This is a genomic window from Burkholderia sp. IT-111MI5 (assembly GCF_949752865.1).
Lineage (GTDB): Bacteria > Pseudomonadota > Gammaproteobacteria > Burkholderiales > Burkholderiaceae > Burkholderia > Burkholderia pyrrocinia_C.
The window spans coordinates 57188-280888 of the sequence record NZ_CATKIF010000071.1; the positions used below are offsets into that span (position 1 = coordinate 57188).

At 66.9% G+C, this 223701-nt stretch carries 218 protein-coding genes and 8 pseudogenes (1 of these 226 running past the window's edge); 134 read left to right on the top strand and 92 right to left on the bottom strand.

Features of this window, described 5'->3' with window-relative positions; translation table 11 throughout:
- Nucleotides 1–359 precede the first annotated feature (359 nt).
- The 13 genes from ACM6JT_RS31615 (at nt 360) to ACM6JT_RS31675 (ending at nt 13855) form a co-directional block, all read left to right on the top strand.
- The gene (locus ACM6JT_RS31615) at nt 360–1436 is read left to right on the top strand and encodes a sugar transferase (RefSeq protein WP_414857895.1); all 1077 of its coding nucleotides are present in this window, start codon (nt 360–362) and stop codon (nt 1434–1436) included.
- Nucleotides 1437–1604: 168 nt separating this feature from the next.
- On the top strand, nt 1605–2780 hold the full coding sequence (locus ACM6JT_RS31620) for a polysaccharide biosynthesis/export family protein (RefSeq protein ID WP_414857896.1): 1176 nt from the start codon (nt 1605–1607) through the stop codon (nt 2778–2780).
- Nucleotides 2777–3211 carry a low molecular weight protein-tyrosine-phosphatase gene (locus ACM6JT_RS31625; RefSeq protein WP_034184607.1) on the top strand — a complete coding sequence of 145 codons (435 nt, stop codon included), beginning with the start codon at nt 2777–2779 and terminating at the stop codon, nt 3209–3211. The genes ACM6JT_RS31620 and ACM6JT_RS31625 overlap by 4 nt, the downstream gene beginning before the upstream one ends.
- 49 nt (nt 3212–3260) lie before the next feature.
- On the top strand, nt 3261–5498 hold the full coding sequence (locus ACM6JT_RS31630) for a polysaccharide biosynthesis tyrosine autokinase (RefSeq protein WP_414857897.1): 2238 nt from the start codon (nt 3261–3263) through the stop codon (nt 5496–5498).
- Nucleotides 5499–5561: 63 nt separating this feature from the next.
- Nucleotides 5562–6794, top strand: a complete 1233-nt coding sequence (locus ACM6JT_RS31635) for a lipopolysaccharide biosynthesis protein (RefSeq protein WP_414857898.1) — start codon at nt 5562–5564, stop codon at nt 6792–6794.
- A gap of 28 nt (nt 6795–6822) precedes the next feature.
- On the top strand, nt 6823–8022 hold the full coding sequence (locus ACM6JT_RS31640; protein ID WP_414857899.1) for a capsular biosynthesis protein: 1200 nt from the start codon (nt 6823–6825) through the stop codon (nt 8020–8022).
- A gap of 1 nt (nt 8023) precedes the next feature.
- Entirely contained in the window at nt 8024–8554 is a 531-nt protein-coding gene (locus ACM6JT_RS31645; RefSeq protein WP_034184603.1) for a serine O-acetyltransferase, read from the top strand.
- Nucleotides 8551–9537: a glycosyltransferase gene (locus ACM6JT_RS31650; protein WP_414857900.1), complete on the top strand. Its 987-nt coding sequence runs from the start codon at nt 8551–8553 to the stop codon at nt 9535–9537. The genes ACM6JT_RS31645 and ACM6JT_RS31650 overlap by 4 nt, the downstream gene beginning before the upstream one ends.
- Before the next feature lie 54 nt (nt 9538–9591).
- Complete coding sequence (locus tag ACM6JT_RS31655) at nt 9592–10674, top strand: glycosyltransferase (protein WP_414858017.1); 1083 nt, start codon at nt 9592–9594, stop codon at nt 10672–10674.
- A 93-nt stretch (nt 10675–10767) separates the two neighbouring features.
- Nucleotides 10768–11613: a 3-deoxy-8-phosphooctulonate synthase gene (gene kdsA / locus ACM6JT_RS31660; protein ID WP_414857901.1), complete on the top strand. Its 846-nt coding sequence runs from the start codon at nt 10768–10770 to the stop codon at nt 11611–11613.
- Nucleotides 11610–12161, top strand: coding sequence for a KdsC family phosphatase (locus ACM6JT_RS31665; protein ID WP_034184600.1), 552 nt, complete (start codon nt 11610–11612; stop codon nt 12159–12161). Before kdsA ends, ACM6JT_RS31665 begins: the two co-directional genes overlap by 4 nt.
- Nucleotides 12145–12942 carry a 3-deoxy-manno-octulosonate cytidylyltransferase gene (gene kdsB / locus ACM6JT_RS31670; RefSeq protein WP_414857902.1) on the top strand — a complete coding sequence of 266 codons (798 nt, stop codon included), beginning with the start codon at nt 12145–12147 and terminating at the stop codon, nt 12940–12942. The genes ACM6JT_RS31665 and kdsB overlap by 17 nt, the downstream gene beginning before the upstream one ends.
- A complete protein-coding gene (locus tag ACM6JT_RS31675; protein ID WP_414857903.1) occupies nt 12920–13855 on the top strand; it encodes a KpsF/GutQ family sugar-phosphate isomerase in 936 nt (311 codons plus the stop codon). Before kdsB ends, ACM6JT_RS31675 begins: the two co-directional genes overlap by 23 nt.
- A gap of 55 nt (nt 13856–13910) precedes the next feature.
- Here the strand turns inward: ACM6JT_RS31675 and ACM6JT_RS31680 are convergent, their stop codons facing one another.
- The 4 genes from ACM6JT_RS31680 to galU all read right to left on the bottom strand — a co-directional run bounded on the left by ACM6JT_RS31680 (nt 13911) and on the right by galU (nt 18136).
- On the bottom strand, nt 13911–15110 hold the full coding sequence (locus ACM6JT_RS31680) for a sialidase family protein (protein ID WP_414857904.1): 1200 nt from the start codon (nt 15108–15110) through the stop codon (nt 13911–13913).
- Nucleotides 15107–16300, bottom strand: coding sequence for a hypothetical protein (locus ACM6JT_RS31685; protein ID WP_051983850.1), 1194 nt, complete (start codon nt 16298–16300; stop codon nt 15107–15109). Before ACM6JT_RS31685 ends, ACM6JT_RS31680 begins: the two co-directional genes overlap by 4 nt.
- A gap of 339 nt (nt 16301–16639) precedes the next feature.
- On the bottom strand, nt 16640–17227 hold the full coding sequence (locus tag ACM6JT_RS31690; RefSeq protein ID WP_034184596.1) for a phosphatase PAP2 family protein: 588 nt from the start codon (nt 17225–17227) through the stop codon (nt 16640–16642).
- Nucleotides 17228–17251: 24 nt separating this feature from the next.
- The gene (gene galU / locus ACM6JT_RS31695) at nt 17252–18136 is read right to left on the bottom strand and encodes a UTP--glucose-1-phosphate uridylyltransferase GalU (protein WP_034184685.1); all 885 of its coding nucleotides are present in this window, start codon (nt 18134–18136) and stop codon (nt 17252–17254) included.
- A 343-nt stretch (nt 18137–18479) separates the two neighbouring features.
- Between galU and ACM6JT_RS31700 the strand changes: the two genes are divergently transcribed.
- The 3 genes and pseudogenes from ACM6JT_RS31700 to ACM6JT_RS31710 all read left to right on the top strand — a co-directional run.
- A complete protein-coding gene (locus tag ACM6JT_RS31700; protein WP_414857905.1) occupies nt 18480–18713 on the top strand; it encodes a flagellar transcriptional regulator FlhD in 234 nt (77 codons plus the stop codon).
- A gap of 129 nt (nt 18714–18842) precedes the next feature.
- Nucleotides 18843–19151 (top strand): H-NS histone family protein, encoded by a 309-nt coding sequence (locus ACM6JT_RS31705; protein WP_414857906.1) that lies wholly within the window; start codon nt 18843–18845, stop codon nt 19149–19151.
- 224 nt (nt 19152–19375) lie between these two features.
- Nucleotides 19376–19573 (top strand): annotated as a pseudogene (locus ACM6JT_RS31710) (OsmC family peroxiredoxin); the annotation flags it as partial.
- Nucleotides 19574–19609: 36 nt separating this feature from the next.
- Here ACM6JT_RS31710 and ACM6JT_RS31715 read toward each other — a convergent pair.
- Genes ACM6JT_RS31715 through ACM6JT_RS31725 form a run of 3 tightly spaced genes read right to left on the bottom strand, consistent with a single transcriptional unit; the run spans nt 19610 to nt 22315 of the window.
- Nucleotides 19610–20461, bottom strand: coding sequence for an ABC transporter ATP-binding protein (locus tag ACM6JT_RS31715; protein ID WP_414857907.1), 852 nt, complete (start codon nt 20459–20461; stop codon nt 19610–19612).
- Entirely contained in the window at nt 20458–21312 is an 855-nt protein-coding gene (locus ACM6JT_RS31720; RefSeq protein WP_414857908.1) for an ABC transporter permease, read from the bottom strand. The genes ACM6JT_RS31715 and ACM6JT_RS31720 overlap by 4 nt, the downstream gene beginning before the upstream one ends.
- 10 nt (nt 21313–21322) lie before the next feature.
- Nucleotides 21323–22315, bottom strand: coding sequence for an aliphatic sulfonate ABC transporter substrate-binding protein (locus ACM6JT_RS31725; RefSeq protein ID WP_243567036.1), 993 nt, complete (start codon nt 22313–22315; stop codon nt 21323–21325).
- A gap of 344 nt (nt 22316–22659) precedes the next feature.
- Here ACM6JT_RS31725 and ACM6JT_RS31730 point away from each other — a divergent pair, with 344 nt between their 5' ends.
- Nucleotides 22660–24087 carry an MFS transporter gene (locus ACM6JT_RS31730; protein ID WP_414857909.1) on the top strand — a complete coding sequence of 476 codons (1428 nt, stop codon included), beginning with the start codon at nt 22660–22662 and terminating at the stop codon, nt 24085–24087.
- Nucleotides 24088–24208: 121 nt separating this feature from the next.
- On the opposite strand, the gene ACM6JT_RS31735 is transcribed toward ACM6JT_RS31730, so the two are convergent.
- Together ACM6JT_RS31735 and ACM6JT_RS31740 are read right to left on the bottom strand one after the other, a co-directional pair.
- The gene (locus ACM6JT_RS31735) at nt 24209–25609 is read right to left on the bottom strand and encodes an LLM class flavin-dependent oxidoreductase (RefSeq protein WP_414857910.1); all 1401 of its coding nucleotides are present in this window, start codon (nt 25607–25609) and stop codon (nt 24209–24211) included.
- On the bottom strand, nt 25606–26865 hold the full coding sequence (locus ACM6JT_RS31740; RefSeq protein WP_414857911.1) for an acyl-CoA dehydrogenase family protein: 1260 nt from the start codon (nt 26863–26865) through the stop codon (nt 25606–25608). Before ACM6JT_RS31740 ends, ACM6JT_RS31735 begins: the two co-directional genes overlap by 4 nt.
- Nucleotides 26866–27157: 292 nt before the next feature.
- Between ACM6JT_RS31740 and ACM6JT_RS31745 the strand changes: the two genes are divergently transcribed.
- On the top strand, nt 27158–28396 hold the full coding sequence (locus tag ACM6JT_RS31745; RefSeq protein ID WP_034184588.1) for an SfnB family sulfur acquisition oxidoreductase: 1239 nt from the start codon (nt 27158–27160) through the stop codon (nt 28394–28396).
- Between the two features lie 244 nt (nt 28397–28640).
- Here ACM6JT_RS31745 and deoC read toward each other — a convergent pair whose 3' ends face one another.
- The gene (gene deoC, locus ACM6JT_RS31750; RefSeq protein ID WP_034184586.1) at nt 28641–29321 is read right to left on the bottom strand and encodes a deoxyribose-phosphate aldolase; all 681 of its coding nucleotides are present in this window, start codon (nt 29319–29321) and stop codon (nt 28641–28643) included.
- A gap of 146 nt (nt 29322–29467) precedes the next feature.
- Here deoC and deoR point away from each other — a divergent pair, with 146 nt between their 5' ends.
- Nucleotides 29468–30238 (top strand): DNA-binding transcriptional repressor DeoR, encoded by a 771-nt coding sequence (gene deoR, locus ACM6JT_RS31755; protein WP_034184585.1) that lies wholly within the window; start codon nt 29468–29470, stop codon nt 30236–30238.
- Nucleotides 30239–30260: 22 nt separating this feature from the next.
- Here the strand turns inward: deoR and ACM6JT_RS31760 are convergent, their stop codons facing one another.
- Genes ACM6JT_RS31760 through rbsK form a run of 3 tightly spaced genes read right to left on the bottom strand, consistent with a single transcriptional unit; the run spans nt 30261 to nt 33657 of the window.
- Entirely contained in the window at nt 30261–31313 is a 1053-nt protein-coding gene (locus ACM6JT_RS31760) for an aldose 1-epimerase family protein (RefSeq protein ID WP_414857912.1), read from the bottom strand.
- A gap of 2 nt (nt 31314–31315) precedes the next feature.
- A complete protein-coding gene (gene fucP / locus ACM6JT_RS31765; RefSeq protein WP_034184583.1) occupies nt 31316–32689 on the bottom strand; it encodes an L-fucose:H+ symporter permease in 1374 nt (457 codons plus the stop codon).
- A 41-nt stretch (nt 32690–32730) separates the two neighbouring features.
- On the bottom strand, nt 32731–33657 hold the full coding sequence (rbsK, locus tag ACM6JT_RS31770; RefSeq protein ID WP_414857913.1) for a ribokinase: 927 nt from the start codon (nt 33655–33657) through the stop codon (nt 32731–32733).
- A 423-nt stretch (nt 33658–34080) separates the two neighbouring features.
- Between rbsK and ACM6JT_RS31775 the strand changes: the two genes are divergently transcribed.
- The 4 genes from ACM6JT_RS31775 (at nt 34081) to ACM6JT_RS31790 (ending at nt 37022) form a co-directional block, all read left to right on the top strand.
- Entirely contained in the window at nt 34081–34887 is an 807-nt protein-coding gene (locus ACM6JT_RS31775) for a transporter substrate-binding domain-containing protein (RefSeq protein ID WP_034184581.1), read from the top strand.
- 65 nt (nt 34888–34952) lie between these two features.
- The gene (locus ACM6JT_RS31780) at nt 34953–35639 is read left to right on the top strand and encodes an amino acid ABC transporter permease (RefSeq protein ID WP_034184580.1); all 687 of its coding nucleotides are present in this window, start codon (nt 34953–34955) and stop codon (nt 35637–35639) included.
- Complete coding sequence (locus ACM6JT_RS31785) at nt 35636–36286, top strand: amino acid ABC transporter permease (protein WP_034184579.1); 651 nt, start codon at nt 35636–35638, stop codon at nt 36284–36286. Before ACM6JT_RS31780 ends, ACM6JT_RS31785 begins: the two co-directional genes overlap by 4 nt.
- A complete protein-coding gene (locus tag ACM6JT_RS31790; RefSeq protein WP_034184578.1) occupies nt 36273–37022 on the top strand; it encodes an amino acid ABC transporter ATP-binding protein in 750 nt (249 codons plus the stop codon). The genes ACM6JT_RS31785 and ACM6JT_RS31790 overlap by 14 nt, the downstream gene beginning before the upstream one ends.
- A 301-nt stretch (nt 37023–37323) precedes the next feature.
- Here the strand turns inward: ACM6JT_RS31790 and ACM6JT_RS31795 are convergent, their stop codons facing one another.
- Complete coding sequence (locus tag ACM6JT_RS31795) at nt 37324–38301, bottom strand: AraC family transcriptional regulator (protein ID WP_131945908.1); 978 nt, start codon at nt 38299–38301, stop codon at nt 37324–37326.
- A gap of 94 nt (nt 38302–38395) precedes the next feature.
- On the opposite strand from ACM6JT_RS31795, the gene ACM6JT_RS31800 reads away from it, so the two are divergent.
- Nucleotides 38396–39229 carry an oxidoreductase gene (locus ACM6JT_RS31800; RefSeq protein WP_414857914.1) on the top strand — a complete coding sequence of 278 codons (834 nt, stop codon included), beginning with the start codon at nt 38396–38398 and terminating at the stop codon, nt 39227–39229.
- Between the two features lie 160 nt (nt 39230–39389).
- Entirely contained in the window at nt 39390–40226 is an 837-nt protein-coding gene (locus tag ACM6JT_RS31805; protein WP_034184566.1) for an alpha/beta fold hydrolase, read from the top strand.
- Nucleotides 40227–40526: 300 nt separating this feature from the next.
- On the opposite strand, the gene ACM6JT_RS31810 is transcribed toward ACM6JT_RS31805, so the two are convergent.
- The 3 genes and pseudogenes from ACM6JT_RS31810 to ACM6JT_RS31820 form a co-directional block, all read right to left on the bottom strand.
- The gene (locus ACM6JT_RS31810; protein WP_034184565.1) at nt 40527–40799 is read right to left on the bottom strand and encodes a hypothetical protein; all 273 of its coding nucleotides are present in this window, start codon (nt 40797–40799) and stop codon (nt 40527–40529) included.
- A gap of 587 nt (nt 40800–41386) precedes the next feature.
- The gene (locus ACM6JT_RS31815) at nt 41387–42040 is read right to left on the bottom strand and encodes a YitT family protein (RefSeq protein ID WP_081938621.1); all 654 of its coding nucleotides are present in this window, start codon (nt 42038–42040) and stop codon (nt 41387–41389) included.
- 135 nt (nt 42041–42175) lie between these two features.
- Nucleotides 42176–42364: pseudogene (locus ACM6JT_RS31820) on the bottom strand (aminotransferase class IV); the annotation flags it as partial.
- Between the two features lie 194 nt (nt 42365–42558).
- On the opposite strand from ACM6JT_RS31820, the gene ACM6JT_RS31825 reads away from it, so the two are divergent.
- Entirely contained in the window at nt 42559–43707 is a 1149-nt protein-coding gene (locus ACM6JT_RS31825) for a porin (RefSeq protein ID WP_131945906.1), read from the top strand.
- A gap of 91 nt (nt 43708–43798) precedes the next feature.
- Here the strand turns inward: ACM6JT_RS31825 and rfbB are convergent, their stop codons facing one another.
- The 10 genes from rfbB to ACM6JT_RS31875 are packed head-to-tail and all read right to left on the bottom strand — an operon-like array spanning nt 43799 to nt 52944.
- Nucleotides 43799–44803, bottom strand: coding sequence for a dTDP-glucose 4,6-dehydratase (gene rfbB / locus ACM6JT_RS31830; protein ID WP_034184563.1), 1005 nt, complete (start codon nt 44801–44803; stop codon nt 43799–43801).
- Entirely contained in the window at nt 44800–45684 is an 885-nt protein-coding gene (gene rfbD, locus ACM6JT_RS31835) for a dTDP-4-dehydrorhamnose reductase (RefSeq protein WP_414857915.1), read from the bottom strand. The genes rfbB and rfbD overlap by 4 nt, the downstream gene beginning before the upstream one ends.
- A complete protein-coding gene (gene rfbC, locus ACM6JT_RS31840) occupies nt 45681–46253 on the bottom strand; it encodes a dTDP-4-dehydrorhamnose 3,5-epimerase (RefSeq protein WP_414857916.1) in 573 nt (190 codons plus the stop codon). The genes rfbD and rfbC overlap by 4 nt, the downstream gene beginning before the upstream one ends.
- Nucleotides 46250–47146 (bottom strand): glucose-1-phosphate thymidylyltransferase RfbA, encoded by an 897-nt coding sequence (rfbA, locus tag ACM6JT_RS31845; RefSeq protein WP_034184560.1) that lies wholly within the window; start codon nt 47144–47146, stop codon nt 46250–46252. The genes rfbC and rfbA overlap by 4 nt, the downstream gene beginning before the upstream one ends.
- A 41-nt stretch (nt 47147–47187) precedes the next feature.
- Nucleotides 47188–48567 carry an MFS transporter gene (locus ACM6JT_RS31850; protein WP_244099547.1) on the bottom strand — a complete coding sequence of 460 codons (1380 nt, stop codon included), beginning with the start codon at nt 48565–48567 and terminating at the stop codon, nt 47188–47190.
- Entirely contained in the window at nt 48564–49283 is a 720-nt protein-coding gene (locus ACM6JT_RS31855; protein ID WP_131947214.1) for an ABC transporter ATP-binding protein, read from the bottom strand. Before ACM6JT_RS31855 ends, ACM6JT_RS31850 begins: the two co-directional genes overlap by 4 nt.
- Entirely contained in the window at nt 49280–50062 is a 783-nt protein-coding gene (locus ACM6JT_RS31860; RefSeq protein WP_175748025.1) for an ABC transporter ATP-binding protein, read from the bottom strand. The genes ACM6JT_RS31855 and ACM6JT_RS31860 overlap by 4 nt, the downstream gene beginning before the upstream one ends.
- Nucleotides 50059–50946 (bottom strand): branched-chain amino acid ABC transporter permease, encoded by an 888-nt coding sequence (locus ACM6JT_RS31865; RefSeq protein WP_414857917.1) that lies wholly within the window; start codon nt 50944–50946, stop codon nt 50059–50061. Before ACM6JT_RS31865 ends, ACM6JT_RS31860 begins: the two co-directional genes overlap by 4 nt.
- A complete protein-coding gene (locus ACM6JT_RS31870) occupies nt 50939–51832 on the bottom strand; it encodes a branched-chain amino acid ABC transporter permease (protein WP_034184555.1) in 894 nt (297 codons plus the stop codon). Before ACM6JT_RS31870 ends, ACM6JT_RS31865 begins: the two co-directional genes overlap by 8 nt.
- A gap of 17 nt (nt 51833–51849) precedes the next feature.
- A complete protein-coding gene (locus tag ACM6JT_RS31875) occupies nt 51850–52944 on the bottom strand; it encodes an ABC transporter substrate-binding protein (protein WP_034184554.1) in 1095 nt (364 codons plus the stop codon).
- Nucleotides 52945–53250: 306 nt separating this feature from the next.
- Between ACM6JT_RS31875 and ACM6JT_RS31880 the strand changes: the two genes are divergently transcribed.
- The 10 genes from ACM6JT_RS31880 (at nt 53251) to ACM6JT_RS31925 (ending at nt 61688) form a co-directional block, all read left to right on the top strand.
- The gene (locus tag ACM6JT_RS31880; protein WP_034184553.1) at nt 53251–53598 is read left to right on the top strand and encodes a RidA family protein; all 348 of its coding nucleotides are present in this window, start codon (nt 53251–53253) and stop codon (nt 53596–53598) included.
- 12 nt (nt 53599–53610) lie between these two features.
- A complete protein-coding gene (locus ACM6JT_RS31885) occupies nt 53611–54855 on the top strand; it encodes a D-amino acid dehydrogenase (protein ID WP_034184552.1) in 1245 nt (414 codons plus the stop codon).
- Nucleotides 54852–55643, top strand: a complete 792-nt coding sequence (locus ACM6JT_RS31890; RefSeq protein ID WP_081938620.1) for an aspartate/glutamate racemase family protein — start codon at nt 54852–54854, stop codon at nt 55641–55643. The genes ACM6JT_RS31885 and ACM6JT_RS31890 overlap by 4 nt, the downstream gene beginning before the upstream one ends.
- Before the next feature lie 77 nt (nt 55644–55720).
- Nucleotides 55721–56425 carry a GntR family transcriptional regulator gene (locus tag ACM6JT_RS31895; RefSeq protein WP_414857918.1) on the top strand — a complete coding sequence of 235 codons (705 nt, stop codon included), beginning with the start codon at nt 55721–55723 and terminating at the stop codon, nt 56423–56425.
- Between the two features lie 122 nt (nt 56426–56547).
- Nucleotides 56548–57432: a glycosyltransferase family 2 protein gene (locus ACM6JT_RS31900; RefSeq protein WP_105392800.1), complete on the top strand. Its 885-nt coding sequence runs from the start codon at nt 56548–56550 to the stop codon at nt 57430–57432.
- Nucleotides 57433–57502: 70 nt separating this feature from the next.
- Nucleotides 57503–58438, top strand: coding sequence for a dihydrodipicolinate synthase family protein (locus ACM6JT_RS31905; RefSeq protein ID WP_034184548.1), 936 nt, complete (start codon nt 57503–57505; stop codon nt 58436–58438).
- 41 nt (nt 58439–58479) lie between these two features.
- On the top strand, nt 58480–59658 hold the full coding sequence (rhmD, locus tag ACM6JT_RS31910; RefSeq protein ID WP_006756437.1) for an L-rhamnonate dehydratase: 1179 nt from the start codon (nt 58480–58482) through the stop codon (nt 59656–59658).
- A 9-nt stretch (nt 59659–59667) separates the two neighbouring features.
- On the top strand, nt 59668–60453 hold the full coding sequence (locus ACM6JT_RS31915; protein ID WP_414857919.1) for an SDR family NAD(P)-dependent oxidoreductase: 786 nt from the start codon (nt 59668–59670) through the stop codon (nt 60451–60453).
- Nucleotides 60454–60464: 11 nt separating this feature from the next.
- Nucleotides 60465–60779 carry an L-rhamnose mutarotase gene (gene rhaM, locus ACM6JT_RS31920; protein WP_414858018.1) on the top strand — a complete coding sequence of 105 codons (315 nt, stop codon included), beginning with the start codon at nt 60465–60467 and terminating at the stop codon, nt 60777–60779.
- 15 nt (nt 60780–60794) lie between these two features.
- A complete protein-coding gene (locus ACM6JT_RS31925; protein WP_414857920.1) occupies nt 60795–61688 on the top strand; it encodes an amidohydrolase family protein in 894 nt (297 codons plus the stop codon).
- 35 nt (nt 61689–61723) lie between these two features.
- Here the strand turns inward: ACM6JT_RS31925 and ACM6JT_RS31930 are convergent, their stop codons facing one another.
- The 4 genes from ACM6JT_RS31930 to ACM6JT_RS31945 form a co-directional block, all read right to left on the bottom strand.
- Nucleotides 61724–62431, bottom strand: coding sequence for a DUF3142 domain-containing protein (locus ACM6JT_RS31930; protein ID WP_175748020.1), 708 nt, complete (start codon nt 62429–62431; stop codon nt 61724–61726).
- A 7-nt stretch (nt 62432–62438) separates the two neighbouring features.
- Nucleotides 62439–64610: a hypothetical protein gene (locus tag ACM6JT_RS31935; RefSeq protein ID WP_414857921.1), complete on the bottom strand. Its 2172-nt coding sequence runs from the start codon at nt 64608–64610 to the stop codon at nt 62439–62441.
- Nucleotides 64611–64975: 365 nt separating this feature from the next.
- Nucleotides 64976–66388, bottom strand: coding sequence for a 3-deoxy-D-arabino-heptulosonate 7-phosphate synthase (locus ACM6JT_RS31940; protein WP_414857922.1), 1413 nt, complete (start codon nt 66386–66388; stop codon nt 64976–64978).
- 99 nt (nt 66389–66487) lie between these two features.
- Nucleotides 66488–67249, bottom strand: a complete 762-nt coding sequence (locus ACM6JT_RS31945) for a 2-keto-4-pentenoate hydratase (RefSeq protein WP_034184542.1) — start codon at nt 67247–67249, stop codon at nt 66488–66490.
- 426 nt (nt 67250–67675) lie between these two features.
- Between ACM6JT_RS31945 and ACM6JT_RS31950 the strand changes: the two genes are divergently transcribed.
- Together ACM6JT_RS31950 and ACM6JT_RS31955 are read left to right on the top strand one after the other, a co-directional pair.
- Complete coding sequence (locus ACM6JT_RS31950; RefSeq protein ID WP_034184678.1) at nt 67676–68152, top strand: universal stress protein; 477 nt, start codon at nt 67676–67678, stop codon at nt 68150–68152.
- A 15-nt stretch (nt 68153–68167) separates the two neighbouring features.
- A complete protein-coding gene (locus ACM6JT_RS31955) occupies nt 68168–68359 on the top strand; it encodes a DUF2964 family protein (RefSeq protein WP_034184541.1) in 192 nt (63 codons plus the stop codon).
- A 132-nt stretch (nt 68360–68491) separates the two neighbouring features.
- Here ACM6JT_RS31955 and ACM6JT_RS31960 read toward each other — a convergent pair whose 3' ends face one another.
- A complete protein-coding gene (locus ACM6JT_RS31960; protein ID WP_414857923.1) occupies nt 68492–69793 on the bottom strand; it encodes a tetratricopeptide repeat protein in 1302 nt (433 codons plus the stop codon).
- Between the two features lie 175 nt (nt 69794–69968).
- On the opposite strand from ACM6JT_RS31960, the gene ACM6JT_RS31965 reads away from it, so the two are divergent.
- From ACM6JT_RS31965 to ACM6JT_RS31975, 3 genes are all read left to right on the top strand, one after another.
- The gene (locus ACM6JT_RS31965) at nt 69969–71690 is read left to right on the top strand and encodes a phage integrase family protein (RefSeq protein ID WP_414857924.1); all 1722 of its coding nucleotides are present in this window, start codon (nt 69969–69971) and stop codon (nt 71688–71690) included.
- Between the two features lie 164 nt (nt 71691–71854).
- Entirely contained in the window at nt 71855–72178 is a 324-nt protein-coding gene (locus ACM6JT_RS31970; RefSeq protein ID WP_414857925.1) for a TfoX/Sxy family protein, read from the top strand.
- Nucleotides 72179–72269: 91 nt separating this feature from the next.
- Complete coding sequence (locus ACM6JT_RS31975; RefSeq protein ID WP_414857926.1) at nt 72270–73190, top strand: hypothetical protein; 921 nt, start codon at nt 72270–72272, stop codon at nt 73188–73190.
- Nucleotides 73191–73215: 25 nt separating this feature from the next.
- Here the strand turns inward: ACM6JT_RS31975 and ACM6JT_RS31980 are convergent, their stop codons facing one another.
- Nucleotides 73216–74367 carry a branched-chain amino acid ABC transporter substrate-binding protein gene (locus tag ACM6JT_RS31980; RefSeq protein WP_034184530.1) on the bottom strand — a complete coding sequence of 384 codons (1152 nt, stop codon included), beginning with the start codon at nt 74365–74367 and terminating at the stop codon, nt 73216–73218.
- A 40-nt stretch (nt 74368–74407) separates the two neighbouring features.
- Nucleotides 74408–75637, bottom strand: coding sequence for an NAD(P)/FAD-dependent oxidoreductase (locus tag ACM6JT_RS31985; protein WP_414857927.1), 1230 nt, complete (start codon nt 75635–75637; stop codon nt 74408–74410).
- A gap of 231 nt (nt 75638–75868) precedes the next feature.
- On the opposite strand from ACM6JT_RS31985, the gene ACM6JT_RS31990 reads away from it, so the two are divergent.
- Nucleotides 75869–77281: a PLP-dependent aminotransferase family protein gene (locus ACM6JT_RS31990; protein WP_175748008.1), complete on the top strand. Its 1413-nt coding sequence runs from the start codon at nt 75869–75871 to the stop codon at nt 77279–77281.
- 10 nt (nt 77282–77291) lie between these two features.
- Here ACM6JT_RS31990 and ACM6JT_RS31995 read toward each other — a convergent pair whose 3' ends face one another.
- Nucleotides 77292–77735, bottom strand: coding sequence for a hypothetical protein (locus ACM6JT_RS31995; RefSeq protein ID WP_414857928.1), 444 nt, complete (start codon nt 77733–77735; stop codon nt 77292–77294).
- 538 nt (nt 77736–78273) lie between these two features.
- Here ACM6JT_RS31995 and ACM6JT_RS32000 point away from each other — a divergent pair.
- Nucleotides 78274–79698, top strand: a complete 1425-nt coding sequence (locus ACM6JT_RS32000) for a PLP-dependent aminotransferase family protein (protein ID WP_414857929.1) — start codon at nt 78274–78276, stop codon at nt 79696–79698.
- A 235-nt stretch (nt 79699–79933) separates the two neighbouring features.
- Here the strand turns inward: ACM6JT_RS32000 and ACM6JT_RS32005 are convergent, their stop codons facing one another.
- A complete protein-coding gene (locus ACM6JT_RS32005) occupies nt 79934–80302 on the bottom strand; it encodes a winged helix-turn-helix transcriptional regulator (RefSeq protein WP_279608089.1) in 369 nt (122 codons plus the stop codon).
- Between the two features lie 89 nt (nt 80303–80391).
- Between ACM6JT_RS32005 and ACM6JT_RS32010 the strand changes: the two genes are divergently transcribed.
- On the top strand, nt 80392–80718 hold the full coding sequence (locus ACM6JT_RS32010) for a nuclear transport factor 2 family protein (RefSeq protein WP_414857930.1): 327 nt from the start codon (nt 80392–80394) through the stop codon (nt 80716–80718).
- Nucleotides 80718–81497: an SDR family oxidoreductase gene (locus ACM6JT_RS32015; protein ID WP_414857931.1), complete on the top strand. Its 780-nt coding sequence runs from the start codon at nt 80718–80720 to the stop codon at nt 81495–81497. Before ACM6JT_RS32010 ends, ACM6JT_RS32015 begins: the two co-directional genes overlap by 1 nt.
- Before the next feature lie 315 nt (nt 81498–81812).
- Here the strand turns inward: ACM6JT_RS32015 and ACM6JT_RS32020 are convergent, their stop codons facing one another.
- The 3 genes and pseudogenes from ACM6JT_RS32020 to ACM6JT_RS32030 form a co-directional block, all read right to left on the bottom strand.
- Complete coding sequence (locus tag ACM6JT_RS32020) at nt 81813–83384, bottom strand: hypothetical protein (protein ID WP_414857932.1); 1572 nt, start codon at nt 83382–83384, stop codon at nt 81813–81815.
- Between the two features lie 72 nt (nt 83385–83456).
- A pseudogene (locus tag ACM6JT_RS32025) lies at nt 83457–84273 on the bottom strand (IS5 family transposase).
- Nucleotides 84274–84583: 310 nt separating this feature from the next.
- The gene (locus ACM6JT_RS32030) at nt 84584–85597 is read right to left on the bottom strand and encodes a LysR family transcriptional regulator (RefSeq protein WP_204492888.1); all 1014 of its coding nucleotides are present in this window, start codon (nt 85595–85597) and stop codon (nt 84584–84586) included.
- A 107-nt stretch (nt 85598–85704) separates the two neighbouring features.
- Between ACM6JT_RS32030 and ACM6JT_RS32035 the strand changes: the two genes are divergently transcribed.
- The 3 genes from ACM6JT_RS32035 to ACM6JT_RS32045 are packed head-to-tail and all read left to right on the top strand — an operon-like array spanning nt 85705 to nt 87843.
- Complete coding sequence (locus ACM6JT_RS32035) at nt 85705–86439, top strand: SDR family NAD(P)-dependent oxidoreductase (RefSeq protein WP_414857933.1); 735 nt, start codon at nt 85705–85707, stop codon at nt 86437–86439.
- A 12-nt stretch (nt 86440–86451) separates the two neighbouring features.
- Nucleotides 86452–87219, top strand: coding sequence for an SDR family NAD(P)-dependent oxidoreductase (locus tag ACM6JT_RS32040; protein WP_034184523.1), 768 nt, complete (start codon nt 86452–86454; stop codon nt 87217–87219).
- A gap of 27 nt (nt 87220–87246) precedes the next feature.
- On the top strand, nt 87247–87843 hold the full coding sequence (locus tag ACM6JT_RS32045; protein WP_414857934.1) for an NADPH-dependent F420 reductase: 597 nt from the start codon (nt 87247–87249) through the stop codon (nt 87841–87843).
- 221 nt (nt 87844–88064) lie between these two features.
- Here the strand turns inward: ACM6JT_RS32045 and ACM6JT_RS32050 are convergent, their stop codons facing one another.
- The 6 genes from ACM6JT_RS32050 to fdhD all read right to left on the bottom strand — a co-directional run bounded on the left by ACM6JT_RS32050 (nt 88065) and on the right by fdhD (nt 92634).
- A complete protein-coding gene (locus ACM6JT_RS32050) occupies nt 88065–88250 on the bottom strand; it encodes a hypothetical protein (RefSeq protein ID WP_414858022.1) in 186 nt (61 codons plus the stop codon).
- A gap of 41 nt (nt 88251–88291) precedes the next feature.
- Entirely contained in the window at nt 88292–88549 is a 258-nt protein-coding gene (moaD, locus tag ACM6JT_RS32055; RefSeq protein ID WP_204492892.1) for a molybdopterin converting factor subunit 1, read from the bottom strand.
- 58 nt (nt 88550–88607) lie between these two features.
- Entirely contained in the window at nt 88608–89180 is a 573-nt protein-coding gene (locus ACM6JT_RS32060) for a molybdenum cofactor biosynthesis protein MoaE (RefSeq protein ID WP_414857935.1), read from the bottom strand.
- Between the two features lie 46 nt (nt 89181–89226).
- Nucleotides 89227–90351: a GTP 3',8-cyclase MoaA gene (gene moaA / locus ACM6JT_RS32065; RefSeq protein ID WP_414857936.1), complete on the bottom strand. Its 1125-nt coding sequence runs from the start codon at nt 90349–90351 to the stop codon at nt 89227–89229.
- Nucleotides 90352–90550: 199 nt separating this feature from the next.
- Nucleotides 90551–91765 (bottom strand): gephyrin-like molybdotransferase Glp, encoded by a 1215-nt coding sequence (glp, locus tag ACM6JT_RS32070; RefSeq protein ID WP_414857937.1) that lies wholly within the window; start codon nt 91763–91765, stop codon nt 90551–90553.
- A complete protein-coding gene (gene fdhD, locus ACM6JT_RS32075; protein WP_414857938.1) occupies nt 91762–92634 on the bottom strand; it encodes a formate dehydrogenase accessory sulfurtransferase FdhD in 873 nt (290 codons plus the stop codon). Before fdhD ends, glp begins: the two co-directional genes overlap by 4 nt.
- Before the next feature lie 422 nt (nt 92635–93056).
- On the opposite strand from fdhD, the gene ACM6JT_RS32080 reads away from it, so the two are divergent.
- The 5 genes from ACM6JT_RS32080 (at nt 93057) to ACM6JT_RS32100 (ending at nt 97714) form a co-directional block, all read left to right on the top strand.
- Nucleotides 93057–94457: a cytochrome ubiquinol oxidase subunit I gene (locus ACM6JT_RS32080; RefSeq protein WP_414857939.1), complete on the top strand. Its 1401-nt coding sequence runs from the start codon at nt 93057–93059 to the stop codon at nt 94455–94457.
- A 3-nt stretch (nt 94458–94460) separates the two neighbouring features.
- Nucleotides 94461–95468, top strand: a complete 1008-nt coding sequence (gene cydB / locus ACM6JT_RS32085; RefSeq protein WP_034184514.1) for a cytochrome d ubiquinol oxidase subunit II — start codon at nt 94461–94463, stop codon at nt 95466–95468.
- A gap of 163 nt (nt 95469–95631) precedes the next feature.
- Nucleotides 95632–96552 carry a bestrophin family protein gene (locus tag ACM6JT_RS32090; RefSeq protein ID WP_131947248.1) on the top strand — a complete coding sequence of 307 codons (921 nt, stop codon included), beginning with the start codon at nt 95632–95634 and terminating at the stop codon, nt 96550–96552.
- A gap of 98 nt (nt 96553–96650) precedes the next feature.
- Nucleotides 96651–97244 (top strand): SMI1/KNR4 family protein, encoded by a 594-nt coding sequence (locus ACM6JT_RS32095; protein ID WP_414857940.1) that lies wholly within the window; start codon nt 96651–96653, stop codon nt 97242–97244.
- 83 nt (nt 97245–97327) lie between these two features.
- Nucleotides 97328–97714 (top strand): VOC family protein, encoded by a 387-nt coding sequence (locus ACM6JT_RS32100; protein WP_034184511.1) that lies wholly within the window; start codon nt 97328–97330, stop codon nt 97712–97714.
- A gap of 75 nt (nt 97715–97789) precedes the next feature.
- On the opposite strand, the gene ACM6JT_RS32105 is transcribed toward ACM6JT_RS32100, so the two are convergent.
- Nucleotides 97790–98140 (bottom strand): DUF1493 family protein, encoded by a 351-nt coding sequence (locus ACM6JT_RS32105; RefSeq protein WP_175747986.1) that lies wholly within the window; start codon nt 98138–98140, stop codon nt 97790–97792.
- 364 nt (nt 98141–98504) lie between these two features.
- On the opposite strand from ACM6JT_RS32105, the gene ACM6JT_RS32110 reads away from it, so the two are divergent.
- The 4 genes from ACM6JT_RS32110 to ACM6JT_RS32125 are packed head-to-tail and all read left to right on the top strand — an operon-like array spanning nt 98505 to nt 108651.
- On the top strand, nt 98505–100328 hold the full coding sequence (locus ACM6JT_RS32110; RefSeq protein WP_414857941.1) for an AAA family ATPase: 1824 nt from the start codon (nt 98505–98507) through the stop codon (nt 100326–100328).
- Between the two features lie 3 nt (nt 100329–100331).
- The gene (locus tag ACM6JT_RS32115; protein WP_175747982.1) at nt 100332–100976 is read left to right on the top strand and encodes a 4Fe-4S single cluster domain-containing protein; all 645 of its coding nucleotides are present in this window, start codon (nt 100332–100334) and stop codon (nt 100974–100976) included.
- A 17-nt stretch (nt 100977–100993) separates the two neighbouring features.
- A complete protein-coding gene (locus ACM6JT_RS32120) occupies nt 100994–107308 on the top strand; it encodes an AAA domain-containing protein (protein ID WP_414858019.1) in 6315 nt (2104 codons plus the stop codon).
- Nucleotides 107305–108651, top strand: coding sequence for a hypothetical protein (locus ACM6JT_RS32125; protein WP_414857942.1), 1347 nt, complete (start codon nt 107305–107307; stop codon nt 108649–108651). Before ACM6JT_RS32120 ends, ACM6JT_RS32125 begins: the two co-directional genes overlap by 4 nt.
- A 70-nt stretch (nt 108652–108721) precedes the next feature.
- Here ACM6JT_RS32125 and ACM6JT_RS32130 read toward each other — a convergent pair whose 3' ends face one another.
- The 5 genes from ACM6JT_RS32130 to ACM6JT_RS32150 all read right to left on the bottom strand — a co-directional run bounded on the left by ACM6JT_RS32130 (nt 108722) and on the right by ACM6JT_RS32150 (nt 111275).
- Nucleotides 108722–109474 (bottom strand): lysozyme inhibitor LprI family protein, encoded by a 753-nt coding sequence (locus tag ACM6JT_RS32130; protein ID WP_175747978.1) that lies wholly within the window; start codon nt 109472–109474, stop codon nt 108722–108724.
- A 22-nt stretch (nt 109475–109496) separates the two neighbouring features.
- Nucleotides 109497–109754: a hypothetical protein gene (locus ACM6JT_RS32135; protein WP_175747976.1), complete on the bottom strand. Its 258-nt coding sequence runs from the start codon at nt 109752–109754 to the stop codon at nt 109497–109499.
- Nucleotides 109751–109897, bottom strand: coding sequence for a hypothetical protein (locus tag ACM6JT_RS32140; protein ID WP_175747973.1), 147 nt, complete (start codon nt 109895–109897; stop codon nt 109751–109753). The genes ACM6JT_RS32135 and ACM6JT_RS32140 overlap by 4 nt, the downstream gene beginning before the upstream one ends.
- A 5-nt stretch (nt 109898–109902) precedes the next feature.
- Nucleotides 109903–110916 (bottom strand): tryptophan--tRNA ligase, encoded by a 1014-nt coding sequence (gene trpS / locus ACM6JT_RS32145; RefSeq protein WP_414857943.1) that lies wholly within the window; start codon nt 110914–110916, stop codon nt 109903–109905.
- A 203-nt stretch (nt 110917–111119) separates the two neighbouring features.
- Complete coding sequence (locus ACM6JT_RS32150; RefSeq protein WP_414857944.1) at nt 111120–111275, bottom strand: hypothetical protein; 156 nt, start codon at nt 111273–111275, stop codon at nt 111120–111122.
- Between the two features lie 240 nt (nt 111276–111515).
- On the opposite strand from ACM6JT_RS32150, the gene ACM6JT_RS32155 reads away from it, so the two are divergent.
- From ACM6JT_RS32155 to ACM6JT_RS32165, 3 genes are all read left to right on the top strand, one after another.
- Nucleotides 111516–111995: a hypothetical protein gene (locus ACM6JT_RS32155; RefSeq protein ID WP_414857945.1), complete on the top strand. Its 480-nt coding sequence runs from the start codon at nt 111516–111518 to the stop codon at nt 111993–111995.
- 107 nt (nt 111996–112102) lie between these two features.
- Complete coding sequence (locus tag ACM6JT_RS32160) at nt 112103–113203, top strand: DUF6396 domain-containing protein (RefSeq protein WP_414857946.1); 1101 nt, start codon at nt 112103–112105, stop codon at nt 113201–113203.
- A gap of 43 nt (nt 113204–113246) precedes the next feature.
- The gene (locus tag ACM6JT_RS32165; protein ID WP_414858023.1) at nt 113247–113624 is read left to right on the top strand and encodes a hypothetical protein; all 378 of its coding nucleotides are present in this window, start codon (nt 113247–113249) and stop codon (nt 113622–113624) included.
- Nucleotides 113625–113663: 39 nt separating this feature from the next.
- On the opposite strand, the pseudogene ACM6JT_RS32170 reads toward ACM6JT_RS32165, so the two are convergent.
- Nucleotides 113664–113895 (bottom strand): annotated as a pseudogene (locus tag ACM6JT_RS32170) (HipA N-terminal domain-containing protein); the annotation flags it as partial.
- A gap of 233 nt (nt 113896–114128) precedes the next feature.
- Here ACM6JT_RS32170 and ACM6JT_RS32175 point away from each other — a divergent pair.
- The 4 genes from ACM6JT_RS32175 (at nt 114129) to ACM6JT_RS32190 (ending at nt 116295) form a co-directional block, all read left to right on the top strand.
- Complete coding sequence (locus tag ACM6JT_RS32175; protein ID WP_414857947.1) at nt 114129–114779, top strand: hypothetical protein; 651 nt, start codon at nt 114129–114131, stop codon at nt 114777–114779.
- A 94-nt stretch (nt 114780–114873) separates the two neighbouring features.
- On the top strand, nt 114874–115209 hold the full coding sequence (locus tag ACM6JT_RS32180; RefSeq protein WP_034184505.1) for a RebB family R body protein: 336 nt from the start codon (nt 114874–114876) through the stop codon (nt 115207–115209).
- Between the two features lie 190 nt (nt 115210–115399).
- A complete protein-coding gene (locus tag ACM6JT_RS32185) occupies nt 115400–115795 on the top strand; it encodes a RebB family R body protein (protein WP_131949638.1) in 396 nt (131 codons plus the stop codon).
- A 176-nt stretch (nt 115796–115971) separates the two neighbouring features.
- Nucleotides 115972–116295 carry a RebB family R body protein gene (locus ACM6JT_RS32190; protein WP_034184504.1) on the top strand — a complete coding sequence of 108 codons (324 nt, stop codon included), beginning with the start codon at nt 115972–115974 and terminating at the stop codon, nt 116293–116295.
- Between the two features lie 81 nt (nt 116296–116376).
- On the opposite strand, the gene ACM6JT_RS32195 is transcribed toward ACM6JT_RS32190, so the two are convergent.
- Nucleotides 116377–117186 (bottom strand): Crp/Fnr family transcriptional regulator, encoded by an 810-nt coding sequence (locus ACM6JT_RS32195; protein WP_414857948.1) that lies wholly within the window; start codon nt 117184–117186, stop codon nt 116377–116379.
- Nucleotides 117187–117459: 273 nt separating this feature from the next.
- On the opposite strand from ACM6JT_RS32195, the gene ACM6JT_RS32200 reads away from it, so the two are divergent.
- The 8 genes from ACM6JT_RS32200 (at nt 117460) to argE (ending at nt 123622) form a co-directional block, all read left to right on the top strand.
- The gene (locus ACM6JT_RS32200) at nt 117460–118017 is read left to right on the top strand and encodes an RNA polymerase sigma factor (RefSeq protein ID WP_217589152.1); all 558 of its coding nucleotides are present in this window, start codon (nt 117460–117462) and stop codon (nt 118015–118017) included.
- Between the two features lie 113 nt (nt 118018–118130).
- Nucleotides 118131–118424: a RebB family R body protein gene (locus ACM6JT_RS32205; RefSeq protein ID WP_105391584.1), complete on the top strand. Its 294-nt coding sequence runs from the start codon at nt 118131–118133 to the stop codon at nt 118422–118424.
- A gap of 29 nt (nt 118425–118453) precedes the next feature.
- On the top strand, nt 118454–119110 hold the full coding sequence (locus ACM6JT_RS32210) for a hypothetical protein (RefSeq protein ID WP_414857949.1): 657 nt from the start codon (nt 118454–118456) through the stop codon (nt 119108–119110).
- Between the two features lie 159 nt (nt 119111–119269).
- Nucleotides 119270–119716, top strand: a complete 447-nt coding sequence (locus ACM6JT_RS32215; protein ID WP_407972716.1) for a hypothetical protein — start codon at nt 119270–119272, stop codon at nt 119714–119716.
- Between the two features lie 227 nt (nt 119717–119943).
- Nucleotides 119944–121266, top strand: a complete 1323-nt coding sequence (locus ACM6JT_RS32220) for a flavin-containing monooxygenase (protein ID WP_217589154.1) — start codon at nt 119944–119946, stop codon at nt 121264–121266.
- 76 nt (nt 121267–121342) lie between these two features.
- Nucleotides 121343–121792, top strand: a complete 450-nt coding sequence (locus ACM6JT_RS32225; protein WP_034184497.1) for a RidA family protein — start codon at nt 121343–121345, stop codon at nt 121790–121792.
- Complete coding sequence (locus tag ACM6JT_RS32230) at nt 121789–122466, top strand: DUF1028 domain-containing protein (protein ID WP_414857950.1); 678 nt, start codon at nt 121789–121791, stop codon at nt 122464–122466. Before ACM6JT_RS32225 ends, ACM6JT_RS32230 begins: the two co-directional genes overlap by 4 nt.
- Nucleotides 122459–123622, top strand: a complete 1164-nt coding sequence (gene argE, locus ACM6JT_RS32235) for an acetylornithine deacetylase (protein ID WP_414857951.1) — start codon at nt 122459–122461, stop codon at nt 123620–123622. The genes ACM6JT_RS32230 and argE overlap by 8 nt, the downstream gene beginning before the upstream one ends.
- A 61-nt stretch (nt 123623–123683) precedes the next feature.
- On the opposite strand, the gene ACM6JT_RS32240 is transcribed toward argE, so the two are convergent.
- On the bottom strand, nt 123684–124607 hold the full coding sequence (locus ACM6JT_RS32240; protein WP_034184673.1) for a LysR substrate-binding domain-containing protein: 924 nt from the start codon (nt 124605–124607) through the stop codon (nt 123684–123686).
- A gap of 388 nt (nt 124608–124995) precedes the next feature.
- Here ACM6JT_RS32240 and ACM6JT_RS32245 point away from each other — a divergent pair, with 388 nt between their 5' ends.
- Nucleotides 124996–126417: a purine-cytosine permease family protein gene (locus ACM6JT_RS32245; protein WP_414857952.1), complete on the top strand. Its 1422-nt coding sequence runs from the start codon at nt 124996–124998 to the stop codon at nt 126415–126417.
- A 132-nt stretch (nt 126418–126549) separates the two neighbouring features.
- Here the strand turns inward: ACM6JT_RS32245 and ACM6JT_RS32250 are convergent, their stop codons facing one another.
- The 5 genes from ACM6JT_RS32250 to ACM6JT_RS32270 form a co-directional block, all read right to left on the bottom strand.
- Nucleotides 126550–128829, bottom strand: a complete 2280-nt coding sequence (locus tag ACM6JT_RS32250; protein WP_414857953.1) for an FdhF/YdeP family oxidoreductase — start codon at nt 128827–128829, stop codon at nt 126550–126552.
- 125 nt (nt 128830–128954) lie between these two features.
- Entirely contained in the window at nt 128955–131801 is a 2847-nt protein-coding gene (locus ACM6JT_RS32255; protein WP_414857954.1) for an ATP-dependent Clp protease ATP-binding subunit, read from the bottom strand.
- Nucleotides 131802–132425: 624 nt separating this feature from the next.
- A complete protein-coding gene (locus ACM6JT_RS32260; RefSeq protein WP_034184672.1) occupies nt 132426–132695 on the bottom strand; it encodes a hypothetical protein in 270 nt (89 codons plus the stop codon).
- Between the two features lie 106 nt (nt 132696–132801).
- On the bottom strand, nt 132802–133617 hold the full coding sequence (locus ACM6JT_RS32265) for a family 1 encapsulin nanocompartment shell protein (RefSeq protein WP_407972722.1): 816 nt from the start codon (nt 133615–133617) through the stop codon (nt 132802–132804).
- A complete protein-coding gene (locus ACM6JT_RS32270; RefSeq protein ID WP_414857955.1) occupies nt 133610–134677 on the bottom strand; it encodes a Dyp-type peroxidase in 1068 nt (355 codons plus the stop codon). The genes ACM6JT_RS32265 and ACM6JT_RS32270 overlap by 8 nt, the downstream gene beginning before the upstream one ends.
- 378 nt (nt 134678–135055) lie before the next feature.
- Here ACM6JT_RS32270 and ACM6JT_RS32275 point away from each other — a divergent pair, with 378 nt between their 5' ends.
- From ACM6JT_RS32275 to ACM6JT_RS32300, 6 genes are all read left to right on the top strand, one after another.
- Nucleotides 135056–135424 carry a LysR family transcriptional regulator gene (locus ACM6JT_RS32275; RefSeq protein WP_034184489.1) on the top strand — a complete coding sequence of 123 codons (369 nt, stop codon included), beginning with the start codon at nt 135056–135058 and terminating at the stop codon, nt 135422–135424.
- Nucleotides 135421–135870 (top strand): phosphate-starvation-inducible protein PsiE, encoded by a 450-nt coding sequence (locus ACM6JT_RS32280; protein ID WP_414857956.1) that lies wholly within the window; start codon nt 135421–135423, stop codon nt 135868–135870. The genes ACM6JT_RS32275 and ACM6JT_RS32280 overlap by 4 nt, the downstream gene beginning before the upstream one ends.
- Nucleotides 135871–135912: 42 nt before the next feature.
- Complete coding sequence (locus ACM6JT_RS32285) at nt 135913–136110, top strand: hypothetical protein (RefSeq protein WP_034184487.1); 198 nt, start codon at nt 135913–135915, stop codon at nt 136108–136110.
- A 104-nt stretch (nt 136111–136214) separates the two neighbouring features.
- Nucleotides 136215–136670 carry a DUF1269 domain-containing protein gene (locus ACM6JT_RS32290; RefSeq protein WP_034184486.1) on the top strand — a complete coding sequence of 152 codons (456 nt, stop codon included), beginning with the start codon at nt 136215–136217 and terminating at the stop codon, nt 136668–136670.
- 32 nt (nt 136671–136702) lie between these two features.
- A complete protein-coding gene (locus ACM6JT_RS32295; protein WP_105391572.1) occupies nt 136703–136951 on the top strand; it encodes a hypothetical protein in 249 nt (82 codons plus the stop codon).
- Nucleotides 136952–137310: 359 nt separating this feature from the next.
- Nucleotides 137311–138735, top strand: a complete 1425-nt coding sequence (locus ACM6JT_RS32300) for a PLP-dependent aminotransferase family protein (protein ID WP_175747948.1) — start codon at nt 137311–137313, stop codon at nt 138733–138735.
- 46 nt (nt 138736–138781) lie between these two features.
- Here the strand turns inward: ACM6JT_RS32300 and ACM6JT_RS32305 are convergent, their stop codons facing one another.
- Nucleotides 138782–139942: an NAD-dependent formate dehydrogenase gene (locus ACM6JT_RS32305; protein WP_217589166.1), complete on the bottom strand. Its 1161-nt coding sequence runs from the start codon at nt 139940–139942 to the stop codon at nt 138782–138784.
- 252 nt (nt 139943–140194) lie between these two features.
- On the opposite strand from ACM6JT_RS32305, the gene ACM6JT_RS32310 reads away from it, so the two are divergent.
- From ACM6JT_RS32310 to ACM6JT_RS32320, 3 genes are all read left to right on the top strand, one after another.
- On the top strand, nt 140195–141727 hold the full coding sequence (locus ACM6JT_RS32310; protein ID WP_414857957.1) for an FAD-dependent oxidoreductase: 1533 nt from the start codon (nt 140195–140197) through the stop codon (nt 141725–141727).
- A 289-nt stretch (nt 141728–142016) separates the two neighbouring features.
- Complete coding sequence (locus ACM6JT_RS32315) at nt 142017–142145, top strand: hypothetical protein (RefSeq protein ID WP_414858024.1); 129 nt, start codon at nt 142017–142019, stop codon at nt 142143–142145.
- A 30-nt stretch (nt 142146–142175) separates the two neighbouring features.
- Nucleotides 142176–142499 carry a four-helix bundle copper-binding protein gene (locus tag ACM6JT_RS32320; protein ID WP_414857958.1) on the top strand — a complete coding sequence of 108 codons (324 nt, stop codon included), beginning with the start codon at nt 142176–142178 and terminating at the stop codon, nt 142497–142499.
- 52 nt (nt 142500–142551) lie between these two features.
- Here the strand turns inward: ACM6JT_RS32320 and ACM6JT_RS32325 are convergent, their stop codons facing one another.
- A complete protein-coding gene (locus tag ACM6JT_RS32325) occupies nt 142552–143598 on the bottom strand; it encodes a sigma-54 interaction domain-containing protein (RefSeq protein WP_105391568.1) in 1047 nt (348 codons plus the stop codon).
- Nucleotides 143599–143948: 350 nt separating this feature from the next.
- On the opposite strand from ACM6JT_RS32325, the gene ACM6JT_RS32330 reads away from it, so the two are divergent.
- The 8 genes from ACM6JT_RS32330 to ACM6JT_RS32365 all read left to right on the top strand — a co-directional run bounded on the left by ACM6JT_RS32330 (nt 143949) and on the right by ACM6JT_RS32365 (nt 151815).
- Nucleotides 143949–145316: a sigma-54-dependent transcriptional regulator gene (locus ACM6JT_RS32330; protein ID WP_034184482.1), complete on the top strand. Its 1368-nt coding sequence runs from the start codon at nt 143949–143951 to the stop codon at nt 145314–145316.
- 76 nt (nt 145317–145392) lie between these two features.
- Complete coding sequence (locus tag ACM6JT_RS32335; RefSeq protein ID WP_414857959.1) at nt 145393–147699, top strand: ATP-binding protein; 2307 nt, start codon at nt 145393–145395, stop codon at nt 147697–147699.
- 353 nt (nt 147700–148052) lie between these two features.
- Nucleotides 148053–148445 carry a BON domain-containing protein gene (locus tag ACM6JT_RS32340; protein WP_414857960.1) on the top strand — a complete coding sequence of 131 codons (393 nt, stop codon included), beginning with the start codon at nt 148053–148055 and terminating at the stop codon, nt 148443–148445.
- A 27-nt stretch (nt 148446–148472) separates the two neighbouring features.
- Nucleotides 148473–149498 (top strand): SDR family oxidoreductase, encoded by a 1026-nt coding sequence (locus ACM6JT_RS32345; RefSeq protein WP_414857961.1) that lies wholly within the window; start codon nt 148473–148475, stop codon nt 149496–149498.
- A gap of 34 nt (nt 149499–149532) precedes the next feature.
- Nucleotides 149533–149832 (top strand): DUF2795 domain-containing protein, encoded by a 300-nt coding sequence (locus ACM6JT_RS32350; RefSeq protein WP_034184478.1) that lies wholly within the window; start codon nt 149533–149535, stop codon nt 149830–149832.
- 51 nt (nt 149833–149883) lie between these two features.
- Nucleotides 149884–150453 (top strand): hypothetical protein, encoded by a 570-nt coding sequence (locus ACM6JT_RS32355; protein ID WP_414857962.1) that lies wholly within the window; start codon nt 149884–149886, stop codon nt 150451–150453.
- A gap of 133 nt (nt 150454–150586) precedes the next feature.
- Nucleotides 150587–151153 (top strand): DUF4142 domain-containing protein, encoded by a 567-nt coding sequence (locus ACM6JT_RS32360; protein ID WP_414857963.1) that lies wholly within the window; start codon nt 150587–150589, stop codon nt 151151–151153.
- A gap of 53 nt (nt 151154–151206) precedes the next feature.
- Nucleotides 151207–151815, top strand: a complete 609-nt coding sequence (locus tag ACM6JT_RS32365) for a DUF892 family protein (protein ID WP_105391561.1) — start codon at nt 151207–151209, stop codon at nt 151813–151815.
- A 91-nt stretch (nt 151816–151906) separates the two neighbouring features.
- Here ACM6JT_RS32365 and ACM6JT_RS32370 read toward each other — a convergent pair.
- The 3 genes and pseudogenes from ACM6JT_RS32370 to ACM6JT_RS32380 form a co-directional block, all read right to left on the bottom strand.
- Nucleotides 151907–152053: pseudogene (locus tag ACM6JT_RS32370) on the bottom strand (divalent metal cation transporter); the annotation flags it as partial.
- Nucleotides 152054–153262, bottom strand: a complete 1209-nt coding sequence (locus ACM6JT_RS32375) for an MFS transporter (RefSeq protein ID WP_414857964.1) — start codon at nt 153260–153262, stop codon at nt 152054–152056.
- A gap of 46 nt (nt 153263–153308) precedes the next feature.
- On the bottom strand, nt 153309–153569 hold the full coding sequence (locus ACM6JT_RS32380; protein ID WP_131949612.1) for a DUF4148 domain-containing protein: 261 nt from the start codon (nt 153567–153569) through the stop codon (nt 153309–153311).
- A 221-nt stretch (nt 153570–153790) separates the two neighbouring features.
- Here ACM6JT_RS32380 and ACM6JT_RS32385 point away from each other — a divergent pair, with 221 nt between their 5' ends.
- The 3 genes from ACM6JT_RS32385 to dctA all read left to right on the top strand — a co-directional run bounded on the left by ACM6JT_RS32385 (nt 153791) and on the right by dctA (nt 157008).
- Nucleotides 153791–154630 (top strand): LysR family transcriptional regulator, encoded by an 840-nt coding sequence (locus ACM6JT_RS32385; protein WP_414857965.1) that lies wholly within the window; start codon nt 153791–153793, stop codon nt 154628–154630.
- Between the two features lie 88 nt (nt 154631–154718).
- Nucleotides 154719–155642 (top strand): LysR family transcriptional regulator, encoded by a 924-nt coding sequence (locus ACM6JT_RS32390; protein ID WP_034184669.1) that lies wholly within the window; start codon nt 154719–154721, stop codon nt 155640–155642.
- Nucleotides 155643–155685: 43 nt separating this feature from the next.
- Nucleotides 155686–157008, top strand: coding sequence for a C4-dicarboxylate transporter DctA (gene dctA, locus ACM6JT_RS32395; protein ID WP_414857966.1), 1323 nt, complete (start codon nt 155686–155688; stop codon nt 157006–157008).
- 24 nt (nt 157009–157032) lie between these two features.
- Here the strand turns inward: dctA and ACM6JT_RS32400 are convergent, their stop codons facing one another.
- From ACM6JT_RS32400 to ACM6JT_RS32420, 5 genes are all read right to left on the bottom strand, one after another.
- Nucleotides 157033–157815, bottom strand: coding sequence for a substrate-binding domain-containing protein (locus tag ACM6JT_RS32400; RefSeq protein ID WP_414857967.1), 783 nt, complete (start codon nt 157813–157815; stop codon nt 157033–157035).
- 45 nt (nt 157816–157860) lie between these two features.
- The gene (locus ACM6JT_RS32405; protein WP_034184471.1) at nt 157861–159156 is read right to left on the bottom strand and encodes an MFS transporter; all 1296 of its coding nucleotides are present in this window, start codon (nt 159154–159156) and stop codon (nt 157861–157863) included.
- Nucleotides 159157–159349: 193 nt separating this feature from the next.
- Entirely contained in the window at nt 159350–159832 is a 483-nt protein-coding gene (locus tag ACM6JT_RS32410) for a PRC-barrel domain-containing protein (protein WP_414857968.1), read from the bottom strand.
- A gap of 95 nt (nt 159833–159927) precedes the next feature.
- Nucleotides 159928–160359, bottom strand: a complete 432-nt coding sequence (locus ACM6JT_RS32415) for a CBS domain-containing protein (RefSeq protein WP_034184469.1) — start codon at nt 160357–160359, stop codon at nt 159928–159930.
- A gap of 96 nt (nt 160360–160455) precedes the next feature.
- Entirely contained in the window at nt 160456–160707 is a 252-nt protein-coding gene (locus ACM6JT_RS32420) for a hypothetical protein (protein ID WP_034184468.1), read from the bottom strand.
- Between the two features lie 179 nt (nt 160708–160886).
- On the opposite strand from ACM6JT_RS32420, the gene ACM6JT_RS32425 reads away from it, so the two are divergent.
- The 13 genes and pseudogenes from ACM6JT_RS32425 (at nt 160887) to ligD (ending at nt 169779) form a co-directional block, all read left to right on the top strand.
- Complete coding sequence (locus ACM6JT_RS32425; RefSeq protein ID WP_034184667.1) at nt 160887–161189, top strand: hypothetical protein; 303 nt, start codon at nt 160887–160889, stop codon at nt 161187–161189.
- 174 nt (nt 161190–161363) lie between these two features.
- Nucleotides 161364–161591, top strand: coding sequence for a hypothetical protein (locus ACM6JT_RS32430; RefSeq protein ID WP_414857969.1), 228 nt, complete (start codon nt 161364–161366; stop codon nt 161589–161591).
- Nucleotides 161588–161898, top strand: a pseudogene (locus ACM6JT_RS32435) (hypothetical protein). Before ACM6JT_RS32430 ends, ACM6JT_RS32435 begins: the two are co-directional and overlap by 4 nt.
- 25 nt (nt 161899–161923) lie before the next feature.
- Nucleotides 161924–162232, top strand: coding sequence for a hypothetical protein (locus ACM6JT_RS32440; RefSeq protein WP_034184465.1), 309 nt, complete (start codon nt 161924–161926; stop codon nt 162230–162232).
- A 98-nt stretch (nt 162233–162330) separates the two neighbouring features.
- A complete protein-coding gene (locus ACM6JT_RS32445) occupies nt 162331–162561 on the top strand; it encodes a hypothetical protein (RefSeq protein ID WP_414857970.1) in 231 nt (76 codons plus the stop codon).
- A 138-nt stretch (nt 162562–162699) separates the two neighbouring features.
- Nucleotides 162700–164139 carry an RNA polymerase factor sigma-54 gene (locus ACM6JT_RS32450; protein WP_414857971.1) on the top strand — a complete coding sequence of 480 codons (1440 nt, stop codon included), beginning with the start codon at nt 162700–162702 and terminating at the stop codon, nt 164137–164139.
- An 85-nt stretch (nt 164140–164224) separates the two neighbouring features.
- On the top strand, nt 164225–164413 hold the full coding sequence (locus ACM6JT_RS32455; RefSeq protein WP_217589180.1) for a DUF3008 family protein: 189 nt from the start codon (nt 164225–164227) through the stop codon (nt 164411–164413).
- A gap of 43 nt (nt 164414–164456) precedes the next feature.
- Entirely contained in the window at nt 164457–164618 is a 162-nt protein-coding gene (locus ACM6JT_RS32460) for a DUF1328 domain-containing protein (RefSeq protein ID WP_034184461.1), read from the top strand.
- Complete coding sequence (locus ACM6JT_RS32465; protein ID WP_414857972.1) at nt 164615–165001, top strand: DUF3022 domain-containing protein; 387 nt, start codon at nt 164615–164617, stop codon at nt 164999–165001. The genes ACM6JT_RS32460 and ACM6JT_RS32465 overlap by 4 nt, the downstream gene beginning before the upstream one ends.
- Before the next feature lie 92 nt (nt 165002–165093).
- Nucleotides 165094–165342, top strand: a complete 249-nt coding sequence (locus ACM6JT_RS32470) for a hypothetical protein (RefSeq protein ID WP_034184459.1) — start codon at nt 165094–165096, stop codon at nt 165340–165342.
- A gap of 13 nt (nt 165343–165355) precedes the next feature.
- Nucleotides 165356–165859, top strand: a complete 504-nt coding sequence (locus ACM6JT_RS32475; protein WP_034184458.1) for a DUF421 domain-containing protein — start codon at nt 165356–165358, stop codon at nt 165857–165859.
- Nucleotides 165860–165912: 53 nt separating this feature from the next.
- Entirely contained in the window at nt 165913–166914 is a 1002-nt protein-coding gene (locus tag ACM6JT_RS32480) for a Ku protein (protein ID WP_414857973.1), read from the top strand.
- A gap of 24 nt (nt 166915–166938) precedes the next feature.
- The gene (gene ligD, locus ACM6JT_RS32485) at nt 166939–169779 is read left to right on the top strand and encodes a DNA ligase D (RefSeq protein WP_414857974.1); all 2841 of its coding nucleotides are present in this window, start codon (nt 166939–166941) and stop codon (nt 169777–169779) included.
- Nucleotides 169780–169783: 4 nt separating this feature from the next.
- Here the strand turns inward: ligD and ACM6JT_RS32490 are convergent.
- Both ACM6JT_RS32490 and ACM6JT_RS32495 read right to left on the bottom strand, forming a co-directional pair.
- Nucleotides 169784–170107, bottom strand: a pseudogene (locus ACM6JT_RS32490) (cation transporter); the annotation flags it as partial.
- Between the two features lie 43 nt (nt 170108–170150).
- Nucleotides 170151–170519: a DUF3175 domain-containing protein gene (locus tag ACM6JT_RS32495; RefSeq protein WP_175747916.1), complete on the bottom strand. Its 369-nt coding sequence runs from the start codon at nt 170517–170519 to the stop codon at nt 170151–170153.
- A 236-nt stretch (nt 170520–170755) separates the two neighbouring features.
- Here ACM6JT_RS32495 and ACM6JT_RS32500 point away from each other — a divergent pair, with 236 nt between their 5' ends.
- The 4 genes from ACM6JT_RS32500 (at nt 170756) to ACM6JT_RS32515 (ending at nt 172685) form a co-directional block, all read left to right on the top strand.
- Entirely contained in the window at nt 170756–171121 is a 366-nt protein-coding gene (locus tag ACM6JT_RS32500) for a hypothetical protein (RefSeq protein WP_131949601.1), read from the top strand.
- A gap of 176 nt (nt 171122–171297) precedes the next feature.
- Nucleotides 171298–171846, top strand: coding sequence for a type 1 glutamine amidotransferase domain-containing protein (locus ACM6JT_RS32505; RefSeq protein WP_034184452.1), 549 nt, complete (start codon nt 171298–171300; stop codon nt 171844–171846).
- Nucleotides 171847–171850: 4 nt separating this feature from the next.
- The gene (locus tag ACM6JT_RS32510; protein ID WP_034184451.1) at nt 171851–172192 is read left to right on the top strand and encodes a DUF1488 domain-containing protein; all 342 of its coding nucleotides are present in this window, start codon (nt 171851–171853) and stop codon (nt 172190–172192) included.
- Nucleotides 172193–172457: 265 nt separating this feature from the next.
- Nucleotides 172458–172685, top strand: a complete 228-nt coding sequence (locus ACM6JT_RS32515; RefSeq protein WP_034184450.1) for a hypothetical protein — start codon at nt 172458–172460, stop codon at nt 172683–172685.
- A 29-nt stretch (nt 172686–172714) separates the two neighbouring features.
- Here the strand turns inward: ACM6JT_RS32515 and ACM6JT_RS32520 are convergent, their stop codons facing one another.
- A complete protein-coding gene (locus ACM6JT_RS32520; protein WP_414857975.1) occupies nt 172715–173965 on the bottom strand; it encodes a phosphatidylserine decarboxylase family protein in 1251 nt (416 codons plus the stop codon).
- A gap of 111 nt (nt 173966–174076) precedes the next feature.
- Here ACM6JT_RS32520 and ACM6JT_RS32525 point away from each other — a divergent pair, with 111 nt between their 5' ends.
- Complete coding sequence (locus ACM6JT_RS32525) at nt 174077–174319, top strand: hypothetical protein (RefSeq protein ID WP_034184449.1); 243 nt, start codon at nt 174077–174079, stop codon at nt 174317–174319.
- 228 nt (nt 174320–174547) lie between these two features.
- Here ACM6JT_RS32525 and treY read toward each other — a convergent pair whose 3' ends face one another.
- The 9 genes and pseudogenes from treY to ACM6JT_RS32570 all read right to left on the bottom strand — a co-directional run.
- Nucleotides 174548–177337 (bottom strand): malto-oligosyltrehalose synthase, encoded by a 2790-nt coding sequence (gene treY / locus ACM6JT_RS32530; protein WP_414857976.1) that lies wholly within the window; start codon nt 177335–177337, stop codon nt 174548–174550.
- The gene (gene malQ / locus ACM6JT_RS32535; RefSeq protein WP_414857977.1) at nt 177334–179541 is read right to left on the bottom strand and encodes a 4-alpha-glucanotransferase; all 2208 of its coding nucleotides are present in this window, start codon (nt 179539–179541) and stop codon (nt 177334–177336) included. The genes treY and malQ overlap by 4 nt, the downstream gene beginning before the upstream one ends.
- Complete coding sequence (gene treZ / locus ACM6JT_RS32540) at nt 179538–181409, bottom strand: malto-oligosyltrehalose trehalohydrolase (RefSeq protein ID WP_414857978.1); 1872 nt, start codon at nt 181407–181409, stop codon at nt 179538–179540. The genes malQ and treZ overlap by 4 nt, the downstream gene beginning before the upstream one ends.
- Nucleotides 181410–181417: 8 nt before the next feature.
- A complete protein-coding gene (gene glgX, locus ACM6JT_RS32545) occupies nt 181418–183532 on the bottom strand; it encodes a glycogen debranching protein GlgX (RefSeq protein ID WP_407972742.1) in 2115 nt (704 codons plus the stop codon).
- Nucleotides 183533–183566: 34 nt separating this feature from the next.
- Nucleotides 183567–185774, bottom strand: a complete 2208-nt coding sequence (gene glgB, locus ACM6JT_RS32550; RefSeq protein WP_414857979.1) for a 1,4-alpha-glucan branching protein GlgB — start codon at nt 185772–185774, stop codon at nt 183567–183569.
- Entirely contained in the window at nt 185771–189190 is a 3420-nt protein-coding gene (treS, locus tag ACM6JT_RS32555) for a maltose alpha-D-glucosyltransferase (protein ID WP_414858020.1), read from the bottom strand. Before treS ends, glgB begins: the two co-directional genes overlap by 4 nt.
- Nucleotides 189190–192582 carry a maltotransferase domain-containing protein gene (locus tag ACM6JT_RS32560; RefSeq protein WP_414857980.1) on the bottom strand — a complete coding sequence of 1131 codons (3393 nt, stop codon included), beginning with the start codon at nt 192580–192582 and terminating at the stop codon, nt 189190–189192. The genes treS and ACM6JT_RS32560 overlap by 1 nt, the downstream gene beginning before the upstream one ends.
- A 292-nt stretch (nt 192583–192874) precedes the next feature.
- Entirely contained in the window at nt 192875–193210 is a 336-nt protein-coding gene (locus tag ACM6JT_RS32565; RefSeq protein WP_034184442.1) for a hypothetical protein, read from the bottom strand.
- A pseudogene (locus ACM6JT_RS32570) lies at nt 193207–193490 on the bottom strand (MgtC/SapB family protein); the annotation flags it as partial. The pseudogene ACM6JT_RS32570 and the gene ACM6JT_RS32565, both read right to left, overlap by 4 nt.
- Before the next feature lie 268 nt (nt 193491–193758).
- Between ACM6JT_RS32570 and ACM6JT_RS32575 the strand changes: the two are divergent.
- Nucleotides 193759–194001: a DUF6566 family protein gene (locus ACM6JT_RS32575; protein ID WP_034184441.1), complete on the top strand. Its 243-nt coding sequence runs from the start codon at nt 193759–193761 to the stop codon at nt 193999–194001.
- Complete coding sequence (locus tag ACM6JT_RS32580; protein ID WP_165948176.1) at nt 193998–194144, top strand: hypothetical protein; 147 nt, start codon at nt 193998–194000, stop codon at nt 194142–194144. Before ACM6JT_RS32575 ends, ACM6JT_RS32580 begins: the two co-directional genes overlap by 4 nt.
- Nucleotides 194145–194198: 54 nt before the next feature.
- On the opposite strand, the gene ACM6JT_RS32585 is transcribed toward ACM6JT_RS32580, so the two are convergent.
- Nucleotides 194199–194873 carry an HAD family hydrolase gene (locus ACM6JT_RS32585; protein WP_047904178.1) on the bottom strand — a complete coding sequence of 225 codons (675 nt, stop codon included), beginning with the start codon at nt 194871–194873 and terminating at the stop codon, nt 194199–194201.
- 219 nt (nt 194874–195092) lie between these two features.
- Between ACM6JT_RS32585 and ACM6JT_RS32590 the strand changes: the two genes are divergently transcribed.
- Complete coding sequence (locus tag ACM6JT_RS32590; protein WP_243566963.1) at nt 195093–196304, top strand: sugar transporter; 1212 nt, start codon at nt 195093–195095, stop codon at nt 196302–196304.
- A gap of 140 nt (nt 196305–196444) precedes the next feature.
- Here the strand turns inward: ACM6JT_RS32590 and ACM6JT_RS32595 are convergent, their stop codons facing one another.
- Nucleotides 196445–197221: an SDR family NAD(P)-dependent oxidoreductase gene (locus ACM6JT_RS32595; RefSeq protein ID WP_243566962.1), complete on the bottom strand. Its 777-nt coding sequence runs from the start codon at nt 197219–197221 to the stop codon at nt 196445–196447.
- A 158-nt stretch (nt 197222–197379) separates the two neighbouring features.
- Between ACM6JT_RS32595 and ACM6JT_RS32600 the strand changes: the two genes are divergently transcribed.
- The gene (locus tag ACM6JT_RS32600; protein ID WP_175747894.1) at nt 197380–198282 is read left to right on the top strand and encodes a LysR family transcriptional regulator; all 903 of its coding nucleotides are present in this window, start codon (nt 197380–197382) and stop codon (nt 198280–198282) included.
- A gap of 188 nt (nt 198283–198470) precedes the next feature.
- Entirely contained in the window at nt 198471–198908 is a 438-nt protein-coding gene (locus ACM6JT_RS32605; RefSeq protein ID WP_414857981.1) for a hypothetical protein, read from the top strand.
- A 105-nt stretch (nt 198909–199013) separates the two neighbouring features.
- Here the strand turns inward: ACM6JT_RS32605 and ACM6JT_RS32610 are convergent, their stop codons facing one another.
- The 3 genes from ACM6JT_RS32610 to ACM6JT_RS32620 form a co-directional block, all read right to left on the bottom strand.
- Complete coding sequence (locus ACM6JT_RS32610; RefSeq protein WP_235212567.1) at nt 199014–200183, bottom strand: helix-turn-helix domain-containing protein; 1170 nt, start codon at nt 200181–200183, stop codon at nt 199014–199016.
- Between the two features lie 160 nt (nt 200184–200343).
- Complete coding sequence (locus ACM6JT_RS32615; RefSeq protein WP_414857982.1) at nt 200344–201471, bottom strand: NAD(P)-dependent alcohol dehydrogenase; 1128 nt, start codon at nt 201469–201471, stop codon at nt 200344–200346.
- A 14-nt stretch (nt 201472–201485) separates the two neighbouring features.
- Nucleotides 201486–202958 carry a benzaldehyde dehydrogenase gene (locus tag ACM6JT_RS32620; RefSeq protein ID WP_131949589.1) on the bottom strand — a complete coding sequence of 491 codons (1473 nt, stop codon included), beginning with the start codon at nt 202956–202958 and terminating at the stop codon, nt 201486–201488.
- A gap of 659 nt (nt 202959–203617) precedes the next feature.
- Here ACM6JT_RS32620 and ACM6JT_RS32625 point away from each other — a divergent pair.
- From ACM6JT_RS32625 to ACM6JT_RS32665, 9 genes are all read left to right on the top strand, one after another.
- Nucleotides 203618–204754, top strand: coding sequence for a muconate/chloromuconate family cycloisomerase (locus ACM6JT_RS32625; protein WP_034184432.1), 1137 nt, complete (start codon nt 203618–203620; stop codon nt 204752–204754).
- Nucleotides 204755–204805: 51 nt separating this feature from the next.
- Complete coding sequence (gene catA / locus ACM6JT_RS32630; RefSeq protein WP_414857983.1) at nt 204806–205741, top strand: catechol 1,2-dioxygenase; 936 nt, start codon at nt 204806–204808, stop codon at nt 205739–205741.
- A gap of 114 nt (nt 205742–205855) precedes the next feature.
- On the top strand, nt 205856–207214 hold the full coding sequence (locus ACM6JT_RS32635) for a Rieske 2Fe-2S domain-containing protein (RefSeq protein WP_175747890.1): 1359 nt from the start codon (nt 205856–205858) through the stop codon (nt 207212–207214).
- Complete coding sequence (gene benB / locus ACM6JT_RS32640; RefSeq protein WP_105391530.1) at nt 207211–207699, top strand: benzoate 1,2-dioxygenase small subunit; 489 nt, start codon at nt 207211–207213, stop codon at nt 207697–207699. Before ACM6JT_RS32635 ends, benB begins: the two co-directional genes overlap by 4 nt.
- Before the next feature lie 39 nt (nt 207700–207738).
- Nucleotides 207739–208761: a benzoate 1,2-dioxygenase electron transfer component BenC gene (gene benC / locus ACM6JT_RS32645; RefSeq protein ID WP_034184428.1), complete on the top strand. Its 1023-nt coding sequence runs from the start codon at nt 207739–207741 to the stop codon at nt 208759–208761.
- Nucleotides 208758–209534 (top strand): benzoate diol dehydrogenase BenD, encoded by a 777-nt coding sequence (gene benD / locus ACM6JT_RS32650; protein ID WP_105391529.1) that lies wholly within the window; start codon nt 208758–208760, stop codon nt 209532–209534. The genes benC and benD overlap by 4 nt, the downstream gene beginning before the upstream one ends.
- Nucleotides 209535–209618: 84 nt before the next feature.
- Entirely contained in the window at nt 209619–210017 is a 399-nt protein-coding gene (locus ACM6JT_RS32655; protein ID WP_175747886.1) for a RidA family protein, read from the top strand.
- A 394-nt stretch (nt 210018–210411) separates the two neighbouring features.
- On the top strand, nt 210412–210936 hold the full coding sequence (locus tag ACM6JT_RS32660; protein WP_131949581.1) for a low affinity iron permease family protein: 525 nt from the start codon (nt 210412–210414) through the stop codon (nt 210934–210936).
- 232 nt (nt 210937–211168) lie between these two features.
- The gene (locus tag ACM6JT_RS32665; protein ID WP_034184424.1) at nt 211169–211651 is read left to right on the top strand and encodes a hypothetical protein; all 483 of its coding nucleotides are present in this window, start codon (nt 211169–211171) and stop codon (nt 211649–211651) included.
- Nucleotides 211652–211719: 68 nt separating this feature from the next.
- Here ACM6JT_RS32665 and ACM6JT_RS32670 read toward each other — a convergent pair whose 3' ends face one another.
- From ACM6JT_RS32670 to ACM6JT_RS32685, 4 genes are all read right to left on the bottom strand, one after another.
- Nucleotides 211720–212274 carry a GNAT family N-acetyltransferase gene (locus tag ACM6JT_RS32670; protein ID WP_235212566.1) on the bottom strand — a complete coding sequence of 185 codons (555 nt, stop codon included), beginning with the start codon at nt 212272–212274 and terminating at the stop codon, nt 211720–211722.
- Between the two features lie 90 nt (nt 212275–212364).
- Nucleotides 212365–212586 carry a hypothetical protein gene (locus ACM6JT_RS32675; RefSeq protein ID WP_034184422.1) on the bottom strand — a complete coding sequence of 74 codons (222 nt, stop codon included), beginning with the start codon at nt 212584–212586 and terminating at the stop codon, nt 212365–212367.
- A 153-nt stretch (nt 212587–212739) separates the two neighbouring features.
- Nucleotides 212740–213003, bottom strand: a complete 264-nt coding sequence (locus ACM6JT_RS32680; RefSeq protein ID WP_414857984.1) for an HPr family phosphocarrier protein — start codon at nt 213001–213003, stop codon at nt 212740–212742.
- A gap of 5 nt (nt 213004–213008) precedes the next feature.
- Nucleotides 213009–213485 carry a hypothetical protein gene (locus tag ACM6JT_RS32685; RefSeq protein WP_034184420.1) on the bottom strand — a complete coding sequence of 159 codons (477 nt, stop codon included), beginning with the start codon at nt 213483–213485 and terminating at the stop codon, nt 213009–213011.
- A 162-nt stretch (nt 213486–213647) separates the two neighbouring features.
- Between ACM6JT_RS32685 and ACM6JT_RS32690 the strand changes: the two genes are divergently transcribed.
- Both ACM6JT_RS32690 and ACM6JT_RS32695 read left to right on the top strand, forming a co-directional pair.
- Nucleotides 213648–213992 (top strand): zinc ribbon domain-containing protein YjdM, encoded by a 345-nt coding sequence (locus ACM6JT_RS32690; protein ID WP_034184663.1) that lies wholly within the window; start codon nt 213648–213650, stop codon nt 213990–213992.
- A gap of 97 nt (nt 213993–214089) precedes the next feature.
- Entirely contained in the window at nt 214090–214923 is an 834-nt protein-coding gene (locus ACM6JT_RS32695; RefSeq protein ID WP_243566954.1) for a fused MFS/spermidine synthase, read from the top strand.
- A 7-nt stretch (nt 214924–214930) separates the two neighbouring features.
- Here ACM6JT_RS32695 and ACM6JT_RS32700 read toward each other — a convergent pair whose 3' ends face one another.
- On the bottom strand, nt 214931–215116 hold the full coding sequence (locus ACM6JT_RS32700; RefSeq protein WP_034184418.1) for a ribbon-helix-helix protein, CopG family: 186 nt from the start codon (nt 215114–215116) through the stop codon (nt 214931–214933).
- A 163-nt stretch (nt 215117–215279) separates the two neighbouring features.
- Nucleotides 215280–216047: a YoaK family protein gene (locus ACM6JT_RS32705; RefSeq protein WP_131949636.1), complete on the bottom strand. Its 768-nt coding sequence runs from the start codon at nt 216045–216047 to the stop codon at nt 215280–215282.
- A gap of 240 nt (nt 216048–216287) precedes the next feature.
- Here ACM6JT_RS32705 and hyfB point away from each other — a divergent pair, with 240 nt between their 5' ends.
- The 7 genes from hyfB to ACM6JT_RS32740 form a co-directional block, all read left to right on the top strand.
- On the top strand, nt 216288–218291 hold the full coding sequence (gene hyfB, locus ACM6JT_RS32710) for a hydrogenase 4 subunit B (RefSeq protein ID WP_414857985.1): 2004 nt from the start codon (nt 216288–216290) through the stop codon (nt 218289–218291).
- A complete protein-coding gene (locus ACM6JT_RS32715) occupies nt 218285–219235 on the top strand; it encodes a respiratory chain complex I subunit 1 family protein (RefSeq protein ID WP_034184415.1) in 951 nt (316 codons plus the stop codon). The genes hyfB and ACM6JT_RS32715 overlap by 7 nt, the downstream gene beginning before the upstream one ends.
- Entirely contained in the window at nt 219236–219895 is a 660-nt protein-coding gene (locus ACM6JT_RS32720) for a formate hydrogenlyase (protein ID WP_034184414.1), read from the top strand.
- Entirely contained in the window at nt 219888–221351 is a 1464-nt protein-coding gene (locus ACM6JT_RS32725; RefSeq protein WP_034184413.1) for a hydrogenase 4 subunit F, read from the top strand. The genes ACM6JT_RS32720 and ACM6JT_RS32725 overlap by 8 nt, the downstream gene beginning before the upstream one ends.
- 3 nt (nt 221352–221354) lie before the next feature.
- Nucleotides 221355–222917: an NADH-quinone oxidoreductase subunit C gene (locus tag ACM6JT_RS32730; protein ID WP_217589200.1), complete on the top strand. Its 1563-nt coding sequence runs from the start codon at nt 221355–221357 to the stop codon at nt 222915–222917.
- Nucleotides 222917–223432: an NADH-quinone oxidoreductase subunit B family protein gene (locus tag ACM6JT_RS32735; RefSeq protein WP_414857986.1), complete on the top strand. Its 516-nt coding sequence runs from the start codon at nt 222917–222919 to the stop codon at nt 223430–223432. The genes ACM6JT_RS32730 and ACM6JT_RS32735 overlap by 1 nt, the downstream gene beginning before the upstream one ends.
- A gap of 181 nt (nt 223433–223613) precedes the next feature.
- On the top strand, nt 223614–223701 hold the beginning of the coding sequence (locus ACM6JT_RS32740; protein WP_175747873.1) for a hypothetical protein. Its footprint extends 263 nt past the window's final position; the window shows 88 of its 351 coding nt (coding positions 1–88); its start codon is at nt 223614–223616; the stop codon falls past the right edge of the window.

Consider the following 223701-nt stretch of genomic DNA (forward strand, 5'->3'; position numbering starts at 1 on the left):
GATTCGAGAATTGCTCATCGCGATCGCGCGTCATTTTTTGCGTGGAATTTCACCGGGTTAATCGTGAAATCGCTCGAATAATCCCGCCGCGGTATCAGCCTTGATTTCTTCCGACATCAACAAGGCGAATTCGGACGCAAGCGATAAAAGCGTGAGTCGCGACGAATATGATGCACTGCGGAAACACTGAAGCAACGATGTCGCGACGAGCAAACGGGAGGTCGCGCGGACCGGCCAGCCCGCTGACACCGCGCCGCGTCAAGACCGAACGTGCGCCCTCGGGCGACATGAATTGCAGACGTGAAGCGCTGGTGCGCCGCGTGAACGGGTGTTGGATGATGAATTAGGAGTTCATATCAATGAATTCGTTGATCAATCGGGCTACCGACATCGGACTGATCGTGCTGGGCGCGTTCATTCCGGCGTTGATCGGTGCCACCGGCGGTGCGCGTGGGTCCCTGTTCGACGGTGCGCTGGTTGCCTTTGCCGCCGCGCTGGCGTTGTCGGTATTTCCCGCCTGCGGCATCTACGAGGTCGCGCGGATGCAATCGCCGCTGCACGTGCTCGGCCGGACCGCGCTCGCGTGGAGCGTCGTGCAGGGCATGAGCACCGCGCTCCTATACATCCTGCATCGTGCACACGTCCTGTCGAACGAATGGTTCGTGTACTGGACGCTCGCGAGCGGGATCGGCCTGATCGCCTTCCGCGCGCTGACGCTAGCGATCTTCGGGATGATCGAGCGTGCGGGCGGCCAGGTTCGAGCGGCCGCGATCGCACACGCCGACCTGCGCGGTCAGATCGAGCTCGGCCACCGCACGGTCGGACGAATCAAGCGGATGGTCAAGCGGAGCTTCGACCTGGTCGGCGCGTCGTTGCTCCTCGTCGTGTTGGCTCCTGCGCTGTTGGGCATCGCATGGGCCGTGCGGCGCGATGGCGGCCCGGCGATCGTCGGGCACGAGCGCGTCGGCCGCAACGGCCGGCCGTTCAAGTGCCTCAAATTCCGCTCGATGGTGACGAATGCCGATGCGGCGCTCAAAGCGCTGCTGGAGCGCGACCCGGACGCCCGAGCGGAATGGGATCGTGAATTCAAGTTGAAGAACGATGTCCGTATCACGCCGATCGGCCGCTTTCTCCGCAAGACGAGTCTCGACGAACTGCCGCAGTTGGTGAACGTGCTGAAGGGCGACATGAGCCTGGTCGGGCCGCGACCGATCGTCGAGGCCGAGCTTGAACGCTACGGCGCAGACGTGCGCTACTACCTGATGGCGAAGCCCGGCATGACCGGCCTCTGGCAGGTCAGCGGCAGAAACGACACCGACTATTCGACGCGCGTGTCGCTCGACGTTTCCTACGTTCGCGAATGGTCGCTGCGCCGCGACATCGGCATTCTCTTCCGGACGATCAACGTGGTGCTGCGCGGTTCGGGCGCGTACTAGCCGTCGCAGCGGGCACACCGGGGAACGCGCGGCGGCGCGTCGCGATAGCAGGCGCTGCGGTCTGTAGTGGCAGGAAGCATGTCCGATCTAGACAGGGGTGCTGTACTCGCGTCGGCACGGCGCGAGGCGATCGGAGCAATTTCAAATTAGAACAAGTGCGAGGTTGTAATGCAGAGGTTGCATCAAATCGAGTCGGCACGTTTGTCCGCGCCGCGCCGAACGTCGCGTGTCGGTCCGCTGGCGATGATTCTGCCGCTGTGCGCATTGCTGGGCGCGTGCGGCATTGCGCCGGGCATGCGCATGCAGCAACCTCCGTCGATTCCGCTGCAGAGCGGGACCACGCCGGACGAGAATGCCGCGCTGCCGGTTCCGGTCACGAACATCGACCTGTCGCTGATTCGGCGGATGCGCGAGACGGAGCGCAGTACGCGCGGTGAATCCCGCGATATCGGTGCGTCGCCGGACGCGTACACCATCGGCCGCGGCGACGTGCTGCAGATCACGGTGTGGGACCACCCAGAACTGGCGGCGGCACTCGGCGCGCCCGCACAGGCCGCTCCGCGGGCGGCGGACGCGCCGCCGGGTTTCGTCGTCGATCAGGACGGCACGCTGCAGTTTCCTTTTGCGGGCCGGCTGTCGGTTGCAGGACTGACGGCCGAGCAAGTGCAGACGCAGCTCACGCGCCGTCTCGACAAGACGTTCAGGAATCCGCAGGTCACGGTGCGCATCGCGTCGTTTCGCGCAAAACAGGTTTATATCGAGGGCGAGGTGCACACGCCGGGCTCGCAGCCCTTGAACGATATCCCGATGACGTTGTACGACGCGATCGGGCGGGCGGGCGGATTTTCGGCTGCGGCCGACCAGAGTCGGATCGTCGTCGTGCGCGACGGCGTCGAGCGCCGGATCGACCTGACGGAGATGGCCGAGCAAGGCCGTAATCCGTCGAAGATCGTGCTGAAGAACGGCGACCTGGTGCGCGTGCTGCCACGCGACGAGAGTGGCGTGTTCGTGATGGGCGAGGTCAACAAGCCCGTGACGGCGTTGCCGATGCGCAATGGCCGATTGACGCTGAGCGAAGCGATTTCGCAGGCCGGCAGTCTGAACGCGAACACGGCCGATGCCGCGCAACTCTATGTGGTGCGCGGCATGCAGGACGAGCAGCCGCAGGTCTACCACCTCGATGCCAGGTCGCCGGTCGCGATGGTGCTGGCGAACCAGTTCCAGCTGAAGCCGAAGGACATCGTGTACGTCGACGGCAACGGCCTCGTCCGGTTCAGCCGCGTGCTGAGCCTGTTGCTGCCGGCCATCAATGCCGGCCTGACCGCGGCCATTGCGACCAAATGATCGAATCCATTCTGATCGTCTGCGAGGGCAACATCTGCCGCAGCCCGATGGCCGAAGCGATGCTGCGCCAGGCGATGCCCGGGCGCCGCGTTGCGTCCGCCGGCCTGAACGCACTCGTGGGTATGCCGGCCGCGCCGTATGCGCAGGACGTCATGCGCCTGCGCGGATTCGACGTGTCGACGCATCGCGCGCAGCAGATCGGCCGGTCGCTGTGTACCGACGCCGACCTGATCCTCGTGATGGACAGGCGGCAGCGCGCATCGCTCGAGAACCAGTTCCCGTTCGTGCGGGGACGCGTGTTTCGCGTCGGCGAGTACACGGATTTCGACGTGCACGACCCGTACCGCCAGCCGAGGTTCGTATTCGAACGCTGTGCAAGGCTGATCGAGCTCGGCGTGTCCGAGTGGTCGAAGCGCCTTCGTATCGTTTGACGCGGCCGTCGGTCGATGCCCCACTGGAACTCATTCGCCTCATATCGTTATGACTGAACAATCCGCTCCGCCGCAGCAAACCGCCGAAGACGGCAGCGAGACCGATTTTGTCGCGGTGCTCGACATCCTGCTGGAAAGTCGCTGGCTGATCGCGACGATCACGTGCGTGTTCCTGGTCGCGGGCCTCGCGTATGCGATTCTCGGCAAACCCGTGTTCGAAGCGAACATCATGGTCCAGGTCGAGGACAGTCCCGATACGTCGGCCGCCAAGTCGTTGCTGGGCGATGTGTCCGCGTTGTTCGACGTCAAGTCGTCGGCCGCCGCCGAACAGCAGATTCTCGCGTCGAGGCTGGTCGTCGAACGCGCGGTGGACAAGCTCAAGCTCTTCATCGATGCATCGCCGAAGCGCTTTCCGCTGATCGGCGACTGGATCGCACGCCACGGCGACGGTCTGTCCGATCCCGGGTTGGCCGGGTTCGGCGGTTACGCATGGGGCCGCGAACGTATCGACGTGACGCTGTTCGACGTGCCGCGCAAGAATGAAGGCGACACGTTCACGCTGACGAGCCTGGGCGGCAAGCGCTATCGGCTCGAAGGCGGCGATCTTGATGCCGCGGTCGACGGAACGGTCGGCACGCTCGAGCATTTCCGGTCACCGCGCGGCCCGATCGCGCTGCGCGTGGACGCTATCGTCGCGAAACCCGGCGCCGCGTTCGTGCTGGTCCGCAACTCCCGGTTGAAGACGATCGAGGATATCCGGGACCGCCTGAACGTACAGGAGCGCGTGAAGCAGTCGGACGTCGTCGTCGCCAGCCTGCAGGATACCGATCCGAAATGGGTCAGCGACACGATGAACGAGATCGGCCGCCAGTATGTCCGGCAGAACATCGAACGGAAATCGGCGGAGGCTGCGCAGTCGCTCGAATTCCTGACCGCGCAATTGCCGCAGCTCAAACAGCAGCTGACCGAATCCGAGGCGCGCCTGACGGAATTGCGCAACGAGCACGGTACGGTCGATCTCACCGAGGAAGCAAAGCTCGCGCTGGCCCAGACCGCCGACGCGAAGACGCGCCTGCTCGAACTGCAGCAGAAGCGGCAGGAGCTGATGTCCCGCTTCACCGAACGGCACCCGAGCGTGGCCGTGATCGACGAGCAGATCGCGGCGCTGAGCGGCTATCGGAACACGGCCGAGTTGCAGATCCGGCGTTTGCCGGACCTGCAGCAGGAAACCGTGCGACTGATGCTCGACGTGAAGGTCAACACCGATCTCTACACCGCGTTGCTGAACAACATGCAGCAGCTGCAACTCGTGCAGGCCGGCAAGGTCGGCAACGTGCGTCTCGTAGACACCGCGGCGGTGCCGGAAGTGGCGGTGCGGCCGAAGAAGGCGCTCGTCGCGCTGGCGTCGCTGCTGCTCGGGCTGCTCGCCGGCTGCGGCACCGCGATCGTCCGCTCGATGCTGTTCCACGGCATCTCGGATCACAACGAGATCGAGCGTCGTCTCGGCCTCGCGGTGTACGCGACGGTACCGATCAGCGACCACCAGCGCGACCTGGCCGAAGAGGCCGCGCGCAAGAGCGGACACAAGTCGATCCTGTCGATCGACTTCCCGAACGAGCCGGCCGTCGAGTGTCTGAGGAGCCTGCGGACCGCGCTGCAGTTCGCGATGCTCGAGGCGAAGAACAACGTGGTGCTGATCGCCGGCCCGGCGCCGGGCGTCGGCAAGACGTTCATCTCGTCGAACCTCGCAGTCGTGATGGCCAGCGCCGGCAAGCGTGTGCTGCTGATCGACGGCGACATCCGCAAAGGCCGGCTGCACGACTATCTCGGCTTCCCGCGCGGCCGGGGTTTCACTGAACTGATCGCCGGCGGTGCACGCGTGGAGGACGTGATGCATCGCGAGGTGGTCGACGGCCTCGATTTCATTTCGACCGGGACGATGCCGAAGAATCCTGCGGAGCTGCTGCTGAACCGGAATCTCGCACCGCTGCTCGGCGATCTGTCGTCGCGTTACGACATCGTCATCGTGGACTCGGCGCCGGTTCTCGCCGTACCCGATAGCGGCATTCTCGGCGCGTTAGCCGGCACGGCGCTGCTCGTCGCGCTGGCCGGCAAGACGAAGCTCGGCGAAATCGGCGAATCCGCGAAACGCTTCGCACAAAACGGCGTTCGCCTGAACGGCGTCATCTTCAACGGCGTCAATCCGCGGCTCGGGCAGTACGGGTACGGTTCGAAGTACGGCGGTTACCGGTATGTCGCGTACGAATACGGGATGCACGATGCGTGACGCGCGTGTTGCCGTCGGCGGCCCGGCGCACGCGTGCGATCGCGCACAGCGCACGGAGGCGAGATGATCAATCCGCGGGATTCGATCGTGTCGCTGGCCGGCGTCGTGGTCGGGCAGATCGCGCTGTTCGTCTGCATCTTCGTGATCGGACGACGGTTCGGGCCGGAGTCGCTCGGCCACTTCAACTATCTGCTCGCACTGGCGACCTTCGGCGGCACGCTGCTCGCGTTCCGCTACGAACTCGCGTGCGTCGACGATGCACCGGGCGAGTCGTTCAACGCGTTCGTCAATGTGACGGCGCTGAGTCTGGTCGTCGTCGCCGGATTCGGGATGGTGATCGCCATTGCCGGCCGTACCGATCTGTATCTCGTCACCGTCTATGCGCTGGCGTCGTTCGTGCAGCTGGCCGCCGGGTCCTACCTGAACAGCCTGCGGCGCTACGGATGGATTGCGCTGTCGCGCGTGGTGGTCAACGGGGCGTTCCTCGTCGGCCTCATGCTGTCGCTCGCGTGCCCTGCGTGCGGGCACGTCGACGTGTTCGCGCTGTACGCATGGGTAACCGCGGCCGTCTCGGTCGTGATGGCCGGTACGATCCTGCTCACCGGTTATCGCGCAGGCTATTCGTTCAGGCTTTCACGCGGGTTCTTCGTCAGGAACCGCCGCTTCGCGCTGTATATCCTGCCGTCGACGCTATGCGCATCGGTGCTGACCTATGCGCTGTCGATTGCGATTCCGTACTGGTTCGATGCGCAGAGCGCCGGCTATTTTGCCGCCGCCTATCGGCTCGGTTTCTTTCCGGTTTCGCTGATCGCGCAGAGCGTCGGCGGCGTGTTCCGGCGCGACGCCATCGGCGCGATGGCGCGACCGGATGCGGGCACGACGGTGCCTCGGGTGTACCGGACCTACGCACGCGCGCTCGCGGGGCTCGCGGTCGTGTACATGGCGGGTGGTCTGCTGCTGTTCGCGCCGCTCGTCAACCTGTTCTTCGGCGAAAGCTGGCGCGGCTCGGTCGGGTTCTATCACAGCCTGATGCCGCTGTTCGCGCTGCAGCTGATCTACGTGCCGCTGTCGCAGATCTTCCTGGCTGCGCGCGCGCAGCGCATCGATTTCCTGTTTCAGCTGACCTGCGGCGTGTGTCTGGCCGGCGCGCTGGGCATCGCGAGACTGATGAACCTGTCGGCCTCGACGAGCGTGCAGATTTTTTCGCTGACGGGCGCGGCGCTGATGGCGGCCGGCATCGCGCTGACGTACCGGGTCCTCGACACGAACCTGTCCCGATCCCGGGCGCTGGCGTGAGATCGCCGATACGACGAACGAGCACACCATGATCCTGATAGTCATCGATTCTCTCGAGCGCTACTACTTCGCCACTCGCCTGGTGAACGCGGTCCGGCACGAATACGAGTTCGCATTCCTGACGAGCGAGCCGGTCGCGCATCTCGGCCTGCTGTTGGGCGGCTACCGGTCGGTGTACCTGAACCGGCTGATGCCGATCGACGTGACCGGCAGTCAGCCGGCCGACCGCACGCCATACCAGCTGTCGATCGAGGTGCTGAACGGGCAGATGACGGAGACCCGCGCGAAGCGCGAGTCGGCGGCGATCTTTCATATCGCGTCGGAAGTCCTGCGCGGCCTGCGGATCGAGCAGTGCGTGATGTGGAACGGGCAGCAACTGGTGTGTCGCGCGGTGCGGCAGGCATGCACAGTGTACGGCGTGGCGACCTGCTTCATCGAGATCTCGAATCTGCCGGGCAAGCTGTTCGTCGATTCGCTGGGCGTCAATGCGCTGTCGACGATCAGCCGCAACCCCGAGGTCATCGATCGCCTGCCGCTGCCCGACGAAGACACACATACGCGCTGGCTGTTGACCTACGAACGCTACAAGCGGATGCCGTTGCCGCAGGCCAGAACGTCGCTCGCGCGCAAGGCCGCGTCCGCGACCAACTATTTGCTGAAGGCGCTCAGCCGAGGGGTCGCCCGGCGGCGCCTGGCCAGCGTGCGTGCGCGCAACGGGATGCCGGCACCGCGGCAGGCCACGTACATGTCGGCCGACACGCTGTCGACCTGCCGCTATGTGTTTCTGCCGTTGCAGGTGTCCGGCGACACACAGATCAAATTGCACTCGGACGTCGGCAATCTCGATGCGATTCGCCACGCGTTCGAGTTTGCGGCGAACGAGAGCGCCGATCTGTTCGTAAAGCTCCATCCCGCCGAGACCGATGCGGCGGAGATCGACGCGATCGTGCGCCTGCAGGAGACCTATCACTTCGAAATCGTCGCGTCGCCGACGACGGACCTGCTCAGGCACGCGTATGCGGTCGTCACGATCAATTCGACGGTCGGCCTGGAGGCGATGCTGTACGGCAAGCGTGTGGAGTCGCTAGGCCGCTGCTTCTACAAGGAATTCGACCGCGACCGGCTGCTGAAGTACATCCATTCGTTCCTGATCGATGGAATCGATTACTTCGGCGCCGAGCGAATCCCCGCCGACGCGGCGCGGCGCGTGTTCGCGAGGCGGCACTGACATGGCCGTCACGTTGCGACAGACCGCCGAGGCGATCGCCGAAGACTGCCGCCGCAATGCGTTCGTCAAGACGCGCAGCGTGGTGATCTTCTATCGCGTCGTGCATTACCTCGCGTGCCGGAACCGGCTCACGCTGCTGGCAGGCGCGCCGCTTATCCTGATGTACATCGTGTTGTGCGACTGGCTGATGGGCATCGAGATTCCGGTGAAGACGAAGATCGGCAAGGGACTCACGATTTATCACGGCACCGGCCTCGTGATCAACGGATACACGGTGATCGGCGACTACTGCACGCTGCGACACGGCGTGACCATCGGCAACACCCTCCTGAAGGACGGCACGATCAGCGGCGTTCCGACGATCGGCGACCACGTGGAGTTCGGCGTTCACAGCGTCGCGCTCGGCGCGATTCGTGTCGGCGACCGCGCGCGGATAGGTGCCGGAGCAGTGGTGTTGACCGACGTGCCGGACGGCCGCGTCGCCGTCGGCGTCCCGGCGCGCATCCTCGACAACGGACAGGAACCGAAATGAAAGTGTTCATTCTGCACCCCGGCAAGGCGAACTATCCGGAGATTGCCGCCTACGGGCGTTGCCTGCGCGCGCACGGATTCGAGGTATTCGACGGTGACCTCGACGCATACGCACGTTTTCCGGATCGGGACAGATGCGTGCTGTGGTGCATCATGGGCTTCTATCGTGCGTTGCCGCCCGCGCGGTTCGTGATTCACGACTATCGCTCGCTGTCGGTCGGCCGGCTCGCGGCCGTGAAGGACTACATGAAGCGGATGCTCAACGTCCGGCCCGATCTGCGGATCTTCCAGAACGGGCGGATGCGCGATGCGATGGCGTTTCGCGACGACGTGCGCTCGTTGCTGTTGCCGATGGGCGTGCCGGACTGGATCTTCGATCCGGCCGACGTCGAGGCCGATGCCGTAGTCGGCAGTACCGCCGACCTCCACGCCGACTCGGTGAAAACACCGTCGGGAAGGTTCTGCTATATCGGCGAAATGAGTCGTGAACGCGGCTTTCACAAGGTGCTGGCTGCCTACCGCGACGCGCGACGTGACGAAACTGACACGCTCGTGCTGGTCGGCCACCCGGAACCCGAAATTCGCGCGGCGTTCGGCGACACGCCGGGCATCCGCTTCGTCGGCCGCGTGCCGCAGCCCGACGCGCTGCGCATCGTTCGCGACAGCGAATACGCGGTGTGCTTCTTCCCATATCACCGGCCGCATTGCTTCCAGACGCCGACGAAGCTGCTCGAATACGCGTCGCTCGGCAAGAAGATCGTCTGCAACGACGCGCCGTCGAATGTGCGAACCGCGAACGAGCTCGGCATCCGGTGCCACGTCACCGGTGCGACGATCTTCGACGAACTGTTTCCGCTGTCCCGGATCAGCGCGAGCCGTCCCGACCCGGCCACGATGAAGTCGCTCGAATGGGGGCGCGTGATCGAGGGGTCGGGTGTGCTCGCGTATATCGATGCGGTCGTGTCGCATCGCTCGGGTATTTGACGACGTCGTTAGCCGTCGCTGCGCGACGGCGCATTCCTCATGGAACGGGTCCCGATGAAAATCGCCCACATAGTCGAATCAAGCGCCACGGGCACGTTGTCGATGGTGTGCCTGATCGCGAATCGCCTTGCTCGCGAAGGCCATGACGTGCACGTCATCTACTCGGTTCGACCGGATACGCCGTCCGGGCTCGCCGCGCTGTTCGACGAGCGGGTTTCGTTGTGTCATGTCCAGATGAAGGGCATAAGCCTGTTGCGAACCGCGGGCCGGCTGCGCGCGACGCTCAACGAGATGGGCCCGGATGTCGTGCATCTGCATTCGTCGTTCGCCGGCTTTCTCGGGCGCCTGTCGACGCTGTTCGCGTTGCCGAACGCGGCGTTCCTTTACAGCCCGCACTGCATTTCGTTCATGCGCCGCGATATCTCGAACGTGAAGCGGCTGGCGTTCGTCGGCCTGGAGAGAATCGCGTGTGTCCGGAAATGTCTTTACGTGGCGTGTTCGGAAAGCGAAGGCCGCGCGATTCGCGCATGGCTGCGCCAGCCGGTGGTGGTGGTCGAGAACGCCGTGGGCGATACCGCGTCTTCCGTGCCTCCGCGCGACGCGGAGCGCTTTTCGGACGGCCCTGCATGCGTGGTGACGGTAGGCGGCATCCGTGCGCAAAAGAATCCCGCGCTGTTCGCGCAGATCGCCCGCGGCATGCGCGCGCGCGGCATGCGCTTCGTCTGGATCGGCGACGGCGATGATGCATTGAAGGCCGACCTGGCACAGGCCGGTGTCGAAGTGACCGGATGGCTCTCGCGCGACGAAGTGGCGCGCCGGCTCGAATGCGCGGACGTGTACCTGTCGACGTCGTCGTGGGAGGGCATGCCGGTGTCGGTCATCGAGGCCATGCTAGCTGGCCGGCCGGTCGTCGTGTCCGACTGCGCTGGCAATGCGGACGTCGTACGCCATCTGCGGACCGGCGTGATCTATGCGACGGCAACCGACGCGCTCGCGTGGCTGGAGCGCCTCGCCGGCGACGCCTCCTTGCGTCGGGAACTGGGCCGGCGGGCGAGCCGCGAGGCGCGGCAACGCTTTGGCGAGGAGCGTTTGTTCAGAGAGCTCGCGCCGCTTTATGCGATATCGGCGGCCCGCTGAAGGCCGTCTTCGGCGGCGATCAACCGGCGCGGTCGCGCAGCGTCTGCCGACGCGCGGTGCGAGCGACGCTGATCCAATTTCGTGGAGAACTGTATGAATGTATCGATTACCCCGGACGTCACGGTCGGCAACAGCTTGCCGTTCGTGCTCTTCGGCGGGCTCAACGTGCTCGAAAGCGTCGAGTCGACGCTCGAAGTGTGCAATACGTACGTCGAGGTCACACACCGTCTCGGCATTCCGCTGGTATTCAAGGCTTCCTTCGACAAGGCGAACCGTTCGTCGATCCATTCGTATCGCGGCGTGGGGTTCGACGAGGGGCTCAGGATTTTCGAGGAGATCAAGCACCGCTTCGACGTTCCCGTCATTACGGATGTCCACGAGGTATGGCAGGCCGAACCAATCTCGCAGGTCGTGGACGTCCTGCAGATCCCGGCGTTTCTCGCGCGCCAGACGGATCTCGTGGTCGCGATCGCGCGGACCGGCAACGCAGTCAATATCAAGAAGCCTCAGTTCATGAGCCCGACGCAGATCGAGCACGTCGTGTCGAAGTGCCGCGAAGCCGGCAACGACCGGGTGATCCTGTGCGAGCGCGGTTCGTCATTCGGATACGACAATCTCGTCGTGGACATGCTGGGTTTCCGCCAGATGCGCGACGCGACGCGAGATTGTCCGGTGATCTTCGACGTGACGCATAGTCTTCAGATGCGCGATCCGCACGGTGCCGCATCCGGCGGCAGACGGCGGCAGGTACTGGATCTGGCGCGCGCAGGGATGGCGGTGGGCTTGGCCGGGCTGTTCCTCGAAGCGCATCCGGATCCCGAGCACGCGCGCTGCGACGGCCCGAGCGCACTACCGCTCGCGCATCTCGACGCGTTCCTGCGGCAGATGAAGGCAGTGGACGATCTGGTCAAGTGGCTCCCGCCGCTCGATATCCAATGAGCGGCGCAACGTATGGCGGGGCCGTGCGCCTGGTTCTGTTCGATGTCGACGGCGTGCTGACCGACGGCCTGCTGCATGTGAGCGCCGACGGTGAATTCATGAAGTGCTTTCATGCGCACGACGGCATTGCGATCGCGCTGCTGCGTGCGCACGGCATCCGCAGCGGCATCCTGTCGGGCAAGCACAGCGGTGCGCTAGCGTGGCGCGCGGCGCAGCTCGGCATCGACGTGCTGGTGACCGGATGCGACGACAAGGCGGTGGGTTACGCGGACATCAAGCTGCGGCAGCAGCTCGATGACAGCGCGATCGCCTATGTCGGCGACGACGTGAACGATCTGGCGGTCATCGAACGCGTCGGCGTGTCGTACGCGCCGGCCGACGCGCACCGCCTCGTCCGCGCGCGCGTCGATCATGTAACGAACGCGGCCGGCGGCCGCGGCGTGGCGCGCGAGGTGGCGGAGCATCTGTTGAGCGACGGCGGTCTGTCGCTCGACGATGCCTACCGGCCGATACTCGGGCAATGGAGTGGCCATGGCGCCGTTCAATAGCAGGCGGCCGGTGCGTGTCGTGATTCCGGCGCGATACGGATCGACGCGACTGCCGGGCAAGCCGCTCGTCGATCTGGACGGGGAGCCGATGATCGCGCGCGTGCATGCGCGCGTGCGCCGGGCACTGCCGGATGCGGAAATCATCGTTGCAATTGACGATGAACGCATTGCCGATGTGCTCGGCGCGCGGGATATCCGATTTGCGATGACGGATGCCGGTCATGCGTCCGGCACCGATCGCGCGGCGGAAGTCGCGCGCACGCTCGGTTGGCGCGACACCGACGTGGTGCTCAACGTGCAGGGGGATGAACCGCTCGTGCCGACTGCGCTGTTGGAGGCGTTCGCCGGCTTCTGCGGCGCGGCGCAGGACCTTCGTGTCGCGACGGTAGCCTGTCCGCTCGCCGATGCCGCGCAGATCGGCGAACCGGCGATCGTCAAGCTCGTCGTCGACGGCCGCGGCCGCGCGCTGTATTTCTCGCGCGCGGCGATTCCGTTCTGCCGCGACGGTCGCCCGGACGACCCGCGCGCCGGTGTATTCCTGCGGCACATCGGGCTCTACGGCTATTCGAATGCCGCACTGCAGTCGCTGGCCGGCGCTGCCGCGTGCGAACTCGAGCAACTGGAGATGCTCGAGCAGTTGCGCGCGTTATGGCTCGGCATGCCGATCGACGTGATGCGATGGCCCGATGCGCCGCCCGCCGGCGTCGATACGCCCGACGACGTCGCCCGTGTTGTCTCCCTTTTCAAACGACAAATCCATGATGCGACAGAACCATATTGAATCCGCCCGTGAAGTCTTCGAGATCGAATCCCGGGCGTTGGCGTGGGTGGCGGCGCGGCTCGATACGAATTTCGACGAGGCGGTCGAGACGATACTCGAGTCGAGCGGCCGCGTCGTCGTATGTGGTATGGGCAAATCCGGGATCGTCGGCCGGAAGATCGCCGCGACGCTGTCGAGCACCGGCACGCCGGGTTTTTTCATGCACCCGGGCGAGGCCTATCACGGCGATCTGGGCATGGTTACGCCGGACGACGCGTTTCTCGCGATCTCGAACTCCGGAGAAACGGCCGAAGTGATCAAGCTGATTCCGTTTCTCCGAAGCAACGGCAACGCGCTGATCGCGCTGACCGGCAACCCTTCGTCGACGCTGGCGAGCGCCGCCCGGGTCCATCTCGATATCGGCGTCGAACGGGAGGCCTGCCCGCTGCAGCTCGCGCCGACCGCGTCGACGACGGCGACGCTCGCGATGGGCGATGCGCTGGCGGTGACACTGATGCGCGCGCGCGGCTTTCGGCCGGAACATTTCGCGCGCTTCCACCCGGGCGGCTCGCTCGGGCGGCGGCTGTTGTCCACGGTCGACGACGAGATGGTGTGCCGCGACCTGCCGTTCGTGACGGAGAGCACGTCGACGCTCGACGTGCTGGACGCGATGACGCGCGGGCGGCTCGGGCTCGCGATCGTGAAGCGGGCAAGCGGCTGGGGGATCGTGACCGACGGCGACATTCGACGCGCGATCGAGCGGCATGGCGATAACGTATTCCGGCGCACGGCGGCCGACATGATGTCGATCGAACCGTCGTCGGTGCCGCCCGGCACGCGGGTCGAGGATGCATTGCTGTTGATGGAGCAGCAGCGAATCGGCGCGCTGCTGGTGTCCGACGGTGCGAATATCGTTGGCGTATTCAAGAAATAGGTATCGGCTCCCGCCGCGTCGTTCGACACACGGGAGCGCGCCCGGCACCGGCGCGCTACTGCAGGCTTTGCGTCAGTTCGTTGGACGCGGTGTCCTGGCGGAAACGGCGGACGCGCAGGAACGTGATGAAATTCGAGTCGTGCTGGCTGGCCGCGCCGCCTTCCGGGTCGTCGAACGCGACGCGGAGCACCGCGACGATGTCGTTGCCGTCGAATTGCCAGTCGACGTATTGAAAGCCGTGCCGTTTCGTGTCGGCGTGTTGCAACAGGATGCGTCGTGCAGTCCACCTCCGGAGATCTGTGGAGGACAGCAGCACCAGCGTGTTGCGGACACGTTCGAGGTTCATCCGCCCGACGCTTGCCGGCACTGCGTTCGTGATCGTCCAGTATTGCTTCGACTGCGGGTCGAAGCGAATCGTGAATTTCTTGCCGGCGCCCGGCAAGTCGACGAAATCGCGCGCCGGATCGAACGCCAGCGTTCGGCCTTCCTCGCCCGTCGCCACCAGTGCGGCTTTTTCCGGGCCGTTCTCCGTGTTCACGCGAAGCATGACGGCGGGTGGGCCGTCCTGTCTGCCGACGACGTTGCCTTCCTCCCACGATTGGAATTTGCCGTCGAGCCAGCGCTTGTCCGACGGCAGATGAGTGGACACGCGCCAATTGCGCGCATCGAGGAGATCGCGATTCGCAGGCGCCGACATCACCAGCGCGCGCAGGTCGCCGTCCTCGACGCTTTCATACGCGCGCCAGACACGCCCGCGATCGACGAGAACGGGAACCGACCCAGTGATATAGCGCCCGGGATACGGTAGCAGCCCGGTGGACGCGTCGATCGGCGTGGTCCAGGACGCGCCGCCGTCGTCAGACCGGCGAATGGACGGCGTGCCCATCGAACGGTTGGTGCCCATCAGGTAAAGCGCGCCGTTCAGCACGAACAGCGACGACCAGTATTGGTTCGGCACGTCGCCGAGCCTGGACCAGGTCGAGCCTTTGTCGTGCGACGTGAAGACGGACACCCGGTTCTGCGACGCAGCGGGGCCGAACGTGTCGAAGGTCGCGACATAATCGCCGTTCGGCAGTATGGCCAGCGACGGTGAGCCGAGATACACGCGCGTGGCTGCCCGACTGTGCGAAATGACCTGGCCGGGCGGCGGGGGCACGGGTTCGGCGATCGATGCCGTCACGCAGAACGAGCACAGCGCCGCCATGAGCGACTGCTTCATCGCGGAAAGCGACGACGGATGCCGGGGTGATGTCATGTCGGGTGCGCCAGCGGCTTGCCGCCGGACAGGTTCGGGATTCGACTCGCGGCGGCGCGCCTGCGCGGCGCGTCCTGACCGGCCAGCACGACGAACAGCAGGATCGTGAGCCAGAGCATGCCATACAGAACGTGATATTTGAACAGCAGGATCGGCAGCAGATAGAGCAGATATCTCCGTCGGCCGGGTTGGCGGAACACGACGAACAGCGTGCCGAAGAACACGACGAAACCGGCGACGCCGGCGGCGAACACGAGGTAGACGTAGAACGAGCTGTCTCGCACCTGATAGCCGCGCAGGTGCGTTTTCCCGACGTTGTTTCGTTCGTCCCAGAACAGGCCGCCGCCGAACACGCCCGCGACGACGTCGCGCTCGGTCAGTTCTGTCAGAACGAGCGTACGGCTGCCGACCGCATCGTAGTCGACGGACTGGTTGATGCGCTGGTCGTACACGCTGTAGAGCCATGGGGTACAGGCAAGCGCAACGATGACGACGGCGATCCGGATGCGAAGTCGCCCGCGTCCTGCGAGGACGTGCAGCCCGCACAGTGCGGCGCAGACGGCCATCGACGCGACCGAGAAGCTGAGCAGCGCGGTGGCGAATGCAACGACGGATGCGAGCGTGATGCGTCGCTGCGACAGCAGCAGGATCACCCCGCTCGGGATCACCGTCATCGCATAGAACGACGGTTCCGAATACAGGCCCAGCGCGCGAATCGAAATCAGGCTGTCGCTCAGCGCCTTGGTCGCGTAGAGCGCTTCGGAGTCGGACTCGCGGACGTAGCTGTCGAAGTCGATGAAGGTGCCGCTCGCGAGGTAGTAGACGAGCTGAAAGGTGAAGAAGGCCGCGTGGACGTAAATGAGCGTCCTGCACGCCGTTTCGAGCGAATGCCGTGTGAGGACGCCGCCGGCAAACATCCAGTAGCTCAGCGCGACATAGGTCTGGATCAGCAGGAACTTGATGTAGAAGTTCACGTAGAAGTCGCCGAACGCGGACAGGATGAACGCGAGGCAGGTGCTGATCAGCCAGTACGTGCAAACCGGAAACAGGTGTCGCTGGTGCTTCATCAGCGTCGGCGCCCTGAGAAAGGCGAGTGCGCAGAGCAGGAAATACGCGGCAAAGGTGGCCCGTACGCTGAACGCATTGAGCGAGAAGAACAGTACGCTGGCTGAAAAGAGCAAGGTCGACATGCGTGCGCCCGATCGGAGAAGCCGGATTCGCCGCGTGCCGGCCGTTCCGGCGCCACGCGGCGCGATGCCGTGCGACGACGGGCAAGACGCCTGTCGGGCAGGGCTGGCTTGCTCTCCGGTTCGCACGCGGAAGCCCCGCCCGCCGTTCGGGACGAAGTGATTCCGGCGATCAAGCATAGACGGTTGGATGGCCCGGCGAGCCGGGTTGTCCGATCACGGCGGTATTCTGTCCGTTTCCGGAGAGGCGGCGCGGATCGGGCATGCGCGGACTTGCGCCGGGCGGGCGGTCGACGCGGTTCGTACCGCACCGCGCTGCCCGGCAACGCGAGGCGGCCATCGTCAGGATGGCATCGCGAAGCGTCCGCACAGAAACGGCGAATACCGCTCGATCGCCGCCTGAATCGGCGCGTGTCGGCCGTAGGCGACGGCCGACACGGCAAGCAGCGAAGCAGCGACGAGCGCGCGATACCTGACATCGACGCGCGGCGCGCCATGCCACCACACGAACGACAGCGCGACCGCCGAGCCGACGATCCAGCCGGCGATGACTTCCGACGGCGTATGCGCTTCGTCCAATACGCGTGCGACGCCGATTAGCGCGCCGAGCGCGAGCCCGAGCGACAACGACGTGCCCGGCCGAACGTTCGAGCAGCCGTGCAGCGCAAGCACGCATGTCATCGGCCATACCGCTGCGGCGAGCATCGTGTGCCCGCTGATCACGCGGAAATCGATCGCGCGGATCTGGATCCCGCAGCCGGCGTACAGCATCTTGGTGACGCCGACTAGCGCCATGCCTGCCGCGAGCATCAGCGCCCATGACGCCGCGTGACGTTGCCCGGCTGTCGACCGCGTCAGCCAGCCGATGCACACGACGGCAAGCGGCAACGTCATCGCCGCGTCGCCGAGATCGCTGACGGCTGCCCACATGACCGAGTCCGCGCGTATGTACCGTCAGGCGACCAGCAACGCCGACATGCGTGTCGCCAGATAGTTTTCGAAGTCCGCAGCCACTTCCGGGTGCCGCAGCGCGAACTCGACCGTCGCCTTCAGATACCCGAGCTTGCTGCCGCAATCGAAGCGCGTGCCGTCGTAGCGGTGGGCGAGCACCTGCTCGTCCGTCAGCAGCGACTGGATCGCGTCCGTCAGCTGCAGTTCGCCGCCGGCGCCGGGCCGAAGCGCGCGCAGATGGTCGAACACCTTCGGCTTCAGCACGTAGCGGCCCACGACGCCGAAATTCGACGGCGCCTTTGCCGGCTCCGGTTTCTCGACGATCCCGGACAGCTTGAACAGGTTGTCCTCCCAGCGTTTGCCGTCGATCACGCCGTACGACCTCGATTCGTCCGGCGCGATCTCCTCCACGCCGATCACCGACGCATGATAGTGATCGAATACGTCGATCATCTGGCGCAGCACCGGCGTCGGGCCGTCCAGCAGATCGTCGGCGAGGATCACCGCGAACGGCTGGTTGCCGACGAGTTTTTCAGCGCACAGCACGGCATGGCCGAGCCCCAGCGCTTCGGCCTGGCGAACGTAAAAGCAATCGACGTGGCTCGGTTTGATGCTGCGAACGAGGGAAAGCAGCTTTTCCTTGCCGCGTGCTTCGAGTTCGGCTTCGATCTCGTAGGATTTGTCGAAGTGGTCTTCGATCGCACGCTTGCTGCGGCCGGTCACGAAAATCATTTCGGTGATGCCGGCGTCGATGGCTTCTTCGACCGCATATTGAATGAGCGGCTTGTCCACGACAGGCAGCATCTCTTTCGGGCTGGCCTTGGTTGCAGGCAAAAATCGCGTGCCGAGGCCTGCGACCGGAAATACGGCTTTCGTCACTTTCAACATGATTTCGGATTCCATCCGTTCAGGATTAGGACCAACGATACGATGGCGGGCAATGCAGGAATGCAATCGTCGATCGTCGGTGCTGTGCCGTTCGCGCGAATGGTCCGCGCGTCGTCCGAAAATCGTATGGGCGTTCCGGTTTCGGCTGGTGACCGAATCTAGGCTGAATCCGACAGCGATGAATCGGGAATGCGATTGCCGATTTATCGCGTGTCGGATGCCATCTAGGAATTGTCGGCATGACGCCGACCGCATGACATAGATTCTGGCATCTACTACTGGACGGTCCGGTAACGGCGCCGCGTTCGCGGCACACGGAATCGCCGTCGGCTCAGGAGCGGTCATGACCGGACAGGGCGATATCTTCGATGCAATCGCGGAATTCAACCGCGCGTATCTCGTGCTAGCGCAGCGCATGCTGCGTATCGACCGCGAAGAGGGCAAGCGGCAATTGGGTATTTCCGATGAAATTGCCGTGTCCATCGTCTCGTTGACGCTGGACCAGATCGATGAACTCGCGGCCAGTGGCGAGCTGGTCTGTGAATTTCGCGCCGAAAACGCACCGGGGCGCGCGTGATCCGCTTTCGGTTGTTGGAATGCGAGTTCCGGTCGCGCCTCTTCACGACATTGAATCGTGACAATCGGGCGGTCGTATTGTCGTGCCCGTTCGGTCTTTTATAACACCGTAAGAATGTGGAGGAATCGCATGGCCGGTTATCGTGAATTGAAAGCGCAAGCCGACGAGTTGATGAAGCGCGTCGAGGAAGCGAGACTCGCCGAACTCGAGGCCGTCATACACGAGGTTCGCACCCGGGTCGCCGAATATGGCCTGACAGCCAGACAGATATTCGGCCGCCCGGGCAGCGCTGGAAAACCGGCTGCGCGAAAGACCGCGGCAGCACCCAGGTATCGCGATCCGAAGACCGGCGCGACGTGGAACGGGCGAGGGCGCGAGCCCGGCTGGATCAAGGGCGGGCGTCGCGAACGTTTCCTGATCGAGCGCAACCCTGTTTGAGCGCGTAGCGGCAAACCGGGCCGCGATGATCGGAGGGCGAGTCATGAATCACGGGTACGCACATATCGTCTGGAGACGTCCCCAGCGATTTCAGCACTGTGCGAACCGAACCGTGACACGGCACTCACGGTGCGCGCTCGATGCATGACCGGCGATCACGCGACCGGCGATGGTTGAGAGCGCCGCTGATCGTGCGATGGCGACGGTCGCATGCGCTGTCCGAACCGCGGACGCAGCAGCCGGGCTTCGAGCATGTGCCCGTGTTCCCGCACAACCTTCGCTATACGCTCGACATCGTGTCGCCCGAGCCGCCCGACGCGATTCGCGCGCTGCATCAGGCGGTCGAAGCGGTCTGCCCGATCTTCAACCTGCTGAGGTTGCCGCAGACCATCGACGGCGAACTGCGGCACACTCGTGCATGACGCGCCGGGGCCGCATGTTCGACAGGACTTGCCGGCTCATGGCAACGAGTTTCGAGCCTCCTGGATTCCGGATTCGGATGCCTGATGGTCGTGCGGCTGGCGCCTCGTGCCGTCCGCACGATCGTGAAAGCGCTGGAACGCATCGAGCAGCCGCGCGCGCTGCGCGGCCAGCGACGGGTCGCGCCGATCGCGCGGCCGCGCGACTGCGACGTGGATCTCGTCGTCGACGCGGCCCGGGTTCGGCGCGAGCATCAGCACGCGATCGCCGAGATGCAGTGCCTCGTCGAGATCGTGCGTAACGACGATCGCTGACATCCGGTGACGGTGAACCACATCGAGCAGCAGCGTCTGCAACCGCATCCGGGTGATCGCGTCGACCGCGCTGAACGGTTCGTCGAGCAGCAACAGGTCCGGCTCGCCGAACAGCCCGCGCGCGATCGCGGCGCGCTGGGCCATCCCGCCCGACAACGTGGCCGGCAGTTGCCGCGCGACGCCAGCAAGGCCGACTTCATCGAGCAGCCGTGCGACGGTCGGCTCGCGGCCGCCTCGCGGGCCGGACGCGAAGCCGACGTTGTCCGCGATCGATAGCCACGGCAGCAGTCGCGGTTCCTGAAAAATGACGCCGATGCGCGGGGAGGGCCCGTCGAGCGCGATTCCGTCGAGCTTCACGCTGCCGCGGAAGTCAGCGTCGAGACCGGCGACGATCCGCAGCAGCGTGCTTTTTCCGCAGCCACTCGGGCCGACCATGCAGACGATTTCGCCGCGGGCAACCTGCAGCGGGACGTCGGCGAGGATCGTCCGATCTCCGTAAAGCTTGCGGGCAATCCGCAGGTCGAGCAGCGGCGTAGCGGTGCCGGCCGTCGTGTGCGCAGAAGGCAGCGTACTCATTTCGACGCCTCGTGCGGCGTGTTGTCGAATGCGTCGCGCCAGCCGAGCCAGTGCGATTCGATGCGCCGCATCGCGCCGTCGGTCAGCTTGCCGAGCAACGCGAGCAGCAGGATCGCGCCGAACACGAGATCGGGGCGCCCGGTTTCCCGGCCGTCGCTCAACAGGAAGCCAAGGCCGCGCGTGGCCGCGATCAGCTCCGCGGCGACCATGAACATCCACGCAAGGCTGAGGCCGGTACGCAGGCCGGTAACGATTTGCGGCAGCGCGGCCGGCAGCAGGATTCGACGGAACAGCGCGACCGGGCCAAGCCGGTATACCGCGCCGAGCTCGACGAGCTTGCGGTCGACGTCGCGAATCCCGGCGACCACCGCCAGATGAACCGGAAAGAATGCGCCGATCGCAATCAGCGTGATCTTCGGCGCTTCGTCGATGCCGAGCCACAGCAGCAGCACGGGCACCCACGCGAGCGACGGGATCGCACGCAGCGCCTGGAACGTAGGCTCCAGCAGCGCGTCGATCCGGCGGCTCAGGCCCATCGCCGCGCCGACGACGAGCGCGAGCCCGGCACCGGCCGCGAAACCTGCCGCGACCCGAAGTGTGCTCGCGCCGATATGGTGCGCGATGCGTGTGATGCCCATCCGGGCGAGCGTATCGAGAATCTCGCTCGGCGCCGGGACGAGGTGGTCCGGCAGCCAGCCGTGCCGCACGCCGTATTCCAGCAGCGCGAGCGCGGCGAACGGCAATGCTAGGCCCGCGATGCGCCACGCGCGAAGCGGGTCGCGCCGGCTCGCGCGGGGCGATGCAAGGCGGTGGGGCGCGAGCGCGTCGTCGCGAGTGGCGGTGTCCGTCATCGGCGTGAACTCAGTGCGACGCGGCGACGAGCGGGCGCGCAAATGCCGGATCGATCAGCGTATCGACAACCTTCGCGGCATCGACGCCGGGCCTGGTCAACTGTTCGGCCGTCAGTACCGGCGCCGCTGCCTTTAGCGCTGCGCGTTGGGTATCGCCCGGCACCGGATCGCTGAAGTCGTTGCGCTGAAGCTGCAGTTTCGCAACCGGCAGCGATACCTTCGATTCGTCGGCGACGATCTGCGCGGTGTCGGCCGGATGCGCGATGATCCATTGGCGCGCGCGATCGTAGACCTTCAGCACGCGCGTGACCGCCTGCGGGTACTGGCTGGCGAATGCGTCGCGCACGTTCAGGAAACCGTACGTATTGAATGCGACGTTGCGGTACAGCAGGCGTGCGCCGTCGTCGAGCTGTGCTGCTGCCATGTGCGGATCGAGACCGGCCCATGCGTCGACCTGACCGTTCGCGAGTGCGGTGCGCCCGTCCGGATGCTGCAGGTTCACGATCTCCACATCGTCGCGCGTCAGGCCGGCCGTGTGCAATGCGCGCAGCGTGAACAGGAACGGATCGGTGCCGCGCGTCGCGGCGATTTTCTTGCCCTTCAGGTCTGCGAGAGAGCGGATCGGCGAATCCTTGCGGACTACGAGCGCGGTCCACTCGGGGCGCGAGAACACGTATACGGCGCGGATCGGGTTGCCGTTTGCCCGGGCGAGCACCGACGCGAGCCCCGCGGCCGATCCGAAGTCGACCGCGCCGCTGTTCAGGTATTCCAGCGCGCGATTGCTGCCGAGGCTCAGCACCCAGCGAATCGACGTGCGGTCGACCTTGAACTCGTCGTCGAGCCAGCCGAAGTGGCGAATCACCAGGCTCTCCGGCGAGTAGTACGCATAGTCGACGCGGATTTCCGCGGGGGTTGCCGCACGTGCGTGCATCGATACGAGACCGGCGAAAGCGGCAACGACGATGGCCGCGGATTGCCATGCGCGGGACCAGGACAGCTTCATCGGGGAATCTCCGGAAGAGCGGCAACGCGCCGCGAACAGGCAGGATGACCGCTCAATGTACCGAAGCGCCGTGGAATCGATAACGAAGAAATCCACGATTGCACATGCACGCCGCTGCTAAGCGCACGCGACGAGCAACTTTATGACGCACACCGAATAATTTATCGCGTTATATCGCTTGGGATAACCGGATCGCGAGAACAGAATCTCCGCTGCCGGAACTCGACGACAGTACGTGCCGACGGTCGAGCATTTGCTCCACGCACCGTCGATAGCGAATGCGCGTGCCGCGTTCCCGGCTCCCTGTGGATATCGCCGAACGTTCGGCGCAACAAAGGAATGCGATGAGTTCGATCGATCTGAACGCTGTCACACCGGTTTCCGCGCCTATCCGCTCCGCGAGCGACGTGGCGCGCCTGATCAATACGACGGACAGCTCCGTCAGCCATGCGCGGATGATCGTGCTGCTCGCGCTCGGCGGCGTGTTTCTCGATGCGTACGACCTGACGACGTTGTCCTACGGCATCGACGACGTGGCGCGCGAGTTCGGCCTGACGCCCGCGCTGACCGGGCTGGTCGGTTCGGCGATCATGATCGGCACGATCTTCGGCAGCCTGATCGGCGGGTGGCTGACCGACAGGATCGGCCGTTATCAGGTGTTCATGGCCGACATGCTGTTTTTCGTGATCGCCGCGATCGCGGCCGGGCTGGCGCCGAACGTCTGGGTGCTGATCGGCGCACGCTTCGTGATGGGGCTCGGTGTCGGTATCGACCTGCCTGTCGCGATGGCGTTTCTCGCGGAATTCTCGAAGTTCAACGGCCGCGGCAACAAGGCGTCGCGGCTCGCCGCGTGGTGCCCGATGTGGTACGTGGCGTCGTCGGTCTGTTTCCTGCTGATCTTCGGCCTGTATTTCCTGCTGCCGGCCGAGCACGCGGGTTGGCTTTGGCGCGCGTCGCTGATCTTCGGCGCGGTGCCCGCGCTCGTCATCATTCTGGTCAGGAATCGTTTCATGAACGAATCGCCGCTGTGGGCCGCGAATCAGGGCGACCTGGCCAATGCCGCGCGAATCCTTCGCGAGTCGTACGGCATTCACGCACACGAAGCGGAGAACGCACGACGCGAGCCGAGCCAGCCGCCCGTGCGGATTCGCGTGCTGTTCCAGCGCCCGTATCTCGGACGCACGATCGTCGCCAGCGTGATGAACCTGTGCATCCCGTTCGAATACACGGCGATTGCGTTTTTCCTGCCGTCGATCCTGTCGCAGTTTCTCGGCGCGGGCGTGTTCGAGACGATCGCGGCATCGCTCGCGCTGAACGTCCTGTTCGCGTTTACCGGCGGCTTGCTGGGCATGCGCCTCGCGTATCGATATCCGTCGCGTCATGTCGCGATCGCGGGCTTCGCGCTGCAGTTCGTCGCGCTTGTCGCGCTTGCGCTGGCAGGGCATCCGCACGGCGCGCTCGCGGTCGGCATCGTGCTGCTGATGCTCGGCACCTGGCTGTTCGCCGAAGGTTTCGGGCCGGGCGCGCAGATGATGATCTATCCCACCTTGTCTTACCCGGCAGCGATCCGCGGCACCGGTGTCGGTTTCGGGCGTTCGCTGTGCGGCATCGGCCAGGCGCTTGCGCTGTTCGTGCTGCCGATCCTGCAGGCCCGTCTCGGTACGAACATGTTCTGGGTCGTCGCGATCAGTGCGGTCACGCCGATCGTGTTTCTGCTGATCGTGCGTTACGAGCCGACGGCGCGCGACATCGACGACGAGGGCGTCGCGTGAACGCTGGCGGGGGAGCGTTCGCCGCCCCGGAAAATACCAACGGCTTCGTCGGACCGCACGAAGCCGTTTGCGCTGAAGCCGGTCGCCGCCGAATGCGGGCAAGCCGGCTTCGACATTGCCGTCACGCGCTGACGATCTCCCGCTCGGCATCGCGCTTGACCTGCTCGATATCGCGAAACTGCGCGGCCGGATGCTCGTCCGGCAGCCGCGCCGTGCCGCCGAACAGTTTCTCGCGCAGCGTGCCCGGCGCATATTGCGTCGGATAGACGCCGCGCCGCTGCAGCTCCGGAACGAGAAAGTGCACGATGTCTTCGAAGGTTTCATGCGCGACCGCATACGCGAGATTGAAGCCATCCACGTCGGTTGCGGCAACCCATTCCTGCAGGATGTCCGCGACGGTCGCCGCCGACCCGACGAACACCGGGCCCATTCCCCCGATGCCACCCCAGGCCGCCAGTGCCTCGATCGTCCACGCGGTGTCGCCGCCGGCGAGGTGCTCGACCGCCGACACGATCGCATTCGTTTCGACGCGCCTGACCGGATCGGCCGGCGCATACTGGCCGAAGTCGATGCCGGTCCAGCCGGACATGAACACCAGCGAACCGTCGTACGACACGTAGCGGCGGTACTCGTCGAACTTGGCCTGTGCCTTCTCGTCGGTTTCGTCGACGATCACCGTGACGAGGTTGTAGATCAGCACCTTGCGCGGATCGCGGCCCGCGGCGGCGGCCTGCGCACGCACATCGGCCACGTAGCGCGCGAGCTGCTCGCGGGTCGGCGCGGCGACGAACACGCATTCGGCGTGCTGCGCGGCGAACGCCTTGCCGGGGCCGGACGCGCCGGCCTGGAACAGCACCGGCGTGCGCTGCGGCGACGGTTCGCACAGGTGATAGCCGGGCACGTCGAAGAAGCGGCCCTTGTGGCCGATCTCGTGCACCTTCTCGGGATGCGTGAACACGCGGCCGTCGCGATCGCGCACCACCGCGCCGTCTTCCCAGCTGCCCTCGAACAGCTTGTACAGCACCTCGACGTATTCGGCAGCGACCGCATAACGGTCGTCGTGCGTGCGCAAGCCGTGATCGCCGACGTTCTTCGCGCCACTTTCCAGGTAGGACGTGACGATGTTCCACGCGAGCCGGCCCTTGGTGTGATGGTCGGCGGTCGACAGCCGGCGCGCGAACGTGTACGGGTGCTCGAACGTCGTCGACGCGGTAATGCCGATGCCGAGATGCTCGGTCGCCATCGCGATCGGCGCCGCGAGCTGCAGCGGGTCGTTGACCGGGATCTGCGCGGCCTGGTGCAGCGCGTGGTAGTTGCTGCCCTTGTAGACGTCGTAATAGCCGATCACGTCCGCGATGAAGATCGCGTCGAAGATCCCGCGTTCGAGGATGCGGGCGAGGTCGGTCCAGTAGTCGAGATCCTTGTACTGCCACGAACGGTCGCGCGGATGCGCCCACAGCCCCGGCGACTGATGGCCGACACAGTTCATCTCGAACGCGTTGAAGCGAATGGTCTTGCTCATCGCGCGACTCCCGGTTCCGCGCCGGCGCTCGTGCCGTTGCCGACGCGCCAGACGAACGGCGGCGTGCGACCGTTGATGATCCAGTCGCCGACGATCCGCGCCTTGTAGACGAGCGGATTGTGCGACGACACCGTGCGCGCATTGCGCCAGTGGCGGTCGAGCGCGGTCGTGCTGCGGGTGGCGGATGCACCGAGCGCGTCGAACAGCCGCGTCGCGGCGCGCAGTACGAGTTCGGACACGACGAGCTGGCTCTGCGCGGATTCGATTTCGGCCGCGACGTTTGCGTCGTGTTCGGCCTGTTCGTCGCCGCCGAAGCGGGTTTCGTAGGCGAGCTGAAGCGGCTGCGCGGCGCGCAGCGCGAGCGCGTCGGCCGCATACGCCCATGACGAGATTTCGCCGATCACCTGCTGGAGCTGCGCATCGTCGCCCGCACGTGCGGCGTTGCCGTGGCTGTACACGCGGGTGCGGTTGCGCACGAGTTCACCCGCGTCGCGCACGATCGCGTGGCCGATGCCGGCCAGCGTCGCAACGTGGAACAACTGGTAGAACGCGGTCTGGTACTTGAAGCGGCGTGCGAAGTCGATCACGTTGTCGGCGTCGACCGTCGCATTCTCGAAGCGCGTCGTGCCGCTGCCGGTGGTCGTCTGGCCGAAGCCGTCCCAGTCGTCTTCGCGGATCACGCCGGTTTGCGCGGTCGCGACGGCGACGATCACGTCGCTGCCGTCGTGTGCGCGCTGCGCGAACACGTCGATCCAGTCGGCGAACAGGCTGCCCGTGCTGTAGAACTTCCGCCCGTTCAGCACGAGCCGGCCGTTCTGTTCCGACACCTTCGTGATGGTCTGGCCGAGCGGCACGTCGCCGGCCTCCGACCATGCGTTGCCGACGAGCTGGCCGCTCGCGAAGCGGTCGAACCATGTCGTGCGTTGCGGCCCGGGCGGCGCGTTCAGCCAGTCCTCGACGAACGCGAAGTGTCCGCGCAACGCCTGCGGCAGATTGGAATCGGCGGCGGCGAGCTCGATCAGCAGCCGGAACAACTGCGGCAGCGATGCGCCGGCACCGCCGTCGCGTACCGGCAGCCGTACCGCGCCGAAGCCGGCCGCCTTCAGCCAGCCGATCGCTTCGTGCGGCAGTTCGCGGCGGCGTTCGCGTTCGGCGGTGCCGGCGGCGATGCGGTCGAATATCGGCCGGAACCGGCTCGCGAGTGCGTCGTAGTCGGTGCCGGTGGAAAGGTCGGTGTCTGCGTGCGACGAAGTCATGCGGATTTCCTCGAAGGGCGGGGCCGTTTGCGCCGGGAGGCCAGTATAGGAAGCGCGGGGCGGGCGTTCCAATAACGGATTCGCAGATCGTTATCGTCGATGAGCATTACGCGGACCGGCTGCGGACGCCCCGACGCTCGGGCATCGATTGCGGCGCGGAAGCATGATGTTGCGTGCGTGAATCTCCATGTCGTTTGTGATCCGAAGGAATATCGTTACGAGAATCGCTCGGTTTGCCGACCTGCAACGCGCTGCTAGATTGAATGCTTTCGCGATTCGACAGGAGAGCCCGATGTCAGAGACGAGCGCCACGATTCAGGAGCGGTCGGCCGATCAGAAACCGCAAGTGGCCCGCGTGATCGCCGACGATGCGCAGGCGATCGCGGCCGCACATGCGCTGGCGCAGCGGCTTGCGGAAGGCGCCGCCGAACGCGATCGGGAGCGCCGGTTGCCGCGCGACGAGATCGAATGGTTCTCGCAGTCTGGGCTATGGGCGATCACGGTGCCGAAGGCATACGGCGGCGCGGGCGTATCGCATGTGACGCTCACCGAGGTGATCAAGATCGTCGCGGCGGCCGATGCGTCGCTCGGACAGTTGCCGCAGAATCATTTCGGGCTGGTCGACGTGATCGCACTGGTCGGCACCGACGCGCAAAAGCGCTATTTCTTCGCGGAAGTGCTGAGCGGCAAGCGGTTCGGCAACGGCTTCTCGGAGAAGGGCACGAAGCACGTGCTCGATCTGAAGACGCGCGTGCGCCGCGACGGCGACGACTATGTCGTCGACGGCACGAAGTTCTACTCGACGGGTGCGCTGTTCGCGCATTACGTGCCGGTGCTCGGTCTCGACGACGCACAGCACGCGTGGCTTGCGTACGTGCCGCAGCCGACGCCGGGGCTGACCGTGATCGACGACTGGTCGGGGTTCGGGCAGCGCACGACCGCGAGCGGCACGGTGGTGCTCGACGGCGTGCGCGTGCCCGCGTCGCATGTGCTGCCCGCGCAGCGCGTGTCGGATGAGCCGACGCTCAATGGCCCGCTGTCGCAGATCATCCAGGCAGCGATCGATGCGGGCATCGCGAAAGCGGCGATCGACGATACGCTGGCGTTCGTGCGCACCCGCACGCGGCCGTGGGTCGACAGCGGCGTCGAACGGGCGGCAGACGATCCGCTGATCCTCCGCGAGATCGGCCGTCTGCACATCCAGCTTCATGCGGCGGAAGCGCTGCTCGAACGCGCGGCGCGCACGCTCGACGAGATCGGCGCGCGCGGCACGGTGACCGACGACGATGTCGCGCGCGCGTCGGTTGCGGTCGGCGAAGCGAAGGTGCTGACGACCGAGATCGCGCTGCTCGCGGGCGAGAAGCTGTTCGAGCTGGCCGGCACGCAGTCGACGCTCGCGGAGCACAATCTCGACCGGCATTGGCGCAACGCGCGCACGCATACGCTGCACGATCCGGTGCGGTGGAAGTATCACCTCGTCGGCAACTACTACCTGAACGGCGTGCGTCCGGCGCGCCATGCGTGGAATTGAGCCGCTCGCGATCCGGTTGATAGCGGATTGCACGTTCCGCAAGTCGCCGACGATGGCCGTGATGTGCGCATGTCGGTCGCATTTTTGGACCGGAGCTGCGCGCTGGCTCGCCTCCCGAAGCAGGCAAGCCGAATGCGGATCCACGCTGCGCGGCTTGCCGCGGTGACGGACGAACGGCTCGCGGCGGTGAATGGAGTTCGACACCGCCGCTGACAGTCCGGTCCGGGCACCCGCCCTTCGCGCGTCAGTACGCCGAATCGCTGCCGCCCTGATCGGTGACGATCGCCACTCCCGAGCTCGTGCCGAGCCGCGTCGCGCCGGCCTCGAGCATCGCGAGCGCGGCCGCGCGGTCGCGCACGCCGCCCGATGCCTTCACGCCGAGGTCCGGCCCGACCGTGCGGCGCATCAGCGCGACATCCGCGAGCGTCGCGCCGCCGTGACCGAACCCGGTCGACGTCTTCACGAACGCGACGCCGAGATCGCGGCACATCTCGCACACGCGCACCTTCTCGTCGTCGCTCAGCAGCCCCGTCTCGAGGATCACCTTCAGCGGCACCGCGCCGCATGCGTGGTGCACGGCTGCGATGTCGGCCTTCACGTCGTCGGCACGGCCGCTCTTCAGCGCGCCGAGGTTGATCACCATGTCGATCTCGCCGGCGCCCGCCGCGATCGCGGCCGACGCCTCGAATGCCTTCGCGGCCGACAGCCCCGCGCCGAGCGGAAAGCCGACCACCGCGCAGACGAGCACGCCGGTATCGGCCAGCTCGCGTGCGGCGAGCGGCACGTTCGCCGAATTCACGCAGACCGAGTAAAAGCGATGCTCGGCCGCCTGGCGGCAGAGTTCGCGGATCTGCGCGTCGCTCGCGTCGGGCGCGAGCAGCGTGTGATCGATGGTTTGGGCGAGTTGGGCGTTGGAAAGCGGCATGTTTCAGGACTCCACGGATCGTGTGCCGGAAAGGCACACGGAAAGTTGATGTTTTCACATCGGTTTGTTACAAATACGACATTCCGGCCAGGCCCGCGCGCCCGGCACGACGAGCGACGAGTGCGAATGGCAGGCAGGATACAGGCATGGAAACGAAGAAGGGTGAACGGATCAAGACGCTGATGAACGTGCTGCAAGGGCAGAACGCGATTCATCTGAGGGAAGTCGCCGAGCTGTTCGGCGTGTCCGAGATGACGATCCGCCGCGATCTCGCGGACAACCCGCACGGCCTGAGCCTGATCGGCGGCTACGTGACGCGCCATTTCGCCGCGCAGCGCAGCGACATCGGCGAGTACCTGATCAGCGCCGAGAACAACCGGCAGACCGAGGAAAAGCGCCGCATCGGCAAGCTGGCCGCGCAGTTCGTGACGACCGGCGACACGATCTTCGTCGACTGCGGCTCGACCACGCCGTTCATCGTCGACTTCATTCCGGACGACCTCGAATTCACGGCCGTCTGCAATTCGCTGAACGTGTTCGCGAAGCTGCAGCAAAAGCCGCATTGCAGCGTGATCCTGTGCGGCGGCGCGTATCACCGCAAGAACATGGTGTTCGAGTCGGTGGCCGAAACCGGCATCCTCGACACGGTGCGCGTGTCGAAGGCGTTCATCTCCGCGGCCGGCGTGAGCGACCGCTGCGGCGTCACGTGCTTCAACTTCCACGAAGTCGACGCGAAGAAGAAGGTGATGGCGCGCGCGCAGAACCGCTTCCTGATCGTCGACCACACGAAGTTCGACGAAGTGCGCGCGGCCTATTTCGCCGAACTGACCGACTTCAACTACGTGATCTCCGACGGGCAACTGGGCAGCCGCTACGAAACGGCGATCCGCGAGCACGGGATCGCGCTCGTGACCTGACGCAACGCGGCCGCGCATCGCTTCACGCATCACGTGCTTCCGCCGCGCTCAGGTAGCCGGTCACCACGTCGAAGCGGCGCGTCGCGCCCGGCGCGAGTGCCGCGACATGGCCCTTGCGGCGTTCGGCTTCATACCCTTCCGGCTCGCAGGTCGACGGCAGCGCGAACGCGGCGACCTGCTGGTCCGCGTTGTGCAGGATCCAGCGCGTCGCATGCGGGAACTGTTCGGGGCGGTACGCGGTGTGGAATGCGCCGCCGTCCGGATGCGCGAGCAGGAAATGCGCGACGCCGTCTGCATCCGTTTCCGCACCGTTCATGAAAAACACGATCTCGGGGTCGTACAGCGCGGGCGTATCGAGTGTCGTGAGCCGTTCCGGTTCGCGTGCGAGCGTGGCCGTATAGTCGCGCCACGCGGCGGTCGGCTTCACGTGTGCGGGCACGCTTTCGCGCAATCGCAATCCGCCGCGCGGCAGCGATTGCACGAAACGGCCGCCCGGCACGTACGCATAGTTCAGGTGTGCCATGTACATCAGGTCCATCGGTGCGCCGCCGAGATTCGTCACGTCCATCGCGATCGTCATCTGCGCGTCGTGCTCCGCGAGCCGCACCGACGGACGCGCGACGTAGTGGCTGCCGAAGCCCTGCACGTATTCGTATTCGCCGGTCACTTCGACCGTTGCGCCGTGCGCATCCGTGCCGACGATCAAGCTCGCGCGATCCATCGGCGCGCACGGCATCTCGCCGTGCAGCGCATGCGTGTCGTCCGGGCCCGGGCAGCCGTTGCGCAGCAGCCCGCTGTGGAACATGAAGCAGCCGTAGGTATCGATGATCGACGCCGCGCGCTTCGGCTGCCGGAACATGTGCTTCATCGTCAGGTCGCGGCCGTCGAACGCGGCGGCCCAGATCATCTGGCCGAGATACGGCAGCACGACGACGTGGCCGCGGCGGTTCTCGAGCTTCAGCGCCTCGACGCCGGACGGATACGCGAACGCGGTGACGGTGATGCCGTCGGTGCGGTACAGCGTGCGCGGCATGTCGCGGAAGTCGTCGCGCCGCAGTTCGATCTCGCCTCGCATGGTCACGCTCCCGACGTGGTGCGCGTCGCGGCGTAGCGCGCGGCCGTTTTGCCGTCGGCCGCCGCGTCGGGCGTCGCGGCCGGCAGGTGGCGCAGGCAGTAGAAGCCGTAGTAGACGATCACGACGAAGCATGCGAGCGGCACGGCGAACGCGAGCTGCATGTTGCCGCCGGTATGGTCGGAAATCAGCCCCTGGATCAGCGGCACGACCGCGCCGCCGACGATGCTCATCACGAGGATCGAGCCGCCGTATTCGGTGTCCTTGCCGAGGCCGTCGATCGTGAGGCCGTAGATCGTCGGCCAGCACGGGCCGAGGAACACGCTCACGCACACTGCTGCGTAGACGGCCGTGATGTTATGCACGCTGATCGTGTACGCGAGCAGCGCGATGCACAGGATGCCGTAGACGATCAGCACCTTGGCCGGGCCGACGCGCTTCATCACGAGCGTCGCGACCAGCTTGCCGACGAAGAACGCGAAGAACGTCGCGAGCAGGTAGCGCGAGGCGCCGCGCTCGGTCAGGCCGCCGATCTGCATCGCGAGCCGGATCGTGAAGCTCCATACGCCGACCTGCGCGCCGACGTACAGGAACTGCGCGACGATGCCCGCGACGAAGCGCCGGTTGCCGAACAGGCGCGCGAGCGTGCCGCGCGCGTCGATCCGGTGCGTGGCCGCGCTCGGCCCGTTGCCCTTGCAGGCCGGGTAGGGCGTGAGCGCAAACACGATGAACACCGCGACGAGCACGACGATCAGCCATTTGTACGGCTCGAGCGTGGCCTGGATCATCGCGAGCTGGTGCACGTGCGCGTCGGCCGCCGACATCGCCGCGAGCTGCGCATGCGACGCGTCGCCTTCCTTGAAGATCAGGAAGCTGCCCATGTACACGCCGGCCATCGCGCCGAACGGGTAGAACGTCTGCGAGATGTTCAGCCGCCGCGTGCTGGTGTCGCGCGGGCCCATCAGCGTCGAATACGAGTTCGACGCCGTTTCGAGGAACGACAGGCCCGCGGCGATCACGAACAGCGCGACGAGGAACATCCCGTACTTCGCCATCGACGCGGCCGGGAAGAACAGCAGGCAGCCGGTCGTGTAGAGCAGCAGGCCGACGAGGATGGTCGTCTTGTAGCTGAACTTCTTCACGACGGTCGCGGCGGGGATCGCGAGGAAGAAGTAGCCGAGATAGAACGCGGACTGCACGAACGCCGATTCGAAGTCGGACAGGAAGAACGATTTCTTGAACTGCGCGATCAGCACGTCGTTCAGGTTCGCGGCGGTGCCCCACAGCGCGAACAGGCAGCACAGCAGCGTGAATGCGAACAGCGGCGTGCGGGTCAGGTAGTAGCCATCGGGTGTGTGTTCGATCCTGGCTCGGCTCATGGGTGTCTCCTTCCCAATTGTCTCGTCGATGAAGGCGCCGTTCAGAGGCCGGCGTCGCGGAGGAAGCGTTCGAACGTCGCGGCGTCGGCGTACGACTTCTGCGTGCCGAGGCCTGTGACCGAATGCGCGGCGTACGCGGATGCGTGGCGCATCGCGTCGACCACGTCGCGCGATGCGGCGTAGCAGCGCGCGAAGCAGCCGATATACGCGTCGCCGGCGCCCGTCGTATCGCGCGCGTCGACCGGCACGCCCGGCACGTGCCGCACGCCGTCGCGCGACACGAGCAGCGAACCCTTGTCGCCGAGCGTGACGAGCACGTGCTTCAGGCCGCGCGCGACCAGCGCTTCGGCGGCGCGCGCCGCGGTGTCGCGCGAATCGACCGGCATGCCCGACACGATCGCGAGCTCGGTTTCGTTCGGCACGAAGAATTCGACGGAGCGAATCCGCTCGAAATCGAGGTCGGCCACCGCGGGCGCTGGGTTCAGCAGCACGGGGATGCCGTGGCGCGCGCCGAACGCGATCGCGTGATAGACGGTGTCGAGCTCGATCTCGAGCTGCAGCACGATCAGCGCGCATTCGGCGAGCATCGGCGCGGCCGCGTCGATGTCGGCCGGCTTCAGGTGGCGGTTCGCGCCCTTGACGATCAGGATGCTGTTGCTCGAATCGGGTTCGACGAAGATCGGCGCGACGCCGCTCGGCACGCCGGCGACCTTGCGCACGTGCGTGGTGTCGATCCCTTCGCGCTCGAAGTTGCGGATCGTGTTGTCGGCGAACACGTCGTCGCCGACCTTCGTCACCATCACGACGCGCGCGCCGAGACGTGCGGCCGCGACCGCCTGGTTCGCACCCTTGCCGCCGCAGCCGAGCTCGAAGTTCGGTGCTTCGAGCGTTTCGCCCCGGGCGGGCATGCGCGCGACATAGGTCACGAGGTCGACCATGTTGCTGCCGATGACGGCGATTGTCTCCATCTGCGTCTCTTCCTTGGTATGGGGTGCGCCGCATGCGCGGTCCGCGGCGGCTTGCTACGAGTGATAATAAAATAACATTAAATGTGAAAATGCAATCTTCTGATGTTAGTCGTGTCACTATTTGGGATGAGGGCGTACGGTGGTTTTGCTGACGGGAGTCGGCCTGTCCTTCCGCGACCGCCGGCCGATTCGTCTGGTCAGACTGGTCGGATGGTTTGGTGCATGGACGCGCGCCGCGAACGGGCAACCGCGGCGTCCGGCATCGATTCATGCACCGAAATGAGGAATGCATTTCGGCATGCTCGGCGGCTATTGCCGACAATTGAAGGGTGAAGCGGGGGTGGCCCGGTTTTTGCTGAAGTGGGGATGGCCGCGCAACGGTTGCGCGCTGCCCGACGACAGACGAGACAAGGAAGACTCACCGTGAATTCGATCACCCGACCGTTCCCCCGACGCGCATGGCTGGCTGCGCTGATCGCCGCGCCCGTGATGGCGCTGTTTGCCGCCGCGCCCGCGCGCGCCGACGCGCTCGACACCATTGCGAAAAGCGGCGCGCTGCGCGTCGCGGTGCCGGAGGACTATCCGCCGTTCGGCTCGGTGGGTACGGACATGCAGCCGCAGGGCTATGACATCGACATGGCCGAACTGCTTGCGAAATCGCTCGGCGTGAAGCTGAAGCTGGTGCCCGTGAACAGCGCGAACCGGATTCCGTATCTGACGACCAACAAGGTCGACATGGTGATCTCGTCGCTCGGCAAGACGCCGGAGCGCGAGAAGGTCGTCGACTTCTCGACCGCGTACGCACCGTATTTCCAGGGCGTGTTCGGGCCGGCCGACGTGAAGGTGAGCACGCCCGCCGACCTGAATGGCAAGACGGTCGGCGCCACGCGCGGCGCACTCGAGGAGATCGCACTGTCGCAGCTCGCACCGAACGCGACGATCAAGCGCTTCGAGGACAACAACGCGACGATCCAGGCGTTCCTGTCCGGGCAGGTGCAGTTGATCGCGGCCGGCAACATCGTCGCAGCGGCGATTCTCGCGAAGAATCCGCCGCGCCGGCCCGAGGTCAAGTTCGTGATCAAGAATTCGCCGTGCTTCGTCGGCGTGAACAAGAACGAAGCACGCCTGCTCGCGAAGATCGACGACGCGATCGCGCATGCGAAGCAGGACGGCACGCTGAGCGCGATGTCGAAGAAGTGGCTCGGCCAGCCGTTGCCTGCCGGCCTGTGAGCGAGCGCCGCCGTGCCTGCGATGGCGCGGCGATCGTCGTCTGAACCCGATTCTTCCCATCTGTCATGAGCTATCAGCTTCGATTCGGCGAGCTCGCCGAATACGCCGGCATGTTCGCGAGCGGCGCGGCGACGACGTTCGCGCTGACCGCCGTCGCGACCGTGCTCGGTGTTTCGATCGGCGTGCTCGGCGCGGCCGCGTACAGCGCCGATGCGCGCGCGGCCGTGCGGCTGCGCCCGTTGGTCGGCGCGTACGTCGAGGCGATTCGCAATACGCCTTTCGTCGTGCAGCTATTCTTCATCTTCTTCGGATTGCCCGCGCTCGGCGTGCACATCGACGAATACACGGCCGCGATTCTCGCAATGACGCTGAATCTCGGCGCGTACTCGGTCGAGATCGTGCGCGCGGGCGTCGCCGCCGTGCCGAAGGGGCATCTCGAGGCGGCCGCCGCGCTCGCGATGTCGCGCGCGCAGATGCTGCGCCACGTCGTGTTGCCGCAGGCGCTCGCGAAGGTGTTTCCGGCGCTCGCGAGCCAGATCGTCATCACGATGCTCGGCTCGGCCGTCGTGTCGCAGATTTCGGTGGCCGATCTCACCTATGCGGCGAGCTATATCCAGTCGCGCAATTTCCGCTCGTTCGAAACGTATTTCGTGATCGCGCTCGCGTATCTGGCGATGGCGCTGCTGTTGCGCGCCGCGCTTGGCTCGATGGGGCGCCGCCTGTTCTCCCGCCGTGTGCGAGGTGCGCGATGATCGATTTCACGTTCGGGCAGATTCTGGCAAACCTGCTGCTCGCCGCACGCTGGACGGTCGTGCTGTCGATCGTGTCGTTTCTGTCCGGTGGTCTCGTCGGCCTCGGGTTGCTCGTGATGCGCGTATCGAACTCGCGCGTGCTGCGCAGTTGCGCGAAGCTGTATATCGAGGTGTTCCAGGGCACCCCGTTGCTGATGCAGCTGTTCGTCGTGTTCTTCGGCCTGCCGCTCATCGGTCTCGATGTGTCGCCGTGGATTGCGGCCACGGCCGGCCTCACGTTCTTCACGAGTGCGTATCTCGCGGAAATCTGGCGCGGCTGCGTCGAGGCGGTGCCGAAAGGGCAGTGGGAGGCATCGGCAAGCCTCGCGATGAGCTACGTCGAGCAGTTGCGTCACGTGATCCTGCCGCAGGCCGCGCGCATCGCGATCGCGCCGACGGTCGGGTTCGGCGTGCAGGCCGTGAAGGACACGGCGCTGGTGTCGATCATCGGCTTCACCGAGCTGACCAAGGTCGGCGTCGCGATCTCGAACGCGACGTTCCGCCCGTTCGTCGTGTACGGGCTCGTCGCACTCATCTATTTCGCACTCTGTTATCCGCTTACCCGTTACGCGCGCACGTTGCAAAGGAGATGGAATGCCGCTCGTTGAAACCCGTGGTCTCGAAAAGAATTTCGGTACCCATCATGTGCTCAAGGGCATCGATTTCTCCGTCGAACGCGGGCAAGTCGTGTCGATCATCGGCCGCAGCGGCTCGGGCAAGAGTACGCTGCTGCGCACGCTCAACGGGCTCGAGAGCATCGACGCGGGCACGATCGCGATCGACGGCGAACGCGTCGACGCGCGACACGCGGACTTGCGTGCACTGCGGCTCAAGGTCGGGATGGTATTCCAGCAATACAACCTGTTTCCGCATCTGAGCGCCGGGCAAAACGTGATGCTCGCGCAGTCGGTCGTGAAGAAGTCGCATCGCCAGCAAGCGCGCGCGATCGCGGAGCTGATGCTCGAGCGGGTCGGCCTCGGCGACAAATTCGACGCGTTTCCGGAACAGCTGTCGGGCGGTCAGCAGCAGCGCGTCGCGATTGCGCGCGCGCTCGCGATGAAGCCGAGCGTGCTGCTGTGCGACGAAATCACGTCGGCGCTCGATCCGGAACTGGTCGGCGAGGTGCTGGGTGTCGTCGAGCAGCTCGCGCGCGACGACATGACGTTGATCATGGTCACGCACGAGATGAACTTCGCGCGCGCGGTGAGCGACAAGGTGGTGTTCATGCATCAGGGCAGGGTCTGGGAGAGCGGGACGCCGGAGGAGATCTTCGCGCGACCGGGGACGGTGGAGTTGAAGCGGTTCCTTGGAGGGCTTCAGAAGACGGAAGAGTTCGCGAGCTGACGGCGGTCCGCTCCGATCCGCGGATGTTCGTGATGGCGCTTGATCTGCTCAGGACCGCGGTGGCGTGTTGCTCGCGTCGCACGTGAGTTCGCTCGGCGCGGCCGTCACGCCGAGCGCGATCGAGCGCCTGTTCGCGTTCATGGCGCCGCAGGCGTGGTGGTCGCTGCTGCGGGCGATCGTGCCGATCGATCGCGTTCGTGCTGGCTGGCGCGTCGGCGCTCGCCGGTGCGGTGCCGCGCGCAGCGGGGCCACACGTCGCGACCAGGTTCATGCACCGGACCGCCATCCGGCCACGCGCACCTCAATGCGACGACACAAACACCGCATCCTCGAACGCCTCCGGAATCGCGAAGCTGTCGCGCATGCGCTGCGTTTCCTTCGCCGGCGTCAGGCCGAACAGGCGCTTGAATTCCCGGCTGAACTGCGACGGGCTCGTATAACCGACCGCGTAGCCGGCCGCCTCGGCCGTCAGGTCCTGGCGCACCATCAGCAGCCGCGCCTGATGCAGGCGTGTCGACTTCAGGTACTGCATCGGCGACACCTGCGTGATCGCCTTGAAGTGGCTGTGAAAGCTCGGCACGCTCATGCCGGCCTCGTCGGCCAGTTGCGACACGTCGAGGGGCCGCGCGTAATCGGCATGGATCACGCGCAGCGACCGGCCGATCCGGCCGAACTGTCCGCGCATCGCGAGTGCGCTGCGCATCGCGCTTCCCTGTGCGCCGGTCAGTACGCGGAAATACAGCTCGCGAAGCAGCGCCGGGCCTAGCACCGCGGCTTCGAGCGGCTGCTGCATCGCCTCGACGAAGCGCAGCACCGACGCGTGCATCGCTGCATCCATCGGCGTCGACATCATGCTCCTGGGCGCCTGCACGTGTTCCGCCACGCCTTCGCGGTCGATCTGCGCCGCGAGTTCGGCGGCCATCGTGAAATCGAGGTGCAGGTACAGTGCGAGAAGCGGGCGCTCGGGCGTCGCGTCGGTTTCCATGCTGAACGGGACGGGTACGGACACGGCGAGGTAGTGATGCTCGTCGTACAGATAGCGTTCGCCGCCGAAGTAGCCGCGCTTGCGGCCCTGGCACACGATCACGATGCCCGGGTCGTACAGCACCGGCGTGCGCGACAGCGCGCGGTTCGAGCGCAGGATGCGCACGCTCGGCAGCGCCGTCAGGTTGTAGCCTTCGTCGGGCGCCAGCGTGCGCAGCAGCGCGACCAGGCGTTTGCGGTTTCGCGGTGATGACGACAGTGACGAATGTCGGGTGGAAGAGGACTCGGCGCTCATAGTTTTGTGCAAGAAAATCAGCGGAATCGGGCTTATTCGACGTTGATCGTCAGACTAGTATGCATGCTTCAATCGACATTCGGGAGAAGCGAACATGGCATCCGGCAACCTCATGCTCATCACCGGCGTCAGCAGCGGCTTCGGCCGCGCGCTTGCACGGGAGGCGCTCGCGGCCGGCTACACGGTGGTCGGCACCGTGAGAAGCGCGCAGGCGGCGCGGGAATTCGAAGCGCTGGCCGCGCAGGCGGCTTTCGCGCGCGTGCTCGACGTGACCGATTTCGACCGCATCGACGGCATCGTCGCGGAAATCGAAGCGAATGTCGGGCCCGTCGACGTGCTGGTGAACAACGCCGGCTACGGGCACGAAGGCATCATGGAAGAAGCGCCGCTCGCCGAGATGCGCCGGCAGTTCGACGTGAACGTATTCGGCGCGGTCGCGATGATGAAGGCCGTCGTGCCGTTCATGCGCGCGCGCCGGCGCGGCCGCATCCTGAACATCACGTCGATGGGCGGCCACATCACGATGCCGGGAATCGCGTATTACTGCGGCAGCAAATTCGCGCTGGAAGGCATTTCCGAAACCGTCGGCAAGGAGCTCGAGCCTTTCGGCATTGCGGTGACGGCCGTGGCGCCCGGTTCGTTCCGCACCGACTGGGCCGGCCGCTCGATGGCGCGCACGCCGCGCTCGATCGCCGACTACGACGCGATCTTCGATCCGATCCGCAACGCGCGCGAGGAGAAGAGCGGCAAGCAGCCGGGCGATCCCGCGAAGGCCGCGCGGGCGATGCTCGCAGTCATCGCGGCGGAACATCCGCCCGCGCACCTGCTGCTCGGCAGCGATGCGCTGCGGCTGGTGCGGAACAAATTGTCGGCGCTGGAAGCGGAAATCCATGCGTGGGAGGCCGTGACGGTGTCGACGGACGGTTGACGATCGGCGCACCGGCATCGCTCGCATCGCGGGCGTTTATTTACCGCCAGTAGATGATCGGCAGTCGCGTCGCACCGTGGCGTCACGGTTTCACAATAAAGGCAGATAATGGCTGCCGGCCGTTACGCCGAGTTCGTCCACCTCACAGGAGTCAATCGCGATGCCATACGTCACTACGAAGGATAACGTCGAGATCTTCTACAAGGACTGGGGCCCGAAGGATGCACAGCCCATCGTCTTCCATCATGGCTGGCCGCTGTCTTCCGACGACTGGGATGCGCAGTTGCTCTTCTTCGTTCAGAAGGGCTATCGCGTGATTGCGCACGACCGGCGCGGCCACGGCCGCTCGGCGCAGGTGTCGGACGGTCATGACATGGATCACTACGCAGCGGACGCGTTCGCGGTCGCCGAGGCGCTCGACCTGCGCAATGCAGTGCATATCGGTCATTCGACCGGCGGCGGCGAAGTGGCCCGCTACGTCGCGAAGCACGGCCAGCCGGCCGGTCGCGTCGCGAAGGCGGTGCTGGTCAGCGCGGTGCCGCCGCTGATGCTGAAAACCGAATCGAACCCCGAAGGCTTGCCGATCGACGTGTTCGACGGCTTCCGGAAGGCGCTCGCCGACAATCGCGCGCAGTTCTTCCTCGACGTGCCGAGCGGCCCGTTCTACGGTTTCAACCGGGCCGGCGCGACGGTGCATCAGGGTGTGATCCGGAACTGGTGGCGGCAGGGGATGGCGGGCAGCGCGAAGGCGCACTACGAAGGCATCAAGGCGTTCTCGGAAACGGATCAGACCGAGGACCTGAAGTCGATCACCGTCCCGACGCTCGTGCTGCATGGCGAAGACGACCAGATCGTGCCGATCGCGGATGCCGCGCTGAAGTCGATCAAGCTGCTGCAGAACGGCACGCTCAAAACCTATCCGGGTTATTCGCACGGCATGCTGACGGTCAATGCGGACGTGCTCAACGCCGACCTGCTGGCGTTCGTGCAGGCGTAACGGTATCGGCGGGCGATCCGGCAGCGCCGTTTGAAACGGCTGCCGGATCGCCTGCCGCATCCAATATGCGTTGCATTGCGATAGTCCCTGCCGAGTCCGTTCTCCGATTCCAGTTCCTCGAGCCGACGGGCATCGGCCACATCTTGCCGCCGAACTTATCAATCGAAAGAAGTGCCGCGTTGCGGGCGTGAGTGTCATGCCTCATCGTTTTTGGAACTGCAATAAACAACGGGGCTGGATTGAAAAATGGAAATCCAGCCCCTGGCGCCGAATGTCGGTAATTTCCGGGTTATTTAAAGTTTATCGAATGGCAAAGCGGGTGGCCGGGGAACCATTCGCGCAATTATTGCCGTAGATAAACATATTTCTGTTTTCGGAGTATGCCGAATAAATCAACGGATAAACTTCCTTGGCGTTGAATGAATAGGCGCCGTCGCCAATGGTCACCAGCAGATTGCCGGTGGCGTCGGTTTCGATCTTGTCGATCTTGCCGGCCTTGCAAAGTGCCTGTGCGGAAGCGTACGAGGAGGCGAACATCAGGGCCGAGAAAAGCACGGTCGCAATCTTTTTCATGTTTTTTCCTAGGGTAATAATGAGTGGAGTAACGCGGTTTGGTGTCACATGGCCATGCCCGGAACTACATGCCTGATTTTCCAGATCGCCGATTCTCGTGTGTCGAGAAGTCTGCGCTGGCCTGGTCAGGCAAAAAACTCGTGAGGATTAACATCTAAAATAATATTCATGCACCTCCGTTATCTCGTCGATTTGGAATTGCGATGTTGCGGCGCGGAACACAGGCTATTGATTGGATTCGATGGATTCCAATCGAATTAATTTATCGACTTCTTGGTTCGATAATTTTTAGAATTAACTCTGTTTTCGTAAATTTTCGATGAGGCTGTTTTTGTTTATTGATTGCTGTGGGAATTTGAATAATCGGCGATGAATATTGATTCGCTGAAAAGATCGACGGTATCGACATCCATCCGCACGCTCGCGATCTGCGCCGCGAAGGCGGGCCGCGTGTCGCGAAACGCGGCGAGCGCATCAACTGCACCGGGGACTTGCGTTTGATATGTCCGTTGGCTTTCCGTTGCTTCCGTCGGCGTGAGGCTGCCGATACCGGCTGGACGAGATGTGCCGGTATATCGACCGGGCGCTCAGGGCGCGGTACCGGTATAACGGCCCGGGCGATGCCATGCGACGACCATCGCGCTCATGGCGACGGCGCTGATCGCAGACCAGCCGACGCGATCGGCCTGAATGACCAGCGTGGACGTCAGCAGGATCATCGCGTCGATACACACTTGCGTAATGCCGGCGTTAATGCCTCGCACGCGCTGCAGCCACAACGTGACGACACCGGTGCCGCCGACGCCCGCGCCGTGCCGCGCGAGCGCAAGAACGCCCATGCCGCACAGCGTGCCGCCCACCAATGCCGCGAACAGCGGGTTCACGAAGGCAATTTTCAGGGTCCGGGGCATCGCCGCGAGGGCGAACGTGATGCCGCAGCTCGCGATCGTCGATTTGATCGCGAAACGTGGCCCCATCACGAAGTGCGCGAAGATGAAGAACGGCAGGTTGACCAGCGTGAAGATCGTCCCCACCGATAACGGACAGAGGTACGAAACGAGCAGCGCAATGCCGGCGATCCCGCCGGTGACGAGTCCGGCCGCCTTGAGCAGGACGAGCCCGATAACCACGAAGGCCATGCCGACTATCATCCCGTAGATGTCTTCGAGCACGGAGTGCGGCGTTGCGCTTGTGTCGCGTGTCGGGATGGCGCCGGATACGGCGCCTGATTCGTGCTTCATGATGTCTGCAGCCACATCGGGACGGCGGATCGAATCCTCCCAGGTCGATCGCGCCGCGGGTTCCTGATACGTGCCGATGTCTCCTGGCGGCGCGCGTCAGGCAGCTTACCCAGGCAAAATTATTTGGGCAAATAGCTCGAATGCGTACGGCGACTCGTCGACGGCGATACCTTCACGCGTCGCCGGTCCGATGATCGATGCGCGCGCGATGCCCGGCAGGATCGGGCCCGACAGCGGCGGCGTGCGCAGCGAGCCGTCGTCCGAAACGAAGAACCCGTTCATGCCGCCTGGTTCCTCGATCCACTTGTGTCGCGCGGCGTCGAGACACTGCTATCCGTTTTCCGTCCCTCCAAACAGCCCCCGTTTCGAAGAGCACCTTTCCACCGCAGGTGACTAACAGCGGAAAAACGGCTCATTACACTGCGCCCGTCGCATCGCCGAGAGATCTCGACGCGGCACGCATACGCAGCGCACAAGCGTTGCGACCGGCAAACGAAAGACTTTGGGGGGAAATCGTCATGAACAAGCGTTGGGGGATCATCGCGCCCGCCGCCTTGCTTGCTGCCGCCGCGCATGCACAAAGCAGCGTGACGCTGTATGGCAAGATCGAGGACGGCATCAACTACACGAGCAACGCACGCGGCCACGGAACCGTGCAACTGCAGAGCGGCTACGATTACGGCAGTCGCTGGGGTATCAAGGGCACCGAGGACCTCGGCGGAGGCTACCAGGCGATTTTCACCCTCGAGAGCGGCTTCGACGTCAACAACGGAAAAATGAGCCAGGGTGGCCGGGAATTCGGCCGTCAGGCCTTCGTCGGTATCGCATCGGATCGCTACGGCACCGTGACGTTCGGCCGTCAGTACGATCCGAGCGTCGACGTTTTCTCGCCGCTCACCGCAAACGGCAACTGGACGGGCTATCTGTTCTCGCATCCGTATGACAACGACAACACGGACTACTCGTTCCGCGTGAACAACGCGGTCAAGTACGTGTCGCCCGTGTGGCACGGGATTACCGCGGAGGCGATGTATGGATTCAGCAACCAGGCGGGCGGCTTCGCGAACAACCGTCTGTATGGCGCCGCGCTGCAATATCAGCAGGGCGGGCTAACGGTCGGCGCGTCATATTTGAAGATCAACAACGCCCGCAATGCCGATTCGACCGGCGCGATTACCGGCGACAACACGTTCGACGCGTCGTCACAGCAGAACATCGGTATCGGCGTGAATTACGCGTTCTCGAATGCCCTCGTCGGGTTCACGTATTCGCACGTCGACGTCTACGATCCGACGTCGAACGCGTATTTCACCGGTACGACGCAACCGGCGGGCGGTGCGTGGAAATCGTGGAAATTCGACAACTTCGAGGTGAACGGGCTCTATCACTTCACGCCCGCGTTCTACATCGGTGCGGCATACACGTACACGCAGGCTCGTGTCGCTTCGACGGTCGGCGCGTTCAATCCGAAGTGGCATCAACTGAGCACGAAGTTCAATTACGACATGTCGAAGCGGACGTCGGTGTTCGTGGAAGGCGTCTACCAGCACGCGATGAACGCGCACACCGGAACCGACTTCGACTACGCGTACGTTCCGGGCGCCGCCGATATCTCGTCGGGCCCGAACCAGTACGTCGTGCGGGTCGCGTTGCTGCATCACTTCTGAGACCGACGCCGTTCGCGGCTGCCGCACACCGTGCGACGGCCCCGATCCGCATGACGGACGCGATGGGCAATGTCGAGTGACGTCAGGATGCCTACAGATACCAGTCGAGCGTCTTCAGGATGCCCGTCTCGAAGGTTTCCGTCGGCTTCCATCGAAGTTCGCGCTCGAGCTTGCCTGCGTCGATCGCATAGCGGCGATCGTGACCGGGGCGGTCGGCGACGAAGTGCTTGAGGCGCGCGTGCGGCGCGCCCTGCGGCCGGCGCACGTCCAGCAGCGAGCAGATCAGGTCGACGATGTCGGCGTTGCGCCACTCGTTGCATCCTCCGACGTTGTACGTCTCGCCGACCGTGCCGCGCCGGATCACGGCATCGATCGCCCGGCAGTGATCGTCGACGTATAACCAGTCGCGGACGTTCGCGCCATCGCCGTACAGCGGAATGGGTACGTCGTCGACGCAGCTGCGGATCACCGTCGGGATGAACTTCTCGGCGTGCTGGCGCGGGCCGTAGTTGTTCGAGCAGTTGGTCGTCGTGACCGGCAGCCCGTACGTGTGGAAGTACGCGCGCACGAGATGGTCGGAGCCGGCTTTGCTGGCGGAATACGGCGAATTCGGCGCGTACGGCGTGGTTTCGGAGAACGGTGGATCGTCCGGCGCGAGCGATCCGTACACCTCGTCGGTGCCGATGTGATGGAAGCGGCGCTGCGCGTGCGCGTCGGCGTCCCGCCCCGTCATCCAGACCGTGCGCGCCGCGTCGAGGAGGGTCCAGGTGCCGACGACGTTCGCGCGGACGAATTCGCCCGGGCCGGTGATCGAGCGGTCGACGTGGCTCTCGGCGGCAAAGTGGACGATCGTGTCGATCGCGTGGTCGCGCAGCAGGCTCTCGACGAGCGGCCGGTCGCAGATGTCGCCGAGCACGAAGCGGTGGCGGCCGGTGTCTTCCGAGCCGGCGAGATGATCGAGGCTGCCGGCGTAGGTGAGCAGGTCGAGATTGATGATCCGGACCTGCGGATCCGTCGCGAGCAGGTAGTGGACAAAGTTGGCGCCGATAAACCCGGCGCCGCCGGTGACGAGGACATGTTTCGGTCGATGGCTCATGAGGGTCGTTTCCAGGTATCGAGCACGTCGGCGAGCGCCGGGATCCAGCAGGGCGCCTCGATGCCGAAATGCTCGCGAATGCGGGTGCAGTCGAGTGCGGAGTTCACCGGGCGCGGCGCCGGCAGCGGATAGGCGGCGGTGCGGATCGGGCGCACGAGCGGGATGCGATCGATGAGGCCGGCGCGCCGTGCCTGCCCGAAGATCGTCTCGGCGAACCCGTGCCAGGTCGTGACGGGCGTGCCGCACAGGTGGTAGGTGCCCCAGCGCGTCGTGGCGCCCGTGCGGTGGCGATCCGCGATCGCAAGCAGCGCGTCGGCGACCGCGCCGGCGTGCGTCGGGCCACCATACTGGTCGGCGACGACCGCGAGTTCGTCGCGCTCGCGGCCGGCTCGCAGCATCGTGCGCACGAAATTGCCGCCGTGCGCGCCGAACACCCACGCGATCCGGAGGATCAGGTGCGCATCCGGCAGCCGCTGGCGGACCGCCTCCTCGCCTGCCCATTTGGTGTGCCCGTAGACACCGAGCGGCGCGACGCCCGCCGCTTCGTCGTACGCGCCTTGCGCGCGGCCGTCGAACACATAGTCGGTCGACAGGTGCAGCAACGGGATGCCGGCCGCGGCGCACGCATCGGCGAGCGTCGCCGGGCCGGCGCAATTGGCGCGCCATGCGGCGTCGGGTTCGGTTTCCGCGCGATCGACGGCCGTCCACGCGGCCGCATTGATCACGAGCGTCGCGCGGTGCGTGGCGAGCGCATCGCGGACAGCCTGCGGATCGGCGATGTCGAGCTGCGCGCGGGACAGCCCGATCGCCGGGCGCGTACCCGCGCGCAGCAGGAGTTCACGACCGACCTGGCCGAGCGCGCCGGTCACGACGATCGTCATCGCAGGGCTCCTTGAAGGTCGGGCGACGCCGGTGCACGGTCGCGCAGGCGCGGCTGTCGGCGATCCTTGTCGGACAGCTCGAACGGCACGTCGAGCGCAGGCCATTCGATGCCGATGTCGGGGTCGTCCCACAGCACGCCCGCGTCCGACGACGGATCGTAGTACGCGGTGCACTTGTACGCGAAGTCGGCCTCGTCGGACAGCACGCAGAAGCCGTGCGCGAAGCCCGGCGGAATCCACAGCTGGCGATGCGACACGTCGTCGAGCACGGTGCCGAACCAGCGCCCGAGATGCGGCGAACCGGGCCGGATGTCGACCGCGACGTCGTACACGGCGCCGCGCGACACACGCACGAGCTTGCCCTGCGGATGCCGGAACTGGTAGTGCAGGCCGCGCAGCACGCCGCGCCGGGAGCGCGAGTGGTTGTCCTGCACGAAGCCCGCGTCGACGCCCGCGTCGCGCAGCCAGGACTCGCGATAGCTTTCGACGAAGAAGCCGCGCGCGTCGCCGAAGCTCGCCGGTTCGATCAGCAGCACACCCGGCAGCGTCGTCTCGATGACGGACGTCATGCGGCGACCTCCTTGTTCAGCACGTCGAGCAGGTAACGGCCATACCCGCTTTTCGACAGCGCATGCGCGAGCGCTTCGAGCCGTTGCGAGTCGATCCAGCCGAGCCGGTACGCGATCTCCTCGGGGCACGCGATCTGCAGTCCCTGACGTGCCTGCATCACCTGGATGAAATTCGCCGCATCGAGCAGCGACTCGTGCGTGCCGGTGTCGAGCCACGCGTAGCCGCGGCCGAGGATCTCGACGTTCAGCTTGCCGTTCGCCAGATAGGCGCGGTTCAGGTCCGTGATCTCCAGCTCGCCGCGCGCGGACGGGCGCACCTCCTTCGCGAGCGAGACGACGTCGTTGTCGTAGAAGTAGAGACCCGTCACCGCGTAGTGCGATTTCGGGTCGCGAGGCTTCTCTTCGAGATCGATCGCCCGCCCGTGCTCGTCGAACGAGACGACGCCGTAGCGCTCCGGGTCGCGCACGTAGTAGCCGAACACCGTTGCGCCCGTCGTGCGCGCGGCGACGCGCTGCAGCAGCGACGACAGCGCCGGACCGTGATAGATGTTGTCGCCGAGCACGAGCGTCGCCGCGTCGTGTCCGATGAACGACGCGCCGATCACGAACGCCTGCGCGAGCCCGTCCGGGCTCGGCTGCACCGCGTACGAGAAATTCATGCCCCACTGTTCGCCGTCGCCGAGCAGTTGCCGGAACGCATCGAGATCGCGCGGCGTCGAGATGATCAGGACGTCGCGGATGCCGGCCAGCATGATCGTGCTGAGCGGGTAGTAGATCATCGGCTTGTCGTACACCGGCATCAGCTGCTTCGATACCGAATGCGTGAGCGGATGGAGCCGGGTGCCGGATCCGCCCGCCAGAATCAGTCCCTTACGGCCAGTCGCTGTGTGCATGATGTCCTCGCTGTGATGAAGAAGGGCGGGCCGTGTGCGCGTCAGCCCGGGTCGATGCGCCGGAACACGATCGCGAAGCCGGCCAGGTAGACGGCCGCGATCACCGCGAAGCCGGCGGCGGTTGCGCGGTCCGGGTCGGCGATCGCGTGCAGCACGACCGACGCGATCGCGACGCCGACCAGCGAGCCGATCTGCCGGCTCGCGTTCAGCGAGGCGGCGGCGAGATTCGCATCCGCGGGGCCGGCCGACTGCATGACGACGAGATTCATCGCGGGGATCGCCTGGCCCGCGCCGAAGTTCGCGATGCCGACCGCGATCGCGAGCGCCGTGTAGGGCAGCGCCTCGATGCCGATCAGCGCGGCGCTGCCGAGCGTGGCGAGCGCGAGGCCCGCGAGCAGCGTGCCGCGCGGGCCGAGCCGCGCGCTCACGCGGGCGGACGCGAGATTGCCGATGCCGAACATCGCCATCAACGGAAACAGTTCGAAGCCGGCGCGCAGCGCGCTCGCGCCGCGCGTCTGCTGCAGGTAAAGGCTCAGCAGGAAGATTTCCGCAAGGATGCCGAAATTGATCGCGAGCCCGAGCAGGCCGCCCGCGACGAAGCGCGGGTTGCGCAGCAGTGCGGGCGACAGGATCCGGTGGCGGGCGCGACGTTCGCGCCACACGAACGCGGTGCCGGCAGCGAGCGTCGCGGCCGCGCCGGCGACGATGGCGGGCGAGCGCCAGCCGGCGCCCGGCCCCTCGATCAGCGTATAGCTGAGCGCCGCGAGCGCGAGCACGCCGAGCAGATGGCCGAACGTGTTCAGCGGGCCGGGGTGGCGCGGCGAGTGCCCGACGTGGCGGTGCGTGAGCCACAGTCCGGCCAGGCCGACGGGCAGGTTGACCCAGAAGATTCCGCGCCAGCCGATTACGTCGACGAGCACGCCGCCGACGCACGGCCCGATCGCCATCGCCGCCGATACCAGTGCGCCCCAGATGCCGATCATCCGCGTGCGCAGCGGCCCGGCCGGAAACGCCAGCGTGAGCAGGCTGAGCGAGCTCGGCATGAAGAGCGCGGCACCGACGCCCTGCAGCAGCCGCGCGGCGACCAGCATGCCGCTCGTCTGCGCGGCCGCGCACAGCACCGACGCGGCGACGAACAGCGCGAGCCCGGCGACATAGATCGTACGCGGCCCGTAACGGTTCGCGAGCGCGCCGCCGAACAGCAGCAGCGCGGCGAAGCTGAGCGTATAGGCATCGACCACCCAGACGAGTGCCGTCAGCGACATGTCGAGACTCGCCTGCATCGCCTTCAGCGCGACGTTCACGATGGTCACGTCGAGCATCGCCATCACGAAGCCGCAGGCGAGCGCGACCATCACGCGCGCGGGCCGGGTGGCGTTCGCGCCGGTCGCGCCGGCAGCGGGGGCGGCATTCGTGCTCATGCGGCACGCCCGCCGAGATAGAGGCGCCGCATCTCGTCGCTGTCGAGCAGTTCGGCCGACGTGCCCGTCAGCGCAACGCGGCCCATCGTCAGCACCACGCCGCGATCGGCGATGCGCAGTGCCTCGAGCGCGTTCTGTTCGACCATCAGCACGGCGATGTGCTCGGTGTCGCGCATCCTGACGATCGCGTCGAACACCTCGTCGACCATCTTCGGCGACAGGCCGGCCGACGGCTCGTCGAGCAGCAGCAGCACGGGGCGGGGCATCAGCGCGCGTGCGAGCGACACGATCTGCCGCTCGCCGCCCGACAGTGCGCCCGCGGGCGACCGGTAGCGGCGCCGCAGCACCGGGTATTGCTCGCACAGCTCCTCGATCCGCGCTTCGCGCGGGAACGCGGACATCGCGTGGCCGCCGAGCATCAGGTTCTCGCGAACCGTCAGCGCGCCGAACACGTTGTCGGTCTGCGGAACGAAGCCGATGTCGTACTCGCGGATCTTGCGGTGTACCGGCACGCGCGCGATGTCGCGGCCGTGCATCGTGACCGTGCCGGCGCGCGGCAGCACGAAGCCGGCGATGGCCTTGAGGAGCGTCGACTTGCCGCAGCCGTTCGGGCCGAGGATCGTGACGATGTCGACCGGCCCGACGGCTAGCGATACCCCGTGCAGGATGTCGATGTCGGGTGTGTAGCCGGCGATCAGATCGCGGACGTCGATCATGACACCCCCAGCGGACGGCGCGCATGCGCGCGGCCCAGGTAGGCATCGAGCACGCGCCGGTTGCTCTCGAGTTCGGCGGGACGGCAGTCGGCGATCGCGGCGCCGCGATCGAGCACGATGCAGCGGTCGCACAGCTCGCGGATGAAGTGCATGTCGTGCTCGATCACGACGAGCGTGACGCCCTGTCCGCAGATGCGGCGCAGTTCGGCGACCAGCTCGCCGCGCAGGTTGGGGTGAACGCCCGCGGTCGGTTCGTCGAGCAGCAGCAGCTTCGGCTCGGTCATCATCGCGCACGCGATGCCGAGCAGCTTCTTCTGGCCGCCCGAAATTGCCGCGGCGCCGAGCTGCGCGACGTGCGCGAGCTTCAGCTCCTCGAGCAGCGCGGTAGCGCGTGCGCGGGTTTCGGCTTCCAGCGCGCGCGTTGCACGACTGCGCAGCAACGCGGCGACCGGCCCGTGACGGGCCGACGACGCAGCCATCGCCAGTTCCAGCACCGACATGCGCGCGGGCATCGACGGCAACTGGAACGTCCGGCGGATGCCGAGCCGCGCGATCCGGTGCGGCGCAAGCGCGTCGATGCGGCGCCCGGCGAAGCGGATCGCGCCGGCCGCGACGGGAGCGAAGCCCGTGATCGCGTTGAGCGCCGTGCTCTTGCCCGAGCCGTTCGGACCGAGCAGCCCGACGATCTCGCCGTCGCCGACGGACAGCGTGAGGCCCGACAGCACCGTGTTGTCGCCGTAGCGTATCGTGACGCCTTCAAGCTCGAGCAGCGCGCTCATGGGTGAACCTCCAGTCGTTCCGGCACAAGGCCGCGCGGGCGCCACAGCACGCATGCGAGCAGCATCAGGCCGACGAGGCCGAGGCGCACCGCGCCCGCGAGATCGCTGCCGACGCCGAGCCAGTCCTTCAGAAACGGCGCGACCGCGTAGACCGCCTGCACGATGATCGCGCCGGCCAGCACGCCCGCATGGCTGCCGAGCCCGCCGACCATGACGATGGTCCACAGCGCGAAGGTTTCGGATGCCACCATCGTGTCCGGGCCGACGTAGCTGATGTACCAGGTGAGGAGCGCGCCCGCGAACGCCGCGGGCAGCGCCCCCGCGACGCTCGCCCGGGTCTTCAGCGCGACCGGGTCGTAGCCGAAGCAGACGGCGAGCGCGGGCTCCTCGCGCATCACCTTCAGCGCGCGGCCGAAGCGGCCGGTGGTCAGCAGCCGGCATGCGGCGTATGCGACGGCGAGGCAGCCGGCCGCGACGGCGAGGAACGCGAGGTCGGCCCACGGCGAGCGCAGCCCGGGAAACAGCGGCGCGATGCCGCCGATGCCTTGCGCGCCGCCCGTCAGCCAGCCTTCGTTCAACGCGAACGTGCGCAGGATCTCGGCGATCGCGAGCGTCGCGATGCCCCAGTAGTCGGCCGACAGATGGCGGCCGAGCCGTGCGATCGCGACGGCCAGCACGCTCGCCGCGCCGGCCGCGAGCGCAAGCGCGGCCGGCAGCGGCCAGCCGAGCTGCGACGCGATGCCGGCGGCGTAGGCGCCGAGCCCCGCGAACGCGACGAAGCCGAAATTGACGAGCCCCGCATAGCCGGCCTGCAGGTTCAGGCCGAGCGCCATCGTCGCGTACAGGCACGCGACGGTCAGCAGATGGACGATGAAACTAGACACGACGCACCTCCCTGTCGAAGATTCCGTATGGCCGGAACACGAGTACGACGAGCAGGATCGCGAACGACACGGCGCCGACGTATTCGACCGGAAAGAACGCGAGCGGCCGGCCGACCAGCCCGCCGAAGTCGACGTCGAGCGCGGTCGTTTCGGCGAACGCGATCAGGAGTGCGCCGGCCGCCGCGCCGAGCGGATTGCCGAGGCCGCCGAGGATGGCGGCGGAAAACACCGGGATCAGCAGCCCGTAGCCGAGGTTGACGTGCACGCTTTCGGTCGCGCCGAGCATCGTGCCGCCGAGCGCCGCGAGCACGCCGCTTGCGAACGTGATCACGTTGGTCACGCGCTGCGCGTCGATGCCCGTTGCGAGCGCGAGTGCGCGATTCGACGCGAGCGCGCGCATCGCCCGGCCGAGGCGGGTGCGGTACAGCAGCAGCGCGAACACCGCGAGCGCGACGGCGCCGCACGCGATCGAGCCCGCCTGCGCGGACGACATCGCGACGCCGCCGACCATCAGCGGCGGACGCACCGCCTGCGCATACTGCAAAGGCCGCGAGCCGGCGGTGCCGAGCATCAGCGCGACGGCGAGCAGCGATACGGCGAGCGAACCGATCATCGCGACCGCGCTGCCCGAGCGCAGCAGCCGCGTGAACACGAACAGGTTCAGCAGCGTCGCGGCAAGGCCGACCAGCACGCACGACACGGCGGTCGCGAGCGCGAACGGCAGGCCCGCGCGCTCGAACCCGAGGGTCGCGAACGCACCGATCATCGCGTACTGGACGTGCGCGATGTTCGGGAAGCGAATCAGCGAATACAGCGTCGACAGGCCGACCGACACGAGCAGCAGGTCGGACGTGCGCATCAGGACATCGATCAGGAATTGCAGCATCGCGTTGCTCCCGGTGGCTAGCGCGCGACGACGGATTGCCGGTACAGGACCTTCTCGTACGGCTGCACCGTGCGCTGGCCGTCGGCGTCGAAGGCGATCGTGCCGGTCACGCCCGTGTACGGCTGGCTGGCCGCGAGCGCCGCGCGCACCTTCGCCGGATCGGCCGATTGGGCGCGATTGATCGCGGCGGCGGACAGCATCGTCGCGTCGTACGCGTAGCTGCCGAACGCCGAGCGCGGCGCCTCGTGGTAGGCGGCGCGATAGTCGGCCGCATACGCGGCGGCACTTGTGCCGAGCGCCGCGACCTCCAGGCCGATCTGCCCCTGCGCGATCTGCGCGGGCGTGTCGCTCGTGCACATCGTCAGGTAGATCCCGTACCACGGCTGCTGGTTGAGGCGCATCTCGAACGCCTGCCGGTTCAGCGTCGCGGCTTCCTGTCCGTACGCGCTGTACACGTAGCCGTCGGGCTGTGCGCGCGATGCCTGCTCCAGCTCGCGCCGGTAGGTCGACTGGCCCTCGGTGTAGAGCACCGTCGACACGATCGTGCCGCCGAGCGCCTCGAAGCGCTTCCTGAACTCGGCCGCGATGCCCTGGCCGTAGCCGTTGTTCGGCGCGATCAGCGCGACGCGCCGCAGCTTGCGGTCGTACACATCCTGCGCGGCGAAGCGCGCGGACAGGTCGTCGAGCCCGATTGCGCTGAACGAGCCCGCGCCGATCTTGCGGACCTGCTGGCTCGACGAACCGATGTTGATGTGCACGTCGCCCTGGCGCACGAGGAACTGCCCGACCGGAATCGTTACCGACGAAGAGAATTCGCCGAGCACGAGCGGCACGCGCTCGACCGTCGCCAGCTTGCGCGCGGCGTCGAGCGCCGTGTTCGCCGTGCCGCCCGAATCCTCGATCCGCACCTGCAGCTTCTGCCCGAGCACGCCGCCTTGCGCGTTGATCTTCGCGACCGCGAGTTCGATCCCGCGCCGCTGGTCCTCGCCGATCGACGCGCTTGCGCCTGTCAGCGGCAACACGGCGCCGACGCTGACGTCGGCGCGCGCAGGAAATGTCGCCGACGCGCCGAGCGCGACGCAGATCCCGAGACTCCAGCAACCCAGCTTCATTTTTGTTCTCCTGAATGCGTGTTGAATTGCGTTTGAAATACAAAAGTGTCGACAGAATCACAGAACAAAAATCGTTGGCAAACACTTTTTGAGCGGATGTGGCGAAGTTCGTAAAACACATCGAGGTTCACAAGAAAATTCCTTGTTTTAAAGCATTAAATGCACAAACTCAGCGACGGTAAACACCAGCGTCGGGCATATGCGCCAGATTGGCGCGGCATCGAATATTTTTGAAAAAAGTGTATACAGTGCTGAATATGGATGCTTAGAATTCAACCCACTCGACACGGAAACGGAGGCGGTGCGATGGAGATCAAGCGATATGGCGCAGGCGAACGGATGAGCCAGCTCGTGGTTGCGGGCGGCTTCGCGTTCATTGCCGGACAGGTTGCCGACGACACCGCACTCGACGTCGCCGGCCAGACCCGCCAGATCCTCGACAAGATCGACCGGCTGCTCGACGGCGCGGGGCTCGACAAGCGCCGGATCGTGTCCGCGAACATCTGGCTTGCCGATCACCGGAGCTTTGCCGACATGAACCGGATCTGGGACGCATGGGTGCCGCAGGGCGACGCGCCGGCGCGCGCCTGCGTGGAGTCGGCGCTCGCGTTTCCCGAGTACACGGTCGAAATCGCGGCGATCGCCGCGTTCTAGCGGAGGCGAGCGATGAGGACGGTCGTGCTCGGAGGCGGCATCGTCGGTGTGACGACCGCCTACTTTCTCGCGAAGGCGGGCGACGAGGTGGTGGTGGTCGACCGGCGCGACGGCGTCGCGCTCGAGACGAGCTTCGCGAACGCGGGGCTGATCGCGCCCGGGCATTCCTATACGTGGGCGTCGCCGCGCGCGCCGAAGATCCTGCTCAAGTCGCTGTTCTCGGACGGGCAGGCGCTGCGCCTCAAGTGGTCGCCGGACTGGCGGATGTGGGCGTGGTGCCGCCAGTTCCTGCAGAACTGCACGGCGGAGCGGTCGCGCCGGAACACGTCGATCAAGGTGCGGCTGTGCCGCTACGCGCAGCAGCAGCTCCAGTCCGCGACCCGCGACGAGGGGCTCGCGTACGACCGGATCAGCGGCGGGCTGCTGTACCTGTACCGGGATCCCGCGTCGTTCGAGCGCGGCATCGCGAACATGCGGATCCTGTCCGACAACGGCCTGCCGCTCGAGACGCTCGACCCGCGCGCGGTGATCGAGCGCGAGCCCGCGCTCGCCGGCGCGGCGGGCGAGATCGCGGGCGCGATCTACTGCCCGTCCGACGAGAGCGGCGACGCGCATCTGTTTACCCGCGCGCTCGCCGAACGCTGCCGCGCGCTCGGCGTCGAGTTCCGCTTCGGCGCGACGATCGACGGCATGCGCGCGAACGCGGACGCGGTGGACTACGTGCAGACGTCGCAGGGCCGCGTGAGCGGCGACCGCTACGTGCTCGCGCTCGGCGCGTACTCGCCGTTCGTCGCGCGCCGGCTCGGCTACCGGTTGCCGATCTACCCGGTGAAAGGCTACTCGGTCACACTGCCGATCGACGCGCGCCACGAGCCGCCGACGCTCGGCGGCGTCGAGGAAAACCAGCTCGTCGCGTGGGCGCGGTTCGGCGAGCGGCTGCGCCTGACCGCGACGGCCGAATTCGGCGGTTACGACACGACCCACACGCCCGCGGACTTCGCGCACATGCTGGCGACCGCGAAGGCGCTGTTTCCGAACGGCGCCGACTATACGAAACCGTCGTACTGGGCCGGGTTGCGGCCGATGACGCCGGAAGGCACGCCGATCATCGGCGCGACCCGGCATCGCAACCTGTTTCTCAACACCGGGCACGGCCACATGGGCTGGACGATGTCGTGCGGTACCGCGAAGATCGTCGCGGACCTGATCCACGGCCGGCAGCCCGACATCGACATTACCGGGATGACACTCCAGTGAGCGAACTTCTTTCGACCCCTGTGCAGCACGGCGCCGGTTCGTACGCGCGCTTCGGCTTCTCGCTCGATGCGGGCATCGCGCGCCGCGCGGCGATCGGGCTCGTCGTGCTCGCGACCGACCATACGATCGAATACGAATGGCGGCGCGTGCTCGCGCTCGACGGCGTCGCGTTCTACGAGAGCCGGATCGCGAACTCCGCCGACATCACCGCGGAGACGCTCGCGCGGATGGACGGCGGGATCGCGGCGGCCGTCGAGCTGATCCGCCCCGGCGAGCGCCTCGACGTGGTGGCGTTCGGCTGCACGTCCGCGTCGATGGTGCTCGGCGAGGAGCGCGTGTTCGAGCGGATCCGCGAGGCGCGGCCGGGCGTCGCGTGCACGACGCCGATCACCGCGGCGCGGGTCGCGCTCGGCGCGCTGGGGGCGCGCGGCGTCGCGCTCCTCACGCCGTACGAGCGCTCGATCAACGAAGCGATGGCGGCCTACCTGCGCGCGCGCGGTGTCGACGTCGTGCGCGCGGGCTCGTTCGAGCACCGCGACGACAACGAGGTGGCGCGGATCGACCGCGCATCGATCGAGCGCGCGGTGCTCGCGCTGGCCGCCGATCCGGCGGTGGACGCGGTGTTCGTGTCGTGCACGAGCCTTCGGCTCGTCGACGCGCTCGCGGAGATCGAGGCGCGCGCCGGCAAGCCGGTGTTGTCGAGCAATCACGCGCTCGCATGGCATGCGCTGCGGCTCGCCGGCGTCGACGATCCGGTGCCGGGCTTCGGACGCCTGCTGATGCAATGACGGTAGCAGCAAGAAAGGCGTCCGCAGGCCGCCATGGCCGATAATGACGGTCGCCGACAGACGAAGGAGGAGGCGAGATGGCAGCGAATTCCGTGCTTGGCGGCCGCGAGGCGCTGGCGCCCAGGCGCGCGGGCCTCACGGTCAACGAGATTTACGAGCAACTGAAGCAGATGGCCGTGGTGTATTCGATCCGGCCGGGCGAGCGGGTCAACGAGCTCGAACTGGCGGAACGGTTCGACGTCAGCCGCACGCCGATCCGGGAGGCGCTGAACCGGCTCGTCGCAGAGAACCTGCTGGTCTTCGTGCCGAATCGCGGATTCTTCATCCGCCAACTGGAAGGGAAAGACGTGTTCGATCTCTTTGAGCTGAGGCGTTCGATCGAGTCGACCGCGGTGATGCTCGCGTGCGAGCGGGCGTCCGACAACGACATCAAGACACTGCGCCGCTTCTGGCGGCAGGTGATGAAGAGCGCGCCGCGGATGCCGTCGTCGGAGCTCGTCCTGAAGGACGAACTGTTTCACCTGAAGCTTGCCGCGCTGTCGGGCAATGCGGAGATCGGGCGCGTGCTGCAGGGAATCAACGCGCGGATTCACTACGTGCGATGGGTCGACGTCGACCAGCGGCGCGACGCGGCCTTCACCGAGCATCTGGAGATTCTCGACGCGCTCGCCGCGCGGGACACCGAACGATGCGTCGCGTTGACCGACACGCACATCCGCTGGCGGATGGAGGAAATCACGCGCGTGGTGGAAGCGAGCGTCGTGAAGCTGTACGCGAAATAACGGGCGGTCCGCGGCGCACGCGCGCCCGGCGAGACCGCACCGACGAGACGCAAGGCCAAGGAGGACGGGCCGCCCGCCTGCCGGTGCGGCGCATCGCCACGCTTTCGTTACGAGGTGCCGTCATGAAACATGGCACGCTGGTCACGCTGTACAAGCCGTCCGCGGCGCAGATCGACCATCTGCTGGGCCTGCCCGCGCACAGTCCGGCCGTCGTCGCGGTCGACAACTCGCCCGTCGTCGATCGCGAGCTGCACGCGCGGCTCGCCGCGCACGGCGTCGACGTGGTCGCGAACCACAACCGCGGCGGGATCGCCGGCGCGTTCAACGCCGGTGTGGAGTTTCTCATTCGCCGCGGCTGCGACGTATTCTTCATCTTCGACCAGGATTCGACCGTGCCCGCCGATTATTTCGAGCGGATGCTCACGGGGTGCGCGACGGTCGGCGATACGCGCTTCCTGGTCGGGCCGCGCATCTTCAACCGAAACTTCCGGCGCAACCTGCCGCTCTTCACCGTGCGCCGCTGGTCTGCGCGGATCACGCCGATCGGCGACGGCGCGCGCGGCTTGCTGCCGTGCTCGGTGATCATCTCGTCCGGCACCGCGATCTCGCTCGACGCGTATCGCGCGCTCGGCCGGTTTCGCGAGGATTTCTTCATCGACCATGTCGACGCCGAGTACTGCATGCGCGCGCAGGCGAACGGCGTGCCGGTGTGCGTGAATGCGGACGTGTCGCTGCCGCACGAGCTCGGCAGTCCGTCGGCCCGGCAGCACTGGCCGCGCGTCGAGATCTTCGACCAGAGCGCGCTGCGTCATTACTACGCCGCCCGCAACTGCATCCTGGTCGCACGCGACTACTGGCGCCGCTATCCGGCCATGCTGCTGATCAACCTGATCACGCTGAAGCACGTCGCGTTCATCCTGCTGCATGCGCGCGACAAGCGAACCAAGCTGCACGCGATTCTGTGCGGCGTGACGGACGGGCTGCGCGGCCGGTACGGCCGGGTCTGACCGACTCGTGACGACGTGCGGAATCGCGCTTTATCAATTTTGCAATCCTGAATGAAGTGAGGCCGACAAGATGATTCATGACACGCAGGCAGCTCGCCGCTATACGGGCGCGTTTTCCGTTGCGCCGACCATTTTCACCGAATCGGGCGAACTGGATCTGGAAGGGCAGATGCGTTGCGTCGACTTCATCATCGACGCGGGCGCAGACGGGCTGTGCATCCTCGCGAACTACTCGGAGCAGTTCTCGCTGTCCGACGACGAGCGCGAGCGGCTCACCGGGATGATCCTCGAGCACGTCGCGGGCCGGGTGCCCGTGATCGTGACGACGACCCATTTCAATCCGGTGATCTGCGCGGCACGCAGCCGGGCCGCACAGGCGGCCGGCGCGGCGATGGTGATGATCATGCCGCCGTATCACGGCGCGACGATTCGCTGCGGCGAGGCGGCGATCGGCGCGTTCTTCTCGGAGGTCTCCGATGCGATCGACATCCCGATCATGTACCAGGACGCGCCGATGAGCGGCACGCAGGTATCGGCGGCGTTCCTCGCGCGGCTCGCGCGCACGATTCCGAACCTGCGCTATTTCAAGATCGAGGTGCCGCAGTCGGCGGCGAAGCTGCGCGAGCTGATCGCGCTCGGCGGCGACGCGATCGAGGGGCCGTGGGACGGCGAGGAGGCGATCACGCTGCTCGCCGATCTCGACGCGGGCGCGACGGGCAGCATCCTCGGCGGCGGCTACCCGGACGGGCTGCAGCCGATTCTGGCCGCCTATCGCGCGGGCCGGCGCGACGAGGCGGTGGCCGGCTACGAGAAGTGGCTGCCGCTCATCAACTACGAAAACCGGCAGGCCGGGCTGCTCGCCTGCAAGGCGCTGATGAAGGAGGGCGGCGTGATCGCGTCGGACGCGCCGCGGCGCCCGCTGATGCCGCTGCACCCGGAGACGCGCGCGGGCCTCGTCGAGATCGCGCGGCGGCTCGACGCGCTCGTGCTGCGCTGGGCGCGCTGACACGCGCGCATTTTTCTTCTTTCCGATCGAGGAACGTCCCGATGAGCATGCCCACGATACGACACATCCGCGCGCTGACGGTGCGCGGCGGCGGCGCCGACTACCACGACCAGGGCGCTGACCACTGGATCGACGATCACATCGCGACGCCGATGGCGCGTTACCCGGAATACCGGCAGAGCCGGCAGTCGTTCGGCATCAACGTGCTCGGCACCCTCGTGATCGAGATCGAGGCGAGCGATGGCACGGTCGGTTTCGCGGTGACGACGGGCGGCGAGATCGGCGCGTTCGTCGTCGAGCGCCATCTGGCGCGCTTCATCGAAGGGCAGCGCGTGACCGACATCGAGAAGATGTGGGATCAGATGTTCTACGCGACGCTCTATTACGGGCGCAAGGGCGTGGTGCTGAACGCGATCTCCGGCGTCGATCTCGCGTTGTGGGACCTGCTCGGCAAGGTGCGCGGCGAGCCGGTGCACCAGTTGCTCGGCGGCAAGGTGCGCGACGAACTGCAGTTCTATGCGACGGGGGCGCGGCCGGATCTCGCGAAGGAGATGGGGTTCATCGGCGGCAAGCTGCCGCTGCATCATGGCCCGGCGGAGGGCGACGAGGGCCTGCGCCGCAACCTCGACGCGCTGGCGACGATGCGCGATCGCGTCGGCGCGGATTTCTGGCTGATGCTCGACTGCTGGATGAGCCTCGACGTGCGCTATGCAACCCGGCTCGCGCACGAGGCGCGCGCTTACGGGCTCAAGTGGATCGAGGAGTGCCTGCCGCCCGACGACTACTGGGGCTACGCGCAGTTGCGCCGCGCGGCGCCGCCCGATCTGCTCGTGACGACGGGCGAGCACGAGGCGACCCGCTGGGGCTTCCGGATGCTGCTCGAGATGGGCTGCTGCGACATCATCCAGCCTGATGTCGGCTGGTGCGGCGGCCTGACCGAACTCGTCCGCATTTCGGCGCTCGCCGACGCGCACGGCGTGCTGGTGGTGCCGCACGGCTCGTCGGTCTACAGCTATCACTTCGTGACGACGCGGCACAACAGCCCGTTCGCGGAATTCCTGATGATGGCGCCGCAGGCGGATCGCGTCGTGCCGATGTTCGATCCGCTGCTGCTCGACGAACCGGTACCGACGGGCGGGCGGATGAAGGTGCCGGATACGCCCGGTTTCGGCGTGCGGCTCAATCCGGCCGTGCGCACCGAACGGCCCTACACGCACTGAGCTGCCGCGATGAAACTGCTCGAGAACAAGGTCGTCGTCGTTACCGGCGGCTCGCGCGGCATCGGCCGGGCGATCGCGCTCGCGTGCGCGCGGCATGGCGCCGACGTCGTCGTCAATTACTGGGCCAACCCGTTGCTGCCGGCGCAGTCGGATCACGCGCTCGACGCGCTGGTCGACGAGATCGGCGCGACCGGCCGGCGTGCGCTCGCGGTGCCGGGCGACATCGCGCGGCCGGACACCGCGGACGAACTGGTCGCGCGGGCCGTCGACGCGTTCGGCCGGATCGACGTGCTGGCGAGCAATGCGGGGATCTGTCCGTTCCACGCGTTCCTCGATCTGCCCGCCGACCTGCTGCGACGCACGATGGAGGTCAACCTGCACGGCGCGTTCCACGTGACCCAGGCGGTCGCGCGCCGAATGGCCGCGCAGGGCGACGGCGGCGCGATCGTCGCGACGAGTTCGATCAGCGCGCTCGTCGGCGGCGGCATGCAGACGCACTACACGCCGACGAAGGCCGGCGTGCACGCGCTGATGCAGTCGTGCGCGGTCGCACTCGGCCCGCACCAGATCCGCTGCAATTCCGTGCTGCCGGGCACGATCCGCACCGAGATCAACGAAGCGGATCTCGCGGCGCCCGGCAAGGCCGAGTACTTCGAGCAGCGCATTCCGCTCGGCCGCCTCGGCGAGCCTGACGACGTCGCGGACTGCGTGGTGTTCCTCGCGTCGGACCTGGCGCGCTACGTCAACGGCGCGGCACTTCTCGTCGACGGCGGCCTTTACGTGAACCTGCAATGACGGGGGCGGACATGGAGACGATCGCGTTCCGGATGCGGCTGCATCCCGGGCAGAAGGACGAGTACCGGCGGCGCCACGATGCGATCTGGCCGGAGCTGGCCGACGCGCTGCGCGCGGCTGGCGTGGCCGATTACTGGATCTTTCTCGACGACGAAACGGATTGCCTGTTCGCCGTCCTGAAACGGCCGGCGGGGCACCGGATGGCCGAACTCGCGCAGGACGACGTGATGCGCCGGTGGTGGGCGTACATGGCCGACCTGATGGCGACGGACGAGGACGGGCGGCCGCTCGAAAAACATCTGGAACCGATGTTCCATCTGGCGTGATCGCAGGGAGGCGCAATGCAGGTCGTCGATCCACATGTGCATTTCTGGGATGCCGATGCGTTGAGCTACGGCTGGCTCGACCGCGCGCAACCGGCGTTTTCCGGGCCGGTGGCGGCGCTGCCGCGCGCATACGGTCCGGCCGACCTGCGCGCGGACGCGGGCGGGATCGACATCCTGAAAGTCGTGCACGTCGAAGCGATCCATGACGCGTGGACAACGCCGAGCGAGGTCGAATGGCTGCAGGCGCTGGCCGACACGCCGGCGAGCGGCGGCATGCCCGAGGGCATTGTCGCGGGCGTCGACCTGTCGCGTGCCGACGCGCCGGCGAGGCTCGAGGCGGCCGCCGCCTGCGCGAACGTGCGCGGCATTCGCCAGGTACTGAACCGCCACGCGAACCCCTGGTACAACTACGTCGATCGGGACTATCTCGACGATCCGGGCTGGCGCGACCATTTCGGGTGGCTCGCACGGCTCGGGCTGTCGTTCGACCTGCAGCTCTATCCGTCCCAGGTCGGGGCCGCGCTGACGCTGGTCGATGCGCATCCGGACACGGTCTTCATCGTCAATCACGCGGGCATGTTCGTCGACCGCGACAGCGCGCACGGCTATCGCGCGTGGCGCGCCGGGCTGCACGGGCTCGCCCGGCGCGAGAACGTCATGCTCAAGCTGAGCGGGCTTGCGATGTTCGATCACCGGTGGACGATCGAGAGCTTCCGGCCATACGTGCTCGAGGGAATCGACGCGTTCGGCGCCGCGCGATGCATGTTCGCGTCGAATTTTCCGATCGACCGGCTGCATGCCGGCTATCCGGCGCTCTGGCGAGCGTATTCGGAGATCATTGCAGGGGCGAGCGATGCGGAGAGGCGGGCGCTGTTTGTCGGCAATGCAGAGCGGATCTATCGCATCTGATACGCCGGGGACCAACGTCGCCGCGTTTCCGCCCGCTAGCTGTTGCGCAGGAACACGACGTAGCCGCGGAACCACGGATTCGTCGCGAGGTACGGCGGCGCGTCCCACTCGCCGCCCTGGATCACGCCGATCCGAAATGGCAGTTGCAGCCGCGCGACGCGCGGCAGGTAGGCCGCATAGTCGGGGATCGTGCTGCGCCCCTGATAGGTCTGCACGATCACCTCGTCGACAATGCCCCTGAGCTGGTTGACCTGGTCGGCATCGATGCGGCTGCTCCAGTCGAGCAGCCCCGTGATGCTCAGCCGGCAATCGGCGGGCAAGGTCTCGCGCAGCGTGCGCAGGAATTCGACGTAGTCCTGCAGATGGCGCGTACGCGCATCGAAGTCGATCTGGATGCCCGCGATCGTGCGGCCCGACGCACGCCAGCGCGTGAGCTGCGCCAGCATGATCTGCGTGACGCGCGGCGTCCAGCGCAGCGTATGCGCACGATAGACGAGCCAGACGCGCGCGTTCGGCGCGGGCGGCAGCGCGACGCCCTGCGCGATGACGCGTACCTGCGATTCGTCCCGCGGCGATGCTTCGATCTGCCCTTGCAGCACGTAGATGGCGCGCGCGCCGCTTACGACCGCCTGCGGCTTCACGCCGGCCCACAGCCAGAATGCGTCGTACTGCGCGGCGTCGACGGTGCCGGCTAGCACGATGCGTCCGGCCAGCAGCAGCGCGGCGCACGCAATACGCTTCACGCCGCGCTCACCAGTAGTAGCGGAGCTTCTGCGCCCACGGGCTGCCCGGATAGGTGGCCTTCAGCGTATCGAACCAGCGCTTGCGCGTGTTCTTCGGCACGTCCTTGCCGCCGCATTCGTTGCTGCCCGACGGCGCATAGCACTTGATTGCGCGGTAGAACGCGTACGCGCGGTCGTTCGGGTTCGCCTGCGCATCGGCCATCACCGTCACATAGCTCGACATCCGCTCGTACGGCTTGCCCGCGAACTGCGACGGCGATGCGCCGAGCGTCGGCGGTACGCGCGTGGCGGTCGTCGACGATGCGTTGCGTATCCACAGCGGCACCGGATCGCCTTCGAGACCGGCTGCGGGCGGATGCAGGCGCGCGAAATCGGCGAGGCAGTTCAGCCCTTTCGCGTCGCCGGGGTTCTGCTGCAGCGTCGCGGCGATGTCGCGCGCGGACGGGCACGTGTAGCCGTCTTCGTTCCTGGCGCCGGGCGCGATGAACGGTTTCAACGGATCGGCAGGCGTGCCGGAAACCAGCGCGGCATCGGCAATGAAGTCGGCGTAGTGCGAGCGCGTGAGCTCCTTGTACAGCAGCGTGTACAGCGCGGTGTCGCGCAGCGCGCCGCCGGTCGCCTGGTTCTGCGCCTGCGCGCGCAGCAGGTCGGCACTGGCCGAACGCTGCAGCAGGATCGCGCGGAGCGCGGCGTTCTGCACCGGCGAATCGTCGGCGAACACGTCGTTGACGAGCCCGGCCTGTTCCAGGTTGATCGCGAGCGCGAGTTCCAGCGCTTCGCGCTGGAAGCGGAATTTCGCGAGCGGGATCAGGTCGCGCCACAGCTGGCGGGCCTTGTCGGGCTGGCCGCTGTCCTCAAGCGCGAACGCGCGCAGCGTCTGCTGGCTCAGGCCGAAGTAGTCGAGCGGCACGGCCGGCGTCTGCGGCAGCAGTTCGAGCGCGGCATCCGGCTTGTGCCCGATCTGGACATACCAGGTCGCGAGCAGGTAGTCGTAGAGCGCGGGCGCGTTCGCGAAGCGCGGCTTCTGCGCCTGCAGGTCGTCCAGCGTCAGCGGCTTGCTGCGGCTGGCGTCGCTGCTGTCCGACGTGCGCATGCGCAACAGGTCGACGGTCGCGAGCACGGTCGGCGACTGGATCTGCCGCGCGTCGAGTTCCGACCCGAACAGCAGCTTGCTGTCGAGTTCGTTCGCCAGTTGCATCAGCGGCACGTTCGAGGTCTTCGGCGACCAGCGGGCGAGCGCGTTGCCGTACAGGTCGGCCTGCTGCGCGACGTTCCCGCCGAGCCACGCGACGCGCCGCAACAGCCCCGACGCGGACACCGCATAGCGCCCCTGCGGATATACGTTCAGGTAGGTACGAAACACCGTGTTCGCGGCGTCGAGAGACACCTTCGTCACACGAGCGCGCGACGGTGTGGGGCTGTCGTTGTCGAACACCTTGGCCTGCGCGGCGTTCAGCTGCGCGCGCCCGGCCATGTAGAGCCCGGTTTCCTTCAGCCACGGGTTCGCGCTGTGCGATGCGTTCGCGAAGGCTTTGGTTGCGGTGAGGAAGTCGGCGCGGTAGAACGCGTTCGTGCCGTCGAGGTAGGCCGCGAACTGCTGGCCGAGCGGCGATTTGACCGGCGGCTTCGTCCAGGCGGCGCTAGCGCCGCCCGCGGCACAGGTCTTCTGTGCGATGTCGGTGCGCGCCGTGCGCAGGCGCGCGGCTTCGTCGGCGGGGATGCCGCCGGCGGCATTCAGTGCGTCGTTGAACGCATCGGCGCCGGCATTCATGCTGCGGCAGATGCTGCCTTCGCCGTCGGCATACCGATTCGACGGCGCATCGGCATCCGCCGCGCCGCCGGCCTGGTCGGGCCGCTTCTGACCGATCTCGATCCACCCGGAAAAGTCCAGCGGGAACGGCACGATGATCTGGTTGATCCGGTCTTTCGCCGGGATTGTCTTCGGGTCCGGGAACACCTGCGCGACCTTGCCGCTGTCGACCATCAGCAGCATCGCGTTGATGCGCGTGTCGTTGGCGGGGCTCAGCATCGGCACGTTGCCGCACGAGTACGCATTCTGCCGGAGCGTGGCCGGCGCGTAGCAAGTGTCGTCCGAGCTGGCGTGGGCGCCGGGGATCCAGAGCAGGCTGGCCGCCAGCGCGGCGAGCAGGTTTCGTTGCAGCAATGGGTTTCTTCGCATTTTTCTTGTGCTGGGGTGGGGCCGCGATGGCCGGGTCTCTCAGGGGGCGTCGTGCCCCGGCGCGTATCGTACCAAACGGGCGGGACGGATAGCGCCGGCGGGCGGTGCGGTCGCGGTGATCGGGCGGCGGGCGCGAGTCTGTCGGCCAGTCGCGGCGATTGCCGGCCCGGCGAAATGGAAGTCCACTCAGTGTAGACGTAACGCCACCTTGAATCCGGATCGCCCGAATCAAGATTCAGCCGGCAGTTGCGACCGACGATCGATGGGCCGACGGCGGCCGGCTGACGGGATGGACGCTGCCGTTCGGCGTGCTCACCAACTGTGCGGGCGGCGCGCTGCCGTTGCGCGACGGCCCGGCTCGCGCATCACGCGTACACGCTGCTCGCGACGCCATCGTCGGCGACATCGTCGATCGCGGCCCGCAGGTCGTCGATCGCCACCATCAGTTCGCGGACCTGCCGCAGCGACGGGTATTGATGCAGCACGGCATGCCATTGCGGCAGCGTCAGCAGCGCATGCCAGATGACGCCGAGGCCGCCCGGATCGGCGTTCGGCTGCCGTGCGAGCGCGCTCGCGTATTCGAGGCTCGCCTGCGCAGACAGCAACTGCATCCGGCTCGCCGCGCCCAGCAGGCGCGGCGTCGCGTCCGCGGACGCATCGCAGCAATACAGCACTTCCCGTTGCAGCGCCGCGTCGTCGGTCGTCAACGCGCGGAGCGACGCGCCGTGCACGCGCACCGTGCCCTGGTGCGTCTCGAACGAATAGATCGTGTCCGCGTCGGCCTGCGCGAGCAGGTTCAGGCCGCGCAGCAGCCGCGGCAAATCGGTTGTCGCCGCATCGGCCGATGCCTTCGCTTCGACGAGGAAGCGAACGTTCCATGCGGGCGCCGCTTCATCGCCGCGCGTACGTTCGAGCAGGATCGCGTCCCATTCGGTTTTCGCGCGGTCGTGCCGTCCCGGTATCGATGACGGCACGCGCATCGATGTGACCACCCGGTAGGTGCGCCGTTCGTCCACGGCTTCCAGCCTGCCGGCCAACGCGTCGAGCGCCTGTGCGGCCAGCGCTTCGACGGCCGCGCCGCGCTGCTGCGACGCGGCGCCCTGCGCGACCGCGATCGTGCTGCCCTCGAGCGGACCCTGGCGTACCCACAGTGCGCGGTATCGCCGGACGTGCTCGTCCGACGCGAGCGCATCGAGACGCAGCAGGCGTTCGAGTGCCGCACCATCCTTCAGCTTGACGATGTCCTGCTCGAACGCGGCGTCGGTCGCCATGTCGGGCAGCGCGAGCAGTTGCTGCAGCGTCGCATGGAGATCGGCCCACGACGCGGACGTTGCGGCCGAATGCAGCCGCGCGAGCCCGTCGCGTTGCCACGCCTGGGCGCTGCGCTCGAGTTTGGCCGGGTGCGCGATCGCGTTGACGGCCGAGTGCAGCGCGCGCCGGTCCTGCTCGGCGTGCGCGTGCAGCGACGCGTATTCGCGCACGCTCGGCGCGTCGTGCCGCAGCACCGCGGCCTGGAAGGCGGGATCGCCGGATTGCCTGTCCATCGCGTCGCGGATCATCCGTGCGAGCGCATCGATGAAGCGCTGCTGCAGTTCCGCGCCGGGAGCTTGTCCGTCGCTTCGCAGCCGGCGCGCTTCCTCGATCGCGATCGCAAGGGTGGCGGCCGGGTTCGCGGCTTCGGCCGGCGACGACGCGCTGTCGAGCGGCGGCAGCCGGTAACGGCGAGCGACGGTGCGCAGGACTTCGTCGAGCAGGGCGGGAAGCGGTGTCAGCGACATGTCAGGTATCGGGGTGGAAGCGGTTCGCGTGATCGGGGTTGAGGCCAGGCGCGATGACGCTGCCGTCACGGAAGGTCGGACGGCAGCGCGCGTGACACATCACGCCGTCAACGTCACCGACAAACTGCCGAGCTCGCCGAAGCGGACCGTCAGTGCATCGCCGAGCGGCACGTCGATCGCACCCGCGTACGAACCGGTCGTCACGATCTGGCCGGCGCGCACCGCATCGCCGCGCGACGCGAGGAAATTGACGAGCCACACGAGCGGCTTCAGCGGATCGCCGTCCGGATGGCGGCCGTCGATCGTGCGGTTCAGCGCACCTTCGAACGACAGCGCCAGCGTCGCGAGCGGCACGTTCAGCCCGTCGTGCACGACCGGGCCGACGCACAGCCCCTGGTTGAACTGCCCGTCGGCGAGCAGCTCGAACTTCGACGCGCGCGCCGGCTCCGCGTAGCGGCAGCCGAGCACTTCGAGCACGATGCGCACTTCGCGGATCGCGCCGCGCACGTCGTTCTCGTCGTACGGCCGTTCGCGCGCGGGCAGGTCGCGATCGAGCACGAACGCGATTTCCGGTTCGATCCGCACGATCGGCCCGCCGACGACGCGGTACGGTGCATCGGCTTCGCGGATCGTCGACGCGAAGATCGGCGCGAGGATCACGCGGTCGGGCGGCGGCAGCGCGCATTTCCATCCGCCGACGGGTTCGCCGAGCAGGTCGGCGACGCGCTGCTGGATCGCCAGCGCGGTGTCGACGTCCTCGGGGCGCAGCGCATCGGGCAGCAGCGGGCCGGGCGAGCCGGCATGGCGGGCGGCGACGAGATGCTGGGCGGCGCCGTCCACGCGTTCGGTAGTCGTTGTCATGTCGGTTGAGCGAGTCGAAAGTGAGCCGGCAAAAAAGGGCCGGACGAAAGTCGTACATTCGATGATAGCGCTTTCGGCGCGATGGCCGCTCGATCCGGTCGCGCATTGGCGGCCCGCGGCCGCCGCACGCCACCCTCGGAATCTCCGCTGGACGATCGGCTCGCCCCGGCGCCAGCAAGCCCGGCACGTTGTGCGACGCAACAGGGAAAGCGCCTTCCCGAGTGAAATCGAGCGACGGGAAACGCGGGTTTCCTTCCTGCGCGGCGGCCGAACGCCGCGCGCGTGGCGGGCGCCCGCGAAGCCGGTTCGCGGATCGAATACCGGCCCGGCTTGATCGTCATCAACAACCGAACCCGCCAGCCGCCGATGATGGCGACATGGCCGCGCGCGATACGGTGCGCGGCAGTTCACCCCAGCGAGGTTCGCATGTACGAGAAGATCATGGTGGCCGTCGACGGCAGCGCTACGTCGAAACAGGCGCTTGCCGAGGCAGTGAAGATGGCACGGGCGGGCGACGCGCACGTCAGCGTCGTGTATGTGGTCGACAAGTCGGTGCTGTTCACTTACGCGGGCCGGTTCGACCCGCATGCGCTCATCGAGGAAATCCGTGAAGACGGGTTCAAGGTGCTGCGCGAAGCCGAACAGATCGTCGCGGCCGCCGGCGCGAAGGGCGAGGCCGAACTCGTCGAGACCGAGAGCATCGGCGAGGACGTTGCGGAACGCCTGCAGCGCTACGTGAAGGAACGCGGGATCGATCTCGCGGTGGTCGGCACGCACGGGCGGCGCGGCATCCGGCGCGTGCTGCTCGGCAGCGTCGCCGAGCGCTTCGTGCGCGGCTCGAAATGCCCGGTGCTGCTGATTCGCGGCGACGACGCCGACGTATCGGCCGCCGCCGCGGCCTAATGCGGCGGGTGCGAGATGATACGCCGCCAATACCGGATCGTCGTCGCGGCGATCGCCGTGTTCGTGTCGCTTGCGGGGATGATGGCCGTCGTGACGGGGTTGCTGTTCGATGAAGCGATGGCGCTGCGTGGCGGCGCGATCGCGTTGATCGTCGGCGTGGCCGGCTTCGTCGTGATGCTCAATCCGGGCGTGAAAGGCGAGGAGTGACGCGGGCGTGTTTTGCCCGCGTCTCCCGGTCGACCGGGCCCGACAGGTCCGGCGGCCGCTTTTCGAAAAGCCGGCGGTAGCCGTTGCCGCATCGGCACCGGCCCCGTCGCTTCGCGCCGCTGCCCGGCGCCGTTACTCCGCCTGCGCGCCCGCCGTTTCCCGCGCCTTCGCGCCGTCCTGCCCGATCTGTATCTCCAGCCGCTTCGCCGTTTCCTCCAGCTCCGCGTTGTTCGGCTGAATCTTCCGCGCCTGCGCGAACGCAGCGCGCGCCTCATCCTGACGTCCCAGCTTCCACAGCACTTCGCCCTTGTGCGTCAGGCCGGTGGCATAGGCTTCGTGCGCGTCGCTGTCGTCGCCGTTCTTCGCGAAGATCGCAATCGACCGGTCGAACCACGTGAGCGCTTCGTCGTTGCGGCCGAGGCGATACAGCGCCCAGCCCTTGCTGTCGAGCGCGTACGCATCGTCCGGTGACTTCGCGAGATGCGCGTCGATCATCGCGAGCCCGCGATCGACTTCCACACCCGCGTCGACGAGCCGATAGCCGATGTCGTTCAGGCGGTCGTCGGGGATCTCGCCGAGATCGAGCACGGCGGCGATCCGGTTCGAGTCGTGCCCGGCGATCGCGAGCGACAGCAGCTTGGTGACGATCTGTTGCCGCAATTCGGTGCTGATACGGCTGCCGTTGGCTACCAGGCTGCCGAGGTATTGCGTGTACAGGTCCGGCGCGCCGGGATCGCTCGCGCCGTTCGCGATGGCCGCGCCCGGGCCCGCGCACCAGTCATCGTCGGCGGACCCGGCCAGCGTCCCGGCATAAAGACTGATGTTCCGCGGCGTGCGCGATTGCGCGTAGTAGGTGTAGCCGCTCGCATCCGAGTAGCCGCACGCCAGATATTCGTTTTCCACGTCGAGTACATACGGGAATTTGCCGAGCGGCTCGTTGCCGAATGGCTCGACCAGCCGGAACGATTCGCCCATGTCGCCTTCGCCGACGATCGGGTTGAACACCCACTGCTTCTGCGGATGAACCTTCGGCAGCCGGATCTTGACGGTGCGCCCGGCGGCGTCGGTCGCGCCGAAGATCACGCTGTCGTGCTCGTCCGGCTTGACGGGCAGGCCCGCGATGACCTGGCCAGGCAGGAACAGCCGGTACCGCGCATTCGGCAGCGGCTGGTGCGTGACGGGGTCGCGCAGCACGAACTGGTGAACATGAGCGCCTTTTCCGAACGACTGTGTCGATGCGACGTAGGTGCGCGCGTGGGCGGCGGGCAGCGCGGTGCAGCTCAAGGCCGCGGCAACGAGCGCGGCGAGAAGGCGTGATGTCATGGAATTGCGGTTCTTATATGTAAGGGTTTTTATAGACCGACGGCCGGGAATGCACTGAACAACCTGCGCAACCTTCGATAAACAGCGGGCTGCGGATGCCGGATCGTCCATTGCAATTCAATGCGGAGTCCGCTCGCCGCACCGTGATGCTTGGAAGAGGCGTACGGGTGACGCGCGAATGCAGTGCGCAGCATAACAGGCACGTGTCGTGTACTCGCGTCGATCGACACGCCGGACGCCGCGCGCGACGTTTCCGGCCGCGCGCGCTTCTGTCAAACTGGCGCCCATGAAACCGCGCCTCGCCTCACCGCCTTCCTCCGATTCCGCGCCTGCGCCCGCAGGCTTTCCCGATGCCGACGAACTGGCCGCGCTGCGCGCGTGGTACGCGGGCATGACCGTGCGCCAAGCCGTCGAGCGCTACCTGCCCGATCGGCTCGGCGCAGGGCGTTCGGCGCGCGGCGTGATCGGCGGCATTCGCCGCCGCCTCGTGCGTGTCGCGCGGCTGGCTGGCCGGCCCGATCTCGCGGAACGGCTCGGTCATCCCGACGGTGAGCGTGTACGGGAGGCGAAGGCCGCGACCGAAGCGATCGGCATGTTGCGTCATGCGCGCGCGCCGGTCCCGCAGATCAGCGACGACGTCGGCCTGTGGCTGCCCGCGCGCGCGGTCGCCGCGCTGCGTGCGCACGGGATCGCGACGCTGGCCGATCTGACCGTCCGGATTCCGCGCCGGCGCCAGTGGTGGAGCGCGATTCCTGGCCTCGGCATGGCCAGTGCGCGGCGCATCGAGGCGTTTTTTGCCGCGCATCCGGACCTGACCGAACGGGCGCGCGCGCTGATCGCCGCGACGCCGCGCAGCAGCATCGTGCCGTGGGAGCAGTTGAAGCTGCCGCACGAAGTCGACGGTTCGGCCGGCACGTTCCGCGCGCCGCGTGCGACCAGCACGCTCGACGCGGACAACGATTACGCGGCCGTGCACGCATGGCTGTCTCTGCACGAATCGGCTGCGACGCGGCGCGCATACCGGAAGGAGGCCGAGCGGCTGATCCTGTGGGCGATCGTCGAGCGCGGCCGTGCGCTGTCGTCGCTGACGACCGAGGATGCGGTCGCGTATCGCGCGTTCGTGCGGCGCCCGACGCCGCACGAACGCTGGGTCGGGCCCGTGCGGCCGCGCGGCGCGCCCGACTGGCGGCCGTTCTCGGGCGGGCTGTCCGCGCGTTCGGCGGCGTATACGCTGTCGGTGCTCGGCGCGCTGTTCCGCTGGCTGATCGAGCAGCGCTACCTGCTCGCGAATCCGTTCGCGGGCGTCAAGGTGCGCGACACGCGCGGCCCGAACGCACTCGACACGTCGCATGCGTTCACCGAAGGCGAGTGGCTGCTGGTCCGCACGATCGCCGACGGGCTCGAGTTCCGCACGGACGCGTCGTCCGGCTGGACGCTCGCCGCCGCGCAGCGGCTGCGCTTCATTCTCGATTTCGGCTATGCGACCGGGCTGCGCGCGAGCGAGCTGGTCGGCGCGACGCTCGGCGACATCGAGACGGACGCGCACGGCGACGCGTGGCTGAAGGTGATCGGCAAGGGACGCAAGGCCGCACGCGTCGCGCTGCCGCCGCTGGCGCGCACGGCGCTCGATCGTCATCTGGTCGCGCGCCGGCTGCCGGTCACGCCGGTGCGCTGGCGGCCCGATACGCCGCTGATCCCGAGCCTCGCGGAAGACGGCGCGGCCGCGATCACGAGCGTGCGGCTGTGGAAGGTGATGCAGCGCTTTTTCGCGCAGACGGCCGAGGTCGTCGATGCCGATAACCCGGCGCTCGCGCAGAAGCTGCGGCAGGCGAGCCCGCACTGGATGCGTCATACGCATGCGACGCACGCGCTTGCGCGCGGCGCGGAGTTGACGACCGTGCGAGACAACTTGCGGCATGCGTCGATTTCGACGACGTCGATTTATCTGCATGGCGACGATGTGAAGCGGGCGCGGCAGATGTCGAGTGCGTTTGCGGCCGACAAGTAGGCGAGTCGGAAGGTGTTGGCAGGCAACGCACATGCGACGACGGCGGTCGATGGTTGGGCGCGTTTCCCGTCTGCGAATGAATGACGCACCGCAGCGTATCCGCCGACAAGACGGAACGGTCCGGCGCACACTGCGGTCATACACATTTTCACCAGGAGCAGCGAATGGCATCGAGCCAGGGCACGGTCGATTTCATCGTCGAGCAGATGGCGGCGGCCGGCACGGTATCGGCCCGCAAGATGTTCGGCGAATACGGCATCTATTGCGACGGCAAGATGGTCGCGCTCGTCTGCGACGACCGGCTGTTCGTCAAGCCGACACCCGAAGGCCGCGCGTTTCTCGGCACCTGCGAAGAAGGCCCGCCGTATCCGGGCGCGAAGCCGCACCTCGTCATCGCCGGCGATCGCTGGGACGACCGCGAATGGCTGTCGGCGCTGATCCGGATCACCGCGGCGCAGTTGCCGGTGCCGGTGAAGCGAAGCCGATAGCGGGCATGCGCGACGCGCCACGTCGTGCAGCGCGCAGGCGTATTCTGTGACACATGCGTGCGACCACCGCGCGCCCGGAGGGAGCACAAGAATGGAGACATCCGGACATCCGCGCGGCGCGCAGCTTGCCCGCCGCGCCTGGCACGCGCTCGTCGCGGCCGTTTGTGTCGGCTGGAGCGCGCTGGCGTTCGGCGCGGAAGGCGCAGGCGGCGCGGTGGCGCTGCTCGACCGCTACCACAGCCTCGGCGCGCAACTGAAGGACAACGCGTTTCACCGGCCGCTGACCCTCGAATCGTCGGAGGCGTCGTCGTCGCTGAAGGGCGACATCTATGCGGTGGTCGACTATCCGTTCGCGGTCGTGAACGGCCAGTTCAACGATTCCGCGCAAGGCCCGGCGAACTGGTGCGCGGTGCTGATCCTGCACCTGAACACGAAGTACTGTCGCGCATCGAGCGACGGCAACGGCCCGGTGCTCGACATGAACGTCGGCCGCAAGATCCAGCAGAAGCTGCCGGATACCTATCGCCTGCAGTTCCGCTATCGCGTGGCGGCCGCGACGCCCGACTACTTCCAGGTCGACCTGACCGCCGACAGCGGCCCGATGGGCACGAAGGATTACCGGATCGCGCTGGAGGCCGTGCCGGTCGGCGCGTCGCGCACGTTCCTGCATCTCACTTATTCGTACGGCTTCGGCACGGTCGGCCGGATGGCGATGAAGACCTACCTCGCGACGGTCGGCAGCGACAAGGTCGGGTTTACGGCCGCCAGCGGCGCATCGGCCGCGCAGCCGCAGTACATCGGCGGCGTGCGCGGGCTGCTGGAGCGCAACACGATGCGCTACTACCTCGCGATCGACACGTATCTCGCGACGCTCGACAAGCCGCTCGACCAGCGCCTCGCGCGCTGGTTCGACGCGACCGAGCAGTATCCGCAGCAACTGCACGAAGTGGAAAAGGGCGCGTATCTGCAGATGAAAGCGCAGGAGATACAGCGGCAGCAGGCGGCGCGGTAGGCGACGCCGTCCGCTGTCCTGCCGCTCAGTTCGACGCGCCGCCGACCGTGCGGATACTGCGCCACTGTCCCTGTTCGACGCGGAACAGCGTGTAGGGCGGCTTGATCAGGTCGCCGCGCTCGTCGAACGAGATCTTCCCGGTCACGCCGGTGACCGACACGCCCGACAGGCTCGCGACGATCTTGGCGCGATCGACCGAATCGGCCTTGCGGATCGCCGCGATCATCGCGAGCGCCGCGTCGTACGCGAACGGCGCATACAGCTCGACGTCCTGGTTGAAGCGCGCCTTGTAGCGCTGCGCGAACGCGACGGCGGACGGCAGCTTGTCGAGCGCGGGGCCCGGTTCGAGATCCTGCGTGCCTTCGCCCGAATTGCCGGCGATCTTCAGGAATGCATTGCTTTTCAGCGCGCCGGCGCCGAACAGTTGCGCGCGGATGCCGAGCGAGCGCATTTGCTTGACGAGCATCGCGCCCTGTTCGTCGAGCCCGCCGAAGAACAGCAGGTCGACGTTGTTGCTCTTCATCGTCGTCAGGATGCCGCGGAAGTCGACGGCCTTGTCGTTCGTGTATTCGCGGCCGACGACGCTGCCGTGCGCGTCCTTCACGCCTTTCTCGAACGCGTCGGCAAGCCCCTGGCCGAACGCGGTGCGATCGTCGATGATGCCGATCCGCTTCGCCTTCAGCTGCTCGACCGCGAAGCGGCCGGCCACCACGCCGCCGATGCCGTCGTGCCCCATCGTGCGGAACACGTTCTTGAAACCCTGCATCGTCAGTTGCGGATTGGTCGAGCCGGGCGTGATCATCGCGACGTTCGCCTGCCGGTAGACGGCCGATGCGGGAATGCTGCAGCCCGAGTTGTAGTGGCCGATCACGCCGGCCACGCCGTCGTCGACGAGCTTCTGCGCGACCTGGATCGCGATGCGCGGATCGGCCTGGTCGTCCTGCACGTCGAGCACGAAGCGCACCGGCTTGCCGCCGATGGTCGGATGCTTCGCGTTTTCCTCGTCGAGCGCGAGCTGCGCACCGTATTGCAGGTCCTTGCCGACGCGCGCGACGGGCCCCGTCAGCGGGCCGGCGAAGCCGATCTTGATGGTTTCGGGGTCCGCGGCCTGCGCGGACACCGTGACCGCGCCGATCGAGCAGACGGCCAGCCAAACCAGCCAGTTACGACGATTCATGATGGATGCCTCCTTGCAGTGGTTGAAATCGCGGCGCGCGTCAGAATCGCGCGGCCCGGTATGGCGTGAGGTCCAGCGGCGGTGCGCGCTGGGCGACGAGGTCGGCGACGATCCACCCGGTGATGCCGGCGAGCGTCACGCCGAGATGCTGATGACCGAATGCGTGGATCACGCGCGCGCTGCGCCGCGCGCAGCCGATCACGGGCACGCCATCCGGCAGCGTCGGCCGGAAGCCGAGCCAGCTGCGCGTCGGCGCGCCGAGCGACGGCAGCGCCTCGCGTGCCGAACGCGTGAGCAGTGCGACGAGCGAGCGGTTCATCGGCGCGTCGAAGCCGCCGAGTTCGACGGTGCCGGCCGCGCGCAGCCCTTCGTCGAGCGGCGTCATGTAGAAACCGCGTTCGGCCCAGCCGACCGGCCGCGTGACGATCTGCTCATGCGCGGCGAACTGCACGTGATAACCGCGCTCGGTATCGAGCGGCACGGCGTCGCCGCACGCAGCCGCGAATTCACGCGAGCGGGCGCCCGCGGCAATGACGACGTGATCGAAGGTGCGCACCGAGCCGCCCGCGTGCACGTTCACGCCGTCGCCGACGGGCTCGATCCGCTCGACGCGCTCGCGTTCGAGCGTCGCGCCGCCGGTTGCGAGATGCGCGAACAGTTCGCCGAGAAACCCGTGCGGATCGGAGAAAAACCAGCTTCCGACGAACAGCACGCCGCGCTCGAAGATCGGCGCGAGCGCGGGCTCGAGCCGGCGGATCGCGTTCGCGTCGAGCAACTCGAACGGCACGCCGAGCCGGCGCCGCAGCGCGAGCGACGGCTGCGCGGCATCGAACGACGCCTGCCGCGCATACAGGTACAGGCATTCGCGCGGCCGCACGAACGCCGCGAGCCGCGCGGTGGAGAGCAGCGGCGCATAGCCGTCGGCGGCGCGCGACAGCAGCGCGGCCAGCGCGCTCGCGCTGCGTGCGTGACGCGCGGGCGTCGATGCGAGCAGGAACCGCGCGAGCCACGGCGCACCGCGCAGCAGGTACGGCCAGCGGATGCGCAGCGGGCTGTCGGCCGCGAACAGGAAGTGCGGGATGTCGCGGAACACGGATGGGCCGTTCACCGGCACGCAGCCGTACGGCGCGAACGTCGCGGCGTTGCCGAACGACGCGCCGTGGCCGACGCCGGCCGGATCGAACAGCGTCACGCGATGCCCGTCGCGCTGCAGCCATGCCGCCGCGCCGAGCCCGATGAAGCCTGCACCCACGATGGCGACGTTCGCCATGACGCATTCCCTCCGGCACACATGGTTCACACAAAGTTGAGATAAAGAATCACACAGTAATTTTTTGTGTGCAATCAAAATGAGATTGTGTGGCGTTAGTGTTTACCCTATTTCAACTGGCTGATTCAACAGACTTTTCCGCTGACGTTTGACGGGGAGGGGATGTCATATACAATCGCTGGGCAAGCCAAAATGGCAGACAAACGCTTTTTGTGTGGTCACAGGCGATAAATGGCATCAGACAAACTTTCCGGCGAGCGCGACGGCGGTGCGCCGGTGCAGGCGAAGCGGCCGACTTATGTCGAGGTATCGAGCTCGATCGAGGAGGAAATCCGCAACGGCACGTATCCGCCGGGCAGCCGCCTGCCGCCGCAGCGCCAGCTCGCGACCGAGCTCGGCATCAACGTGTCGACCGTGTCCCGCGCGTACAAGGAACTGCAGCTGCGCGGCCTCGTGATCGGCAGCAAGCGCCGCGGCTCGCTCGTCACCGGCGGCGCGATGCCGAGCATCGCGCCGGCCCGTGCGGCGCTCGCGGCGGGCAACGGCGTGATCGACCTGACCGTGAACCGCCCGGCGACCGGCGAGTTTCTCGCGAGCCTCGCGCAGACGTTCGGCACGCTGCCGAACGACCCGCGTTTCGCCGCGCTGCAGGAATACCAGCCGCCGCAGGGGCCCGACTGGGCACGCGCGGCCGGCGCGCAGTGGCTTGCCGCGCCCGGCTTCACGCCGTCGCGCGACCAGGTGGTCGTCACGAGCGGCGCGCAGCACGGGCTGTACGCGGTGCTGAACAGCCTGATCGGCACCGACGGCGTGATCGTTGCCGATCGCCTCACGTATTACGGGCTCAAGGCGCTTGCGCCGGTGTTCCAGTTCGAGATCGTCAGCGCGCCGGCCGACGACGACGGCCTGCTGCCCGACGAGATCGAACGGATCTGCCAGCGCATGCCGGTCAAGGCGATCTTCGTCGTGCCGAACCTGCAGAACCCGACGGTGACGACGATGAGCCTCGCGCGCCGGATGGCGCTCGTCGACATCGCGCGGCGCCATCACGTGACGATCATCGAGGACGATGTGTACGGCCCGCTCGTGCGCGACCGGCTGCCGGCGATCGCGGGGCTGTGCCCCGAGCTGACGTTCCATATCGGCGCGACGTCGAAGGTCCTCGCGCCGGGGCTGCGCCTCGGCTACCTGAGCTGCCCGCGCGACAGCGTCGCGCTGTGCGCGGAAGCGGTACGCACGACCGCATGGATGCCGGCGCCCACGTCGATGCTGATCGCGACGGTATGGATCGAGGACGGCACCGCCGAGCGGATCATGGCCTCGCAACTCGCGGAGATCCGCGCGCGCGTCGATCTCGCGCGGGAACTGCTGCCGGCCGGGCAGTTGAAGTCCGACCCTGCTTGCATGTTCGTGTGGCTGCGGCTGCCGCCGCCGTGGCGTGCCGACGACTTCGCCGCGAACGCGAAGGCGCGGGGCGTGATCGTGATGCCGTCGTCGACGTTCGCGGTCGACCGCGCGGAAATCGAGCACGGCGTGCGCATCAACCTCGCGTGCCCGGCCACGCGCGACGAGCTCGTCAACGGGCTGCGGATTTTGTCCGGCACGCTGAAGGACCGGCCGCGCGCGCTGTTCGGCTCGATCTGACGGCGGGCGCTCAGTCGAGCAGGCCCGCGACGACGTCGACGATCCGCTGCAGCAGCGCTTCGTCGTAAGGCAGCCACGGCACCGCGCGCAGCGGCGACGGCGACGGCTCGGTCACGGGTTCGACGGGTTCGCCGTCGCGCGTCACGCGGCCGGTCGCGCAATGCACCGACCACGTGCCGACGCGCACGTGGCGTTCGTCGATCGTCATCCTTCCTTGCGCAATCGCGTCGGCGAACACGAGCGACAGCACGTGCTTGCGATGCCGCGCCATCACACCCAGCGGCAAATCCGACAGCCGGTTCAGGCGCTGCCAGCGTTCCGCTTCGATTTCGCGCTGGCGGATCGGGTCGACGGAGAGCACGGCGGCGGCTGCCGCGCGTGTCGCGTCGTCGTCGAGCGCGAACGCGGACACGCTGACGAGCAGGTCGACCGCGCGCGCCACTTCCGAGAACACGACGCGATCGACCTCGCCGGTTCGCGTTCGAGCAGTTCGTCGCTCGCATTGGGGAGGTAGACGACGATCCGTACGCCGAGCCCCTGCAGGACCTGGAACACCTTGCCCACCGCACGGTGTCGGCGCCGCGTTCGGCCTTGACCATGAACGACTCGCTGACGCCGAGGTGGCCGGCCGCGTCGTTCTGGCGCCGGCGGCGCAGCGCAAGGCTTCAGGCCGCCCGGGAATTTCATAAGACGTACAGTTCTCCCGCCATGCGCGATTCGCGCCGAACTGTACTCTTGTTCGCGCGATCGATGTGTGTACTCGTCGCTGACTGTTCTGCTTTTAAGATTCCATCATCAAGTGCACAGTGCCGCAGATCCTGTCGTACCGGAACCCTGCCGGCGCATCTTCAAGAGAGAGCCAGTGTGATGGAAAAGGCAAAACCGGAGGGAAGGATCAGGAATCACGACGGCCCGGTCGGCGGGTGGAACACGCGCGTGTCGGACGCGCACAGCATGGCGGCGCGGCGGCGCATGCCGACGGGAGGCGCGCGATGAAGCTCTATGAAAAACTCGCGGACGATATCGAGCGCCTGATCCGCCAGGGCGTGTACCGGCACGGCGACCGGATTCCGTCGGTGCGGCAGGCCAGCCAGCAGCACCGGATCAGCATCACGACCGTGCTGCATGCATACCTGCTGCTCGAAAGCCGCGGGCTGCTGGAAAGCCGCCCGCAGTCGGGTTATTTCGTGAACCTGCGCCGCGACGACAGCCACGCGCCGGTGCGCGAGTTGCGGCCGTCGAAGCCGATCGCGATCTCGTCGTCGGTGGACGTGAGCCGACTCGTGCTGTCGACGCTGCGCTCGATCGGCACCGACGACGCGGTGCCGCTCGGCTCGCCGTATCCGGACCCGAGCCTGTTCCCGTTCGAGAAGCTGAACCGCTATGCGTATGCGGCCGGCCGCGACAAGTCGCTGTGGGGCGTGACGGACGGGCTGCCGCCCGGCCATCCGCGGCTGATCCGGCAGATCGCGCGTCGTTACCTGGAAAACGGGATGTCGGTGGACCCGAACGAGATCATCGTGACGGTCGGCGCGACGGAGGCGATCAACCTGTGCCTGCAGGCGGTGGCGAAGCCGGGCGACACGATCGCGGTGGAGTCGCCGACGTTCTACGCGATGCTGCACGCGATCGAGCGGATGGGGATGAAGGCGATCGAGGTCGCGACGCATCCGGAATGCGGGATCGACATCGCCGCGCTGGCCGCGATCGCGAAGTCGCAGCCGATCGCGGCGTGCATGGTGATGCCGAACTTCCAGAACCCGCTCGGCTTTCAGATGCCCGACGAGCGCAAGCGCGAGCTGGTTGAGTTCGCAACGAAGTCCGGCATGCCGATCATCGAGAACGGTGTGTATAACGAACTGTATTTCGGCGATACGCATCCGAGTTCGCTGAAGTCGTACGACCGCAGCGGGATCGTGCTGCATTGCTCGTCGTTCTCGAAGAGCCTGACGGCTGCGTACCGGATCGGCTGGGCGTTGCCGGGCCGTTATCGCGATCAGGTCGAGAAGCTGAAATTCCTGAACACGCTCGCGACGCCGTCGTTGCCGCAACTCGCGATCGCCGAGTTTCTCGAGCGCGATGGGTACGAGCATCACCTGAGGCGGATCCGCAAGGCGTACGCGCAGCAGGCGAACCTGATGCGCGCGATGGTGTCGCGGTTCTTTCCGGAGGGCACGCGCATCTCGAGCCCGGCGGGCGGGTACGTGCTGTGGGTCGAACTGCCGGCGCAGGTCGATGCGATGCGGCTGTACCAGCTCGCGCTGGAGCAGGGGATCACGATCGGGCCGGGCTACATGTTTTCGATTACCGACAGCTACCGGAACTTCATTCGGTTGAACTACAGCAGCCCATGGTCGCCGGAGATCGAGCAGGCGGTGATCGCGGTCGGGAAGCTGGCCGCGGCGTGCATGCGGTGAAGGGGCGTGGGTTGTCTCTTGCGCTTCAACGACGAAGCCGGCCTGGTGCCGGCTTTTTCTTGGGTCTTCGTGGATACTCGTGGGTGTTGCTTGCCGAGCCTATCGAGCCGCTCGGACAGGTTCTACCACCGTCCGCTCCCGGCGCCGCATGAGACGACCGCTGATAAAGCGTCGGCCTTTGATTCGTCGGCCATCATCGACGCCCCACAGAATCCGAATACATAAAACAGGTTGGTCAGCCTCGGGCACGCACGCTCGACGGAGCCGATGGAAAGTCTTGACGGCACTCCGCCCATTTCAGGATCGCATCCAGTGCCGGGCACAGCGCCTGTCCCCAGTCAGTCAGGCGATAGTCCACCTTTGGTGGCACCTCATGATAGACCGTGCGCGTCACAATGCCGTCTTCTTCGAGGCGGCGTAGCTGTTGGGCAAGCATCTTTTGCGTGATGCCGGGGATCAGCTTCTCGAGGTCCGAAAATCGTCGCACCTGGCCACCGAACAGGTGAAACAGGATGACCAGCTTCCAGCGTCCTTCCAGAAGCTTGAATGCGGCCTCGACATCGATCGCGGCGGTCGTGGGAGTGTAGGCTTTTCGGTTAGGCACGACTTACTTACTTTTTAGTGCGTTCTTGCGATGCGGTAAGTATAGCGACATCATTGGAACTTGAAGCCATGATCTTCAGGGAAAGTATGATGAACGTGACCTTGCCGTCGCCGCTGGATGTCTATCTGAACGCGGAGGCCAATAACGACACCGCGCCTCTCGTCCACTGCTTCGCTTCGGATGCCGTTGTGCACGACGAGGGACGCACGATCAAGGGGCTCGAAGCAATCCAGGCCTGGAAGAAAGACAGCAAAGCCAAGTACCAGTACCGCGTCGAGCCGTTGGACTTGTCCCAGAATGGCGCCGTCGTCACGATGCGCGCCAGGCTCACCGGTTCCTTCCCCGGTAGCCCGCTCGAACTGACCTACACGTTTGTCTTGGCCGACGGCAAGATCGCGTCTCTGGAGATTCGCTGATGAGCGCTACATTCGAACTTCAAGGCCTTCGGGCACTTGTTACAGGCGGGACCAAAGGCGTAGGCAAAGCCGTTGTCGCGCACCTTTGCGAGGCGGGCGCGAACGTCCTCGCGACTGCACGTTCTCGTCCTGATGAACTTGCCGAAGAAAGCTTCATCGGTGCGGACATCGCGACGGCCGAAGGATGTAAAACCGTTGTCGACGCCGTGCTCGACCGGCTCGGCGGCGTCGATATCATCGTGCACGTGGCCGGTGGCTCGTCTGCGCCGGCGGGTGGCTTCAGGGTGCTCGACGACGACGAATGGAACAAGGCATTGAACCTGAACCTGTTCCCGGCAGTACGCATCGATCGCGCGCTGCTACCCTTAATGGTCGAGCAGCGCTCGGGCGTCATCGTCCACGTTACGTCAATCCAGCGGCAATTGCCGTTGCCGGAAGCCACGATTGCCTATGCCGCCGCCAAGGCTGCTCTGTCGAACTACAGCAAAGCCTTGTCCAAGGAAGTCAGTCCGAAAGGCGTTCGGGTCGTACGTGTCTCCCCGGGCTGGGTCGCAACGGATGCCGCCGAGAATCTCGTCGCCAGAATTGCCGAGCAGAACGGCATCGACACGGACGGCGCTCGGAAAGTCATCATGGATTCGCTCGGCGGCATTCCTCTTGGCCGGCCATGCTCTCCCCGGGAAGTGGCAGAACTCATCGGTTTCCTTGTCTCCGCACGCGCCAGCGCCATCACCGGCACCGAGTACGTCATCGACGGCGGAACCGTTCCGACTGCGTGATCTGAGCCGCTTGTCCGTGGATGTCGGCGCGCTTCGACATAGGCGAAGCCAGTTTCTCAGATAGCTGTTCGCGGTTGCTGTTTAAGAGACGGTTTCAAAATGCTGTTTTGGGCTCGACGTCCGCGGCGAGCTGTTAGCCTCTGGCATTGGAACAACCGGGGCCGGGGAGATGGGCAAGCCGATCATCAACGGCGAATCCTGGATGCTGATCGATCTGTCACTACCTCCCACCAAGCGACAGCGGAAGAAGAGTCCGCTGACGCTTTGTTTCCCGAAGCGCGCTTCGCTGACCAGCCCCCCTGTTTCAGCAGCCTGCTAGTCTGCAGCGTATTCAACCGACCACTTTGAATCTATATAGCTGAGAATACTGCCGGCTGCCGTTATGCAAAATCTTGGCGTGCCGCTCGTGTCCGGCAACATGCGCCGGCAGCCATGCGGCGCTTCCGTAAGCGTTTTCCACGAACCGCTCTGACGATCGAATTCCCTTAATTCAATATCCGAGCTAAATGCTCCTGTATTCCAACGCACCGCTCTTCCCTCACTGAGATTATCAAACCGAATATCCGAGAAAACGTACGGCGGAGTATTGTATTTCAACCAAGTTTCACCATTGTCGCTTGACAAGTACAACTTGGAAAAAGCGCCTTGAGCATGATAAGCGGTCAGCACTCCGGATGCAGATGATGCGTGAAAGCCGGTCATTTCGGTGGGCGGGGTAACTGGGGTCCACGCCATCGTGGACAAATTTAGTCTTAATAGTTGAGACGGGGTGCCAACATAGTAGAAATCGCCGGTTGACTCAATCTGCCCGGGAAACGCATTAATTGCCTTGAGTCCTTTTCCGTCGCCAATTTGCTTTATCTTGACCAGATCCCGCAAATCATTCTCGCCAGATTGATAGATTTCGATATTATTTATCTCCTTCCAGACAGGACCATTTACCACGCCTCGTGCCACCGCCACGAACCATCGGTTGGCTTTTCGATCGATATCCACGATTCTGGCATCACTTCCCATGGCGGCAAGAATTTTCCAGTCCCCCCGCCCAACTTCGGTGACACGAATAACACCGTTGTCGAATCCGGCCAGAAGTGCTTTGCCGTCTACCTTGACGGCAGTTACTTCGTGGAGCGAGCCTGTATCCAGCGATCTCCAGTTCCCCTGAGGGCCTCTGATCCGAATTTGACCCATATCCGCACCGTAGTACAGGTTGCCAGATGCGTCGTGTTCAAATTTCCGAGTCAATGGCGGAGCTGCAGTTTTCCATAACTGAAAGAAATCATTCGCCGCCCGCGTGTCGACAAGTTGCTTGCTTATGGCTGGCCTGTTGACGTGCCGTTCATAATCCATCAATAAGTCGGCCAGCAAGCCAAGCCCCGTAAGGGGATATATGGTTTCAATGGGCGCGGGCACTTTCTGAACCTCCCATTCGATCGGATATTTCGACATCAAAACCGATTGATATTCATTTGCGATGGAATTTAAGTTTTCAACAAATTCCCTATGCCTAACCGGGAGCACCACAAATTTATATCCCCCAATCGACAATTGAATCAAGCCACCAAGGTCAGTTATCCGGCCTCGCTGAACTTCTATTTTTGGATAATCTATCAGATTGTAATTTTTCCATTTCGCCAGCCGATACTCGCCGGCCGGAATCCAAAGCCCCGCCCCATACGAATCAATGCCCGGGTGCGGCTGCAGCAAAAAAGTGGAATTGTCTTTCAGAGACTCCAGTTGTACACTATCGCTCGCACTCCCTTTTGGGATGGAAACGTATACATAACCGTGAGTTGCCGCAAGCTGGCTGGGCGATTGAATGACAGGCGCATTGACGCAGCCGAATAAAAAAATCAAAAATAATATAAACGGATGAATTTTTTTCATTTAAATACCCTCCGGGTCGGCGGAAATTATAATCTCAATCCCGCCCCGCTTTCACCAATCTTGCAGTTGTTTTCAAATATTCCGATCGGTACGTCGAAGGGTATTCCAGCAGATCAGGCAGCAACCGAGTTTGAGGAACGCGCCGTGAATGTCGGCACGGCGTTCGAAACGAATACGGAGGCGACGGAAGTGATGCAGCCAAGCATGCGTGCGTTCAACGACCCAGCGATATTTTCCAAGGCCGCTGCCGTGTTCGGTACGACGCTTGGCAATCACCGGTTCGATACCACGATTGCGCAACGCTTTTCGATGTCGCTCGGAGTCGTATCCGCGGTCGGCGTAGACCACACGCGGTCTCTGCAGTGGGTGGCCGCGCAATCCGCGAATCGGTGGAATCGCGTCGATCAGCGGCAGCAATTGCGCGACGTCGTTGACGTTCGCGTCGGTCAGGATCGCGGCAAGCGGCGTGCCGTTGGCATCGGTGACGATGTGGTGCTTCGAACCGGGTCGAGCGCGATCGGTAGGGTTTGGCCCAGTTTTTGGCCCGCCCCAACGGCGCGAATCGATGACGAATCGACAGCGGCTCGCGAGAAGTCGATCTGGTCTGCTGCTCGCAGCTTCGCGAGTAGCAGCTCGTGCAAGCGGTCCCACACACCGGCCGCCTGCCAGTCGCGCAGCCGCCGCCAACATGTCACGCCCGAGCCGCAACCCATCTCGGCAGGCAGGTCACGCCAGCGTAGTCCGGTCTTGAGAACGAACAAGATGCCGGTCAGCGCGGCGCGATTCGAAACAGGCAGGCGGCCCGGGTTCTTCTCGCGCCGCGGCTTGGATGGCGGCAGTAACGGCTCGATCAGTGTCCACAATCGTCGTCGATGATCGGCTTGCCCATCTCCTCGGCCTCGGTTGTTCCGATGTCTGAGGTTAACAGCTCGCCGCGAAAGTTAACAGGCCCACGGGCTCTTTTTGAAACCGTCTCTAAGGGTGGACGGCAAGCTCTGAGTGCGACCGGCGACCGTCTGATGTTGAGCTTTGAGCGGACCCGCGAAAGCTTCCGCTGAACGGCTCAAAATGGCCGCACAGAGCCCAACGGCGGCCGGCTCAGGACAACCCGTTTCCGCCGGTTGATTCTCGAGGATCCGACGGGCTCGATTCCAAGCATTGCTGCCATCGAGGATTCCAGAAAGCGGACTTCCGGCCATCTACTTGGCGGACGTCCGCCGAGGAGCGACAGGCCGCACTGGTTGCTCCTCACGCTTGGCGGGCTTTCTGGCTTTTTTGGTTTTGTGCAAGACCGGGCTCTGGGTAGCATCCTTCGGGCAGTTCTGGCGATCGCCTAGAAGCTCAACGAGTCGTGCCTCGCATTCGGAAATAGAGTACCCGCGCCGCAGCGAGATCATGAAGGTGAGAGGACGCATGTGCCATGCGCGCCGTTGGAGTTCGACGAGCGTTCCCTTCGCGAGGTCTTCATCGACCATATGGCGCGGCATGTGGCCCCAGCACAAGCCTCCCCTGAGCAGATCGTGCTTCGCGCCGAGGTCATTCACCCACCACTGGCGTTCGCTGGCGACCCCCTGTTGTGTCTTTTCCGCATCGGGCTGATTGTCCGTTACAACAAGCTGGATGTGCCGGCCAAATTCCTCCCGCGGGATTGGCCCCGCGATCGAGGCCAGCGGATGCGACGGTGCACAGACGGTCACCATTTGCGAGTCACATAGATGCTGCCGTTCTATGGTGCCGGGGCTCAGCTCCGGCACGTCCGTGATCGTCACCGCCAATGCGCACGTGCCTTCGAGAACCAAACGCTCGCCACCCTGCATGGTTGTCATGCGCAGATTGATTGCAACCGTTGGAAAGTCCGCCTGCAAGGTGCGCAGGCATTCGATCAGGTGCGCACGTGGGAAATAGGTATCCACGGCAACCGAGACCTGTGGGACTCCGGCTTCAGCAATCGCAACCGCACGCATCTTCATTTCCTCGGTGCGCGAGATTACCCCACGCGCGTCAGGCAGGAGGCTGCGGCCCGCGGCCGTCAGCGTCGCTTTGCGAGTGTTGCGCTCGAACAGCACCACATCAAAGGCGCTCTCGAGCGAGCTGATCGCATGACTGATCGCCGACTGTGCACGCCTTAGCTGCCGTGCCGCTCCGGAAAAGCTCCCCTGGTCACACACGGCGACGAATGCCCGAAGTTGATTGATGGTGACGTTGTCCAACATATATCTATCTGGAAAGTAGATGGTATTCATACATATTCAGTCAATTGTCTTTATGAATCAAGGGCCTCAGAATCGGTTTGTCGCTTTTGTTTCGAAGGATGCAGGGCATGAACAGACTGAATGGAAAGACCGCGGTGATCACCGGAGGCGCTACCGGCATCGGCCGCGCCGCGGCAAAGCGCTTCATAGAGGAGGGCGCCTTCGTCTTCATCTTCGGCCGCCGGCAGGAAGCACTCGACGCCGCTGTGGCCGACCTCGGGCCCAATGCCCGCGCAGTGAAGGGCTCGGTCTCCGACCTGGCCGACCTCGACCGGCTCTACGCGGCGGTGAAGGCCGAGCGCGGAACCCTCGACGTCGTCTTCGCCAATGCCGGGGTGGGAAGCCAGCTGCCACTCGGCAAGATTACCGCCGGGCACATCGACGAAATCTTCGACACCAACGTGAAGGGTTCGATCTTCACGGTCCAGAAGGCGCTACCTCTGATGGGCCAGGGCGGTTCGATCATCCTGACCGGATCGAGCGCCGGCACCACGGGCGCCCCGGCGTTCAGCGCCTACAGCGCGAGCAAGGCGGCCGTGCGCAACCTCGCACGGACCTGGGCAGAGGACCTGAAAGGCACCGGTATCCGGGTGAACGTGCTGTCCCCTGGGCCGACCGCGACCGAACTCGCAAAGGAAGCGCTGGGCGAGGAAGGCATGAAGGTCTTCGCTTCGCTCAATCCGCTCCAGCGTATGGCCGATCCGGCGGAGATCGGGGCGGTGGCCGCCTTTCTTGCGTCGTCGGACAGCAGCTTCATGACCGCCAGCGAGATCGCCGTTGACGGTGGCCTCGCACAACTCTGAGGAAAAAACGCAATGACACAATCTCTAAAGGGCAAAACAGCTCTCGTTACCGGGGCATCGCGGGGCATTGGCCGCGCCATCGCCGAACGTCTTGCAAAGGACGGTGCGATGGTTGCGCTGACCTACAACGCCAGCAAATCCGGCGCGGACGAGGTGGTCGCGGCCATCGAGAAAGCGGGAGGCACCGCGTTCGCGATCCATGCGGATCTCGTCGACCCGGCGACCGTCCCGGCGTTGTTCGAGAGACTTGACGACGAGTTCACCAAGCGGAACGGAAGCAAGGCCCTCGACATTCTGGTCAACAACGCTGGCAATTCCGGCTGGGTTGGCTTCAAGGACGCGACGCCGGAGAGTTGGGACACCCTGATGGCGGTCTACGCCCGCGCACCCTTCTTCATCATTCAGGCCGCTCTCGATCGTCTCGCCGATGGTGGACGCATCATCAACATCTCTTCCGCTGCCGCAACGAAGCCCGTGACGGCTGCGCCCGTCTACTCGATGGCGAAAGCGGCCATCAACACCCTGACCCATACGCTCGCAATCGAGCTGGGGCCGCGTGGCATCACCGCGAACGCCGTAGCGCCGGGCTTCACGCGAACGGATGCGAACGCCGATTTGCGGGAGAATCCCGAGCTCGTCAAGGCGGCCGAGGCCCAAATCGCGCTGGGCCGCTTTGGCGAGCCGTCGGAAATCGCCGCCGTCGTAACGTTCCTGGCCTCCGATGACGGCCATTGGGTGACCGGCCAAACGATCGAAGCAAGTGGCGGCTACAAGCTCTGACCGCGCCGGGAAACGAAGGAGAAACATATGAGTTACGCAATCATTGGCTTCGGCAAGATTGGCCACGCACTTGCCAAGGCGTTCGCCCGCAACGGTATCGAAGTGGCCGTTGCAACCACGCGCGACCCGAAAAGCTTTGCAGCCGAGGCAGCCGCGATCGGACCCACGATTATTCCCAAAACCCTGACCGAAGCCGTCAAGGCGGACATCATCTTTTTGGCGGTTCGTTTCGAGTCGCACCCGGAGGTCGCAAAAGCACTGCCCGACTGGACGGGGAAGACCATCGTCGACGCGATGAACACGCAGGCCCCGCTCGAGGAACTGAGCGGTCTCCCGTCCTCCGCCTTCGTCGCGAAGGTGTTCACCGGAGCCAGGCTGGTGAAAGGCTTCAACCATCTGGTCGCGGCCGTCCTTGATCAGGATCCGGCCGTCCACGGTGGCAGGAGAGTCGTGTTTCTCGCGAGCGACGATGACGGCGCCGCAGCGAAGATTGGCGAGCTTGCGGAAAATCTCGGTTTCGCGCCAATCAAACTTGGCGGGCTTTCGGAAGGTGGACTGCTTGTGCATGCGCGCGGGAAAAGCTGGGGTCATCTGATCTTCAAGGACTTGATCAAGTTCGACTGATGACAACGGCTTCCGGCTATTTCGCTGTCGACGGGGTGAATCCGCAGGACACGACCGACATCCGAACGTCAGAACGGCAAGGCACCGGAATGAACGCTCCTGGCCGAGCGCCGACGCGTCGGCATTGAAGATTGCAGTTGCGTGAGCGTCGATGGCGTTGGAGTTCGTCCGGACAGTGCAGCATGCATCCGCCACCCGGCGAACCTCGCGTGTCGCCTGCCTCAGCGATTGAGTTCTTCGAGCCGCAGGCCATTGGTCCTCGGACCGAACGCGCCGATGATCACGGCCACCAGGAGCATGAACACCGTGATCCCGGTGAACACGCCGGGCACGCCGTAATCCTTCAGCAGCGTCGCGACGCCAACCGCCCGGCGGTAACTGTCAACACCCTCGGACGTGTGCTGCACGGGGCGACCGACGTCACGACGGATTGCGGCTCCTCATCATGTCACCCGCCCGTCACCGGCGGAAAAAACGCCACTTCGCTATCTTCCCGCACGACGAAGCCGCCCGTCACCATCTCGAGATTCACGGCCGCCCGCACGGGCCGGTCCATCCGCAACGCTTCCGCGCTGCGCGCGTCGCGCGCGGCCAGCGTGCTGCGCAACGCATCGACGGTAAGTTCGTGCGCATCGATCTCGACGATTTCCTCGTCGGTATCGAGTTGCTCGCGAATGCTTGCAAAGTATTTGATCGTCAGTTTCATCGCGATGTCTTGAGTGGAATCGGAATCGGCGGAATCGGAAAACGTGAGGCGCGCGCGGTCAGCCCCAGCGCCGCATCGCCTGGTCGTCGTGCACCTTCGCCTCGACCCAGCCCGATTCGCCGTCGTGGCGGATCTCCTTCTTCCAGAACGGTGCGTGGGTCTTCAGGAAGTCCATCAGGAATTCGCACGCATCGAACGCGGACCCGCGATGCGCGGCAGCCACCACGACCAGCACGACCGCCTGGCCGAGCGGGATGCGCCCGACGCGGTGCACGATCCTGACCGCTTCGAGCCGCCAGCGCGCGCTGGCTTCCTCGACGATGCTCCACAGGGCCTGTTCGGTCATCGTCGGGTAGTGCTCGACCTCGAGCGCGACGACGTCGTCGACGTCGCCTTCGTTGCGCACGACACCGAGGAAATTCACGACCGCGCCGACATTCGGATTGCGAACGATCGGTGCTAGCTCGGCACCTGCGTCGATCGCAGCGTACTGCACGCGCACTTCGAAGCCGGCAGAAATTGCCGGCGGCGGCTCGGTGTGCGGTTCGGTCGTGTCGGCGGGATGGGAATGACTGCCGGCGCGCAGCGGATCGTCCGGCAGCCCGGCGCGGGATTCGGTGAAGCTCGTCATCACGGTTCTCCTGTAGGCGGTGCGTCCTGTATCGCGCGGCGGCCCGTCAGCCGCCGACGAGCGACATGCGCACGGTCGGATAGGTCTTGCCCGGCGCGCGGGCCGGCCGTGCGGCCCGGCGCTCGGAATAGCGGTCGTCGCGCCGCGTCCAGCGATCGCGCACGGCGGCGGCGAGCGTGTCGACCGGCGTCGCATCGTCGAGCCACGGCCGCAGGTCGGTGCCCTGGGTTGCGAACAGGCATGTATAAAGCTTGCCGTCGGCCGACACGCGTGCGCGCGAGCAGGTGCCGCAGAACGGATGCGACACGCTCGCGATGAAGCCGACCTCGCCGGCACCATCGATGTGCGCGCAACGGATTGCGGTCGCGTCGTGCCCCGGTTCGCCGACGAGCACGAGCGGATAGTGCTCGTCGATCAGCTCGCGCATGCGCGCGGCCGGCACGACCTTGTCGCCGGACCAGAAGCTCGCGCCGCCGACGTCCATGTATTCGATGAAGCGCACGGCCACGCCGGTATGCCGGAAGTGACGCACGAGCGGCAGGATCTGGTCGTCGTTCGCGCCGCGTTCGATCACCGCGTTGACCTTGACCGGCGCGAGCCCGGCCGCATGCGCGGCTTCGATGCCGGCCAGCACGCGCGACACGGGCACGTCGGCGTCGCTCATCCGGCGGAATACAGCGTCGTCGAGCGCATCGAGGCTGACGGTCACGCGCGACAGCCCCGCGTCGCGCAGCGCGCGTGCTTTCGCGGCGAGCAGCGAACCGTTGGTCGTCAGCGCGATTTCGACGGGCTTGCCGTCGACGGTCGTCAGTGCGGCCAGCCGTTCGATCAGCGCTTCGAGATTGCGGCGCAGCAGCGGCTCGCCGCCGGTGATGCGGATTTTCTCGACACCGAGCGACGTGAACGCGCGTGCGATCTTTTCCAGTTGCGCGAACGACAGCCGCTCGGACGACGGCATGAATGCGTAGCCGGCGCCGAAGCTTTCGCGCGGCATGCAGTAGCCGCAGCGGAAATTGCACTGGTCGATCACGGACAGGCGCAGGTCGCGCAGCGGGCGGCCGAGCGTGTCGGTCGTGCGGGGGAAGGCGCCGGGCGATGCGCCGCCGGAGCAAGCGGCGGCGGCCGGCGCGGCGGAAACGATGGCATTCACGATCGGTTCGTCGGCCTGCATGAAGTAAGCGGAGGGGCGTCGCCGATCGGCCGCGTGCGTGCCGACGTATCGGCGCACAGGTCGTGGCGAGCCTCATCGTGAGCATAGTCCGCCGGACTTTTCCGGCAGGGACACAATCGCGCCCGAATTGCAGGAATACAGTTCGCCGTGCGGGGTGCGCGGCGAATGCTCAGTATCGGGCGGCTATCAGGCGTCGCGATCATGCTAGCCAGTGCGCGAATTCGTAGTACGGTACCGCGTCGCCGCGCGCGATGCGCTTCCCGGCCGGCAGCCGCGCGAGCCCGCTCGCCTGCACGAGCGATTGCAGCGTGCCGGCGCCTTGCTGCCGCAGCGTGTCGAGCACGGCCGAGCCGTCGGCGCCGATGGTGCAACGCACGCGCACGAAGCGCTCGCGCTGCGCATCCGGCTCGAAGTCGATGTCGATCGGCAGCGACGGCACGGTCGGCACGCACGCGTCGCGCCTCTGCAGGCAGCGGATCAGCGGCGCGACGAACAGCGCGAACGCGGTCATCGCGGCGCCCGGATTGCCGGGCAGCAGCACCACGGGCCGCGCGTCGAGCCGCGCGAGCGCGACCGGCTTGCCGGGTTTCATGCGCACGCCGCCGACGACGAACGATGCGCCGAGCGCGGCCAGCGCGGGGCGCAGCAGGTCCTTGTCGCCGACCGACGCGCCGCCGACGCAGATCACCAGATCGCAACACGCGTGCAGGTCGCGCAGCGCGCGATCGACGGCGGGCGCCGTATCGGCCGCGTACAGGCTCATTGCAACGCCGGCACCGGTTCCCGATACCAGCGCGGCGAGCATCGGCGCATTGCTGTTGTAGATCTGCTGCGGCGTACGCGGCTGGCCGCACGCGACGAGTTCGTCGCCGGTCGTCAGGATGCCGACGCGCAGCGCCGGGCGCACGTCGATGCGCGCGAAACCTTGCGCGGCGGCCACGCCGACGTGCATCGCGCCCATCCGCACGCCGGCCGGCACGAGCAGGTCGCCGGCACGCACTTCCTCGCCCCGGCGGCGGATGTGCGAGCCGCTGCGCTGCGGCGCGTCGAATGCGACCCAGCCGTCCTGTTCGTGCGCATGCTCCTGCATTACGACTGTATCGGCACCGGCCGGAATCAGGCTGCCGGTGAAGATGCGTGCGGCCGTGCGCGCGGCCAGCGGCGCGGGCGTGTCGCCCGCATAGCAGCGCTGCGCGACGCGCAGCGGCTCGCCGTGCGCAAGATCCGCGTGACGCACGGCGTAGCCGTCCATCGCACTCTGGTCGGCCGGCGGCTGGTCGAGCACGGCGGTTAGCGGCGCGGCCAGCACGTGGCCGGCCGCGTCTGTCACCGGAACAGAGGTGGCCGCAGCAAGCGGTGCGAACGCGCCGGCGAAATGCTGCTGCGCGGTGTCGAAATCGATCAGTTGTTTCATGACGAGAGAGCCGGATGCGCTTGCGAAAGCGCCGGTTGGTCGGGATGGGCGGCCTCGGGCGACACGTATTCGACGAAGCCGTCGTTGCGGCAGAAGCCGAGCAGCCGCACGCCGGCTTCGCGAGCGACGTCGATCGCCAGCGACGTCGGCGCGGAGATCGTCGCGATCATCGGGATCCCGACCCGCGCGGCCTTGCGCACCAGTTCGTAGCTCGCGCGGCTCGACAGGAACACGAAACCCGCGCGCAGGTCGGCGCGGCGCCGCGCGAGGCGGCCGATCAGCTTGTCGAGCGCGTTGTGGCGGCCGACGTCCTCGAACACGTCGAGCACGGCGCCATCGCGGTCGCACCACGCGGCCGCGTGGATGCCGCCCGTCTCGCGCATCAGCGTCTGGCGGGCCGGCAACGCACGCGCGGCGCGTGCGATCGCGTCGGCGCCGATGCCGGCGGCCGCGCCGGCGGCATCGATGCGCGGCGGATGCAGGTCGAGCTGCGCGATGCTTTCGATCCCGCATACGCCGCAGCCCGTGCGGCCGGCCAGCGCGCGGCGGTGCGCCTTCAGTGCCATGAACGCCTGCTGCGACACGGTGAGCCGCACTTCGGCGCTGCCGGGCCGGCATTCGCTTTCGATGTCGAACACGTCGGACGCGCGCTCGACGATGCCTTCGCTCAGTGCGAAGCCGAGCCCGAACGCGTCGAGGTCGATCGGCGTCGCCATCATGACCGTGTGCGAGATGCCGTTGAACACGAGTGCAACCGGCGTTTCGTCGACGACGCGATCGACGGTGTCGCGCGTTTCGCCGGCACGATGACGCGTCACATGACACGCGGTGCTGCCGGTCGGATCGTCGCGGCGGGTGCAGGGCTCCATGCGTTTTTCTCCAGGCGGATCGGCCGGTGTGCCGGCCGGGCCCGGCGCGTACGCCGGGCGACGGGAATCGATGCCGCCGGGCGGGCGCCGAGGGGCGCGCCGTCGCCGCGGGCAGGCGTTGCATCACATGGTAAGGGCGGTGAACAGCGCGCCGCAGGCACAGCGTCGCAACGCGGAAAGCAGTACAGCTGACCACGCCGCAGGCGCGAAATGTGTTTTCCGTGCACACATCCTCGCCGACGGAACCATCACAGTTTCAGCGCACGTTCGAGTGATTGCGAGTATCGTGGCAAACGCGATATCGTCATTCACGCTTCGATGCCATGCGAATGATCGTTTGTGTTCGCATGTGTTGTCGCCAAGCCGTCGCGCGATTTCCTGCTTCGGGCGGACGTTCTCACAATCACGAGCAAATTACGGTCATGGAAATCTTCGATGCGTTCCATCTCGCACGATTGCAATTCGCGTTCACGGTGTCGTTCCACATCGTGTTTCCCGCGATCAGCATCGGCATGGCGAGCTTCCTGGCGGTGCTGGAATGGCGTTATCTCGTCACCGGCGACGCCGCCTACAAATCCATGTTCCAGTTCTGGTCGAAGATCTTCGCGATCGGCTTCGGGATGGGGGTGGTGTCCGGCGTCGTGATGGCCTACGAGTTCGGCACGAACTGGGCCGGCTTCTCGCGCGTCGCCGGAAACATCACGGGGCCGCTGCTCACGTATGAAGTGCTGACGGCGTTCTTCCTCGAAGCCGGCTTCCTCGGCGTGATGCTGTTCGGCTGGCAGCGCGTGAGCCCACGCGCGCACTTCTTCGCGACGCTGATGGTCGCGGTCGGCACGCTGATCTCGACGTTCTGGATTCTTGCATCGAACAGCTTCATGCAGACGCCGCAGGGCTACAAGATCGAGAACGGCCTCGTCGTGCCGGTCGACTGGTTCAAGATCATCTTCAATCCGTCGTTCCCGTATCGCCTCGTGCACATGACGATCGCGGCGTTCATCGTCGCGGGCTTCATCGTCGCCGCGTGCGGTGCGTGGCACCTGCTGAAGGGGCGCCGCGACGAGCCGGTGAAGCGCAGCTTCTCGATGGCACTGTGGATGCTGCTGCTGCTCGCGCCGATCCAGATCGTCGTCGGCGACGCGCACGGGCTGAACACGCGCGAATACCAGCCGGCGAAGATCGCGGCGATCGAGGGGCTGTGGGAAACCGAGAAGGGCGGCACTGCGCTGAACCTCGTCGGGCTGCCCGACATGCAGGCCGAAACCACACGCTATGCGATCCAGGTGCCGCACCTCGGCAGCCTGATCCTCACGCACAGCTGGAGCGGCGAAATCCGCGGGCTGAAGGAATTCCCGCCGCAGGACCGCCCGTATTCGCCGATCGTGTTCTGGACGTTCCGGATCATGGCCGGCCTCGGGATGCTGATGCTGCTGACCGCGCTGCTCGGGCTGCTGCTGAGAAAGGGCGGGCGCCTGTATGAAACGCGCTGGTTCCAGTGGTTCGTGGTGGGCATGGGGCCGTCGGGCATCGTCGCGCTGCTGGCCGGCTGGATCACGACCGAGGTCGGGCGGCAGCCGTGGACCGTCTACGGCGTGCTGCGCACCGTCGATTCGGTCGCGCCGCTCAGCGCGCAGCAGGTCGGCGTGTCGCTGCTGATCTTCGTGGTCGTGTATTTCCTGGTATTCGGAACGGGTATCTACTACATGATGAAACTGATGAAGCGCGGGCCGGCTGCCCAAGCCGGGTACATCGAGCTGCACCGGCATCCGGGGCTGCGCAAGAGCGCGCTGTCCACGCCGCTGAACGTCACCGAAGCGGAGTAAGCCATGCAAATCGATCTTCCTGTCGTGTGGGCCGCGATCATCGGCCTCGGCGTGTTCATCTACGTGATGCTGGACGGCTTCGATCTCGGCATCGGCCTGCTGTTCCCGTTCTTCGATGCGAAGGCCGAGCGGCAAGTGATGCTCGACACCGTCGCGCCGGTGTGGGACGGCAACGAGACGTTCCTGGTGCTCGGCGGCGCGGGGCTCTATGGCGCGTTCCCGGTCGTGTATTCGACGCTGCTGCCCGCGAATTACCTGCCGCTGGTGCTGATGCTGGTGGGGCTGATCTTCCGCGGCGCGGCGTTCGAACTGCGCGCGAAGGCGACCCGCACGCAACACATGTGGGATCTTGCGTTCATCGGCGGCTCCGCGCTCGCGGCGTTCTGCCAGGGGATCGTGCTCGGTTCGCTGCTGCAGGGCATCAAGATCGAGAACAACCAGTTCGCGGGCGGGCCGTTCGACTGGCTGTCGCCGTTCAGCCTGCTGTGCGGGATCGGCGTGCTCGTCACGTATGCGACGCTCGGCTGCGGCTGGCTGATCCTGAAGGTCGACGGCGAACTGCAGCGCAAGATGCGGCTGCTGATGAAGCCGCTCGCGGGCGTGCTGCTTGGCGTGATGGCCGTCGTCAGCCTGTGGACCGTGATCGGGCTGCCGGCCGTCGCGCACCGCTGGTTCGGCAGCGGCAACCTCGGCTGGTTCCTGCCGGTGCCGGTCCTCGTCGTCGCGTGCGTGTGGGGCATCTTCCACACGGTGAAGCGCCAGCACGAGGCCACGCCGTTCCTGCTGACGCTCGCGCTCGTGTTCCTCGGCTACACGGGGCTCGTGATCAGCATCTGGCCGAACATCGTGCCGCCGTCGCTGACGATCTGGGATGCGTCGTCGAGCCATTCGAGCCAGCTGTTCGCGCTCGTCGGCACGGTGATCGTGCTGCCGATCATCCTCGTGTACAACGCGATGCAGTACCGCGTGTTCCGCGGCAAGGTGCGCGAGGGCGACATCGGCTATCACTGAGCGGCGCGCGATGTGACGGGGCGCAGTGTGCGCGGGCGTATCGTCGCGCGCAACGCGGCCCCGGCACGGCCCCTGCCCGAAAGCGGCCCGCCACGCGCGGGCCGTTGCGCATCGGGTGCGGGCGTTCCGTGTTGCGTATTCCTTTGTCAGTCGAGAAACAATCATGATCGTCAGACCACGACAAAACTGGCTCAGGATGCTGTTCGTCTGGAACGGCTCCGTGCTGCAATCGATCATTCCGCAACTGGTGTTCATGGCGATCGTCAGCACGCTGGCGGTCTTCACGAACGGGCGCATCTTCGGCGAGAAGATTCCGCTCAACACCGCGCCGTTCACGCTGTTCGGGCTCGCGCTCGCGATCTTCCTCGCGTTTCGCAACAACGCGAGCTTCGAGCGCTTCAAGGAGGCGCGGCATCTGTGGGGCAACCTGCTGATCGCGGCGCGCAACGTGACGTCGCAACTGAATCGCTACCTGCCCGACAGCGTCGGCGATGCCGAGCGCAACCGGCTCGCCGATCTGCTGATCGCGTTCACGTATGCGCTGAAGCATCAGCTGCGCCATACCGATCCGACCGAAGACCTGCAGCGCATCCTCGGCGCGGAGCGCGCCGGCGCGCTCGCACGCAAATGCTTCAAGCCGGTCGCGATCCTCGACGAGCTGCGCGGCGGCATCGTCCGCGCGCTGGGCCGCGTGCCCGGCAGCGATGCGACGTGCTGGATGTTCGACACGCAGCTCGACGAACTGGGCAAGTCGGTGGGTGGTTGCGAACGCATCCTGTCGACGCCGATTCCGTTCTCGTACAGCGTGCTGTTGCATCGCACCGTGTATGCGTACTGCGTGCTGCTGCCGTTCGGCCTCGTCGATTCGACGGAGTTCTTCACGCCGCTGATCTGCGTGTTCATCTCGTACACGCTGATCGCACTCGAAGCGATCGCGAACGAGGTCGCCGAACCGTTCGGCCTCGCGCCGAATGCGCTCGCGCTCGATGCGATGACGCGCACGATCGAGCGGTCGGTGCTCGAACTGGGCGACCGCGCGATGCCGGAGGAATTCGAGCCGGCGTCGACGTACCAGATCACGTAGGCGGGCGGGCGCAACGGATCGGTTATCCGGTCGGCAAAGCGGGCTGCGGCGGGCGCTAGAATGGCGCTTGCCCGTTTCACGAACCCGGACCTGACGCGATGACCCTCGTCGACACCTATCTGGCCGGCCTGCGCGCCGCGCTGCCCGACGCCGACAACGCGGCGCTCGCCGCCGCCACCGGCGCGATGCCCGCGCAACTCGACGCGCTGCGCGCCGCGTATCCGCAATGCCCGGCCAGCCTGCTCGAACTGCTCGGCAAACTCGACGGCACGTACTGGCGCGACTACGGCGGCACGACGATCAACGTGCTGGTGCTGGGCTCCGACGTCTACGAATATCCGTACTACCTGCTGTCGGCCGAGCAGATGCTCGTCGAAGCCGCGAAGTACCGCGACAGCATCGCGGACATCTACGGCGACGACGTGAACGACGACGGCGAACTCGTCGATCCGCGCATCGACATCGCATTGCCGATGAGCCGACGCCTGTGTTTCTCGCATTGCATGAACAACGGCGGCACGTCGCAGCTCTACATCGATTTCGATCCCGCGCCCGGCGGCAAGGTGGGGCAGGTCGTGCGTTTCCTGCACGACCCCGACAGCTACGCGGTGATCGCCGACGACTTCGACGGCTACCTGCGCCAGCTGATCGACGGCGGTTATGCGTTTGTCATCGATTTCGACGAAGAATAGCGGCGGGGGCGTTGCCTGTTATCGACGATGCGGCGTGACCGGGCGCACGGCGATTGCCGGTTGCCTCTTCAGGAGAGACTGACATGCGAATCTACGTGACGAGTATTTTTGTCGACGATCAGGACAAGGCGTTGACGTTCTATACCGACAAGCTCGGGTTCAGGCTGAAGAACAATATCCCGGTGGGCGACTATCGCTGGCTGACCGTCGTGTCGAAGGACCAGCCGGACGGCACCGAGCTGCTGCTCGAGCCGAGCAGCCATCGTGCGGTGGGGCCTTACAAACAGGCGCTTTACGAGGACGGTATCCCGGCGGCTTCGTTCCAGGTCGACGATCTCGATGGCGAATTTGCGCGGCTTACCGCGCACGGCGTGCGGTTCACGCTGGAGCCGATGGACGCTGGGCCCGTGCGCGTTGCCGTGATCGACGATACGTGCGGCAACCTCATTCAACTGATGCAGATGAAGTAGCGCGTCGCGCGGGCTCGCTCAGAGCGCTGCGACCGGCGGCGCGTCGTGCGTCCAGCTGCGTTCTAGTCGTGCGGATTACCTTCTGATTGCGTCGGAAGCCCACGCGCCAAGCGAGACGGCCTCGCACAGCATGCCGACGGTCAATGCTTCCCGCTTGAACGTATGGGCCTTCCGCAGTATGACCTTGCGCATCACCTGATACAGGGATCCTTCGCCTTCCATCAGGAAGTAACGCCCGAAATCGTAGTCGCCGCGATCCTCGTCGAACCGGGTGAAAAAACGTTCCATGAAGATGTCCGCATCGTCTCCGGTTTGTCCGAGATCGTCACATAGGGCGGTGTCCTCGGTAATCTGGCGTTTGCTCGATACGGCCGTTTCCTGACGAACGAACGCTTCTAGCCTTCCCCAAATTTGACGGTCGTCCATTACTGAATACTGCCCTCTGGTTTTACAATCCGGTTGTATCGGGAAACGGTGATTCGGATACGAGCATCTCGCGGTTGATCGACGTTTTCCGGACTGGTGCGCATAGCATCGCCGATGCAATCGTTTTCCGATAGTGACTTCGCCGATTCGGGTAGTTCGCGGCGCGTTTGGCAATTCTCTGACGGTTTGTCTGTTGTGGATACACTGATAGCACTTTCTCGTCTTGCGATCGCATGCGCAGAGAAAATGTCTCGTTGTCCGGAGGCGCGTAGGTTCTTTTCCGATGTTGGCATCCATTCGATATATACCGATCGACGGGCTATGGTAACGTTTTGCTTTCGCTTTCTGAGCCTGCCGTCACGACATGCCTGCATACGTCAAACCAAGATGGTTACGGGATCTGCTGCGTTTCCTCCCGTTAAAGAGCCAGTTTGTGCTATCGGGAAACGTGCGCGATTTGCAAGCCTGCGAGGTTGCGCCGGGAGTCGTGACGGCGCAGTCGCTGGTCAGTACGCTCGGGGACAATCTCCGGGAGGCGGGCTACGCACAGTTGGTTGTCTGGAATCCGATTTCGGGCTTCACTGTGCCGGAAAGTCGGGTGCCGCCAACGGAGCCGGCCGACGAAACCTTACGGCATCTCGGTCTGATACCGGTTGACGGCGCGGCTCCGGGCGGTATCGATGCACTTACGGCGTGCCTTGAACGCCTAGCTGCTCTGCCCGGCTTGCCGATTGCCCTCGTCGTCGATTTTGCCTCTCGACTGGCGATTCGCGCAGAAACGCTGAACTCGACGGAGCACACACTCTTCTCGCGCGCTCTGGTGTTGGCGCATATGGCTGTACCTCGCCCCGCCGGAGAATTGAGACGTCCGTTTTTCAATACAGTAATCTGGATCGTCGACAAGGAGGGTGATCTGCCCGACTGGTTGCTGATCGACAACCCGCGCATACGGCACATTCCCGTATCGAAACCCGACAGCGCCGCGCGTCGGGCGTTGGCCGGTGCGTTGTTGCGCGGCGTGCCAGGTGCCCAAGCGGCCACGCCGGACGGTCTCGCCGAGGCGGAATCCGCATTCGTCGAGGGTTCCGAGGGATTGCTGCTCGCCGACATGAATGCAATCGCCACGCTCGCTCGCGTCGAGCACGTTCCCATTGAGAAGATCGCCGATGCTGTAAGGCGCTACAAGGTCGGTGTCACCGAGGATCCGTGGCTGCAGATCGATCGTGACAAGATTCGTCACGCCGAGACGTTCGTTCGTCAGCGCGTCAAGGGGCAGGTGCATGCGGTCACGCACATGCTCGACCTCGTCAAGCGGGCAATGACTGGTGTGGGCTCTCGCCGGAAGGGAAACCGGCCGCGCGGCGTGGCATTCCTTGCTGGTCCGACCGGTGTCGGGAAAACCGAACTCGCCAAGACCATCACGAGCTTGCTGTTCGGCGATGAAAGCGCCTACATCCGCTTCGACATGTCGGAATTCAGTGCGGAACATGCCGACCAGCGACTGATCGGCGCCCCGCCAGGCTATGTTGGCTACGACGTCGGTGGGGAGTTGACGAATGCGATTCGCGAACGTCCGTTCAGCGTGGTGCTCTTCGACGAAATCGAAAAAGCGCATCCGCGCATTCTCGACAAATTCCTGCAGATTCTCGACGACGGCGTGCTGACGTCAGGACGCGGCGATCGCGTGTATTTTTCCGAAGCGTTGATCGTTTTCACGTCGAACCTCGGCATTTATCGTCAGGACGAATCGGGCCAGCGAGTCGCAAACGTCCAGCCAGGTGACGATTTTGCGGAGATGCAGAAAAAAATGCTCGGGGAAATCCAGCGACATTTCAAGTTGGTTCTGAACCGGCCCGAAATCCTGAACCGCATCGGCGAGAACATCATCGTTTTCGACTTCATCCGTGAGGATGTCGCGACGGATATCTTTGAGCAGATGGTTCGTGCCGTACTTGACGACATCGCTTCCCAAGGTATCGAAATCGATCTGGACGCGGAGTCCAGGGTTGCGCTTCAGGCGAGATGCCTCGGCGATCTATCGAACGGTGGCCGCGGCATCCGCAACCAGATCGAAGCGCATCTGCTCAATCCGCTAGCACGCGGCTTGTTCGATCAGGATGCAAACTCCGGCGATCGGTTTGTCATCTCGGGCATCGACTCGGGTTCGTTCCAACTGCAAAAGCGTTAGGCCATGAACATCCGCGTTTCGCGCTTGCACTTTCCCGTCACGACGCTTGGGCCGGGCGAGCGGATCGGAATCTGGTTTCAGGGTTGTTCGATCCGATGCCCGGGGTGCATTTCGATGGATACCTGGGCGAGCACCGGAGGCGAAACCACTGTCGATGCCGTATTGGCGCAGGCCCGAATCTGGTTGCCTGAAGCTGCTGGCATTACGATCTCGGGTGGTGAGCCGTTCGATCAGCCAGAGGCGCTGATCATGCTCCTGCATGGCCTGCGGCAGCTATCGACGGGCGACATCCTCGTCTATAGCGGTCACGCGATCGAATCCTTGGCCGACACCTTGATCCGGGCCGATGGCCTGATCGATGCGCTGATCTCCGATCCGTTCGACATCGACGCGCCACAAACACGTCCCTTGCGCGGCAGCGACAATCAGCGGCTGCATTGCCTTACTTCGCTCGGCCGCGCACGTTTTGCGCAGTACGAGCATGCGTCGAGGAACAATGGTAAGGCGCTCGACGTGATGTTCGACGAGGATGGTAGCGTCTGGTTCGCGGGGATACCGGACCGGGACGATTTTCAACGTTTGAGAGACCTATTGACCGATCAGGGCCATCGCGTCCGGATCAGCGCCGACAAGGCGAAAAACAGATAAGACAGGAAATGTCAGCCATGATGCGTTTTTGCCCGAATTGCCAGACCGAGCGGTCGGCCAACGAGTGGTTTTGTTCCGGCACGGTTGGCGGTGCCACCTGCAACTGGGATTTGTCGAGTGTGCCGATTCGGGCGACCGGCTGGCGTCCGCAGGATGTGGTGACGGTCGAAGCCGTCAACCAGCAGGCTGCTTCGGTCGCGTCCGGAGGCGCCACAACGACACCGTTGTCGTGCGTAAACGGCCATCCGATGAACGATGGCGACCTGATGTGCCTCGAATGCGGTGCAGACCCCGCCGTGCAAGCCGACGCGCAGCATCGCGACGCGGGAACCGACGAAGCCGGGGGCCGCGCTACGGAGGATCCGCCGCGGGCGCAAATCGAAGAAACGCGGATCGACGGCTGGCGCTTGCTGCGTCAGATTTCAAGCACGGACGGCGTGCGAGAACGTTATGTGGCGCAGCACGACGAGATCGGGCGGCAGGCTGTCCTGACGCTTTACCGGCCGGGTGCAGAGCCGGATCCGGCGGTCTACGACGTGGTTCGCCGTCTGTCGCGCGAGCATGTGCCTGAAATCATCGCTACCGGACGCTGGGATCAACGTGCTTACGAAGTCGCAGAGGAGTTGAGCGGCGGGACGCTGGCGGATCTCGGCATGGCGGTACGTGACATCGCAACGATTCGCCATGTAGTCGATGAACTCGGTCAGGCTCTGCAGGCGTTTTCGGAAGTGGGTCTTCGGCATCGGGACCTTCGGCCCGGGACTTTGCTTGTGCGCAGCCGTGAACCGCTGGACCTCGTTATCAGTGGCTTCGGTTCGGCGCGGCTGTCCGAATTCGACCTCGATATCGTCTCACCGCTCGAAACGACGCGCTACATGGCGCCCGAGGCCATCGCCGGCGGTGTTGCCGCAGCGTCCGACTGGTGGAGCCTCGGGATGATCCTGCTCGAGCAACTGACCGACGGCCGCTGCTTTGAGGGCATCAACCCACGCGCGTTTCTGATTCATGTGCTGGCCAACGGCGTCGCGCTGCCGGACGATCTGGATCCGTCGCTTCACCTGCTGCTGCGGGGACTGCTGGCGCGCGACCGGCACCAACGCTGGCAATGGCCGCAAGTCAAGGCCTGGCTGGAAGGCAAGCCGGTCGACGCGCCGTCGGCAACGACTTTAGATTCCGATGGCGACGAGGGTGTCAGCATCGCGTTGGGGGCTCGGCAATATCACAGGCCGGCGGTTTTCGCACTTGCTGCGGCGGAGCGCGAGAATTGGGAAGCGGCCCGAGATCACCTGAATCGAGGCGTCGTAGCGACATGGGCGGAGCAAGCCGGCGTCGGCGCGAAAGTGCTGGCTGGCCTGCGTCAGGTTGTTCAACTCGACGGCGTTGATGACGACTGCCGCCTGATGATCGCGCTCAAGCTGTTGAACCCCGACATGCCGCTTATTCTGCGCGGCGATATCGTCACGCCCGGATGGTTGCTGCAAAACCCGCTGGAGGGCTACGACCTTGTGACCGGGCCGGTACCCATGTTCCTGGAGCGGCTGGGCACGGAAAGCTGGTTGTCCCGCTTGCGGTCGCGAGCCGAGGATGTGCGACACCGGGCCGGCCAGCTCGGCATCGAGCTCGACGAGGATATGGTGCGCATTGCGTTGCTTTCCACATCGCGTGCTCAATTGGCTGCGCAATGGGAAGAGCGACGCCTGCTGTTGCCGGATTCGGACCATCATGGCCTGCTGTCGTTGTCGGAGCGCCGTGTCCTCAGCGAGGAAGATCTCATCGTCCTGCTGAGCGCTGCAATTTCCCAGTTTCGTTCGGTCGACGAGATCCTTGACCAGGCGGCAGTCATCGCGGCGCGGGAGCAGATTCTGGTTTTCGATCGCCAGGCGGCCCAAGCCGCACTGGCACTGCCGCGCGTCGAGCTGTTCCGCTCGGTCGACGACCGAATTGCCGGATTCGCGCGCACGGGCAACCAGACGGTCGATGAATGGGCGGAACAGTTCCGGCTGGAACGTCGCTTGCCGCTGCACGAAGTGGTCGTTCTGCTGTCCGTGCCCGCCGAGCAATGGCTGGAACCGCAGAAGCAGCAATACGTGTCGCAGATTCTCGACTTCTTCGAGAAGAAGGTCGCGACAACCGTGTTGCGTGGTCCATTGGTTCGGATGACTATCGGCAAGACTACCGGGCGGGTCGATCTTCACGAACTAAACGGTGAGCGATTCGCCAGCAGCGCTCTGCTCGACCATCTGCTCCAGCGCAATGTACAGACGGTATCGGTAGATCCTGCGGTGTTTGGTGCGAGCGGAACGCTGGAAGGCCGCTTGAACACGCTATACCGGCAGACCTCGCTGTATAAGCGGGATACCGGCATCGACGGCCTCTATCTGGGCTTCCCGTTCCTGCTTTACAAGGATCATCGCAGCACGACACGCCCCCGCATCGCCCCCGTCCTGTTGTGGCCGGTCAAACTGCTGCTGGAGCTTGGCACGCGAGGACAGGTCGGGATGGCCTTTGACGGCGAGCGCGAAGAGGTTCGCCTGAATCCGGCGCTCGAGGGCCTGTTGGGACGCGAGGCCGTCAAGGCATGGCGCGTCGCGGCAGACGAGGTGCTCGGACGTTCCGCATTGAAGGCGGCCGACGTCGTCGATGCCTTTGGCCTGCTGGCTGACGTGGAAAATCGAAAACTCGGCGCACTGCCGCCGCCGACCCTCGACGTGCCCGTCGGCGCGATGCGCATCACTTGCGCCGGCGTGCTCTTTCACGTTGATTTCGCCGGTCAGGCCATCGGCGAGGATCTGCGCCAGCTCAAGCAGTTGTCCCCGTCCGGCACGGCGCTCGAGTCAATGCTGCGGCTTAAGGACAAATCAGCCTACGACACGTCCGAAGCAGCCTCGACCGAACTCGACCGATTCCTGACTGTGGCGAGCGATCCATCTCAGGAAACGGCAATCCTGCAGGCGCGACAAGGGCCCGGATTGTTGGTTGAAGGGCCGCCCGGTACCGGCAAGAGCCAGACAATCGTCAATATGGTTGCCGATGCGATCGGACGGGGCAGGAGCCTGTTGATCGTTTGCCAGAAGCATGCCGCGCTGGAAGTTGTTCGCAAGCGCCTCGTCGCGGAAGGACTGGGCGATCGCATTGTGATGGTCAACGACGTCAACAAGGACCGCGAGCCGACAATCCGGGCGGTGCGCGAGCAACTGGATGCAATCTTCCGCGGTACCGTGTTCGACAGCGGATTGATACGCCAGCGCGAACGCATGGCCGCAAGAATCGAGGCGCTCGAGGGCGAACTGGATCGTCAGCACGCAGCCCTTCATCGCATCGACGAATCGACCGGTCTCAGCTATCGAGCACTGCTTGGCGAACTGATCCAGCTCGAAGCCGGCACCCCCCCGGTCAGCGTGCCGCAATTGCGCACACGGCTTGCCACGTTGAATATCTCGGCACTGACGACGCTGGAGGAACATTGCGCACCGCTAGCACGCTATTGGTTACCGTCGAAGTTCGAGGGCAGCGCGCTGGCGCAATTGAAGTCGTTCGCGACGGACGCCGCCACGATCGAAGCCTTCAACGCAATCTTCGCTGATTTCCGCGAGGCCGAACGCCTGCGGATCGAGACGCTCGCCGCACATCCCGCGCGATTCGATATCGACGATCCTGCCCCATATCGGGCCTGGCTTGATGCCAATGCCAGCCGCCTCGTCGCATTGGACGATACGCAGCGCAAACGACTTGCGCAGTGGCTGCCGTTATTTCGTCCAGCCGATCATGCCGATGCGGAAGGTCATCGACATTACACGGCGCTTGGCGGCCTGCATCGCGATTTGTTGGCTGTTGGAACCAGTGACTTTGATACCGTGCTGTCGGGTGTGGTAGCGCGCTTGCCAGATCAAGAACTCAGCAAGATCGAGGCCCAGGCGACGTTGGCGACTCGCGCTCCATCTCTGTTGAGCCGCCTGAATCCCATATCCTATTTGCGGCGCGGTCGCTTGATGAAGTTTGTCACTGACTGCGGCGCGCCTGCTACGGACGAAACGCTTCGCAAGCTGCTGGCTACTGCTCGGCTCGAAAAGATCTGGAGGCCATTGCGCAACGCACTGAACACTATCAGCCGGGCATTGCATCTCGAGACGGTCGAGCCTACCTGCGGACTGGCACTTGCCGATGCCTGTCTGACCCGCCTGCGCCAGCTCGAAGAAATCCGCGAGCTTGCGCAGCATCTTGCAATCGCTCCACGCGGCGACGAGTTCGACTCGGCCGTGATGACCGGAGATCGAGCGCCCGTCGAGCAGTTGCTCGACGGTTTCGAGACTGCGTTCGTGCGACACAACGCGCGTCAGCATAGTCTTCAGGCGTTAAGGCCGCTCGAGGAATGGCTGTCTTCAGAACTCGTCACGGCTTGTCGGCAGGCGATTGCCGACAACATCAGTTATCAGGCGCCTTTGAACCGAATCGGCGATGCCCTGCCGACATTGGCCGCCTATCAGCAATTCCGGACCCGGGCGCGGCATGTCACTGCGGAGGCGCTCGACGTGTTTGCCATCATGCGCGAGCACGAGGACGCCTTGACGCGCATGCCGCCCCAGCACCTCGACGACGCAGTACGGCGCATGATCAACCGCGAGGCCCGACTCGGATGGAAGCGTCGAATGGAGCAGGACAATCCGGAACTGCTGCTCGACCAGAGCGAAACAGCTGCAAAGATCGATGCGCTCGCGGCTGCCGACGAGGAAATGCGCCGCCTGAATCGAGAGATGCTTCGTAATGGTGTCGACCACGGTAGACTCGGTTCAGCTCGAGATTGGGAAGATGTAACGCGTCTGACCGGTCGGCGCTCCCGGCGTCTGCGCGAATTCATCGAACTCGGCACGGGGCTGGGTCTGATGGCGCTGCGGCCGGTCTGGCTGATGAATCCCGACGTAGCCAGCCGTGTGCTGCCGCTGAAATCGGGGCTGTTCGATTCGGTCGTCTATGACGAAGCATCACAGATGCCGGTCGAGTACGCGATTCCGACGCTGTTCCGTGGAAACTTGTCGATCGTCAGCGGCGACGAAAAGCAGATGCCACCAACGGCGTTCTTTTCGAGCCGAACGGATAGCGACGAGACGGAAATCTTCGATGGTGAGCTGCCCGACGAGGCGGCGACGGAGGACGAGCGCGAGCGCTTCGAGGACACCTGGAATCGGCGTGAAATCAAGGACTGCCCCGACCTGCTGCAGTTGGCACGGAGCGCGCTGCCGGTGTCGACGCTGCAGATTCACTACCGTTCGGCGTATCGGGAGTTGATCGGTTATTCGAACGCCGCGTTCTACGAGAACAACCTCAGCGTGCCGGTCCGCCATCCGGATGCAACGGTGCGCGAGATCAAGCCGCTCGAACTCATCCAGGTGAATGGTCTTTACGAGCAGCAGACCAACAGCGACGAGGCGGACCGCGTGGTCACCTATCTGGCGGAACTGTGGCAACAACCCTATGTACAGCGGCCCTCGGTCGGAGTGGTCACGTTCAACCGCAAGCAGGCTGACCTCATCCTGGAGCGATTGGAGCAGCGGGCGGAACTGGACGAGGCATTCCGTGATGCCTATCGTGAGGAACTCGATCGAACCGATCGTGGCGAGGATATGGCTGTCTTCGTGAAGAACGTCGAGAATGTTCAGGGGGACGAACGCGACACGATTGTCTTTTCCACGACCTTCGGGCGGAATGGCCAAGGCACATTTCTGCGTCGGTTTGGCGTGCTTGGCCAGAGCGGCGGCGAGCGGCGTCTTAATGTGGCAGTGACGCGTGCCCGACATAAAATCGTGCTGGTCACGTCGATGCCCATCCGCGAGATCTCCGACATGCTCACGACACAGCGCAAGCCGGCGATTCCGCGCGACTATCTTCAGGGCTATATGGAATATGCACGTGCGATGTCGAATGGTGAGCTGCCTGCGGGCCGAGCGTTGCTCGGTCGCATGAGCAGCGAACGGGCGCATGCGAAGTTGCGACAGAATGGCGCCGCAGACGGATTCGCTGAGGATGTTCTTGCCTATCTACGGATGCTCGGACTGTCGCCGGTTCCGGCACAGGAGGGCGATGCTTTCGGGCTTGATTTCGCGATTGCGGACCCGGAAACCGGCCTCTATGCGATTGGCATTGAGTGCGATGCGCCGCGCCATCCGTTGCTCGAGCACGCGCGAGCCCGGGAAATCTGGCGTCCGTCTGTGCTGGGACGGGCTATTCCGAAACTGCATCGCGTCTCGTTGCAAGCCTGGTACCACGAACCGGAGACAGAACGGGCGCGCTTGAAAGCAGCCGTTGAGCTAGCGCTGAGCCAGGAGGTGACAGCATGAGCGGCCCGAAAGTGGTACGGATCGTGACGCGCGAGGAAATCGTCGCGATCTGCGAGGGACATCTGCGGCGCCTTGATCGAGCTATTGCCACGTGGGTTGCCGAAGGTCGGCGTATGGGCATGCTGTTGGACGAAGAAATCGCGGCGACTCAAGCTCGCCGTGAAGTGCTGGCTGCATTGATCGCCGTCGACGCGTTCATGGATTTGCAGAAGAAGGTGCCGGACGAGATTGCTTTCCTGAAGGCCGATCTCGAACGACGTCAACAGGCGGCGGTGGATCAAGCCGAACAGGCAGCGAAACGCCGGCGGCAGGGGCGGCACAGCGCAACGACGTTGCTCGGCGCGTTGGAAACGAAACGCATCGAGATTCCGGTTGAGCTCCGGAATCAGCTTGATCGATTGCGCTCGGGCGGAACACTCGAAAATGCCGATGCGCTGCTAGCGCAAGGCTTTTCCCTTCTGGTGCCGGACGTGGAGCGAACGCTCAACGATGCGCAACGGGCGCTGGCGAATCGCCTGATGTCGGCCGATGCGCCTAGGGATTTTCAGGCCTGGAAAGCCGCGCAACTGGCAGTGTCTCGTGATCCTGCGATTGACCGTCTCGATCGTCGTATTGGCGAAGCACGGGTGTTTCTGGACGCGCAGGAAATCGAGGGTTTTTCGTCGAAGCTGAATGCCCTCGAGAACGAGATGAACGAGGCGCGGAGAAGTCTGTTGCTTGACAGTCTGATCCTTGACTTGTCGAGTGCGGTCGAGGTTGCCCGCACACGTCGCGCGGCTATCACGGCACTGGAGGAACTGACGGCGGAGATTCGCGCGTGTGACACCGCGGACGCGGCCGCATTCGTCGAACGTGCTCAACAGTGCGATACCACTACATTGCCAGACGTCGTGGCTGAATTGACGCGAGTCGGCCAGGATCTGATCGCGCGGGTGCGTCAGGAGCAAGCAGCGCAGGCTCGGCGCAGCGCGATCCTGAGTGGCCTGGCGCGACTAGGCTATGAAGTCCGCGAGGGAATGACGACCGCGTGGGCGAAGGACGGTCGCGTCGTCGTCAAGAAACCCTCCCTGCCGGGCTATGGTGTCGAAGTCGGTGGTCAGACCCAGACTGGCCGTTTGCAGGTTCGGGCGGTATCCCTCGTAGCGAATCGCGATGTCGCCCGTGACAAGGATGTCGAAACGCTTTGGTGTGGGGAGTTCGGCCGGTTGCAAGCGCTGCTTGCACAACATGGCGATGATTTGCTGATCGAACGTGCGATGGGTGTCGGCGAGGTGCCGCTTAAGGTTGTTGCCGATATGGACGATATGTCGGGTACGGAAGCGGTCAAGCGGACGATGGGATGAGCAGCTCCGAGCGAAGACACTCCGAGCGTGGGATCTGCCGCACGTCGGAGTAGTCAGTTGCGAAGCGAATTTAATTTCCGTCCGTTGCAAGCAAAGGCTTGGAACCTAGCGAACCCACGAACTGGCCGATCCGCTCACCGTATTCGCGACGTAAGCAGTCGAGGTTCTTGCCGCACTGGTGTCGTGCGGTAATCCAATCTGACTCTGATTGCCGAAGAAGCTCCGGATCCGAGACAGTCCGCAGTGCGGACGAATATAGCTGAGCCAGCCTTCGGTCCATTGCTGCCAAGCCAGGGTCGTGACAAATCGCCGACTCGTCGTCATATGATGCTTGTGAGCAGTCGAAGCTGGTTGCGAAAGTTTGTACTGGGACCACATGCTCGGTCGGAGCGCCGGATGTTCCGGTGCCCTGTCCGGATATCCCGGGCGGCGCGCTTGTGGGATCGGACATAACGGAAGTGGATCGAGAGGACGAGTGAATTCCATCAAGCGGTGGATTTTCTTTCGTCGACAGAGCTGTGTTTGCGGAGGAGGTGTCCCCTGCGTTCGTGCTTTTGTGGCTCGCCCCAGTTTGGGGCGGCAGCGATCGAATCGGCTCTACTTCTGGATCCAATAAGCGATTGGCAGCTAACCCGATGAGACACAGGCCGACTCCACACAACAGGATTTTCATAGAGCGGCCAAAGTTTCTCGAATCCGGTTCGTTATTCTTGTACCCAGTCTTGAATCTCCGATCGACCTTGCGCGTGTCGATAAAGCCGTTGATGCCGATCAGTGAGGCAAGCACACCTATTCCGATCAGGCTATTACCCAGCATTGCCATTTGGTTCCCCCGTAGTAGATCATCAGATGTCGCCGTTATACGACGTGGTCATCAGTGTTTGATTCAAGGGTAGCATTGAATAGATCGGCCGCATCCCGATTTTGAAACGCGCAGCGCGAGTCGCCATTGCGTGCTCGTCCGAGACATGTGCGAAATCGCGAACCCTAAAAGGTTTGACCTTAATGACGCACACACCGAGATCGGTGAGTTGGCGTGTACTGAAAGGTGCCGCGATCGCGTGATCGAACGTGATGACATTGATGCTGACCAGTAGCGTCACATGGCGGGTTCGCGGAAAGATCGCGGCATACCGAGCAGATGCGCGGCAACGTCAGACCGGATCAGGTTTGTCGAGAATTTTTGTTGGGCGACGAGGCCGCGCTCATTGAATTCCTGCAGCGACGGCGATGCATCGCCGCCCACGCCGCTCAATCGAAATATGTGAGCCCCAGCGCCCCCTTCACCTCCGCGAGCGTCGCTCCCGCGACTTCCCGCGCGTGCATCGTGCCGCGCTTCAGGATCGCCATCACCTCGCCCTTGTCGGCCTCGAACTCTCGGCGGCGCGCACGGATCGGCTCGATCAACGACTGCAGCCGTTCGTTCAGCACGCGCTTGACGACGCTGTCGCCGAGCCCGCCGCGCCGATAGTGCGCCTTCAGCTCATCGACCTTCTGCACATCCGGCTCGAACGCATCGAGGAACGTGAACACGACATTGCCCTCGACCTGGCCGGGGTCGCTCACGCGCAGGTGATTCGGATCTGTATACATGTCCTTCACGGCCTGCGCGATCTCGTCCGGCGTCGCGCCGAGCGTGATTGCATTGCCGAGCGACTTGCTCATTTTCGCCTTGCCGTCGATGCCCGGCAGCCGCGTGACCGCCGACAGCACGGCCTCGCATTCGACCAGCACCGGCTGGTCGACGGTCGCGTTGAAGCGGCGCACGAGTTCGTTGGTCTGCTCGATCATCGGCAACTGGTCGTCGCCGACAGGCACGTGCGTCGCCTTGAATGCGGTGATGTCGGCGGCCTGGCTCACCGGGTAGGTCAGGAAGCCGGCCGGGATGTCGCGCTCGAAGCCGCGCAGGCGGATCTCTTCCTTGATGGTCGGATTGCGTTCGAGGCGCGCGACCGTGACGAGGTTGAGCAGGTATTGCGACAGCTCGGCGAGCTCGGGCACCTGCGACTGCACGACGATCGTCGAGATCGCCGGATCGATGCCGACGGCGAGATAGTCGAGCGCGACCTCGATCACGTTCTCGGTGACGCGCTGGCGGCGGCCCATGTTGTCGGTCAGCGCCTGCGTATCGGCGAGCAGCAGGAATTGCCGCGCTTCGTGCTGCATCTGCACGCGTGCGCGCAGCGAGCCGATGTAGTGGCCGAGGTGCAGCGGGCCGGTCGTGCGGTCGCCGGTAAGGATGGTCGGGCGGTTCGGGTGGGGCATGGTGTCGTTGGCTCCGGGTTGTCGAAGCCGCCAGCCATGATGTCGGCGCAGAAACGCAAATGCCGCCATGGCTGGCGGCATCACGTTTGGGACATGCAAAAGGAAACGGGCCGCCTGGGTCAGGCGCGCCACCAGCAATGCAGGTTCGGCAGGGCAGGTTTGGTTTCCATCGCAAAAGTATAGCGCGGGGACGGCCATGCGCGTCAGCGCAACACCGATTCCATCGCGAGGTACGCGGTTTCGGCGGACGGCCACAGCAGGTACAGTAGGCCGGCCATCAGCAGCAGCGCGCCCGCGCGCACCAGCGGCGTGCGGTCTTTGTTGCGCGTGGGGCGGATGGGTTGATTCGGTTTCTTCATGCTTGCAGGCGCGCGATGCGCCACTCCAACGGTTGCTGCAACGGGTCGGGTTGGGGGCGACGCCGGGGTGTTGCGGGGAAACGGGCGGTGCACAGTGGCGTGGGCGGCTGCGCGACGTAAAAAAGGGGATGATCAGATGGTCCGCTCGGGTTCCGGAACGCATGCTGCGCGTCACATATTGCGAGGCGACGCGCATGCTATCAGTTTGGCGGTTCGCGAACAGTCAAGAATTGTCGGGCAATGGCCGGGTTAAAGAGTGGTCGGACGCGGGACCTTTTCCGTCGGGTATCTGAAATATTAAAAACTTCAATAAAAATTGCCCGACCCGGACATGGCGCCGATGCTACCGTTGCCGACGAGTCGATCGCGGCTCGGTACAGGGAAATCTACATCCACAGTAAACTGCTGCCGATCGGCGACGGCTTCTTCACGTTGGGCAGCGCCAACCTGAATTTGCGGAGCATGGCGGTTGATGCCGAGATCAACGTGGGCAGCGATGATCGTGCCAAGAGTACCGATCTGCGGAGGCGCGTTTGGAATCTGCATACCGGTGGCAAACATGATGGCAGCGACGGCAGTCCCGTCGTCATCAAGGAAACGTTCATGAAGTGGCAAAAACTCATGGATTCGAATGCCAGACGATGGAAGCGCGGTCTAGAGCCGGCGGGCTTCCTGATGGCATTTCAAGACGATCGTACGTCCAGCGTTCGGCTGGCCTAGCGCACTTTCAGATCATGCGGGTTCCGATGAGTTCTACAACGTCTGAACGATTGCGCCTGGTGGGCGTGTTTTCCGTCTCCCTGTTCTTTGCTTGTACCGCTTGCTCGATGAAGGATTCCCTTCCGCGAAATATGTCGCTCGACGCTTTCAACCCGCATCGCGAGACGTTTGATTGCGTGCACGAAGCCGCTGTCGTTCCAGCCGTGGATCCAGAGGCGGATCGCTGGAATCAGCAGGCGATGAAGATGACAAGCGCATTGTTGTGGCCGAACCAGCGCGACTATGCTGGTGCCGTCGCGCTATGGAGCAAGGCTGCCGAGCGCAAGCACTGGAAGGCAATGCTGAATCTTGCGAATGCGTACGCTCAAGGACTGGGGGTCGATCGCAATACCGAGCGTGCGGTGCAGATCACCGAGCAGGCAATGAAGCTGGGCATACCTGCGGCCTACGATCTGATGGGCACGTACTATATGAACGGAGTTGGAGTAAAGCAGGACGCCAGCCGGGCATATGCATTCTGGCAACTTGCTGCGGACAAGGGTAGCCCGAGTGCGATGGCTTATTTGGGCGGCAAGATGGACGCGCTCTATGACGATCCGAAGGCAGGCTTCTGGGGCAACCGCAAGATCGCACTCCAAATGCTTGAATGTGCCGTCGCACAAGGAAATGGGCGGGCGGCATATGAGTTGGGGACGACAATTGCGGGCGATCGAGCCGAGTTGAGCGAGAACAACGAACGCGCACTCAAGACTTTGCACGCGGGCGTGAAATTCGGCAGTGCAGAGAGTGCCGGATGGTTAAGTGCGTCGTTCGGTAAGGGAGATGCGCTGGTCGGTCATGTCAAGGATGAAGCACGCGCCGAACGCTACGGAGTTCTTGCCGATCGCCTTGAGGGCGACCCCGACCTGCGTCTGCCGAATCTGGACAAGGTGGTGCCGCTGCCGCCGGCCAAATTGCCCAAGTGGGACGGCAACAAGGAGACGTTGATCAATGCGGCGAAGGTGGTGATGTCGGTGCCGGCAACACCTTCCAAGGTCGCGGTGCATCCGGTCTCGCTAGGTACCGGTCGAGCACACGTGCCCGATGGTTACATGCTGCCCGCGACGCCTCCCGCGGGCGTGCCTCCGCAGGCAGAAACGACCGCCGCCCCTGTCGGCGGCTACTGGCTCGCACAACTGACGTATCCGACCGCCGAACGTCCTTTCTGAGGACGGTCGCATCTTCTTCCATTACGTCGGCGACGCGATTCCCATGCCCGCGCAACAGGCGGAATCGCATTCCCGCGTAGCGCAAGGCATTGCGCGCCACCGAATTTCCCGATCTGCCGTTCAGTGTCGAGGCACGCGCGCGTGTCCGGTGACGGGCGTCTGGCAGGCCAGCGCGACGGACGATCATCGTCGGGCGGCCACGTTCAATCAGTGGTATCGCCAGGCCTGCGTCATGCGGGGGGACACGTTCCCCGATCCGCGGGCCATGCATCTGGACGTATCGCCGGCGGACGTGACGTGGATGTGGTGGAACGAGGCCAATCGCTTCGGGTTCGCGAAGCTGCCTCAGGTCAGCGATCGGAAAAGCGCGATGACGCAGTTTGCGCTGCTTTACCCAGAGCGATTCAACATCGGAATCTGAGTCCTAACCCGCCTCGCACACGGAATTCCGGATACCTCCGAGTGCTGCCGCCGCTTCCCGCTCGCCTTCGGCGAGCAGCGTGAGCGCGCCGGCCGATTCGCGCCCGAAGTATGCGAGCAGGCCCCCAGGCGTCGCCTTTAGCGTCGCGCGCGAGCGACATGCGCATCGCTTCTTCCGGCAGCAGATTGTCCACGAACCACTGGACCGGGCGATCGGTCGCCGTATCGATGCACGCTTCCACGCGCAGCCCGAACGTCGGCGACATCCGGTACCCGACACACGCAGCCGCCGCGCGCCGGCGACCGACTTCACAGACCCGTCACACCCTTCGTCCCTGCAGCAGTCCTGCCGAAATTTCCGGCAAGGCCGTCGCGCATCCATTTCCCGGAGAACACCATGCGATATCCATTGCAGCACGCCGACCAACGCGCGTCGGCGCCGCGTCCATCCGAACCCGAACCGCACGCACCGGCGCCGCGGGCGGACATCGAGGAGGTGTGAGCCATGAGCAGCGAAGCACTCGACCCCCTGCTGCGGCAGTTTGCGGAGAAGCGCTTGGGACGGCCGCTCGAGCCGGGCGAAGAACAGGCGCTGCTGGAGCGGCTGCCGGGCAGGCACGGGAACCCGCCGGCGCCGGCCGCCGGCACGGCCACGCAGGCGAGCGCCGCGAACCCGCCATTGCCGCGGTTGAAAACCCGGCGGGAGGCGCGCGAGCAGGTCAAGCATTTTCTGCAGCTCAACCAGCAGAAAGCGTACGAGAAGATGCGCGGCATCCTGCAGACGATCGACGCGCAGAACGAGACGACCCTCGGCATGCTGGCGTCGGAACAGCAGAAAGTGTCCGGCGTACTCGACGCGAACGAGCCGCCGGGCGACGCGCAGGCTTCCGGCACGGCGGATATCCAGGACAGCACCCGCCAGGCGCTGGCGATGATCGGCGAACAGCTGACGGGCCTCATCCGGCAGGAAATCGAAGCCTGCTTTCGGCAATACGTCGATTCGCTCGCCGAACGGCTTTCCGTACGGCTCGACGCGATAGACGACCGGCTGCGGAGCGTCGGCGCCGGTCCGACCGAACTGTCCGAACCGACCGCGCCGGGTGCTGCCGCCACCGCTGCCGTTCACGATACGCCCGGCCCAGCGTCCATGGAGTAGCACGCGGGTCATGCGGCTGAAGTCGAGCGGCTGAATGCGAAACCGGCCGGCCCCGATGTGCGATCTCTCAACTACGTGAATCAAGGAGCAAAAAATGGGTGATAAGTGTCAAGTGTGCCAGGTCAATCCTGCGATTACCGATGCCGTCACGCAGGTCAACGTCAAGGTGGTCGCCGAGGCGCCGGCAATGGCGATGGGCTCGCTGTACCAGGCCCAGAGCCATTCGCTCAGCATCCTGTTCGAGAACGCGGTGCAGCAGCAGTCGCAGGCCGCGATCCAGTCGCAGACGTCGACGAACGTGGGGACGATGCAGCTCTACACGATCGGACCGGAAAGCGCGGGTGCGGCCGCCACGGAAATCGGCTCGAACGGGATCATCTCCCTGCTGGCCGACGTGATCGCGATCGGGAAGGCGGTGGCCCACACCTAAGGCACCGTCGCAACGCCGTGGTCGAGCGGCGGCGCAAGCGGCACGAGCCGCCCATGCCGCCGCCCTGCCGCGGATCCGCGGCACGGCCGCCGGCGCCTGAACAGCGGTGCCGCGCGGTGTTCCGGAGCAACCGACAGAACGGGCCGAGCCGATTCGATGCGGCGCCCGTTCGCAAACCAGGAGAAACACGATGGCAAATGACGCAAACGCGAACGCCGAAGACCCGAGGGTCCCGAATGACCCGAAGGATCCGAAGGACCCCTGCAACTGCAAGACATGCACGGTCAACGCCGCGATCACCGACGCGGTCACGCAGACCAACGTCAAGGTGGTGGGCGAAGCGCCCGCGATGGCGACGGGCTCGCTGTACCAGGCCCAGAGCCATTCGCTCAGCGTGCTGTTCGAGAACGCCGTGCAGCAGCAGTCGCAGGCCGCGGTCCAGCTGCCGACCTCGACGAACGTGGGCACGATGCAGCTCTATACGCTCGGGCCGGCGAGCGCCGGCGCCGCCGCGACGGAAATCGGCTCGAGCGGGGTGATTTCCGTACTGGCTGACGTGCTCGCGCTCGGCAAGGCGCTTGCCTGACGCGTAACCCGGCGTCGACGCCGGGCGGCAGCCTCGATCCCGTGGCTGCCGCCCGGCACCCGACCCCGTGTCGACGCCCGCGACGGCGAGCGCGCGTGCGGTGCGCATCGTCGACCGATCCACTCATGCTTTCGCCGTGACTGCGCCGCAGCGGCGAGCAAACCAGGAGTAACGACATGACGGAACAGGTTTCCGCCGCGATTACCGATGCAGTCACGCAAGCCAACGTCAAGGTGGTGGGCGAATCCCCGGCCGTGGCCTTGGGCACGCTCATGCAGTCGAACAGCCATGCGTCCGCGATCCTGCTTCACAACGCGGTGCAGATGCAGGCGAACCAGGCGGCGTCCAACCTCGCCGCCACGACCGTCGGCATCATGCAGCTCTATGCCGGCTCGCCGGTGGCGGCCGCCGCCGCGGCGCGCTCGGCGAACGACAACTTTGCGTCGCAGCTGGCTGCCATCGCGCAGTTGATGAACGCCATCAGCCACTGGCGCGGCTGACCTTCACCGCGCGCCGCGCAACCCGGCGCGCGCAACCTTCCCGCACCGCGTCGCGGCACGACGCACGTGCTTGCCGGGGCGTCAATTGGCGTCGGCGATGTACCGGAGCTGCTCCGGTTTTTCGATCGTCACGCCGTGCTCGTGAAGCCGGATCAGGCCGTCGCGCTGCATCCTCTGCAGGCTGCTGTTCAGCCGCGGCCGGCTGACGTTGAGCATCGCTGCCAGGATGCTCTGGTTCTCCGGCAGCGGCACCTCGAGATCGCTCCCTTGCATGCGGTTCAGCAGATGGCGCGCGAGCCTTGCCTCGAGCCGGTACAGGCACGCCGACTCGACGAAGTCGCTCAGCTGATGGATGTGCCGGCACAGCTGCTCGTGGATGCGCTCCATGAAATCCGCGTTGGCCAGCAGCGGCGCGAAGTACTGGCGATGCAGTAGCGAAATGCGGCAGTCGGGGCTCAACTGGGCGGTGAAGCTGCGCCGGTGTGCGCGAATCAGCGTGCTTTCGCCGATGAGTTCGCCCGGCACCGAGTGGCCGAGAATGATTTCGCGTCCGCCGGGTTCGTGCAGCGTCATGTAGACGCGGCCGCGGTGCACGAAGGCGACGAAATCTCCCGGATCGCCCTTGAAGAACAACAGGCGATTGCCGTGTTCGGGCCAGGGCGTGACATGCCGCTCGATATGAGCCAGCAGGCTTTCCGGCAGATCGGTGAGTATCGGTATATTGCGCAGCGTTTGAACGTTAGCAAGGGCAGGCATGTTTTCCGTGCAAGGTTGTTTGACGATGCGGCCACCTAGCGAAAAACGCTGCCTTTGGCACTGCGTGAAAAATGAACAATGGAGATAGCCAGATAATCGGCAAGCAGTCCGGATATGGCGGCACTTCGGCGGCAAGGACGCTTGGTCGATCGACGCGGATAGCAGCGTGCCGGCTCGCGAACGCGTCGCGGCGGCAGTCGTTCTTTTTCATCGCAATGCCGTTATTCACGCCCGGCGGCGCGCCTGAAACGACGGATGGGAGCTATGCCGGGGGATTTAAATTTCCGTTCATAATAATCAAGAAAATTTACCGAAGCCGATTATCTTGATAACGGTGTTACGCGGGTAACAGCGTCATTCGCGGCATCGAATCGATTCTGTGTTTTCCATAAAAAAGGAAGGCACGGGATGACAACCTCGAACCAGCACGCTGCCCCGCCGCCCGAGTCACCGGCGCAGCAGCTCGATCGCACATGGCGGGAAATGCAGGGGAAATTGCGGCGCCGCGCGCGCCTGTTGTGCAAGGGCGATATCTACCGTGCCGACGAACTGCTCTCCGATACCGCACTCAAGGTCCACATTTACCTGCAGCGTTCGCCCGAGCGCGTTCAGAACCTGGCCGGCTTTCTGTTTCTGGCGCTGAACCATGCGTTCCTCGATGGCGCGCGCCGCCGTCTCCGCGAAAGCGGCAGGCTCGAATTCGACCCGGACTGGGACGACGATCACACCGTCGAGCTGGCTGGCCACGCGCCGTCGATGGAGCAGCAACTGCTGCTGCGGCAGCTGCTGCTGCGTCTCGAGCAGGCGCTGTCCACGCTCCCGCAGCAGCAGCAGATGCTGTTCACGCTGAAGTTCGAGGAGGACCGGCCCTATCTGAACATCGCGGCGACGCTCGGGATCAACGAGCCGCTTGCCAGAAAGCGTGTCGAGCTGTTGCGCAAGAAGTTGCGCGAGGAACTCGCGTGAGCACGTTCACGAACGCGGGCACGCAGCGTTCCTAACGGCATGCGCGGCGTCGATGGCCTGCCGGCCCGCCGTTCCTTCAATCGCATGCCGGAGCCGAGATCCGAGGAGGCCTCGTGGCAGACAAAGTCAATGAGCAGGTTACCGACGCGCTGACGCAGACCAATGTCAGCGTCGTCGCGGGATCGCCGGCCCAGGCGCTGGGCACGCTTTACCAGATGTTCAGCCAGGCCGTCGGCATCTCGGCGCAGAACATGACGCAGCAGCAGGCGGCGCTGAACCAGATTTCGAACGCCGTCGTGTCGAAGGCGGTGGCCATGATCCTGTCCGTCGAAGCGTCGCCTAAGCCCGCCTCGGGCGGCGCGGCGCATGCGCCGACGGCCGGGCCGCAGACGGGTTCCACGCATTAGGACGCGCTGACTCTCGGGATACCTGAACCATGAACATGAAAGGCATTTTGGGCGGGCGCGGCGACGGCCCGCCGCCGACGTCGCAGACACCGCAGACACCGCAGACACCGCAGACACCGCAGACACCGCGCGATGTCGCAGACGCCGCAGCCGAAGCACCGACGCCGGCCGATGTCGCGCCGCACACCGCGGCGTCGAAGGCCGGCGCGCGTACGTGGCCGGTCAACCGGCTGCGCAGGCTCACCGACGCGCTGAAGGCGCCGAACCAGATCGCCGATACGGCCGGGTCAGGCGGTTCGGCGCTGCAGACCGTGCAGGCGATCAACGCGGAAGCCGCGTCCTACGCGACGACGCAGATCGCCGTCGGCCCGAACATGATGATCACGCAGGCGGGCGGCATGGTCGCGCAGGCGGCGGCGAACTACTTCGAGGCGTCGACGTCGCTGGCGATCGCGGGCAAGAGCGTGCTGATGAAGGATCTGGCGCAGAAGACCATCGACGAGAACGTGCGCGGGATGGCGATGGATGCGGTGGGCCTGCTGTTGACGGACCTGTTCGTCGCGACCGCGGCGATCGTCGCGGGTGCCGCGGAGGCGATCGAAGGGGAGGCCGCGAGCGTCGCGCTCGACAAGATCGACGAGAGCCTGCAGAAGTATCAGGCGCTGCTGGACAAGAAGGGCACGTAGAGCGCGACCGAGCGCGCAGCGGCAAGGAATCAACCGACACGACCCGCCGGGCCATCAGGCCGGATGCGGGATGTGAGCGGCGGGACCGACGCGCACCCGTTTTCCCGGACAGGTCGCGGCCCCGCCACCGGCAGTCCCATCGAGTCAAAAGAGGAACCCATGCCCTACGACATTCACAACGTACAAGGTCCCGCGCCGCTGGCGGTTGGCGAGCGCATCTGGGGAGATGCAACGGAAATCGATTTCGGCGCGATGACGAGCTGCATCGCGCTCGTCGAGCAGACGCCGGGCCAGCCGACTTCGGTGCGCGCCATCCATCTGTCGATCGTCAGCGGCGACGGCACGAAGGTTTACGATCCGTCGGCGAACGTGGCCGGGCAGGTCGAGACGATCATGCAGCAGAGCGGCGACCTGCGTACCTGCCTCGGGCGCATCGATCTCTGGCAGGCCAGCCAGCAGCAACAGCTGCAGGATTTCTTCGCCGCGCTGATGCTGAGCCTCGACATGCAAAACTGGGTGCAGGTGCCGGACGGCAACCTGCGGGTGCGGATCAACGGCGGCGTGATCCAGTATCAGAAGGGCACCGGTCCATGGACCAACGCGTAGCCGGCGCGACCCGTTGAAACCGGCGCCCGCCATCCGGGTGGGCGCCGGTGCAGTACGGGCGCGTCGTCCTGCGCAGCTCGCCGCCCGCGCCACACCCAGCTTTTTGCTCGTCAACACCAACAAAAATCATCATTTCGCCTCCGGCGGTGTGTCAGCAGAATGTCTCCATTCCAGCTCGTGCGACAGCAAGAACGTCGCATCGAGCCGCACTTCAGAAGGAGACAGCCGTGGCAGTCGAAACAACCTCAATCGATACGCTCGTCGTCGGCGCCGGGCAGGCCGGCGTGGCCATGAGCGAGCACCTGGGCAAGCTGGGCGTGCCCCATCTCGTGCTGGAGCGCAGCCGCATCGCCGAACGCTGGCGCACCGGGCGCTGGGATTCGCTGGTCGCGAACGGCCCCGCGTGGCACGACCGCTTCCCGGGGCTCGAATTCGACGGCCTCGAACCCGATGCGTTCGCATCGAAAGACCAGGTCGCGGACTACTTCGAAGCGTATGCGCGGAAATTCAACGCGCCGATCCGCACCGGCGTCGACGTGAAGAACGTGGTGCGCAACGCAGGCAAGCCGGGCTTCGTCGTCGAGACGTCCGACGGCACGATCGAGGCGAACCGCGTGGTGGTCGCGACGGGGCCGTTCCAGCGCCCGGTGATTCCGCCGATCGCGCCGGACGACGCACGTCTCGTGCAGATCCATTCCGCCGACTATCGCAACCCGGGCCAGCTTCCGGAAGGCGCGGTGCTGGTGGTCGGCGCGGGTTCGTCGGGCGTGCAGATCGCCGACGAGCTGCAACGCGCGGGCCGGCAGGTGTACCTGTCGGTCGGGCCGCACGATCGTCCGCCGCGCGCGTATCGCGGCCGCGACTTCTGCTGGTGGCTCGGCGTGCTCGGCGAATGGGACAAGGAAGTCGCCACGCCCGGCCGCGAACACGTGACGATCGCGGTGAGCGGCGCACGCGGCGGCCATACGGTCGATTTCCGCGCGCTCGCGAACCAGGGCGTGACGCTGGTCGGGCTGACGAAGTCGTTCGACGGCGGCGTGGCCGTGTTCGAACGCGACCTCGCGCTCAATCTCGCGCGCGGCGACGAGAACTACCTGTCGCTGCTCGACGCGGCCGACGCGTATGCGGTGCGCAACGGCCTCGACCTGCCGGAAGAGCCGGACGCGCGCCGCATCCTGCCGGACCCCGAATGCGTCGCGCATCCGATCCTTGCGCTCGACCTCGCCGGCGCCGGCGTCACGTCGATCGTCTGGGCGACCGGCTATGCGGTCGACTACGGCTGGCTGAACGTCGACGCGTTCGCGGCGAACGGCAGGCCGCAGCACCAGCGCGGCGTGTCGAAGGAGCCCGGCATCTATTTCCTCGGGCTGCCGTGGCTGTCGCGGCGCGGTTCCAGCTTCATCTGGGGCGTGTGGCACGACGCGAAGCACATCGCCGATCACATCGTCACGCAGCGCAAGTACCTCGACTACCACGACGCGTCGCAACACCGCGCGGCCGCGCAAGCGGCGCAGGCCGACGCGCGCCCGCTTGCCGAAGCGGCGAACTGACGAGCAGACACGAACCCGCCGCGCTGGGTCTGCTGCCGGTGCGGCGGGTGTTTCCACCGACGATCGAAGGACCTCGATGAGCCAACCCACCCATACGCGTATCCGCATGTTCAACACCAAGGATACCTACCCGAACCAGACGCTCGACAACGACCTGTGCCAGGCCGTGCGGGCCGGCAACACCGTCTACGTGCGCGGCCAGGTCGGCACCGATTTCGACGGCAACCTGATCGGCCTCGGCGACGCGCGCGCGCAGGCCGGGCAGGCGATGAAGAACGTCAAGCAGTTGCTGGAAGAAGCCGGCAGCGACCTCACGCACATCGTGAAGACGACGACCTACCTGATCGACCCGCGTTATCGCGAGCCGGTGTACCAGGAAGTCGGCAAGTGGCTGAAGGGCGTGTATCCGATCTCGACGGGGCTCGTCGTGTCCGCGCTCGGCCAGCCGCAGTGGCTAATGGAAATCGACGTGATCGCGGTGATCCCGGACAACTGGCAGCCGAACCGCGCACCGGAGGCGACATGACTTTCTCCATCGTCGGGCGCTGCCCGGAGACGGGCCAGCTCGGCATCGCGATCAGCTCGTCGAGCATCGCGGTGGGTGCGCGCTGCCCGTGGGTGCGTGCGGGCGTGGGCGCGGTCGCGACGCAGAACATCACGCTGCCGGCGCTCGGCCCGCAGATTCTCGACCTGATCGAGCACGAACAGCTCGCGCCCGCCGCGGCGCTCGACCGCGCGCTCAGCGCGAACGGCTGGAGCCAGTACCGGCAGGTCACGGTGATCGACGGGCAAGGGCAGACGGCATGCTTCACCGGCAAGGAAGCGCTCGGCACGCGTCACGCGGTGAAGGGCGAGCAATGCGTGGCGGCCGGCAACCTGCTGGCCGCGCCGGCCGTGATCGATGCGATGGTGCGCGCATTCGAACAGGCGCCCGGCCTGCTCGCCGATCGCCTGCTGGCCGCGATGCATGCGGCGATCGCAGCCGGCGGCGAGGCGGGGCCGGTGCATTCGGCCGCGCTGAAGGTGGCCGGTGACGTGACCTGGCCGATCGTCGACCTGCGCGTCGACTGGGCCGATGCCGACCCGATCGGGCAGCTCGATGTGCTGTGGCGCGCATATCGGCCGCAGATGCAGGATTACCAGACCCGCGCGCTGAACCCGACCGCCGCGCCGAGCTACGGAGTGCCGGGCGATGAGTGACGCATCGAGCCGCGCGCTGCTCGAACGGCTGATCGCGTTCGCGACGGTCAGCCGCGATTCGAATCTCGAGATGATCGAGTTCATCCGCGACTATCTCGCGGGCTTCGGCGTATCGAGCGAACTGTTCTACAACGCGGAACGCACGAAGGCGAGCCTGTACGCGACGATCGGGCCGCGCGATCGCGGCGGCATCGCGCTGTCGGGCCACACCGACGTGGTGCCGGCAGACGGGCAGGCGTGGACGGTCGAGCCGTTCCGGCTGACCGAGCGCGACGGCCGCCTGTACGGCCGCGGCACGGCCGACATGAAGGGCTTCATCGCGTCGGTGCTCGCGGCCGTACCGGCGTTCGTCGCACGGCCGCTGGGCGTGCCCGTGCATCTCGCGTTCTCGTACGACGAGGAAGTCGGCTGTCTCGGCGTGCGGCCGATGCTCGAAGCACTGGCCGCGCGCGAGCACCGGCCGCGCCTGTGCCTGATCGGCGAGCCGACCGCACTGAAACCGGTGCTCGGTCACAAGGGCAAGCTCGCGATGCGCTGCCGCGTGAAGGGCGCCGCGTGCCACTCGGCGTATGCGCCGTCGGGCGTCAACGCGATCGACTATGCGGCGAAGCTGATCGGCCGGCTCGGCGAGATCGGCGCGGCGCTCGCGCGGCCCGAACGGCACGACAGCCGCTTCGATCCGCCGTTCTCGACCGTGCAGACGGGGTTGATCAAGGGCGGCCGCGCGCTGAACATCGTGCCGGCCGAATGCGAGTTCGATTTCGAGGTGCGTGCGCTGCCGGATTTCGATGCGTACGACGTGCCGCGGAAGCTGCAGGACTATGCGGAATCCGAACTGTTACCGAGGATGCGCGCGGTGCAGCCCGATACCGATATTCAACTGAAGCCGCTGGGTGCGTACCCGGGGCTCGCAACCGCGCCCGACAGCGAGGCCGCACGCCTGCTCGCAATGCTGAGCGGGTCCGATGCGTTCGGCACGGTCGCGTTCGGCACCGAGGGCGGGCTGTTCGGGCAGGCCGGCATTCCGACCGTCGTGTGCGGGCCCGGCAGCATGGACCAGGGGCACAAGCCCGACGAGTTCGTCACGCTCGAACAGCTGCACGGATGCGACGCGATGCTGAGCCGTCTGGCCGCGCATCTTGCTTCGGCCGCCTGATCGGGTTGCCGACACGCACGCGCCCGTCCTGCGGCGCGTGCGTTTTCTTCAGTGCTCAGTGTTATTGCGCCGATTCCGCGACGATCTGCGCGAGCCGCTCGCGGCAGAAATCGACGAACGACTGCGCCTGCTTGGTGAGCTGCCCGCGTTTCAGCCGCGCGCTCACGAGCCCGGACGGGCTCACCGTTTCGCTGAGGCCGATCGTCACGACGCGCCGGCCGTCGTACGTGTATTCCGAATACGGACGCGTGACGAGCAGCGAGAAGCCGAAGCCCTGGCCGACCATCCCGCGCACCATCTCGATCGACGGCGAGCCGAACACGATGTTCGGCGTCAGCCCGAGCTCATGAAACAGGCTGACGAAATACGTGCGGCTCGGCTGCACGTCGAGCAGGATCATCGGCTCGACACAGAGGTCGCGCAGCGACACGTGCGGCTGGCCCGCGAACCGGTGGTTCTCCGGCAGCAGCACGTACGGCTGCTGCGGCGGCATCAGCGGCTCGGTTTCGATCGTGCCGTCGAGATCGTGGTCGTACATCAGCGCGAGATCAAACGTGCCGGACGTCAGGCCCTGCACGAGTTCCTGCTGGTCGCCGTCGCGCAGCCGGATGTTGACGCCCGGGTAGCGCTCGCGAAACCCGGCGATGAGTTGAGGAAGATAGAGCGGCGCGACCGTCTCGAAGCAGCCGATGTCGATCTGCCCGGTAATCACGTCGTTGTCGGCGAGCGCGTTCTGTTCGAATTCGTGCGCGATGCGCAGCAGCTCCTGCGCTTTCCGGTAGAAGCGCGTGCCGCTCGGCGTCAGCGACACGCCCTGCGCGTGATGGCGGATGAACAGTTTTACGCCGAAGCTTTCCTCGAGCCCCTTGATCGCGCTGGAGATCGACGGCTGCGCGATGAAGAGCTGGCGCGACGCCTCGGCGACGCTGCCGGATTCCACCGTCGTCACGAAGTATTTCAGTTGCCGCAAAGTGTAGTGAGCCACAAGCACCTCTGATGCCCGGCCCCGGCATGCCGCCGAGGGCGAATTCTGTCCATGGTTTCGCGTAGCACCTTACCTGAAGAAGCCCGAAGCCGAAATTTCCGCTACAGAGCTTTTTCGTATGTCCCGGAAATATTTTTAGTATTTCTCCGTCGCTGCATCGGTGGCGCACCATCGTCTCCAATCCGGATCGCAACGAGGCTGCACACGTGCCGGCGGGACATGTCATCCGTCCCCGCATGCCGCGCATGGTCCGCTTCGGCCGACACCGCCGCGCGTGCACGCGGCGCGTCGTCGCTCGCGTATCCGGACCCGATTGCAGGCGCGCACCCCAACGCGCGTCGGCTGAAACGGCACGCGCGCATCGCCGCGCAGGACAGGAGACTTCACCATGACGAACGTGGACCGCAACGCGTCCCCGATGATAGAGAAACACACGATCGGCTACGTGCCGCCCGCGGAGCGCCACGGCAAGGTGCGCGACCTGTTCACGCTCTGGTTCGGCGGCAACATCGCGCCGCTGCCGATCGTGACCGGCGCACTCGGCGTGCAGCTCTTTCACCTGAACCTGATGTGGGGCATCGTCGCGATCGTCGTCGGCCAGGCGGTCGGCGGCGTGCTGATGGCGCTGCATTCCGCGCAGGGGCCGCAAATGGGCATCCCGCAGATGATCCAGAGCCGCGCGCAGTTCGGTTCGTGGGGCGCGCTGCTCGTTACCGTGATCGCGGCCGTGATGTACGTCGGCTTCTTCGCGTCGAACATCGTGCTCGCCGGCAAGTCGGTGCACGGCATCGCGGCGTCGGTGCCGGTGCCCGTCGGCATCGTGATCGGCGCGGTGGGATCGGGGCTGATCGGCATCGTCGGCTACCGCTTCATCCATATCCTGAACCGCATCGGCACGTGGGTGCTCGGCATCGGGATCCTGGTCGGCTTCTGGATGATCCTCACGCACGTGACGACCGACGATTTCCTGACGCGCGGCGGCTTCGACTTCGCGGGCTGGCTCGCGACGGTATCGCTGTCGGCGTTGTGGCAGATCGCGTTCGCGCCGTACGTATCGGACTATTCGCGTTATCTGCCGGAGGACGTCGGCGTCGCGTCGACGTTCTGGGCGACCTACCTCGGCTGCACGATCGGCTCGACGCTCGCGTTCATCTTCGGCGCGGTCGCGGTGCTTGCGGTGCCGGCCGGCGCGGACACGATGGATGCGGTCAAGCAGGCGACCGGCCCGCTCGGCCCGCTGATGCTGGTGCTGTTCCTGCTGAGCGTGATCAGCCACAACGCGCTGAACCTGTACGGCGCGGTGCTCGCGGTGATCACGTCGGTGCAGACGTTCGCATACAAATGGATTCCGACCGCAAAGACCCGCGCGGCGGTGTCGGTCGTGATCTTCGTTGCGTGCTGCTATGCGGCGATCGGCGCATCGACGAACTTCGTCGGCAACCTCGTCGATCTCGTGCTCGCACTGCTCGTCGTGCTCGTGCCGTGGACGGCGATCAACCTGATCGACTTCTACGTGATCCACAAGGGCAAGTACGACATCCAGTCGATCTTCATGGCGGACGGCGGCATCTACGGCCGTTTCAATCCGCAGGCGCTGCTCGCGTATGCGATCGGCATTCTCGTGCAGATTCCGTTCATGAACACGCCGATGTATGCGGGCCCGATTCCCGCGCATCTCGGCGGCGCGGACCTGTCGTGGCTCGTGGGGCTGCTGCTGACGTCGCCGCTGTACTACTGGCTCGCGACGCGCGACAGCGCGTACCGGCGCCGGCAGGGCGGTGCGCATCTGCCGCCGACTGCAGCGCAGTAAGCGGGGCGCCTTTCGACGCGGAGCAGGAAGAGGGGGCCACCGCATCGGTCGAGATGCGGTGGCCCGTGGCAGCGTTTCGACATGACGAAGGCAGGCCCGCGGCGGGTGACGTGCCGCAAGCCTGCGCGTGCATTACACGACCGCCGAGCGCGCGACGCGCACCGGCACCGACTTGTACGACGGCGTGCCGCTTTCCTTGTCGATGTAGTCGAGCGGCACGAGCACGTTCGCTTCCGGGTAGTACGCGCCGACCGAACCCGGCGCGATGTCGTACTCGATCGCGGTGATCTTCTCGAGACGCAGCGTGCGGCCCGACGCAGTGATCGTCTGGATGTCGACGAGGTCGCCGTGTTCGAGCCCGTACTTCGCGAGATCCGCCGGGTTCATGAACAGCACGTCGCGCCGCCCGAACACGCCGCGATAGCGGTCGTCGAGCCCGTAGATCGTCGTGTTGTACTGATCGTGGCTGCGCAGCGTGATCAGCCGCAGCACATTCTCGCCGCCGAGCACTTCCGCGTCTTCCGCGACGCCCTTGTACACCGAGAACATCGCCTTGCCGGTCGCCGTGGGCCACACGCGCTCGGTAGGCGGCAGCGGCAGGCGGAAGCCGCCCGGCGTGCGGATGCGCTCGTTGAACGCCTCGAAGCCGGACACCGTGCGGTCGATCAGGTCGCGGATGCGATCGTAGTCGGCGATCAGGTCGAGCCACGCGACCTTGCTGTTCGGCAGCGTCGCATGCGCGATGCCCGCGACGATCGCGGGCTCCGAGCGCAACTGGTCCGACGCCGGCTTGAGCTTGCCGGCCGATGCGTGGACCATCGACATCGAATCCTCGACCGTGATCGATTGCCGGCCGCTCGCCTGCATGTCGAGTTCGGTGCGGCCGAGCACGGGCAGGATGAAGGTCTCCTTCCCGACCAGCAGGTGCGAACGGTTCAGCTTCGTGCCGAGGTGCACGCTCAGGTCGAGCTTCGCCATCGCCGGGAACGACAGCTCGGGATCGGGCAGCGCGACCGCGAAGTTGCCGCCGAGGCACAGCAGCGCCTTCGCGCTGCCGTCGACCATCGCCTGCATGGCCTGCACGGCGTCGTGCCCGTGATGCGCGGGCGGCGTGAAGCCGCACACGTCCTCGATCTTCTTCAGGAATTCGGCCGACGGCTTCTCGGTGATGCCGACCGTGCGGTTGCCCTGTACGTTCGAATGGCCGCGCAGCGGGCAGATGCCGGCGCCGGGCTTGCCGATGTTGCCGCGCATCAGCAGCAGGTCGGCGATCAGGCGCACGGTTGCCGTGCCCTTGTTGTGCTGCGTGACGCCCATCCCGTACGTGACGATCGTCGCATTCGACTTCGCGTACGCGAGCGCGACCTGTTCGAGCTGGGCCTGGCTGAGGCCGCTCGCGCGCTCGATGTCGTCCCACGACGTGACCTGCAGATCGGCCGAGAACGCGTCGAAGCCGTTGGTGTGCTGCGCGATGAAGTCGCGGTCGAGCACGTCGCCGCGCTCGGCGTCGAGCTGCAGCAGCGCCTTCATGATGCCCTTCAGCGCGGCTGCGTCGCCGCCTGCGTCGAGCTGGTAGTACGTCGACGCGATCCGCGTCGAGCCGAACGACGCCATCTCGATCATGTCCTGCGGATCCGCGAAGCGTTCGAGCGCGCGCTCGCGCAGCGGATTGAACACGATGATCGGCACGTTGCGCCGCGAGCATTCGTGCAGCGTGCCCATCATCCGCGGGTGGTTCGTGCCGGGGTTGTGGCCGATCGAGATGATCAGCTCGCAGTGGTCGAAATCCTCCAGCGACACGGTGCCCTTGCCGATGCCGATCGACTGCGGCAGGCCGACGCTGGTCGGCTCGTGGCACATGTTCGAGCAGTCGGGGAAGTTGTTGGTGCCGAGTTCGCGCGCGAACAGCTGATACAGGTACGCGGCTTCGTTCGACGCGCGGCCCGACGTATAGAACTCGACCTGCTCGGGCGGCAGCGCGCGCAGCACCTCGCCGATGCGCGCGAATGCGTCGTCCCATTCGATCGCGCGGAACGTGTCGGTCGCGCGATCGTAGACGAGCGGATGCGTGAGCCGGCCCATGTTCTCCAGTTCGTAGTCCGACATGCGCAGCAGCGACGACACGGTGTTCGCCGCGAAGAACTCGGGCGTCACGCGCTTGGTCGTCGCTTCCCACGTGACGGCCTTCGCGCCATTCTCGCAGAACTGGAACGTCGACTTGTGCTCCTTGTCGGGCCATGCGCAGCCGGGGCAGTCGAAACCGTCGGGCTGGTTGGTCCGCATCAGCACGATCGGCGCCTCGATGGTTTCCATCTGCGTGCGCACGGCATCGGCTGTCGCGCGAAGCGCGCCCCAACCGCCGGCGGGCCCATCGTACTTCCTGATGCCTGGCACTTCGCGTCGATTTGTCATTGTGAATCTCCATGAGCCGGGCCCGGTGCGGGTGGCTCGGGTTGCGCCGTGTCGCGGCGTGGTGCGGCTCCGTCCGTCGGACGGAGCCGGTCATGCGTGCCCCGGGGCTGCAGGGCAGGCGGGGTTCAGTGCGCGTGCTTCTTCGCGCCGGACGACTTCTTGGCCAAAGATTTCGCGGTGGGCGGCGGCACGTCGGCGGGCGCATCGCCGTCCTTCGCTTCGCCGGATGCGTTAGCGGCCGCCTTGCCGTTCGGTTTCGTCTTGCCGTCGGCGTCGTTCTTCGCGTCCTTCGTGTCCTTCGCTTCAGGCGCGGCGAGCTTGTCGAACTTCACTTCGCCGCTGTCCTCGTCGTAATCGACCTCGACGCGGTCGCCCGACTTCAGCCGGTCGGCGAGGATCTCCTTCGCGAGCCTGGTCTCGATGGTCTGGCGGATCTGGCGCTTCAGCTCGCGCGCGCCGAACTCCGGCTGATAGCCGGCCTCGGTCAGGTGCTCGACGAGCGCATCGCCCATCACGAGCGTGATGTCCTGCGCGGCGGCCGTGCGCACCACGCGGTCGAGCTGGATCTGCACGATCGCGCGGATGTTCTCCTTCGACAGCGCGTGGAAGACGATCACCTCGTCGATCCGGTTCAGGAACTCGGGGCGGAAATGGCCCTTCAGCACCTGCATCAGTTCGCCGCGGATCGCCTTGTCGGTCTTGCGCGCGGCTTCCGGCTGCGTCAGGTTGTCCATGATGATCGCGGCGCCGAGGTTGCTCGTCGCGATGATGATCGTGTTGCTGAAGTCGACCACGCGGCCCTTGCCGTCGGTCAGGCGACCGTCGTCGAACACCTGCAGCAGCACGTTGTAGACGTCCGGGTGAGCCTTCTCGATCTCGTCGAGCAGGATCACGCTGTACGGGCGGCGCCGCACGCGCTCGGTGAGCTGGCCGCCTTCGTCGTAGCCGACGTAGCCGGGCGGCGCGCCGATAAGCCGCGCGACCGCATGCCGTTCCATGTACTCGGACATGTCGATGCGGATGATCGCCTGCTCGTCGCCGAACACGGTCTCGGCGAGCGCCTTCGCGAGCTCGGTCTTGCCGACGCCGGTCGGCCCGAGGAACAGGAACGTCGCGATCGGCCGGTGCGTCTGGCCGAGCCCCGCGCGCGACAGCCGCACGGCGTCGCTGACGGCCACCACCGCGTCGCTCTGGCCGACCACGCGCTCGCGCAGCTGCTCCTCCATCTTCAGCAGCTTCTGGCGCTCTTCCTGCGTGAGTTCGGACACGGGGATGCCGGTCAGCCGCGACACGACTTCGGCAACCGACTCGACCGTCACCTCGAGCGTTTCGGAGCCGGTCTTGCGCTGCCACGCCTCCATTTTTTCATCGAGCGTCTTCTGCTTCGCGTTGATCTGCTCCTCGAACTGCTTCGCTTCGTCGAAGCGTTTGCGCGACGTCGCGTAGTCCTGCTCGCGCTTCAGCTGCGCGATCTGCGCTTCGCCTTCCTGGATGTCGACGGGGCGCGACGTCGCGCCGATCCGCACGCGCGCGGCGGCCTGGTCGATCAGGTCGATCGCCTTGTCGGGCAGGAAGCGCGACGTGATGTAGCGGTCGGCGAACTCGGCAGCCGCGACGAACGCGTCGTCCGCGAACGTCACCTGGTGGTGCGCCTCGAGGCTGTCGCGCAGCCCGCGCAGGATCACGATCGTCTGCTCGACGCTCGGCTCCGGCACGAACACCGGCTGGAAGCGCCGTTCGAGCGCCGCGTCCTTCTCGATGTACTTCTGGTATTCGTTGAGCGTCGTCGCGCCGATCAGGCTCAGCTCGCCGCGCGCGAGCGCGGGCTTCAGCACGTTCGCGATGTCGAGGCCGCCTTCGCCGCCGCCCTGGCCCGCGCCGACGATCGTATGCAGCTCGTCGATGAACAGGATCAGTTCGTCCTGCTTTGCAGTCACTTCGTCGATCAGCTGCTTCGCGCGCTCCTCGAACTCGCCGCGATACTTGGCGCCGGCGACCATCGAGTTGATGTTGACCTCGACGAGCCGCTTGTTGCGCAGCACCTCGGGCACGTCGCCGTTGACGATCCGTTGCGCGAGCCCTTCGACGATCGCCGTCTTGCCGACGCCCGGCTCGCCGATCAGCACCGGGTTGTTCTTCTTGCGGCGCGCGAGCACTTCGATCGTGCTCTCGATTTCCTGCGCACGGCCAAGCACGGGGTCGAGCTTGCCCTGGCGCGCGATCGCGGTGAGGTCGCGGCCGAACTTGTCGAGGTTCGGCGTGCCGGTCGGCGCATCGACGCGGCCGTCCTCGGCGCCCTTGCCGACCACCTTCACGACTTTCTGGCGCAGCGCCTCGGGCGTCACGCCGTATTTCTTCAGCAGCGTGCCTGCGATGCTGTCCGGCACCGATGCGAGACCGATCAGCAGGTGCTCGGGGCCGATATACGAGTGGCCGAGATCGCGCGACGCCTGGAACGCGTATTGCACGGCCTTCTTCACGCGCGGCGAGATCGACAGCTTGTCGAGCGGCGCATCGGGGGCGGCCGTGCCGGTGTGCGCATGCTCGTCGATATACGACTTGATGTCCTGCGGCGACAGCTTCAGTTCCTTCAGCAGCGCGGCGCATACGTCGGTGTCCGCGAGCGCGTAGAGCAGGTGTTCGGAGTCGAGCTCGCTGCGGCGCAGTTCGTGCGCCTTCTCGGCCGCGCGTTGCAGCAGTTCGAGCGTCTGTTCGCTGAACGCGTCGGTCGGGTCGACCGATTCGCGCGGCACCTCGGCGGCGAGCGGCGATTCGTCGCCGAGCCCGCCGAACAGCGACGACGAGCCACCGCCGCCCAGCAGCGCATCGAACGGGTTCAGCATGCTCTGATGCCGCATCAGCTGACGGAAATGGTAGTCGCAGATCGAGATCGTCTTGCGCTCGCCGTCCTGCATCACGGTTGCGCGCGCGACGGCCGGCCGGGCGTGGCAGATATCGCAAAGTGCGGGCATGGTGGTCTGGCTCCTGTCAGTGAAGGTGGGTCGAAGAGTGAAGTCCCGATGCGGTGCGGCGCGCGCGCGTCCCGACCGCGAACACACGACGCGTGGCGCGGCGGTGCGCGTGCCGCGCCCACGCTGTCGCGCAGCGCGCGCCGGCGTGTCACACGGTCGCGGTCGGGGCGGGAAGCGCGAGTGCTGCGAGGAGCCCACGGCATCGCTTCGACTGCGTTCAAAATAGCGAATCGGCGGGGGCCATCCAAGACACAGTTCCACACCGGACCGACCGCGAATTGCACCCTCTCATGCGCGCGCACACGGGGGGCAAGGAGTACAGACGGGCGCGCACGCGGCGGCACGGGCGTGCGCGGCATGCGCTGCGCGCGGTGACTGGAGGCAGGAAGGAGCGGAACGCGAACGGAGCGCGGTGCGACATCGGCGCGCAGGGCGCCGGTTGCCGGCAAACGGACGGCGTTGCGGGTGGGTAAGCGCGGCAGAAGCGCCGCAGTGCGAGCGCGCACGCCGGTGGCGTACGCGAACCGGTCGTGTCCGGCCACGCGCGCACCGCAGCCGATGCGTACGTGGCAGCCGAAGGAGAGGTCGGGTTGCACGGTGCGGGCCGGACATGGCGAACCGCGATCAGTCGGACAGTTTCATCGCGAGCCGCTGGCGGGCGATCTGCTTCACGTCCGTCGACAGTGCCGCATTCGGCAGACCATTGGCCCAGACGGAGAACGAATCCTCGATCAGGTTGCGCGTGTCGGGCGGCAGCTCGGCCAGCATCAGCGACACGACGGTAAACAATACGGCGGTGTCGGCGGCCTCGCTGCCCGCGTTCGCGTCGACCGTCTTCTTCAGGCTGTCGACCGACGCTTGCAGCGCCTGCAGTGCATCATTCGTATCGCTCATGACATCCTCCATGCAAGATGGGCTCGATCGGCGACGAACATGCGGCCGGCGCCGCGGCCGGCCGCGCGACGCCCGGCGGGCGGGCATCGGGCGCAGGCAACCGCTGTCAGGCCGCCGGATTGCCCTGCGGCGCCACGGCCACCGATGCCTCGCTCGTCAGCATCAGGAACGTGAACGTCTCGCGCAGGTACAGGCGGACGGCCTTGTCGTTATGGCTCGTGTAGCCGATCGATACGTCTTCCCCGAGGTGCAACTCGTAATCGCCGCCGCGCATCGACAGCACGCAGCCGCCGCTGAGCGCCGGCGCCCAGATGATCTCGCCGCTGACGATCCGCTTGATATGGCCGAGGACCGGATAACCCTGGTCGCGCGCCTCGCTGAGCGCGGTATACGCGTCCGAGCCGAGCACCACCGTGTACGGGCCGTCGACGCCCGCGAGCCGCAGCGCTTCGAGCGCGTCGCTGATCGCGTCCGGGTACGCGCTGACGTCCGCCGGCAGCGTGAGCTTGCGGTTCGACGTGCCTTCGCGGATGCCGACGATGCCGGCGGCCGGGTAGCCGTCGAAAATCGCGTTGTCCTCGGCGAACGCGAGCCGCTGCGCGGCGTCCTTCGCCGGTTGCCAGTCGGCGTCGCGCGCGCCGCGCTCGACGCTGTCGATCGCATCGCGGCTCAGCTCGAACGGCACCGTCAGCTCGACGATCGTGCGGACTTCGCGCAGCCGCGCGTTCACCTGCTCGCGCGGCGCGGTGACCTCCACCAGGTGCCCGGTGCCGACGGCCGACAGCTCGGGGCCCGCGGGGCCGTCGACGTCGACGACGCGGCGGCCGGCCACCGATCGTTTGAAGGTGCGCGCCACTTCCTCCTCGATTTGTTCCCAGGCGGACGACGAGATCGGGGCGAGTTCGCGGTGCAGGTTATTCATAGGCTTGGGTTCCTTTCAGCGAGCCGATTTTCAGCGAGCCGTCGCGCTGCGGCGCGGACGGCGAGGATTCAGGTTGCGCGGCGTCGGCGGCCGGCGCCGCGCGATCGGCGAGCGCTTCGAGCAGGTCGGCCGACGGCACGAAGAACAGCGAGCCGGTGACCGCGCGGCTGTAGTCGAGCAGGCGGTCGTAATTGCCGGGCGGGCGGCCGACGAACATGTTCTCGAGCATCTGCTCGATCGGCGCCGGCGAGCGCGCATAGCCGATGAAATAGGTGCCGAATTCGCCGGCGCCCGGACGCCCGAACGGCATGTTGTCGCGCAGGATCTTCACTTCCTGGCCGTACTCGTCGAGCGTGGTCAGCGAGCTGTGCGAACACGACGGCTTCACGTCCGGCGCGAGCTCGATGTCGGACAGCTTGGTGCGGCCGATGATGCGCTCCTGCGTCTCGACCGCGAGCGCGTTCCAGCCGGCCATGTCGTGCAGGTACTTCTGCACGATCACGTAGCTGCCGCCCGCGAATTCCGCATCTTCATCGCCGATCACCGTGAAGTCGACCGCTTCGCGGCCTTCGGGGTTCTCGGTGCCGTCGACGAAGCCGATCATCGCGCGCTGGTCGAAATTGCGGAAGCCGTGCACCTCGTCGACGACCGTGACGGCGCTGCCGAGCGCGCCGAGCAGTTGCGTCGCGAGTTCGAAGCACAGGTCCATCGCTTCGGCGCGGATGTGCAGCAGGATGTCGCCGGGCGTCGCGACCGCGACGCGCTGCCCGGCGCCGAATTCGCGGAACGGATGCAGCGACGCGGGGCGCGGGGCGCCGAACAGCGTATCCCACGCGTCGGCGCCGAAGCCGCACACGCAGGTCAGGTTGCCGCCCGGCACGCGCTTGCCGACCGAGCGCACGAGCGCGGCGATGTCGCCGCACCATGAACGGATCGTGTCGGCGTGATCGGCACCGGGATTGATCGTCGCCACGAGGAAGATCGCGCTGCGCGTGATCGGGCTGTGAACGGCCTGGGAGAGCGGGGGAGGTGTCTGCATCGCGGCTTGCCGGTCAGTCATGTCGGGGCAGGCGGGCCGCGGCTGCCGCGGCGCGCGATGGCGAACGGTTGGACTGTGTCATGCGACTGTTCTCTTTGTGACATGCGGATGAAGGACGTTGCGCGCGCATCGCGCTACGGGCCGCCGCCGCAGTAGCGGCCGGCCGCCCGGCGCGTGACCTGCGCGCACCGCGTAACGTCGTCGAGCATGCAATCTAGCAGCTTCGGCGGGGCTTTGCACTGGTAGCGGTAATCTGTCATTCGAATGTGTCAAACGGGGCCGGATTTTGCGCGCTGGCCGCGCAGCTGTACTCCTGGCATGCGCGGCGCTGTGCTCTTGAGCGTGCGTGCCGCGTGCAGTAGATTAGGTCCCGCTGCGCCGCCGACGAGGAGCGTCACCATGAACCTGCTGGAAGCGATGCGTGTTTATGTCGCGGTGGTCGAGCATGGCGGCCTGTCCGGCGCCGCGTCCGCACTGAAGCTCGGCGACGCGCAGGTGAGCGACCGGATCGACCGTCTCGAACGGTATCTCGGCTGCCGGCTGCTGCTGTGCCGCGAGCATGGCGACGTGGCATGCACCGACGCCGGTGTCGCGTTTTACGCGTGCTGCCGGCGGACGCTGTCCGCGGTCGAGCAGGCGACCGGCGCGGCCGGTGCGGCCCGCGCGCCGGCGCCGGATGCGTTCGATGCCGCGCATTGCACTGCGCATTGCATGGATTTCCCGCCGTCCGGTACCGCTCACGCATCTTCATACCGACCGTCACCTTGAATACGTCTACCGTTTCCTGTTCGCCGTCCGAGCGCATCCGTCGCCGCTTCGGCCATTTCCTTCACACGGCCGAACTGGCCGGGCTGATCGTGATCGGTCTCGCGACCGCGTTCGCGATGACGCAGGAAGCATGGAAGGTCGTGCTCGCGGGCGAGGTGTCGCTGACCGACCTGCTGCTGATGTTCCTGTATCTGGAAGTGCTCGCGATGAACGTGCGCTACCTGCGGCTCGGCCGGCTGCCCGTGCGGTTTCCGCTGTTCATTGCGATGACGTCGCTTGCGCGCGACCTGATCCTGCGCGGCGCGACCGACAGCCCCGAGCGGATGCTGATGACGACCTTCGGGATCGTGCTGCTCGCGGTGGGCGTGCTGATCCTGAGCTTCGGTCAGCATCGCTTTCCGGCCGACGTCGACGATGTCGAGGAGGATGCGCATGTGGGCCGGTGACGCGAGAACGGTATGCATGATGTCTCTGCAGGAGGGTGCCGGATGAGCACGGATTCCGTCGCAACGAAGCAGGCGAACGAATTGCAGCACGCGTCGTCGGACGCGTACCGGCAGGCACGCGACGCGCGTGACGCCGATCCGGCGCGCGCACGTGCGCCGTTCGTCGTCGCGATGCAGCGGGCGGCCGCGCATGCGTATGTCGAGGCAGTCCGCGCGCGTGTCGAAGCAACAGGCATCTGAATGAACGCCGGGTTGCCGGCGCACCGCGCGCGTGCGGCCCCGGATCGTCGCGCTGCGCGATGTGCAGCGGCCGCGCATGCCCATCTATACGAGAGAGGTGTCGAATGACCCAGCAATTGATCGTCGCCGTGTTCGGCAGCGTCGACACGGCCCGTCAGGCCGCGAACGATTTCGAGGCGCTGTCGGAGAAGAATGAAGGATTCCACATCGAAAACGGTGTCATCGTCGAAAAGGACGCGGCCGGCAAGCTCGCGGTGCTCGCCGCCGAATCGCGGCCGTTCAAGGGCGGCGTGATCGGTGCGATCGCGGGCGGCCTGCTCGGGATCCTCGCCGGGCCGCTCGGCGTGGTCACCGGCATGGCGGCAGGCGCGGGCGCCGGCATCCTCGCGGACGCAGCCGGCAACGCGCTGCTCGACGGCACGTTCGTCGAGACGGTGGCCGCGCGGCTCGTGCCCGGCAGCGTCGCGATCATTCTCGAGGCGAAGGAGGCCACGCCATTCTCGGTCGACAACGTCGTGACGGGATTCGGCGGCAAGGTCTTCCGCCAGGCGCTCGGCTGAGCGCCGCGTTCCAACCGCTTCTGGAGAACAGCATGCGCATCGATCAATCGTACCGTCGCTTCGACATCGCGGCGACGCTGTCGCCGCTGCCGGGCAACCGCGCGATCGCGACCGTCGACGTGACGACCGACGATCCGGCCCGCATCGCCGATCTCGGCACCGGCTATTTCCTGCAGATCCGCAAGTGGGTCGAGTCGAACGACGTTGAGCAGCTGACGGTGGTGTTCGACGAGTGCAAGGTCGCGATCGACCACTACGCGGACAACGTCGACGACGCGTGAGTTCGCGCGTCGCCACGCTATACGCGCATCGAGTCGTCGCCGGCTGACGGCAATCGGAAATGCAAGACGACTTGTGCTGGCACAGCGCGGTGCCGCACCGGGCGTTTGAATCTGTTCACCACGCCAACCGGATTTGGCGTTTGATCGCCAAACTGTCACTTACATTCGTCGAAATGACGCAGTAGGATGCCGATCCTTGTCTTGATGGGATCCGCATTGCTATCCGCCTTCAATTTCGGTAACGGACGAGGCTCGAACCGGGACGCCCGCGGCCAGGCACGGCTATCCGGCTTCGTGCATCGGCGCGGCCGGGTCGCGCACGCGTCCCGGGCCGGTTCACCGCTGGCGGGGCGAGGCGGATGAAGCTCTACGAGAAATTTGCGAACGACATAGAGAGACTCATCCGGCAACGCGTGTATCGACACGGCGATCGTGTGCCGTCGGTGCGGCAGGCGAGCCAGCAGCACCGGATCAGCATCACGACCGTGCTGCATGCATACCTGCTGCTCGAAAGCCGCGGGCTGCTGGAAAGCCGGCCGCAATCGGGCTATTTCGTGAACCTGCGTCGCGACGACGGTCATGCGCCGGTGCGCGAACTGCGGCCGTCGAAGCCGATCGCGATCTCGTCGTCGGTGGATGTGAGCCGACTCGTGCTGTCGACGCTGCGCTCCATCGGCACCGACGACGCGGTGCCGCTCGGCTCGCCGTATCCGGACCCGAGCCTGTTCCCGTTCGAGAAGCTGAACCGCTATGCGTATGCGGCCGGCCGCGACAAGTCGCTGTGGGGCGTGACGGACGGGCTGCCGCCCGGCCATCCGCGGCTGATCCGGCAGATCGCGCGCCGCTACCTGGAAAACGGGATGTCGGTGGACCCGAACGAGATCATCGTGACGGTCGGCGCGACGGAGGCGATCAACCTGTGCCTGCAGGCGGTCGCGAAGCCGGGCGACACGATCGCGGTGGAGTCGCCGACGTTCTACGCGATGCTGCACGCGATCGAGCGGATGGGGATGAAGGCGATCGAGGTCGCGACGCATCCGGAATACGGGATCGACATCGCCGCGTTGGCCGCGATCGCGAAGTCGCAGCCGATCGCCGCATGCATGGTGATGCCGAACTTTCAGAACCCGTTGGGCTTCCAGATGCCCGACGAGCGCAAGCGCGAGCTGGTTGAGTTCGCAACGAAAGCGGACCTGCCGATCATCGAGAACGGCGTGTACAACGAACTGTACTTCGGCAACATGCATCCGAGCACGCTGAAGTCGTTCGACCGCAACGACATCGTGCTGCATTGCTCGTCGTTCTCGAAGAGCCTGACGGCTGCATATCGGATCGGCTGGGCGCTGCCGGGTCGTTATCGCGAACAGGTCGAGAAGCTGAAATTCCTGAACACGCTCGCGACGCCGTCGCTGCCGCAACTGGCGATCGCGGAGTTTCTCGAACGTGACGGCTACGAGCATCACCTGAGGCGGATCCGCAAGGCGTACGCGCAGCAGGCGAACCTGATGCGCGCGATGGTGTCGCGGTTCTTTCCGGAGGGCACGCGCATCTCGAGCCCGGCCGGCGGGTATGTGCTGTGGGTCGAACTGCCTGCGCAGGTCGATGCGATGCGGCTGTATCAGCTTGCGCTGGAACAGGGGATCACGATCGGGCCGGGCTACATGTTCTCGATTACGGATAGCTATCGGAACTTCATCCGGCTGAACTACAGCAGCCCGTGGTCGCCGGAGATCGAGCAGGCGGTGATCGCGGTCGGCAAGCTCGCCGCGTCCTGCATCGGCTGACCGCGCGGGCGCGTGCCACGACACGCAACCCGCGCGTTGTGTTACGTCAGGTCAGCCGGTACGATTGCGCGCCCGTTCCCGCCAGCGTGCCGCCGTCGACGATCAGGTAATCGTTCCGGATCGGCTTGCCGTCGAACCAGCATTGCAGGATCTCCAGCGTGCCGGCCGCATAGCGCGCCTGCGCGGACAGCGACGTGCCCGAGATGTGCGGTGTCATCCCGTTGAACGGCATCGTGCGCCACGGATGGTCGGCCGGCGCAGGCTGCGGAAACCACACGTCGCCGCCATAGCCCGCGAGATGCCCGGACGTGACGGCGCGCACGACCTCGTCGCGGTCGACCAGCTTCGCGCGTGCGGTGTTGATCAGGTATGCGCCGCGCTTCATCCGCGCGATCATCGCCGCGTCGAACAGGTGCTCGGTCGACGGGTACAGCGGGATCTGCAGGTTGACGATATCGACGGCGCCGGCGAGCGACGCTGCATCGGCGTGATACGTGAGCGCGAGCTCCTGCTCGATCGCGGTGTCGAGCCGGTGCCGCTGCGTGTAGTGCAGATGCAGGCCGAACGGCTTCAGCCGGCGCAGCACCGCGAGACCGATGCGCCCCGCGCCGACCGTGCCGAAATGCATGCCTTCGACGTCGTAGCTGCGCGACACGCAATCGGCGATGTTCCAGCCGCCTTGCTGCGCGATCGCATGCGACGGCAGGTAGTTGCGCACCAGCGCGAGCGTCGTCATCACCACGTGTTCGGCCACGCTGATGCTGTTCGAGCCGGTGACTTCGGCGACGGTGATGTGCGCGCGCGCCGCGGCGTCGAGATCGACGTGATCCGAGCCGATGCCGGCCGTCAGCGCGAGCTTCAGCTTCGGCGCGCGGGCGATCCGTTCGGCCGTCAGGTACGCGGGCCAGAACGGCTGCGAAATCACCACGTCCGCTTCGGGCAGCCGGCGCTCGAATTCGGAGCCGGGGCCATCCTTGTCGCTCGTCACGATCAGCGTGTGACCGTGCGCTTCCAGATAGTCGCGCAACCCGAGCGCGCCGGATACCGAGCCGACGAGTTCGCCGGGCCGGAAGCCGACGGGGGCGGCCGGCGTCGGCGCGGTTTGTCCGTCCGCGTATTGCGCGACGACCGGAATCGCGTCGCGCACGTAGCGCGGCGGATAGCCTTCGACGGGATCGGGGTAGAGCACGCACAGGACGGTGGCCATCGGAAGCGCTCCTGGTAACGGAATGAAGGCGGGGCGGCACGCGGATTGCGCGGGCCGCGCGGGAGTACGCGCGGAACTACGATTACACGGCGGCCGCGTGTTGCGCCGCAACGTCGATGACGTTCTACGCCGGTCATGGATCGCGTACAAGCTACAGTCCGTGTTTGCGTGCGCTGCGGGGCGTCTGTACCTGTTCTTTTCATGAAGGACGCCGATAATGGGATCGTTACCTGACTCTGCGGGAGCGATGTCATGTCCGGAAGCGATTCCTCGTCTTCACACCCCGATCTCGCGCAGGGCATCGCGCTCGACGACATCGCCGACGGCGCGATGATCGAGGGCCATGTCGGCGACGCAGCGGTGCTGCTCGTGCGCCGCGCCGACGAACTGTTTGCGGTGGGCGCGCAATGCACGCACTACGGCGCGCCGCTGGCCGACGGCCTGCTGGTCGGCGACACGATCCGCTGCCCGTGGCACCACGCGGCGTTCTGCCTGCGCACCGGCGCGCGGCTGCGCGCGCCGGCGCTCGACGGGCTGCCGTGCTGGCGCGTCGAACGCCGCGATGGCCGCGCCGTCGTGCTCGATGCACGGCCGGCCGCCGCGCCGCCTGCGCTGAACGCGGCCGGGTTGCCCGCATCGGTGGTGATCGTCGGCGGCGGCGCCGCTGCGATCGCAGCCGCCGTGACGCTGCGGCAGGAAGGTTATCCGCATCCCGTCACGCTGCTGAGTGCCGACCGCGATCCGCCGTACGATCGGCCCAATTTGTCGAAGGACTATCTCGCGGGCACGGCCGATGCCGACTGGCTGCCGCTGCGCGCGCCGTCGTTCTACGCCGACCATCGAATCGACGTGCGGTGCGGCACGCGTGTTGAACGAATCGATCCCGCGCAGCATGCGGTCGAGCTGGCCGACGGCAGCCGCGTCGGATACGGCGCGCTGCTGCTTGCAACGGGCGCCGAACCGAACCGGCTGACCGTGCCCGGTGCCGATCTGCCGCACGTGTGCGTGCTTCGCTCGCTCGCCGACTGCGACGCGCTGATCGGCAAGCTGAAAACGGCGCGGCGTTGCGTCGTGGTCGGCGCGAGCTTCATCGGGCTCGAAGCGGCCGCTGCGTTGCGCACGCGCGGGCTCGACGTGCATGTCGTCGCACCCGATGCGCAACCGATGGCACACGTGCTCGGCGAAGCGCTCGGCGGCACGATCAAGGCGCTGCACGAATCGCATGGTGTCGTGTTCCATCTCGGCGCGACGCCCGCGCAAATCTCACCGGACAGCGTGACGCTGTCGACCGGCGACGTGCTGCCGGCCGATGTCGTGGTGGTCGGCATCGGCGTTCATCCGAACGTTGCGCTCGCACAGGACGCGGGGCTCGCGGTCGAGCGCGGCGTGACGGTCGACCGTTTCCTGCAGACGAGTGTGCCCGACATCTACGCGGCCGGCGACATCGCACGCTGGCCCGATCCGCTGACGGGCCAGCGCATTCGCGTCGAGCACTGGGTCGTCGCCGAGCGGCAGGGCATCGTCGCGGCGCGCAACATGCTCGGGCAGCAGCAGCCGTTCGATGCGGTGCCATTTTTCTGGAGTCAGCATTACGACATGACGATCAACTACGTCGGGCATGCGGAGCAATGGGATCGCGTCGAGATCGACGGCGACCTCGGCGCGCGCGACTGCTCGATTGCGTACTGGCGCGGCGACACGCGGCTCGCGGTCGTGACGATCGGCCGCGATCTCGACAGCCTGAAGGCGGAAGCGGCATTGGAGCGGCAGATTGCAGCCGCGTGACAGCGGCCCGAATCCGGCGGTGCTGCGCGCCGTATGACACGCAGTCGTGCGTCCGCGTGACGGCCGTCACGCAGCGCCTGATGGGGATGATTCTCGCGGCGATCGCGATGCAGATGATCGTCGCGAGCCTGAAGGCCGCGTTCGCGCTGCCGCGTTGAAGGCGCCGCCCGACTCGTCGAAAACCCGCCGCTGTTTGACCCGACGCCAGCGCCGTTGCCCGGGCGCGCGCCTTGCTCGATCAGTTCGACGGTCACGTTCGCCGTCCCGCTTTCGACAACGAGGGCCGCACATGAAAGCCGTCATATTTCACGGCATGGGCGACATTCGCATCGATACGGTGCCCGACCCGGTTATCGCCGATATGGCCGATGCGGTCGCACGCGAACCGGGCCGGATGAAGGTGCAGCTCGAACCCTGACGAATGCGAACCGGAACGAGGAGCGATGCGATGGACGATCGATACGACAACTGCATGGCTGCGTGCGACGCGTGTGCGCACGCGTGCGATACGTGTATGGCCGCATGCCTCGCGGAACCCGACGGGCATGCGCTGGCGGCCTGCATCGCGCTCGATATCGAATGCGCGCAGCTGTGCCGCTTCGCGTCGGGCGCGATGGCGCGCCGCAGTGCGCTCGTGCCGAGCGTGTGCGCGCTGTGTGCGCAGGCGTGCGACCTGTGCGCGACCGAATGCCTGCTGCACGCACACGATCATTGCCGCAATTGCGCGCTCGCGTGCGAAACGTGCGCAGCGATGTGCCGCGCGATGGCGTGAGCATGCGCGGTCACGGGGCGCGCTGAACCCGGTGCGCGATGCGCTGCCGTGCTCACTGATTCAGTGCGCCCGGCGGCGGGGCTGCGCTCGCGCTGGTGGTGGCGATGGCGTCACCGGGGTTCGGTGCCGCCGCGCCGTTCACCGCGCTGCGCTCGTGCTCGGGCAGCAGCGCGAGACGGTTGTACAGCGTCTTCAGGCTGATGCCGAGCGCCTTCGCGGTGCGCGGCTTGTCGCCGTTGAAATGCCGCAGCGATGCGGCGATGAAGCGCTGCTGCGTGTGCGCGAGCGTCGTGCCGATATGCAGCGTCATCGCGTTGTGGCGCACTTCCTCGTGCGGCGGCTGGCGGCGCGGCAGTTGCAGGTCGATCTGCTCGTCCGCGAGGATGAACGCACGCTCGAGCGCATTGCGCAGTTCGCGCACGTTGCCGGGCCACGTATACGCGCGCAGCGCCTTCATCGCCTGCATCGACAGGCGCTTTCTCGTGCGGTGCCGCGCGTTCAGCCGCTCGACGATCTGCAGTGCGATATCGCCGACGTCGTCCTCGCGCTGCCTGAGCGGGGGCACATGCAGCGCGATCATTGCGATCCGGTAGAACAGGTCTTCGCGCAGCCGGCCGCTGCGCACGGCCTCGACGGGGTCGTGATGCGTGGCCGCGACGATCCGCACGTCGAGCGGAATCGATTCGTGGCCGCCGACGCGCACGATCGTGTTCGATTCGAGCGTGCGCAGCAGCTTGACCTGCAGCTCGCCCGGCATTTCCGCGATCTCGTCAAGGAACAGCGTGCCGCCGCACGCGGCTTCGAACATGCCCACATGCTGTGCGACCGCGCCGGTGAAGCTGCCTTTTTCGTGACCGAACAGGTGCGATTCCGCTATGTCGGGCGCGATCGCGCCGCAGTTGACGGGGACGAACGGCCCGCGCCGCCGCGGGCTCAGGTCGTGCAGCAGGCGCGCGACGATGTCCTTGCCCGCGCCGCTTTCCCCGACGATCAGCACGCTGGCGTGCGTGGTCGCGACGCGCGACACCTTCAGTAAAAGGGCCTGGATCGTACGCGAGCGACCGAAGAGCCGCGCGCCGTCATCGCCGGTTTTCGCCATGGCGCGATATCGAATCAGGAAGATTTGACCGAATATTGTGGAGGTCTGATGAAAAATCGACGTGGCATGCGTCGATTTCCTGTAGGGAGCTTACCTTTTATACCAACGGCGCGACATTGAATCTGGCAATGCGGGCCACCGCGACAGATAGATTTATTCGATGGGCGATGAATGCGCGACCGCGGTCTCCTATACTTCCAAGCAGCATTTTTCATTGCAGGACGGCCGATCCGCTCATTGGTGTGCAGAGCGGAAGGCGTCGCCATGTGCCGGCCGCGCGTGCTGCGCCGCATATCCGTCGCGGTACCGGCCAGCGCCCGCGCCGGGCCGCCTCTCACCAGGAAGCCTCGATGCCCTATGTCCTGATCGTCGAAGACGATGCCGATACGCGCACGATGCTCGCGACGCTCGCTCGCACGCAACAGCTCGCATGCGATACGGCCGCGACGCTCGAAGAAGCGCGCACGCTCGTCACGACGCATACCCCCGATCTCGTGCTGTGCGATCTCGTGTTGCCGGACGGCAACGGCATGGATCTGTTCGACGCGTTGCCGAAACGATCGCACTGCGAAATGGTGTTGACCACCGGCCACGCGAGCCTCGAAACCGCGATCGACGCACTGCGGCGCGGCGCGACCGACTATCTCGTGAAGCCGCTGAACATGCAGCGGCTGAACAGCATCTTCGCGCGCGTGCCGCGCACGACCGCGCTGCACGAAGAGATTGCCGAGCTGCGCTCGGAGCTGAAGCGCCTCGGGCGTTTCGGCCGCATGCTCGGCAGCTCGCCCGCGATGCAGACCGTCTACGATGCGATCGGCCGCGTCGCACGCACCGAGGCGTCGGTGTTGCTGACGGGCGAATCGGGCACCGGCAAGGAACTCGCCGCGCAGACGGTGCACGACCTGAGCCTGCGCCGCCGCGGCCCGTTTCTCGCGGTGAACTGCGGCGCGATCGCCGCGAACCTGGTCGAGAGCGAGATGTTCGGCCATGACCGCGGCAGCTTCACGGGCGCGGAGCGCCAGCACAAGGGCTTCTTCGAACGCGCGGACGGCGGCACGCTGTTTCTCGACGAGATCACCGAGATGCCGGTCGAATCGCAGGTCAAGCTGCTGCGCGTGCTGGAGACGGGGCGGCTCACGCGGCTCGGCTCGACGCGCGAGATCGACGTCGACGTGCGCATCGTCGCCGCGACGAACCGCGATCCGGAAGCCGCGATGGCGGACGGCAAGCTGCGGCCCGACCTGTTTCACCGGATCAACGTGTTTCCGATTCCGTTGCCGCCGCTGCGCGAGCGCGGCGACGACATCCCGATGCTCGCCGACGCGTTCCTGCAGCATTTCAACGAAGAGAGCGGCCGGCATCTGCGCTTCGCGCCGGCCGCGCGCGAAGCGCTGAAGACCCACGAATGGCCCGGCAACGTGCGGGAACTGCGCAACTTCGTGCAGCGCGCGAGCATCTTCAGCGATGCGGACGTGATCGAGACGCTGCCGCCGCCGATCATGGAAGAGCTGTCGAACATGGTCGATTCGCACGAGGATCGCGTGACGGTGCCGTTCGGCACGCCGCTCGAGGAAGTCGACCGGCGGCTGATCCTCGGCACGATCGCGCAATGCGGCGGCGTGAAGGCGCAGGCGGCCGAAGTGCTCGACGTCAGCCTGAAGACGATCTACAACCGGCTCGCGCAACTGGAAGACGAAGCGGACAAGCCGGATTCCTGATGCCGCCGCGCCCGCGCCCGTGCACCCGTTCCCGCGTGGCGTCGCGCATCGTCGTCGCGCGGCAGGAGCGTATCCGATGATCGACTTCTCGCGAATGCGCGCCGGGAATTACGCAACGGCCGTGATGCTGGTCGCGATCGCGACCGTGCTGCAGGCGCTCGCGATCCGCTTTGGCGGCGTGAACCTGCCGTTCGTCCTCTACTATCCGTTGCTCGCGGGCGCCGCGTGGGCCACTTCGTTCCTGTTCGGAATGGTGGCGACCGTGATCAGCGGCATGCTCGTGTGGACGCTGTTCCTGTCCGATCCGGCTGCCTATACGGAGCCGCTGCCCGAGCGGCTCGTCCGGCTCGGGATGCTCGTGCTGGTCGGCGCGCTCGTCTGCGCGATTGCGTCGATGCTGCGGCACGCGCGACTCACGAACGAACACGCGCGCCGGCGCGAAGCGGCCGCGCATCGGCGGCTCGCAGCCATGTTGCAGGCGCTGCCGCATGGTGTGATCGCAACCGATACGAACGGACGGCTCACGTACATGAACGCGGCCGCGGCCGCACTCGTCGGCTGCACGCCGGGCGATGCGACGGGCCGCGCCGCGCGCGACGTGCTGCGGGTGTTCGATCGCGCCGGCCGCCGCGTGCCTGCGACGCCGCTCGATCGCGCGCTCGGCGGCGCGGGCGTCGTGTCCGATCAGCACTGGCTGCATGCGGACGGCCGCGAGCCGGTGCCGATCGTCGAGGTCGCGTCGCCGATCGCCGATACCGACGGCAACATCGACGGCGCGGTGCTGCTGTTGCGCGATGCCGGCGCGGATCGTTCGCGCGTCGACGCGTCGCGGCTGCAGCGCGCGGTGGTCGACGCATCGCCGGACGCGATCGTCGGCGTCGATGCCGACGGCCGCATCGTCAGCTGGAACCCGGCCGCGCAGCGCCTGTTCGGCTATGACGAAGGCGATGCGCTCGGGCGCGCGTTCGAATCGCTGGTCGCGATGCGCTGGCTGAAACGCAGGCCGTTCGCCGAATTGTTCGACGATATGCGCGAACCGGTCGGGCCGATCGACCTGCTGTGCGTGCGACGCGATGGCCGGCGCTTTCGTGCGACGGCGGCGGCGGGCCCGGTGAGCGGCGACGCGCGTGCGTGCGTCGCGCTGTCGCTGACATTGCGCGAAACCGGCGCGCAGCGCCTGCGCGACCTGCGCACGCTGCGCTCGCTGCAGCGCGCGCGCCATGCACGCGACCAGGCCGATACGTCGAACCGCCTGAAGGACGAATTGCTTGCGACGGTGTCGCACGAATTGCGCACGCCGCTGAACGTGATCTACGGCTGGGTCGAGGTGTTGCGCAACTCGGGCGACGACGCGCTGCAGCAGCAGGCGATCGACGCGATCGACCGCAGCGCGCGCTCGCTCACGCGGATGGTCGGCGACATCCTCGACGCATCGTCGCTCGCGACCGGCAAGCTGCAGCTCGACGCGATGCCGGTGGATGTCGTGCGGCTGTTCTCCGACTCGGTCGGCGCGTTCCAGACGGCCGCGTCGTCGGCCGGTATCGTGCTCGAGTTCGAATGCACGGCGGCCACCTGCATCGTGTCGGGCGATGCCGAGCGGCTGCGGCAGATGCTGTCGAATCTCGTGTCGAACGCGCTCAAGTTCACGCCGAGCGGCGGCGCCGTGACGGTCGCGCTGGCGCGTGTCGATACGCGCGTGGTGCTGACCGTGTCCGACACCGGGCAGGGTATCGCGGCGGAGTTCGCGCCGTTCGTGTTCGACATGTTCCGCCGTGCGGACGATTCGCCCGCGTCGTCGCGGCGCGGCCTCGGGCTCGGCCTGTCGATCGTGCGGCATATCGCCGAACTGCACGGCGGCAGCGTGGCCGTCCAGAGCGCGGGCCGCAATCGCGGCGCGACGTTTACGGTGACGCTGCCGGCCGGCTGGCAGCCGATGGGCGCGATGGCCTGGGGGATCGCGCAGGCGGATGGCCGTCACGAGCCGCTCGTGCTGGATACGCAGCGCATCCTGATCGTCGACGACGATGCAACGACGCGCGCAAGCCTGACCGCCGCGCTGACCACGTTCGGCGCGACCGTCGCGATCGCGTCGTCGGGCCGGGAAGCGCTCGCGGTGGCCGCCGACATGCGGCCGACCGTCGTGCTGTCCGATCTCGCGATGCCGGACGGCGACGGCTTCTGGTTGCTCGACGCGCTGCGGCGCAGCGCGATGAACGGCGACGGTGCGCTGACCGACCTGCGGGTGCTGGCCGTGACCGCGCACGCGGGCCTCGCCGACGAACGCCGCGCGCTCGAAGCCGGGTTCGAAGGTTATCTGTGCAAGCCCGTCGACGTGCGCGAACTGGCACGCAAGATTGCGCAGATAACGAAGCGCAACGGTTGACGCCGCGCATGCGGTAGCGCGCCGTCGCGCCGAGGATTCCACAGGCATATCTTTCCCGCGCCGGCGCGGGTTCGCCGATCGATGCGATTCCCTGCATGATGTCGCCGCCGATGCAGATGGGCGCGTCGACGCGCGCCCGTTGCCCACCCAATACACGCCTGTTACCCGCCCGTTACCCATCGCCGGGCAATCGTCATGCCCGGCAGATACACGCCGAAAAAATTACAACGCATTGGATGAAAGCACCTCCACAAGGCGCCACGCGCGTGCATGCGGCGCCGGCGCCGCGGCACGCGCCTTGCGCGGGTGACACGTGCCCGCCGGCCATGCCGGCCCGACGAAAGGAGGTCACGATGAGGATATTCCCGCTGCAAGCCCGTTCCGCGCGATCGGGCAGTTACCCCGCGAAGCGCATCGGCATGGCCGTCGCGATTGCCGCGGCCACGGCATGCGCAATGGTCGCGCCGAACGTACTCGCCGCCGGCGACGACAGCGCCGCGTCGTCGTCGCATTCGACGACCGGCACGAAGATCCGCGACGCGACGATCACGACCAAGGCGAAGGCCGAACTCATCGGCACGAGCGGCCTGACGGCCGGCGACATCCATGTGAAGACGCGGCGCGGCATCGTGACGCTGACCGGCAGCGTGCCCGACGAGCAGCAGCGTACGCAGGCCGTCGGCGTCGTGAAGCAGCTCGACGGCGTACGGAGCGTGCGCGATCAGCTGACCATCCGGCCCAAGTGACGTCGGCGCCGTAACAGGAGTCCAGTCATGAACTGCATGCTCAAACCGGTCGGCGAGCAGACGATCGTGATTACCGGCGCGACCAGCGGCATCGGCCTCGTCACCGCGCGCAAGGCGGCACGGCGCGGCGCGAAGCTCGTGCTGTTCGCACGCAACCAGGAGGCGCTGAACACGCTGTGCGACGAAATCCGCCAGCACGGCGGTCTCGCGGTGCCGGTCGCCGGCGACGTCGGCAACATCGAGGATCTGCAGCGCGCGGCCGCGACCGCGGTCGATACATATGGTGGTTTCGACACGTGGATCAACAACGCGGGCGTGTCGATCTTCGGCACGGCGGCTGCCGTGCCGCTCGAGGATCAGCGGCGGCTGTTCGATACCAACTACTGGGGCGTCGTGCATGGGTCGCTCGTCGCGTCCGACCATTTCCGGCGCAAGAGCGATTTCCACGGAGGCGCGATCATCAACATGGGCAGCGAGGCGTCCGACGCGCCGGTGCCGCTGCAAAGCGCCTACGTCGCGTCGAAACATGCGGTGAAGGGCTTCACCGATTCGCTGCGGCTCGAAATGGAAGCGGACCACCTGCCCGTATCCGTCACGCTGATCAAGCCGGCAGCGATCGACACGATGTTCGTGATGCACGCGAAGAACTACATGAACGTCGAGGCGAAGCTGCCGCCGCCGATCTACGACCCCACCCTCGTCGCCGACGCGATCCTGTTCGCGGCCGCGCACGCGCGCCGCACGCTGTTCGTCGGCGGCGCCGCGAAATTCGCGTCGGCGAGCGCGTACCACGCGCCGCACCTGTTCGATCGCGTCGCGGCCACGCTGTTCTCGCGCGGCCAGCGCACGGTGCGGCCCGCGCGGCCGCGCGACGACAACGCGCTGTACGAGTCGCGCCACGCGCTGCACGAGCGCGAAGGCATGGACGGGCCGGTGCTGCGCGGTTGCGCGTACAACACGGTGGTGCAGCGGCCGGAGGTCGCGGGTGCGGTCGCGCTGGGCGCGGCGCTCGTGGTCGCCGCGCTCGCGCGTTCGCGACGCGCTTCCACGTGAGCCGAGCCCGGCATTTTTTCCGAAGGAGGCTTCGATGACATCCCGATTGCATACGGGCCACGAACTCAGTCGCTCGCGTTCGCACGAAGGCGAGCGCGCGGTGCAGGACCGCGACAAGGGCGGCCACCAGGCAGGGCACGGCAAGGCGCCGGGCCCGGTCGACATCCGGAAGACGCTGAAGGGGCTCGACTATCCGGCGAGCAAGGCGGACGTCGTCCAGTGCGCGGAGCGCGCGCATGCGGACCGCGGCGTGATCGACCTGCTCACGCGCATTCCCGATCGCGAATACGGCACGCCGGCGTCCGTGTCGAAGGAACTCGGGCGGCTGATGTGAGCGCCGCCGTGCCGCGCCGTACGCCCGGCGCACCGTTACGAGGAGACGAACATGGCGATGATCGTCGCAGGCCGCTTCACGACGTTCGATGAAGCGGAAGGCGGGGCGCGCTATCTGTACGAACGCGCGTTCGGCCCGGACGACGTGTCGATCTTCTTCCTGAACCCGGGCGGTCAGCACGCGCGCTTTCCGATCGGCGGCGACGTGTATGCCGACTCGGCGGCTAAGCCGGGCGGCCGCGGCGCGATGATCGGCGCGATGCGCGGGTTGCTGATCGGCGCCGTCGCGGGGCTGGCCGTTTACGCACTCGGCGTGCGCGAGTGGTTCGTACCGGCCGCCGGCGCGCTGGCCGGCGCGTATCTCGGCGCGTTCGGCGGCGCGCTCGGCCGGATGCGCGGCGAGCGCGCCGAAGGCAAGGGCGCGCTCGCGCACAGCGACACCGGCGTGATCCTGGCCGCGCGCGTGACGTCCGATACCGCGAACACGGCGGAGGGCGTGCTGCGCGCGAGCGGCGCGATGTCGATCGAGCGCGTCGAAGGCGACTGGCAGGACGGCGAATGGCGCGACTTCGATCCGGTGCGCCGGCCGGACGACGCCGCGCCGGGGAGCAGGACGAACTGATCGGCTGCAACGTGCCGCTCGTGTCCGATTTCGCGAGCGGCGGGACGGGCCGGACGTCGCGCCCGAACGACGGTTCGATCGCCGGCGGCTGGCGGTTGCCCACCACGGCCGCCCCCAAGCAAGGAGAAATCGCATGAAGTACTTCAACTGGACGATCGCGGCACTCGCCGCGCTCGCTGTCCCGGGCCTCGCGCATGCGCAGATGCCGGGCGGTGTGATCGACCCGTCGTCGGGTGCAGGCGACGCGCGGATCGCGAAGGCGCCGCAAGGCAGCGACGCGGAATTCATCGACAAGGCCGCGATCGCCGGCAAGGCCGAGGTGCAGGCGAGCCAGCTTGCGCTGAAGCAGGCGCAGTCGCCGGACGTGCGCGCGTTCGCGCAGCGCATGGTGGCCGATCACGGCAAGGCGAACGCGCGGCTGAACGAGATTGCCGCGCGCAAGGGCATGAAGCCGCAGGCCGATCAGATCGCGGACCCGGACGTCGAAGCGCTGCGCGGCAAGAGCGGCCGCGATTTCGACGTCGCATACGTCGCGGCGGCCGGCCCCGATGCGCACCGCAAGGCCGTCGCGCTGTTCGAAGGCGAGGCGCACGACGGCAGGGACGCCGAACTGCGCGCGTTCGCGAGCACCGCGCTGCCGACGCTCAGGCATCACCTGAGCATGGCGCAGGCGCTCGAACGCAAGGTGGGCGCGCAATAACGCGTGCCCGTTCAACCCCGGGCCGCATGCGCGGCCGTATCCTGGAGACATTCATGGCACACCGGCAACAGAAGCACGAAGGCATCCGCGAACTGCTTTGTCAGGCGTATGAAACCGAGCTTGGCGGCGCGAAGATCTACGAGGCTGCGCTGCAGTGCGCGACCGACGAGGATTTGCACAAGGAATGGGAGAAGTACCACCGCGAGACGCTGCATCATCAGGAGGTGCTGCGCAAGGTGTTCGACGCGCTCGGCATGGACCCCGACGCGCAGTCGCCCGGACGCAGCGCGGTGGCAGCCACCGGGAAGTCGCTCGTCCACGTGATCGAGCAGGCGCGCAAGCAGGCCGATCCGGCCGTCGCGCAGGTCGTCGCGGCCGAATGCGTGGTGCTCGCCGAGACCAAGGACCATCTGAACTGGGAACTGATCGGCTATGCGGCGGACCAGTTGTCGGGCGATGCCGCGAAGGTGCTGAAGGGCGCGCACGACGAGGTCGAGGCCGATGAGGATCACCACCTGTACCACACGCGCGGCTGGGCACGCGAGATGTGGATCGAGTCGATGGGCTTCAAGGCCGTGCTGCCGCCGCCGGAGGAAGTGAAGAAGGTCGAGTCGGCGGCCGATGCGGCACGCGCCGAACGTTCGCGCGGCAAGATGATGTGACGGGCTGATGTGACGGGCGCGCCAGCCGGGCAGCGGCGGATTGCCGGCGGCCCGGCTGCCATCACGTGCCATCACGTTGTGGGCGCAACGATTCGACCGAGCCGGATCGCGTCAGCATGTCGACGACCATCCACAGCGTGTTGAAGCCGAACTGGCTGCCCGCCTGCGCGTAGACGGCGACGTTGCTCGGGTCGGCGTCGGATGCGCCCGCGAGCAGGCCCGGGCCGAGCCGCCGGTATCACGGCTTGGCGGCCGCGCGCGGCACGGCGGCGCGTCCGGCCGCGCACGCCAGCACGCCGGCGAAGACGAGCAGCGCCGCGCTCGTCGCGAACGTCGCCCGATAGCCGTGCGCGTCGTACAGCAGGCCGCCCGTCGTCGCGCCGAGCGCGATCGCGAGCTGCACGACCGCGACCATCAGCCCGCCGCCGGCTTCGGCATCGTGCGGCAGCGTGCGCGCGAGCCACGTCCACCAGCCGACGGGCGCGGCCGTTCCGGTCAGCCCCCACAAGGCAAGCAGGCCCGCGGTGGCCGCCGTCGACGCGCCGCACCATGCGAGCGCGACGGCGATCGCCGCCATCAGCAGCGGGGTGACGACGAGCGTCCGGTAGAGCGCGTTCTTCAGGAACGCACCGATCAGGATCGTCCCCGCGACACCGGCCACGCCGATGACGAGGAGCATCAGCGACAGCGCGGTATGGCCGACGTGCGTCACCGTTTCGAGGAAGGGGCGCAGGTACGTGAACAGCGCAAACTGCCCCATGAACAGCAGGTTGACGGCCGCCATGCCGAGCGCGACCGGCCGACGGGCGAGCAGCGTCAGCGCATTGGCCGGCGCCGCGCGTGACGCGGTTTTCATTGGCGGCAGGCTGACGAGCTTCCAGCCGAACGCGATCGCCGCGATCGGCACGACGCAAAAGAACGCCCAGCGCCAGCCGACGATGCCGCCGAGAAAGCTGCCGAGCGGCGCGGCGGCGACGGTCGCGAGCGCATTGCCGCCGTTGACGATCGCGAGCGCGCGCGACACCTGCGCATCGGGCACCAGGCGCATCGCGGTCGCGGCCGACATCGACCAGAAGCCGCCGATCGCGATGCCGATCAGCGCGCGCCCCGCGATGAAGGCGGGGTAGTTCGGCGCGAGTGCGACGACCGTGCCGGACACGATCGTCAGCAGCGTCAGCACGAGCAGCAGCCGCTTGCGGTCGCGCCTTCCGGCCAGCGACGCGATCAACAGGCTCGTCGCGAGCGCGAATGCACCGGACACGGAAATCGCCTGGCCCGCCCGGCCTTCGCTGATATGCAGGTCGCTCGCGATCGGCGTCAGCAGGCTGACCGGCATGAATTCGGACGCGACGAGCACGAACGCGCCAAGCGCCATCGCGAGGACGGCGCCCCATGCGGCGGGGCGAACGGTCGCGTCGTCGCGATCGGAGGTGGAAGCGGCTTGCATCGTCGACATCGGCTCGGGTCGGGTGGAATCGCGGCGCAAACGCGCGTCAGTCGCAGCGGGCGCCGGCCGTGCTGCGATCGGCCACGCGGGTGCGGCCACCGGCATCGCGCGCGCCGGTTACGCTTGCAGCCGCGGCCTGTGCGTCGTCGACCCACGTGCGCGGATTGGCGCGCGCCGGATTGAAACCGGCGGCTTCGTAGCGAATCATGTCCTCGCGCACCTGCTCGCGCGTCAGCCCGAGCGCATGAGCGAGCAACGGGCTGGAGGCGGCAAGCGCGACTGCGAAAAAGCGAAGAAGAGGTTTCACGAGCGGGCTCCGGGAAAGAATGCGTGGACGGTCCCGACGCGTGCGGTGGCCGCGCGGGAACCGGAAGGCTTCGCAGTCTATCGGCTCGAACCCGATCGATTAAGTAGCACGGCGCGCTTGGACTTATAAGCTGCGCCGATGAATCGGCGGAAGTCGCGTCGGGCGGTCCCGGGCGGTGTCGGTGCTAGGATGGGCGTCCGTTTCGACAGGAGCCGCCCGACATGCCGCGCGAAAACCTCAACGATCTGCTCGTGTTTCTCGCGGTGGCGCGCGACCGGAGCTTCACGCGCGCGGCGGCCCGGCTCGGCGTGCGGCTGCTGACGCGCACGACACGCAGCGTGTCGACGACCGAAGCAGGGGAAGAACTGTTTCAGGCCGTCGCGCCGCGCATCGACGAAATCGAAATGAAGCTCGCCGCCGTGTCCGATTTCCGCGACAAGCCGGCCGGTGTCGTGCGCATCACTGCCACCGAGCATCCGATCGACACGATCGTGTGGCCGAAGCTCAGGAAAGTGCTGCCCGATTTCCCGGACATCCGCGTCGAGCTGTCGGTCGACTACGGGCTGTCGAACATCGTCGAGGAACGCTACGACATCGGCGTGCGTTACGGCGACCAGGTCGCGAAGGACATGATCGCGGTGCGCATCAGCCCGGACATCCGGATGGCGATGGTCGCGTCGCCCGCCTATCTCGACGGTCGCAAGCCGCCGAAAACGCCGCAGGACCTGCTCGACCACGACTGCGTGACGCTGCGGCTCGCGACCGCGAAGGGCATCTATGCGTGGGAGCTGAAGAAGGGCAGGAACGAGATCCAGGCGCGCGTGAACGGACGGATCACCTGCAATACGCAGCCGCACATGGTGCAGGCCGCGCTCGACGGGTTCGGGATCGCGTTCGTCACCGAAGACATCGTACTCGAACACGTGCGCAGCGGCACGCTGCGCATCGTGATGCCGGACTGGTGCCCGGTCTTTCCCGGCTATCACGCGTATTATCCGAGCCGCCGCCAGGCATCGCGCGCGTTCTCCGTCGTGATCGATGCGCTGCGGCACCGCGCGTAGCAGGCGTCGGAGCCGGGCATCTCCCGGCTGGGTGAGCTTGCCCGAATCATGCAAAATACCCGGCATCTGAAATGTGGAGACGTGGTCCGTGGGAATCAACTTCGATTTGACCGATTTGCAGGCGTTTCGCGCGGTGGTGGAGCTGGGAAGCTTCCGAAAGGCTGCCGACGCGATCAGCATTTCGCAGCCCGCGCTGAGTCGCCGGATCGACAAACTCGAGGAAGCGCTCGGCGTGCGGTTGTTCGAGCGCACCACCCGCAGCGTTACGCTGACCACCGTCGGGCGCGTGTTCGCGCCGAGCGCCGAGCAACTGCTGGACGATCTCGACGTCGCGCTGCTCGGCATCCGCGACGTTTCGTCGAGCCGCCTCGGTCATGTGACGATCGCATGCGTGCCGTCGGTGGCCTACTACTTCCTGCCGAACGTGATCGCGAGCTATCATCGCCGCTTTCCGCGCATCAGGGTCAAGCTGCTGGATGCGAGCGCGAACGACGTGCTGGGCGCGGTCATCAGCGGCGAGGCCGATTTCGGCGTGAGTTTCATGGGCAGCCAGGAGCCGGAGATCGAGTTCAAACTGCTGCTGCAGGAACGATTTGTTGCCGCGTGCCGGCGCGATCATCCGCTCGCGCGCAAGAAGCGCGTGACCTGGAACGAGCTTTACGAGTACGAGTATGTGTCGGTGGACAAGACTTCCGGCAACCGCCTGCTGCTCGACCAGGCATTGACGACCGTCGCGCCGCGGGCGCCGAGCGTGTGCGAGACGCGCCACGTGACGACCCTGCTCGGATTGATCGAAGCCGGGCTCGGCGTCGCCGCGGTACCGTCGATGGCGATGCCCGGACACGACCATCCCGTGCTCACGAGCGTGCCCCTGGTCGAACCGGTGGTCAAGCGCCGGGTGGGCATCGTGAAACGGCGCGGCCGCGCGCTGACGCCGGCCGCGGAGGAGTTTCACCGGGCGATCGTCGACGCGAAACGCGCCGGTGCGGCAAGCGGCGACGCATCCCGATGACGACGATCGGGCCTACGGCCGGAACATCGGGGAGCACCGCATCGTGAGGCTGGCAAGACCGCTTCGTTCGCTCTACGTGCAGGTTCTGCTGGCGATGGTGCTCGGCGTGAGCGTCGGCCACTTCTGGCCGTCGGCGGGCGCGCTGCTCAAGCCGCTCAGCGATGCATTCGTCGGCCTCGTGCGGATGATGATCGCGCCGATCGTGTTTTGCACGATCGTCTCCGGCATCACGTCGCTGGCGAACGGCAAGGCCATCGGGCGCACGATCGTGCGCGCGCTGGTGCTGTTCTATCTGCTGACCGCCGCCGCACTCGCATTCGGGCTCGTCACCGCGTTCGTGCTGCGGCCCGGCGCCGGCATGCACGTCGACGTGCGCCATCTCGATTCGAGCATCCTCGCGCAATATGTACGGCATGCGCAACCGCACGGGCTCGTCGAGTTCGCGCTGAGTGTGATCCCGGACACGATGCTCGGCGCGTTCCGCACGGGCGAGGTGCTGCCGGTGCTGCTGCTGTCGCTGCTGTTCGGTTTTTCGCTGAACGCGTATCCGCAGGCCGGTCGGCCCGTGCTGGCGCTGATCGACGGCGTCGCGCAGATCGTCTTTCGCGTGCTCGCGATGATCATGCGGCTCGCTCCGCTCGGCGCATTCGGCGCGATGGCGTTCACGGTGGGCCGCTTCGGCATCGGCTCGGTCGGCTCGCTCGCGAGGCTGATGGCGTCGTTCTACGTTGCCTGCGTGCTGTTCGTTGCGCTGGTGCTTACGCCGCTCGCACGACTGCACGGTTTCGCGTTGTGGCGGCTGTTGCGCTACCTGCGCGAGGAATTGCTCATCGTCCTCGCGACCTCGTCCACGGAGCCGGTGTTGCCGCGGCTGATCGTCAAGCTGGAGTCGCTGGGGTGCGACAAGGGCGTCGTGGGGCTCGTGCTGCCGGCCGGCTACTCGTTCAACCTGGACGGCACCGCGATCTACCTGACGCTCGCGGCGTTGTTCATCGCGCAGGCGTGCGACGTGCCGCTTTCCGCGCCGCAAATCGCGGCGATGCTCGCCGTCATGCTGCTCACGTCGAAGGGGGCGGCCGGCGTGTCCGGCAGCGGGCTCGTCGCGCTCGTCGCGACGCTCGCCGTGATGCCCGACCTGCCGGTTGCCGGGGTCGCGCTGCTGGTCGGCATCGATCGCTTCATGTCCGAGGCGCGCGCGCTGACGAGCGTGATCAGCAATGCGTGCGCGGTGATCTTCGTTTCGTCGTGGGAAGGGGAGTGCGATCGTGCGCGGCTCGCGCGGGTACTGAGCGCGGCCGAGCCGGCGAACCTCGACTGCGCCGATGATGCCGCGGACAACGCCGGGCGCGACGGGAAGGCTGTCTGACGCACGCCTTCCCGTGGCTCGTGCTCAAGGGGCGGAGACGGAATCCAGTCCGGTCGACTTTACTTGCGCCTGCACGTCGGGCGATGCGAGATAGTCGAGGAGTGCCTTCGCTTCCTTTGGATGTTGCGCGCCGACGGGGACGCCGGCGGCGAAGCGTGTGACGGACTGCAGCGATTCGGGAATCTTGCCGACGAAGGTCGCGCCCTGGACGGGCAGCAGTTCGCTCACCTGCTGGAAGCCGATTTCGTAGTCGCCGTTCGCGACCACGGACGCGACCGGAATCCGCGGGATCATCTTCGCCTTCGATTTCATCTGATCGTCGATGCCGAGCTTCCTGAACAACTCCCGCTCGATGTAGACGCCGCTCGCGCTATCCGAGTAGGCGACCGACTTTGCATGCAGCAGCGCTTGCTTCAGGCCTTCGGCCGAGCTGATGTCGGGTTTCGCCGCGCCGTCGCGCACGACCATGCCGATGCGGGAATCGGCCAGCTCGACGCGCGATTCGGGGATTACCTTGCCTTGCGTGATCAGGTCGTCGAGCGCGTAGCCGACCATGATCACCGCGTCGGCAGGCTCACCGCGCGCGAGCCGGTTCGGAATCGCTTCGGGCGCCTTGCCCATCGACGGGCCGAGCGCGGTGTCGAGCGTGTTGCCCGTGCGGGACGCGAACTGCGGGCCAAGGAGCTTGTAGGCCGCGGTGAAGCCGCCCGAGCTCATTACGTGCAGCTCGGCGGCCTGTACATTCGCGGTGACTGCGGCGGTGGCGACGAGCGCGGTCGCGCACAGTTTCAGGAGCGGGTTTTTCATGGTTGTCGTCGTGCGGAGTCGGGGCAGGTTGCTCGGTTTGGGGCTTCAGTGCGCGGGCGTCAGCGTCGGCGTCCGGCGGCGATAGAGGGCGAACGTCGCCAGCAGCGCGCACACCGCGGCGAGGCTCATCCAGTAGCCCGGCGCAGCCTTGTCGCCGGTCATGTGAATCAGCGCCGTCGAGATGGCGGGCGTGAAGCCGCCGAATACGGCCGTCGCGAGGCTGTAGGCGAGCGAGAAGCCTGCCACGCGCACCTCCACCGGCATCACTTCCGTCAGCGCGACGATCATCGCGCCGTTATAGATCCCGTACATGAACGACAGCCACAGAAGGACGAGCAGCATGTTGACGAACGACGGCGCATGAGCGAGCAGCGACAGCGCAGGATAGGCGGTCGCGATCGCGAGCACCGTCATGCCGACGAGCAGCGGCCGGCGGCCGATCCTGTCCGACAGCGCACCGCCGATCGGAAGCCACACGAAGTTCGACACGCCGACGCACAGCGTCACGAGCAGGCTGTCCGCGGTGCTCAGGTGCAGAACCGTCTTGCCGAAGGTCGGCGCGTAGACCGTGATCAGGTAGAAGCTCGTGGTCGTCATCGCGACCAGCATCATGCCTGCGAGAACCACGCCCCAGTTCTGGACCAGCGTACCGAACACTTCCTTCATGCCGGGACGATGCCGGCGCGCCTTGAATTCCTGCGTTTCCTCCAGGTTGCGACGCAGCATGAAAATGAACGGCACGATCGTGCAGCCGACGAAGAACGGCACGCGCCATCCCCATGCGGCGATGGCCGATGCGCTGAGCCATTGATTGAGCGCGAAGCCGAGGCCCGCCGCGACGACGATCGCGACCTGCTGGCTGGCCGACTGCCAGCTCGTGTAGAAGCCCTTGCGGCCGGGCGTGGCCATCTCGGCAAGATAGACCGACACGCCGCCCAGCTCGGCACCTGCCGAAAAGCCCTGCAGCAGTCGCCCGATCAGCACGAGCGCGGGTGCGAGCAGGCCGATCGTCGCGTAGCCCGGTACGAACGCGATCAGGATGGTGCCGCTTGCCATGATGGCCAGCGTGACGATGAGGCCCTTGCGGCGGCCGACGTCGTCGATGTACGCGCCCAGCACGATCGCGCCCAGCGGCCGCATCAGGAAGCCGGCGCCGAACACGGCGAACGTCATCATCAGCGAAGCGAACTCGCTCGCGGCGGGAAAGAACACGGCGGCGATCTGCGTCGCATAGAAGCCGAACAGGAAGAAGTCGAACTGCTCGAGGAAGTTGCCGGCCGTGACGCGGAATACCGCGGCGGCCTTCGAACGTCCGGTCGGAAGGCTGGGCGAGGGGTGCATCGGGGGTGTCTCCAGAAAAATTCAGGCAACGCGCGGAAGGCGATCGATTGTCGTTTTGGCAATGTTCGCCCGGAGACGGAGAAACGATAAGTGCGATTTTTGGATGGATTGATGTCGTATGGTTATCAATGGGGTCGGCCGGCAGACGAAAAAAGCCCCGCATGCGCGGGGCGTGTCGGCCGGTCGCGAACGATCAATGAGGGTCGCGGGTGCGCGGATTGTTCAGTTCCTCGGTCGGATCGGTCAGCCCGAGCTCGTCGCCGGGGCTCCAGTACGGCGCACTGCCGTAATACTCGTGCAGCGGCTCGGCCCATTGCGGATCGGCCATCGCCGGCCAGTGGTCCTTGTCGAAGCCGGGGGCGTTCCTGATCCGCTCCGACGACACCGACAGCAGGAAGCACTTGCGCTCGGTGTCGAGCGTCAGCGCGCTCCACGGGATCGCGAGCAGCTTGTCGCCGATGCCGAGCAGGCCGCCGCTCGACAGCACCGCGTACGCGATGCGGCCCGAACGCACGTCGAGCATGATGTCCTTGATCTTGCCGACGTCGTCGCCGTCGGTCGTATAGACCTTGTCGCCTTCCAGCGTATTGGCCGCCATGACGTCGGGGCCGGGACCGGCCGCCGTTGCGGCGCCCTTGCCGATGATGCGGGTCTGACCTTGATTGGAAGTCTGCATGGTGTTTCCTCCAGGCTGCGTGGTGCGCGATCGTGCCCGGGCGGGCCGCGGGTCGCGCGGGTGGTCGGGACGGGGCGAAGCACAGGCTCGACCCGTCACGTCTGCCTCGGCTGCGACACGCCTTCGAGCGTGTTCGCGACGTCGTCGTGCGTCGGGCCGGCCGAGCGCGTCGCGATGTCCGCGAGCGACAGCATGCCGACCAGCCGCTTGTCGTGATCGACGACGGGCAGGCGGCGCAACTGCGCGTCTGCCATGTAGTGCTGGATCTCTTCCAGCGAATCGTCGTCGAAGCACCATTCGATCGGGCCCGACGCGACTTCGTGAATCCGCGTCTCCGGCGGCTTGCCGGCCGAGATCGCGCGCACTGCGAGATCGCGGTCCGTCACCATCCCGATCAGCCGGTTGTTGTCGCACACGGGCAGCGCGCCGATGTCGTAGCGCTCCATCAGTTGCGCGGCATGGCGGATCGAGTCGGTCGGCGCGATGCACACGACGTCCTGCGACATGATTTCGTTGACGCGATGCATGAAAGTCCTCCTTGCAGGTTGGGGGGCGATGTTCCAGCACATTCCATTCAGCAAACCGCATGCCGTGCGGCGCGCGCGGCCTGTCGTTCGTCGCCGTCATCTGTCGCGGCGTTCGCGCTTGTCCTGCCACGGCCCGTCGTCGTGCGTGCCGGGCGGCGTGTCGGGCTCGATGCGCGTGATGCCGCCGGTCGCGGGCGGGTCGCTGGCCGGGAACGTGTCCTCGAGCTGCTTGTCGATATGGCGTTCCGAATGGCGCGTGTGCGTGCGGTCCTCAGGCTTCAGCGGCTGCGATGGGGAGGGTCGCTGCTTGCGCTCCGGCGCGTGGCCGGACCGGGTCGAATCCTTCATGGCGAAGCTCCGTATCGGTAACGATGACGCCGATTTCCCGCAACGGCCGTTCCCGGATCGCACGCGGCACGCGATTTGCCACGTCGGCGGCGAAGACGAAGACGACGATGAATACGTCCATGGCAGCAACGCGCGCGCACCCGGTGCCTGCGGTGCGCGCATCAAGCGGAGACACGACGATGATTCCGAAACGACGACCAGGCGTACGCTACGAGATCAACGTATGCGGCGGCGGATTCGATTCGGTGAAGAGCCATTTCGATACGTGGAAACACGAACCGCTGATCTACCGGCCCGAGCGCCGGATGTTCGAGGGCAAGGCCGACGTGCGGCCGCTCGGCGACGAGACGTTCGGCTCGACCGAGCCGGCGCGCTTCGCGCTGCAGCGCGCATGCGAGCCGGCCGACCCGTATGCGCTGGCGGCGCGTGTGCGGGACGACGGCCGCGAGCTGTGGCTCGTGATGGCCGCGTACGACGCGTAGCGGCGCGCTTGCAAGAATTGCAGCGAACGGTGTAGCGAATGCACGGCGCGCGCCGCGAGCGCGCGCGTATGCGCGGCAGCGCCGGCGTGCGGGCGCCGCGAACGGACGGCACGCGGATTGCGGACCCTGGCCACATCCGTCAGACCACGCAACGATGCGCGCTATGGAGTGCCGATGAATCACGACCGCGATCAGTGGCTGCACCGGCCTGACCCGCCGATGCCCGACGTGGAGCCGGACCCCGAGGCGCCCGATCCCGACGACGTGCTGCCCGACATGCCGGAACGGTACCGCCATCCCGAAGGCGACCCGCCCGGGCATGCGCCGCCGGAACGCGATCCGCCCGTGCGCGCACCGCCGGCGGGCGCGCTGCCGCGAACGCGAATGGAGGGCATGCAATGAGCATCCGTATCAAACCCGGCATGCTGCGCGACATCGCCGAGACGCTCGGCCGCCATTTCGAGGCGCGCGCGATGCCGTTTCATGTCGAGGAGCAGCCGGCCGGCGCATTGCATATCGGTTTTCGCGTCGACGGCCATCCGGCGTCGCTGACCGTGACCTTCGATGCCGACGCGTTCGCCGCGCTCGAACAGGCGGATATCGAGCGGCAACGCGGCACGCTCACGCGCGTCGCGGCCGAATCGACGTGATGATGGCGCGCCGCGCACCCACCGCGTATGCGGGGGATTTTCGTTTCGACCGGCTCTGAGCCGTCGATCCGACGGAGGATTTCGATGAACACGATCCAGACGATACGCGCGGGTGCATGCGCGTTCGCCGCCGCATGTGCGCTGGGCGCATGCACGCAGGGCACCACCTACGGCACGCGCGCGGCGCCGCCCGCACCGCCCGACGGCCATGCGACGCCGCCGAGCGCGACGATGCCTGATGCCAATACGCGCTACGAGACGCGTCCGTCGCCGGGCAACACGATGCCGCAGGGCGCGACCGGCGGCGATCCGGCCGACGTCCCGCCGCCGGGCCCGAACGGCGTGCAGGGCGGCCAGACGCTGCCGGGCACGCCGCCGCCGATGCAGTACTGACGCATTGCGTGTGTCGCACGGCATGCGTGTTGCGGAACGGCATGCGCGCCGCGCATCGCGCCGCGCGGCATGCCGCATTCTTGATGCGGTGAAGGAACGTGATGGCGAAGATGAAACCCGCGGCGTGCCGCGAGTGGATCGTGCAGCAAGAGCGCGACATGGCCGCGTGGCTGCTGCGTCAGCTGCCGGCGCTGACGACGGCATTTTTCCCGATCGCTCGGCCGTCGATCGCATCGATGCGAGGCACGACGAAGCGACAACGACGAGGGCGACCGGGCGCACTTCTTGCCGCGCGAAATGCGTGCCCCAAACTTGCCGCCGGCTTGTAAAAAAGCGGCCCCGCCAGGTTGCGTGATGGGGCATGAACCCGCGAAAGCCCCGGCACGGCGCGCGTGGACGGATTGGCACGAAAGCTGCGTAAACCCTGTCGACGAAATACCGCGAACCGAACCGTCAGGAGGCTTTCGATGTCCGTCTCGCTTGCGCTGCAGATGCGACAGCATCTCGCACTTACGCCGAGGCTTCAGCAGTCGCTGCGGCTGCTGCAGTTGTCCTCGCTCGAGTTTCAACAGGAATTGCGGCAGGCGCTCGACATGAACCCGTTTCTCGAAGACGGCCAGGGCGACGGCGAAGAGGAAGCCGCCGCCGGAACGCCCGAGCAGGCGGCCGAAGCCGCCGCGCCCGAAGCGTCGCCCGAACCCGACGACGTGCGTCCGCCGGACGGCGAGGTGTCGTATACGGCCGCGCCCGCGCCGCGCGGTACGGGCCGCCAGGGCGACGACGCCGACGGCCTGTCGCCCGGCGAATGGATGGCCGCCGAGCCGTCGCTGCATCAGCAGCTGCACGATATGCTGCGGCTCTACCCGCTGAACAAACGCGACCGCGAAGCCGCACGCATCGTGATCGATGCGCTCGACGACGACGGCTACCTGCGCCAGGAGCTGCCCGACCTGCTGGTCGCGGCCGATCCGGCGCTGCTGCTGTCGCAACAGGATCTCGCGGTCGCGCTGCGGCTCGTGCAGATGCTCGACCGCCCGGGCATCGCCGCGCGCTCGCTGTCCGAATGCCTGGTACTGCAGCTCGACGCGATCCCGGCGGGCACGCCGGCGCTCGCGGAAGCGAAGGCGATCGCGCGCGAGCATCTCGAACGGCTCGCGCGCCGCGAGACGGCCGAGATCCAGCGGCGCATCGGCTGCAACCCGCAGACGCTGCACGCCGCATGCGCGCTCGTGCGCGGGCTCGATCCGCGCCCCGGCAATCACTACGGCAGCACGCGCGGCGACTACGTGGTGCCCGACGTGATCGTGCGCCAGGTGCGCGACGAATGGATCGTGACGATCAACCCGGCCGTGCTGCCGCGCGCGCGCCTGCACGAGCGCTATGCGACGCTGTTCGCGCAGTCGAGCGGCGAGCGCGATTCGCCGCTCGGCCAGCAGTTGCAGGAAGCGCGCTGGCTGATCCGCAACGTGCAGAAGCGCTTCGAGACGATCCAGCGCGTCGGCGAATGCATCGTCGCGCGGCAGCGCGATTTCTTCCGCTACGGCGAGATCGCGATGAAGCCGCTCGTGCTGCGCGACATCGCGGATGAGCTCGGGCTGCACGAATCGACCGTGTCGCGCGCGACGGGCAACAAGTACATGGCCACGCCGCACGGTACGTTCGAATTCAAGCACTTCTTCCCGCGCAAGCTCGAGGCGGCGGGCAAGGGCGTGTGCTCGGCAGCGGCCGCCAAGGTGCTGATCCGCGACATGATCGCGGCCGAGCGTCAAACCGATCCGCTGTCCGACGTCACGCTCGCGCAGAACCTCGCGGGGCGCGGCATTCTTCTTGCGCGCCGCACGGTGACGAAGTATCGCCAGGCGATGAAGATCCCGCCGGCCGACCTGCGGCGCCGCGACGCCGCATGACGACCCGGGCGACCCAACCGCGCGCGTGCGGCCTGTTGTACCGACATTGCGTCGTAGTGCGCGCGCCAACGAGAGGAGCGCAACCATGCCAGCAAAATCCCAGGCCCAGCAGCGTGCTGCCGGGGCCGCGCTGTCGGCCAAGCGCGGCGACACGAAGATGAAGGACCTCAAGCCGCCGGCGAAGTCGATGGCCAGGTCGATGAGCGAGAAGGAACTCGAGAAAATGGCTTCCACGCCGGTCCGCGGCAAACCCAGGCACAAGCACGATGCGTGATCGACGACGTGTGTTCGCGACCGCTGTCATTCAGGAGGGCTCCATGCTTCGATACGCCATCATTTTCTTCATCATCGCGCTCGTCGCGGCCGTGCTCGGCTTCGGCGGCATCGCGGCCGGCGCGGCCGAGATTGCGAAGATCCTGTTCTACATCTTCGTCGTGATCTTCCTGGTCACGCTGCTGCTGGGCGTCGTGCGACGATGACCGGCGCGCCCGACCGCTCGCAGCGCGTCGCGGAACTCGAGCACGCGCTCGCGAACGGCTTCCCGTCGGAGTCGACCGTCGTCGTGCATTCGGACGACGCATCCGGGCGGTTGACGATCCAGGTGTCGTGGGTGCGCGTGCCGGTCGACGAAAGTGCGCGCGAATGGCGTTGCACGGTCGACCTGCGGTTCGATCCGCAGGTGGTCGAGCGTTATGCGTGGCTCGGCGAGGACGACCGGCTGCGCGTGCGCACGTATCTGTGCGATGGCGCGCGACGCGCGGTGGACGAACGCAAGCCGCGCGTCGAGGACGACGCGATCGAATGCAACGTGGCGCTCGATATTACGGATGCCGAACTCGACGCGGCGTTGCGCGCGCCCTGACGCCGAGGCCGAGGCCGACGCCGACCGCCGCCCGCGCGCCCGCGCGGCCGCGAGCGCGGCGGACGGCCATCGAATTCCACGAGGACACCTCGATGACGAATCCCCCACCAGCCGGCAAGACGCCGCCGTCCGCGCAGCGAGACGTGCGCGAGGCGTTCAGGCACCTGAAGCCGGTCGCGGCCGTCGGTGGAGGACGGCTATTGACGATCGCCGCGTATCCGCCGGACTCGGCACAACGCGTGGCGGTCGATCCCGACGCGGTAACGCACACGTTCCCGGACGACCTCGGCCGCCATCGGATCCGGGCGCGCAAGCAGCAGGCGGTCGACCTGCCCGCGTAGCAGCGCTGCGATCATGGACGTCGTCGTCGCGCTGTTCGGGCAGGGCCGGATGCTCGGCCCCGGCCAGATGGCGTTGCGTGCGATCGTCGTGTTCGTGATCGCGCTGGTGCTGATTCGCATCGCCGGGCGGCGCGCGTTCGGGCAGCGTTCGCCGTTCGACTACGTGGTCGGCATTCTGCTCGGCGCGATCCTGAGCCGCGCGGTGGTCGGCGCGTCTCCGTTCGTCGCGACCGTCGCGGCGTCGCTCGCGATCGTGCTGCTGCATCGTGCGATCGGCTGGGCATGCGTGCGCTCGCGCCGGCTCGAGCGGATGCTGGTAGGCGCCGAGCGCGAGGTGTATCGCAACGGCCGCTTCGACGACGCACAGATGCGCGCCGCGCTGCTTACGCCGACCGACGTGCGCGAAAGCGTGCGGCAGGCGACCGGCGCGACCGACCTGTCCGACGTCGACGCGGCGATCCTGGAGCGCAACGGACACGTGAGCATCGTGCGGCGCAGCCGCGGCCGCCGGCCGTAGCATCGGCCGAGGACGAAGGCGTCCGGCGCAACGATGCCGCAAGGAGGACACCCATGGCACGGATGATCTGGAAAGGCGCGATCAGCTTCGGGCTCGTTCACGTGCCCGTGCAGCTGTTCCCGGCGACGCGCACCGTGAAGCCGTCGTTCCGGCTGCTCGACAAGCGTTCGATGGACCCGGTCGGCTATCGGCAGATCAACAAGCGCACCGGCAAGGAGGTCGCACGCGAGGACATCGTGCGCGGCTACGAGTACGAGAAGGAGCGCTATGTCGTGCTGACCGACGACGAGATTCGCGCGGCGAACCCCGAATCGACGCAGACCGTCGATATCGTCACGTTCGTCGACGCGGACGCCGTGTCGTTCCTGTATCTCGACACACCGTACTACCTGGTGCCGGACCGCAAGGGCGAGAAGGTCTATGCGCTGCTGCGCGACGCGCTGCAGGACAGCGGCAAGATCGGTATCGCGCACGTCGTGATGCACGATCGCCAGCATCTCGGCGCGCTGATCCCGGTCGGGCCGCTGCTCGCGCTCGATACGCTGCGCTGGCAGGAGGAACTGCGCCCGCTCGACGAGCTGCCGGTGCCGGCCGGCGACGCGAAGCGCGCGGGCGTCAGCGCGCGCGAGCTCGCGATGGCGAAGAAGCTGATCGACGACATGTCGGGCACGTGGACGCCCGACGAGTATCGCGATACGTTCCGCGACGACATCCTCGAACTGGTCGAGCGCAAGGTGCGCGCGGGCAGCGTCGAGGAGATCGAGGATCGGCCGGCGCAAACGGCGCGCACGGCGACCAACGTCGTCGACCTGACCGAGCTGTTGAAGCGCAGCCTGAAGGGCGGCGGCGGCGGCGGCGGCGCGCGTGCCGCGCGCGAGGACGACGACACCGGCGCGTCCGCGCCGCGCACCGCGAGCGGGCGACGCAAGCCGGCCGCGAAGGCTTCCGCCCGGGGCGCCGCGAAAGCAACCGCGAAACGGCCGGCCGCGAAGCAGGGCGCGACGGGTGCGCATGCGGCGAAGAAGACCGCCGCGCGCCGAAAGCACGCCGCATGACACCGCGCGACAGGAGGTGACGCGATGGCCGGCAAGCTCGATCCCTATCGTCGAAAACGCCGCTTCGACGCGACGCCGGAGCCGGAAGGCGCGCACGGGAAGCGTCGCGCAAAGCCGGGCGCCGAGTCGAAGCAGACCAAGCAGACGAAGCCGGCGCGCACGGCTGCCCGGGCGCGCCATCCGTTGCGTTTCGTGATCCAGGAACATCACGCGACGCGGCTCCATTACGACTTCCGTCTCGAACTCGACGGCACGCTCAAATCGTGGGCCGTGCCGAAGGGGCCGAGCGTCGATCCGTCGGTGAAGCGTCTGGCCGTGCAGGTCGAGGACCATCCGCTCGAATATGCATCGTTCGAAGGCGAGATTCCGCCCGGACATTACGGCGCGGGCACGGTCGTCGTGTGGGACGAAGGGACGTGGACGCCCGACGGCGGCGTCGCGCAGGCGCGCGACGGCTATCGCGCGGGCAAGCTGACGTTCCGGCTCGATGGCGAAAAGCTGCACGGCGGCTGGGCGCTCGTGCGCAGCGGGCGGCAGCAGGGCCGCCAGCCGCAATGGCTGCTGATCAAGGAGCGCGACGACGACGCACGCGATGCGGACGAATTCGATGTCGTCGCGCAGCAGCCGGGCAGCGTGCATGACCGCAGTGCGCGGGCCGCGCGCGCGGCGCCCGCCGATGCATCACCGTCCGCACGCACGTCCGCACGCTCGTCACGACGCAGCCGCGACGATGCGCCCCGTACACGCGGCACGCCGCGCGACCGCAAGGATCGCAAGCCGCCAGCCGACGTCGACGCCGACCTGTCGCACGTCGAAGGCGCTGTCCGCGCACCGCTGCCCGAGCGCGTCGCGCCGCAGCTCGCGACGCTGGTCGATGCTCCGCCCGCGCAAGGCGACTGGCGCTACGAAGTGAAGTTCGACGGCTACCGGATTCTCGCGCGCGTGTCGGGCCGCGGTGCGCGGCGGCACGTCGCGCTGATGACGCGCGAGGGCCGCGACTGGACCGCGAAGCTGCGTGCGCAGCGCGATGCGCTCGCGGCGCTCGAGATCGAAAACGCGTGGTTCGACGGCGAGGCCGTCGTGCTCGGCGACAGCGGCCTGCCCGACTTCCAGGCGCTGCAGAACGCGCTCGGCGCGGGCCGTTCCGACGCGGTCACGCTGTTCGTGTTCGATCTGCCCTATCTGAATGGCCGGGATCTGCGCGAGGTGCCGCTCGCCGCGCGCCGCGCGTTGCTCGAACCGCTGCTGGCGGGCAGCGACGCCGCGCGGCTGCGCTATTCGCCGGATCTCGGCGGCGACGTCGCGTCGCTGATCGCGAGCGCGTGCGACACCGGCCTCGAAGGCTTGATCGGCAAGCGCGCGGATTCACGCTATCGCGCCGGCCGCTCGGCCGCATGGATCAAGCTCAAATGCCGGCGGCGGCAGGAGTTCGTGATCGGCGGCTACACGGAGCCGTCGGGCAGCCGGCACGGCTTCGGCGCGCTGCTGCTCGGTGTGTACGAGCCTGAATCGGGCGGCAAGCGGCGGCGCGGCACGCCGCCGTTGCGCTATGTCGGCCGGGTCGGCACCGGGTTCGATGCGCGCATGCTCGACCGGCTCGCCGCGATGCTGCGCAGGCACGAACGCGATACGACGCCGTTCGACCCGCCGCCGCGCGAACGGTCGCGCACGCGCGTGCACTGGATCGATCCGACGCTCGTCGCCGAATGCGAATTCGCGGAATGGACGGGCGACGGCATCGTGCGGCAGGCGGCGTTCGTCGCGCTGCGGGAAGACAAGCCGGCGGCGCAGATCGTCCGCGAGATGCCGCGCCACACCGAAACGGAGACGACGATGGACGAACGCGATGCAGCGCACGACAAACATGACAAGCACGACAAGCACGAACGCGCACGGCACACGGATACCGGGAGCGGCCGCAAGCGTCGCGCGACATCGCACGCATCGTCAGGCGACGCGCGCGGCGAATCCGGCGCCGACCAAGTCGGCCGCGTGCGCATCACGCATCCCGATCGCGTGCTCGATCCGCAGCACGGCACGCGCAAGATCGACCTCGCGCATTACTGGCAATGGGTCGCGCCGTGGCTGCTGCCCGACCTGAAGGGCCGGCCCGTGTCGCTCGTGCGCGCGCCGGGCGACATCACGGGCGAGCTGTTCTTCCAGAAACATGCGGAGCGCCTCGAGATTCCGTTCGTCACGCAGCACGAAGGGCTGGATCCCGGCCACGGGCCGCTGCTGTCGATCGACAGCGTCGACGCGCTGCTCGGCGCCGCGCAGATGGGCACGATCGAGCTGCATACGTGGAATGCGCACGCATCCAGTATCGAGCGGCCGGACCGGATCGTGTTCGACCTCGATCCCGATCCGGCGCTGCCGTGGCGCGCGATGATCGACGCCGCGCAACTCGTGCGCGGGCTGCTCGACGAGCTGGGGCTCGCGTCGTTCTGCAAGACGAGCGGCGGCAAGGGGTTGCATGTCGTCGTGCCGATCGCGCGGCACGCGGGATGGGACGAAGTGAAAGACTTCGCGCGCGCGGTCGCGCAGCACGTGGCGGGTGCGCTGCCCGAGCGCTTCACCGCGACGATGGGGCCGCGCCACCGGCGCGGCAAGATTTTCGTCGACTATCTGCGCAACGGCCGCGGCGCGAGCACGATCGCCGCGTATTCGGCGCGCGCGCGGCCGGGCATGGGCGTGTCGGTGCCGCTCGGCTGGGACGAGGTGCCCGATACGACGGGCGGCGCGCAGTGGACGATCGACACGCTGCACGCGCGTCTCGACGGGCTGAAGCGCGATCCGTGGGAAGGTTATGCGGAGGCGCGCCAGCGGATCACCGCGAAGATGCGCGCACGGCTCGGCGCATCGTGAGCATCGCGAGCAGCGGCACGGTGACGCTCATCGCGAGCAGGCCGACGCGGCACGGGACGCGCCACAGCCGGTCGGACGGCGGCACGCGCAGCCGCAGCCCGATCGCGAACAGCGACACGAGCAGCGCAACCTCGACGATTGCGCGCAGCAGCGGCGCGTCCCGTTCGAGGTCGAGACGCAGCAACCCGGTGCCGGCCGGGCCGAGCGCGATGCCGAGAACGAGATAGATCATCGCGGTGCTGCACGGCAGGTGGCGCAGCGCGGATGTCGCGATGCCCATGCCCATCAGCACCGCGCCGGCGATCAGGGACCACGGCGTTTCGTGCATGCGCGCGATTCGGGCGGGGCGATGCGGCGGTGGCCGGCCGCCGTCACGGCTTGCGGCCGAAGGCTTCGCGCAGTTTCCGCTTCGCGCGTTCGAGCGTCGCGCGGCGCGTTTTCGGCAGGTTGCGGCCCGCGCGGTTCACATAGAAGTTCAGCATCGACATCGCCGACTGGAACGGCGAAGACTTGCGGCGGCGGCTCCGTTCGGCCGAGCGCTTCAGCGAAGCGGCGATCGCGCCCGGATCGTCGGACTTGAAGATGTCGGGTTCGATGTCGAGCACGTCGCTTTTTTGCGTGACTTCGGCGGACCAGCGCTTGCGATGTTGCGGATCGGCGCTGCGAGCCCGGCCGGGGCGGCGCGTCGGGCGTTTGCCGTGCGCGCGGGAAGCGGAAGCGGAAGCGGAAGCGGAAGGCATTGCAGGGCTCCGGATGGCGTCGCAGGGACGTACGGGCAACGGCGCCGCAATTCGCGTGCCGCGCGGCGCCCTGCCGCCGGAGGTATGGCCCTTGCTGCAAAGTCCGCGCAGGCGTGCCATTCCGCGCTCTTCGTTCAGCACGAAAACCTCGTGACATCCGCATTACATCCGCATACGAACCGAATGGCCGGCGCCGTTTGAAGCGAGCGCGCGCGGCCACCACGCAGGAGGACACCATGCGATCGAACTCCCGGATCAGTCTGGAAGACGATGCAACGGACGCCGACACGGCCGACGCCGGCGATCTCGATACGACGGTCCGTCTCGACGTCGAGACAGGCACGGTCACGTTTCATGCGGCGTGGTCGATGGAGGCCGATGCGCCGCCCGATACGGGGCGGCATTCGGTCGTGCTGGTGCTCGACTGCGACACGATGGAACGCTACGCGGGCCTCGACGACGGCGCCCGGATGCGCGTGCACACGATGCTGCACGAGGCCGTGCGGGACATGCTCGATCGGCTCCCCGACAACGACGACGATCTGACGCTGACGGTCGAACTGACCGACGCGATGCTCGATGCGGCAACCCGCCTGCAGTAATCGTGCCGGGTCGGGTTACACGCCGTTGAAATCTTTTCAGCCCGTGCGCGGCGGCGCGGCATGGGCCGGTTTCGGCCGGTCTCTTGTCGCCGTCGTCCGGTCGGTCGCACGCGGCACGGCGATTGCTCCGTGACCGGGACGGCATAAAGGGTGCCGCGGCATCCACGGAGGTTTCCATGAGCGGCAGACTGGACCATTGCAAGGTAGCGATCCTCGCGGTCGACGGCTTCGAGGAGGCCGAGCTTGTCGAACCGCAACGCGCGCTGGCGGCCGAAGGTGCGCAGGTCGACGTGATTTCGCAGAAACGCGGCGAAATCCAGGGGTTCAGGCACGTCGACAAGGGCGCGCGCGTGAAGGTCGACCGCACGTTCGACGACGCGCGCGAGGGCGACTACGACGCGGTCGTGCTGCCCGGCGGCGTCGTCAACGGCGACGCGATCCGGATGATCCCGGCCGCGCGCGAGTTCGTGACGGCGGCCGTCGGCGCCGGCAAGCCGATCGCCGCGATCTGCCACGGCGGCTGGCTGCTCGTGTCGTCCGGGCTCGTGGAAGGGCGCACGATGACGAGCTGGCCGAGCCTGCAGGACGACATCCGCCATGCGGGCGGCAAGTGGGTCGACGAGGAAGTCGTGCGCGACGGCAACCTGATCACGAGCCGCAAGCCCGCCGACCTGCCGGCATTCAGCGGCGCGCTGGTCGAAAGCCTCGCGTCGCGGAGCGCGTGATCCGATGCCGGCCGATTCCCCCCGCCGCGTGACACTGGCCGATGCGCCGCCCGAGTTCGACGGCGCGGCGCTGCAACTGTGCTTCACCGTCGACGTCGACGGTCAGCCGGAACACTGCGCGATCACGGTCGAGGCGCTCGAGGATCATTTCGGCGCGCCGTCGGCACTGGAAGCCGACCTGCGCGACGCGTTCGAGCGCGGCCGCGCGCGGATCGAAGCTGCGTGCGCGGAGGTGCTGGCGGACGGCAAGGGCGGCGTGGTACTGCACAGCGGCTATTTCCGCGCGCACGGCCGTGCGGCGGCAGGCAGCGTGAAGGCCGGCATGTCCCGTTCGCGGCGCTCCTGATCGAGGCGCCGCGGCCGACGCGTTTGACCCGCGTTCGCGTTCGGCCCGCTCGCATCCGGCATTACACGTCGTTGAAAACTTTGCACGGGCGGCCGGGCGCCGCGCGGTGCCATATCGCGCCGCGCGCCCACGGCTCGGACGAGCGCCGCTTCGCGCGGATTGGCATGGTCCGTGCACGCATCGACGGTCGCCGGCGCGCGTGTCGCGCCGCATGCCGATGCGACGCCGTCGTCGCATCGCGTGAAGCCGTCAACGGGGAACGAGCATGCTGACCGCCCATGAATTTGCCGCGCTGTTCCTGGTGTATCGCGCACCGGAACAGATCCAGATCGATCGCGAGGACGTCGCCGCGCTGGTCGAACGGAACCTGATCGTGATGCAGGGCGACGGCGCGGCGGGCGAGCGCCGGCCCGCGTTGACGGCCGACGGCCTGTCGGTGCTGCGGTGCGTGCAGCGGCACGACGGGTACGAGCCCGACGGCACCGATGCGTGACGCGTGACGATGACGCGCGGGCGCGCCGCTCACCGCGCGATCGCGACGGACGCGTTCACCTGCACGACGGGCGTGTCGCCGTCGAACGGCGGCGCGTACAGGAAGCGCTCGATCACGCCGGCCTCGAACAGCAGGCAGTACGTCGAGCCGCCGAACTGGAAGCGGCCGATCTCGTCGCCCTTGTCGACGCGCTGGCCCGGCAAGACCTCGATCACGCACGACGACACGTCGCCCATCCCGACGAATACCGCGGCCACGGTGCCGATGCCCGGGTCATCGCTCTCGATCGCGACGATCGCGCGCGCGGCGACCGCCGTCATGTAGCCCTGCGAGTCGTTGAGCCCGGCCGGGTCCGGGCCTTCGGCTTCGGCGACGGAGTAGTAGGTGCCGTCGATCCGGTACGCATGCGTGACGGTGCCGCGCACCGGCGCATGCCAGCGATGGTAGTTGTACGCGCTGAGATAGGCCTGGTAGAGATCGCCGCCGACGAAGCGCTCGGCGAGCGGTCGCCCCGCGCGCGTGAAGATGTCGTGCAGCGAATACGGCTGTGCCTTGATCCAGAACGTGTCGCGCAGCTTCACGTTCGTTTCGGTGTGGTACGGCGCGGCCTCGCACGCGCTGACGATCACGTGCGGATCGTCCGGCGCGTCGACGGGCCGCGCGCCTTCCCGAAAGCGTCGCGTGAAGAAGTCATTCCACGAATCGAAGCCGAGGTGCGGTTGATCGTCGCGATAGCGGAATTGCGACAGCCCGATGCGCTTGCTCGCTTCGTCGCAGAACCAGCCGTCGGGCGCCGACGCGTCGAGATGCGCGCACGAATGCGGGCCGCCGAGGAAGTCGCACCAGACGTTCAGTACCCGTTTCAGGTGCGCGTTGACGGATGGGTCGCGAAACACCGCGTGGCCCGACGGCATGCACATCGGCCAGTCGAGGAACGCGTTCAGCGGGCACACGATCAGGCTCGATTCGCTGAACGGCGGCGTGTAGGTCATCAGGTGATCGATCACGGTCATCAGTTCGCCGATCGACGTGTAGCCGAGCCGGCGGCCGGATTCGACCGCCTCGTCGATCCCGCGGGTCAGGCCCATGCGCAGCACGGGGCAGTCGTCGAACAGCCGCGCGAGTGCCTGCACGGCCGGCGTGCGCAGTCGTTCGCCGGCATGCGCGCGCGCGTCGGCCGCGATCTTTTCGCGGAACGCGGCCATGTGCGCTTCCTCGTGGGTCAGCCATTCGCCGAGCCGGCGGCGCGTGGCAGGCGGCGTGTGGGGTTCGGTCGGCATCGTCGGCTCCTGCGGCTGATTCGGTACGAACACGTAGCAAGACGCTTGCCCGGGGGCGGCATCGAAATTGCGGCGTTTTCACCGGTTTTTCAGTGACGCAGGAGAGAAGCGATGAATGCGGGTTCGAATGTGCGGCAGACAAAAGGCGCGGCATCGGCCGACGAGCGCCGGGGCGGCGGGCAGCGCACCGTGACGCCGACGCGCACGCGGGTTCGTGCGGCGAAGCGCGGCGAGACGCGACGGTCGAGGGAGCGCGATGCGAAAGGGGCCGTGACCGCGGGCCATGGCGACAACGCGGGCGCGCCGCTGTGGGAGGACGACGGCGGGACGATGCCGCCGGACGAGTGGTCGTGATGTCGGGCGCTTACTGTCCCGCCGGTCGTTCTGGCCGGTAACGACCGACTATCGCGCGATCGCTCGATTCCCCGTCGCGAAAGGCCAGGGATACGGTGACATCACGGTTCGCGATAAGCCATGCGGTACCGTCGCTGCGCAAAATCGACTATGAACGCCCGTTCCGGGCACAAATCGATTTTGGGCGTTCAAAATCGATTACACGCGGACCGTTTTGCATAAATTCGATTACGACCGGGCGATTCGGGGATTCCGATCCGTTGGGGTTGGGTGAGCCGCGACGAGCACGGCAACAGGCAGCGCAGCCAGACAGCGATCGAGCCTGATCAAGCCATCCGGCGCGTCGATTCCGTCCCGCGCATTCAGCCAGTCCGTCCAGGGCCCTTTGGCACCACGCGGCAACACGACCGCCGTATCGCCCCATAACGCGGGCTCCACGCGCGGCAAGCCGGGCCTGTCGCCGAACAGCCGGCACGCAAGCCGCGTTGCTACGACCACCACGGTCGCCGCATCGCCGCACCGCGCGAACGCAACCGCGTGACGCCCGAGCGTGCCGCGCACGCGCAGCGGCACATACGCACCGTCGGCGAACGTCGCCGGCCACCGCGCGCGCAGCGCGAGCATCCGTTCGACCAGCGCCCGTTTCACGCGCGCATCCGGCCAGGTCGGCAGGTACGATTCGACCGGCGCGTCGACGCGCTCGGCCGCCAGCGCCGCGAACGGCACGTCGCGCCGGTTGTCCGGATCGACGAGCGAGTGATCCCATCGCTCGGTACCTTGATACAGATCGGGCACGCCGGGGGACGCGATCCGCAGGGCCGTCTGCGTCAGGCTGTTGACGATGCCGGCCGGCGCGATCCGCGCCACGAACGCATGCAGCCGGTGCGCGAAATCGCCTGCGCCGCGCGGCGTCAGGATCGCGCGGACGAACGCTTCGCAAGCGCGCTCGTAGTCCGTCTCCGGCGCGAGCCAGTCCGTATGCCGCTTCGCTTCGCGCAGCGCCTTCGTCTGCCAGCGCACCACGCGTTCGGCGAGCGCCGCGAGCCCCGCGTCGTCGTCGGGCATCAGAGACGGCGGCCAGCAGCCGACCAGCGTCTGGTACAGCATCGCCTCGGCGGCCGGCCCCGGCGCCCACGCCAGGCCGCGATGCGCGCCGCCGCGCCGGGGCCGGTTGAGCGTGGACCAGTCGAGCGATACCGCGCGCCAGGCGTCGGGCATCTCGCTGAGCACCGCGAGCCGCGCGCGCGCGTCCTCGCCGCGCTTGTGGTCGTGCGTGGCCGTCGCGACGAGCGTATGCGGCACGATTCGGGCGCGGCGCCGGTTGCGCGCATGGAACGCGCCGCGCGACAGGCTGAAGTCGCTCGCGTCGGCGCCGACCTCGTTGCGCGACAGCAGCCGGCCGTAGCGATAGCAGGCCGTATCCTCGACCCCCTTCGCGGCCAGCGGCGCGGTGAGCTGCGCGAACGCGACGCGGGCCGCATGCAGCGCGGCGGCGCGCGGCACGCGCACGACCGGCAACCCGAGCCACGCGGCGACGCGGTCGAGCGCGTAGCGGTCAGCCGGGTCGACCGCCGCGCATGCCCCTTCGTACGCCTGCGCGAGCACCCGGCGGTCGGGGGCGGCGAGCGCGTCTTCCTGCGCCGGATACATCCGGTACACCGGCAGCCGCACCGCGAGTTCGCCCAGCACGCGCTGGATCGCGACCAGACTGACGTCGCGCGTCGCGGGCGACGCGCGCGCAATGCCGTGCAGCAGCCGCGCGACGCGCGCATGCTCGGCGGCGAGCTGGCGCATCAGCACGCGCCGCTTGCCGTCGAGCGCCTCCTGCGCGAACGTGCGCGACGAACCGGACACGGCCGCCCAGTGGGCGGCCAGCGGCGCGGCCCCGGCCGGGTCGTGCAGCAGCGCGCCGACGTCGTTCATGAAGTCGTAGCCGGTCGTGCCGTCGACGGCCCAGTCGTCGCGCAGCGCTTCGCCGGGCGCCAGGATTTTTTCGACGACGACGTATGGCCGCTCGTCGCGCAGCGCCGCGAGCCGCGCATGCAGCCGCCGGCAGTACGCGCGCGGATCGGCGAGCCCGTCGACGTGATCGACGCGCACGCCATCGATATATCCGGCCGCGTAGAGGCGCAACGGCAGCGCATGGACGGCGTCGAACACCGCATCGTCGTCGCTGCGGATGCCCGCGAGTGTCGCGATGTCGAAGAAGCGCCGCCAGTTCAGTTCGTCCGCGGCCGTGCGCCACCACGCGAGCCGGTAGTGCTGGCGTTCGAGCAGCCGGTGCAGCCACGCGCGCGAGCGTGCGCTGCGCGGATCGGCGCAGCGCAGCACGGCGTCGAACGCATGCGGGCCGTGCGCGGCCGCGTAATCGCGCAACGCCGCGTGCGCGGCGGCCAGCCGGGCGCTGTCGCGCGCCGGCGCGGCACCGAAGCGTTCGGCGAGCGTGTTCAGGTCCGAGCGGTTCGCGATGCGCAGGATGTCCGCATAGGTGGCGGCGGACACGGGCAGCTGTCGCCCCGGGCACGCAACGAAGAAGCGGCCGGTCGACGGATCGGCGCCGAGCGCGATGTCGCCGGCCGCGAGCGCGTCGCCGTACGGCGTGCCGAGGCAGGGCAGCAGCACCTTGCCGTCGAGCGCCGCGTCGGGCGGATGCCAGTCGATGTCGAAGCAGTGTGCGTACGGGCTTGCCGGCCCCCATTCGAGCACGTCGTTCCACCAGCCGTTCGACGCGCCGCCGACGCCCATGTGGTTCGGCACGATGTCGACGATCACGCCGATGCCGCGTGCGCGCAGCGCGCCGACGAGCCGGACCAGGCCGGCTTCGCCGCCGAGTTCGGCGCTGACCGAGCCGTAGTCGACGGTGTCGTAGCCATGCAGCGAACCGGGCTCGGCCGTCGTGACCGGCGACAGGTACAGATGGCTCACGCCGACGCGCGCGAAGTAGTCGGCATACGTGGCCGCATCGTCGAACGTGAAACCCGCATGCAGCTGCAGCCGCAGCGTCGCGCGCGGCGTCATGGGTCGCGCTCCCGCGAGCGGCGCGCGTGCTCGACGGCCGCGATGCGCTTGCGCGCGTCGGCGTCGAACAGCATATCGACGGCGCGCGGCAGGCGCCGCAGCCAGTTCGGATGGCCGCATGGCGGCCCCGGCAGGTTCGGCTGCTCATCCAGCCCGAGCAGATCCTCGAGCGGCAGGATCGCGAGCGGCGACGGGCTGAGCGCGACGTACGCGAGTATCGCGCTCACGGGCGGCGCGCCGGCCGGCGGGACGGCGCTGTTGGCGGGCGCGCAACCCGCTTGCTGCAGCGCGTGCCACAGCGCCGCGCGTTCGGTTGCACGTTCCGCCTGGGCGGCGATCAGGTCGGGATCGGACGCAGGCGGAGGCGTGGCGCGGCCTGCTTCGGGGCGGGGCACGGTGTCATGCCCGACGTCGGCGCATTGCACGATTTCGTTCGGGTCTTGCGCACTCGCATCGCCCGGCGTGCTGTCGGCCGCGCCGTTTTGCGGCTTCCCGCTGTCGGCCGCCACCCGCCGCCACCCCAGGTCGACTCCGCGCCACCAGCCGGCCACGGTCGGCAAGTCGTGCGTCGACGTCATCGCGATCGCATCGCGATCCCACGCGGACGGCGGCCGGAACGCGCCGGTCGCATCGCGCTCGAACCACAGCACGCGCATCCCCGCGATTCCCTGTGCGCCGAGCCGCTCGCGCAAACCGCCCGGCACCGTGCCGAGATCCTCGCCGATCGCGATCGCGCGATGGCGTGCCGCCTCGAGCGCGACGAGCCGCACTAGATCGTCGACCGGATAGCGCAGGTAGGCGCCGTCGCGCGGCGTGCCGCCGTCCGGCACGATCCACATCCGCGCGAAGCCGAGCACGTGGTCGATGCGGATGCCGCCCGCATGCGCGAACGCCGCGCGCAACAATTCGATGAACGGGACGAAACGGTCGGCGCGCAGCGCGGCGGGCGTCCACGTCGTCACGCCCCACGCCTGGCCGGCCGCATTGAACAGGTCGGGCGGCGCGCCGAGCGACACGCCGCGCAGCAGCGTCGTGCCGTGCGCCCATGCGTCGCTGCCCGCGCGATCGGAGCCGACCGCGAGATCGGCGATCAGCCCGGTCGCCATGCCTGCGCGGCGCGCCACATGCTGCGCGTCGCCGAGCGCGCGCGATGCGCACCATTGCAGGAACGTGTGGAATGCGATCGTGTCGGCATGCGCGTGCGCGAACGCATCGACTTCCGCCGATGACGGCATGCGCCACGGCGCCGGCCATTGCCGCCAGTCCGCGCCGATCCCGTGTTCGATGCAGAACGCCTGCAGCGCGTCGAAGCGCGCATGCGCGTCGAGCGCCGCGCCGCCGGCCGCGCGAAAGCGCTGGTACGCGTCGCGCGACGGCGTGCCGTTGGCACGCCATGCATCGAAGCATGCGCGCAGGCGGCGCAGCTTCTGCGGCAGCACGCGCGGCCAGTCGATCAGCGGCGCATCGACTGCATCGTCGCGCGCGTGAAGCGCAGCCTCGGCGCCCGGCACCGCGTCGCAGTCGAGATACGCAACGTTGTGCCAGCGCCGCGACGACGGCGAATACGGGCTGTCGTGCGCGGGCAGCGCGGGATAACCGGCGTGCGTCGGGCTGATCGCCACCGCCTGCGCGCCGTGCCGCGCCGCGTGCGCGGCGAGCCGCGCGAGCGCGGTGTAGTCGCCCGCGCCTTCGTCGCCGATACGGCGCAGGCTGTACAGCTGGGCCGCGACCCCCCAGCGGCGGCCTGCGTCGGGCGCGCGCGCGAACGCGTCGAACGGGCGCGCGCGCAGCGGCGCGATCGCGAGCCCGATGCGCTGCTCGCCGATGTCGAGCGCGTGATAACCGGGCATCGCGAGCGGCGGCAGCGTGCCGTGCTCGCCCGCACCGGCCACGCGCCCGTCGACGTAGCCGCCGGTTTCGAGCGCGATTCGGAAGTGTGCGCCCGGCAGCGCGATCGTATGCGGCAGCGTCAGCGGCAGGCCGGCATCGCCGATGACGATGCGCGGCGGCGCCGCGTTCGCATCGGCGAGCGCCGCCGCGCTGTCGACGCGCTGGAGCGCCGTGCCGCACGGCCAGCCGAGCGCATCGACGAGCGCGGCGAGCGCATCGTCGCCCACCCGCCGCGCGACGCCGCCCGCGTCGGTCCAGTCGGTTTCCAGTCCGGCCGAACGGGCGAGTGCCGCGATCGATACGTCGGTCGTCATGATGGGCCTCGCCCGTTCGGGCGGTGACTCAGCGCATCGTCGTTGACCGCGCCGTCGCGCCACGCGATGCACGCACGTGGCGGCAGGCGCAGGTCGCGCAGCCGGTCGCGCGCGCGCGGCGGCGTCTCGAACACGATCTTGCCGACCGGCAGCGCGGGCAGCACCGCGTCGTGCGAGCCGAGGTTCAGCGCGATCGTCAGCGTGCTGCCGTTGCCGAGCCGCCAGCGTGCGGCGAGCGCCTGCGGTTCGCCGTCGCCCGCGAGCAGGTCGACGCCGAGCGCGCGCGCGCCCGTCAGGTGCGGCGTCACGAGCGCCGCGCGCACGGCCAGCGCGCTGCGGTAGAAGCGCCGCCATGCGTCGGCGTCGGGCCATGCTTCGTCGGCCGGGTGTTTCGACAACGAGCGCACGAACGTCGCGATGTCGTTCGGATCGGGAATCGCGTCGCGATGCGCGGGATCGGCGAACGCGGGAAACGCCGCGAATTCGCGGCGCCGGCCTTCGCGCACGGCGTCGGCGAGCGCGCCGCGATAGTCGGTGAAGAACTGGAACGGCTGCGTGCTGCCTTCCTCCTCGCCCATGAACAGCAGCGGAATCTGCGGCGCGAGCAGCATCAGCGCGGTGGCCGCGCGGAGCGCATCGTCGTTCGCGAGCGTGCGCAGCCGTTCGCCGAACGCGCGGTTGCCGATCTGGTCGTGGTTCTGCAGGAACGTGACGAACGCGGTCGGCGGCAGGTGCGCGCTCGGCTCGCCGCGCGCGGCGCCGTCATGCAGCGGCGACGGCTCGCCCTGGTACGCGAAGCCTTCGCCGAGCGTGCGCGCGAAATGACGCAGCGGCGCGTCGGCGTACGCGCGGTAATAGCCGTCGCGCTCGCCGGTCAGCAGCACGTGCGCGCTGTTGTGGAAATCGTCGTTCCATTGCGCATCGAAACGGCCGGGCCCGAGCAGGCTCGCCGCATTGCGTTCGTTCTCGAGCACGAGATGCACGTGGCGTGCGTCGCCCGCATGCGCGCGCACGCGGCGCGCGAGCTCGCGCAGCCACGCATCGTCGTCGATCGCATGCGCGGCGTCGATGCGCAGCCCGTCGAAGCGGTATTCGTCGAGCCAGTAGAGCGCGTTGTCGATGAAGAACGCGCTCGTCTGCGCACGCGCGAAGTCGATCGCTGGCCCCCACGCCGTTTGCCGGTCCGCGCGGAAGAACGCGGGCGCGTAGCGCGGCAGCAGGTTGCCGTCGGGGCCGAAGTGGTTGTAGACGACGTCCAGGAACATCTGCAGCCCGAGCCCGTGCGCGGCGTCGATGAGCGCCTTCAACTCGTCGGGCCGCCCGTACGATGCATCGGGCGCGAACGGCAGCACGCCGTCGTAACCCCAGTTGCGCGTGCCGGGGAACGCATTGACGGGCATCAGCTCGATCGCCGTCACGCCGAGCGCGGCGATGGCCGGCAGGCGCCGCTCGACGCTCGCGTAGCCGCCGCATGCGCCGACGTGCAGTTCGTACAGCACCGTCTCGTGCCACGGGCGGCCGCGCCATGCGTCGTGACGCCAGCGATACGCGGCCGGATCGACGACCTGGCTCGGGCCGTGTACGTCGTACGGCTGGAAGCGCGACGCGGGATCGGGCACCGTGAGTGCGCCGTCGAGCCGGTAGCGATACAGCGTGCCGGGCCCGCACGGCGCGAGCGCTTCGAACCAGCCGTCGCCGGCCGGCGTCATCGCGATCGTGCGGTCGCTCGGGTCGTGCAGTTCGACGGCCGCGGTGCGGCTCGCGGGCGCCCACAGCCGGAAGCGCGTATGGCCCGCATCGATGCAGGTCGCGCCGAACGACGACGCGAACGCATGCGTGCCGGGCGGATGAGCGGAACGTGACGTCATGGCGGTCCTCACGAAGGCGGGTCGGGCGGCACGGCCGCGACGGCGACCGCGGCCGCATGCGCGGCGACGTCGAGGCCGTCGGCCGGCCATGCGCGCGGGCCGGCGTCCGGCGCGGCGGTGTCGACCAGCACGCGATAGTTGAGCACGGGCGCGGGCGGCGCGAACGTGATCGTCTCGGACGACGCGTTCAGCATCACGAGCAGCGACTCGGTGCGCCCGGTGCGGCCCGCGCCGACGCGCCGCATCGTCAGCGCGCGGCGCTCGCGGTCGTGCCACGCGGGCACGGTCAGCGCGTCGCCGCGTTCGTCGAACCAGTCGATCTCGGCCATGCCCGGCGCGCCGTCGTGATCGCCCGACGGATAGCGCGGCGCCGACATCAGCGGGTACATGCGCCGCAGCGCGGCGAGCCGCGATACGAAGCGCATCAGCTTCACGGCTTCGTCGCTGCGTGCCAGATCCCAGTCGAGCCACGACAGCTCGTTGTCCTGGCAGTACGCGTTGTTGTTGCCGTGCTGGGTGCGGCCGAACTCGTCGCCGGCGACGAGCATCGGCGTGCCGAGCGCGGTGAACAGCGTCGCGAGCATCGAGCGCGCGACGCGCGCGCGCACGTCGCGGATCGCCGCGTCGGCGCTCGGCCCTTCGACGCCCCAGTTCGCGCTGCAGTTGTCGTCGCGGCCGTCGCGGTTGTCCTCGCCGTTCGCGTCGTTGTGCTTGTCCGCATACGACACGAGATCGGCGAGCGTGAAACCGTCGTGCGCGGTGACGAAATTGACCGACGCCCACGTATGGCGCCGCTGGTGGTTGAACAGGTCGGCCGACCCCGCGAGCCGCGCGGCGAGTTCCGGCCGCTGGCCCGCGTCGCCGCGCCAGAAGCGCCGCACGGTGTCGCGAAAGCGGTCGTTCCATTCGGCGAAGCCCGGCGGGTGGCGGCCGAGCTGGTAGCCGCCGGGGCCGAGATCCCACGGCTCGGTGATCAGCTTGCGCTGCGCGAGCACCGGGTCCTGCCGCAGCGCATCGAAAAATCCCGCGCCGGGATCGAAGCCGTGATCCTCGCGGCCGAGCGTCACGCCGAGATCGAAGCGGAAGCCGTCGACGTTGAACGCGGTGGCCCAGTAGCGTAGCGAATCCATCACCATCTGCACGACGCGCGGGTGCGACAGGTTCAGCGTGTTGCCGCAGCCCGTCTCGTCGACGTGGAAACGATGGTCGCCCGGCACGAGCCGGTAGTAGCTCGCGTTGTCGAGGCCGCGCCACGACAGCGTCGGGCCGAGCTCGTTGCCTTCGCAAGTGTGGTTGTAGACGACGTCGAGCACGACCTCGATGCCGGCCGCATGCAGCTGTCGGATCGCGATGCGCATCTCGTCGAGCCGCCGCGTCGCGAGATACGCGGGTTCCGGCGCGAAGAACGCGGCCGTGTCGTAGCCCCAGTAGTTGCGCAGCCCGCGTTTCACGAGTTCGCGCTGCTGCAGGAACGCGTGGACGGGCAGCAGCTCGACCGTCGTCACGCCGATCGACAGCAGATGATCGATGAAAGCCGGATGCGCCAACGCCGAGAACGTGCCGCGTTCGGGCGCGCGCAGCCCGGCGCGGCGCATCGACACGCCGCGCACGTGCGCCTCGTAGATCACCGTGCTGCGCCACGGCACGCGTGGGCGCCGGTCGGTGCTCCAGTCGAACGCCTCGTCGACCACCACGCATTTCGGCATCGCGGGCGCCGAGTCGCGCCGGTCCATCGACAGGTCCGCGCGGTTCGAATGCACGCGATAGCCGAACAGCGCGTCCGACCAGCGGAAATGGCCGACCAGCTTGCGCGCGTACGGGTCGAGCAGCAGCTTGGTCGGATTGAAGCGATGGCCGTGCTGCGGCTGGTACGGGCCGTCCGCGCGAAACCCGTACACGGTGCCCGGATGCGCGTTGGGCAGGTAGCCGTGCCACACCTCGTCGGTGCATTCGGGCAGGTCGAGGCGCGCGAGTTCCCTGCGGCCGGTCGGATCGAACACGCACAGCTGGATGCGCTGCGCGTGCGCGGAAAACACCGCGAAGTTGGTCCCGAGGCCGTCCCAGGTCGCGCCGAGCGGATAGCGGCGGCCGGATTCGAGGCGAGCGGGCAGGGCACTCGGCATGGGGCGGATATCTCCGTGTCGAAGGGGCGGGGAATCAGGCGGGGCTCAGCCACAGCGTCGCGAGCGGCGGCAGGCACAGCGCTGCCGACCACGCCTCGCCGTGCGCGGGCACGGCCTCGGCCCACACGGCACCGTCGTTGCCGGCGTTGGTGCCGCCGTACGATGCGGCATCGGTGTTCATCCGTTCGCGCCAGTGGCCGGGCGCCGGCAGCCCGACGCGGTAGCCGCTGCGCGGCACCGGCGTGAAGTTGCAGACCGCGACCACCAGGTGCCCCGCATCGTCGCGGCGCGCGAACGCGAACACGCTGTTGTCGCGGTCGTCGCCGATCAGCCAGGCGAAGCCGGCCGCGTGGCAGTCGAGCGCATGCAGCGCGGGTTCGGCCGCATACGCGCGATTCAGGTCGCGCACGAGCCGCTGCACGCCGCGATGCGCAGGCGCGTCGAGCAGGTCCCAGTGCGGCGTCGAGTCGTGCGCGAATTCGGCCCATTGCGCGAACTCGCTGCCCATGAACAGCAGCTTCTTGCCGGGGTGCGCCCACATGAAGCCGAAGTACGCGCGCAGCGTCGCGAGCCGCTGCCACGCGTCGCCCGGCATCTTCGCGACGAGCGAGCCCTTGCCGTGCACGACCTCGTCGTGCGACAGCGGCAGCACGAAGCGCTCGGAGAACGCGTAGATGAGCCCGAACGTCATCCGGTCGTGGTGATAGCGGCGGTGGATGGGGTCCTCGCGCAGATACGCGAGCGTGTCGTGCATCCACCCCATGTTCCACTTGAAGTCGAAGCCGAGCCCGCCGTCGCCGGTCGGCGCGGTGACGCCGGGCCACGCGGTCGATTCCTCCGCGACGGTGACGACGCCGGGCGGCGCGGCCGCACCGTGCAGCGTGTCGTTCAGCATGCGCAGGAATGCGACCGATTCGAGGTTCTCGCGCCCGCCGTACACGTTCGGCACCCATTCGCCTTCATTGCGCGAATAGTCGCGGTACAGCATCGACGCGACCGCGTCGACGCGAATGCCGTCGACGTGATAGCGGCGCGCCCACGCGAGCGCCGACGCGACGAGGAATGCGCCGACCTCGGTGCGCCCGACGTTGAACACGCACGTGTGCCAGTCGGGATGCAGCCCCTCGCGCGGGTCGGCATGCTCGTACAGCGCGGTGCCGTCGAACTGCGCGAGGCCGTGCGGATCGTCGGGGAAATGCGCGGGCACCCAGTCGACGATCACGCCGATGCCGGCCGCATGCGCGCGGTCGACGAACCGCGCGAAGCCGTCGACCGGCCCGAAGCGCGCGGACGGCGCGAACTGCGCGAGCGGCTGGTAGCCCCACGAGCCGCCGAACGGGTATTCGGCGATCGGCATGAACTCGACGTGCGTGAAGCCCATCCCGTGCACGTACGGAATCAGCCGCTCGGCAAGCTCGTCCCACGTCGCGCTGCGGTCCATCTCCTCAGGCACGCGCAACCACGATTCCGCATGCACCTCGTAGATCGACCACGGCACGCGGTAGCGGTCGGCGTGCGGCCGCGCATGCATCCAGCCGTCGTCGTGCCACGCGAACGCGTCGAGCGCCGCGACGTCGGCGACGACGGACGCCGTGCGCGGCGGTGCTTCCGTCGCGCGCGCGCACGGATCGGCCTTGTGCGGCAGTACGCGCCCGTCGGCCGCGCGCAGCTCGTACTTGTAGCGTTCGCCCGCGCCGATGCCCGGCACGAACAGCTCCCATACGCCCGACGGCCGCCGCAGCCGCATCGGATGGCGGCGGCCGTCCCATCCGTTGAAATCGCCGACCACCGACACGCGCTGCGCGTTCGGCGCCCATACCGCGAAGCGCACGCCGTCGGTGTCGTCGATGCGCACGGGCGTCGCGCCCAGGCAGTCGAGCACGGCGGCCGGATCGCCGGACGAGAAGCGCGCGAGCGCGGCGTCGTCGAGCAGCGTGCCGAACGCATACGCGTCGTCGGTCACCTGCCGCGCGTCAGGCCAGTCGATCGCGAGCAGGTAACGGGGAACCTCGCCGTCGTGCGCGATCGTGCCGGCGAAGCAGCCGGCGCGGTCGACGCACGCGAGCGCGCCGAGTTCGTCGCCGTCCGGCGACAGCGCGCGCACGCGCTCGGCGCCGGGCAGCAACGCGCGCACGACGATCCGGTCGGCCTGCCCGTGCGGGCCGAGACACGCGAACGGATCGGGATGGCGGCCGGCGAGCAGCGCATCGATGTCGGCCTGTTCGAACAGCGTGTCGGTCATCGCGTTCCTCCGGGTTCGGGCGCGCTGCCGTCGTCGAGCAGGCGCTCGACGAGCGCCGCGAGCCCGCCGACCGGCACGCTCAGCCAGTCGGGCCGGTTCGCGGCCTCGTAGCACAGCTCGTACGACGCCTTGTCGATCAGGAACAGCGCGAGCAGGCGATCGGCATAACGCGGGTCGACGAAGCGTGCGGGCGCGAGCGCGGCGGCCGCGCGATAGCATTCGACGAAGCGGTCGGCGGCGGCCTGCCCGAACCGGTCGAACAGCGCGCGCTTGCGGCCGGCCGCCTGCGGCGGTGCTTTCTCGGTCGCGAATTGCGCGGTCGCGCTCACATACGACAGCGAGCGCAGGAAGCCGGCCACGTCGCGCAGCGGATGCGATTTCGCGCGGCGCCGTTCGAGCGGGCGCGCCGGTTCGCCTTCGAAGTCGATCAGCAGCGCGTCGCCCTGCACGTCGAGCACCTGGCCGAGGTGGAAATCGCCGTGAATCCGCGTGCATTGCGCGTCGAGCGTGCGCGGCACGAGTTCCCCGAGCGCGCGCACGGCGGCGTCGCGCGACGCGAGCAGCGCGTCGGCCGATGCGCGCATCGCGGGATCGAGCGCATCGAGCGCATCGAGCCGCGTGCGCAGCACGTCGAGCGCGCGCTCGAACGACGCGATCGCGTCCACGCACCAGCCGCCGACGTGATCGGGTGTCGCGCGTTCCGGCGCGAACGCGGGATCGTCGGACGGCTGCGCGAGCGCGACGTGCAACTGGCCGAGCCGCGTGCCGACGATGCCCGCGAACGCCGCATAACCGAGCAGCGCCTCGGGTTCCTCGTCCTCCTCGGCCGCTTCGTCTTCGTCGGCGGCCGGCAGCGCGAGCTCGTCGACCGCGCGCCGCAGGAAGTCGAACGAACGCGTCCATGCGTCACCCTGGTTGTCGACGTAGCGCTGCAGGATCGCGACCGTGTGCGGCGTGCCGTCCGGATCGACGTGCACGACCTCGCCCGCGAGCGTCGCGGTGTTCGCATAGCCGATGCGCGTCAGGTGCCGGCTCATTTCCGCTTCCGGATGCACGCCGTGCGCGACCTTGCGCACCAGCTTCAGCACGATCGCGTCGCCGATCACGAGCGAGCTGTTGCTCTGCTCGGCCGCGAGCCAGCGCACTTCGGCGTCGTCGCCGGGGTCGAGCGCTGCGAGCGCGCTCTCCGGCAGGAACGCGAGCCGGCCGCCGTCGGAGGTCGGCACCGTTGCGCCGTCGCGCAGCTTGCGCAGCATCCCGCGCGCGAACGACGGCAGCGCGAACGCGTCGGTCAGGTAGCCGACCGTATGGCCGCGCCGCACGCGCGCGAGCGCGAGCTGCGCGAACAGCGGCTGGGACGTCTCGCCGCCCCAGGCCGCCGCGAGCGGCACGATATAGCGCTCGACGCCGCCGTCGCTGGCGCAGACCCACGCCTCCGCATACTGGAACGCTTCCCCCGGCACCGGCGTGACGACGTTCAGCCACGCATCGCCGATCGCGCGATCCTTCGACGCGAACCAGCGCCGCCGTGCGAGCCACGACGCGAGCGCGTCGTGCGCGAGCGCGTGCAGCTGCCCGACGTCCGGCCGCGTATCGCCGCGCCGCATCACGAGCGTCACGTATTCGGGCAGCGGCTCCGCATGCGGCTGCCGCCACGACGGCTCGCGGCCGTGCCCGGACAGCTCGAACCACAGGAACCCGTACGGCGGAAAGGTGAGGAGATACGGGAGCTGGCCGATCGGCGGAAACGGCGAATCCGACGTCATCTCGATCGGCACGCGGCCCGCGAATTCCGACAGGTCGAGCTCGACCGCCTGCGACGCGCGCGACAGGTTCGCGACGCACAGCACCGGATCGTGGCCGTCCAGGTCGCGCAGGTACGCGAGCACCTTGCGGTTCTCCGGGCGCAGGAAACGGATCGTGCCCCGCCCGAACGCCTGCGACGCACGGCGCGTCGACAGGATGCGGCGGGTCCAGTTCAGCAGCGAATGCGGGTCGCGCGTCTGCGCTTCGACGTTGATCGCGTCATAGCCGTACAGCGAGCCCATCACCGGCGGCAGCACCAGCAGTTCGGGGTCGGCGCGCGAGAAGCCGCCGTTGCGGTCCGACGACCACTGCATCGGCGTGCGCACGCCGTCGCGGTCGCCGAGGTGGATGTTGTCGCCCATCCCGATCTCGTCGCCGTAGTAGATCACGGGCGTGCCGGGCATCGACAGCAGCAGCGAATTGATCAGCTCGATGCGGCGCCGGTCGCGCTCCATCAGCGGCGCGAGCCGGCGCCGGATGCCGAGGTTCAGCCGCGCGCGCCGGTCGCTCGCATAGGTTTGCCACAGCAGGTCGCGCTCCGAATCGGTCACCATCTCGAGCGTCAGCTCGTCGTGGTTGCGCAGGAACACGGCCCACTGGTTGCTCGGCGCGAGCGCGGGCGTCTGCCGCATGATGTCGACGATCGGGAAGCGGTCCTCGCTCGCGATCGACATGTAGATGCGCGGCATCAGCGGGAAGTGGAACGCCATGTGGCATTCGTTCTCGTCGCCGAAGTATTCCTGCACGTCTTCCGGCCACTGGTTCGCTTCCGCGAGCAGCATCCGGTTCGGGTACTCGGCGTCGATCGTCGCGCGGATCCGTTTCAGGATCGCGTGCGTTTCCGGCAGGTTCTCGTTGTTCGTGCCTTCGCGCTCGACGAGATAGGGCACCGCGTCGAGCCGCAGCCCGTCGATGCCGAGATCGAGCCAGAAGCGCATCACCTGGATCACCTCGCGCACGACGGCCGGGTTGTCGAAGTTCAGGTCCGGCTGGTGCGAATAGAAGCGGTGCCAGTAGTACTGGCCGGCGATCGGGTCGTGCGTCCAGTTCGATGTTTCGGTATCGAGAAAGATGATCCGCGTGCCCGCGTATTTCGTGTCGGTGTCGGACCACACGTAGTAGTCGCGATGCATCGAGCCCGGCTTCGCGCGCCGCGCGCGCTGGAACCACGGATGCTGGTCCGACGTGTGGTTGATCACCAGCTCGGTGATCACGCGGATGCCGCGCGCATGCGCTTCGCGGATGAAGCGCCGCACGTCGGCGAGCGTGCCGTAGTCGGGATGCACGTCGCGGTAGTCGGCGATGTCGTAGCCGTCGTCGCGGCGCGGCGACGGGTAGAACGGCAGCAGCCAGATCGTGTCGACGCCGAGTTCGGCGATGTAGTCGAGCTTCGCGATCAGGCCGGGGAAATCGCCGATGCCGTCGTTGTTCGAGTCGTAGAACGACTTCACGTGCACCTGGTAGATGATCGCGTCCTTGTACCACAGCGGATCGTCCGCACAGAGCGCGGGCGCGCGGCGGCGCGCACGGCGCCGGCGCGGCGTGCCGGCCGGCGCGAGCGACGGGAACTGCGCGCGGCGCACGTCGTCGAGGGAATCTTCGCGTTTCATCATCCGTGGGCTCCCGAAGGTCGTCGGGCGTCGTCCGGTCCGGGCGCGGCCGCCCGCGCGGCGCCCGGAGACGGCGCGAGCCGCCAGATCGCATACGGCCGCACGTGCGGATCGAGCGACACGTACTGGCGATGGCCGCGCCACGTCTGCGCGTGCGCGGCATCCAGTTCGAGCGCGTCGAGCGGTTCGCCGTCGGCGAGCCCGAAACCGCGCCACAGCGCGGCGTCGAGCGTGAAGTTCGCGGCCTGCGGATGCCACGGGTCGAGGCTGATCGCGACCACGACGACGCTGTCGAACGCCGGCGTCGCCTTGACGAACACGAGCACGGCGTCGTTGTCCGCGTCGGCGAACGTCAGGCCGAGATGCGTCTGCAGCGCCGGGTGGTCGCGCCGCGCGCGGTTCAGCCGCGCGACTTCGGCGCCGATGTGCGCGGCGCGGCTCCAGTCGCGCGCGCGCAGCTCGTACTTCTCCGCGTTCGCGTATTCCTCGCTGTCCGGCAGCGGCGCCGATTCGCCGAGCTCGAAACCCGAGTACATGCCCCATGAACCGGCCAGCGTCGCCGCGAGCGCCGCGCGGATCACGAACTGCGTGCGCGGCGCGTTCTGCAGATGGCGCGGGTTGATGTCGGGCGTGTTGACGAAGAAGTTCGGCCGGAAGAAGTCGCGCGCGGGCCCGGCCGTCAGCTCGGTCAGGTAGTCGATGAACTCGCGCTTCGTCTCGCGCCACGTGAAGTACGTGTACGACTGCGAGAAGCCGACCTTCGCGAGCCGGTACATCATCGCCGGCCGCGTGAACGCTTCGGACAGGAACACGACGTCCGGATGGCGGCCGCGCACGTCGTCGATCATCCACGCCCAGAACGGCAGCGGCTTCGTGTGCGGATTGTCGACGCGGAAGATCCGCACGCCCGCGTCGACCCAGAACAGCACGGCGTCGCGCAGCGCGAGCCACAGGCCGGGCAGCGCGTCCGGCGCGTAGAAATCGGGGTTCACGATGTCCTGGTAGCGCTTCGGCGGGTTTTCCGCGAAGCGCAGCGAGCCGTCGGGCCGCCACGCGAACCAGCCCGGATGCGCGGCCAGCCACGGATGGTCGGGCGAGCACTGGATCGCGAAATCCAGCGCGATCTCGAGCCCGTGAACGCGCGCGGCCTCGACCAGCGCGCGGAACGATTCGAGCGTGCCGAGCTGCGGGTGCACGGCCGTGTGGCCGCCGTCGGGCGAGCCGATCGCATACGGGCTGCCGACGTCGTCGGGGCCGGCTTTCAGGCTGTTGTTGCGGCCCTTGCGCGCGGTGGTGCCGATCGGGTGGATCGGCGGGAAATACAGCACGTCGAAACCCAGGTCGCGAATGCGCGGCAGGTGCGCGATCACGTCGTCGAACGTGCCGTGCCGATGCGGATCGTCGCTCGCCGAGCGCGGGAACATCTCGTACCAGCTCGAGAAGCGCGCCGCGCGACGCTCGACGTCGACCCGATAGGTGGTTTCGTCGTGCGTGACGAACGGCCGGTAGCGCAGCGCGGCGAACGCGTCGGCCAGCGGCGGCGCGCCGAGCAGCGCGAGCCGTTCGGCGGGCGGCGCGTCCCTGAACTCGGCGACGAGGCGCTCCATGTGCGGGACCGCGCGCGCATCGGCCGGCTCGGCGAGCTTGAGCGCGGTCGCGAGCAGCAGCTGGGCTTCGCGCAGTTCGAGCGTCACGTCCTGGCCGGCCGCGTGTTTCTTCGCGACGTCGTCGGCGAGCGACGCCCAGTCGTCGCGCCACGCGATCACGCGAAATGCGTGGCGGCCGACCCGGTCGAGCATGATGCGTGCGTGCCAGCGGTCGTTCGGCTCGGCTTCGAACGGCACTTCGCGCCAGTCGTCGTCGCCTTCCGCGTGCCACTGGAGCGCGGCCGCGAGATGCGCGTGCCCGTCGGAGAAGATCGATGCATGCACGACGAGCGGTTCGCCGATCACGCGCTTGACCGCGAAGCGGCCGCCGTCGACCGACGGCTCGACGCGCTCGATCGCGATCCGGTCGGCCGCGAGTGCGGCCGACAGCACCGTGCGTTCGCGCGCGGCGTCGGCGCGCGTCGTGACGGGCGGCGCGCGCCGTGCATGCAGCAGTGCATGCGCGCCGGGGCCGAGCGTGAAGGCGTCGAGCGCGGTGGGCGGCTGTGTTTGCGTGCCGTCCTGCGTCACGATGCGCGTGAAACCGCCCGGTACGCCGGGCAGGATCGCGGCGGGATCGACGGTTGCCGCCGTGTCGAGATCGGGATTCAACGCGATCAGCAGTGCCGCTTCGTCGTGTTCGAGCGACGGCCCCGTGCCGCGCAGCAGCACCGTCGCGGTTGCACCGGGCGCGCTCAACTGCGCGATCTCGCCGCGCGCGGCCGCCACGGGCGTCGCGCGCCTCCACGCGTTCGCTTCGGCGATCGCACCCGACAGGTCGAAGCGCGCACGCTCGAACGCGGTGCGGTAGCGATCGGCATCCGCGTCGCGCGACATCAGCGGCAGCGTGACGCCGCGCTCGAAGCCCATCGGCGCGAGCCAGCCGGTGCCGACGGCCGCGGCCGTCCACAGTGCACGGCGATATGCGCGTGCGACGGTGTCGTCCGGTGCGTCGGGCCAGTCGTCGGCGAGGCGCGGGCCGTCGAACGCATCGGGAAACGCGATCGGCGAGCCGATGCGCCGCAGCAGCCGGTGTTCGTCGGCGAACCACGGTGCGTGCAGGTCCCACCAGCGCACCGACGAGAACACCGCATCGAACCCGGCCGCTTCGAGCTGCGCGAGCGCGTCGCGCGCATGGCCGGGCACGCCGGCGAGCACCGCGGCGTCCGGGCGCGCGCGGCGCAGCGCCGCGCGCCAGCCGGGCCACCAGTCGGCCGGCAGATGATGCGGCGCGTCGACCAGGAAGCCGGCCGCGCCCGCGTCCGCAAAGGCGGCGAGGTGCGCGCACCACCACGCCGACAGCGCGTCGCGTGCCGCGTCGTCGCCGAGGTTCGCGTGCACGACATCCAGCGCGTGCGCGGTACCGCGCGGGTCGATCAGCGCATCGTCGTGCGTGCGTTCGACGTACCAGTCCGGATGCGCGGCGCGCAGCGGGTTCTCGCGCGCGATGCGGTCCGGCACGACTTCGAGCAGCACGCGCAGCCCGTGGCCGTGCGCGAGCTGCGCGAGCCGCGAGAATGTTTCGAGCGCGCTCGCGCGCGTCGCGAACGTGTGGGCCGGGCGATGGAAATCGGCCACGTGGCGCGGGAAGCCGGCGACGCTCGCGGCCCAGAACGACCCGACCAGCACGTGATCGAAACCCATTCCGGCGATATGCGCGAAGGTCTGCCCCCACGCGTCGAGCGGCCCGACGAGGCGGGCGTCGCAGAAATAGATATGCGGAGCGAAGGTCGGCGTGGAGTCCATGGCGCGGGGCGTGCGGGCGGCGGCGGTCGATAACGCCGGGTTGCCGCAACGCGTGTGCCTGCCGCGTGGAGTCCGATGCGGCAATGGTCAGGCGGGATGCCGGCGCCGGCGGGCTGTCGTTTTTACATGACCGCTGTACTGCCGCTTGCACTTACATGCGCGGGATGGAGCGGATGTCCGTGCTGTCGCCCGTGTCGCGATGCGTCGCTCGGTAGCAGCGCGGCGGCCGCTGCATCGTCCGGGCCTGCCGTTGCGATGGCGGCGAGCCGCACGCTCCTGCGGTCCGGCGCGATCATCGTGCGTCGACGTCCCGGTCGCCGTCGATGCGCTGCAGCAGCACGTCGCAGCGGGCGCGCAGCGCCTGCAGCTCCGGCGAACGGGCGTCGAGCCGTACGCGTTCGCCGTTTTCGAGGCCGTGCGTGACCGCGATCTCGTAGATCTCCTGCGCGATCGTCGCGGCTGCGCTCGCGATCCTGATCCGGTCGAGCCAGCTGCATTCGGCGTGATGGCACGCGAGCCACGCGCGCAGCGCACCGACGCGCTGGCTGATGGTGAGCCATCCGCCGAACCGCATGCGGGCGGCCAGTTCGCTCGTCACGAGATAGGAGAGCAGGTCGGTCTGGGTCACACGAAGCTCCTTGACGAAGTGTCGGGGCGGCAGGTCCGCACGCCGGCGATGTTTTGCAGCGTCTTGCCGAGCGTTGCAAATTCCGGTCCGCTCGTGCGCGAGAACGGGGCCGGGATGTCGTCGGTGTCCGGATCGTCGTCCGACTGCCGGACGATGAACCGCTTCATGCGCACGCGTCGCGCGCCGGGTGTATCGTGCAGCGTGCCGAGCGTGAGATCGCTATGCTCGACGACGAGCGCAGCATGCGCGGTTGACGCTGCGCGATGACGCGGCATTCGAGCCGCGAGCATCACGAGTGCCGGGCAGCGCGGCCGGCAGCAGGGGGCCGACGCGTTCGAGGTGCCCGATCATGATGTGCATTCCTTCCGTTTCGCCCAAACGCTTACCGGTAGCGGTTCGACGCGCAATGGGGCTGTAAGGGGACGTAAGGGGGCGCAAGGCGCGTGCCGGCCGGGCACGCTGCGTGCGAGCAGGGCGGCCGGCGCGCTCGGCGATCGGGCGGCGCGCATTTTTTGCATCGTTATCGCAGATAAGCACAGGAGGCCATCGTGCAACATCAACAGGATGCACAGGTTCGAGACCCGTATCGCGGCCACGAGATCCTCGTATGGGCGCGGCGCAACGATAGCGGCGCATGGCGCGACGAGGTGCAGGTGTATGTCGGCGGCGAGCGCATCGAGCTGGTCGAGCCGGCGGCCGCCGGCCCCGAATGGCTGACCGAGAACGAAGCATTGCGCGCGGGTGTCGAGCGCGGTCGCTACCTGATCGACAAGCGCGTCGACGACGATTGACCGGGACGCATCGACGCACGATCCGCGCACCCGCGCCGCCTGCCGGTACGACCCCGGCCGCGACGCGCGGCCTTGGCTGCAGCCGCTACGAAATCGACGTGAACCCGGCCGGCCGCATGCTGTTCGCCGTGCCGGCCGCGTGAAGTGCGCGCGGGAGGCTTCAATCCGGCGAAGGCGACCCCGGTGCGGCGGATGGTCTACGGCCGCGCGGCGATTTCATCCAGATGCCACAGCAGATCCGCCGGATCGTCGTACACGCGCAGCGCGCCCGCACGTTCCAGTTCGTCGCTGCCGTAGCCGCCCGACAGCAGCCCGACGCCGAGCGCGCGGCAGCGGCTGGCGGCGAGCATGTCCCAGATGCTGTCGCCGACGACCACCGTGTGTTCGATCGGCACGTTCAGCTGCGCGGCCGCGGTCAGGAACAGGTCGGGGTCCGGTTTCGCATATTTCACCTGGTCGCGCGTGACCACGACGTTCTTTGCCGGATCGACGCCGAGCGCCTCGAGATTGATGGCGGCCGTTTCCATCCGCCCGCTGGTGGCGATCGCCCAGCGGATGCCCGCGCTCGACAGCGCGGCAAGCAGCTCGCGCGCGCCCGGCAGCGGCCGAACCTGCGCGCGCAGCCGCTGGTACGCGGCCGCATGCAGTCGGGCGAGCCGTTCGACGCGCTCGGCGTCGATGTCGCCCGCCGTCTCGCGCAGCAGCTGGTTCAGGAACAGGCCGCCGCTCATCCCGATCTTGCGGTGGATGCGCCACACCGACAGTTCGATGCCCTCGGCATCGAGCGCTTCCTTCCACGCGAGCACGTGCTGATAGACGCTGTCGACGAGCGTGCCGTCGAGATCGAACAGAAAAGACGTTTCAATGCGCATGTGAATCTCCTGGCTCGATAGGGTTCGAGCGAATCGTCGATGAAAATCCTGCCGACACATTATCGGCGCGCGGCCATGTCATGGCGATGTCCCGTGGCCCCAACGTGCCGTGCTGCGACGAGTCAGGCACCGCTGGTACAATCGCGGCGATGCGCCGGGCCGGGCCCGGGCCGGACTTTTCCGCGCCGTACGCGCCCCCAACCCTCGTCGATCCCAGGTATGGCAACACCGGACGCCGTCAGTTCCAGTCAATCGTGGTGGGGCGTATGGGCCCTGGCACTCACCGCCTTCATCTTCAATACCACCGAGTTCGTCCCCGTCGCGCTGCTCAGCGCGATCGGCGACAGCCTGCACATGCAGCCGACCGACGTCGGCCTGATGCTGACGATCTATGCGTGGGCCGTCGCCGTCGTGTCGCTGCCGCTGACGCTGGTCACGCGTCATGTCGAGCGCCGCAGGCTGCTGGTCTGGGCGCTGGTGGCGTTCATCGTCAGCCATATCGTCACCGGTATCGCGTGGAATTTCGCGGTGCTGATGGTCGGCCGGCTGGGCATCGCGTGCGCGCATGCGGTGTTCTGGTCGATTTCCGTCCCGCTGGCCGTGCGGCTCGCGCCGAGCGACCGGAAAAGCCGTGCGCTCAGCATGCTGGCGATGGGCACGTCGATCGCGATGGTCGCCGGCATTCCGCTCGGGCGCGTGATCGGCGAGGCGTTCGGCTGGCGCGTCACGTTCCTGATCATCGCGGGCGCGGCGGGCATCGCGTTGCTGCTGCTGCGCGCGACGCTGCCGGAACTCCCGAGCCAGGGCGCCGGATCAGTCGGCAGCATCGGCGTATTTCTGCGCAAGCCGGCGCTGGTGGCGCTGTACGCGATCACCGTGCTCGTCGTGTCCGCGCATTTCACGTCGTACACGTACATCGAGCCCTTCGTCCAGAGCGTCAACCACGCGAGCAACAGCCGGATCACGTATGTGCTGATCCTGTTCGGCATCGCCGGCATGCCGGCCGCGGTCTGCTTCAACCGCGTCTATCCGCACCAGCCGGACAAGTTCCTGCTGGCGTCGATCGTCGCGTTGTCGGGCTGCCTGTTGATCCTGTTCCCGTGCGCGCTGAACATCGTCACGCTGTCCGTGCATACGCTGGTCTGGGGCGGGGCGATCGTCTGTTTCGGCCTCGCGATGCAGGCGTGGGTGCTGAAGCTGGCGCCGGAGGGGACCGACCTGGCCGTGTCGATCTTCTCGGGCCTGTACAACGTCGGCATCGGCGCCGGTGCGCTGCTCGGCAACCATATCGCGGGCGACTTCGGGCTGCCGTGGGTCGGCACCTTCGGCGGCGTGGTCGGCGCGTTCGCGGTCGGGATCGCGTGGCTCGCGTTGCGCCTTCACGCGAAACGGGCGGTGGCGGAGCCGACACCGGCCTCCGGCGTGCAGTGAAGTGAAGGCGGCAGCGGCCCGATGCATTCGCTTCCCGTGCGAACCGGGATGTGCGAACCGACAACGCGCAGTCATTTCGCGCTGTCGGTCCGGTTACGCGACGATGAACCGCCACGGCATCTAGGTTCGCGCTTCAGGCGTCATGCAATCGAATAGCCGCCGTCGGCCACGAGCGCATGCCCCGACACATAGCTGGAATCGTCCGATGCGAGGAACGCGACGATCGTCGCCATCTCCTCGGCGGATCCCCACCGGCCTGCCGGTGTCGCTGCGGCAAAGCCCTCCCGCGCATCGTCCGACGGCCAGATGCCGCGATGATGGAACGGCGTTTCGATCAGCCCGGGGCACAGTGCGTTGACGCGGACGCCGCGCTTGAACCACTCGATCGAAGCCGTCTTCGTCATCCCGATCACCGCGTGCTTGCTCGCGATATAGACCGACGCATTCTCGAAGCCGATGAGCCCGCCCATCGACGCGTTGTTGATGATGCTGCCCGAGCCCTGACGCAGCATGATTTCGGCTGCGTACTTCATCGAATTGAACACGCCGCGCACGTTCGGTTCGAACACCATGTCGAATCGTTCGGCATCCTGCTCGAGCAGCGGCGCGAACACGCCTTCCGTGCCGGCATTGTTGAATGCGATGTCGAGGCGTCCGTAGGTCGATACCGTGAAATCGAACAGCTTGCGGAGCTCGTCTTCGTTCGCGACGTCCGCGGCGAAAGCCTTCGCTTCGCCGCCGGCGGCCGTGATTTCGTCGACCAGTCGATCCAGTTCGGTCTTGCGCCGTGCGGAAACGACGACCTTCGCGCCGCGCCGCGCGAGTTCGATCGCGGATGCGCGGCCAATGCCGGAACTGGCACCCGTCACCAGTGCGATGCGGCCCGCGAGTTGAGCCGGATGTGTGCTTGCGTTCATGATGAGATTCCCCAAAGTGGTTGACCATTCACGTCGAAGCGACGTCTGATGCTCATTGTGGTCGTTCGTCGGTCGCAAAAAAATGGAACAATGGCGCATTCAGAATTCCCGTTTCGGGAATTGAAACCGCTTCTTCGCGAGCGTCAAAAGGGTTCCTCATGCTCAACCGGCTCGACATCCTGAAGATCTTTTCCGCGGCGGCCACGGCGCCCACGTTCCGCGAGGCGGCCGCGCGGCTCGGTGTGTCGCCGCAGGTCGTGACGCGCGCGGTGCGCGAACTGGAAGAGATGCTGGGCGAAACCCTGTTCCACCGGACGACCCGCAGTATCCGGATTACCGCCTTCGGGCAGTCGTTTGCGCTTGAAGCGCAGGCGGCGCTTTCAGCCGTCGACGGGCTGTTCGGCGCCGCGAACGGTCAGGTCGACGAGCCGGTCGGCGTCGTCAGGATCACAGCCCCGTCAGGCATGGGGCGTCATTACGTCCAGCCGGTCCTGACCGATCTCATGCAGCGGTATCCGGGTCTCGTGCCCGACCTGCGGCTGTCGGATGTGCCCTCGCCGGTCGTCGACGAACAGATCGACATCGGCGTGCGGGTCGGGGCGATCGGAGACAACCGCTTCGTCGCGCGAATGGTCGGGCCGTTGCCGATGTGGGTCGTTGGCGCTCCGTCGTTGATCAAACGGCTGGGCGAGCCGAAAAACCTCAAGGCACTGGAATCGATGCCGGTGACGTGCCTGATCGACCGCGCGAGCGGTCGGGCGTGGCCGTGGATTTTTCGCGCGGAGCAGCAATTCAAGCCCGCGTCGCCGGCCTATCTGACGGACGACGCCGAGGCTGAGATCGACGCCGTGTGCGCAGGGCTGGGATTCGGCCAGTGCTCGGAGTATCTCGTGCGGCAATACATCAAGAAGGGGCGCCTGGTGCGGTTGCTGTCGAGCCTCGAACCCGAACCGTGGAAGTTGCACGTCTATCGGCCGCGGCGTGGCCCGATACCCCGTCGTATCCGGGTGGTGTACGACGAACTGGTGGCGAAGCTGGCGCAGGCAACGTGGCGAGGGTAGTCGGTGGCGCCGGGTTGAGTCGGCGCCACCGACCGGCCGGTAAAGGTTGCCGTGCCATGCTCCGGATGGGGACCTGACGAGGTTCGCCGCCCCGCGTCGGAGGGCACGTGGAAAGCCGACATATTGCGGCATCATCATGGGGCCGACGCACCCGCGCCCGGGTGCCCAACGATCGACTGGAGACCTGCATGCCGATACCCCGGATTGAAACGCGCGACGCCATGGGCGATCCCGATGTCGTCCATGTGAACCCGGATCACGTGCTCTGGATGTCGCTGCCGACTGCCGCGCACCGGCGGCCGGACAGCATGGCCATCCGCGTGGACGATCGCGTCAAGGGCGGCAGTTTGCTGATGGCCGACCATCCGCCGGCCGCTCGACTTCTGCAGGACCTCGGCCCGTTCGTGACGGTGACGCTGGCGAACCCGTCGTCAGACTATCCGGACGGTCTCGTGCATATCCGTGCGCATGCGATCGTCAAGATCGCGACGGACGAGCACGACAAGCCGCTGGCAGACCGGACGCTGGGCTGGGTCCATGTCCAGGACGGCTCGGCTTTCAAGATCAGGGATTACGCCGGCGTGGCCGCGCAATGGCAGGCGTCGGTCGCAGCGGCTGGCCGCTGACCCTTCGGTGGCGTGGTCGGCGCGTTCGTGGTCGGGATCGCCTGGTTCGCGTGGCGGCCGCATGAGAGGCGGGCGGCGGCGTAGGCACCATCGCCGCACGCAGTGTCAATGCGGCCCGTCGTTCGTGATTCCCGTTGCATCGAGCTGCCTGAGCTTCGCGTACAGCGTGGTGCGCGAGATGCCGAGTTGTCGCGCAGCGGCCGACACATTGCCGTCGTGCTCGTCGAGCGCACGGCGGATCGCGTCGAGCGACTGCTCGTGCAGGCTTGCCTGCGGGCTGGCGGCCGGCGCGGTGCCGCACACGTCGACGGCGTCTTCGAGCGCATCGGATTGACGCCGCATCGTCGCACGATCGAGCGGCGCGCGCACGGCCCGAACCCAGACGTGACTGCCGTCGTCGCGCGCGATTCGCTGCGGCGTACGCGCGGGTGTCAGCAAACGACGCTGCTGCGCGGGCGTCGCGCCGGGGAAGAGTTGCCGGAGATCGCGCGGTTCGATCGGCCCGGCAGGCGCGAGGTCGAGCATCTGCCGAGCGAGCCGGCTCGCCGCGCGCACGCGGCCCGCCTCGTCGAGTGCGACGACGCCCGCGAGCGGTGTGCCGAGCCAGCGCGGATCGTGCTGTACCTGCAGCAGATGGCAGTCGCGCAGCATCGCATACAGCCGCTGCTCGGCGGACAGCGCCGCATGCCGGAACTGCTCGCGCAACTGCACGACATTGCGCCGGCCGACGCCGGTGATGTCCAGCGCGCCGATCACTTCCCCGTCGAAACCGACCAGCGGCACCGCGAGACAGAACACGCGCGACAATTCGTCGAGATAGTGCTGGGCGCCCGCGACGACCGCCTCGGTGCCGTCGTGAATCACACAGCTCGGCGCGGTCGTGCCGATGTTCGGCTCGACGATCCGGCGTCCGGCGATGATCGGCGTGAGCAGCGCGTCGTCGCAATGCGGGCTGCGCCGCGCATGGATGATCGTGCCGCGCGGATTGACGCAGAAGATCGTCCAGTCGCTGCCGCCGAACGCGGCCCACAGCGGCTCGATTTCCTGCGCGACGCAGCGGTACAGCCGCCGGTCCGCGCGCGATTCGTCGAGCTCGCGCTGCATTTCATAGCGGGCGGTTTGCCACGGCCGGAGCCCGGCGTCGCGCGAGCGCAGCCACGAGCGCGCGACGCTGGCCGGCAACGCCGTTTCCGGCAGCGGTTCGCCCGCCGCGAAGCGGGCGCGGAGCCGGTCGAGGTCGACCGGCCGCGAGGGGGATTCGGGTGCCGTCTTCACGCTGCGCTCCATGAGGGTCCAAGGTCCGGGCCGGGCGTGCCGGCGCGGCGTGTCGCGCGAATGCGTAATATAGCCCGGCGCCCGAAGCGGCGTATTTTCCCGAAAGGGGCCGCCGCCGCGTGCCGCCGAGTGGCCCCGGCAGCGGGCGGTGCCCCCGCGCTCAATGCGGCAAACGGAGGATCGGCTTGAGCGTGATGCCGTTGCTGCTGTCCTCCGCGGCCTGGTTGATCTGGTCGAGCGGATAGAACTTCACCAGCCGGTCGAACGGAAACCGCCCTTGCAGATGGAGCTGGACGAGCTGCGGGATGAACGTCTGCGGCACGCTGTCGCCTTCGACGATGCCGCGGATCGAGCGGCCGCCGAGCAGCAGGTTGTTGACGTCGAATTCCGCCTTCGTGCCGAGCTTCGGCGCGCCGACCACGCCCATCGTGCCGCGCGAGCCGAGCGCCTCGATCCCTTGCGACAGCACGGCGGGCAGCCCGGTCGATTCGAGCGCGAAGTCGACGCCGCCGCCGGTGATCGTGCGGATCGCGTCGACGACGTCGACTTCCTTGCTGTTGATCGTGTGCGTCGCGCCGAGCTCCAGCGCCAGCGCGAGCCGCGACGGCACGATGTCGACGGCGATGATGGTGGTTGCGCCGGCGACGCGTGCGGCCATCACGGCGCTCATGCCGACCGCACCCGCGCCGAAACTCGCGAAGCTGCTGCCCGGGCGCACCGCGAGCGAGTGGATCACCGCGCCGGCGCCGGTCTGGATCCCGCAGCCGAGCGGCCCGAGCAGTTCGAGCGGCGCTTCCGGCGGCACCTTGATCGCGTTGTTCTCGCGCGCGAGCGCGTAGCTGGCGAACGACGACTGCGCGAAGAAATGATCGTGCAGCGGCTGCCCGTGTTCGTCGCGGATCGCGGTCTGCCCGTCGGCGTCGGCGCCGCCGAAATTCAGCCCGAAGAAGCGCCGGCAGTACGCGCCGTGACCGCCGACACAGGACGGGCAGTGACCGCACGCGCCGTAGGTGAGCACGACGTGATCGCCCGCGGCGAGCGTCGTCACGTTCGGGCCGACCGCTTCGACCACGCCGGCGCCCTCGTGACCGAGCACGGCCGGCAGCGGCACCGGGTAGTACTGGTCGCGCACGATCAGGTCGGTGTGGCACAGGCCCGTCGCGACGACGCGCACCCGCACCTCGTCGTCGCGCGGCGCGCGCAGGCGGGCGGTTTCGATCGAGAAGGGCGCGCCGGCCGCGCGCGCGACGGCTGCGGTGACGACGCGTGAATCGTTTTCCGTGTACATGTTCGGTCTCCTTGTCAAATCGGATACGGCGGCGCTTCACCCTTGATCGTCAGCCACTGCCACTGCGTGAACTCCTCCCAGTTCGCGGCACCGCCGATGCTCGAGCCGTTGCCCGATGCGCCGACGCCGCCGAACGGGTTGATCACTTCGTCATTGACCGTCTGGTCGTTGATGTGCAGCAGCCCGGTGTTCAGGCGCTCGCCGATCCTCAGCGCCCGGCCCACGTCGGCGGACAGGATCGCCATCGACAGCCCGTATTCGCTGCGATTCGCGAGCGCGATGGCGTCCTCGTCCGTATCGAACGGCACGACGACCGCGACCGGCCCGAAAATCTCCTCGTCGAACGCCGGGTTGCCCGGCGCGACGCCGCTCAGCACGGTCGGCTCGAAGAACAGGTCGCGATGGCCGCCACCCGTCTCGACATGCGCGCCCGCGCGACGGGCCGCGTCCACCAGGCTCGCCGCATGATCGAGCTGCGCGGCATTGATCAGCGGCCCGAGGCCGACGTCCGCGGTCGCGGGATCGCCGACGCGCAGGCTTCGGGCCTTCTCGACGAGCTTCGCGACGAAGCGGTCGTGAATGCCGCGCTGCACGAGCACGCGGCCGGTCGCCATGCAGATCTGGCCTTGATGCAGATACGCGCCCCATGCGGTATTGGCGACGGCGCGGTCGAGGTCGGCGTCGTCGAGCACGATCAGCGAGTTCTTGCCGCCGAGCTCGAGCGAGACCTTCTTCAGGTGGCGGCCGGCCGCCTCGCCGACCTTGCGCCCCGCCGCGGTGGAGCCGGTGAACTGGATCATCGCGATGTTCGGATCGGCGACCAGCGCGGCGCCGGCCGCGCCGTCGCCGGGCAGGACGTGCAGTACGCCTTCCGGCAGGCCGGCGAGCTCGAACACGCGGGCAATCGCGACGCCGCCGCACACGGCGGTACGCGGATCGGGCTTCAGCACGACCGCGTTGCCCAGCGCAAGCGCCGGCGCGACCGCGCGTATCGCCAGGTACAGCGGGAAATTGAACGGCGAGATCACGCCGACGACGCCGCGCGGGCGGCGCCGCGCGAGCGACAGCCGGCCAGCCGCCGACGGCAGGACTTCGCCGGCCGCGCGCGACGGCAACCCCGCCGCCTCGTGCAGCGCCTTGATCGTGACGGACGTTTCGAACGACGCCTTCGCGCGCGTCGATCCGCTTTCGCGCACGAGCCAGTCGACGATCGAATCGAAGTGCGTTTCCGCGACGGCCGCCGCGCGGCGCAGGACGGCCGCGCGTTCGTCGTACGGCAGGCCGAACCACGCGGGCTGCGCGCGATGCGCGGCGGCTGCCGCATCGGCCACCGCCGCGCCGTCCGCGAGGCCGACGCGGCCGAGCGTGTTGCCGGTCGCGGGTTCGATTACGTCGACCGCGTGCGGGCTGGCGTGCCAGCGCCCGTTGAAAGTCTTGCCGTGCCAGACGCCGGCGTCGAACAGTGCCGTGTTGCTGCTGCTATCCATGTACGCTCCTGAGGAAATTCCGACCCGCCGGATCGGGCCTTGCATTGCGCCGACCGGCATGCGCGCGAGGGTAGGCGGCCGAGAGGAAGCGGAGCCATCCGGGTTTGTTCCCACCCGCCGTGCCCGCGCCGGCCGGTGGGGGCACGCGTCGACGTGTGCGGAAACTGAACACTCCGATACCGCCGTGCGAACGGCGTGTCGTTTCCGCCGTCACGGCGGCAGGGACGCGCGCCGTCGAGCGAAACAGCGGGTGTCGCCGCACGAATCGGCGAGCACGTCGGTATCCGCGTACCGATTTCCTGCCGATCGTTCACCGAAGTCGAAGTCGCAATCCGGAAGGCCAACCACGCCGTTGTTCCCTCAGGAAAACCCTGATCCCGTCCCGTCGGGACGCGGATTTCGGCCGGATTCCCCGGCTCGGAGCGCCGCCGCGTCACGCCCTCGCGCAAGCAGTGGCTCGAGCGCGCGCAACCCGCGCCATCAAGCCTTCCGGCCCATATACCTATCCAGACAAGGTATGGCGCATCGCAATATTTCGCGTATCCAGTCCTATTTCAATACCTGTAAGGTATCGAAAAACACGCCTAAAAGTATTGGACGGTGAATTTGCCCGGCGCGTATAAATCCGTCCCATGAACTCCCCATACGCAGCGCGCCCCATGTCCACCGTCACCATCGAACGCATCGAAACCCGTCTCGTCGATCTGCCGACGATCCGCCCGCACAAGCTGTCGGTCGCGACGATGCACGGCCAGACGCTGATGCTCGTGAAGGTGTTCTGCAGCGACGGCGCGACGGGCATCGGCGAAGGCACCACGATCGCCGGGATGGCCTACGGCCCGGAAAGCCCCGAGGCGATGAAGCTCGCGATCGACACGTACCTTGCACCGGCGATCGTCGGCAAGGACGCGACCCGCATCCAGACGCTGATGGCGTTCGTCGGCAAGCTCGCGAAGGTCAACCACTTCGCGAAGAGCGCGCTCGAAACCGCGCTGCTCGACGCGCACGGCAAGCGGCTCGGCGTGTCGGTCGGCGAGCTGCTCGGCGGGCGCCGGCGCGACCGCCTGCCGGTCGCATGGACGCTCGCTTCCGGCGACACGGCCACCGACATCGCCGAAGCCGAACGGATGCTCGACCTGCGCCGCCACAATGTGTTCAAGCTGAAGATCGGCGCGAAGTCGCCGGACGCGGATATCCGGCACGTGGCCGAGATCAAGAAGGCCGTCGGCGATCGCGCGTCGGTGCGCGTCGACGTGAATATGGCGTGGAGCGAGACGCAGGCCGCGCGCGCGATTCCGGCGCTGGCAGACGCCGGCTGCGAACTGGTCGAGCAGCCGGTCGCGTCGGCCGCGGCGCTCGCACGCCTGATGCGCCGCTTCCCGGTCGCGCTGATGGCCGATGAAATCCTGCAGGGCCCCGACAGCGCATTCGACATCGCGAAGCATCACGGCGCGGACGTGTTCGCGATCAAGATCGAGCAGAGCGGCGGGCTCTTCGCGGCACAGCGTGTGGCCGCGATCGCGGACGCGGCCGGCATCGAGCTGTACGGCGGCACGATGCTCGAAGGCGCGTTCGGCACGGTCGCTTCCGCGCACCTGTTCGCGAGTTTCGCGAACCTGCAGTGGGGCACCGAACTGTTCGGGCCGCTGCTGATCACCGAAGAGATCCTGACGCAGCCGCTGGATTACAGCGATTTCGAACTGACCGTGCCGGACGGCCCCGGTCTCGGCATCGAACTCGACGAGGACAAGGTCAGGCGTTTCACCCGCGACGGGCTCACGAAAGCCGCGCGGTAACCCGAGTCACGCAAAGCCGTCATTCCCCCAAATACACATGGAGACATCATCATGAGCGTCAAAGTTTTCGATAGCCGGGAAGTGCAGGATCTGCTGAAGGCCGCGTCGAACGCCGGCGGCAACGGCGGCAACGCGCGTACCCAGCAGATCGTGCTGCGCCTGCTCGGCGACCTGTTCAAGGCGATCGACGATCTCGACATCACGCCCGACGAAGTGTGGGCCGGCGTCAACTACCTGAACAAGCTTGGTCAGGATGGCGAAGCAGCGCTGCTCGCGGCCGGCCTCGGCCTCGAGAAGTATCTCGACATCCGGATGGACACCGAGGACAAGGCGGTCGGTCTCGAAGGCGGCACGCCGCGCACGATCGAAGGGCCGCTGTATGTGGCGGGCGCGCCGGTGCGCGACGGCGTATCGAAGATCGACCTCGACGCGGACGAAGGCGCGGGCCCGCTCGTGATCCACGGCACGGTGACCGGCCTCGACGGCAAGCCGGTAGCGGGCGCGGTGGTCGAATGCTGGCACGCGAACTCGAAGGGCTTCTACTCGCACTTCGACCCGACCGGCGCGCAGACCGAATTCAACCTGCGCGGCGCGGTGAGGACGGGCGCCGACGGCAAGTACGAATTCCGCACGCTGATGCCGGTCGGCTACGGTTGCCCGCCGCAGGGCGCGACCCAGCAGCTGCTGAACGGCCTCGGCCGCCACGGCAACCGCCCGGCGCACGTGCACTTCTTCGTCGACAGCAACGACCACCGCAAGCTGACGACGCAGTTCAACATCGCCGGCGATCCGCTGATCTGGGACGACTTCGCGTACGCGACGCGCGAGGAACTGATCCCGCCGGTGGTCGACAAGACCGGCGGCACGGCGCTCGGCATGAAGGCCGATGCGTACCAGGACATCGAGTTCAACTTCGTGCTGACGCCGCTGGTACAGGGCAAGGACAACCAGATCGTCCACCGCCTGCGCGCAGCCGCGACGGCCTGACCGCCCGCCGGCGCGGCGCGGATGCGCCGACGCCGGCCGGGTCCCCTCGAGATTCAACCGATACCGATGCGAGCGTGCGTTGCAGGACGCGGCACGCGCATGGGAGGAGCCAACATGTCCGCCACCCTCGACCAAGCCAACGAACTGGATCACCTGCTCGCCACCGCCGTGCAGGATGACAAGGAGGCCGGCGTATTCCGCTGCCGCCGCGACATCTTCACCAATGCCGAGCTGTACGAACTCGAGATGAAGCACATCTTCGAGAGCAACTGGGTGTATCTGGCGCACGAAAGCCAGATCCCGGACAACAACGACTACTACACGACGTGGATCGGCCGCCAGCCGGTGGTCGTCACGCGCGACAAGACCGGCGAGCTGCACGCGGTGATCAATGCGTGCGCCCACAAGGGCGCGATGCTGTGCCGCCGCAAGCACGGCAACAAGGGCAGCTTCACGTGCCCGTTCCACGGCTGGACGTTCTCGAACACCGGCAAGCTGCTGAAGGTGAAGGACGAGAAGACGACCGAGTATCCGGTGCAGTTCAACACGAACGGGTCGCACGACCTGAAGAAGGTCGCGCGCTTCGCGAACTATCGCGGCTTCCTGTTCGGCAGCCTCAGCGTCGACGTGCTGCCGCTCGAGGACTACCTCGGCGAAACGCGCATGATCATCGACCAGATCGTCGACCAGGCGCCGAACGGGATCGAAGTGCTGCGCGGCAACTCGTCCTACATCTACGAAGGCAACTGGAAGATGCAGATGGAGAACGGTTGCGACGGCTACCACGTCAGCACCGTGCACTGGAACTACGCGGCGACGATGGGCCGCCGCAAGGAAGACGGCACCAAGGCCGTCGACGCGAACAGCTGGAGCAAGTCGGTCGCGGGCGTGTACGGCTTCGACAACGGCCACATCCTGCTGTGGACGAAAACGATGAACCCGGAAGTGCGGCCCGTGTACCAGCACCGTGAAGAGATCAAGGCGCGCGTCGGCGACGTGCAGGCCGATTTCATCGTCAACCAGACGCGCAACCTGTGCGTGTACCCGAACGTGTTCCTGATGGACCAGTTCAGCACGCAGATCCGCGTCGTGCGGCCGCTCGGCGTCGACAAGACCGAAGTCACGATCTTCTGTTTCGCGCCGAAGGGCGAGAGCGAAGCCGACCGCACGCTCCGCATTCGCCAGTACGAGGATTTCTTCAACGTGACCGGCATGGGCACCGCCGACGATCTCGAGGAGTTCCGCGCATGCCAGGCCGGCTATGCGGGCATTACGGCGATGTGGAACGACCTGTCGCGCGGTGCGCCGCTGTGGGTCGACGGCCCGGACGAGAACGCGAGGAAGATGGGAATGAACCCGCGCATCTCGGGCGAGCGCAGCGAGGACGAAGGGCTGTTCGTGTGCCAGCACGAACACTGGGTGCAGGTGATGCGCGATGCGCTGAAGAAGGAACGCGGGGAGGTGGCGGCATGAACTTCGATTACCGAACCATCTGCGCCGCGCTGTATCGCGAAGCGCGCCTGCTCGACGATCGCCAGTGGGACGAGTGGCTGACCTGTTACGCGGAAGACGTCACGTACTGGATGCCCGCGTGGGACGACGACGATCGGCCGACCGACGACCACCAGAGCCAGATCTCGCTGATGTACTACCCGGATCGCGGCGGCCTCGAGGATCGCGTGTTCCGGATCAAGACCGAGCGCAGCGGCGCGTCGACGCCCGAGCCGCGTACCAGCCACAACGTGACGAACGTCGAGGTGCTGGCCGAACGCGGCGACGAGGTCGACGTGCGCTACAACTTTCACACGCTGAACCATCGTTACCGCGTGACCGATCACTTCTTCGGCACGATGTTCGTCACGTTGCGCAAGGCGGGCGACGCATGGCTGATCTCGTACAAGAAGATCGTGCTGAAGAACGACTACATCCGGCAGGTGCTCGACGTCTATCACGTCTGACGCCGTTGTTTTGTCATGAAGGGAAGTGGAGGTGATTCCATGTCCAGCTACAAGATTGCACTGAATTTCGAGGACGGGGTGACCCGCTTCATCGACTGCAAGGCCGGCGAGAAAGTCCTCGACGCGGCCTTCCGCGCGAAGATCAACCTGCCGATGGACTGTTCCGACGGCGTGTGCGGCACCTGCAAGTGCCGCGCCGAAAGCGGCAGCTACGACCTCGGCGACGACTACATCGACGACGCGCTCACCGAAGACGAAAAGGACAGCGGCCTCGTGCTGACCTGCCAGATGGTGCCGCAAGGCGATTGCGTGATCGCGGTGCCGACGTCGTCGGTCGCATGCAAGACCGGCCACAGCGGGTTCGCCGCGACGGTGACCAAGGTCGAGCAGCACAACGATGCGGCCGTCGTGCTCGAACTCGACGTCGGCGCGGCCGCGCCCGTGTTCCTGCCGGGCCAGTACGTGAACATCGACGTGCCCGCGAGCGGCCAGCACCGTTCGTATTCCTTCTCGTCGGCGCCGGCCGACGCGAAGGTCAGCTTCCTGATCAAGAAGATTCCCGGCGGCGTGATGAGCACGTGGCTCGAATCGGCGCGGCCGGGCGACAAGCTGGACCTGCACGGGCCGCTCGGCAGCTTCTACCTGCGCGACGTGCAGCGGCCGCTGCTGTTCCTCGCGGGCGGCACGGGCCTCGCGCCGTTCCTGTCGATGCTCGAGGTGCTGGCGCGTACCGGTTCGCAGCAGAAGGTGCACCTGATCTACGGCGTGACGCGCGATCTCGATCTCGTGCTGGTCGACGCGATCGAGGCGTATGCGGCGAAACTGCCGAACTTCAGCTTTGCGACCGTCGTCGCGGACGCCGGGTCGAGCCATCCGCGCAAGGGTTGGGTCACGCAGCACATTCCGGCCGATGCGCTGAACGACGGCGACGTCGACGTGTACCTGTGCGGGCCGCCGCCGATGGTCGACGCGGTGCGCACGTACTTCGACGACGAAGGCGTGAAGCCGAACAGCTTCCACTACGAGAAGTTCACCCCCAACGTCACGGCAAAGGCGGCATGATCATGCAACGATTCTCGGGCAAGGTCGTCGTCGTTACCGGCGCGGCGCAGGGCATCGGCCGCGGCGTCGCGCTGCGCGCGGCGGCCGAAGGCGGCAAGGTGCTGTTCGTCGATCGCGCGGATTTCATCGCCGAGGTGGCGGCCGAAGCGACGGGCGGCGAGACGGCCGGATTCGTCGCGGATCTCGAAACCTACGAAGGCGCGCACGCGGCGATCGCGTGTGCGGTGCAGACGTTCGGCGGCATCGACATCCTGATCAACGGCGTCGGCGGCGCGATACGCATGCGCCCGTTCGCCGAATTCGAGCCGGCGCAGATCGACGCGGAAATCCGCCGCTCGCTGATGCCGACGCTCTATACGTGCCACGCGGTGCTGCCGCACCTGCTCGCGCGCGGCGGCGGCACGATCGTCAACATCTCGTCGAACGCGACGCGCGGCATCCGCCGCGTGCCGTATTCGGCGGCGAAAGGCGGCGTCAATGCGCTGACGCACGCGCTCGCGATGGAATACGCGGAGCACAACATCCGCGTCGTCGCGACCGCGCCGGGCGGCACCAGCGCGCCGCCGCGCCGCGTGCCGCGCAATGCGGCCGGCGACAGCGAGCAGGAACGGGCGTGGATGAGCGAAGCCGTGCGGCAGGTGACCGATTCGACATTCTTCAAGCGTTACGGCAGCCTCGACGAGCAGATCGCACCGATCCTTTTCCTGGCATCCGACGAAGCGAGCTACATCACCGGCACGGTGCTGCCGGTCGCGGGCGGCGATACGGGCTGAGCGGTGCGCGGTGAAGCTGCTTGCACGTGTTCATCGATAACCAACTAGCCGGCCGGCGCCGAGACGCCGGCCACGGAGACATTCATGCGTGATCGCAAAGCCATCGTTCCGGCGGGAATGGAAGCGGTGTACGAAAAAATCGGCTACGCGCCGGGCCTGCAGGTCGGCGACACGCTTTACGTGTCCGGCCAGATCGGCCGCGACGCGGCGATGCAACTGGTCGAAGGCCGCGAAGCGCAGATCGTGCAGGCGTTCGAGAACCTGAAACGCGTGCTGGAGGCGGCCGGCGCATCGTTCGACGACGTGGTCGACCTGACGACGTTCCATACCGACATGCGCGACCTGCCGCTGTTCATGCAGGTTCGCGACCGTTACGTCGATGCGCATCCGAAGCCGGCGTGGACGGCGGTCGGTGCGCACATGCTGGGCGGGTCGCCCGGTTACATCGTCGAGATCAAGGCGGTGGCGGTGCTGCCGGAGTGACGCGTTGCAGGAGCGGGCTTCAACCTGTCGATCCCGCGGAGGCTCCAGTCCGCCGGTCGGTTGCTTTCATTCGGTTGACGGGGCGGGACGGTCGAAGTCGGTTTCGTGTACGAAGTAACGGAGCGTGGGCAGCCCGGACGCGTGGAACCCTCTGCGAACCGCATTCGACGCATTCCCGAACAGCCGGGACCGGGCAGGCTATGCAAGCACGGTGGGTGAATTGCAGAAGATGGTTTGGCGCGCGTTGATTTGCGCTTTATGACCGGAGGCCGCGGTTCGAGCCCGCCGGGCACGCGAAATGCTCGTCGAAATACTCGTTCGTCGACGGCGCCCGCATACGGGCCGAACCCCGGCCCGCACGCGCCGCGACCGACAGTCTCATCCGGGAGGCACCATGCGCGAATCGAACGATTCATCCCGCGGCCGTCCACGCGCTGGCGGCGGAGCGGCGGCCGATCCACGGTTTGTGCCGGCCAGGCATCCCGTTACGCGTGCATTCGAACGCCTGGCGTCGCACGTGACCGTCTGGGCCGGTTCGCCGGTCGCGTTCGGCAGCGCGGTCGCCGTTATCGTCGTGTGGCTCGTCAGCGGGCCGCTGTTCCATTATTCGGATGCGTGGCAGCTCGTGATCAATACCGGGACGACGATCGTCACGTTCCTGATGGTGTTCCTGCTGCAGCACAACCAGAACCGCGACAGCGTTGCGCTGCACCTGAAGCTCGACGAGCTCGTCGCCGTGACGCGCGCGGCGAACGATCAGCTGATCGGGATCGAGGATGCGTCGGAAGACAAGTTGCGCGAGCTTGCCCGGAACTATCTCGAACTGGCGAAGCGGGCCGCCGCGAGCGAGGGCACGCCGGGCACCGGCGACGATCGCGGAACGGCCGACGATCAGCCAGGAACCCGGCGGGAATCGTGACGGGTGCGCACGCATGCTTCGCTATCGGGCCGAGCATCCGGATTTTTCAAATGCTTGTCATTTCGTGACCGTCGGGTACGGACATATGTGTCCGACAACGCAGGTCGAAGAAGCCGGGTACCGGGCCGTCGCGAGCGGTGCCGCCTCGCAGTGGAGGATGAACGAGACGAAGTCGGCGTGCGCGTGACCGCCGCCCTGGCGGCAACGCGGCGCCCCATCCGGAGACGAGCCGATGACCGAACGCCAGCCCCCCGACATCACGCCTCCGCACGCGGAGCCCAGTGCGCACGATGCGCTCGAACACCTGCTTGGCAGCCTGCACCGGCATGGTTTCCTGCATTTCGCGAACGAGGTCGTCAGCGCGAACGCGCGGCTGGCCGACACGTTCGTCGATGCGTTCGACAAGCCCGGCATGCAGAGCGGCATGCAGAATCTCGCGGCGCTGCTGATGGCGCTGTCGCGCATTCCGCCCGAACAGTTCGCCAAGGCCGTGTTCGCGGCGGCCGACGCGCTGCATCACGTGAGCGCGTGGCAGCCGGCGCAGCACGAGCACGTCGCGCCCGGCGTGCGCGGCGCGTACCGGCTGCTGCACGACGACGCGCTGTGGGATGCGTTGACGCCGCTGCTCGAAGGCCTGAAGGTGTTCGCGCAAGGGCTTGCGCGCGATCCGGAACAGGCCGTTACCGCGTTCGGCGAGAAGACAGCGGGCAAGTGACGGCGCCGCGTTGCATATCGGGTATCGGGTATCGGGTATCGGCCGCGCGCGAGTGCGCGGCCTTCCGCTTACCGGCTCGCGCGTGAAAACAGCAACGAATCGGTGTCGTTGAAGCGGATGCGCACCGGATCGCCATAACCGGCTTTCTCCGCGACGCGGATCGACGCGACGTTGGTCGGCGCGATCAAACACACGCTGCGTTCGAACCGCTGCTGCGCATCGAGCCATGCGAGCGCGGCCGCGAGCGCCTCGGTCGCATAGCCCTTGCCGTGCGCCCACGTCGCCAGCGCCCAGCCGGCTTCCGGCACGCCGCGAATCGACGGCTCGACGAGCCGGTGGAAATCGGCGAAGCCGAGATCGCCGACATAACGGCCCGACGCCTTCTCGCGAATCGCCCAGTAGCCGTAGCCGAGCAGCGGCCACAGCCCGCGATACGCGAGCAGGCGCATCCACGAATCGCGCGGCGCGGACGGCTCGCCGTTGAAGATGTGCGCGACGACGTCCGGCTCGGTCCACATCGCGGCGAGCGCGTCGAAGTCGCCGAGCGGATGGCCTTCGAGGACGAGGCGCGGCGTGTCGAGGACGGGCGGGGAGGCGACGGGCGGCGGGACATTCGACGTCATCGGGCATTCCATGGGCAGGAAGGGGGAGGCACGCGGACCGGCCGCGCGGAACGTGCCGGTACGATACCGCGGAATCCGCCCGCGCGGCCGCTACTTCAGGCTTTTCAGGAAGGACCGTCCTGCGGACGTGATCGAAATGCCGGAACGGCCGTGCGGCGGATGGCTGGCGAAACCCGCGCCGACGAGTTCCCGCGCGATCGACCAGCCGAGCGCCGGCGCATCCCGGCCGTAGCGAACGTCGGCGAGGCGTTCGAGTGCCCAGACGGCGGACGCCGACAGGTTGGGGGCGTTTGACGTGTCTTGGTCGCTCATGACTTCCTCCGGGAATGGGTATACGGTGTGGATCGCGGCAGCGTGGGTGCGGAATGCGGCGGCAGGCATTCCGTCATCGGGCGCGTGTCTCGCGGCGTGCGCGCATCGACAGCAGCGGGTCGACGCGCGACGGGGCGGAGGGCGGCACGCGGGTCAACCCTCCTGCAGCAACGGCAGCAGCGCCTGAAGCGCCGCCTCCTCATCGGGCCCGGCGGCCAGCACCTGGGCGGACGTGCCGCCGCGCAACTCCAGCGACGCGATCGCGTCGCCGTTTTTCGCGTTGCAGCGGCACCCGTTCACGATCAGCACGATGTCGCTTTCGAAGCGGCGTGCAACTGCGACGACGGCGTCCCTGGCCGCGCCTGCGCGGGTCCGGTTCCACGCGGCGCCGATTTGTAGGTAGACGACGGTTGCCACGTTTTCTACGAAAGCCTCTGGTTGAGTCGTCGGGGGCCGTGCGCGGCGCCGAGCCCGCAGTGCGCGAGAAACGCGCGAAATGCGGTTTCCCACGCGGCGTCGCGCAAGTCGATGTCGATGCCGGCGAGTCGTTCCATTTCCGGGCTGACGAACACGGCGCGCAGCGATCGAGGCGGCACGCCGCGCGCGAAGCAATGGTCGTCGGCGTCGAGCAGCAGGTGAGGATGGCGCCGGAACCGCACGCAGGCGACCGAGATCGGGTCCGTCACATGCCGGGCCGATTCCGCCGGATACACGAAAGCCAGGTGGATCTCGGCCGCCGCCAGCTGTGCGCCGACGTCGTGGAAGCGATGAATCAGCTGGAAGCCGCGTTCGACGCCGCGCCCGACGCCCACGACGACGAGCGGCCGGTTTTCCGTGAGTTCCCGAAGGGTAACGGGGCGCCGATCGGGCCGCAGCAGTGCACCATCCAGCTCGAACATGTCGACATCCTCAGCGAAACCGCCTGCAAGTCCGATGAACGGCGGAAAGCGAGGATTATAGTACAGCGCTGGAAAACATGTGTATTGTATTATAATGCCGTGTGCACCAGATGCTGCACGCCCCCGTTTTTTCGACTCGAACCTTACCCGATGGATGCTGCAATGAACGCCGCCCCTGCCTGCCCGCAATGCGCGATGGAAAACACCTACCCGGACGGCACGCTCTACGTGTGCCCGGACTGCGGCCACGAATGGTCGGCGACGGCCGGCGCTGAAGCCGGCGATGAAGCGGCCGGCGACGTCGTCAGGGACGCGAACGGCAACGTGCTGTCGGACGGCGATTCGGTCGTGCTGATCAAGGACCTGCGCGTGAAGGGCTCGTCGATCACGCTGAAGATGGGCACCAAGGTCAAGAGCATCCGGATCGTCGGCGGCGATCACGAAGTCGACTGCAAGACGGACGCCGGCGGCTTCATGCTGAAGGCCTGTTTCCTGAAGAAGGTGTGATTGCGCGCGTGCGCCGCCGCGGCGGCGCTTCGTTCGCGCGGCCGGCCGCCCGTGCTTCGAGCGGCTTCGACTGTTTGACTACCCGGGCATAACCAGCATGGCAGAGGATCGAACCTCCTATGATGCGTTCGTCAGATTCCTGTCGACGCCGTTGCACGATGGCCGGCCGTTCGTGCTGGAGACGCGCGATGCGGTGTCGCTGCACTTCGATCATCTCGCCACGCAGAGCTTCATGTCGCTGAAGAATCCGGCCGCGCTCGCGCTCGGCTACACGCGCGTGATGATGGGCTTCCTGCTGCTGCAGCCCGCGCCCGTGCGCATCTGCATGCTCGGGCTCGGCGGCGGCTCGCTGGCGAAATACTGTCACCGGCATCTGCCCGATACGGCGATCGATGCGGTCGAGATCAATCCCGAGGTGATCGCGCTGCGCGACGTGTTCAGGATTCCTGCGGATGATGCGCGCTTCAGGGTAGTGTGTGCCGACGGCGCGGACTACATGATGGAGACGGACGTGCGCACGGACGTGATCCTGCACGACGCGTTCGTCGCCGAAGGCATGCCGGGCCGGTGCGCGAGCGCCGCCTTCTTCGCGGCGTGCCGCGAGCGGCTGAACGAGGCCGGCGTGCTCGCGATCAACTTCACCGACGACGATCCGGCGCTGCCGCTGTACCTCGAGCGGCTGCGCGACGTGTTCGGTACGTCGTATGCGCTGGTCCCGTGCGGTGACGACAACAACTTCATCGCGTTCGCATGGAAGGGCGGCGAACGATTGCCGTCGTTGCGCATCCTGCTCGAGCGCGCGCTTCAGTTCGCCGTTGCCGGCGAGCTGAAGCTGGCCTCCACGGCCCGGCGGCTGAAGGGCGGCGCGGGCATCGATCCGGCGCGGCTGGCCTGGCGCGAGCAAGCCGGGCGCTGGGAAATCGGGGCTTGACCCGCGGTTACTTCATGCGCTTGCCGAGCGGGCTCTTGGTCTTGTAGGTCACGCCGTGATGCTCGAGATACTCGCGGATCAACTGACGGACGACTTGCGACGGCGTGAGATCCTGCGCCGCGCAGAGCATCTCGAATGCTTCCTTCTTGGCGGGATCGATCAGGACGGTCAGGCGGGCGGTCTTCGTTTCCATTGCGCGGACAGGTCGGCGGATATGTTAATCAAATTATAATACATCTGCTTTCGGCATCACGGCCGAAACGGGTTGTCCGGCCGGTTGAATCCACCGTGCGGTCCGGCCATCCATCCGGACGGCCCGCCGGGATGCGCCCGCACGGATCGGGTTTCGCGCCGGCTCAGGGCCGGCGATCGAGCCGGCAGAACCAGGTCAGCACGTCGTCGGCCACGGGCACGATCGCGAGCATGACGAGCATGCCGGCGAGCGGTACCGTCGACACGTAGCCGACATACTTGAAGCCGATCGCGCCGGCCAGGCCGCCGACGAAGAACGACGCCAGCATCGTGGCGTGAATCCTCAGCTTCGCGCGGTTGGCGACGACCGCATGCATGTCCACGTCGACGGCCGAGCGGTTCCAGTAAAACAGCTTGCCCAGCTCGATGCCGAGGTCGGTCACGATGCCGGTCATGTGCGTCGTGCGGATCTCCGCGCCCGACAGCTTCGTGATCATCGCGTTTTGCAGCCCCATGATGAAGCACAGCAGGATCACGGTCACGGGCACGAAGAACGCCTCCCACAGCGCGAGGTGGCTGCCGAGCAGCCCGAACAGCAGGAGCAGCACGGCCTCGACCAGCAGCGGCAGCACGTACTGGCTCTGCAGGCCGCGGCGGCGCCCCCAGTTGACGAGCACCGCCGAGCAGCCGGCGCCGACGAGAAACGACCCCAGCGAACTGATGCCGGCCAGCGCGAGCGGAATGTCGCCGAGCGCAGCCTGGTCGGCGATCGCCGACACGATGCCGCTCATGTGCGACGTGTATTGCCTGACCGCAAGGAAGCCGCCCGCGTTGGTCGCGCCGGCGACGAACGCGAGCGAAAAGCCGAGCTGGCGGTTCGCGGTTGCGCTGCGGTGTTTACCCGTCAGGCTTCGAAAGTACTGCGCTGGCATAAGGGTTTCGCTCAATCGCCGGGATCGCGGGCGCGGACGTGCCGGACGGCGCCCTGCGGGCCGAACGGGTGGCCCGCGAAGGCGCCGGCTTCCTCGAATCATGTGGCTTGCATGATAATGCCATTATCATATCCTGTTAGCCAGATTTGGCTTTCGATGCAATAATGCATGTGGAGCCGGCGCGCCTGCCGTCGCCGTTCCATGCCCCCGTTCAACCCGAGCGTACTGGAGACAATCCGGATGGCATCCGTGCCGGTCGTCCATTTCGTGCTGCTGGTCGTGGCCGCCTGGCTCGCGATCGGCGCGCTGGGGCTCGGGGCGCTGCATCGCACGCGGGTCGTTGCGCACGGATTGTTTCCGCTCGGTGCGCTGGGCGGGCTGCTGCTGGCGGCCGCGGGGTTCGCGGGCGTGTTTGCCGAGCCGTCCGTCGCGGTGCTGCCGATCGGGCTGCCCGACCTGCCGTTCCATCTGCGGCTCGACCGCCTGTCCGGCTATTTCCTGTTCGTGCTCGGCCTCGTCAGTGCCGGGATCGGCGCGTTTTCCGCCGGCTACTTCCGCAAGGGCGAGGGCGCCGCGCCGGGGCTCATCTGCTGCGAATATCACGTGTGCGTCGCGAGCATCGCGCTCGTGCTCGTTGCCGACGACGCGTACGTGTTCATGGTCGCGTGGGAAACGCTGACGCTGTCCGCGACCTTCCTCGTGATGTCCAATCACCGGATCGGCGAAATCCGCCGTGCGGGCTACCTGTATTTCCTGATTTCGCATGTCGGCGCGCTCGCGCTGCTGCTGTGCTTCGGCATCCTGCAGGCGCGCACCGGCGATTACACGTTCGCGAACATGCGCACCCAGTCGCTCGATGCAACCTGGGCGTCGCTCGCGTTCCTGTTCGCGCTCGTCGGCTTCGGCGCGAAGGCGGGCGTATTTCCGCTGCATGTGTGGCTGCCCGATGCGCATCCGGCCGCACCGTCCCCCGTGTCGGCGCTCCTGAGCGGGTTCGTGCTGAAGGTGGGGCTCTACGGGCTGCTGCGCACCGTGTTCGACCTGCTGCACGTGCAGATCGCGTGGTGGGGCGTGCTGCTGCTCGTGCTCGGCGGCGGCACCGCGCTGCTTGGCGTGGTCTTCAGCACGATCCAGGTCGACATGAAGCGCCTGCTCGCCTATTCGTCGATCGACAACATCGGCCTGATGTTCGTGTCGCTCGGGCTCGCGGTGCTGTTTCGCGCGTTCGGCATGACGACCCTGGCGGCGCTCGCGCTGACCGCGATGCTCTATCAGGTCGTCGCGCATGCGGCATACAAGAGCCTGCTGTTCCTGGGGACCGGCGCCGTGCTGCACGCCACCGGAGAACGCAATCTCGGCAAGCTCGGCGGGTTGATCCGTTTCATGCCGTGGACGGCCTGGGCCGTGCTCGTGGGCGTCGCGGCGAGCGCGGGCCTGCCGCCGCTGAGCGGTTTCGTCGCGGAGTGGCTGTTGCTGCAGGCGTTCCTGTTCACGCCCGGCCTGCCGGATTCGGTGCTGGCGATGACGGTGCCGATCGCGGCCGCGCTGGTCGCGATGTCGGCCGCGCTCGCCGGCTACACGATGGTCAAGTTCTTCGGCATCGTGTTTCTCGGGCAGCCGAGGGAAGCCAAGCTGAGCCGCGCCCGCGACGCGAATGCGTGGGAGCGGCTCGCGTTCTGCTGGTTCGCGGCGGTCAGCGTGCTGCTCGGGCTGATGCCCGCGCAGTTCGTCAAGCTGCTGGATCCGGTCACGCGCGGGCTCGTCGGCGCCGGTGTCGGCGCGGACAATCACGGCTGGCTGCTGTTCGTGCCGGTGTCGACCGCGCGCGCGAGCTACATGCCGGCCGTGTTCATGCTGTTTTTCGTCGCGTGCTGCGGGCTCGCGTGGCTGCTGGTGCGGCGCTTCTACCACGGCCGGCTGCGCCGCGCCGCGCCGTGGGGTTGCGGCTTCCCGTTTCCGACCACGCGGATGCAGGACACGGCCGAGGGGTTCGGGCAGCCGATCCGCGAGATCTTCGCGCCGCTGCTGCGCGTCGAGCGGCAGGTGCCGTCGCCGTTCGACGCACAGCCCGCGTACCGGGTGTCGGTCGCCGATCGCACCTGGCTGCTCTACGAGCGCATCGCGGCGATCACGCTGCGCGCGGCCGAATGGGCGGGCCGGCTGCAGACGGGCAGGATCGCCGTCTACCTGACCTACAGCTTCGCGGTGCTGATTCTGCTCCTGATGCTGGTGAGAAGATGGTGACCGTCTCCGGCGTGGTATCGCAGATTCTCGAGATCGTGGTGGCGCTCGCCGCCGCGCCGCTGCTGTCCGGCTGGATCAACCAGTGCCGCGCGTGGCTGCAGAACCGGCGCGCGCCGTCGGTCTGGCAGCCGTACCGGATGCTCCACAAGCTGTTCAACAAGGAATCGGTCGTCGCGCACGGCGCGAGCGCGGTGTTCCGCGGCGCGCCCTACGTCGTCTGGGCAGCGATGACGCTCGCGTGCGCGATCGTGCCGACGCTGTCGACGGAGCTGCCGCTGTCGCCCGCCGCGGACGCGATCGCGCTCGTCGGCCTGTTCGCGCTCGCGCGCGTCGCGCTGTCGCTCGCCGCAATGGACATCGGCACGGCATTCGGCACGCTCGGCGCGCGGCGCGAGATGCTGATCGGCTTCCTCGCGGAGCCGGCGCTGCTGATGGTCCTGCTGTCCGCGTCGCTGATCACGCAGTCGACGCTGCTGACGAGCATCGTCGGCACGCTCGGGCGCGGCGAGCTCACGCTCTATCCGAGCCTGGCGTTTGCCGGCATCGCGTTCACGCTGGTGTCGCTTGCCGAAAACGCACGGCTGCCCGTCGACAATCCGGCCACCCACCTCGAACTGACGATGATCCACGAGGCGCTGATGCTCGAATACTCGGGGCGGCATCTCGCGCTGATGGAATGGGCGGCGAGTCTCAAGCTGTTCGCCTATTCGTGCATCGGCCTCGCGCTGTTCGTCCCGTGGGGCATCGCCGAGGCCGGTAACCCGCTCGCGCTGCTGCTGGCGGTGCCGGTGCTGTTCGTCAAGCTGATGGCGGGCGGCGCGGCGCTCGCCGCGGTCGAGACCGTCAATGCGAAGATGCGGCTGTTCAGGGTGCCCGAGTTTCTCGCCACCGCGTTCCTGCTCGCGGTGATCGGCATGCTCGTGCACATCCTGCTGGGGGCGTGAATGCACGGCTACGCGACGCAACTGATCAACTTCCTGGCAGCGCTGCTGCTGATCCTGTCGTTCGCGATGCTGAGCCAGCGACGCACGCTGTCGCTGATCCATCTCTATACGCTGCAGGGCGTCGCGCTCGTGTCGGCCAACCTGATTCTCGGCGTGCTGACGGGCGATGCGAACCTGTTCGTGTCCGCCGGGCTGACGCTGGTGCTGAAGGTCGGCGTGATCCCGTGGCTCCTGTATCGGCTGGTGCGCCGGCTCGACGTGCGCGCCGACGTCGAACCGCTGATCAACATCCCGACCACGCAACTGATCGGCATCGTGCTCGTGATCGTCGCGTTCAACGTCGCATCGCCGATCAGCCAGCTCGCGACCTCGGTCGCGCGCGGCGCGCTCGGCATCGCGCTCGCCTGCGTGCTGCTGTCGTTCATGGCGATGATCACGCGCGCCAAGGCGATTCCGCAGGTGATCGGCTTCCTGTCGATGGAGAACGGGCTGTTTTTCGCGGCGACGGCCGCGACCAACGGGATGCCGATGATCGTCGAACTCGGCATCGGGCTCGACGTGCTGGTCGGCATCCTGATCCTGGGCGTATTCATGTTCCAGATCCGCGAGCAGTTCGACAGCCTGGACATCCATCACCTCGAGACGCTCAAAGATGAATGAGGCCCATGTCGTGCTCGCCGTGCTCGGCCTGCCGCTCGCGGCCGCCGCGACGCTCGCGTGCGTGCGGTCCAGCCGCGTCGCGCGCAACCTGAACGCCGGCTTCAGTTTCGCGACGTTCGCGGCGACGCTCGTGCTCGCCGCGCACACCGTCGAAAACGGCCCGTCGAGCGTGTTCGACGGCGCGTTCTTCGTCGATCCGCTCAACGTCTACCTGGTCGCGCTGACCGCGTTCGTCGGCTGGACGACGTCGTTGTTCTCGCGTCCGTACATGCAGGTCGAGGAGGATCGCGGCCGGATGACGGCCGCGCGGATGCGGCTCTATCACACGATGTATCAGCTCTTCATGTTCGCGATGCTGCTCGCGCTGCTGACCAACAACCTCGGCGTGCTGTGGGTCGCGATGGAGGCGGCGACGCTGGCGACCGTGCTGCTCGTCAGCGTCTACCGGACGGCCGCGAGCCTCGAGGCCGCGTGGAAGTATTTCATCCTGTGCGGCGTCGGCATCGCGCAGGCGCTGTTCGGCACGATCCTGCTGTACCTCGCCGCAAGCCGGCAACTGGCCGGCGGGGATGCGCTGCTGTGGACGAGCCTCGTCGCGGTCAAGGCGCACCTCGACCCGACCATCGTGTCGATCGCGTTCGTGTTCCTGCTGGTCGGCTACGGCACGAAGGTCGGCCTCGTGCCGATGCACAGCTGGCTGCCGGACGCACATGCCGAAGGTCCGACGCCGATTTCGGCGGTGCTGTCCGGCCTGCTGCTGAACGTCGCGCTGTATGCGGTACTGCGCTGCAAGGTGCTGGCCGACGGCGCGCTCGGCAACGGGCTGCCGGGGCGGCTGCTGGTCGGGTTCGGGCTCGTGTCGGTGCTGGTCGCGTCGTTCTCGCTGTTCCGGCAGAAGGACGTGAAGCGGCTGTTCTCGTATTCGTCGATCGAGCACATGGGGCTGGTGACGTTCGCCTTCGGCCTCGGCGGCCCGGTCGCGACCTTCGCCGGATTGCTGCACATGACGGTGCACTCGCTCGTCAAGTCGGCGATCTTCTTCGCGGTCGGCCATGCGGCGCAGAAGGCCGGCACGCAGGCGATCGACGGCATTCGCGGGCTGCTGCAGGTCAGTCCGACCGTCGGCTGGGGGATGATGCTCGGCACGCTCGCGATTCTCGGCCTGCCGCCGTTCGGTGTGTTCGCGAGCGAATTCCTGATCCTGACGACCGCGATGAACACGCTGCCGTGGACCGCGCCGCTGCTGCTGCTCGGGCTCGCCGTCGCCTTCGCGGCGATCTTCGCGCGCGTGCAGCGGATGGTGTTCGGCGGCACGACGACGGCGAAACCGCTCGGACACCGGCCGGCGCTGTTGCCGGTGTTCGTCCATCTGGCGCTCGGCCTGATGCTCGGCCTGTACGTGCCGCCTTATCTGGCGACCTGGTATCGCCAGGCCGCGACGATGCTGGCGGGGTGACGCATGCGACTCGAATCGATACCCAGGGAGGCCGCGGTCCCGCTCGAATGCCGGGCGGGCCAGGTTCGCGCGGCGCTGATGGAAGTCGACCCGGCGGGGTGGCTCGAGACGGCGCGCGTCGCGCGATCGGAGCGGAGCCGGCTCGTCGCGATGTGGGGCGGCGACGCGCGCGACGCGGGTTTCGCGGTGAACGCCGCGTACGAATGCGACGACGGCATCCTGTGGGTGCGTCTCGCGACCGGGCGGCAGCCCGACGCCGGCGGGGATTTTCCCGATCTGGCGCCGCTGTTTCCGTCCGCCGCCCGGATGCAGCGTGCGATCTTCGACCTGACCGGCCTGAGCGCGCGCGGCGCGCAGGACACGCGGCCGTGGCTCAATCACGGCAACTGGCCCGACGACTATTTCCCGCTGCAACGATCGGCGACCGGCGTCGAAACGTTCGAATCGAACGAGGCGAACTACCGGTTCGTGCCGGTGGCCGGCGACGGCGTGCACGAGATCGCGGTCGGGCCCATCCACGCCGGCGTCATCGAGCCGGGACATTTCCGGTTCTCGGTCGTCGGCGAGAAGGTGCTGCGCCTCGAGGAGCGTCTCGGCTACGTGCATCGCGGCGTCGAGCGACTGTTCGAGCGGACGGCCGCGTCGAACGGCCATCGGGTCGCGGGCCGGATCGCCGGCGATTCGACCGTCGCGTTCTCGTGGGCCTATTGCATGGCGCTCGAGCACGCGCGCCGCACCGCAGTGCCGAAGCGCGCGCTGTATCTGCGCGCGCTCCTGCTCGAACGCGAACGCGTGGCGAACCACCTGGGCGACCTCGGCGCGCTCGGCAACGACGCCGGGTTCGGGTTCGGTCTCGCGCAGTTTTCCCGGCTCAAGGAGGACTGGGTCCGGATGAACGATCGCGCGTTCGGGCATCGATACCTGATGGACCGGATCGTGCCCGGCGGTGTGGCGGTCGACGTCGGGCCCGACAGCGTCGCGAGCCTGTCGGACGCGTGCGAACGCATCGAACATGAAGTGCGTGTCATGCGGAAAATCTACGACGACCATTCGGGGCTGCAGGACCGGTTCGTGGGCACCGGCCGATTGACCGCCGAGGTCGTCGCGCACTTCGGCGTGCGCGGCCTGGCCGCCCGCGCCAGCGCTCATGCGTTCGACGTGCGCGCGGCGATGCGGTCCGTGCCGTACGACGAGGTCGCCGTCAACGCGGCGAGCGATCCGCGCGGCGATGTTGCCGCGCGCGTGGCCGTGCGGTTCGCCGAGATCGACGAATCGATGCGCGTGATGCGCGTGCTGCTGGAGAATCTGCCGGCGGGCCCGGTCGCCGTCGACGTGGCGCCCGCCGCGGCGCCTGCCCGCGGGATCGGCTGGGTCGAGGGATGGCGCGGCGATATATTCGTCGCGCTCGAGACGGAAGCGGGCGACGCGATCGCGCGGTGCCATTGCCATGACCCGTCGTGGCAGAACTGGCCGGCGCTCGAACATGCGATCATCGGCAATATCGTTGCCGATTTTCCGTTGATCAACAAATCGTTCAACCTGAATTACGCGGGGCACGACCTCTGATGTGGCAGCTTATCCGGCAATTCGCGCGCACCGATTTTCCCGACGAGCCCGTGCCGGCCGCGGAGGACGCGTGGCGTCGCGAGGAGGGGCGCATCCGGCAGGACATTCTCGATCTGCTCGGGCGGGCGCTCTGCATCCGGCAGATCGACGCGGGATCCTGCAACGGCTGCGAGCTGGAGATCCATGCGCTGAACAACGCGTACTACAACATCGAGGGGCTTGGCATCAAGTTCGTCGCGAGTCCCCGCCACGCGGACCTGCTGCTCGTGACCGGGCCCGTGACGCTGAACATGCGGGCGGTCGTGCTCGCCGCATACGACGCGACGCCGGCGCCGAAGCTCGTCGTCGCGGCCGGCGAGTGCGCGTGCACGGGCGGCATCTTTGCCGACAGCTATGCGGTGTGCGGCCCGGTTGCGTCGATCCTGCCGGTGGACGTGACGATTCCCGGCTGCCCGCCGCCGCCTCGCGATTTGCTGCGCGGGATCCTGGCGGCCTGCCGGGCGCGCGGCGCTTGACGAGGCGGGGCCGTGGCGATTTTCAGCGCGTTCGTTTGGGGATCCTGCGATCATCGTGCCGCGACAGGGCGTGCGGCGCGACGGGCGCGGGGAACGCGGCAGAATCCTGTTTTCATCCCCGCTTTTATCGGCTGGCGAGCCGGATATCCGGCTCGTTCGCCATGACTTCGACTCCTGCTTCATGACACCTGTCAAATTCATTCTTCGCTACACGGCGATCCCTTTCACGGCCATCGTGGCCGTGGTGATCTGGACCGTCATACCATCGT

Bases quoted from the DNA above. Each gene is read 5' to 3' on its own strand.
- ACM6JT_RS32515 (WP_034184450.1), top strand. From the start codon at position 172,458: ATGCTGACCGCCCATGAATTTGCCGCGCTGTTCCTGGTGTATCGCGCA.
- ACM6JT_RS32705 (WP_131949636.1), bottom strand. From the start codon at position 216,047: ATGCCAGCGCAGTACTTTCGAAGCCTGACGGGTAAACACCGCAGCGCA.
- ACM6JT_RS32715 (WP_034184415.1), top strand. From the start codon at position 218,285: ATGGTGACCGTCTCCGGCGTGGTATCGCAGATTCTCGAGATCGTGGTG.
- benD (WP_105391529.1), top strand. From the start codon at position 208,758: ATGATCATGCAACGATTCTCGGGCAAGGTCGTCGTCGTTACCGGCGCG.
- ACM6JT_RS31985 (WP_414857927.1), bottom strand. From the start codon at position 75,637: ATGGCGAACGTCGCCATCGTGGGTGCAGGCTTCATCGGGCTCGGCGCG.
- ACM6JT_RS32080 (WP_414857939.1), top strand. From the start codon at position 93,057: ATGGAAATCTTCGATGCGTTCCATCTCGCACGATTGCAATTCGCGTTC.
- ACM6JT_RS32100 (WP_034184511.1), top strand. From the start codon at position 97,328: ATGCGAATCTACGTGACGAGTATTTTTGTCGACGATCAGGACAAGGCG.
- ACM6JT_RS32670 (WP_235212566.1), bottom strand. From the start codon at position 212,274: ATGACGTCGAATGTCCCGCCGCCCGTCGCCTCCCCGCCCGTCCTCGAC.
- ACM6JT_RS32155 (WP_414857945.1), top strand. From the start codon at position 111,516: ATGGCCGGGTTAAAGAGTGGTCGGACGCGGGACCTTTTCCGTCGGGTA.
- ACM6JT_RS32120 (WP_414858019.1), top strand. From the start codon at position 100,994: ATGATGCGTTTTTGCCCGAATTGCCAGACCGAGCGGTCGGCCAACGAG.
- ACM6JT_RS31675 (WP_414857903.1), top strand. From the start codon at position 12,920: ATGATGCGACAGAACCATATTGAATCCGCCCGTGAAGTCTTCGAGATC.
- hyfB (WP_414857985.1), top strand. From the start codon at position 216,288: ATGGCATCCGTGCCGGTCGTCCATTTCGTGCTGCTGGTCGTGGCCGCC.
- ACM6JT_RS32520 (WP_414857975.1), bottom strand. From the start codon at position 173,965: ATGCCGACCGAACCCCACACGCCGCCTGCCACGCGCCGCCGGCTCGGC.
- ACM6JT_RS32250 (WP_414857953.1), bottom strand. From the start codon at position 128,829: ATGACAAATCGACGCGAAGTGCCAGGCATCAGGAAGTACGATGGGCCC.
- ACM6JT_RS32415 (WP_034184469.1), bottom strand. From the start codon at position 160,359: ATGCATCGCGTCAACGAAATCATGTCGCAGGACGTCGTGTGCATCGCG.
- benC (WP_034184428.1), top strand. From the start codon at position 207,739: ATGTCCAGCTACAAGATTGCACTGAATTTCGAGGACGGGGTGACCCGC.
- ACM6JT_RS31725 (WP_243567036.1), bottom strand. From the start codon at position 22,315: ATGAAGCTGTCCTGGTCCCGCGCATGGCAATCCGCGGCCATCGTCGTT.
- treZ (WP_414857978.1), bottom strand. From the start codon at position 181,409: ATGACGTCACGTTCCGCTCATCCGCCCGGCACGCATGCGTTCGCGTCG.
- ACM6JT_RS31705 (WP_414857906.1), top strand. From the start codon at position 18,843: ATGGCCGGTTATCGTGAATTGAAAGCGCAAGCCGACGAGTTGATGAAG.
- malQ (WP_414857977.1), bottom strand. From the start codon at position 179,541: ATGACGACCGACGTATCGATCGCGGCACTCGCCCGTTCGGCCGGACTG.
- ACM6JT_RS32225 (WP_034184497.1), top strand. From the start codon at position 121,343: ATGAGCCAACCCACCCATACGCGTATCCGCATGTTCAACACCAAGGAT.
- ACM6JT_RS31730 (WP_414857909.1), top strand. From the start codon at position 22,660: ATGAGTTCGATCGATCTGAACGCTGTCACACCGGTTTCCGCGCCTATC.
- ACM6JT_RS31970 (WP_414857925.1), top strand. From the start codon at position 71,855: ATGGCATCGAGCCAGGGCACGGTCGATTTCATCGTCGAGCAGATGGCG.
- ACM6JT_RS32430 (WP_414857969.1), top strand. From the start codon at position 161,364: ATGAATCACGACCGCGATCAGTGGCTGCACCGGCCTGACCCGCCGATG.
- ACM6JT_RS32655 (WP_175747886.1), top strand. From the start codon at position 209,619: ATGCGTGATCGCAAAGCCATCGTTCCGGCGGGAATGGAAGCGGTGTAC.
- ACM6JT_RS31855 (WP_131947214.1), bottom strand. From the start codon at position 49,283: ATGATCGACGTCCGCGATCTGATCGCCGGCTACACACCCGACATCGAC.
- ACM6JT_RS32665 (WP_034184424.1), top strand. From the start codon at position 211,169: ATGACCGAACGCCAGCCCCCCGACATCACGCCTCCGCACGCGGAGCCC.
- benB (WP_105391530.1), top strand. From the start codon at position 207,211: ATGAACTTCGATTACCGAACCATCTGCGCCGCGCTGTATCGCGAAGCG.
- ACM6JT_RS32185 (WP_131949638.1), top strand. From the start codon at position 115,400: ATGGCAAATGACGCAAACGCGAACGCCGAAGACCCGAGGGTCCCGAAT.
- ACM6JT_RS32260 (WP_034184672.1), bottom strand. From the start codon at position 132,695: ATGAGCGATACGAATGATGCACTGCAGGCGCTGCAAGCGTCGGTCGAC.
- rbsK (WP_414857913.1), bottom strand. From the start codon at position 33,657: ATGGAGACAATCGCCGTCATCGGCAGCAACATGGTCGACCTCGTGACC.
- ACM6JT_RS32255 (WP_414857954.1), bottom strand. From the start codon at position 131,801: ATGCCCGCACTTTGCGATATCTGCCACGCCCGGCCGGCCGTCGCGCGC.
- ACM6JT_RS31800 (WP_414857914.1), top strand. From the start codon at position 38,396: ATGGCATCCGGCAACCTCATGCTCATCACCGGCGTCAGCAGCGGCTTC.
- rfbB (WP_034184563.1), bottom strand. From the start codon at position 44,803: ATGAGCCATCGACCGAAACATGTCCTCGTCACCGGCGGCGCCGGGTTT.
- cydB (WP_034184514.1), top strand. From the start codon at position 94,461: ATGCAAATCGATCTTCCTGTCGTGTGGGCCGCGATCATCGGCCTCGGC.
- ACM6JT_RS32455 (WP_217589180.1), top strand. From the start codon at position 164,225: ATGCCAGCAAAATCCCAGGCCCAGCAGCGTGCTGCCGGGGCCGCGCTG.
- ACM6JT_RS31965 (WP_414857924.1), top strand. From the start codon at position 69,969: ATGAAACCGCGCCTCGCCTCACCGCCTTCCTCCGATTCCGCGCCTGCG.
- ACM6JT_RS32480 (WP_414857973.1), top strand. From the start codon at position 165,913: ATGGCACGGATGATCTGGAAAGGCGCGATCAGCTTCGGGCTCGTTCAC.
- ACM6JT_RS31665 (WP_034184600.1), top strand. From the start codon at position 11,610: ATGAGCGGCGCAACGTATGGCGGGGCCGTGCGCCTGGTTCTGTTCGAT.
- ACM6JT_RS31685 (WP_051983850.1), bottom strand. From the start codon at position 16,300: ATGTCGACCTTGCTCTTTTCAGCCAGCGTACTGTTCTTCTCGCTCAAT.
- treS (WP_414858020.1), bottom strand. From the start codon at position 189,190: ATGAAACGCGAAGATTCCCTCGACGACGTGCGCCGCGCGCAGTTCCCG.
- rfbA (WP_034184560.1), bottom strand. From the start codon at position 47,146: ATGCACACAGCGACTGGCCGTAAGGGACTGATTCTGGCGGGCGGATCC.
- ACM6JT_RS31745 (WP_034184588.1), top strand. From the start codon at position 27,158: ATGTCAGAGACGAGCGCCACGATTCAGGAGCGGTCGGCCGATCAGAAA.
- ACM6JT_RS32175 (WP_414857947.1), top strand. From the start codon at position 114,129: ATGAGCAGCGAAGCACTCGACCCCCTGCTGCGGCAGTTTGCGGAGAAG.
- ACM6JT_RS32620 (WP_131949589.1), bottom strand. From the start codon at position 202,958: ATGGATAGCAGCAGCAACACGGCACTGTTCGACGCCGGCGTCTGGCAC.
- ACM6JT_RS32360 (WP_414857963.1), top strand. From the start codon at position 150,587: ATGAAGTACTTCAACTGGACGATCGCGGCACTCGCCGCGCTCGCTGTC.
- ACM6JT_RS32150 (WP_414857944.1), bottom strand. From the start codon at position 111,275: ATGAAGAAACCGAATCAACCCATCCGCCCCACGCGCAACAAAGACCGC.
- ACM6JT_RS31980 (WP_034184530.1), bottom strand. From the start codon at position 74,367: ATGAATCGTCGTAACTGGCTGGTTTGGCTGGCCGTCTGCTCGATCGGC.
- galU (WP_034184685.1), bottom strand. From the start codon at position 18,136: ATGTTGAAAGTGACGAAAGCCGTATTTCCGGTCGCAGGCCTCGGCACG.
- ACM6JT_RS32015 (WP_414857931.1), top strand. From the start codon at position 80,718: ATGAGCGCTACATTCGAACTTCAAGGCCTTCGGGCACTTGTTACAGGC.
- ACM6JT_RS32410 (WP_414857968.1), bottom strand. From the start codon at position 159,832: ATGCAGACTTCCAATCAAGGTCAGACCCGCATCATCGGCAAGGGCGCC.
- ACM6JT_RS32165 (WP_414858023.1), top strand. From the start codon at position 113,247: ATGCCCGCGCAACAGGCGGAATCGCATTCCCGCGTAGCGCAAGGCATT.
- ACM6JT_RS32295 (WP_105391572.1), top strand. From the start codon at position 136,703: ATGCGCATCGATCAATCGTACCGTCGCTTCGACATCGCGGCGACGCTG.
- ACM6JT_RS32060 (WP_414857935.1), bottom strand. From the start codon at position 89,180: ATGACGAGCTTCACCGAATCCCGCGCCGGGCTGCCGGACGATCCGCTG.
- treY (WP_414857976.1), bottom strand. From the start codon at position 177,337: ATGACGCCGCGCGCGACGCTGCGGCTGCAGCTGCATGCGGGTTTCACG.
- ACM6JT_RS32275 (WP_034184489.1), top strand. From the start codon at position 135,056: ATGAACCTGCTGGAAGCGATGCGTGTTTATGTCGCGGTGGTCGAGCAT.
- ACM6JT_RS32130 (WP_175747978.1), bottom strand. From the start codon at position 109,474: ATGGCAATGCTGGGTAATAGCCTGATCGGAATAGGTGTGCTTGCCTCA.
- ACM6JT_RS32420 (WP_034184468.1), bottom strand. From the start codon at position 160,707: ATGAAGGATTCGACCCGGTCCGGCCACGCGCCGGAGCGCAAGCAGCGA.
- ACM6JT_RS32245 (WP_414857952.1), top strand. From the start codon at position 124,996: ATGACGAACGTGGACCGCAACGCGTCCCCGATGATAGAGAAACACACG.
- ACM6JT_RS32265 (WP_407972722.1), bottom strand. From the start codon at position 133,617: ATGAATAACCTGCACCGCGAACTCGCCCCGATCTCGTCGTCCGCCTGG.
- ACM6JT_RS32090 (WP_131947248.1), top strand. From the start codon at position 95,632: ATGATCGTCAGACCACGACAAAACTGGCTCAGGATGCTGTTCGTCTGG.
- fdhD (WP_414857938.1), bottom strand. From the start codon at position 92,634: ATGGAGCCCTGCACCCGCCGCGACGATCCGACCGGCAGCACCGCGTGT.
- ACM6JT_RS32385 (WP_414857965.1), top strand. From the start codon at position 153,791: ATGCCGCGCGAAAACCTCAACGATCTGCTCGTGTTTCTCGCGGTGGCG.
- ACM6JT_RS32310 (WP_414857957.1), top strand. From the start codon at position 140,195: ATGTCCGGAAGCGATTCCTCGTCTTCACACCCCGATCTCGCGCAGGGC.
- moaD (WP_204492892.1), bottom strand. From the start codon at position 88,549: ATGAAACTGACGATCAAATACTTTGCAAGCATTCGCGAGCAACTCGAT.
- ACM6JT_RS32330 (WP_034184482.1), top strand. From the start codon at position 143,949: ATGCCCTATGTCCTGATCGTCGAAGACGATGCCGATACGCGCACGATG.
- ACM6JT_RS32115 (WP_175747982.1), top strand. From the start codon at position 100,332: ATGAACATCCGCGTTTCGCGCTTGCACTTTCCCGTCACGACGCTTGGG.
- fucP (WP_034184583.1), bottom strand. From the start codon at position 32,689: ATGAGCCGAGCCAGGATCGAACACACACCCGATGGCTACTACCTGACC.
- ACM6JT_RS32730 (WP_217589200.1), top strand. From the start codon at position 221,355: ATGCGACTCGAATCGATACCCAGGGAGGCCGCGGTCCCGCTCGAATGC.
- rfbD (WP_414857915.1), bottom strand. From the start codon at position 45,684: ATGACGATCGTCGTGACCGGCGCGCTCGGCCAGGTCGGTCGTGAACTC.
- ACM6JT_RS31655 (WP_414858017.1), top strand. From the start codon at position 9,592: ATGAAAATCGCCCACATAGTCGAATCAAGCGCCACGGGCACGTTGTCG.
- ACM6JT_RS31955 (WP_034184541.1), top strand. From the start codon at position 68,168: ATGATACGCCGCCAATACCGGATCGTCGTCGCGGCGATCGCCGTGTTC.
- ACM6JT_RS32615 (WP_414857982.1), bottom strand. From the start codon at position 201,471: ATGTACACGGAAAACGATTCACGCGTCGTCACCGCAGCCGTCGCGCGC.
- ACM6JT_RS32305 (WP_217589166.1), bottom strand. From the start codon at position 139,942: ATGGCCACCGTCCTGTGCGTGCTCTACCCCGATCCCGTCGAAGGCTAT.
- ACM6JT_RS31625 (WP_034184607.1), top strand. From the start codon at position 2,777: ATGATCGAATCCATTCTGATCGTCTGCGAGGGCAACATCTGCCGCAGC.
- deoR (WP_034184585.1), top strand. From the start codon at position 29,468: ATGGAAACGAAGAAGGGTGAACGGATCAAGACGCTGATGAACGTGCTG.
- ACM6JT_RS31950 (WP_034184678.1), top strand. From the start codon at position 67,676: ATGTACGAGAAGATCATGGTGGCCGTCGACGGCAGCGCTACGTCGAAA.
- ACM6JT_RS32675 (WP_034184422.1), bottom strand. From the start codon at position 212,586: ATGAGCGACCAAGACACGTCAAACGCCCCCAACCTGTCGGCGTCCGCC.
- ACM6JT_RS31735 (WP_414857910.1), bottom strand. From the start codon at position 25,609: ATGAGCAAGACCATTCGCTTCAACGCGTTCGAGATGAACTGTGTCGGC.
- ACM6JT_RS32505 (WP_034184452.1), top strand. From the start codon at position 171,298: ATGAGCGGCAGACTGGACCATTGCAAGGTAGCGATCCTCGCGGTCGAC.
- ACM6JT_RS32000 (WP_414857929.1), top strand. From the start codon at position 78,274: ATGAAGCTCTATGAAAAACTCGCGGACGATATCGAGCGCCTGATCCGC.
- ACM6JT_RS32270 (WP_414857955.1), bottom strand. From the start codon at position 134,677: ATGACTGACCGGCAAGCCGCGATGCAGACACCTCCCCCGCTCTCCCAG.
- ACM6JT_RS32475 (WP_034184458.1), top strand. From the start codon at position 165,356: ATGGACGTCGTCGTCGCGCTGTTCGGGCAGGGCCGGATGCTCGGCCCC.
- ACM6JT_RS32590 (WP_243566963.1), top strand. From the start codon at position 195,093: ATGGCAACACCGGACGCCGTCAGTTCCAGTCAATCGTGGTGGGGCGTA.
- ACM6JT_RS32215 (WP_407972716.1), top strand. From the start codon at position 119,270: ATGCCCTACGACATTCACAACGTACAAGGTCCCGCGCCGCTGGCGGTT.
- ACM6JT_RS32365 (WP_105391561.1), top strand. From the start codon at position 151,207: ATGGCACACCGGCAACAGAAGCACGAAGGCATCCGCGAACTGCTTTGT.
- ACM6JT_RS32300 (WP_175747948.1), top strand. From the start codon at position 137,311: ATGAAGCTCTACGAGAAATTTGCGAACGACATAGAGAGACTCATCCGG.
- ACM6JT_RS32500 (WP_131949601.1), top strand. From the start codon at position 170,756: ATGCGATCGAACTCCCGGATCAGTCTGGAAGACGATGCAACGGACGCC.
- moaA (WP_414857936.1), bottom strand. From the start codon at position 90,351: ATGCAGGCCGACGAACCGATCGTGAATGCCATCGTTTCCGCCGCGCCG.
- ACM6JT_RS31915 (WP_414857919.1), top strand. From the start codon at position 59,668: ATGAAACTGCTCGAGAACAAGGTCGTCGTCGTTACCGGCGGCTCGCGC.
- ACM6JT_RS31810 (WP_034184565.1), bottom strand. From the start codon at position 40,799: ATGAAAAAGATTGCGACCGTGCTTTTCTCGGCCCTGATGTTCGCCTCC.
- kdsB (WP_414857902.1), top strand. From the start codon at position 12,145: ATGGCGCCGTTCAATAGCAGGCGGCCGGTGCGTGTCGTGATTCCGGCG.
- catA (WP_414857983.1), top strand. From the start codon at position 204,806: ATGAGCGTCAAAGTTTTCGATAGCCGGGAAGTGCAGGATCTGCTGAAG.
- kdsA (WP_414857901.1), top strand. From the start codon at position 10,768: ATGAATGTATCGATTACCCCGGACGTCACGGTCGGCAACAGCTTGCCG.
- rfbC (WP_414857916.1), bottom strand. From the start codon at position 46,253: ATGACGTCCGTCATCGAGACGACGCTGCCGGGTGTGCTGCTGATCGAA.
- ACM6JT_RS31900 (WP_105392800.1), top strand. From the start codon at position 56,548: ATGAAACATGGCACGCTGGTCACGCTGTACAAGCCGTCCGCGGCGCAG.
- ACM6JT_RS32595 (WP_243566962.1), bottom strand. From the start codon at position 197,221: ATGAACGCAAGCACACATCCGGCTCAACTCGCGGGCCGCATCGCACTG.
- ACM6JT_RS32685 (WP_034184420.1), bottom strand. From the start codon at position 213,485: ATGTTCGAGCTGGATGGTGCACTGCTGCGGCCCGATCGGCGCCCCGTT.
- ACM6JT_RS32345 (WP_414857961.1), top strand. From the start codon at position 148,473: ATGAACTGCATGCTCAAACCGGTCGGCGAGCAGACGATCGTGATTACC.
- ACM6JT_RS31825 (WP_131945906.1), top strand. From the start codon at position 42,559: ATGAACAAGCGTTGGGGGATCATCGCGCCCGCCGCCTTGCTTGCTGCC.
- ACM6JT_RS32695 (WP_243566954.1), top strand. From the start codon at position 214,090: ATGGCAGAGGATCGAACCTCCTATGATGCGTTCGTCAGATTCCTGTCG.
- ACM6JT_RS32400 (WP_414857967.1), bottom strand. From the start codon at position 157,815: ATGAAAAACCCGCTCCTGAAACTGTGCGCGACCGCGCTCGTCGCCACC.
- ACM6JT_RS31630 (WP_414857897.1), top strand. From the start codon at position 3,261: ATGACTGAACAATCCGCTCCGCCGCAGCAAACCGCCGAAGACGGCAGC.
- ACM6JT_RS32200 (WP_217589152.1), top strand. From the start codon at position 117,460: ATGACAACCTCGAACCAGCACGCTGCCCCGCCGCCCGAGTCACCGGCG.
- ACM6JT_RS31975 (WP_414857926.1), top strand. From the start codon at position 72,270: ATGGAGACATCCGGACATCCGCGCGGCGCGCAGCTTGCCCGCCGCGCC.
- ACM6JT_RS31905 (WP_034184548.1), top strand. From the start codon at position 57,503: ATGATTCATGACACGCAGGCAGCTCGCCGCTATACGGGCGCGTTTTCC.
- glgB (WP_414857979.1), bottom strand. From the start codon at position 185,774: ATGACCGACACGCTGTTCGAACAGGCCGACATCGATGCGCTGCTCGCC.
- ACM6JT_RS32335 (WP_414857959.1), top strand. From the start codon at position 145,393: ATGATCGACTTCTCGCGAATGCGCGCCGGGAATTACGCAACGGCCGTG.
- ACM6JT_RS31700 (WP_414857905.1), top strand. From the start codon at position 18,480: ATGACCGGACAGGGCGATATCTTCGATGCAATCGCGGAATTCAACCGC.
- ACM6JT_RS32325 (WP_105391568.1), bottom strand. From the start codon at position 143,598: ATGGCGAAAACCGGCGATGACGGCGCGCGGCTCTTCGGTCGCTCGCGT.
- ACM6JT_RS32315 (WP_414858024.1), top strand. From the start codon at position 142,017: ATGAAAGCCGTCATATTTCACGGCATGGGCGACATTCGCATCGATACG.
- ACM6JT_RS32035 (WP_414857933.1), top strand. From the start codon at position 85,705: ATGAACAGACTGAATGGAAAGACCGCGGTGATCACCGGAGGCGCTACC.
- deoC (WP_034184586.1), bottom strand. From the start codon at position 29,321: ATGCCGCTTTCCAACGCCCAACTCGCCCAAACCATCGATCACACGCTG.
- ACM6JT_RS31935 (WP_414857921.1), bottom strand. From the start codon at position 64,610: ATGCGAAGAAACCCATTGCTGCAACGAAACCTGCTCGCCGCGCTGGCG.
- ACM6JT_RS32010 (WP_414857930.1), top strand. From the start codon at position 80,392: ATGAACGTGACCTTGCCGTCGCCGCTGGATGTCTATCTGAACGCGGAG.
- ACM6JT_RS32510 (WP_034184451.1), top strand. From the start codon at position 171,851: ATGCCGGCCGATTCCCCCCGCCGCGTGACACTGGCCGATGCGCCGCCC.
- ACM6JT_RS31885 (WP_034184552.1), top strand. From the start codon at position 53,611: ATGAGGACGGTCGTGCTCGGAGGCGGCATCGTCGGTGTGACGACCGCC.
- ACM6JT_RS31815 (WP_081938621.1), bottom strand. From the start codon at position 42,040: ATGAAGCACGAATCAGGCGCCGTATCCGGCGCCATCCCGACACGCGAC.
- ACM6JT_RS31940 (WP_414857922.1), bottom strand. From the start codon at position 66,388: ATGTCGCTGACACCGCTTCCCGCCCTGCTCGACGAAGTCCTGCGCACC.
- ACM6JT_RS32525 (WP_034184449.1), top strand. From the start codon at position 174,077: ATGAATGCGGGTTCGAATGTGCGGCAGACAAAAGGCGCGGCATCGGCC.
- ACM6JT_RS31860 (WP_175748025.1), bottom strand. From the start codon at position 50,062: ATGAGCGCGCTGCTCGAGCTTGAAGGCGTCACGATACGCTACGGCGAC.
- ACM6JT_RS32160 (WP_414857946.1), top strand. From the start codon at position 112,103: ATGAAGGATTCCCTTCCGCGAAATATGTCGCTCGACGCTTTCAACCCG.
- ACM6JT_RS32725 (WP_034184413.1), top strand. From the start codon at position 219,888: ATGAATGAGGCCCATGTCGTGCTCGCCGTGCTCGGCCTGCCGCTCGCG.
- ACM6JT_RS31620 (WP_414857896.1), top strand. From the start codon at position 1,605: ATGCAGAGGTTGCATCAAATCGAGTCGGCACGTTTGTCCGCGCCGCGC.
- ACM6JT_RS32450 (WP_414857971.1), top strand. From the start codon at position 162,700: ATGTCCGTCTCGCTTGCGCTGCAGATGCGACAGCATCTCGCACTTACG.
- ACM6JT_RS31780 (WP_034184580.1), top strand. From the start codon at position 34,953: ATGAGCTATCAGCTTCGATTCGGCGAGCTCGCCGAATACGCCGGCATG.
- ACM6JT_RS31875 (WP_034184554.1), bottom strand. From the start codon at position 52,944: ATGAAGCTGGGTTGCTGGAGTCTCGGGATCTGCGTCGCGCTCGGCGCG.
- ACM6JT_RS32290 (WP_034184486.1), top strand. From the start codon at position 136,215: ATGACCCAGCAATTGATCGTCGCCGTGTTCGGCAGCGTCGACACGGCC.
- ACM6JT_RS32375 (WP_414857964.1), bottom strand. From the start codon at position 153,262: ATGCAAGCCGCTTCCACCTCCGATCGCGACGACGCGACCGTTCGCCCC.
- ACM6JT_RS32320 (WP_414857958.1), top strand. From the start codon at position 142,176: ATGGACGATCGATACGACAACTGCATGGCTGCGTGCGACGCGTGTGCG.
- ACM6JT_RS32700 (WP_034184418.1), bottom strand. From the start codon at position 215,116: ATGGAAACGAAGACCGCCCGCCTGACCGTCCTGATCGATCCCGCCAAG.
- ACM6JT_RS32030 (WP_204492888.1), bottom strand. From the start codon at position 85,597: ATGTTGGACAACGTCACCATCAATCAACTTCGGGCATTCGTCGCCGTG.
- ACM6JT_RS32110 (WP_414857941.1), top strand. From the start codon at position 98,505: ATGCCTGCATACGTCAAACCAAGATGGTTACGGGATCTGCTGCGTTTC.
- rhmD (WP_006756437.1), top strand. From the start codon at position 58,480: ATGAGCATGCCCACGATACGACACATCCGCGCGCTGACGGTGCGCGGC.
- ACM6JT_RS32340 (WP_414857960.1), top strand. From the start codon at position 148,053: ATGAGGATATTCCCGCTGCAAGCCCGTTCCGCGCGATCGGGCAGTTAC.
- ACM6JT_RS32405 (WP_034184471.1), bottom strand. From the start codon at position 159,156: ATGCACCCCTCGCCCAGCCTTCCGACCGGACGTTCGAAGGCCGCCGCG.
- ACM6JT_RS32465 (WP_414857972.1), top strand. From the start codon at position 164,615: ATGACCGGCGCGCCCGACCGCTCGCAGCGCGTCGCGGAACTCGAGCAC.
- ACM6JT_RS32355 (WP_414857962.1), top strand. From the start codon at position 149,884: ATGGCGATGATCGTCGCAGGCCGCTTCACGACGTTCGATGAAGCGGAA.
- ACM6JT_RS32495 (WP_175747916.1), bottom strand. From the start codon at position 170,519: ATGCCTTCCGCTTCCGCTTCCGCTTCCGCTTCCCGCGCGCACGGCAAA.
- ACM6JT_RS31880 (WP_034184553.1), top strand. From the start codon at position 53,251: ATGGAGATCAAGCGATATGGCGCAGGCGAACGGATGAGCCAGCTCGTG.
- ACM6JT_RS31690 (WP_034184596.1), bottom strand. From the start codon at position 17,227: ATGTGGGCAGCCGTCAGCGATCTCGGCGACGCGGCGATGACGTTGCCG.
- ACM6JT_RS32720 (WP_034184414.1), top strand. From the start codon at position 219,236: ATGCACGGCTACGCGACGCAACTGATCAACTTCCTGGCAGCGCTGCTG.
- ACM6JT_RS32440 (WP_034184465.1), top strand. From the start codon at position 161,924: ATGAACACGATCCAGACGATACGCGCGGGTGCATGCGCGTTCGCCGCC.
- ACM6JT_RS32045 (WP_414857934.1), top strand. From the start codon at position 87,247: ATGAGTTACGCAATCATTGGCTTCGGCAAGATTGGCCACGCACTTGCC.
- ACM6JT_RS32460 (WP_034184461.1), top strand. From the start codon at position 164,457: ATGCTTCGATACGCCATCATTTTCTTCATCATCGCGCTCGTCGCGGCC.
- argE (WP_414857951.1), top strand. From the start codon at position 122,459: ATGAGTGACGCATCGAGCCGCGCGCTGCTCGAACGGCTGATCGCGTTC.
- ligD (WP_414857974.1), top strand. From the start codon at position 166,939: ATGGCCGGCAAGCTCGATCCCTATCGTCGAAAACGCCGCTTCGACGCG.
- ACM6JT_RS31760 (WP_414857912.1), bottom strand. From the start codon at position 31,313: ATGCGAGGCGAGATCGAACTGCGGCGCGACGACTTCCGCGACATGCCG.
- glgX (WP_407972742.1), bottom strand. From the start codon at position 183,532: ATGCCGAGTGCCCTGCCCGCTCGCCTCGAATCCGGCCGCCGCTATCCG.
- ACM6JT_RS31615 (WP_414857895.1), top strand. From the start codon at position 360: ATGAATTCGTTGATCAATCGGGCTACCGACATCGGACTGATCGTGCTG.
- ACM6JT_RS32625 (WP_034184432.1), top strand. From the start codon at position 203,618: ATGTCCACCGTCACCATCGAACGCATCGAAACCCGTCTCGTCGATCTG.
- ACM6JT_RS32190 (WP_034184504.1), top strand. From the start codon at position 115,972: ATGACGGAACAGGTTTCCGCCGCGATTACCGATGCAGTCACGCAAGCC.
- ACM6JT_RS31895 (WP_414857918.1), top strand. From the start codon at position 55,721: ATGGCAGCGAATTCCGTGCTTGGCGGCCGCGAGGCGCTGGCGCCCAGG.
- ACM6JT_RS32095 (WP_414857940.1), top strand. From the start codon at position 96,651: ATGACCCTCGTCGACACCTATCTGGCCGGCCTGCGCGCCGCGCTGCCC.
- ACM6JT_RS31680 (WP_414857904.1), bottom strand. From the start codon at position 15,110: ATGACATCACCCCGGCATCCGTCGTCGCTTTCCGCGATGAAGCAGTCG.
- ACM6JT_RS32230 (WP_414857950.1), top strand. From the start codon at position 121,789: ATGACTTTCTCCATCGTCGGGCGCTGCCCGGAGACGGGCCAGCTCGGC.
- ACM6JT_RS32735 (WP_414857986.1), top strand. From the start codon at position 222,917: ATGTGGCAGCTTATCCGGCAATTCGCGCGCACCGATTTTCCCGACGAG.
- ACM6JT_RS32040 (WP_034184523.1), top strand. From the start codon at position 86,452: ATGACACAATCTCTAAAGGGCAAAACAGCTCTCGTTACCGGGGCATCG.
- ACM6JT_RS31850 (WP_244099547.1), bottom strand. From the start codon at position 48,567: ATGAGCACGAATGCCGCCCCCGCTGCCGGCGCGACCGGCGCGAACGCC.
- ACM6JT_RS32285 (WP_034184487.1), top strand. From the start codon at position 135,913: ATGAGCACGGATTCCGTCGCAACGAAGCAGGCGAACGAATTGCAGCAC.
- ACM6JT_RS31925 (WP_414857920.1), top strand. From the start codon at position 60,795: ATGCAGGTCGTCGATCCACATGTGCATTTCTGGGATGCCGATGCGTTG.
- ACM6JT_RS32470 (WP_034184459.1), top strand. From the start codon at position 165,094: ATGACGAATCCCCCACCAGCCGGCAAGACGCCGCCGTCCGCGCAGCGA.
- ACM6JT_RS32425 (WP_034184667.1), top strand. From the start codon at position 160,887: ATGATTCCGAAACGACGACCAGGCGTACGCTACGAGATCAACGTATGC.
- ACM6JT_RS32635 (WP_175747890.1), top strand. From the start codon at position 205,856: ATGTCCGCCACCCTCGACCAAGCCAACGAACTGGATCACCTGCTCGCC.
- ACM6JT_RS31785 (WP_034184579.1), top strand. From the start codon at position 35,636: ATGATCGATTTCACGTTCGGGCAGATTCTGGCAAACCTGCTGCTCGCC.
- ACM6JT_RS32210 (WP_414857949.1), top strand. From the start codon at position 118,454: ATGAACATGAAAGGCATTTTGGGCGGGCGCGGCGACGGCCCGCCGCCG.
- ACM6JT_RS31635 (WP_414857898.1), top strand. From the start codon at position 5,562: ATGATCAATCCGCGGGATTCGATCGTGTCGCTGGCCGGCGTCGTGGTC.
- ACM6JT_RS31805 (WP_034184566.1), top strand. From the start codon at position 39,390: ATGCCATACGTCACTACGAAGGATAACGTCGAGATCTTCTACAAGGAC.
- trpS (WP_414857943.1), bottom strand. From the start codon at position 110,916: ATGCCCCACCCGAACCGCCCGACCATCCTTACCGGCGACCGCACGACC.
- ACM6JT_RS32105 (WP_175747986.1), bottom strand. From the start codon at position 98,140: ATGGACGACCGTCAAATTTGGGGAAGGCTAGAAGCGTTCGTTCGTCAG.
- ACM6JT_RS31720 (WP_414857908.1), bottom strand. From the start codon at position 21,312: ATGACGGACACCGCCACTCGCGACGACGCGCTCGCGCCCCACCGCCTT.
- ACM6JT_RS31795 (WP_131945908.1), bottom strand. From the start codon at position 38,301: ATGAGCGCCGAGTCCTCTTCCACCCGACATTCGTCACTGTCGTCATCA.
- ACM6JT_RS32180 (WP_034184505.1), top strand. From the start codon at position 114,874: ATGGGTGATAAGTGTCAAGTGTGCCAGGTCAATCCTGCGATTACCGAT.
- rhaM (WP_414858018.1), top strand. From the start codon at position 60,465: ATGGAGACGATCGCGTTCCGGATGCGGCTGCATCCCGGGCAGAAGGAC.
- ACM6JT_RS31790 (WP_034184578.1), top strand. From the start codon at position 36,273: ATGCCGCTCGTTGAAACCCGTGGTCTCGAAAAGAATTTCGGTACCCAT.
- ACM6JT_RS32660 (WP_131949581.1), top strand. From the start codon at position 210,412: ATGCGCGAATCGAACGATTCATCCCGCGGCCGTCCACGCGCTGGCGGC.
- ACM6JT_RS32350 (WP_034184478.1), top strand. From the start codon at position 149,533: ATGACATCCCGATTGCATACGGGCCACGAACTCAGTCGCTCGCGTTCG.
- ACM6JT_RS32560 (WP_414857980.1), bottom strand. From the start codon at position 192,582: ATGGACTCCACGCCGACCTTCGCTCCGCATATCTATTTCTGCGACGCC.
- ACM6JT_RS31640 (WP_414857899.1), top strand. From the start codon at position 6,823: ATGATCCTGATAGTCATCGATTCTCTCGAGCGCTACTACTTCGCCACT.
- ACM6JT_RS31960 (WP_414857923.1), bottom strand. From the start codon at position 69,793: ATGGACGATCCGGCATCCGCAGCCCGCTGTTTATCGAAGGTTGCGCAG.
- ACM6JT_RS32020 (WP_414857932.1), bottom strand. From the start codon at position 83,384: ATGAAAAAAATTCATCCGTTTATATTATTTTTGATTTTTTTATTCGGC.
- glp (WP_414857937.1), bottom strand. From the start codon at position 91,765: ATGAAACAACTGATCGATTTCGACACCGCGCAGCAGCATTTCGCCGGC.
- ACM6JT_RS32585 (WP_047904178.1), bottom strand. From the start codon at position 194,873: ATGCGCATTGAAACGTCTTTTCTGTTCGATCTCGACGGCACGCTCGTC.
- ACM6JT_RS31870 (WP_034184555.1), bottom strand. From the start codon at position 51,832: ATGCTGCAATTCCTGATCGATGTCCTGATGCGCACGTCCGACCTGCTG.
- ACM6JT_RS31990 (WP_175748008.1), top strand. From the start codon at position 75,869: ATGGCATCAGACAAACTTTCCGGCGAGCGCGACGGCGGTGCGCCGGTG.
- ACM6JT_RS31645 (WP_034184603.1), top strand. From the start codon at position 8,024: ATGGCCGTCACGTTGCGACAGACCGCCGAGGCGATCGCCGAAGACTGC.
- ACM6JT_RS32605 (WP_414857981.1), top strand. From the start codon at position 198,471: ATGCCGATACCCCGGATTGAAACGCGCGACGCCATGGGCGATCCCGAT.
- ACM6JT_RS31945 (WP_034184542.1), bottom strand. From the start codon at position 67,249: ATGACAACGACTACCGAACGCGTGGACGGCGCCGCCCAGCATCTCGTC.
- ACM6JT_RS31740 (WP_414857911.1), bottom strand. From the start codon at position 26,865: ATGACTTCGTCGCACGCAGACACCGACCTTTCCACCGGCACCGACTAC.
- ACM6JT_RS31650 (WP_414857900.1), top strand. From the start codon at position 8,551: ATGAAAGTGTTCATTCTGCACCCCGGCAAGGCGAACTATCCGGAGATT.
- ACM6JT_RS32690 (WP_034184663.1), top strand. From the start codon at position 213,648: ATGAACGCCGCCCCTGCCTGCCCGCAATGCGCGATGGAAAACACCTAC.
- ACM6JT_RS31715 (WP_414857907.1), bottom strand. From the start codon at position 20,461: ATGAGTACGCTGCCTTCTGCGCACACGACGGCCGGCACCGCTACGCCG.
- ACM6JT_RS32600 (WP_175747894.1), top strand. From the start codon at position 197,380: ATGCTCAACCGGCTCGACATCCTGAAGATCTTTTCCGCGGCGGCCACG.
- ACM6JT_RS32125 (WP_414857942.1), top strand. From the start codon at position 107,305: ATGAGCGGCCCGAAAGTGGTACGGATCGTGACGCGCGAGGAAATCGTC.